Source organism: Planctomycetota bacterium (genome assembly GCA_016125255.1).
GTDB lineage: Bacteria > Planctomycetota > Phycisphaerae > Phycisphaerales > Zrk34 > RI-421.
In genome coordinates, this window is sequence record WGMD01000007.1 from 1 (window position 1) to 200,563 (window position 200,563).

Sequence of the window (200,563 nt, forward strand, 5' to 3'; positions counted from 1 at the left end):
CACACCCCCTGACCCCCTTCCTCTTTCCCCCTCCCCCAACCCCCCTCCCCCTTCCCCCACCCCGATCCCCAACCCCCGATCCCCGATCCCCGACCCCCGATCCCCGATCCCCGATCCCCGACCCCCAAATCACACCCACTCGTCAACGCGCCCCATCGCTCCGCAGCTCATAAATCCCACCCCCCGCCAACCCTGCGGTGCGCATCGGCGCGCCGGTGCGCACCGCAGGAACAATACACCCCTCGCCCAAGCCCCTTCACGCCCTCAAAAACGCCCCTCGAATTTCGCTTCGCCACCCCCGTGCGCGCTTTTGCCACCCCCATGCGCCTTTCGCGACACCCCCATACGAATCGCCGCGAAATATCCGGCTCGTCCTTCCCACTTTCGCGTCACCCCGCCCCCTGTCCCCAACTCCCCACGCCGCATTCGCCGCCCCCGACCCCGACCCCAAAGGAGTCGGCTATATCACCGACCCGTCCCGGGTCGCTCGGGGCATTATTGGGCGCGCATGACGAAAAGTGGCCGTATATCTCTTGCGCCCCTTGCGCCATGAATCTTCGCCGACCATCGAGTAACATCATGCCAACCGCATGGCTATTCCTGGAGGGTACTAAATGTCCAGTGTGTACAAACGGCAAGGTGAACGGATCAAAGAAATGTTACTTCAAGCGAAGGGGGGTGAGAAGGAGTTTGAGTACACTAAATTTCGAGAACGCTTCGGCTTGGCACAGCGGAACAACCGCGAACTGAATAAGATTCGAAGATATCTCGCAAAGGAATGCGACGTACTTGTCTATCCGAAGGTCGGCGGCAAGCGCAAAAGGGGGACGACCTTCGATTGGAGCCAGTATCGAGATACGAGCACCAAGATTGTCTGTCGGCTCCGCGGATCTGGAACCACGTCGCCTTCATCATCAAGCAAAACACCCACAATTCAAGCTGCGTCGGATGTCTGGATCACCGATTACAACCATATGCAAATTGAGGCGGCAGAAGGGAGAAACCCCTCCTCGCTGCATGACTACCAAAAGCAGGCGGTTCAGAAGCTGAGTGAGAAAATGATCTCGGGCTTTTCGGGTATCCTGGTTCTACCGACCGGGGGCGGAAAGACGCGAACCGCTGTGCATTGGCTCCTCAAGGACGTAGTCGACAACAATGGCAAGGTGCTCTGGCTCGCACATCGCCACGAATTGATTGAGCAAGCAGCAACTGCGTTCTGTAATGCAGCGTATCGGGGTGATAATCTCCCAAACCGACCCGCTTTCAATTGCAGGAAGGTCTCCGGCAGTCACGCGCGGCCGTATGATCTGCAAAAAAACGATGACGTGGTCATCGCTAGCGTTTTTAGTCTCGGCCGTTCACACGGGCTCAAATGGCTGCGCGAACACTGGCTCGATGACAAACGTCCCGTTTGCATGGTGATCGACGAGGCCCATCACGCGCCGGCAAAAACATACAGGACTGTGATCGACGCTGTGAAGGGAGCATCGCCAAACGTGCGCACTCTCGGCCTGACCGCAACGCCGTGGCGCACATCGCCGCGTGAACAGGGTCTCCTCAAGCGGATGTTCCCGGGAGACATCGTGCATAGCGTCGATCTTCGAGAACTGATCAACAGAAAATTCCTCGCCAAACCATGCATCGAAGACGTGCTGACCCACGCTGCCATGGAGCTGAGCGACAAGGATGTAGACAAGCTGATACGACGTGGTGGTGACATCAGCGCGCTCGGTGAGCAAATTGCCAAGAATCTTGGCACGAATGCCGCACGCAATAAGGCGATCGTGGACCGCTACGTCCAGAAACGTCGTGATTACGGTCGGACGATTATCTTTGCTATCAACGTGGACAACGCCATCGCACTGCAACGGCTGCTCAGGCAACGAGGCGTTAGAGCGGACTATGTGGTTGCGGATGTCCGCGACGCTACTCACCGGGTGCGTATTGATACGGAGAGGAATCGCAAAGTCGTCAGCAGCTTCAAGAAAGGTGAACTGGATGTTTTGGTCAACGTGAACATTTTGACCGAAGGTTTCGACGATCCGTCGGTCAAATCGGTTTTTCTGGCGCGTCCGACGATGTCTTCCATCCTGATGATGCAAATGGTGGGCCGTGCTCTGCGCGGGCCTCGCGTGGGTGGGACCGAGACGGCGAACATCGTCAGTTTTATCGACAACTGGTCGCAACGAATCCACTGGACAAGCCCGAAACAACTGATTGCCATCGAAGAAGCGCAATTCGCGATTTCGAGTACAGATCGTCGTGCCTCTGTCCGAAAGCTGGTGCTGATCAAGCTGATCGAAGACTACGCCGTACTATTGAACAGTCAGGTTGTCGTGCAGGACGCCTTTGGCGATCTACCGTTTTTCCGACGAATACCCGTCGGTGTGTTCACCGTGTCGATGTTGGACGATTCGTCCAGCGTGACGTCTGAATCGGATGATCCTGGCCATCCTACGGACGATCTTGTCGACCTAGCGGATGACGTCCTCGTTTTCCAGGAGACACTGCCGGCCTTCGAGCGGATGTTGAAAGAGATTGAGCCGGAATCCATTCCATCTGTGGACACCGCACACTTTGATCGATACGTCACGCGCACAATGGATCAATATTTTTCTGACGTCGCTGGGCTGCGCGTGGCGCCTCGTGAATCAGAACTCCGTGTACTCCTTGGGAATGCGGCGCAGCGGCGTGAATGGCCGCAGATGCAAATGATGGATGGGCGAGACAATTTTGACCCGGCCTCGCTTGCCAAAGAGATATGCCGCCTCGATTTAGGACCTCGCGCGTTAGCCGCGATCATCGAGGAAAGATGGAATAAGGAGGATCACTGGAAACTGCTATATCCGCGCTATGACGATTTCTATCGCCAAGTGAATGAGATGATCATGGTTGAAGCCAAGCCGCCTTCCGTCAGTCCGTCATTCGAACCGAGGGTTATTCATGCAAAGAAGCAGGCAGAAGATTGCTCGATGAGCGAGTTGTACGATCAGGACAAGGCAACTTGGCGCAAAATACGCAATGCGGTGTATGAGAAGCATCGCGTTCCCCGCACCCGCGAATATAAGTGCGCACTCACAGGGTGGCAAAGCGCACGCACGACCGAGTTCGAGATCGATCACATTCACCCCCGGGCCGCGGGTGGAAAAACCGTCGCGGACAATCTTCGACTCGTTCGACGGCGGGAAAACGCCCGGAAAGGCGATCGCATTGAATATTGAGAAAAATATGTCGCGGTAGGATGAGTCAAGCGCAGCGGACCCGTCGTGCTTTGCGAGTTCATGTTCAATCTCGCGGCTGCGTGATTGCGTGTGGGCGGGTTGTTCGTTCGGAAAGTGTTGCGTTCATCCGCGGGCGATTGTGATGCGGGGCGGGGTTGGCACGGGCATGTTCGTCGGGAGCGTTGGGGTCCCACGCTTGGAAAGCGTGGGCTTCGGGGGGGGGTGATTGTCAGGCGTCGCGGAAGGACCAGACGGCGGCGCCTTGTTGGGCGTGGTTGAGGATGTATTGGTAGACGCGGAGTTGGTGGGCGCGGTCGGCGATGGGTTTGACTTTGCCGCGGCGGGCCCAGATGCCGCCGGGGGCGGCGAGGCGGGCGGCGGCGAGGGATTTGGCGGATTCTTTTTTGGCGATGCCCAGGTAGTGGCGGGCGGGGTCGTCGAGGGAGGAGGTTCTGGTCCCACGCTTGGAAAGCGTGGGCTTCTGACGGAGGGTAGCGGGGAGGCGGACGAGGACGTGGAGGTGTTCGGCGGAGATGGCGAGGGCGAGGACCTGGAGATGGTGGATATCGACCATGGCGAGGCGAACGGCTAGGGCGGCGGCGCGGCGGGCGGCGGGGGACAGATGCACCGGGGGGCGGGTCATGTGTTTTTGGGTGTGATCGAGGAGGCCGTCGTATCGACCGGGGGGCGGGGGATTTTTGTAATCGCCTTCGATGTGCTCGCGGTGATCGCGTGTGCGGAACCCGCGCTCGTCGCCGGGGGGCCAGGTGCCGAAGGTGTTGGCCATGAGGTGGAACCAGTCGTTCCATGCGGGCATGGGGGGGGCCTCCGAAAGGGTCCCACGCTTGGAAAGCGTGGGCTTCTGCATATGCAGCACTTCCTTATGAAGCCCACGCTTTTTAAGCGTGGGGGGTTCATCGTTCATCCCTCGGCGCCGGGGGATTGGTCGAGGGCGTCGCGGGCGGCGTCGGCGAGTTATTCGAGTTGTTCGAGGAAGCGGGCGCGCTGGGACATGGGGATGACGGAGAGGATCTGGGACTGAAGATCGACGGCGATTTTGCGGGCCTGGGTGTAGGCGGCGAGGCCTTTGGGTTTGAGGGAGACTTGTTTGGCGCGTCGGTCGGAGGCGTGGGCTTTGCGTTCGATGAGGCCGGCGGACTCCATGCGGTTGAGCACGCTGGTGACGGTGTTGGGGTCGGAGGCCATCAGGTCGGCGAGTCGGCGCTGGGTGAGGGATTCTGAGGCGCGTTCGTGGAGCCAGCGGAGGACGGTGAACTGGTCGGGGGTCAGGTTCAGGGGGGCGAGTCGGCGTCGGAAGGCCTGATTCAAGCTGTACCAGGCCCGGCGGAGCTGCGGGGGGAGGCGTCGCTGGGAGGGGTCGTCGATGGGCGGCTCGTTGAAGTCGATGTGCGATGATGCTGCGGGCATGGGAAGGCGCTTGCCTCGATTTATACGTACAGGTAGAATCAACCCCGCCGGTCACGTGCCGGACACTTTCTCTTTATAAGCTAAAGGCGTTGCGATGAAAAATCTCCTCTGGACCCTCGTGCTGGGCGCGGCCGCATTGAGCGGGTGCGCATCGCAATCCACTTCCACCCAATCGACCGCCGCCGCGCCGGCGAAGTCGGACGCCAAACCGACGGCGAGCGCGCCGACGAAAGCGCCGATGGCGAAGCGCGCCCCGGTCGTGGGGTGGCTCAACTGGCGGGGTCCGCAGCAGAACGGGACATCGCTGGAGACGAATCTGCCGGACAAGTGGGAGGTCGGGGACAAGACGACGTTGTGGACGCTGGACCTTTGCGGGCGCGGGACGCCGGTGGTGACGGGCGGTCGGGTTTACGCATGGGGCTACCGGGGCGAGCGGGAGAATTTGCAGGAAGTGCTCGCGTGTCTGGATGAGCAGACGGGCAGGACGATCTGGGAGAAGACGTTCACGGACTATCTGAGCGATGTGGTGTACGACCGGTACGCGATCGGCGCGCCGACGATCGACGCGGAGACGGGGAACATATATCTGCTGACGACGCCCGGCGACTTGATCTGTTTCACGCCGGACGGGAAGCAGATTTGGGAACGGGCGATGATGGAGGACTTCGGGCGGCTGACGTTCCCCAACGGTCGCACGGGCGCGCCGGCGATCGATGGGAATCTCGTCATTGTCAATACGATCTCGACGAACTGGGGCGGGGAAGGTCCGCCGCGGAATCGGTTTTATGCGTTTGACAAGACGACGGGCGAGCCGGTGTGGTCGAGCACGCCGGGCGTGGGTCCGCCGTTTTTGAAGGACAGCTCGTTCTCGACGCCGATCTTTGCGTATGACCCGGACGGCCGGCGTGTGTTTTACGCGGGGATCGGATCGGGGGCGCTGGTGTGCATCAATGCGAAGACGGGCGATCCGTTGTGGCGGTACCAGGTCGCCATCGGCGGGGTGAATTCGTCGCCGGTGCTGTATGGCGACAAGGTCATCGAGATCCACGGCGTGCAGAACATCGACTCGACGGAAACGGGGCGGCTGTTCTGCGTCGACCCGCACGCCAAGGCAAGCAAGACGGACGCGGGGGCGCCGACGATGGGCAAAGACGCGCAGGTGTGGCAGGCGAGCTTGAGCATGTTCACCAGCTCGCCGGTCATCGTGGGCAATCGGGTGTATCAGCTTACGGACACGGGCGAGCTGGCGTGCGTCGATGCGGACAATGGGAAGATTTTGTGGAAGAAAAAGCTGGCGCCGGATCAGATTCACGCTTCGCCCTTGTGGGCGGACGGGAAGCTGTACGTGCCGATGAACAACGGGACGTTTTACATTCTGCGTCCGAGCGATGAGGGCGTCGAGGTGCTGAGCAAGACGCAGCTTGATGGCTTCTGCCTCGGTTCGCCGGCGGTTTGGAACGGGAAGATTTACGTGTTCACGACGAAGCATCTGTACTGCTTTGGGGCCAAGGACAACAAGGCGCATCTGCCGCCGGCGGTGGCGGCGACGCCCGAGCCGAAGGCGGGTCCGATCACGCAGCTTCAGGCGATGCCGTCGGAGGTGGTGCTCAAGCCGGGCGGGTCGCAGAAGTTCACGGTGCACGCGCTGGACGCCAAGGGTTATTCGGCGGGCGAAGTGAGCAAGTTGTCATGGGAGAAGTTCATCCCGCCGACGGCGAAGGTCAAGGCGGAGATGGATGCGATGTTCAACGCCAAGGGCGAACTGGCAGCGACGGCGAACGCCAAGGAGTCGGCGGGTGCTTATCGCGCGACGGCGCTGGAGCTGCCGGGAGCGCCGGCGGACGCGACGAAGAAGGTGCAGGGCACGATCCGCGGGCGCGTGCTGGAAGGGCTGCCCATCAAGGAGGACTTTGAGAGCTTCGACCTGACGGAGGATCATCCGACGGACAAGGTCAAGTTCGCCTACCCGCCGCTGGATTGGATCGGGGCGCGGTTCAAGTGGGACATCCGCGAGAAGGACGGGTCCAAGGTCTTCGCCAAGACGCTCGACAATCTGATTCTTCAGCGGGCGACGACGTTCATCGGCCCCAGCGACCTGTCGGACTACACGATGCAGGCGGACCTGATGACCGACGGCAATCGGCGCGTCGCCAGCGATGTGGGGCTGATCAATCAGCGCTACATGATCACGCTCAAGGGCAGCCACGGCATCATCGAAGTGACGAGCAACTATGAGCGGCTGATGGTGACCAAGCCGTTCGATATGAAGCCAGGCACGTGGTACACGCTCAAGACGCGCGTGGATGCGAACAAGGACGGGAGCGGCGTGGTGAAGGCCAAGGCGTGGCCGCGCGGCTCCGATGAACCGGCGGAGTGGACCATCGAAGTGCCGGTCGAGCATGCCCATACGCACGGCTCGCCGGGGCTTTTCGGCTTCGCGCTGCAGAACAAGTTCAGCGTGTACGTGGACAATATTTCGATCACGGCGAACAAGTGAGACGCAGGCCGCGAGCGGCCTCGCCAAACGACAAGCAAAGAGAGCCCATCATGAAGATCAAACATTCGATGACCATCGCGGCGTGTGTGGCGATTGCGGGGCTGAGCGCGGGCGGTTACGGCGCGGACTGGCCGCAGTGGGGGCGGACGGTCAATAAGAACATGGCGGCGCCCGACGAGAAGAACCTGCCGACGAGCTTCGATCCCGGCAAGTTCAAGGACGGCACGGAAATCGTCGACATGGCGACGACGAAGAACATCCGCTGGGTCGCCAAGATGGGCAGTCTCACGTACGGCAACCCGACCGTGGCGAACGGGCGCGTGTATGTGGGCACGAACAACGACGGGCGCGGCGATGATCGCTTTAAGGGCGACTACTCGATCCTGCGCTGCCTTGATGAAAAGACCGGCAAGGAAATCTGGACGCTGACCGTGCCCAAACTCGGGGCGGGGAAGGTCAGCGATTGGGAATACCTGGGCATCGCGTCGTCGGCGGCGATCGACGGCGATCGCGTGTACATCGTGACCAACAAGTGTCAGGTGCTGTGCCTGGACGCCAACGGTCTGGCCAACGGCAATCAGGGCGAGCAGGATGAAGGTCAGCAGATGGCCGAGCCCGGCGCGCCGGCGGTCGAGGTCAAGCCGAACGATGCGGACATCATTTGGCATTACGACATGCGCGACGAACTGGGCGTCTTCCCGCACAACATCACCTCCAGCAGCCCGCTCGTCATCGGCGACCTCGTCTACGTCTCGACCTCCAACGGCGTCGACTGGTCGCACACCAACATCCCCAACCCCAAAGCCCCCTGCCTCATCGCCCTCGACAAAAACACCGGCGAACTCAAGGGCGAAGAGGCCAGCGGACTGAGCCAGCGCATCTTCCACGGCGACTGGACCAGCCCGTGCTACGGCGAAGTCAACGGCAAGGGACTGATCCTCTACGGCGGACCGGACGGCGTGTGCTACGCCTTCGATCCGATCCCCGTCAAGGACGCCGACGGGTACGGCATCCTCAAGGAAGTCTGGCGATACGACTGCAATCCGCCCGAATATCGCATGAAGGACGGCAAGCCCATCAAGTACACCAAGCCCGACGGCCCGAGCGAAATCATCTCCACGCCCGTCTTCCACGACGGCAAGGTCTACGTCGGCATCGGGCAGGACCCCGAACACGGCGAAGGCGACGGCAACTTCACCTGCATCGACCCCACCGGCACCGGCGACGTCACCAAAACCAAAAAATACTGGAGCTTCAAAGGCATCAACCGCTCCCTGTCCACCCCCGCCATCGCCGACGGCCTCGTCTTCATGGGCGACTTCAGCGGGTTCGTCTACTGCTTCGACGCCTCGACCGGCGAACTGTACTGGAAGCACGATTCGCTGAGCCACATCTGGGGCTCCGCGCTCGTCGCCGACGGCAAGGTCTACATCGGCAATGAAGACGGCGACGTGCTCATCTTCGCCGCGTCCAAGGACAAAAAGGAACTCGGACGCGTGACCATGCCCGACCCCGTCTACTCGACGCCGATCTGCGCCAACGGCGTCATCTACCTCGCCACCAGCACCCAGCTTTACGCCATCGAGAGCAAGTAATGAACAAGGTCGTCTGGATCATCGTCGCGCTGCTCTTTTTGGCGCATCACGACTTCTGGTACTGGGAGGACCGGTCCCTGGTGATGGGCTTCATGCCCGTCGGTCTCTTCTATCATGTGATCTACTCCATCGCCGCCGGACTCGTCTGGCTCCTCGCCGCCAAATACGCCTGGCCGGCGCACATCGAAGAATGGGCCGACGAATTCGAGAAGTCGGGCACCGGGGAAAATGCCCGGGGAACTTCCGGGGGAACTTCCGGGGGAAATCACTGATGTTCACCACGCTGACCCTGTCCGCGGCTTCGATGCTGCCCTTGTGGATCATCCTCGGCTATCTCGCCCTACTCATCGGGCTGGGCCTCGTGTCCAACACCTTCTTCAAAGGCACCGCTGCCGACTACTTCGTCGTCTCGCGCTCGGTCGGGTCCTTCCTTCTGCTCATGAGCGTGTTCGGCACGACGATGACCGGCTTCGCGCTCGTCGGCTCGACCGGCGAAGCATTCACCAGCGGCATCGGCGTGTATGGACAGCTCGCGTCATGGTCCGGCCTGATGCACTCGGCGGTGTTCTTCATCATCGGCATCCGCCTCTGGGCCGTCGGCAAGCGCTACGGATATCTGACGCAGTGCTCGTACTTCCGCGACCGCTTCGATTCGCCGTCGCTCGGCTACATGCTCTTTCCGATTCTCGTCCTGCTGCTCATTCCGTATCTGCTCGTCGGCGTCATCGCCTCGGGCAAATTCCTTCAGGCGACGACCGCGGGCATGTTCCCCACGGCGTTCCCCCTGCCTGATCTTCCCGGCGGCAAACCCAATCCGATGTCCGGCTCGCTGCCCCCGGCATGGGGCGCGCTGATCGTCTGCGGCGTCGTGCTCTTCTACATCTTCTTCGGCGGGCTGCGCGGTGCCGTCTGGGCCAACACGTTCCAGACCATCGTCTTCATGACGACCGGCGTCATCGCCTTCTACATGATCAGCCAGAAACTCGGCGGGCTCGAAGCGGCGACGCACAAGCTCCTCGAATCCAAGCACGCCGATCGAGCCGCGCGCGGCCAGCAGATGGGCCAGCTTCAGTTCTTCAGCTACTGCCTCGTGCCGCTTTCGGTGGGCATGTTCCCGCATCTGTTTCAGCACTGGCTCACCGCCAAAACCGCAAAAAGCTTCCGCCTCACCGTCGTCGCCCACCCGATCTTCATCGCCATCGTCTGGGCTCCGTGCATTCTCATCGGCATCTGGGCGGCGAGCATGTTGCCCGAGACGATGAACCCCAATGCGATCCTCGGCCTGATGATCCGCAAGCTCGTCGATTCGCCGATGCTTCTGGGCCTCGTCGGCGCCGGCGTCCTGGCGGCGATCATGTCCTCGCTCGACTCGCAGTTCATGTGCTTGGGCACGATGTTCACGCAGGACATCGTCGTCCGCGCCGTCGGCAAGGACCGCTTTTCCGACAAGCAGAAGGTCTGGATCAGCCGCGCGTTCATCCTCGGCATCGTCGGGCTCACGTACGGGATCGCGGTGTACATGATGGCGGACCCGAACCGATCCAAGAGCGTCTTCTCGCTGGGCGTCTGGTGCTTCTCGGGTTTCGCGAGTCTGTTCCCGCTCTCGTTCGCCGCGGTGTACTGGAAGCGCGCGACGCGCGCCGGGGCGCTGGCGTGCGTCATCGTCACCGCCATCGTCTGGATCGCCTTTTTCTATCACGACATCTTCGTCCCCAAGCCGCCGGACTCCGAGAACGAGGCGCTGGTGCTGGGCATGATGCCGGTGGTGTTCATCTTCGCCGCCTCGGTCGTGACGCTCATCACCGTCTCGCTCCTCACGCCCGCGCTGCCTCAGCCCACGATCGACAAGTTCTTCGACCCGCAAGCCAAATCATGACCGCTGGAGATTCGCCTCGATGACTTCGAACGTCACCACCGACCCCGTCGCCGCTGCGCAGCGCGCGCTCGATGAGCATGCCGTGCAGATCGTGCAGTGGCACTTCTCGCCCGAGACCGGCTGCCCCTACTGGCTCGACTTCGCCGCCAAAGCCGACTTCAATCCGCTTTCGGATGTGAAATGCTTCGCCGACATCATCCGCCTTTTTCCGCATTTTCAGGACGATGCGCTGCGCTTCGAGCCGCTCGACCGCTGGGTGCCCAAACCCTACAAGGGCCGCCCGTTCTGCGTCTTCGAGACCGGCGGAACGACCGGCATGCCCAAGCAGCGCATCGGATGGGACGACTACAAGATCGACTACGAGCAGTTCTCCGAGACGCTCGACGACGACGCCTTCCCGCGCGGGGGGCACTGGCTGATGGTCGGCCCGACCGGGCCCCGCCGCCTGCGCCTCGCCATCGAACACCTCGCCAACTACCGCGGGTCATCGTGCATGTTCGTCGATCTCGACCCCCGATGGGTCAAGAAGCTCATCAGCTCCAAGCAGTTCGACCAGGCCAAGGCGTACATGGAGCACGTCGTCGATCAGGCGACGATCATCCTCAAGCATCGCAAAGTCACCGCGCTGTTCACCACGCCCAAACTCCTCGAAGCCCTCGCCGAGAAAATCAGTCTCCCCGAAGCCGGCATCAAGGGCGTCTTCGTCGGCGGAACCACCATGACCCCGCAGTACGTCCGCTTCCTCATCGAAGAAGTCTGCGAAGGCGAAACCAAACTCGTGCCGACCTACGGCAACACCCTCATGGGCCTCGCCGCGCACAAGCCGCTCACCCCCGAAGACAACTACTCGATCACCTACCACGCCCCCCAGCCCCGCGCCGTCCTGCGCGTCGTCAACCCCGATCAGACCGACCAGCTCGTCGACTACGGCCAGTGGGGCCGGGTCGAACTGACCACCCTGACCCGCGAACTGTTCATGCCGCGATTCCTCGAACGCGACGAAGTGATTCGCCGCAAGCCCTGCGAGCAGTATCCGTGGGATGGGGTTGGCGATGTGAGGCCGTTTGGGGCGTCGAAGCAGACGATTGTTGAGGGAGTTTATTGATTTTCCATTGACCATTTTCCAGTTGCCATTTTCCATTTTGAGGAACCGGCGATGACTTCCAGCCAGCAACGAGCCGACGACTTACAGGATCGCCTCATCGATCTGGCGGTCAGGATCATCAAGCTGGCGGACGCACTGCCCAAGACGTCGGCCGGCGCTCACATCGCCAACCAAGTCCTTCGATCCGGCACGTCGCCCGCTCCGAACTACGGCGAAGCGCGCGGCGGGGAGAGCCGCTCCGACTTCAAGCATAAACTTGGCATCGTCCTCAAGGAGCTCAACGAAACCGCAATCTGGCTCAAAGTGATTCAGCGCAGCAAAATCGTCAAACCCGCGCTCGTCGACAGTCTGCTCGACGAAACACAACAGCTCGCCCGAATCATCACCGCTTCCGTCAAAACCGTCCGTGCCGCCCGCCCAATGGAAAATGGCAAACGGCAAATGGAAAATGGAAAATAATGTCTTCCACCCCCCACATTCCCGCCCTCCGCTTTGGCAAGCCCTACGAAAGTCTCGACAAAATCGAGGTCCCCATCCTCGGCGGCCAGACGCTGGCGGCGACGGTGTCGCAGGTCAACGCCGGCATGATCAAGCGCGACGCGCGCAAGTTCGCCGACGCGCGCGCGGCCCTTCGCAAGTTCACCACCGCGCAGCTTCTCGCCATCTGCGAAAAGGCCGGCGAATTTTTCATGACGGGATCGCTCCCGCTCGGCGATGGCGTGCAGTCGGCGGAGGACTACATTCGGCAACTGTCGTCGACGAGCGGTCTGCCCTACACGCTGGTCCGCGCGAATATGGCGAAGATCAACGAGGTGTTCACGCAGATGTCGACGATCCTGCGCGGGCTGACGCGCGGGCTTGATCTTTCGATCATCGACGCCGGCGCGGGCGAACAGGCGGGCGTGCCGGTGAGCTACTTTCCGACGACGACGGCGCTGGGCGTCGTGCTGCCGAGCAATTCGCCGGGTGTGAATTCGCTGTGGATGCCCGCGTTCGCCCTGAAAATCCCGGTGATTCTCAAACCCGGGCGCGAGGAGCCGTGGACCCCGTATCGGATCATTCAGTCGTTCATCGCCGCCGGCGCTCCCGCTGAAGCGTTCGGTTTCTATCCGACGGATCACGAGGGCTCCGCCGCCGTGATGGACGCGTGCGGTCGTTCGATCATCTTCGGCGGGCAGGACACCGCCGACCGCTACGCCGGCAATCCCGCCGTCGAAGTACACGGCCCGGGCTGGTCGAAGGTGCTCATCACCGGCGACGCCGCCGACCGCTGGCCCGATTATCTCGATGTGCTCGTCAAGTCCATCGCCGGCAACTCGGGGCGTTCATGCATTAACGCCTCCGCCATTGTCGTTACCCGCAACGGGCGCGCGATCGCCGAGGCGCTGGCGAAGAAGCTGGCGGCGATCAAACCGCTCGCCCGTGAGGACAACGCCGCGATGCTCAGCGGATTCGCCAACGCCAAGATGGCCCAGTGGATCGACGCCCAGATCGACGACGGGCTCAAGACTTCCGGCGCGGAAGACCTGACGGCGAAGGAGCGCGGCGGATCGCCCCGCATGGTCGAAGTCGACGGGATCACGTACCTGATGCCGACGATCATTCACTGCGACAACTGGTCGCACCCTTTGGCGAACCGCGAGTTCATGTTCCCGTTCGCGAGCGTCGTCGAAGTGCCCGAAGACGAGATGCTCGAAAAGATCGGGCCGTCGCTGGTCGTCACGGCGATCGGCGCGAGTGATGGGTTTGTCGATGACCTGCTCACGTGCCCGTTGATTCAGCGATTGAACATTGGGCCGCTGCCGACGTCGGTGGCGAAATGGGACCAGCCGCACGAAGGCAACCTGTTCGAATTTTTGTATCACCGTCGCGCGATCCAGCGGGCGGGCGCGCCCGTATGAGTCAGACCATGATGCCGTTCCCGGAAAATCCGCGCCCGCATGTCGTCTTCGGCCCGGACACGGTCGAGCAGATCGGCTCGCTCGCCCGTTCGCTCAACACGCATCGCGCCCTGCTCGTCACCGACCCGCACATCTACGAGGCCGGTCACGCCCCGCGCGCGATCCGCTCGCTCGAGCAGGCCGGGCTTGCCGTCACCGTGTTCGACCGCGTGCGCGAAAATCCCACGACCGAAGACGTCGACGCCTGTCTCGATGTCGCGCTCAAGGCGAACGCCGACGTCATTGTCGGCATCGGCGGCGGGTCGTCGATGGACACCGCCAAAGGGTGCAATTTCATTCTGACCAACGGCGGGCGGATGGCTGACTACTGGGGCGTCGATAAGGCGACCCAGTCGATGCTGCCCTTCATCGCCGTGCCGACGACCGGCGGGACCGGCAGCGAATGTCAGTCGTTCGCGCTGATCGCTGATCCGATGACGCATCAGAAAATGGCCTGCGGCGACAAGAAGGCGGCGGCTTCGATCGCCATTCTCGATCCGACGCTGACCACGACCCAGCCGCGCCATGTCACCGCCAACACCGGCGTCGACGCGCTGACGCACGCCGTCGAAACGGCCGTGACGCTCAAGCGCAACGACCTGTCGCTGCGCTATGCGCGCGAGGCGTTCAAGCTCATCGCGGCGAATCTGGCGCGCGTACTCGACGAACCGAACGACATCGCGGCGCGCGGTCAGATGTTGCTCGCCGCCGCCTATGCCGGCACGGCGATCGAGCACTCGATGCTCGGCGCCGCTCATGCCGCCGCCAATCCATTGACCGCGCAGTTCCATGTCGTGCACGGGCAGGCAGTCGGCCTGATGCTGCCGAGCGTGGTGCGCTACAACGCGGAGGACGCGGAGGCGCGGGCGATGTATGAAGCGCTGGCGGCTCATGCGGGGCTGGAGCCGACGGTCGAGGCGCTGCTGACGTGCATCGAGTCGCTTTTGGATGCGGCGAAGATGCCGCGCGTGCTGGAGGATGTGAACGTGCCGCGCGACGCCATCGGCGCGCTCGCCGCCGACGCGGCGTCGCAATGGACCGCGCAGTTCAACCCCCGCCCGATCGACGCCGATGGATTCGTCGGGCTCTACGAAGCGACCTTCAGTTCGCAGTCGCCCACCGCCTGACCCGCCGCTGGCGGCTTGGCACATCTGGGTATCCCGGGGGAACTGAAGTTCCCCCGCCAGCTTGTAAAAACCGGCAATTTTCAGCAATTATACGCTTGCGTATCAAGTCGCCGGGCGCTATACTTTTCGCATCGAATCGCAACGAAATGCGCCTATGTGGATCCGCTGTCTGGCCATGTTGTGCCTGTGTGGGATCGCCGCTTGCTCGGCGTCCGACGCTCCCGCTGCGCCCGGTGCGACGAGTAAAATTTCCGGGGGCGTGACCGCATGGGCGATCTACCGCGGCGATGAGGCGATGCACGGCGTCTCGAAGGCCAAACTCCCCGCCGACCCGGTGCTCAAGTGGTCCTACAAAACCGAGGGCCCCGTCAAAAGCTCGCCCGTCATCGCCGATGGCCGCATCTTCATCGGCTCCGATTCCAAACAGCTTCTCGCGCTCGACGCAATGACCGGCAAGCTCCTCTGGTCCTTCATGACCGAGGACACGGTCGAAGCCCCGCCGACGATCGACGGCGACGCCGTGTACATCGGCTCGACCGACACGAATCTCTACAAGCTCGACGCCGCCACCGGCAAGCTCGCCTGGAAGTTCGCCACCAATGACAAGATCATCGGCGCCGCCGTCGCCGTCGACGATGCCGCAAGCAAGCGCCGGCTTGTGCTCATCGGTTCCTACGATGGCACATTGCACGCACTCAACGCCGCCGACGGTAAGGAAGTCTGGCACTACGAAACGTCCGACCCCATCAACGGCTCGGCCGCGATTCACAACGGCGTTGCGGCCTTCGGCGGATGCGACGGCTCATTGCACATCGTCGACCTCGACAACGGTTCCGAACGCCGCACCATCGAGATCGGCTCGATCGTCGCCGCCACGCCCGCCCTCGACGGCGACATGGCCTACGTCGGACACTTCGGCAACGAATTCGTCGCGGCGAATGTCAACACCGGCGACATCGCATGGCGATACAAGGATCGCAATTTCGAGTACCGCTCCAGCGCCGCCGTGACCGATGAGCTGGTCGTCTTCGGCGGGCGCGATCGGCGGCTGCACTGCCTCCATCGCGCCGATGGTTCGGTCAAATGGCTCTTTTCCGCGCGCGGCAAGATCGATTCGAGTCCGGTCATCGCTGACGGGCACGTCGTTGTCGGGTCCGCCGACGGGCGGCTCTACATCGTCGATCTGGCGGAAGGCAAACAGACGTGGTCATACGAAATCGGCGAGGCGATCAGCGGGTCGCCGGCCGTGATTGACGGACTGATCGTGATCGGCGCCGAAGACGGCGTCGTTTACGCGTTTGGAGACAAACCGTGACGACACTGACGCAAACCGTGCGCCCCCTGCCCATCGAAACCGATGCCGAGGGCAACACCAAGGCCGGCAACTATTTCGTGTCCAACTATCCGCCCTTCGCGTACTGGAACGAAGCGGCGGTCAGCGCGGTCGATGGCGCTCTCAATCGCAGACCCGCAGCAGGCAATCCGCTCGGCTTGTACGTGCACATTCCCTTCTGCCGCAAGCGTTGCCACTTCTGCTACTTCAAGGTGTACACGGATCGCAACGCCGCCGCGATCGGGCAGTACATTGATGCGGTCAAGCGCGAACTGGCCATGTATGCCAAACGCGGGTTTCTCGACGGGCGCACGCCGCGCTTCGTCTACTTCGGCGGGGGCACGCCGTCGTATCTGTCAGCAAAACAACTGCTCGAACTCACGCAGGGTTTGAAAGACGTGCTGGACTGGGACGCCGTCGAGGAAGTTACCTTCGAGTGCGAGCCGGGCACGCTCAACGAAAAGAAAGTCGAAGCGATTCGCGAGATGGGCGTCACCCGTCTGAGCTTCGGCATCGAAAACTTTAACGACCACATTCTTGACATCAACGGCCGGGCGCACCTGTCCAAGCAGGTCTTCGCCGCCTACGAGTGGGCCCGCAACGTGCGGTTCCCGCAGATCAACATCGACCTGATCTCCGGCATGCTCGAAGAGACGCAGGAGAACTGGATCGAAAACATCCGCAAAACCATCGACCTCGATCCCGATTGCGTGACCATCTATCAGATGGAGATTCCGTTCAACACGACGATCTACCAGCGCATGAAGGTGGAGGGCAAGCTGACGGCTCCCGTGGCGGACTGGGATACGAAGCGGCGATGGGTCAAGTACGCGTTCGACGAGCTGGAGAAAGTCGGCTACGGGATCAGCAGCGCCTACACGGCTGTGAAAAACCCGGCGACGACGCGCTTCGTGTATCGCGATGCGCTTTGGCGCGGGGCGGACTTGCTCGCGCTGGGCGTGTCGAGCTTCGGGCACATCAACCGGGCGCACTACCAGAACGAAAAGCACATCGAAACCTACGTGCAGCGCGTCGAAGCGGGCGAGCTGCCGATTCATCGCGGGTATGCCATCAACGACGGCGAGGCGCTGATTCGGGAGATGATTCTGCAAATGAAGACCGGCCGGCTGGAGCGGGCGTATTTCATGAACAAATTCGGCGTGAACATCGCGGAGCGCTTCGCCGGGCCGTTCGGCAAGTATGAACAGGCGGGTTTTCTGACCGTCGGACCGGACGCCATCACGCTCGATCGCGATGCGCTGCTTCAGGTGGACACGATGCTGCACGAATTCTTCCTGCCTGAGCACCAGGGCGATCGTTACGTGTAAGGAACCGCATGACGCCATTGCTCGACAAGATCGCGAATCTGCTCACGCCGCTGTCTGAGTTTTACCGGACGGCGGGCGACGTGCTGCCGCACATCGAGGCGGTGGAGCCGGAGCGGATTCCCCAGCCGCAGCGGCGACTGCTGGTGCATACGCACGACATGACGCCGACGCTCGAAGCATTCTGCAACAGGAAGATTCATCTGAAGCTGCTGGCCCGGCACATCGAAGGAAGCGCCCTGTACCGCGAGGTGGTGCTGATCGCCAACGGCGCCGGCACGCCGATGGAATTCGGCGCGATCCGCATTCATCTGGATCACTTTGACGTCGGGCCGCGAGCGCTGATCGTCGAAGGGCATCGCCCCTTGGGCACGATCCTGCACGACTTTGCCATTCATCACACGAGCCGGCCCAGCGGATATTTCTCGATCGAGAGCGATCCGCTGACCCGGCGCGCATTCGGCATGACCAGCGATCGGGTGCTCTACGGCCGACACAACACGCTCAGCGACGCGAGCCGGCGCGTGCTCGCCGAGGTCGTCGAAATTCTGCCCCCCTTTGAGGAATGCGAACATGATCCGTCCGGAAAGTGAGCTTGATGTCATCATCATCGGCGCGGGCCCCGCGGGCTGCGCCGCCGCCGCCGCGCTGGCCATGAAGGGCCGGCGGGTGATGATTCTCGAAAAGGAATCCTTCCCGCGATACAAGATCGGCGAGTCGCTGATCCCTTATTGCTGGTTCCCGCTCGACCGCATCGGCATGATCGACAAGCTCAAGGCGTCGCACTTCGTCCGCAAGTACAGCGTGCAGTTCGTGAGCGTCAATGGCAATGTCTCGCAGCCGTTCTACTTCTTCCAGCACACCGAGCACGATTGCGCGAAGACCTGGCAGGTCGTCCGCAGCGAGTTCGATCAGATGCTGCTCGACAACGCGCTTGAAAAGGGCGCGAAGGTCCTGATGCAGACGGCGGTGAAGGAGCTTGTCCGCGAAGGCAGTACGGTCGTCGGCGTCCGCGCGATGGGAAGCGATGGCAAGATGATCGAGCTGCGCGCTGCGATGACGATCGACGCCAGCGGGCGCGACATGTTCGCCGTCAAGGCCAATGACTGGCGCGTGCCGGACAAGTCGCTCAAGAAGATCGCGATCTGGTCGTACTACAAGGGCGCCAAGCGCGACGAAGGGCTCGACGAGGGCGCGACGACCGTGGCGTATGTGCCGCATAATGGCTGGTTCTGGTACATCCCGCTGCCGGACGACATCGTCAGCGTCGGGGTCGTGGCGGAGCGCGATTACCTGTACCGCGATTCCAAGGGCGATCCCGATGCGATCTTCGAACGCGAGATCGCGATTCAGAAGTGGGTCGGCGACCACGTTGCGGAGGGGAGAAAGATGGCCCCCTGCCGCGTCACCGGCGACTACTCCTACCGCTCGCGCCACAGCTCGGCCGACGGACTGCTGCTCGTCGGCGATGCGTTCGCGTTTCTCGATCCGGTGTTCTCGTCGGGCGTGTTTTTGGCGCTGCAGAGCGGCGTGATGGCGGCGGACGCCATCGACGAGGCGCTTCAGAGCGGCGACGTTCGGGCCGAGCGGTTTGTGCCGTACAGCCGCGAGTTGTGCAAGGGTATCGAGGCGATGCGCCGATTGGTGTACGCCTTCTACGATGAAACCTTCAAGTTCAGCGACCTCTTGAAAAAGCACCCGCACCTGCGCGGCGATCTGACGGACTGCCTCATCGGCAATCTCGCGCGTGATTTCGATCCGTTGTTCAACGCCGTGGCGGAGTTCGCGCAGGTGCCGGCGGCGCTGGAGCATGGTCGCCCGCTGGTCTCCTCCCATGCCGCGTCGACGTTAACCGCATGAACATCGTGCAGCTCACACCCGGCACCGGCAACTTTCATTGCGGCAACTGCGTCCGCGACAATGCGCTTGTCCATGCGCTGAGGCGGATGGGCCATGATGTATTGATGGTGCCGCTGTATCTGCCGCAGGTGGTGGACGAAGAACCGGCGGCGGGCGACACGCCGATTTTCTTCGGCGGGATCAACGTCTATCTCGAACAGAAAATCCCGCTCTTCCGTCACACGCCGCGCTGGGTGGATCATCTCTTCGCGTCGCCGGCGCTGCTCACATGGGCGGCGAACCGGGCGGGCATGACCAGCGCGCGCGATCTGGGCGAACTGACCGTGTCGATGCTCAAAGGCGAACAGGGTCTTCAGAACAAGGAGCTGACCCGCCTCATCGACTTCGTCAAGACGCGGCACCATGTTAACGTCGTCAAGCTGTCCAACGCCATGCTCATCGGCATGGCCCGCCGGATTCGCCGGGAAACCGGGGCAAAAGTCGTCTGCACGCTCGCGGGGGAAGATGCGTTTTTGGATTCGCTGGTGGAGCCGTATCGGGAGCAGGCATGGAATCTGATGCGCGAGCGAGCGAAGGATGTCGATGCGTTCATCGCGGTGAGCCGGTACTACGGCGAAGTGATGACGCGGCGGATGGACCTCGACCCGGACAAGGTGCATGTCGTTCACAACGGGATCGACACGCGGGGCTACGAAGTTGCGGACACGCCGCCGAATCCGCCCGCGCTCGGATATTTCGCGCGGCTGTGCAAGGCGAAAGGGCTCGACACGCTTGTCGATGCGTACATCGCGCTCCGCAAGCGCGACCGCGTCGGGCCGGTGAAGCTCAAACTCGCAGGGGCGATGACCCATGACGACCGCCCGTTCGTCGACATGCAGCGCAAGAAACTCGCCGATGCGGGATTCATCGACGATGTCCAGATCAGCGTGAATGTCGACCATGCGGGCAAGCAGGCGTTCCTGCGATCGCTGTCGGTCATGAGCGTGCCGGCGACATATGGCGAGTCGTTCGGACTGTATGTGCTGGAGGCGCTGGCGAGCGGCGTGCCGATCGTTCAGCCGCGGCACGGAGCGTTTGTCGAATTGCTCGAACAACTCGGCGGGGGGATACTGTGCGAGCCGGACAACGTCGACGCGCTCGCCGATGCGATCGAGATCCTCCTGCTGCGTGAAGAAGAATCGCGCGCAATGGCGGCGTCGGCGCGGCAGCGTGTGCTCGCCGATTTCACCGTCGAGCGCATGGCGGGGCAGGTGATGGACGTTCTTGAATCGCTCAGCGCCCAGCGGGCCGGAGCTTTGTCATGATCAGTGAACATACCGTGCCGCGGCGGGTCGAATTTTCCGACACGGACATGGCGGGCATCGTGCATTTCGCAAAGTTCTTCCATTACATGGAGGCGGCGGAGCACGATCTGTTCCGCCGCATGGGCCTGTCCGTCGCCCAGAAGCCCGGCGAAAATCCCTTCTGCTGGCCCCGCGTGCATGTCGAATGCGACTACCTTTCGCCGCTGTATTTCGAGGATGAAATCGACGTGCGCCTGATCGTGCGGGAAATGCGGACGAAGGCGATCGTCTTCGGCTTCGAGTTCACGCGAAAGAGCGACCGCAAGGTGGTGGCGCGCGGTTCGATGACGACGGTGTGCACACAGCGGGATGCGGACGGTAGGATGTACGCGGTGCCGATCGACCCGGTGATTCGAGAACAGCTTGCGGTCGCGCCGCGGAGCGATACAGCGTCTTCATGAAATCCCTGATCGGCGGGCGGACGCACAGGCGGGCCCGCTGCGGACACGAGACATTTTTCACAAAGGATAGACTGTCATGCCCGACTCAGCGTCTTCACAAGGCAACATGATGTGGTTGGTTTTCGCCCTGCTGGTGGTGGTGTTCTGGGGTTGTTACGGCGTGGCGATGCACACGGCGGGCCTCGAGATGGGCGGCGCGTCCGACCCGTACTCGCGGTACAAGGCGTACATCTTCGTGGGCGTGGCGTATGTGATCGTGGCGATCCTGGCGCCGATGGTGCTCATGGGCGTCGGCGGGGCGTCATGGGCGTTTCCGACCAAGGGCATCATGTACTCGCTGCTCGCCGGCACGCTCGGCGCCTTCGGCGCGTTCTTCGTCCTCTCGGGCATGGGCGCGGTGGGTTCGCGGCCGTGGATGATCCCGGTCGTCATGTGCGTCGTCTTCGCCGGCGCGCCGATCGTCAACGCGCTCGTCGCGCTCGTGTTCCATCCGCCCAAGGACGGCTGGGGCTCGATTCACCCGCTCTTCTGGGCCGGCATCTTCGTCGCGGTGATCGGTGCGGCGATGGTGACGTACTACAAGCCCGGGCCCAAGCCGCCGGCGGCGCAGATCAAGGCCGCCGCGGACGCTGCCGTCGCGCCTGCTGAGACTTCCGCCGCGCAGAGTAAGTGAGCGTCATGACCGACGCGCCCGCCGCCATCGAGGCCGACCAGCATGGCAAGCTCAATGCCCTGCTGCACGCGCTGCGCGACGGCAACCGCTACTACGCCCCGCTGCTCAAGTCGGCGGGGCTTTTGCATGAGGGCGTGAGCATCGAAGCGTTCCGTCGCGCGATGCCGCTGACGAGCAAGGCGCAGATCGTCGCCGATCAATTGGCCCATCCGCCCTTCGGCTCGAACCTCACGTATCCGCTGGAGCGCTATACGCGCTTTCATCAAACGAGCGGGACGACGGCCGCGCCGATGCGCTGGCTCGATACGCCCGAGAGCTGGCAATGGATGCTCGATAATTGGAAGGAAGTGTTCCGAGCGGCGAAGGTCGATGCATCGGCGCGCATCATGTTCGCGTTTTCGTTCGGGCCGTTCCTCGGGTTCTGGACGGCGTTCGAGGCGGCGACGCAGATCGGCTGCCTGTGTCTGCCCGGGGGCGGACTCTCGAGCATGGCGCGACTCCGCATGATGCTCGACACCGGCGCAACCGTGCTCTGCTGCACGCCGACGTATGCCATGCACCTGGCACACGTCGCTGCGGAACATCACGTGGACCTGACCGCGTCGGCCATCACGACGATCATCGTCGCCGGCGAGCCCGGCGGGTCGGTGCCGGTGATGCGAAAGCGCATGAGCGACGCATGGAACGGCGCCCGCGTGTTCGATCATCACGGCATGACCGAAGTCGGCCCGGTGACCATCGAATGCCCCGCCCAACCCGGCGTGCTGCATGTCATCGAACGAAGCTACCTCGCCGAGGTGATCGATCCGCAATCGCTCGCGCCCGTCGGCCCGGGCGAGCGCGGCGAACTGGTGCTCACCACGCTCGGCCGGCTCGGTTCGCCGCTGCTGCGCTATCGCACCGGCGACCTCGTCGAGATGGGCCCGCGACGGACATGCGCCTGCGGGCGCGCGGAAATGGCGCTCGTCGGCGGCATTCTCGCGCGCTGCGATGACATGGTGCTCGTGCGCGGGGTCAACGTGTTTCCTTCGGCGATTGACGAACTGGTGCGTGCCCATACGGAAGTAGCGGAATATCGTGTGGAGGTCGACGCGCGCGGGCCGATGGCTCAGATCACGATCACGGTCGAGCCGGCGGCGGGCGCGAACGGCGCGGCGCTGGCGGCGAGGATCGCGCGGGAGCTTCGCGATGCGCTGCATCTGCGGGCGGAGGTGAAAGTCGCGGCGGCGGGGTCGCTGCCGCGGTTCGAGTTCAAGTCCAAACGCTGGATCCGATTGCAACATGAATGACGCAAACCCCCTGCTCGTGCTCGAACACGTGGCGATGCACTACGAGGCCGTCGAGGGCTCGGACGCGCCGCCGGTGCTTCGGGATGTGAACCTGACGCTCAACCCCGGACAGTCGCTGGCGATCATCGGGCCCAGCGGATGCGGCAAGAGCACGCTATTGAACATCATCGGCACGCTCGACCGGCCCACCGGCGGGCGCGTCCTGCTCGAAGGCCGCGATCTGGCGACGCTCGACGACCGCGCCCTCGCGCAGATTCGCAATCAGCGCCTCGGCTTCATCTTTCAGGAGCATCATCTGCTGCCCCAGTGCACCGTGCTCGAAAACGTCATGGTGCCGACGCTCGTGAGCAAATCGAAAGACGCCGAGGCGCGGGCCAAGCGGCTGCTCGAACGCGTGGGCCTCGCCGATCGCATGCACCATCGCCCCGGCCAGCTATCCGGCGGGCAGCGCCAGCGTGCGGCCGTGGTGCGGGCGCTCATCAATGAGCCCGCCCTGCTGCTCGCCGACGAGCCGACCGGCTCGCTCGATCGTGCCTCCTCCGAAAACCTCGCGCAACTGCTTGTCGAACTCAATCGCGAAGAGAACGTCACGCTCATCGTCGTCACGCATGCGCCGGACCTGGCGAAGTTGATGCAACAGGTGATGGAGCTGCGCGACGGCGAACTGGCGGCGGCGAAGGCGTCATGAAAAGCATCAAGCTCATCCAACGCGGACTGCGCTTCTACTGGCGGACGCATCTGGGCGTCGCGCTCGCCGCCGCGGTGGCGACGGCCGTGCTCGCCGGAGCGATGATCGTCGGCGACTCCGTCCGCGCTTCTCTGCGTCATATCGCCCTGGCCCGGCTCGGCAAGACGACGTTGGCGATGAACACCGCCGATCGCTTTTTCACGACGCAGCTCGCGGACGAAATCGCAAAGAAACTCAACTGCGATGCGGCGGCGGTCGTCGATGTGCCCGGCGTGGCGTCGGCGCAGGGCGGGCAGCACCGCGCAGCGGGCGTGCACGTGCTCGGTGTCGATACGGCGTTCTGGAAACTCGGCGACGGCGATGTCCCGCTGCCCGACGACGGCGTCGTGCTCAATGAGCGACTCGCGGCGCAGCTTCGCGCCACCGTCGGCGAACGTGTCGTGCTGCGACTCGCCAAACCCAGCGCCCTGCCGCGCGACATTCCGCTCGGTTCCGAAGCCGAGGATTCGATCAGCGTGAGTCTCACCGTCAGCGCGATCGCGGATGAAGATCACATGGGCCCCTTCAGTCTGCTGGCCAATCAGATTCCGCCCTTCAATGCGTTCGTGTCCCGCAAGCTGATACAGGAAAAGGCGAAGCTCGCCGGGCGGGCGAATCTGCTGTTGCTCAATGGCGAGGTGAGCGCCGAAACCGCCGACGCCGCGATCGCTTCAAGCTGGCGGCTCGCCGACATCGATGTCGACATCCGCACGCTCGACAAGCTCGGCCTCGTCGAACTGCGCAGCGGGCGCGTCTTTCTCGATCGCCCGATTGTCGACGCTGCGATGAAGACCGGCGACGATGCGACGCCCGTGCTGACGTACTTCGTCAACGAACTGCGCAAAGATGCGGAACATGTGACGCCGTATTCGATGGTCACCGCGCGGGCGGACATTAATGACGACAACGTGGTCATCACCCAATGGCTCGCCGATGATCTGGCCGCGAAGGTCGGCGACAAGCTGACGCTCAAATACTTCGTGCTCGGCGATCAGCGCCAGCTTGTGGAGCAATCCTCCGACTTCACCGTCAGCGCGATCGTGCCCGCCGAAGGCCCCGGCGGCGATCGCGAATTGATGCCGATGTTTCCGGGGCTCGCGGATGTCGACAAGGCGCTGGACTGGCAGCCGGGCATTCCGATCGACCTGAAGCGCATCCGCGACAAGGATGAAAAATACTGGGATGAACATCGCGGGGCGCCCAAGGCATTCGTCTCGCTGGCCTGGGCGAAACAGCACTGGGCCAACCGATTCGGGGAGCTGACGGCCGTGCGCTGGCCGGCGAAGGATCATGACGCAAAGACGATCGCGCATCAGGTGCACGATGCGATGAACCCGGCGGCGCTCGGGCTGGTCATCACGCCCGTGCGAGACGCCGCCATCGCCGCCAGCCAGCAGGGCACGGACTTCGGCGGGCTGTTCATCGGCCTGAGTTTCTTCCTCATCGTCGCCGCCATGGTGCTCACCGCGCTGATGTTCGCCTTCGGCGTCGAGCAGCGCAGCAGCGAGATCGGCACGCTGCTGGCCCTGGGCTTCACGCCCAAGCGCGTCCGGCGGCTCTGGCTCCTCGAAGGCGGCGCGCTGGCGATCATCGGCGCGCTGATCGGATTGCCATTGGCGATCGGGTACACGCATCTGGTTCTGGGTGCGCTCGGTTCACAGTGGAGCGGTGCGGTGGCGCAGACAAGCTTGCGTTATCACGCCGACCCGATGACGCTCATCACCGGCGGGGCGATCGGCGTCATCGTCGCGCTTTGCACGATGGCCTGGTCCCTCCGCAAGGCGGCACGGCAGCCGGCACGCGCCCTGATGGCTGCCCGCTTCGGCATCGAGACGGCGCACGAAAAACGCGGCAAACAGTGGGGTTTCTGGATCGGGATTTTCTGTCTCATCGCCGGTGTCGGCACGGTGGTCACGCTCATCGCCGAGGGCAAGTCCGCCGACGCGGAGGGCTTTTTCTCCGCCGGCTCGCTGCTGCTCATCGGCGGACTGTGCCTGTGCGGGCGCCTGCTGCGCGGGGCCGGCGAAGGCAAGTCGGCACACATGACGCTCGGCTCGCTCGGCTGGCGGAACAGCGGTAGACGCCGCGGACGCTCGCTGGCCACAATCAGTATGCTCGCGTGCGGGTCGTTCCTCGTCGTCTCGATCAACGCCTTCCGTCATGACCCGAATCAGGCCTCGCGCCTCGGCACCGGCGGGTACGCCCTTTTCGCGCAGACGACGCTGCCGGTGTATCACAACTTGAACACCGCGGAGGGCCGGGCGGCGTACGGGATCGACGAAGCGGCGATGAAGGATGTCGATGTGCTGGCGATGCGGCTGCGGGCGGGCGACGAGGCGAGTTGTCTGAATCTCAACAAGCCGCGCACGCCCCCGCTGCTCGGCGTCGACCCGCGGAAGCTTCAAGCGCGTCAAGCGTTCGACGGCGAGTGGGCGAAGCTCAGCGAGAAGCAGAAGGACGGTTCGACGCCGGCGATCATGGACGCGGCGGTGGCGCAGTGGATCATGCATCTGTCGATCGGCGACACGCTTGACGACACCGACGAGCGCGGCCGGCCGTACAAGCTCAAGCTCGTCGGCGTGCTGCCGCCGTCGGTCATGCAGGGCTTCATGCTCATCGCCAACGATCAGTTCGAGGAGCGCTACCCGAGCATCGGCGGCACGCGCGTCATGCTCATCGACGCGCCCCCGGAACGGGTTGACGCGGTGAAAGACGCGCTGGACCGGGCACTGGCCGATGCGGGCATCGAATCGATGACGACGGCGAAACGTCTGGCGATGTTCAGCGAAGTGGAGAACACGTACCTGTCGATCTTCGCGGCGCTGGGCGGACTGGGCCTCATCCTCGGGTGCGTCGGGCTCGGGCTCGTCGCCGCGCGCAACGTGCTGGAGCGGCGGAGCGAACTGGCGCTGATGCGCTCGCTGGGATTTGCGAAGCGGTCGCTGATCTGGCTTGTGCTGGCGGAGCACTGGGGATTGTTGATGCTGGGCCTGGCGGTGGGCGTCATCGCGGCGGCGGTGGCGATCGTGCCGTCGCTTTCGCAGGCGGGGGCGCCGGCGGGGATGATGATCGTCACGCTCGTCGGCGTCATCGTCAGCGGGCTGGTGTGGACGGCCGCGGCGACGGCGGCGGCGCTGCGCGGGCGATTGACGGCGGCGCTGCGGAATGAATGAGAAGTGAGGGAGTGCTAAGCCGCAAGCGGCGAAAAGCTATTCGTGACGCAGAGCGATGATGGGGTCGAGCATGGCGGCGCGGTAGGCGGGGTAGAGACCGAAGACGATGCCGACGCAGGCGCTGATGCCCAGCGAGAGGATGAGTGAGCTGGGGGTGACGATGGTGGGCATGTGCGCGAAGTGGGTGATCATGGCGGGGATGAGGATGCCCAGTCCCACGCCGATGAGGCCGCCCATCAATGAGAGCACCATCGTTTCGATGAGGAACTGTCCGATGATCTGCTTGCGTTTGGCGCCGATGGCGCGGCGGATGCCGATCTCGCGGGTGCGCTCGGTGACGGAGGCGAGCATGATGTTCATGATGCCGATGCCGCCGACGAGGAGCGAGATGCCGGCGATGGAGCCGAGGACGATGCTGAAGATGCGCTGCGTTTCGCGGGCCTGATTCAAGAGCGAAAGCGGCACGGAAATCTGGTAGTCGGTTTTCTTGTGAAAGCGTTCGAGCATGGTGCGAATGGCGTCGGCGGTGGGTTCGACGTTTTCGATTTCATCAACGCGCGCGATGAGCTTGTGCAGTTCGACCTGCTCGCGGACGTACGAGCCGGACCCGCGGCTTGTGTAAAGATCGCCGAAGCGCATGCGTGCGGTGGAGAGCGGGATGTACGCATCGGTCGGTTCGTCAGGCGTCTGCACGCCGCCGCCGCTGGCGTCTTCGGTCCGCACGATGCCGATGACGACGAAGGCGTTGGACCCGATGGTGACGGTTTGCCCGATGCTGTTGGCGCCGGCGAGCAGTTGCCTTGCCGCCTGCTCGGCCAGCACGCATACATTCGCACTGGTCTCCTCATCGTGCTGCGTGATCACGCGACCGGCGAGCAGCGGGCGCTCCACCAGATCGAACCACCCCGGCGTCGTGCCGACGAGCCGCACATCCATCGCCCGCTCCCCCAGCCGGGCCTCGACGCGATTGATCTTCGCGGGGACCGTCGTCTCGACGTCCGGGCACGTCTCGGCGATGCGCTGTTCGTCCGCATACAGCAGTCCGAAGATGCTCATGAACGTCCGCCGGCTCGCGGAGGTGGCGCGCTCGTCCTCCTGCGGTTTGATCGAGGTGATGATCACGTTGTGCGCGCCGAGCTTTTCGATCTGCTGAAGCGCCTGCCGGCTCGCGCCTTCGCCGACGGAGAGCATCGCCACGACCGACCCCACGCCGAACACCACGCCGAGCATCGTCAGCATCGAGCGCAGCTTGTGCAGAAGCAGACTCTTGATGCCAAGCTGAATCTCGCGGATGAGAAGCACGACGGTCATGGGTTATTGCTCGATGCGGTCGACGCGGCCGTCGCGCATGTGAAGGCGATGGCTGGCGTAGGCGGCGATGTCGTTTTCGTGGGTGACCATCACGATGGTGCGGCCCTGCTTGTGCAGCTCGGTGAGGAGCTTCATGATGGCGACGCTGGTGGCGGTGTCGAGATTGCCGGTCGGTTCGTCGGCGAGGATGATCGACGGATCGTTGGCGAGACTGCGGGCGATGGCGACGCGCTGCTGTTGTCCGCCGGAAAGCTGCATCGGCCGGTGATCGAGCCGATCGCCGAGGGCGACCATGCCCGCCAGCTCCGCCGCGCGTCGAGCGCTCTTGCGCGCGTCCCATCCCATGTAGTGCATCGGGATTTCGATGTTCTCGCGCACGGTCAATTGCGGAATCAGATTGAAGCTCTGAAAGATGAAGCCCAGCCGGCGGAGGCGCAGATGGCTGAGCCGGTCGTCATTCATCTGGCCGATGTCTTCGCCTTCGATGAGCAGTTGGCCGGTCGTGGGGCGGTCGAGGCAGCCGAGCAGATTGAGCATGGTGGACTTGCCCGAGCCGGACGCGCCGAGGATGGCCCAGAAGCTGCCGCGCCGAAACTTGAGCGAGACGCCGTCGAGCGCCTTCACTTCGTTATCGCCCATCCGATAAATCTTGCGGACATCGCGCAGCTCGATGACGGCGTCATCGCGGCCGTGCGCCGGCGGCGCTTCGGGTTCGAGAACCATCGTCGCATCCGTCATGGCTGAGACGCTCGGGCGGGTTTGGCATCGGCGTTGTCGGAGCCGGTCGAAGGGGTTGAGGCGTCGGCGGGTCGGCGATGACGTTCGCCATCGCCGCCGCTTGTCGCGCCGCCGTTGTCACTTGCGGCGCCGGCATCGCCGCCGTCGGGTTTGCGCCGCTTGTAGGAGCCCTTGGGCCGCTCGCCTGCACCGGGGCCTGCCTCGCCGCCGGTGGGGCCGGAGGTTGCGGGAGCGCTGGCGTCCGGGCCGGCGTTCTCGCTGTTGTGCTTGGGCTTGGTGTTGATCTCCGGCAGGCCGCTCGTACCTTCGACGCGCGACGGCGCCAAGGGCGGAGTCAGCAGCACGTGTTCGCCCGGCTCGAGGCCTTCGATGATGTGCACCATGCGATTGTTGTCGAGCCCGATCTTCACCGGCCTCGGCTGCGGGCCGTCGGGACCGAGCAGGTAAACCGTCGGCTTACCCTTGACGCGCATCATCGCCTGCACGGGGACGTACATTGCATTGTCAAGCTGCTCGACGATGATCTCGGCGCGGCAGCTCATGCCGGGGCGCATCTCGTGCGTGTCGCCGTCGATCTCGATCTCGGTGTTGAACACCTTCAGATCGGGATTGAGCCAGACGCTCTGCGAGTCCGGCTGGGTCGCCACGCGATGCACATGCCCGCCGTAAACCTTTCCGGGCAGCGCATCGGAGGTGATCCGCACGGGCAGACCCTCGTGAATCTTGTTGAAGACCGATTCGTGAATCTTCACGTCGGCCATCATCTGCTCCGCCGTCGGCAGGCGCATCAGTTCCTGCCGCTCGGTGACTTCGACGCCGACGGCGATCGGGTCGGAGTTGGAGCGATAGGACTGCGAGCCGACCGTCGAGTAGACGACCATGCCCCCGACGGGCGCGTAGATCTTGCACTTGCTGATCTGGTCGTTGAGCTTGCCGAGTTTCTCTTTTTCGCGGTTGAACGAAGCTTCCTTGGCCCGCTGGTCGGCCTCGGCGTTGATGATGCTGCTGTTGGCCTTGTGCTTGGTCTTGTCCAGCAGGAACGTCTTCTGATCCACATCGCTCTGAAGCTTCGCGAGCGTGCGCTGGTAGGTGAATTTGCGGAGCAGGTCCAGTTCGCGATGCGCGCTTTCGACTTCGAGCTGGGCGCTCTGCTCATCAAGCTCATCGCCCTGAAGCTCGTTAAGCGTGATGTACCCTTCCGCTTGCAGCTTCTTGGACCATTCGAGCTTCTCGGCGGCGAGCTTCTGTTTGGCCTCGGCGATCGAGATGGCTTTCTGAGCGTCGGCCAGTTCGTTCTGGTATTCGCCTTCGATGTACTTTTTCAGATCAAGCTGCGCCAGTTGAAGGTCCACATCCGCGGCGCTGATGTCGGCCTGCGCCTGCTTGCGCGCGACATCGAGATTCTCGCTGGCCTGAATCTTGTTGGACTCGGCGTTCTGGTAGGCGATTTCCTGGTCGATCTTCTTGTCCGCAAGCGTGGACGAATCGAGTTCGACAAGCAGATCGCCCTGCTTGACGATCGTGCCTTCCTCGACGAGCGAGAGGATGGCGGCGCGGCCCTCGACCTCGCTCTTGATGACGATCGCCTGCGCGGAGCGGACGGAGCCGGCGACGTCGACGCTGATCGTCAGCGGGCCGCGCTTCACTTCGTAGGTCGGGGCATTGGCCCATCGATCGGTGGCGGGGGCGCTTTTGCCCATGAGCATCGCCACCAGCACGACGGCTCCGACGCCGCAGCCGAGCACCCCGACCCAGACCCATCGCTTGAGCCATCCGCCGCGCGGCCGGACTTGCGCTTCAGTGAGACTCGTTGGGGTTGAACTCACGCCATTGTCCTTTCGAATCGACTTGCAGGACGCCCATGTCCCGCTGAAGTTGGAGTTCATTGACACGATAGTCGACGAGCGATGCGGTCAGCGCGTTCTGAGCGTCGAGCAGGTCGCGTTCGGCTTCGAGCACGTCACGAATGGCGGCGCGCCCGGCCTGCAGAAACAGCTTCGTTGAGTCGACGCGTCGCCGGGCAAGCTGCATCGCCACCACCTGAATCTTATAGCTCTCGCGGGCCTGAAGCAGTTGCCGCAAGCCGCTGCGGATATCGAGCTTGATCTGGTCCTCCAGCGCCTGCACATCACGCACCGAACGCTCAAGATTAATGTACGAATCGCGATAGATATTGCGTTCGGCCGTCCGTTCCCAGGGCAGATCCAGCTCCAGCCCCGCACTGTACGACCCGCGCGAGGGGCGAAGCTGCGCATCGGGCAGCGTCGCCGAACCGATGCCGCGCGTCTGGCCGATCGACGCATTGCCCACCAGATTCACGCCCATCTTCAGCGCATCCGCCGCCACGACCACCGCCCGCTGCGCATCGTACACCTGACCCTGCGCCACACGCAGGTCCGTGCGGTTGTCCAGCGCGAACTTGACCGCCTGACTCTCCGCCATCTCGTAAGGCCCCGCGCCTTTGGTGTCCGGTTCGGGCAGGACCACCGGCGCGTCGGCCGCCAGACTCGGCGCGTGTGCGTTCGCCGCCGCCTTGGCCAGTTCGTCCGGCTCGCCGAGCACCTTCCGCGCGTTGGCCGCCAGACGCTCGAGCTCCATCCGGTCCAGCGCGATGTTCGCATCGGTGGGAAGGCCCAGCGTGATCTTGAAGCGGTCCAGTGCCTGTTGATACGACTGCTGGGCCTTGATCCAGTTCTCGCGCGCCCGCAGTTCGTCCTGCTGGGCCTGGTCGACTTCGATCGAAGAAAGCCGCTGCGCATCGCCGAGGCGGCGGGCGCGGCGGGCGCTGGTGATCAGGCGCTCGTAGTTGCCGGCCGCGTTGGTCACCTGGTCTTCGTTCTGAAGCACCGACAGATAATCGCTGGCGACGTTGACGACGAACTGGCGCTTGAACCGCTCGAAGTTCCAGAAGGCGTAGACCAGATCGCGCTGGGCCTGCGTGAGCGGCTCGCGCACGATGTACTCGCCGGCCCCGCGCATGAGCGGGATCGTCACCGACACATCGCTGAAAATACCAACGGAGGATTGTCCATCGGAGGACAGCAGCTTGGCGAGGTCCACGATGAGCCGGCCGGTGAGGATGGCGCCGCTCTCGAATTTCTTGTCGACGCGGAAAGTGCCGGAGGTGAGGTTGCCGGTGGTGGGGGCGCCGCTCGCGTGGTCGGTGGAGAGAATCGACTCGATGAGGCCGGTGTAGGTGTTGCGGAATTCGTCGAGGTTCAGGTCCAGGTCCAGCGCGGTGCGGAAGACATCTTCTTTGCGACTCTGATACTCGCGGCTGTTGCGGGCGCCGACGGCGAGGGATTCGAGGAGCGTGAGCTTGACGGGCTTGCCGCTTTCAAAGGGGGCGGCCAACTCGGCCTCGCTGGGGGCGCGGGCGGGGTAGTTTTTTTCGGGCCAGTGGGCGATGGGTTTGAGCTGGTCGGAGCCGATCGATTCGGGACCGGCGATGGGCAGATTCTGGAGGGAGATGAGTCGGCGGCGGAGGGTGTCGGCGGGGGTTTCGATGGTGAACGGTTCGTTGTGTCCCAGCGCCTCGGCCTGCCCCTGTTTGAGCAGGTCCGCGGTGACTTTGTCGGCGTCTTTGCGGTAATCGGCGGGTTGACACCCGCTCAGAATCCCGCAGCCGACAATCGCCAGCACAAAAATGACAATGGCGCGCGATTGCTTCAAATCAACCTCAAGTGAGCGGTGGGATGGCACAGTATGTACTGTGACTATCTTATCCGGGTTCGCCCGCAGGTAAATAGCGTAGATGACACGTGTCAGGTCAGGGCATGACCTTATCGGCAAGGGTTGGTAAATGAGGTAAAATTCATGGTGAGATTCGTGCCCGGGGCGGTAATCTAAGGTAGAGGCACACGTCCCGGAGTCTGCGAAAGTGAGTTCGCCCGACCGCACAGCCCGGTTTGTTCAGCAGCTTACCACCTGTCAAAGCAGGGTTTACGCATATATTGCCACGCTCGTCGGCGACCTCGATCAGGCGCATGATGTCTTGCAGGAGACCAACCTGGTGCTCTGGGAGAAATCCGCGGAGTACGAGGAGGGCCGGGATTTTCTGGCGTGGGCGTGCGGGGTGGCGAAGTACCAGGTGCTGGCCCACCGGCGGGACCGGGGGCGCGATCGGCTGCGGTTCTCCGACACGGTGACCGAACAGCTTGCGGAGGAAACCATCCGCGAGAGCGGCACGGCGGAGGATCGGCGGCGAGCGCTGCACGGCTGTCTGAACAAGCTGCCGGCCCGACAGCACGACCTGCTGCTCCGCCGCTACAGTCCCGATGGATCGGTGCAGGCCATCGCGGCTCAACTGGGCCGGCCGGTCGGCTCGATCTCGCAGGCGATATACCGGATTCGCAAGGCGCTGGCGGAGTGCGTCGAGCGGACGATGCGCGCGGAGGGCCGGTCATGAAAGACTGGTATGACCCGCTTCTGGAAGCGCTTTTTGACGGGCGTCTCGGCGACGAGCAGCTCGCGCAGCTCGACGCACGGATGGCGCACGATGCCGACTTGCGGGCGCAGTACCGCGCGATGATGGAGATGCACGCGACGCTTGAGTGGGAGGTGCGCTGGAAGTCGATCGCGCAGCCGGCGCTCGAGACGGACCTGCGACCGATGCGTATGACGGGTTGGCGGATCGCATGGCGGATCGCGGCGATGGTGTTGCTGCTGGCGTCGATCGCGGGAGCGATGCTCGGGGTATGGGTCTACCAGGGCAGCGGGCGGATTGACGACACGCGCGAAGCCCGGCGCATGACGATCGACGCCGGTCGGAGCGTCGACATCGGCCCGGCGGAGGATCGGAGCATCGCGGTGCTCGGCGAGGTGCAGGACGCGGTGTGGGAGGACAGCGCCTGGCCGCTGTCGGTCGGCTCGCCGCTGAGTCCCGGCCTGCTCAAGCTCAAAGCCGGCGTCGCGCAGATCATCTACTACAACGGCGTGACCGTGCTGCTGGAAGGCCCCAGCGAATTCGACCTGCATGACCCGATGCACGGCGACCTGAAGCACGGCAAACTCACCGCGCAGGTTCCGACCCGCGCACACGGGTTCACCATCGCCACGCCCAGCGCTCATGTCAAAGACCTCGGCACCGAGTTCGGCGTGCAGGTCGACGACGTCGGCCGCACCACCGTCGCCGTGTTCACCGGCCGCGTCGAAGCCGAATACTTCGACGCCCGCGATCAGCGTCCGCGCACGCTGACGCTCTCGGCCAACGAAGGCCGCCGCATCGGACTCGCCGGCAGCGGGGAGCCGACGAATGTGGCGGTGCGCTCGCTGCCCTTTGTGCGTCATCTTCGCCGCACCGTCAGTCTCGTCGACCTCGTCGCCGGCGGCGACGGGAGCGATGCGGTCAACGGACCCGCGCACGGCGGGATCAATCCGCTCAACGGCGCCCGCGTGAGCACCTTCGGCGAAGTCAACGGCCGCGGGTCCGGCCGCTACCTGCTCGTCGTCGAAAGTCCGTGCATCGACGGCGTGTTCGTGCCGACCGCATCGGACAAGGGCATGATCATCGACTCGATGGGCGGACGATTCATGCTGCCGACGAAGACGGATAACAATGCGCTGGGCGCGATCTGGGCCCGCAAGCCCCGGCTCGGCGACGCGCGCAGCGGCGACTGGCTTCAGAGCATCGCGCATCCCTCGCCGATCAGCCCGCAGGGCGCGGGCCTCATCGGCATGCACGCCAACGCCGGGATCACCTTCGACCTTGCCGCCATGCGTGAACTCAATCCCGGCTGGGACCTGGCCGAGTTCACCGCGACCGTCGCCAACGTCGAGAACGTCAACGGGATTCACCCGCAGACCAAACAGCATGTGTCAGCGGATGTGTTCGTGCTCGTCGATGGGCAGAGCCGCTTTGAGGCGCGCGACTTCAACAGCGCGCGGGGCGTGACGCCGATTCATGTGACGCTCTCGCCGGACGCGCGATATCTGACGCTGATCGCCTCCGATGGGGGCAACGGATATGCATACGACTGGCTGGTGTTCGGCGATGCGCTGATCGACCTTCAGCCAGGTTCAGTGAATGAGAATAACTGAAGAGGAGCATGATCATGACGAAAGCAAAAGGACAGGAAGCGGGCCAACAACACGGCGGATGGGTTCGGATCGCGGCGGGTTTGTGCATCGCGGGGTTGAGCATGTCGGCTGCTCAAGGCGCCGCGGTGACGGCGAGCTTCACCGCCACGCAGGACACCTACATCCACTCGTCGCTGGCCGGCCCGTTCGGCTCGGCGACGACGATGGAGATCAAGAACGTCGCCGACGGTGACAACTTCAACCGCAAAGCGTACCTGGAATTCGACACGTCCTCACGCTCCGGCCGGCAGTTCGTCTCCGCCACGCTCGCCCTGCCCTTCGTCGCCGCCGGCGGGACGGAGGACACTAACAGCACATGGAACTTCGGCGTGTATGGGCTGACCGACAACGGGCTGGACAACTGGAGCGAGGCGACGGCGACGTGGTCCTCATCGCCCGGCCCGATCGCGCCGGCGAACATCGCCTCCGGCGCCGGGTCCGCCGCCGGTTTCGACCCCGCCAAGTCCACCAGTCTCGGCAACTTCAACGTCACCGGCCGCGGCACCACTACGCAGACCTTCTCCTCCGCGGGCTTGCTCGACTTCGTCGTCAATGACGCCAATCACCTCAACACGATCATGATCGGCCGCAACACCGCCCAGTTCGGCACGCAGACGGTCGTGCATGCGATCCGCACCAACAATTCGCCTTCGACGCCGCATGTCGCATTGCAGATCGTCGAAAACAATCTGCTGGCCAACGGCGATCTGGAGCTGGGCTCGGGCACGAGTTTCACAAGCTGGACCAACAACTCGACGGTCGCCTCGACGCACGCCGCGCTGACCGGCGGGTCCGCCCGAGCCGCATTCCTCGACACGTCCAAGACCGGCGAGGCCGACCTGCGCCAGACCGTCCACGCCGCCGGTTCGAGCTTCATGTTCGAGACCTATTTCGCCACCGAGAACGGCGGCGGCGGCGCCAACGACCGCGGGTTCAACCTGATCATGACCGCCCTGAACGGGTCCGGCCAGATCAACATGCGCGTCAACGGCCAAGGCGCCGTGCAGGTGTTCAACAACAGCACATGGGTCACGATCCTCGCAGCCGGCAGCGTCGCCTTTTCCAACGACGCCAACAACAACCTCGACTTCACAGACGACGTCATCAATAGCTACCGCCTGCGCATCATCGGCAAGGGCTGGGGCACCGCGACGCCGACGTACGATGTGCTCCTGTCCGGCGCCAACGGCACGACGTTCCTGCTCTCGGCAATGGGCGTCAACGCCTTCCAGGGCGGCGCCCCGACGAGCGCCGCGCAAGCCGGCATCAACGAAGTCATCTTCGAAACCGAATTCGGCAACGGTGACTTCGCCGTCGACGCCGCATACCTGCAAATGATCCCCGAACCTTCATCGCTCGCGCTGATGGCGCTGGGCATGATCACGCTCGCGCGCCGCCGCCGATGAACCGTCTGCTGAAAGCTCAGGGATGGTCATCCCTCAGCTTTCAAGGAAGAAGACCCATGCTCCGCAAAGCTTTTACGCTCATCGAACTCCTCGTCGTCGTGGCGATCATCGCGCTGCTCATCGCCATTCTGCTTCCGTCGCTGAGCAAAGCCCGGCAGACCGCCAAGGAAGTCACCTGCGGCGTCGACATCCGCACACTCACGCAGGTCACGCTCACTTACGCCGTCGAAAACAAGGGCTTCTATCCCGCGCTGCTACACGACGGACCCAACGACAGGGTCGGATCTGACAGCGCATATCTGTATCACGTCTACACGTACTGGCGCAAGTACATGATGAACGAATATGGCCTGGTGCGGAATCAGTTCTATTCGCCCAACAACCCCATCTGGAATGACGACGATCTGTACTACTTCAACCGCACCAATCCGAATGATCCGAACACGGCGCAGACGATGGTCATGGGGCGGTTTTACCTCTGTTCACACGGCATCGTCGACAAGGCGAGCTTCCTGCTGGGCGTCGTCGATCCGGGCCTCCCCAACAAAGGAACCGTCTTCGCCACCCGCGCCAGCGACAAGCCCGCCGTACCTTTGATGTGGACTGACCTGAACCGCAAGTACGCCGGCGTGTTCTACAGCAGCGGCAATCGCTGGGGCTCCAATCACCTGTACGACGTGCAGAAGAACTTCCCTGAAGGCACGCACAACGGTTACATCGACGGACACGTCCTCTGGGCTCCCGCCTCCGACATCAAACTTCGCGTGAGCTACCCTGCCCCCGGCAGTGCCGACAACTACTGGTAAACCGCGCGAACTTCCCCGCCACGATCCCGCTACTATTGAATATCCACCGTCAAGGTTCCTCCAGGAGTTTTTCATGCAATCCAATCGCCTGAAGCTGTGGCTTCTCTGCCTCGTCGCACTCTTCGCCGCCGCCCCGCTGCATGCGGCGGACCATCTGCTCGTCGAAGCCGAGAGCTTCGAGAAGCCCGGCGGGTGGTGCCTCGACACGCAGTTCATCGAAATCATGGGCTCGCCCTACATGCTCGCGCACGGCATGGGCCGACCCGTCGACGACGCGACGACGACCGTGACCTTCCCCGCCCCCGGCACATATCACATGTACGTCCGCACCAAGGACTGGGTCGCCCGATGGAAAGCCCCCGGCGCGCCCGGTAAGTTCCAGGTGCTCGTCAACGGCAAACCCTCCGACACGACCTTCGGCACCGAAGGCGCCGACTGGTTCTGGCAGGACGGCGGCAAGTTCACCATCACCGACAAATCCGCCGTCATCACGCTGCATGACCTGACCGGCTTCGACGGCCGGGCCGATGCGATCTACTTCACCACCGACGACAACGACGCCCCGCCCAACGAAGGAACGATTCTCCCCGCATGGCGCAAGAAGCTGCTCGGGCTCTCCGATGCACCCATCGAGGAAGGGCCGTTCGATCTGGTCGTGGTCGGCGGCGGATACTCGGGCATGGGCGCGGCGATCAGCGCGGCTCGCATGGGCTGCAAGGTCGCCCTCATTCAGGATCGCCCCGTGCTCGGCGGTAACGGATCGAGCGAAGTGCGCGTGTGGGCACAGGGTCTGATCCGACGCGGCAAATATCCGACGATCGGCGAGATCGTCGAGGAGTTCGCCGACAGCGCCAAGAAATCGCCCGGCACGTATGAGGAATTCGAGGACGCCAAGAAGGAAGCCGTCGTCCGGGCCGAGAAGAACATCAAACTCTTCCTCAATCATCACGCCTACAAGGTGGAGAAGAAAGGCAATCGCATCACGGCCGTGATCGCCCTCGCCACCGACTCCAGCGCCGTCCGCCGCTTCACCGGCAAGCTCTTCGCCGACACGACCGGGCACGGCACGATCGGCGGACTCGCCGGAGCCGACTTCGACATGACCGAGAAGGGCCACATGGGCATGAGCAACATGTGGTACTGGTCCGAGCATGACGAGGAGCACGCGTTCCCCAAGACGCCCTGGGCCCTTGATCTGAACATGGCCGACTTCCCCTATCCGCAGAATCATCATGGGCAGTGGTTCTGGGAAGGCGGGTTCGATCGCGATCCGCTGACGGACCTGGAATATGTGCGCGACTGGAATCTGCGCGCGGTGTACGGCGCGTTCAACGCCATGAAGAACGGCGACGGGGCGGACAAACACAAGACCGCCACGCTGGACTGGATCGCCTACATCGGCGGCCCGCGCGAGTCCCGCCGCCTGCTCGGCGACGTGATCCTCACCGAAGACGACATCATCTCCAAGCGCGAGTTCCCCGACGGCTGCGTGCCGAGCACATGGTCCATCGACCTGCATTGCCCCAAGCAGCAGTACGCCAAGAAGTACCCCGATGATCCGTTCATCTCGATCGCCAAGATGAACCACGCGGTCGATCGCAACTACGGCTACCCGATCCCCTACCGCTGCTTCTACTCGCGGAATATCGACAATCTGTTCATGGCGGGGCGCGACATCAGCGTGACGCACGAAGCGCTGGGCACGACGCGCGTGATGAAGACGTGCGGGATGATGGGCGAAGTCGTCGGCAAGGCGGCGTCGCTGTGCGTGCTTCACGACTGCACGCCGCGCGATGTGTATCACTCGTACTGGACCGAACTCGACAAGCTGCTGAACCTCAAGGGCGCCGCCCGCCGCGATACGGTCGAAGGGCCGATTTACATTCCCGAAGGCGCCCCGGTGCTGCCGGATGTGGTGCGCGATTCGCTCGACACCTCGAAGCTCGCCGGCACCGTCATCGATGACGCCGCCGCGACAAAGACCGGCAAGTGGGGCTCGGGCACGGGGCTTAAACCCTACGTCGGCTCCGCGTATCTCTACAGCTCCGATCCCGAGGCCTCGATCCGCTTCGACATCAAAGTCCCGACGAGCGGCAAGTATGAAGTGCGCTACAAGTATTCCGAACACGAAAACCGTGCGACCAAGGCGCCCGTGACCGTCCAGAGCGCCGACGGATCGAAGACGACGCTCATCGACGAAACCCAAAAGCCCCCGCTCGACAAGGGCTTCATCTCGCTGGGCACGTATGCGTTCGAAGCCGGCAAAGTCGGCGCGGTGACCGCGACCGCCAAGGACGCCGGCGGAACCATTCATGCCGATGCGGTGCAGATCATCCCGGTGAAGTAAGCTATCGGCATGACCCGCCTCAACGTGATCCAACCGGGCGAGCGACCCGGCGGCGTTCGGCCAAGCCGCGGGCGCTCCCTCGCGCTGCGCCTGTATCGCGTCGCCGTGCTCGTCCTCATCGCATGGATCATCTATCAGCATCATGTCCGCCTGCGCGTGCAGGGCGATGCGCCGATCGTCGTCTCGGAAGTCCGGGCGCTGTTGCCCGACGCCGCCGTGCTCGTCGCCGACGACTCGACCCGCCGCGGGCTTTTCGTCTATGACAGCACGGGCAACAAGATCGGCTACGCCCTGCGCACTTCGCCCGTCAGCGACTCCGTCATCGGGTACTCCGGCTCGACCGATACGCTCGTCGTCCTCGACAACGATGACAAGGTCATCGGCATCCGCCTCCGCTCCAGCCATGACACGCATGAGCACGTCCACAACGTCACGCTCGACGACTATTTCATGAAGGGCTTTGACGGGCGCAAGTGGAACGACCTGGCCGAATTGAATCTTCAGGCCGAGGGCATCGAAGGCGTCAGCGGCGCGACGATGACGAGCATGGCCGTGGCCGACGGGCTCGTCTTCCGTTCCAAGAAGTCGATCAACGAATCCGGCGCGACGCACAAATTCCGATGGGACTACAACGATATCGGCCTCGCCGTTGTCGTCGTGCTCGCGTGCCTGCTGGCGTTCACGCATTTACGCGGCAAGTGGTATCTCCGGCGGGGCTTTCAGATTCTGATCATCGGCTACGTGGGCTTCTACACCGGCGACCTGATCGCGCAGTCGCTGCTCGCCGGTTGGGCCGCGTCGGGCGCCGCATGGCGCACCGCCCCCGGATTGGTCGTGCTTGTCGCCGCCGCGCTGATTGTGCCATGGACGACGCGCCGGCAGCTCTACTGCTCGCACATCTGCCCCTTCGGCGCGGCGCAGGAACTCGTCGGCAAGCTCGTGCCCTGGCGCGTCAAGGTGCCGCACGGCGCGGGCGAGAAGCTCCGCTGGCTCCCCCCGCTGCTTTTAGTGGTGGTCATCCTCACGACGATGCTCGGCCTGCCGATCAACTTGGCAAGTCTCGAACCCTTCGACGCCTTCCTCGTCCGCGACGCCGGCTGGGCCACGATCGTCGTCGCCCTCCTCGGCCTCGCCGCCGCCGCCGTCATCCCGCAGGCCTACTGCAAATACGGCTGCCCCACCGGCGCACTCCTGGACTTCACCCGCTCCCACGGCCACGCCGACCACTTCTCCCGCCGCGACGCCGCCGCCGGACTCCTGCTGATCCTCACCGCCTCGTTATACTTCTGGTATGTCCCGATCCACACATGGATCCTCAGCAGCGCCGCACCGTGGTAAAACCGATTTCTGGCTGAACGTCGGATTAATCGTCGGTGTGTGTCTTCTGTTGGCGATCGGATACCTCGCCTTCATGTTCTTTGACAGCCGCGAAGCCCCCGTGACACAACATGAGGGACAGATATTCGGCACGACTTGGCACATGGTGCTGCACTGGTCGGACAGTTCCAACTATTTTGGCCCAACAGCCATGTTCGTGGCCGAGCGACGAATGCGAGAAATCGATGCGCTGTGTTCGACGTGGCGCAGCGACTCGACACTGGCGCGGTTTAACACCCAACATGATGAATCGTCATTCGCCGTGCCAGACGAGCTTGCAAGTCTGGTCCGTCGCTCGTGTGAACTGGCGGAGATGACCGGGGGGGCTTTTGATCCGACCGTCGGCAGTGTTACGAAATTGTGGCAACTCGACGAGGAGCCGAATTCACTCACGGTCGGTAACGCGCCTTCGTATGTGACGTTCCGCGATGCCCCAACACACATCGGTTACACGAAAGTCGAGGTGACTATTCAACCATCGATGCTGCGTAAGCTTGATCCAGAAACCGAAATCGATCTGTCCGCAATCGCCAAGGGTTATGCCGTCGATCAGGTTTATGAGCAGATTCGAGACGCAAGGCCGATGACCGGCGGTATGGTCGAGATCGGCGGCGAAGTGCGGGTGTGGGGAGACATGGTTCACGACATTGCGATCGAAGCGCCGATTGTCGGCTTGCGACAGGTCATGACCACGGTAGAACTGAAGAATCAGTCGATCGCAACGTCCGGCGACTATCGCCAATTCCGCGAGGTCGATGGCAAGACCGTGACACACATCATCGACCCGCGCACGGGCCAATCGATCGGACACGATCTGGCGTCCGTCAGTGTGGTGGACGACTCGTGCGCGATGGCGGATGCGTTGGCGACGGCGCTGATGGTGATGGGGCCGGTGGAGGGGCCGAGGTTCGCGGAGGAGCATGGGCTGGCGGCGCTGTTCGTCGTGCGCGAGGGGGATGCGATGCGCGTGGTGCGGTCGCCGGTGTGGCAGCGCGATGTGAAGGAGCGCGGGGCGATGCGGTAGAGGCGGACCCACGCTTAAAAAGCGTGGGCTTCGGGGGCGTTCTGCTCCTCCCCCTTCGAGGGGGAGGCGGGGTGGGGGTGAATCGCATCAGCCGAACAATGCAGCCTACGCACGCGCATCATAAAACGATCGCGCTTCGACTGATACGTCTCACCCTCCCCCAGCCCCTCCCTGAAAGGGAGGGGAGGTCGCGGCGTTACACCTTCGCCGGGGCGCCGGTGTCGATGCTCTTTTGCTCGGCTTCGAGGATGCGCAGGCCGGTGACGGCGTCGGCGGCGGTGACGAGCGTGGGTTTTTCGCCTTTGTTGATGCAGTTGATGAAGTACGCCAATTCGGCGGCGTAGCCGTCGCCATCAAGCGTGATGTTCTCCGACTTGCCGGCGTGCGAGAGGATGAGCTGATTTTCGCGGCTGATGTCGAAATCGACGGAGGCTTTTTCGAAATTGACGGTGTAGCGCATCGTGAAGGCGAATCCGTCGGCCATGCACCACGAGCCCTCGGCGCTGACGAGGCGCGGGCCTTTGTCATAGAGATATTGCGTCACGATGTGATCGGTCTTCCCGCTGGTTTTGGAGTATCCGCGGCTGAACACGGCGTCGGGTTTGCCGAAGAGGTGGAACACGAAGTCGGTGTCGTGAATGTGCAGATCAAGAATGGCTCCGCCGGACAGGTCGCCCTTGCTGAACCAGCCGGGGGGCATGGAGGCACAGCGGCGGAAGACCGCGCCGGTCACGACGCCGTAGCGCTTCTCGTCGATGGCTTTTTTGAGCCAGACCCATTGGGGCCAGAAGCGCATGCACATGGCGGGCATGAACATGCCCTTGGACTTGGCGGCGGTGTCGGCGATGCGCTGCGCGGCGCCAGAATCGAGCGCCAGCGGCTTCTCGCAGAGCACATGCTTGCCCGCCTTGAGCGCGGCGACGGCGAGCTCCTCGTGAAACGGCGTCGGCACGCAGATGTCGACCATGTCGACGTTGGGGCTGGTGATCAGTTCGTGAAAGTCGGTCGTGCCGGTGATGCCGGTCATGTCGAGTTTTTCCGCGGCGCCGGCGACATTGCTCCACCCGCCGGAGAAATCGCCCTGCGCACGCTTCTCATCCTTATCCGCGACGGCGACGAGTCTGGCGCCGTCGATCTTCTCGTAGGCGCCGATGTGCATGCGCCCCATGAAGCCGAGTCCGATGATACCGATGCGAACCATGTGCGATGTCCTTGATCAACCGGATTGTGATTAGAGCCCGAGCACGAACTGCCGCGCGGTGCGAATGTCCTGGACGCGCTGGTCGCCGGCTTCGCGCTCGATGGCGAGGGTGCCGGTGAACTTGGACGCCAGAAGCGTCGCAAAGAACGCGGGCCAGTCGACTTCGCCCGTGCCGACGACGACTTCGGCGCCCCATGTGCCGGGCGTTTTGGTGCGCGTCGCGTCCTTGATATGGCACGAGCGGACGAAGGGCATGAGCTTGGCGAGCGCGTCGATGGGATCGCCCTTGTCGTAGAGAATCAGGTTGGCGGGGTCGAAGTTGACGCCGACGTTGGGCATGTCGAGCGTCTGAAGGAAGCTCAGAAGCGTCGGCGCTTCCTCCTGTCCCGTTTCGAGGCAGCAGGTCAGGCCGTGATCCGAAAACAGATCGGCGACTTTGACGAGGCGGGTCGTGAGCTTGTCGTAATTGGGATCGTGCGTCTCGTGCGGGAGGAAGCCGGCGTGGAAGGTGACATGCTTGAGACCGGCCTTCTGTGCGAGCGGAGCCATGACCTTGAAGTTCTCGAAGGTCTGCGGCCAAGTTTCATCGGGCACGATGCCGCCGGTGCGCCTGATCGAATCGAGCGTGGAATAATCTTCGCCGACGGATTCGAACATGCCGCTGACGACGGTGACGCCGGCATCGTCGAGCTTCTTGAAGCCGTCGGCCCATTCGCCGCCGCGGCGGATGGGATCGATGGCGAGCTGCGTGCGGGTCAGGCCGATCGTCTTGAGCTTCTGTGCGAGTTCGCCGGGGCTTTTGGGCTGCAGCGACCAACTGCACACCGCCAGGCGATCGGAGATATTGGCCATGGACATGCGACGATTCCAGAAGGTGCGGCGGGTCCGCCATTATGCCCGAATCACGCCAAAGTGTCCACCGCGATAGCCCCCGCCGACCCGATCCGCTAAACTATTCGACTCGCTGCAAAGGAGTCAGCCATGAGCCAATCGTTGAATCAGCACAGCCAGATGACCACCGCCGGCATGAGCCGCGCCCCCCAGCGTGCGATGCTCCGGGCCGTCGGTTTCAAGGACGATGACTTTTCCCGCCCGATCGTCGGCGTGGCGAATCTCCAGTCTGACATCACGCCCTGTAACGTCCATCTCGATCGCCTTGTGCACGAAGCATGCAACGGCATCTACGCCGGCGGATGTCTGCCGCAGCGCTTCGGCGCTCCGACGGCGTCGGACGGAATCATGATGGGCCATCAGGGCATGCGCTACTCGCTCGTGTCGCGCGAAGTCATCGCCGACTCGATCGAAGTCGTCTCCGGCGGGATGAACCACGACGCCGTGATGACCATTGGCGGATGCGACAAGAATATGCCCGGCTGCGTGATGGGCATGGTCCGGCTCAACGTGCCCGGCATCTTCATCTACGGCGGATCGATCATGCCCGGCGTCGGCCCGCATGGCAAGGACGTCGATATCGTCAGCATCTTCGAAGCCGTCGGTCAGTACCAGGCCGGCAAAATCGACGAGAAGGAAGTCCACGCGGTCGAGTGCTCGAGCTGCCCCGGCGCCGGTTCGTGCGGCGGGATGTACACGGCCAACACCATGAGCAGCGCGATCGAAGCGATGGGCCTTTCGCTGCCGTACAGCGCCTCCAATCCCGCCGTAACCGCGGCGAAGGATCGCGAATGTTTCGCCGCCGGGCGAGCGCTGTGCAAGATGATCGAAAAAGGCATCACCGCCAAGTCGCTCGTCACGAAAGAGTCGCTCGAAAACGCGGTGACGCTCGTCATCGCGCTGGGCGGCTCGACCAATGCGGTGCTGCACCTGATGGCGATTGCGAATGAAGCGGGAGTGAAGTTCACGCTCGCCGACTTCGACCGGCTCGGCGAGACGGTGCCGCACATTGCGGACCTCAAACCCGGCGGGCGATTCGTGATGTACGACCTGCACCGCGTCGGCGGGACGCCGGCCGTGCTGCGGGCGCTCTTGGACAAAGGGCTGCTGCATGGCGATTGCATGACGGTGACGGGCAAGACGCTGGCGGAGAATCTGGCGGATGTGCCCAGCGTGTTCGCCCGGCAGCAGGTGGTGGTCAAGCCGTTTGAGAATCCGATGAGCAGGAAAGGTCACCTCGCGATCCTGCACGGTAACCTCGCCCCCGAAGGCGCGGTCGCCAAGCTCGCCGGTCTCAAGACGCACAAAATCACCGGCCCCGCCAAAGTCTACGACTGCGAAGAAGACTGCTTCGCCGCCATTCAGAAACGCGAGATCAAGAAGGGCGACGTCGTGGTCATCCGCGGCGAAGGCCCCGTCGGCGGACCGGGCATGCGCGAGATGCTCGCCGTCACCGCCGCGCTCGTGGGTCAGGGACTCGGCGAAGACATCGGCCTCGTCACCGACGGTCGCTTCTCCGGCGGGACCCACGGACTCGTCGTCGGACATGTCGCGCCTGAAGCATGGGTCGGCGGCCCGATCGCGCTGATTCAGAACGGCGACTCGATCACCATCGACGGCGACGCCAAATCGCTGACCGTTCACGTCGATGATGCGGAGCTGGCCAAACGTCGAGCCGCGTGGAAGAAACCCGAAATCCGCGTCGCCCGAGGCGTGCTCAAAAAGTACGCCCTCACCGTCCGCTCCGCCAGCGACGGCGCGGTGACAAGCTGAAACGACGTGGCTCGTCGTCCGGTTTCTGGTTTCTAGTTTCTGGTTTCGAGCTATCGAGTACGAGCACGAACGACGGGCGCTACAATCAGCATGGAGGCCCCATCGCCATGCCCCGATACCTTTTCAAGATCGAAGAGGTCGTCACCCGGCGGGGTCGGCCCACCGTGCTCATCACGAATCGATGCGTCAAGGATCTGCCGATGAAGCTGCATGTCGGCGACGCCATCGAACTGCGCCCGCCGCATGGCGAGCCCATCACCTCCCGCATCGGCGGCATCGAATTGACCTCTCCGTACAACGCCGCGGATCCCTACGCGTTTTTTCTGCCGCGTAATGTCGACGTGAGCGACATCCAGACCGGCTGCGAAGTTTTCCTGCTCGGCACCGACACGAGCGACGCATCGTAATCGCCGGTCCGAGGAAAATCGAAAATTACTCGGAAACCACGTAATATCCGCAGCGTCTAACCAATTGTCGCATTCGCGCGCCGTTCCGCCGCCGCCTCGGTAAAATGGGCGCGGAGGCCAGCGCGATTCGAGGTGACCGGTGATCCGCTTCGTCTGCACACAATGTCATCGCAAGATCGGCGTGCCCGATGAGGACGCCGGGCGGCGATGCAAATGTCCCGATTGCGGGACGGTGCTGAAGATTCCGCGTGCGCCGCAGCCGGGGCCGAAGCCGATGCATCTCATGGCCGACCTCGCCGCACTCGATGACGGGCCCCCGACGCCGATGCGCGAATTGCCCGGAGCGTTGCCATCATTGCCGACGTCGCACGGGCGCACCAGCGCCCGCGTGAGCGCGACAGGCGACGCCGAATCGTTCGACATGCCCGCACTCAAGTGGAGCGTGCTGGGCGGTATGACGGTCATCGCCGCGATGACGCTTCTCTTGGGCAATCTCGTCACGGGGCTGTTCTTCCTTTTCGTCCTGCTGGCGATGATCAATGGCTACTGGTTCGGCGCGAGCAAAGTCGCCGCGGTGTTCGGCGGACTGATCGCCGCCGCGCTTCTCGCCGCGCCGCTCGGGCGCGCCTTCGAAGGTCTGACCGCGTCGATCCTCGGCACGACCGGCATGACCAATCGCATGATCAGCATCGCACTCTTCGCCGTCGTCATCGTGATCGGCGCCACCGCGCTGCTTCAGATGGGCATTGGGCAGTGGATGAAGCGCAAGCCGCACTGGCGTCCGTTCGACCGGCCGCTCGGGGCGTGTCTGGGCATTTTCGAGGGCACTTTGCTGGGGTTTCTGATCATCTGGTCGATTCTGTCGCTGGAGCCCATCGCCGCCGCGGGCGCCGCCGCCGCACAGGAGCCCGACGCCGCGCCGAACCCCGCCGCCCAAGCGGTCGTCGCCATCGCGCACTCCGCACATGAAAGTGCGGTCGGGCAGATCGCCAGCGCGGTCAATCCGATGCGCGACATCCGCGTGTTCTCGCTCTTTGAAAAAGTGCTCATCGTGCTCAACAACCCGGCCGCGCGCGACGCCTTCGCCAATCACCCCGCCGTCGCCGCCATCCAGGAACGCCCGACCGTTCAAAAAGCCATGGAGATGCTCAAGGCCGATCCCGACCTGATGGCGATCATCGAATCCAAGGACGGCATCACCGGCGAGGGACTTCGCAAGATTCTCGACAGCGACACCGTCCTGCACATCGTCGACCGGACCGCCATCGTCGCCGAGATCAGCCCGATGATCGACCAGATTCAGCAGGCCGTCGACGATGCCTTCGCCCTCGCTCAGCAACACCGTGCCGACGACCCCAAGCTGCTGCCCGGTGAGCCGACTTTCTTCGGCGATTCCAAAACCCCGACGCCGCCGACGAATGCCGATCAGTAACTGTGCTCGTCCACCCTGACTTTCCCTCGGAATGTCCAGTAGATCACGAACGTGTACGTCGCCACGAACGGCAGACCGATGCCCGCGATGATCAACATGATCGAGAGCGTCTTGTGACTCGATGCGGCGTTGTAGATCGTCAGACTGTTGCCCGGCTCCGGATACGACCGCACCAGATTCGGAAACAGCGCCAAGGCGAACAGGCACACCAGCGCCGCGATCGTGATGCATGAACTGACGAACGCCTGTCCGTACCGGTCGTGATACAGCGCCCGGGGGATGTTCGCCACGGCAACGACGTTGGCGATGACGATCAGCGCCGCCCACGGGTACGCATCAAAGTGATCGATCGCCCCGGGCAGACGGGCGAGCGTGTACATCGTGGTCAGCATGTAGAGCACGAGGAAGACGCCCCACGTGTGCCACATCCACTCGCGCATCTTCTTCTGAAGTTCGCCCTCCGTCTTGAGGCACAAATAGATCGAGCCGTGCATGGCGAACATCGACACGGCGAGCAGGCCCACGAGCAGCGGATACGCGCCGAGCAGATCGACGAAACCGCCGGTGTAGACGCCGCGCTCGTCGAGCGGGAGGCCGAGCATGACGTTGCCCACCGCGACGCCGAAGAGCAGCGTGGCGAGCAGACTCGACCCGCAGAACGCCCAGTCCCACAAGCCGCGCCATGCCGGCGAATGCACCTTCGATCGGAACTCCAGCGACACGGCTCGGAAGATCAGCGCCGCGAGCAGCAACATGAAAGCCAGGTAATACCCCGAGAATATCGTGGCATACGCCTCGGGAAACGCGGCGAAGAGCGCGCCGCCGAACGTGACGAGCCAGACTTCGTTGCCGTCCCAGATCGGACCGATCGAATTGATGAAGACGCGCCGCTCCGCATCGGTGCGGGCCAGCGGGTGCAACATGCCGACGCCCAGATCGAAGCCGTCGAGAATGGCGTAACCGCTCAGCAGTACGCCCAGCAGGATGAACCAGATCACGTTCAGGTCCATGTCAGCGGCCCTCCGCGTCGGCGTCATGCGCCTCGGTCAGCGAGGCGCCATGCGAAGCCAGCGCCGCCGCCGCATCGAGGAGACTTTCAGTTACGTGTGGTTCCAGTTCCGGGGGTGGACCGTGTTGGATTTTGTGATTGAGGACGTACAGCCAGACCGCGCCGAGCAGCCCGTAAATCAGTCCGAACATGACAATCGACGCGAGCACTTCTTCACCCTTGATCGATCGGCTCACCGCGTCGCGTGTGCGCAGTCCCTGCATCGGGTCGTAGGCGACATGCCCCTCCGCATCGAGCAGCAACTGTCCGCTCGCATCGCGCGGCACCGGCGGATGCACGATCCACGGCTGCCGCCCCACTTCCGCCGCCACCCAACCCAACTCGTTCGCCGCCACCGCGCCGAGCACTGCGAAGACGAAGACCCACATGAGCCAGCGATGGTCAAAGAGCGTGCCGCGCCAGCGCAGAAACGTAGCCAGCAGCGTCAGGCCGACGAACCCCGTGCCCAGCGCGACCATGAGGTGATAGCTCAAAAAGCTCACGCCGACCGGTGGGCGATCATCGGGTTTGAACCGATCGAGTCCGTCGATGGGCGAGTGAAAATCGCCATGCACCAGAAAGCTCAACCCGCCGGGAATCGCCACGCCTGCGTGAACATCCTGCGACGCCTCATCGGGAATGCCGAACAGGTGCAGATCGCCCGGGCCGGTCTTGAAATGCCCTTCAAAAGCCGCGAGTTTCGCCGGTTGCTGCTCGGCGACCATGTCGGCGTTGAAGTGCCCCGAAATCGGCGCGGCCAGCGAAAAGATCGTCCCGAAAAGCAGCGCGCCGTTGAACGAGCGCCGGGCGAATTCCGTGTGCCGACCGCGCAGGATGTACCACGCACTGATGCTCATCACGAAGAACGCCCCCATGATGAAACAGCCGATGAGCACATGCGTCAGTCGATTGAGCGTCGACGGATTGAACACCACCGCCCAGAAGTCCACGACCTCCGCTCGCATCACCGGCATGCCGCCGACGATCCACGCCTTCCCGTCGCGCATCATCTCGACCACATGATGCCCCGCCGGCGTCTGCTGCCAGCTATTGGCCACCACGATCCACACCGATGAAAACACGCTGCCCAGCGCCACCATCAGCGCCGCAAAGAAATGCATCCGCGGCCCGACCCGGTCCCATCCGAATACCAGCACCGCTAAAAATCCGCTCTCCAGAAAGAACGCGAAGATGCCCTCCGCCGCCAACGCCGACCCGAACACGTCGCCCACGAAGCGCGAGTACACCGCCCAGTTCGTGCCGAATTCGAACTCCATCACGATGCCCGTCGCCACGCCGATGGCGAAATTCAGCGCGAAGATCTGCGTCCAGAATTTCGCCGCCGCGTGATAGACCGGGTCGCGCGTCCTGAGGTATCGTCCTTCGAGGTACACGAGCACGACGCCCATGCCGATCGTCAGCGGGGGAAACAGATAATGGAACATGATCGTCAGCGCGAACTGGAGCCGCGAAAGCCAGACGACGTCGAACTGGGCAAGCGTGAACATCGGCACTTCCCGCTGCGATCCAGTGAGCTACACCTTCGTCTTGTCGCGCCGATCCCAGCGCCAATCGACATCGGGGTCCTTGCTGAACTTCCCCGCCGCCTGCCAAAGACAATCGCGACAGATGATCGCATGATCATTCAGTCCTGCGCTGGGCGTCGGCGAAGGGTGAAACCAGCGCGGACGATCGACCGGCAGATCGTCCTGAATGCACATCGTGCACCGATACGGCCCCGACGGGGTCGACAAGCTCGGCAACGCCAGCTTGACGCACGACAGACAGATCACCGAACCGTGATGACCTTCCACCATCGGATTGACATTCGCATCCGCGTACGGATCCCAGTCCGTGCCGCAGAAGTCGCAGGAGATGATGATGCCGCCTTGTTCGGATCGCTGCATGGGGTTTCTGGTTTCGAGTTTCTGGTTTCTAGTTGCGGGTTTCGAGTTTCTGTTTCGATTACGATATACGAGAACGATCACGAGCACGAACTGATGGGCGACGACCTTCCCTGCATCTTATTCACGGCCTTTGAGCCCAGCGGCGATGAGCATGCCGCGCCGGTCATAACGGCGCTGCGGCTGCTCAAACCGGAGGTGCCGATTTACGCGCTGGGCGGGCCGAAGATGGCCGAAGCCGGGGCGACGCTGATCGAATCGACGGTGGACCGCGCGGCGATGGGGGCGGGCGTGATCACCAAGGCATGGGAGCATCGGGCGCGGCTCAAGCGGCTCGCGGCCTGGCTCGCGGCGCATCCGGTGGCGATCCATGTGCCGACGGATTCGCCGGCCGCGAACTGGGCGATCTGCAAGATGGTCAAGCGCCAATGGGGTTCATCGGGTGCGAAGGTGATGCACCTGGTCGCGCCGCAGGTATGGGCATGGGCTTCGTGGCGCGTGAGCCGGTTGCAGAAGTGGTCGGACGGCGTGCTGTGCATTCTGCCGTTCGAGCCGGCGTGGTTCGAGCCGTATGGCGTCAAGGCGCAGTTCATCGGACATCCGCTTTTCGATCACCCGCTCGATACCGAGATTCACGGTTGGGAATCGGTCAGTTACGCCAAGGGTCGGCCGCACATCGCACTCTTGCCCGGCTCGCGCGCGGGGGAAGTCAATGGCAACTGGCCGATCATGCAGCGCGTGTTCGAGTCGCTGCTGGCCAAGTATGAGGATGCGCATGGCGTCATCGCGGCGGCGGACGAAGCCGGGGCACAGCGCATTCGCGACATGAGCGGAGCGCTTCATCCGCGGCTGCGCATCGTCGTTAAACAGATGGACGCCGCGCTGGCGTGGGCGGATGTCGTGCTCAGCGTGTCGGGGACGGCGACGCTGCATGTGACGCGCCATCTGAAGCCCATGGCGATCCTCTACCGCGTCAATCCCGCAAGCTGGCACGGCGTCGGGCGCTGGCTCATGAACACCGGCACGTTCACCCTGCCGAACCTCATCGCCGCCGGCGGCCCGCATCGCGAGCCGGACAAACATATCGTCCGCGAATTCGTGCCCTGGCTGCACGGCCAAAAGAACGTCGAGCCCATCGTCGACGAACTGGTCTCGCTCATTGACGACGCCAAAAAGCGCGACCGCCAGATCGCCGCGCTCAAACAGGTCGTCACTCAATTCGACGGCCACCACCCCGGCGCCGAAGCCGCCGAAGCCATCGCGGCGTGCATGCGAAATGCATAATTATCCCGCCGTTTTGCCCAGTGCGAACGACAGAAGCAGTACGATCAGGACGAACAGCGCCATCAGCGCGAACCACTTGTCCCGCCGATTGGCGAAGAGCACGATCGTCGCGACGACACGCATTACCGGCGTGGCGATCAACACGAAAATCCCCAGCACGACGATCGCCCGGCCCTGAAAATGCACCAGGTCCGTCGCCACCTGTCCGATCGTCAGAGGGAACTTCGCATCGGTCGACGTCATGCGCTGCGTCTCCGCGGGGTCGTTGAGAAACGACGGATGTCGGGCGAACATGACGAGGACGCCGATCAGCACGATGATCATCGACGCGACGACGCCGGCGCGTAACAGACGCGAGAGCACCATTTCGGCGCGCGTGACGGGGGAATCGGGCGTGGTGGTCTCGGTCATTTGAGGGCCCCCATGAAAAGCCGGGCGGCGACGATGACGAGCACCACGCTGAACGCCGCGCGAAGCAGCGAGCTGCGCGTGCGGCGCATGACCTTGGCGCCGAGGGTCGATCCGACAAGGACGCCGACGAGGACGGGCGCGGTGATGAACGGGTCGATGTCGCCGCGGGCGAAGTAGACGCCGGCGGAGGCAGCGGCGGTGACGCCGATCATGAAATTACTCGTCGCCGACGAAGCTTTGAGCGGGACGCCCATGAGCATGTTCATCGTCGGCACCTTGATCGTGCCGCCGCCGATGCCGAGCAAACCGCTGGCAATCCCGGCGAAAATGCTCATGAACAACCCGAGCGGTGTGCGATTGACCTGATATTCGACTTGCGAACCGATCGCCGGATCGTAGTACGAGCCGCGCAGATCGAGCCGGCGGCTCAGGCCGTCGAGCTTCGGCGACGCCTCCGGCTCGTCGCGCCCGTGCAGCCACATGGCAAAGGCGGTGTAGGTCAGCAGCGCGGCGAAGATGATGGTGAGCCAGCGCGTTTCGACGAGGCCGGCGACGGTCGCGCCGATGAGCGCGCCGATCGTCGTGCCCATCTCCAGGTACATCGCGAGCCGAAAGTTCGTCAGGTGTTCCTTCACGTAGGCGGCGCCCGCCCCGCTGCTGGTGGCGATAACGGAAATGATCGAAGCGCCGATGGCGTAACGGATATCGATGCCCATGAGCAGCGTCAGGGCCGGCACGACGATGACGCCGCCGCCGAGGCCGAACATCGCGCCAAAAACGCCCGCCAGCACGGCGATGACGAATGTGATGAGCATGAACGCGAGCGGCGTCATGCCCGGACGCTATCGGAACGCGAACGGACATGCAAACCGCCGACGCTGGACTTTCGCCGGCGCCCGCTGAATAATGCGTTTATGCTCCGATGCCTGCTCGTCATCGCACTGTTCATGCAATCGCTGGTGCTCCCGGCTGCGGCGGCGCCGTCAACGCAGCCGGACTGCGGGCCGATGAAGGCCTGCTGCATGCATGCGTGCAAGTGCGAGGCGAAGCCGAGCGAACCCGCGCCGGATCGCACGCCCGCCCAGCGCGACGGCAACAATGAAAACACCCGTCATATTCTGGCCATGCCTCCCGTCGCGGCGACCGGCCTGTTCGCCCTGACCGCTTCGTGCGACCCGCTGCCGATTCTTGCGTGCCCCCCTGCCACATCACCCGACCGGCAGTCCCTTCTGTGCGTCTGGCGGAACTGATCGCGACCTTCGCGCCCTGATTGCGCGCTGATCGTGGTCAAAGCGTTCCGTTTTCCCGCAAACAGAAGGGTTTTCGATATGTCATGTTCAACATGGTCCGCCGGCGCGATGGTCGCGCTGGCGTTAATGATCACGGGTTGTCAGTCGACGCCGACGACCGCAAAATCGGCTCCTGCCTACTCGCAGGCGCCGGTATCGCCGCTGGGCGTCACGATGGTCGTGCACGGCATGTCGTGTCCGTTGTGCGCGACGAATGTCGACAAGCAGTTGCTTCGGGTGCATGGCGTGACGGGCGTATTCGCCAATCTGCAGGACGGGCGCATCGACGTCGCCGTCAATCCGACCGACCCGCCCACCGAGGCCGCGCTGGCCCATGCCGTCATCGAATCGGGCTTCACGCTCGTGAAGATCGACGAAAGCGGCGCTTCAACGACTCACCCCCGGACTAAGGAGTAATTTCATGCGTTCACCATTCCACGGCGCGACGGCATTTCTCGCCGTCGCGCTCATGTCGTCGTTCGCCATCGCCCAGCAGGCCGTGCATACCCCCACCGCCGCGCAGCCCTCGACCGGCGTGCTCATGGTCCGACAGCTCGTCGAGTTCACCCATTACGAAAACGACCCGACCGGCCTGGACCGCACCGTCGATGACACCATGCTCCTGACCGATCTGGCCTACGGGCTCACCAAGGACACCGTCGTCATGCTTCGCGCCCCCGTCCTCTTCCGCGATACAGACAGCCCGAACCCCGGCGTCGGCGGCAAGAACGAGGGCTTCGGCGATCTGCACGTCATGGTCAAAAAGCGCATCTGGCAAAACGACACCGGCCCGATCGACACCGCGCGACTCGGCCTCGTCACCGGACTGGACCTGCGCACCGGCAAAGCCCCCTTCGGGTCCGATTCCTTCGACCCGATGCTCGGCGTCGTCTACACGCAGATCAAGGGACGTCACGGCTTCAACGCCGCCGCTCGCTATAAGTTCAACACCGGCTCGCGTCCCAACCCCGTCCGTGCCGGCGATTCGAGCGCCGACATCGTCAACTATGAATTGGCCTACCTGTATCGCCTTGCCCCCGAGTCCTACGCCGCCGACACCAAAGGCGCGTGGTATGCCATCGCCGAGGCGCACGGAACCTACGAAACCAACGGCGACAACGAGCTGTTCCTCGCCCCCGGCGTGATGTACGAAGGCCGCAACTGGGCGCTCGAAGCGTCGGTGTCGCTGCCCGCATGGCAGGACCTTGATCATCGACCGGAAGCGAAATTCGTCGTGACGCTCGGACTGCGCCTGCTGTTCTGACCGCAACGGGCCACACAAGGAATCCCTCATGAATCGATCCCATTTCATCACGCTCGCCCTGCCTGCGACCATGTTCATCGCCGGCTGCGCGACCGTCGATACGCATGAAGCGATGACGAACGTCACGCAAATGGTGCACGACCGCGCCGGCGTCGAAACGCGCTGGCGGCAGGACACGGCGGCGGACTCGCAAGTCGATGACGCCCTCGCAAAATTGCTCGAAGAGCCGCTGACAAGCGAGGCGGCCGTCGAAATCGCTTTGCTGCGCTCGCCGGAGCTACAGGCGACGTACGAAGAGCTGGGCGTCGCGCAGGCGAATCTCGTCGAGGCGGGGCTGCTCAAGAACCCCGTGCTCGCGGCACAGGTGCGCTGGCCCACCGCGGGGAGCGGGACAAATGCGGAGATGAGTCTGGCGGCGGATTTTCTGGACCTGTTGATGATCGGGCCGCGCAAGCGGATGGCCGAGGCACAATGGCGTATGGCGCAGGCGCATGTGGCGGACGTCGTGCTCGATCACGTTGCGGCGGTGCGTGAGGCGTATTACGAGCTTGTCGCCGCACAGCAGCGGCGGAAGATGCGCGACGCCATCGCCGGCGCCGCCGACCTGTCGCTCGAGCTGATGACGCGCCTGCACGGCGCGGGCAACGTGTCGGACCTGGACCTGAGCCGGCAGCAGGACGCCCGGACCACCGCGCATCTGACGGCGGCGCAGCGCGCTTCGCAGGTCACGCAGGCGCGGGCGCGCTTGCAGGAACTGATGGGCCTCGATGCGACGCAGACGCAGTGGACCACAGCCGACCAACTCGCCGCGCCGGACACGACGGCCGACGCGGCGGCGCTCTTCGCGATGGCGCATGACCATCGACTCGATCGACAGGCGGCGGCGGACGAAGTGACGATGCTCGCCGACGCGTTGGGCGTGCAGAAGGATTGGGGCTGGCTGTCCTCCATGTCGGTCGGGCCGAATGCGGAGCATGATCTGGACGGCACATGGGTGGTCGGCCCGCACGTCGAGGTGACGCTGCCGATCTTCGATCAGGGTCAGCCCGAAACCGCCCGCGTCGTCGCCCGCCTGCGGCAAAGTCAGCGGAAGCTCGAAGCGATCGACCGCCGCATCGAGTCGCAGATCACGACCGCGCTCGATCAACTGCGACTGGCGCACGCGGCGGCGCAGCAATACCGCGATGTGCTCATCCCGCTGCGCACGTCGATCGTGAGTGAAACGCAGCGGCGGTACAACTTCATGCTGAGCGGCATTTTTGAGGTCATCGCCGCGCGCGAAGCGGAGTATGAAGCGTACGAGTCATCGATCGAAGCGATGCGCGATTACTGGATCGCGCACGCGCAGCTTGAGCGCGCGGTCGGTTGGCCGGTCACGGTCGAATCCGATGCGACACCGCCGACGAAGGCGCAGGACGAGTCGGACGCCGCAGCACACGAACATCATCACGACAAGGAGCATTGATATGACTTATCCCACACGACGCTGGATGCTGGGAGCGACGGCTTTGTCCGCCATGACCGGCGGCGCGATGCTGCGCCGCGCCGAGGCGGCCGAGGCGAACGACGGGCCGGTCAAACACGAGGATCATGGCGACAAGGACGACCGCTACACGCCGGTCGTCACAGTGGACGGCTCGACGATGCCGTTCAAGATCGTCGACGGCGTCAAGGAGTTCCGCATCGTCGCCGAGCCGATCGAACAGGAATTCGCGCCGGGAATGAAGGTCAAATGCTGGGGCTACAACGGCTCGACGCCCGGGCCGACGATCGAAGCGGTCGAGGGCGACCGCGTGCGTCTGTTCGTGACGAACAAGCTCGGGGAGCACACGACGATTCACTGGCACGGCTTGTTGCTTCCATGCGGGATGGACGGCGTGGGCGGATTGAATCAGCCGCAGATCGAGCCGGGCGAGACATGGGTGTATGAGTTCACATTGCGCCAGCACGGCACGCAGATGTATCACCCGCACGCGGACGAGATGACGCAAATGGCCTTCGGCATGATGGGCATGTTCATCATTCACCCGAAGAAGCCGGAACGGAAAGTCGACCGTGATTATGCGATCATGCTGCACGAATGGATGGTTCCGCCCGGCGCATATCGGCCGGACCCGAACGTGATGCTCGATTTCAACACGTTCACCTTCAACGGCCGTGTTTTCCCGGGGACTTCGCCGCTGCTTGCACAACTTGGCGAGCGCGTGCGCGTGCGCTTCGGGAATCTGTCGATGGATCAGCACCCGATTCATTTGCACGGCTACCAGTTTAAGGTGACGGGCACGGACGCCGGGCCGATTCCCGAGACGGCCCAGTGGCCGATGACCACGGTTCCCGTACCCGTTGGCGCGACGCGCGATTTCGAGCTCGTCGCCGACGCGCCGGGCGACTGGATCATGCACTGCCACAAATCGCACCACACGATGAACGCGATGGGCCACGACGTGCCGAACATGATCGGCGTCGATCAGCGCGAAGGCGATCTGGAAAAGAAGCTGCGCGCGTTGCTGCCGGGCTACATGGCGATGGGTCAGCAAGGCATGGCGGAACATCAGGACCACGCGCGTCACATGAAGGGCCCGGCCAACACCCTGCCGATGATGTCGGGCGAAGGCCCCTACGGCAACCTCGAAATGGGCGGCATGTTCACCATGCTCAAAGTCCGCGACCAACTCCCACGTGATGGCGGTGACCCGGGCTGGTACGAATACCCCAAAGGCACACAGGCGTGGAAGGTCGATGGGTAAGCGCGCGTACGATGTGTATTTCCGGGGCTTCGGCGCGTGGCGGCCTCAGTCCGCGGCTTTGGGCTGAATGCTGAGGGCTGAATGCTGAGGCCTGCTTTGCTCAGATCGTGCCGGACCAGTCGGGGGGGAAAAGCAGGACGGGGACGTGAGCGGCGCGGACGATTTGTTGGGGGATGTCGCCGGCGAGGAGACGGGCGACGCGGCCTTTGCCGGAGAGGCCCAGGACGATGAGCGTGGCGTTCTGGGCTTCGGCGGCGTTGAGGATGGCGCGGCCGATGTCGTCGCCGTAGAGGAGCAGACCTTCGGCGGGGATGTTGGATTCGGCGAGGCGGCTGGTCAGCGACGCGAGGGTCTGTTCGCCGCGCTGGCGGGTGTCATCGGTGGATTCGTCTTCTTCGGTGGGTCGGGCGACGTGGGCGACAATGACGGTGGCGCTCAAACGATCGGCGAGGTCGCGAATCGTCAGGTACAGCTTATCGCTGGCCCAGGGTGTGGAGACGGCTACGAAGATGCGACTGGCGGATGGCACGGGCGACTCCGGAATCGGGGTGCGGCCGACATTATACCGGGCGAGGTGCGGACGCGCATCATCATGATGCGCCCAAAGGCGGCGGACTCAGCGGGGCAGTTCGGCGACGGGCTGGGCAGCGGCCGGAGCGACGGGCTTGGCCTGAACAGGCGTGTGCACGTGCGGGCGGTACTGGAAGGCGTCGGCGGCGTGATGGCTGGCTTCGACGAGCCCTCCGGCGGCCAGCGAGAGGACGATGACGCCGATCGCCGACGCCACGGCGGCCAGCGAACGCGACGGCAGCGCCTCGATGCTCACCGCCTCGTCGGGGTCGGTCAGGTAGCAGGTGGCGATGATGCGGAGGTAGTAGAACGCGCCGATGGCGGAGTTGAGCAGGCCCAGCACGGCGAGCCAGATGTAACCGGCGCTGATGGCGGCGCCGAAGATGTAGAGCTTGCCCCAGAAGCCCACGAGCGGCGGGATGCCCGCCAGGGACAGGACGCAGAGGGCCATGATCGCCGCGTGCAGCGGGCGGCGTCGCGCCAGGCCGCGCAGATCATCGAACGACTCGGCTTCCTCGCCCGAGCGCTTGAGCAGACCCAGCACGGCGAACGCCCCGAGGTTCATCACGCCGTAGGCCACCATGTAGAACAGCACCGCCGCGACGCCGTTGCGTGCGGGCGACGTGCCGACGTCGGTGCCCGGGCCGGCGACGAGACCGATGAGCATGTATCCGCTGTGCGCGATCGAGGAGTAGGCCAGGACGCGTTTGACGTTGCTCTGAAGGAGCGCGAGCGTGTTGCCCACGAACATCGTCAGGACGGCCAGCACCCAGAACAGCGCCCCCAGTGCGGCGGTGTCATGTGCGCCGATCCAGCCGACCGCGTCGAGCAGGAGAATGAGCGTGAGGAAGCCCGCGGCCTTGGGCACGAAGGCGAGGAACGCGGTCACCGGCGTCGCCGCACCCTGATACACGTCGGCGACGTAGGTATGCATCGGCACGGCGGCGATCTTGAAGCAGACGCCGATGACGGCGATGATCAGGCCGGCGAGGCCGATGGTCGAGATGCCGTCTTCGGCGAAGATGACGTGAATCTGATTAAGATACGTGGTGCCGGTCGCACCGTAAATGAGGGCGAATCCATAGAGGAAAATCGCCGCGGACATGGCGCCGAGGAAGAAGTATTTCACCGCGGCTTCGGGGGCCTTGAGATTGCGGCGGCTGGTGGCGACGAGGACGTAGGTCGGCAGACTCGTCAGTTCGAGGGCGAGGAAAAGCCAGACCAGATCATCCGCCCCCGCGCAGAGCATCGCACCGACGAGCGAAAGGAGCAGGAAGCCGAAGAACTCGCCGCGGGAGGCGTCGGCGGGGTTGAATTTCGCGCCGGGGAGCGAAGCGTTGGCCTCGTCGGGCGTCTCCGCGGCGCCGACGAGCAGCGCCAGGCCGACGAGACAGATGGAGACTTTCATGAAGACGGCCATGGACGAGGTCGCCGCGGGCGAGGCGGTGGCGGCCATGATGGCGGCGATGAGCAGGCCCAGCGCGCTGATCGGATAAGTGGCGCGGCGGACGGCTTCGGTGGGGCTCAGTCCGATGATCATGACGGCGAAGGCGACGGCCGTGACGACGATCTCGGGCCAGAGGGTGGAAATCTTGGTGGCCATGCTCATCTCAATCATCGCGCCGCCTCCACGATCGAAACATGCGACGCATCGGTCGCCGGCGTGGCGTCGCCGAGGGTCGGATGCGCCGCGCGATACTCCATCGCCGCGCGGACCGGGCCGGTCGTGCGATCGATCGAACCTTCAAAGCTCCGCAGCATCGGCGTGGGATAAAGCCCGAGCACGAGGCACGCGACAGCCAGGGGCGCCAGCGTGACGATCTCGCGGAGGTTCAGATCGCTGACGGGGCCGTGGCCGTGATCATGTCCGTGAGCGTGCGAGCCGTGCGCGTCTTTGACGGGGCCCATGACGACGCGGCCGACCATGTAGAGAATGTAGATCGCGCCGAAGATGAAGCCCAGTGCAGCGACGGCGGCGTAGGGAATGCCCAGCACTTGCGAGCTGGTGTAGGTGCCGAAGACGGTCAGGAATTCGCCGACGAACCCGTTGAGTCCGGGGAGGCCGACGCTGGCGAAGCAGAAGAAGACGAAGAACGAGGACCAGACGGGCATACGTTTGCCGAGGCCGCCCAGTTCGGCCATTTCGCGTGTATGGAACCGGTTGTAGATCATGCCGATGCACAGGAAGAGCGCGCCGGTGGAGAGTCCATGGTTGATCATGTACATGACCGACCCGCCGACGCCGGCGGTGTTGAGGGCGAAGAGGCCGAGGATGCAGAAGCCCATGTGACTGACGGACGAGTAGGCGACGAGTTTCTTGACGTCGCTCTGCACCCAGCAGATCAGGGCGGTGTAGATGATGCCGATGATGCAGAAGACGGCGATGGTCGGGGCCATGTCCAGCACGGCGACGGGGGCCATCGGCAGGGCGAAACGGTACAGACCGTATCCGCCGAGCTTGAGCAGCACGCCCGCCAGCACGACTGAACCGGCCGTCGGCGCTTCGGTGTGTGCCAGGGGGAGCCATGTATGCACGGGGAACAGCGGGACCTTGACGGCGAATCCGCACAGCAGGCCCGCCAGGACAAGATGCTGGGCCGTCGTGTCGATCTGGGCCGGAACGAGCGGGAGCCACGAGAGGATCGCCGGGATGTGGATCGTCACATTGACGTTCGACATGGCCTTGGCGGCCTCGGTGAGCTGCGGGATGTTGAAGGTCCAGAAGCCCGTCTGAGCGGCGTTGAAATAAGCGACGTAGATCACCGCCGCAAGCGTCAGCAGCGAGCCGGTAAGCGTAAAGACGAAGAACTTCATGGCAGCGTAGTGACGGTTGCCCGAGCCGAAGATGCCGATCAGGAAAAACAGCGGCACGAGCGTCAGCTCGAAGAACACGTAGAAGAGGATCACGTCCGTCGCGGTGAACACGCCCAGCAGGGCCGACTCAAGGACGAGCAGCCAGGCGTAGAACTCTCGGGTGCGTCCGCGGGTATCGTCGCCGAAGGAGCCGAGGATGGTGATGGGCATGAGTACGGCGGTGAGGAGGACGAGCCAGAGCGCGACCGAGTCGATACCGAACGAGAGCCGCACGCCGAGCATTTCGACCCACGGCGCGGCGCTGGAGAGCTGATACGGCGCGTCGGCGGTCGGCGTCAGCGCCCAATCGAACTGACCGGCGGCGCAGAGCCCCAGCAGCAGGACGACGAGCGTCGTCAGCAGCGTCGTTCCGCGATACATGCCGTCGCGGCCCTCGGGCGATCCGATCAGCAGCAGCGCGCCCAGCAGCGGGACGAGCACCATCGCGGGCAACACCCACGAACCCCCCGCCGCGCCAAGCGTGTGAATCATTGCCAAATCCATATCAGCCCGCCATCACTTTCCAGACCACGAAGAAAAGCACGATCGCCACGCCGAAGCCCATCGTCAGGGCGTAACCCTGAAGCGGGCCGCGCTGCAGCGAGCGGCCGATGAATGCGGCCGCGCGCGGCGTGCGGCCGAAGAGCACGTCGATGATCAATCCGTCGATGATCACCTTGTCGAATAGATAGCAGATCCACGCGATGACGTTGAGCCCGCCGCGGATCACGAAGTTGTAGGCCTCGTCGATGTAATACTTGTTGTAGAGCAGCGTGACGATCGGCTTGGCGGAGGCGGCGATCTTGTCGGTCAGGTCGCGACGCATGGCATGGAAGAAATACGCCAGGGCGATCATCACGATGGCCCCCCCGCCGGTCACGATGCTGATCATCGAGTGCGCCGCTTCGTGCCGGGCGATTGCCGCTTCGTCATGATGCGCGGCGACGGCGGCGGTCGACGAATGGATCATGTTCTGCATCCAGTCGATGCCGAACATCCCGGCGAACAGCGCGCCCAGCGCCAGAATCACCAGCGGCAGATTCATCGGCCACCAGGGCATTTCGTGCGGCTCGTGATGCCCATGATCGTGATCATCGTGATGATGCTCGACGGGGTAACCGTGATGCTCGTGGCCCATCTCGTATTTCGTCTCGCCCAGGAACACGCGGAACCAGAGGCGGAACGTGTAGAACGCGGTCATCAGCGCCGTGATGATGCCGATCCAACCGAGGACGGGCCGGGCGATGAGCGCATCGGCGAGGATCATGTCCTTGGAGTAGAAGCCCGCCGTCAGGGGCACGCCGGCGAGGGCGAGACAGCCGATGAGCATCAGGATGGCGGTGACGGGCATCTTGGAGAACAGGCCGCTCATCTTGCGAAGATCGAGCTGACCGGCCATGGCGTGCATCACCGAGCCGGCGGTCAAAAAGAGCAGGGCTTTGAAGAAGGCGTGCGTGAACAGATGGAACACCGCGCCGGTCGTGCCCATGACGCCGACGCCCAGGAACATGTACCCGAGCTGCGAGAGCGTTGAGTAGGCCCAGACGCGCTTCAGGTCATACTGACACAGGGCGATCGTCGCGGCGAAGAAGGCGGTGACCGCTCCGACCGTGGCGACCAGCGCCAGGCACTGCGGGCTCAGTTCGAAGATATGGATCAGGCGGGCGATCATGTATACGCCGGCGGTGACCATCGTCGCCGCATGAATCAGCGCCGACACGGGCGTCGGACCTTCCATCGCGTCGGGAAGCCACACATGCAGGGGCAACTGAGCCGACTTGCCGAACGCACCGAGCATCAAAAGGAACGGAATCCACCATGCCAGCGTCTGCTGCCACGGCTCCAGCGACGCCAGATTCAAATGCTCCGCCGCCGGCAAAATCTTCGTGTACTGAATCGACCCGAAGAGCACGAACGTGCCCATCAGCCCGAGGGCGAAACCGAAGTCGCCGATGCGGTTGACGATGAACGCCTTCTTCGCCGCGGCGACCGCGCTGGGCTTGCGATAGTAAAACCCGATGAGCAGATACGATGCGGCGCCGACGCCTTCCCAACCCAGATAAAGCAGGAGCAGATTGTCCGCCAGCACGAGGCAGGTCATCGCGAAGATGAACAAGCTGATGTAGGCGAAGAATCGGAAGTAGCCGGGGTCGCCGCTCATGTAGCCGGCGGCGTAGATCGTGATGAGCGTGCCGATGCCGGTCACGACCATGAGCATGACCAGCGTGAGCGGATCGATGAAGAAGGAGAAGTCGCCGGTGAAGCCGCCGATGTTGATCCAGTCGAAGTAGTGGATGACGACGCCGCCGGTGTGCCCGGCTTCGGGGTAGGCGCGGAGGACGATGAAGCTGATGATGAACGAGCCGCCGACGGCAACGGCCGTGACCCACCCGGCGAGGTTTTTGAGCGTCGTGCTGCGCGTCGCGCCCAGCAGGCCGCAGAGGATCATGGACAAAAACGGCAGCGTCGGAATGAGCTTGGCCAGGTAGAGCGTCGAAGTTGTCGCGGCAAGTGTCGGCATGATCGTTTGGAGTAACCTCGTTTAACCTTTCATCGTGCTCCAGGCCTCGGCGTCGAGCGTATGCCGCCGTCTGAACAGCAGCACGACGAGCCCCAGCGCCAAGGCGGCCTCCGCGGCGGCGATCGTCAGCACGAAGATCACGAAGACCTGCCCGTCGAAGTTCATGTGGTACCGGCTGAATGCCACAAGCGTCACGATCACGCCCTGAAACATCATCTCGGTGCACAGGAACATGATGATCAGGTTGCGGCGGACCGTGAACCCGATCATGCCCAGGGCGAAAAGCATTCCGCCCACGAGCAGGTAGTGATTGAGCGACACAATGTCGAATGTTCCGTTCATGTCTTACCGTTTGCGGCGGGGCAGCGCCCCGCGCGTTTTCCGTCAATGCACGTTTTCATTCGGCGCTTCAGGCACGCGCTGGCGGGCGATGACGATCGCACCGACCATCGAAAGCAGCAGCACCACGCCGGCCAGTTCGATCCCGAGCGTATGACCCTTGAAAAGGTCCAGGCCGACGTAGTCGATGTTCGTGATGAATTCGCCCATGACCTTGGGCGTCAGGGCGACGCGCTTGGGCCGGGCGCCTTCGGAGGAGCGGACCAGCACGAAGCCGTCCTTGATGTCATCCTTGGCTTCGGGCGTCAGATGGTCTTCGGTCGTGATGAGCCCCTGCTGGCGGAGAATCGTTTCCAGGCGCGAGGCGTTGACGCGGCGGGGCATCAGGGCGGCGACGCTCGAAGCCGACTCGGCCGCGAAGCGCGGCTGCACCGGCTCGCCGAGGAAAATCACGTTGCCCAGCACCGCGATGAGCAAGAAGCCCATCACGACCGCCATCAGCGGCTCGCGGGCGCGAAGATCGTACGGAGCCGCCGTGTTCATCTCCTGCGCCGACTGCGGGAGCGTGGCGAGCATGATCACGAACATGTAGGTGATGAGGATCGCCCCGCCGTAGATGATGATCATGGCGAAGGCCATGAACTCGGACTGGAGCAGGACGAGCATGCCGGCGGTCGAGAGCACGACCAGCACGAAGTACAGGGCGGAGTAGACCGGGCGGGGATGCGAGATGACGCGCACGGCGGCGGCGAGGGAGATGAAGCTGAAGATGTAGAAGTAGACGCCGGGCGTATGCAGGGCGTCGTGCCCCTTGGCGAGATTGGCGAAGAGGGCGGCGAGCGTCGCCAGACCCAAAAGGGCGCCGACCTTGGCGCCGGTGCGGCGATGCGGAAGCATCAAGTAGACCGCCAGCGCTCCGCACACCGATGCGATGTAAAACAGATTCGATGTCATGTCAGGGCGATGCCCCTGATTCACAAGTTCTACAGGAACCGTCCAGACCACCGACGCTCGGGCGCGTCAACCGGAACTTCCGGGGGGTCTGTGAAAGACGTCACAATACGCACTTACCCCCCACTTTGCAACCGCGCCCGCCGGTGGAAAACCCACCGGTGCGGGGCAGGCCGCTGATGGCGGAACCGGATGGCGTGACAAGAGGTCATTGCAAAATGTCCCTTGCAAATTGAAAATTGAAAATTGAAGACCGGCCCTCCCGGCAATTCGCATTTTGCAATGGACAATTTTCAATTTTCAATGGCACATGCCTCCCAAAAAAAACAACCGCGTGATGCACGAGGCGTTACGACAGGCCTGCGGGCAACACGCGGTCGCGGTGTATGGCGAAATCAGGTGCGGATCAGCCGATCGCCGCGCTGCCTCGCTCGGCGGTGCGGATGCGCACGCACTGTTCCAGATCCATGACGAAAATCTTGCCGTCGCCGATCTGCTCGGTGCAGGCGGCGGTTTCGATGCCCTCGATGGCCGTCTCGAGATACTCATCGTTGACGGCGATTTCGAGCTTGACCTTGTCGATGAGCGTGCTGGTGACCTTCAGACCGCGGTACTGGTGGGACAGGCCCTTCTGACGACCGCGACCCTTGACGTTCGACGTGGTCACCAGATGAATGCCGCGTGCCTCCAGCTCAGCCAGAACATCGTGCGTGCGCTCCGGCTGAATGACGGCGATGATGTACTTCATGACGAGGGCTCCTTTACAGGGATAGAGGTTCCAAGTGACAGAGGCGCATAGACAAAGCCCATGCCAAATGATCACGCGACACAAGTCACGCAATCACAATATCTTGAACACCAAACAGCCCGCGCCTGTTCTGCTTATCGAATGAGCAGAACATAGGCGATTCATCATTGCGTGCCTATTTGGCGCGCAATCGCCGCATCGGATGCACACGAAAACGCCGCACTCACCCGATCGCCACGTTCCCTGTTTCGCCCGTGCGGATGCGGATCACATCATGCAGATCCAGCACGAAGATTTTACCATCGCCGATGTGTTCGGTCCGCGCCCCGGTCGTGATGGCGTCGATCGTCGGCTGAAGGTACTCCTCATTCACCGCGATCTCCAGCTTCACCTTCCGAAGCAGACGCCCCACTTCCTTGTGACCGCGGTATACCTGCGCCTCGCCCTTCTGTCGACCGTGACCCATCACCTGCGTCACCGTCACCAGATGCACCTCGCGCTGATACAGTTCATTGAGCACTTCATTCAAACGATCCGGCTGAATCACCGCAACGACGTATTTCATGGCACTTGCCCTTTCTTGTTTTAAATGACCACTGACCGCTGATGCCTTTAGTCCAGAACCGTGTACGCCACTTCCGCGTGTTCGGTCAGGTCCAGACCGACGCGTTCCTCGTGGTTCTCGGCGCGCAGGCCGACGATGGCGTCAACGACTTTGAGCAGCACGGCCGAGACGACAATGGAGTAGACGAGCGTGTAGGCCACCGCCTTGAACTGCACCAGGATCTGCACGCTGTTGCCGGCCAGCAGGCCGCCCTTGCTGTCCACGCCGTAACCGGCGACGGCCCAGATGCCCGTGGCGATCGCGCCCCAGATGCCCGAGATGCCGTGCACGCCGAAGACGTCCAGCGAATCGTCGTACCCGAGCCGCGGCTTGACCTTGGCGACGAAGATGTACGAGAGCACGCTCGCCCCGATGCCGATGCACATCGCACCCATCGGATCGACGTATCCGCTCGCCGGCGTGATGGCGACGAGACCGGCGACCGCGCCGGTGATGATGCCCAGCACGGTGGGCTTGCCGCCGTGACCGCCGCTGGAGGGCATGGCCCATTCAATGACCGACCAGGTCAACGCCGCCGCCGCCGTCGCAAGATGCGTCACGACGAACGCTCGCACCGCCTGATCGCTCGCCGCCCCGGCGCTGCCCGCGTTGAACCCGAACCACCCGAACCACAAAAGTCCCGCACCCAGCACCGCAAATGGCAGACTGTGCGGCGGACTGATCCCTTCTGGATACCCCTGCCGCTTGCCCAGAAGAATGCACGCCACCAGTGCCGCGATGCCGGCGTTGACGTGAATCACCGTGCCACCGGCAAAGTCCAGCGCCCCGTCGCCGCCCAGCGCAAAGAACCCGCTCGCCCCGCCCCACACCCAATGCGCCACCGGACAATACACCAGCAGCACCCACAGCGTCGTGAACACGCAGAACCCGCTGAACTTCATGCGCTCCGCGAACGCACCAATGATCAGCGCCGGCGTGATCACGGCGAACATGCACTGAAAGATCATGAACAGATACCCGCTGATCGCCAGGTTCGGCCATGCTTGCGTGAATGAAAGTCCATGCAGGAACAGGTACGTCGAAGGCGACCCGATGAACCCCCCCGCCGTGTCTTCGCCGAACGCCAGCGAGAACCCGACGATCGCCCACAGCACCGTGACGAGCCCCATGCACATGAAACATTGCATGAGCACGCTCAGCACGTTTTTTCGTCGCACCAGCCCGCCATAGAAAAACGCCAGCCCCGGCGTCATCAAAAGCACCAGCGCGCTGGCGACCAGCATCCAGGCCGTATCCCCCACGCTGATCGCATTCGCCGCCGGCGCCGCGACCGCCGCTGCCTTGAGTTCGACGACCGCCCCCGTCGTCGCCTCGCTCCCAACCGGCCCAACCACCGGCGTCTCCTGCGCCATCGCCCCCATCGCGCCGACCCCCAACACGAGCGCAAACCATAACCCAACCCAACCACGCCGCATCAACATGAACGACTCCTTTACAAGTGAACTCAAAGTGCCATTGACCAAACAACTATTCCGCGCCGTGACACATCCGCCCCCGGTGCCTCATATGGATGCAGTTACAGCGCATGCCTCACCAAACTCGTAACAAATCCCATGCCTCCCGCCTTCAATTCCGCCAACTCACGCCCACCCAGTGAATTACGCCGCACACCCCCACGTCTCCCACTGCACACTCATTAGGCATTGGCCCCGATATGCACCCGCGACTGCTTATTCTGCGCGCAGTCGCGATGGATAAATCGAGCAAACCGCGTCGCGGATGCGGATGCATGTTGTCGGCCTCCGCCATCCGATGTAGATTGCCGCTGCCATGAGTGAAAGTCTGTCGCATCCGGGGTCCGAACTGGCGGCGATTGAGGCCTTCGTCGCGGACAATGACGACCTGCTCAAACTCGAAGAACGCATCGGCCGGTTCAACATCTTCGACGCCCCGGGCATCGTCCGCGCCGAAATCCGCCACTCCAACTTCCTCGCCTGGCTCCTGGACCCCGCCGGGCATTCGAAGTCAAACTCACCGCCACGTCGCAGTCCACCTTGACGCGATAGCACAAACCGAAGACATCCGAAGCGCCTGTTCGGGGACATGGGTGGCGCTGTATCCTGCGTGCCTGTACCTTTGACAGGAGGTTTGAGCATGCCTCGAAAGGAGTCAGCGCACGTGTCTGAGCGGATGGAATTTGCGGTGATGGCGCGGCGCGGGCGGTAAGTGAGTTGTATCGGCTGTTCAGAATCAGCCGCAAGACGGTTTGATCAGGAGTGAAGGCGCTGACGCTGCATTGTCCGCCGATGATAATGTTGTCGTGTTCGATGCGTCGGCAGCCCTCGGAGGTTGTGGCCCAGTTGCGGTCCCACCCGCCGGGGCAGGTGAACGGAACCGACTCGCCGAAAAGCTAATCGACCCCCACCTGGCGCATCGCCAGATACGCGCCGACGTAGCCAAAGAGCGTCACGCTCAGGCCGACGCCGATCCATAAGGCAAGCTTCATTCGCATCAACGATGGCATCAACATCATTTTAGCGCAGAAAACTCCGCGCTCGTCGGTTAAACTTCCGCCATGTCCACCATCCGCCATCCGCTCATCGCCACGAAGATCATCGCGACCCTCGGCCCGGCGTCGCGCGAGCAAGCGATGATCAAGCGGCTCATCGACCACGGCGTCGACGTCGTGCGGCTCAATTTCTCGCATGGCTCCTTCGACGATCACGCCAACGTGCTCGCCGCCGCTCGCGCCGCGTCGCTTCAGGCCGGTCGCCCCATCGCGGTGCTCGGCGATCTGTGCGGGCCGAAGATTCGGCTCTCGGACATCGCCGACCGGCCGATCGAGACCGGCGAAGTATTGCGCATCGGGCGCGGGCCCGCCGAGAACGCGGTGCATATCAACTACGACCGATTCCTGGACGAGGTGCAGGTCGGTCATCGCGTGCTCATCGACGACGGCGCCCTGCGGTTCATCGTCGTCGAGAAGGCGGCGGACGTCATCACATGCAGTTGCACGCACGGCGGCATCCTCAAGTCGCGCAAGGGCGTGAACCTGCCCGACACGAAACTCTCGCTCGATTCGCTCACCGAGCACGACCGCAACTGCGTCAAGTGGGCGATCGAGCATCAGGTTGATTACCTGGCGCTGTCGTTTGTGCGCAGCGCGGCGGACATGAATCTGCTGCGCCAGCTTGTGGAGCCGCACGATCCGAACATTCATCTGGTGGCGAAGATCGAAAAGCCCGAGGCGATGAAGGAGATCGATTCGATCATCGAAGCCAGCGACGCCATCATGATCGCGCGCGGTGATCTGGGCGTGGAGATGGATTTGGCCCAGGTGCCGATCATTCAGAAGGATTTGATCCAGCGGTGCAGGAAGGTGGGCAAGACGGTGATCGTGGCGACGCAGATGCTTCAGAGCATGGTCGAGTCGCCGACGCCGACGCGGGCGGAGGCGTCGGACGTCGCCAACGCCATCTTCGACGGCACGGACGCCATCATGCTCAGCGGCGAAACCGCGGCGGGCAAACACCCGGACCTTGCGGCGGCGGCGATGGACCACATCGCGGCGGAGATCGAAGCGTATCTGCGCAAGCAGGCGGTGCAGGGCGAGCACCCGATGCCGGTGGTGCATATCCGCGAGTTGGATGCGGCACTGGCGCGGGGGGCATGGCAGGTGGTGCACTCGCTGGCGATCAAGGCGGTCGTCGTATTCAGCCGGGGCGGGGCCAATGCGCGGGTGTTCTCGAAGTTGCGCCTGCCGGTGCCGGTCGTCGCGCTGACGCAGGACCCGCGCACGGCGCGGCGGCTGTGCCTCTACTACGGGATCGTGCCGCGCCTCGTCAAAGCGCCGGACAACACCAACGCGCAGGTGCGATGCGTGACGGACATGATGCTCAAGCTGGGCATCGCCGGCCCGGGCGAACGCGTGGTCATCATCGGCGGAATCGCCGCCGACGGCGAACCCGTCGTCAGCTCCAACGCCATCATGGTTCATGAAATCACGGCGCATGGGCTTGATAGCTAAGGCGTCAGACGTCAGGTCTCAGCCGTCAGCCAGAGGGTATTCCGGCTGATCGCTGACCGCTGAAACCTGACACCTTCTTGTGATATCATGTCCGACCCTATGTTCAAGCAAGCGATTGATACGATGGCGGGTTTGATGCACGACGGCGGCTGGGTGATGTGGCCGCTGCTGGGATTGAGTCTGGTGGCGATGACGTTGATCGTCGAGCGCTCGTGGTTCTGGCTCGTCACCAATCGCCTCGGCCGGCGTTCGAAGTTCGAGCAGGTCGGTCAGCTATTGCGCAAAGGTGAACGGACGCGTGCGACCGCCATCGTCGATCGCGATCGTTCGGTGTACGGGCTGCTGCTTCAGCGGCTGCTTTCGGAGAAACCGACCGATGCGGCGGTGACCAATGCGATGGAGTCGATGCGGCCGGTGCTCGAACGGTTCATGGCGACGCTGGGCACGATCATCACCGCCGCTCCGATGCTCGGCATCCTCGGCACCGTCACCGGCATCATCCGCGCCTTCCATGTCCTTTCCGCCACCGACACCGTCACCGACCCGTCCAAGATCAGCGCCGGCATCGCCGAGGCGCTGCTGACCACCGTCGCCGGTCTGACCATCGCGCTGATCGTGCTCTTTCCCTACAACGCCTTCCGCGCCCAGATGGACCGCACGCTGGGCCTCATGAACGCCCTCATCGCCGCGGCGCAGGCGGAGCTCGATGAGGCGGGCAAGACGGACGAGCAGGCGCGCTCATAAAACGAAACGGTCCCGCCGCGCAAAAAAACACGGCCGAGGGCGGCCGTGCCACAGCGTTGTCAATGCGTCGATCGGCTTTTGCTTACTTCGTCGGATCAATCAGCCCCGGACCCGGCTTGGGGCCTGTCGCACCGGGAATGCTTCCGGGAGCGCCGGCGGCTTTGCGGGCTTGTTGAGCGGCGAATTGCTTGTTCAATTCGACATACGCGGCGCGCAGTTCCGACAGCGCCTGCGTGAGCAGCTTCGACTCGTCATCGCTGAGGTTGCCGTCGGTCTTCTTCTCGAGCACGCCCAGCAGGTCGATGTGCAGCTTGGCCAGATCGAGGTGTGCGATGCGCTGGCCTGTCATCGGATCGGGGATGACGCCCATGTAGAGCAGCGCCTGCGAGGCGAGTTGCTGAAGGAGCGTGTTGAAGTCAGCAGGCGGGAGTTGCCCGTGCGCGGCGCCGGTGTCGCGGGTTTCCTCGGCGAGTTTCTGTTTCTCGGCCTGGGCCTGGGCCTTCCAGTCCGAGTCGATGTGCAGGCCGGGCGCGTCGGGCTTGTTGGGATCGGGCATCGTAAGCACCTTCAAAAAGCATGGTTCATGTCGAACGAGGCGTCAGTATAGGCCGATTCACATATCGATGCACCCACGGCGGGTTGTCGGCGTATGCGTGGGCGCGATAGACTATTGAACACGCGGCCCCAACGGAGACTCGCCATTGCCGACGCCTCGTCCGATCCAACTCGCGCTGTGCCTGGCCGGGCTTGTATTCCTCGCCGTTCGCACATGCGCGTCGGCGGACCCGCTCGTCATGGACGCCATGGTTGGGCAGGTCAACGGCCGACCGATCTACGCCAGCGCCATCTTCAACGACATCGGCATCGAATCGCTGCAGCGGCTCGGCGAATCACAGCCGCGCCTCGTCTTCCGCGCTGAAGCCAAGAAGCTCATCGACGCCGACCTGCGCGCCCGCGTGCAGAACGCCGTGATCCTCGCGGAAGCGGAGCGTGGCCTGTCGGAGCGCGAGCAGCTCGGGCTGCTGGGCTATCTCAAAACGGAGCGTGAGCGCATCCTCGCCCAGTTCGGCGGCATCCTCGCCGACGCCGAAGCCGGGCTTCAACGCGAAAAGGGCCACGGGCTCGACGCTGAACTCGAAGCACGCCGCCAGCAGATCCTCACCGACAAATTCCTGCGCGACAAGCTTTATCCGAAGATTCATGTGTCCAAGCGCGATGTTGAGCGCTACTACCAGGACCACATCGCCGATTACCATCCGACGCCGATGGTCGAGCTGCGCGTGATTCTCGTGAAGGACGAGCGAACAGCGGATCAGGTCGACGCAGCGCTGAAGGCGGGGACCGAGTTCGAGGAAGCCGCACGCAAGTACAGCGTCTTCCGCGGAGCACAGGGCGGACTCATGGAAGCGTCCAAGCTCGACGGCCCGTTCGAGGAGTATCACGGACTGGCCTGGCCCGAGCTTAATGAGAAGGTGCGCACGCTGAGCGTGGGCCAGCGCACCGACCGCACGAAGATCGACATCGGCTACGGCTGGGTCGAGCTCGAAAAACTGGAGCGCGGCAAGTCCCGCACGCTGCAGGACGCCTATCTGGAAATCGAAAACGGTCTGCGCATGCAACAGTTCGGACTGCACAGCCGCAAGTACATGAACGAATTGCTCGAGCACGGCAACTACACGCCGGTCGATCAGATGTCCAACGCGCTGCTGGACGTCGCCATGTCGCGCTTCGCCCGGCCGCAGTGAAAAAGCCGTCGGCCATCAGGCGTCAGCCGTCAGAGCAATGGAAAATCCGGCTGACGGCTGATGCTGAAACCTGAACGCTTTGTACCGGAGAGCACCCGTTCCACACGAGCAGTTCGGCACATCGCTGGAGCCGGCCCTGCGCGGGACATGTGCGGATCGGTTGTCGACGATCCGATGGTTTCGCACGGACTGGCAGCGCGGCGGAGCGGTCACGGGCTTCTCAACATGGCGATGCGATGACGGCGTCGAGCGGGCGGCGGTGGTCAAGCTCCCCGTCCCGCCGCAGGAGCGCCGCTGGCTCGAACGCTTGTGCGGCGCGGCCGACGTGTGCGGCGCGGTCGTGCCCCATGTCTACGCCAGCGGGGAGCGGCTCGGCGGATACGACTTGGCATGGGTCGTGATGGAGCAATTGCGTCACGGCCCACTCGATCATACATGGAACGGCTCCGAGATCGACCTGCTCATCGAGGCGGCCGGCCGCTTCTACGCCGCCAGCGAGCAGTTCGCCGCCGACGCGCCGCCGCGCGATGAGAAGTGGGCGGATGTGCTCAAGCGGTCGCGCGACATGGTGCATCAGCAGATGCTGCCCGAAGGTCAGAAATGGAACGCGTCGATCCGGCAGCTTCAGAAGAAGCTCGCGAAGGTCATGAAGGTCTGGCATGCGCGCGACACGCAGCACTGGTGCCACGGCGATCTGCATCTGGGCAACGCCATGACGCTCGCCGCCCCGCCGCACGGGCCCGCCGTTCTGTTCGATCTGGCGCTGGTGCATACGGGGCACTGGGTTGAGGATGCGATCTATTTCGAGCATCTGTTCTGGTCGCATCCGCAGCGGCTCGGCGGGCGCGATGTCGTCAAGCTCATCGCCGAGCAGCGCCGCCATCATGGCCTGAAGCTGCAACCCAACTGGCCGCAGCTTGCCGCGATCCGCCGGGCGCTCGTCGCCGCCGCCGCGCCGCTCGAATGGAAGCATCGCCCCAACCCGGCGCACATGCATGCGTGTCTGCACGTGCTCGACCAATCGCTCGCCCATCTCTAATCCCCAGCCGGAGCATCGCCCATGCGGATCACCATCACCGATACGCCCCTTCACCTCGGACAGGCCGCCGCATCGAAAGCGATCGCCCATATCGAAACCGCCCTCGCCGCACGCGGCAAGGCCAACATCATCGTCGCCACCGGCGCCAGTCAGTTCGCCACGCTCGATCACCTCACCAAATCAATGTCGATCGACTGGTCGCGCGTGACGGGCTTTCATCTCGATGAATACCTGGGTTTGCCCATGTCGCATCCCGCTTCCTTCCGCGGGTATCTCAAGCACCGGTTCGTCGACCGCGTTCCCCTCGCCGCATTTCACTACATCAACGGCGACGCCTCCGATCCGCTCGCCGAGTGCGAACGCGCCGGCAAGTTGCTGAGGGCGCATCCGATTGATGTGGCGCTCGTCGGCATCGGCGAGAACGCGCACCTGGCTTTCAACGATCCGCCGGCGAATTTCGACACCGATGAGCCGTACATCATCGTCGATCTCGACGAGGCCTGCCGCAAACAGCAGCTTGGCGAGGGCTGGTTCCCGACGCTCGCCGACGTGCCCACGCGGGCGATTTCGATGTCGGTCACATGGATCATGAAAGCCGCCGCGATCGTCTGCTCCGTGCCCGACGAGCGCAAGGCCGAGGCCGTCCAGCGCAGCGTCGAAGGCCCCGTCTCCCCGCGCACCCCCGCGTCGATCCTTCAGCGCCATGCCAACCTCGACCTCTACCTCGACCGCGCCGCCGCGAGCCGGCTGACGAAGCGCCAATGACGCATGGCATGTTCAAAGATCGAACGAAGCGAGTTCCGCATAAACCGCCCCGCCCCGCTCCAGCACCGACTCCATCAGCACGACGCGCTCCACTTCGCAAATCACCGGCTCCGTCAACACCATTGACACGTCCGGCACATGACGCGGCGGCTTGCGGAATCGGCCCAGTGTCACATGCGGCCGATACGCCCGCCCTTCCCGACGAAAACCCACCGCCTCCATCGCATCCTCGATCTGGTCATACAACCTCATCACCGTCTCCGGCCGATCCATCTCCGCCGCCAATACGCGCGGCCGCCGCGCATCCGGCAGATACAACAGCCGTTCCGCCGCCAACTCAAACCGCCCCACTCCGCGTATCGCCTCCCGCACCGCCTCGATCACCCCCGGCAGATCAGGATCCTCCACATCGCCCAGAAACTTCACCGTGATGTGCAGGTTCTCCAACCCCGTCGGCCGCATCCCCTCGATGTCCAATCCGCGCAGCACATCCCCCATGTCCGCCCGCGTGATCGCATCCAGCGGCAGCGCGACGAAGCAGCGTTTGACGTGAAACTCCATACCTTCACTCCCCTCCCGTTGAGGGAGGGGCTGGGGGAGGGTGAATCGTATCAGTTAACTGCGGCTCCGAATCCGCGAAGTCCATCAACCGTCGAATCGCACGATGTCGGCGAATTCTTTGAGTCGATGATCGATGTCCGCCCGGCTGATTTCCATGAGCCGGTCGAGCGTGAACGATTCGATGTTGTAGCTGGCGACGATCGTGCCGTAGGCCAGCGCCCGTTTGATCGCCGGCAGGTCGACGCGGCCGGTGCTGGCGAGATAGCCCATCATCCCGCCCGCGAAGCTGTCGCCCGCACCGGTGGGGTCGATGACGTTCGCCGCCGGATACGCATGCAGCACCGCCACGCCGTCGGTGTGATTGAGCAGACACCCGTGCTCGCCCTTCTTGATCACCACGAACTTCGGCCCCATCTCGACGATCTTCTGCGATGCGACGACCATGTTGCTCTGACCCGTCAAAAGCTTCGCCTCCGAATCGTTGAGCACCAGCCCGTCGAGCTTCTTCATCAGCGCACCCAACTCGTCGCGCGCCGTGTTGATCCAAAGATCCATCGTGTCCGCCACGACCAGCTCGGCGTTCGGGAAATTCTCGAGTAGCGCCATCTGACCCAGCGGATGCGTGTTCGCCAGAAAGATGAACTTCGAATCGCGGAATCGGTCCGGCACCGGCGGGAGCGACTCGGCGAGCACATTCAATTCGACCGCCAGCGTGTCGCGATCGTTCATGTTCTCCTGATACTCGCCCGTCCAGCGGAACGTCCGGGCCCCGGCCCGCTTCTCAAGTCCCGCCGTGTCGATTTTGAAATGTTTGAACACGTTCATGTGCTCAGCCGGAAAATCCTCCCCGACTGCCGCCACGAGGCGCACGGGCGTGAAGAAAATCGCCGCCGCGGCGAAATAGACGCACGACCCGCCGAGCACATTCTCCGCGCGACCGGTGGGGGTGATGACCGTGTCGATCCCGATGCTTCCTGTGACGATCAGACTCATGATGGGTTGACTCTTAAGTTCGTTGACTCGTTAACTGGTTTTGCCCATCTGGCAGATGGTTTCGTATTGCGCCGCATCCAGCGGCATGACCGACAATCGCGACTGGCGGATCAATGCGATGTTCGCCAGCGACTTTTCCCCCTTGATCGCCGCGAGCGTGACGGGTTCAGCAAAGGGCATGACCGCCTTGACGTCGACCTGCACCGCCTTGCCCGCTTCGTCGCCCGGATCAGGGTATGCGGTCTTGGCGACCTCGACGATGCCGACGACCGCCTTGTCCGTCACCGAGTGATAGAACAGACAGCGGTCGCCCTTCTTCATCGCGCGAAGATTGATCGCCGCCTGCGCATTGCGTACGCCGCTCCAGTTCGTCGTCTTCTTCGGCGCCGCAACCTGATCGTCCCACGACCACGCGCCCGGCTCCGTCTTGATCAGCCAGTAGTTCATATTCCACCCGTTTAGCGAGCGGGCTTGCCCGCTGCCTCTCCCGAAAACTTCGCCAGACACGCATCAATACGATCCAGCGTCTTCTTTTGCCCAAGAATGTCCAGCGTCAAATCCATCGGCGGCGTCACCGCGCTGCCGCTAAGCGCCACGCGCAGCGGCTGCGCCACCTTGCCCATCCCGAGGACGCGCGTTTCGCAGAATGTCTTGATCAGCTCGTGCGCCGCCGCCCCATTGAACGGCGACAGCGCCGCCAACTCCTCACGAAACGCCTTGAGCAACGTCAGACCTTCGCCGTCGCCCTTGAGCAGATTCTTTTCGACCGCCTTCGGATCGAAATCGCTGATCGCCTCCGCCACGAAAAACGCCGCCATGTCGCACGCTTCGCTGAACACGCGCGTCCGCTCGTGATACGCCCCGGCGAGCTTCACGAACGCCGCCGCATCGAGCGCCGCCGCGAAGTCGGGCCGATAGGTTTCACACCATGCACGCCACGCCGCCGCGAACTCGTTGACGCTCATCGCGCGAATCGTATCGGCGTTGAAACTGATGAGTTTTTCCCGATCGAACCGCGCGTTCTTCTTACCCACGCGATCAAAATCGAAATGTTCACTCAGAAACACATTGTCAAACTTCTCAATATCATTGCCCGGATTCCACCCGAGCAGCGCCAGATAATTGCACAAAACCTGCGGCAGATAGCCGCTTTTCTGAAAGTCCGCCACATCGATTTCAGGCAGCGCGAGATTGAGTTCCTTCGCGATCGCCAAGGCGATTTCGATGTCGTCGGATTCCTTATTCATAAAAGCGTTCAAAGCGGAGGGGTCGAGACGGGGGGACTTAAGTCCCCCCGCCTGTGCCGCCGCGCGGGCGGCTTTCGCTTTGTCGCGTTTGGACATCTTGGAGCCGTCGGGGTTGAAGATGAGCGGGATGTGGGCGTATTTGGGGGAGGGGTAGCCAAGGGCCTGTTGCAGCGCGACGTGTTTGGGGGAGTTGGACAGGTGTTCCTGACCGCGGATGACGTGGGTCACGCCCATGTCGAAGTCGTCGACGACGACGGCGAAGTGGTATGTGGGGAAGCCGTCGCGTTTGCGGATGACGAAGTCTTCCGTCTGCCCGGCGGGGATGCGCACTTCGCCGAGCACTTCGTCGATGACGACGATGTCGTGATCGGGCATGCGAAACCGCACAGCCCCGTCATCTTCGTACGCCCGGCCGGCGTCGATCAATTTCGCAAGCGCGGCATTGTAAAGATCGAGGCGGCGCGACTGGCGGGGCTCGGCGCCCATGTTGTCCCAGTCGAGGCCGAGCCATGCCAGGTCATCGAGAATGGCGCGCTCGGCGGATTCGCTGGAGCGGACCTGATCGGTGTCTTCGATGCGGAGGAGGAATTTGCCGCCGAAGTGACGGGCGTAAGCCCAGTTGAAGAGCGCGGTGCGGGCGCCGCCGACGTGCAGATGTCCGGTCGGTGAGGGCGCGAAGCGTGTAACGACTTGTCCGGGGGTCGGTGAAGGCATGAGGGGCGATTGTAGCGGATGGATCAGCCCCCGTCCCGTTTCAGAAGCGCCATGGCGCCGCTTCCGGGGTCAGCCCTCGACGATTTCCAGGCGTTTCATGGCTTCGCGCTTGCCCAGGCCGCGCACGGCGACCCACTGCGCGAGCTGCTTCTGCCGGGGCTTGGACTTGCCGGCTTCCCAGTTATAGATCGTCAAGCCGGTCACGCCGACCAGCTTGCCGTAGTCGGCGGCGGAGATGCCCAGCTTGTCGCGATGGGACTTGACCCACTTGGGGCTGAAGCGGGCGCCTTCGGCGAGCTTGGCGGAAGGCGTGCGGACAATGCGGCGTTTTTCCTGACGCTCCAGAAAGCTCACCTGCCGGGTAAGCGACGCGACCTGGCGCTTCAGTTCGGCGATGCCGCGCCGGTGCTGGGCGGACAACTTCTTGAGCTGCGCCGTTTCGGACTTGAGCACGCGCTTGGATTGTTTGCGGATTTCCTCTTTGAGCAGGCCAGCGATATTTGCCATGGGGCTGTTCCTCTCCCGGAGTTTGGTTTTTGTGGTCCGTTATCGTAGCAGGCCCATCGATGTGGGCAAGTCAAGTGTGATAGATGAATACCTCTTAAATCGAGCAAAAGGCCCGAATTTGAGATTAACGCAAGAAATCTACGTTCGCGCGGCCAGCCCGGTTCAGGATTTATTCTGCACTTTGGCCCATGTATCGCGCAGCGTGGTGGTGCGGTTGAAGACCATGCGGTCGCCCTTCGTGTCGGCGTCAACGAGGAAGTAGCCGTGCCGCTCGAACTGCACGGCGTCGCCGGGGGCGAATGCGCGCAGACTCGGTTCGACCTTGGCGGTGACCACCTTGAGCGAATCGGGGTTGATGTTCTGAAGGTACGACTGACCTTCTGGCACATCTTCGGGGTCTTCCTTCGTGAAAAGATGGTCGTAGAGGCGCACTTGGACATCGAGGGCGTGGGCGGCGGAGACCCAGTGGATCGTGCCCTTGACCTTGCGGCCGTCGGGCGGCGCTTCGCCGCCGCGCGTGGCGGGGTCGTACGTGCAGTGCAACTCGACGACTTCGCCGGCGGCGTCCTTGATGACCTGCGTGCAGGTGATCCAGTAGCCATAGCGCAGCCGCACCTCGCGCCCCGGGCCAAGCCGGAAGAATTTGCTCGGGGGGTTCTCCATGAAGTCCTCGCGCTCGATGTAGAGCACCTTCGAGAACGGCACATCGCGCGAGCCGGCGGCGGGGTCTTCGGGATTGTTCACCGCGGGCATCGTCTCGGTCTGGCCCTCGGGGAAATTCGTGATGACGACCTTGAGCGGATTGAGCACCGCCATGGCGCGCCGCGCGGTGCGATTGAGCACTTCGCGGACGTGGAACTCGAGGCGGGCGAACTCGATGGTGTTGTCCCGCTTGGCGACGCCGATCCCGTTGCAGAAATCGCGGATGGCCTGAGCCGGGTACCCGCGGCGGCGCATGCCCGAGAGCGTCGGCATGCGCGGATCGTCCCAGCCGGCGACGTGCTTTTCCTGCACCAACTGAAGCAGCTTGCGCTTGGACATGACGGTGTACGAGAGGTTGAGCCGGGCGAATTCGATCTGCTGCGGATGATGAATGCCAAGCTGCTCGATGAACCAGTCGTAGAGCGGGCGGTGGTCTTCGAACTCGAGGGTGCAGATCGAATGCGTGATGCCTTCGATGGAGTCGGACTGGCCGTGCGCGTAGTCGTACATGGGGTAGATGCACCACGCGTCGCCGGTGCGGTGATGGCGGGCTTTCAAAATGCGGTACATCACCGGGTCGCGCAGGTTGACGTTCGCGGCGGCCATGTCGATCTTGGCGCGGAGGACGTGCGAACCATCGGGAAATTCGCCGTTTTTCATGCGATCAAACAGCGCGAGATTCTCCTCAACGCTGCGATCGCGGAACGGTGAGGGCGTGCCGGGTTTTGTCAGCGTGCCGCGCGTCTGGCGTATCTGCTCGGCGGTCTGATCGTCGACGTAGGCAAGTCCTTTGACGATCAGTTCGACCGCCCATTCGTAGAGCTGCTGAAAATAGTCGGAGGCGTAGTATTCGTGTTTGCCCCATTCGAAGCCGAGCCACTGAACATCGCGCTTGATGGAGTCGATGTACTCCTGCTCCTCCTTGACGGGGTTGGTGTCGTCGAAGCGGAGGTGGCAGCGCCCGTCGTTCTCTGCGGCGAGGCCGAAGTTGAGGCAGATTGACTTGGCGTGCCCGATGTGCAGATAGCCGTTGGGTTCGGGAGGAAAGCGCGTGATGACATTGCCGCTGTTTTTGTCGGCGCGGCGGTCGTCGGCGATGATCTGGCGGATGAAGTCTGGGGACTTTGACTCGGCTGTCGTCATGGGGAAACTCGAAACGCGATGGTCGTGAGGCGAAATCCGGAAGAAGCGCGGGGCGTTGCCCCGCCGCTAAACGTGGATCGTGATGGGTATTTTGCAGTTACCCGATGCCGCCTTTTTGGCCGGAGGAGTTGGAGAATTTGCTCAGTAGGGCGCCGAGGGATTCGCCGGTGCGCGCCTTTTTGGTGTCCTTGACGACGTATTTGGCGAGGTCTTCCTTGCTGGTCGTTTCGGTGGTGTTGTGGACATCCTTGGCGGTCAGGGCGCGAATGGACAAACCGATGCGATGCTTGCGCGGGTCGACTTCGGTGATGCGGGCGGTGACCTGCTGGCCGACTTTGACGGCCTGTTCGACCCGGTCGACGCGCTGATCGGAAAGCTGGCTGATATGGATCAGGCCTTCGACGCCCGGCTCGAGCTCGACGAAGGCGCCGAAGGCGGCGAGGCGGGTGACGGTGCCGGTCAGGTCAGCGCCCTGGGCGTAGCGGGCTTCGATGCCCTGCCACGGATCGGGGCCCGCCTCCTTGATGCTCAGCGAGATGCGATCGCCCTCTTCAGAGACCTTGAGCACTTTGACGGTGACTTTCTGCCCGACGCTGAGCACATCGGCGGGATTCTCGATGCGCTGATAGCTGATGTCGGAGACATGCACGAGGCCGTCCACGCCCGGGACGAGTTCGACAAATGCGCCGAAGTTCTGCACGCGGCGGACGACGCCTTCGCGCGTCTCGCCGATCTGAATCGTCTTGACAAGCTCCTTGCGGTTGGCGGCTTCCTCGACTTCAAGCACCGCGCGACGGGAGAGCACGATGCGCTTGCGCTTGCGGTCAAGTTCCATGACCTTGCAGCGGAGTTTCTTGTTGACGTAAGGCGTCAGATCCTCGACGCGGCCGAGCTCGATCTGGCTCACGGGCATGAACGCCCGCTGATTGGCGACCTTCAGTTCGAGCCCGCCGGTGTTCATGCCGACGACCATCGCGTCGATGATCTGATCCTTGGCGAGGGTCTTCCAGTCGGCCTTGCCGGCACCGCCGGGGATGAGCAGGCGGAGGAGGCCTTCGCCGGGGATGACTGAGTCGACGATGAACTCGATGCGATCGCCGACGCGGGGTTTTTTGTGGAACTGATCGAGGGCGCAGACGCCTTGTTCCTTGGCGCTGAACTCGACGTAGACTTCGTTGTCGCGGATGCCGGCGACGGTGCCGAAGCGGGCGCGCGGGTCGGCTTCGTCCTCGGGGACGGCGGCGGACTTGCGGGGAGGGGCGTCCGCCTGCATGAGTTCTTCGATGGTCTGATCGCCCAGCGCGTCGGCAATCTCTTTTTCGAGCTGCGCATCGAGCGGGGTGGGCGACGATGAGGATGACTCGGTCATGGGTCGTTGCGTTCCTGTAGGGATACCTCGGGGCGCGTTTCAAGGCGCATAGACGAGCCATATCTTACCCCGGATCGGCCCAATTCACCAAGCGGCGGGCGATCGGGCGGATGCGGTAGGACAGGAATGCGAAGAAAAGGCGGATTCAGCGCGGGCGTTTGCCGCCGATGGTCAGGTTCATGGGTCGGGAGACGGTGGGCTTTTTCGGCGCTTCGTCCTCGCAGCAGCCGCGCTTGCCGCGGACCTTGCGCCAGGCCAGATAACCGAGGTATCCGGCGGCGGCGAGGACGACGAGACTGACAACGAGGTTGTCGAGCATATGGCATTCTAGCCGAAGAGCGCCGTGCCGATCTGATATGTCGCCACGGCTCCGATCCATGCCAGCACCGTCATGTACACGAACACGAACAGCGACCATTTCCACGCCGACTCGCGCGCGATGACGGCGAGCGTCGCGCCGCATTGCATGCACAGGGCGAAGAAGACCATGATGGCGAAGCTGACGACGGGTGTGAACACGGCCCGGCCGTCGGGCCATTTGGAATCCGCCATGACCTTTCGCAGATTCTCCGAGTCCTCATCGACGTCGCCGCCCTGCTGATAGAGGATGCCGAGCGTGGCGATGATCGTTTCGCGGGCGGGGAAGCTGGACAGGACGCCGACGGTAATCTTCCAGTCAAAACCCGCCGGCGCGAAAATCGGCTGCACGATTTTGCCCATGCGGCCCATGTAGCTCTGCTCCAGGTACGCCGCGTCCAGATCGTCCGCCAACTCGCCGTCGATCAGCTTGTCGGCGTCGGCGCTGGACACATGATGCTCGGCGGCGATCCGCTGCACGAGATCGGCGCGCACCGAATCGGGGCGGGGGAAGTACGTCAGCGCCCAGATGATGACGGTCATGGCGAGAATGATGGTGCCGGCGCGGAGAAGAAATTCGCGGGCGCGAATCCACATGCGCCAAAGCACATCCGCCATCGCCGGGACACGATACGGCGGCATCTCCATCACGAACGTCGACGCCCGGCCCTTGAACACGAGCTTGTTGAGCACGAAGGCGATCGGCAGCGCGACGATCAGGCCCACGAAATGCATGACGAACAGGGCGAAACTCGCCCAGAAGGCGCCGTACTTGGGTTCGATGAACGCGCCGATGAGCAGGATATAGACGGGCAGTCGCGCGGAGCAGCTCATCAGCGGCGCGATGAGGATCGTGGTGAGCCGGGCTTTGGGGTCTTCGATGGTGCGCGTCGCCATCACGCCGGGGATGGCGCACGCGTAGCTGGACAACATGGGCACGAAGCTTTTTCCGCTCAGGCCGCACCAACTGAAGAGTTTGTCCATCAGGAAGGCGGCTCGGGCCATGTAGCCGGTGTCTTCGAGGAGGGAGATGAAAAAGAAAAGGATGAGGATTTGCGGGAGAAACACGAGGACGCCGCCGACGCCGGCGATGATGCCGTCGGCGACGAGGTCGGCGAGGACGGGCGTGCCGGCGAGCGCCTGGCGCGCCCAGTCGCTGAGCACGGAGAAGCCCGCGTCGATCATGTCCATGAACGGGGCGGCGAAGCTGTAGATGGACCAGAAGACGAAGTACATCACGGCGATGAAGACGACGAGCCCGGCGATGCGATGCGTCAGAATCTGATCGATCGATTCGGTGCGCGTCACGGGGCGCTCGGTTGGATGATGCACGGCGTCTTCAAGCTGCTCCGCGAGGTAGCCGTAGCGCAGGATCGACTCGGCGTGCAGCGTTTCGAGATGGGCCTGGTGCAGAAGTTCGTGCGCCGAGGCGAGCGTTTTGTGCCGCGGCTCGGCGGACCAGTGCAGGCGGTCGGCGATGGACGAATCGATGTCGAAAAGAAGGCGCAGCGCCTCGGCGCGTTCGATGGGGGTCCCGGTTTCGCGTCGCACCCCTTGAGCGATCAGGTCGGCCGCCGCCTCGACCGCCGGGGGCCAGGTCATGCGATGCGGCTTGGGCGGATGGTTCAGCGCCGCCGCGATCGCGGCGCGCAGCTCCGTCACGCCCTCGTTGCGATTTCCCACCGTCGGGATCACCGGGACGCCCAGCCGTTCGGACAGGAGCGGCAGGTCGAGCGTGATGTGCTGCTCCTTCGCGGCGTCGATCATGTTGAGAGCGACGACAATCGGCAAGCCCGTGTCGGCGACCTGCGAGGCGAGGAAGAGATTGCGGATCAGGTTCGTCGCATCGACGACGCAGACGACCAGGTCGGGGCGTCGCATGCCCGATAGATGACCGGTCAGAGCATCGATGACGACGCGTTCGTCGGCGGAGATGGCGGCGAGACTGTACGTGCCGGGCAGGTCGATGATCGTGACGGTCTGATCGCCGCATCGGGCGGAGCCGGATTTCTTTTCGACGGTCACGCCGGGGTAGTTGCCGACGCGCTGGCGTGCGCCGGTGAGGCGATTGAAGAGCGTGCTTTTGCCGGTGTTGGGATTGCCGACGAGGACGACCTCGGCGTGGTCGGTGTGAGTGAGCGGCGGTTGGGGAGAGGCGGTGGTCACGATCGATTCCGTTTGTCGTGCGGGAAAGTCAGAGGGGTGTGACCGCCAGTGCGGCGGCTTCGACGCGACGCAGACTCACGCGCGAGCCGCGCAGTTCAACCGTCAGCGGATCACCGAGCGGGGCGACGGCGATGACCTTGAAGCTCGATCCGGGCAGGAGTCCCATGGCGAGCAGGCGCTGCGTCAAAACGCCATCGCCGTCGACTTTGTCGATGCGTCCCGATTGACCGGTCTTCATTTGATCGAGCGTCATCACCGATGGCTCATCGGCGCTGCGACTTAGCGCCGGGACAGTCGGGGCGATAACACGCCGACGCGGCCGGCTGACCGCAGTGACAGATCTTCACACCCGCCAGCGCACTGCGGGACAGCGCCAGGCAGCAACCGTCGAAACGGATCATCACCGGGTCGTGATTAGTCATGACCTCCACGATCGTCCCCTCGCGCAGCCCCATGCGACGCAGATCGCGAGCGCACTGCGGCTCGGAGGCCATGCAGAGAATCTGCCCCCGTGTCCCGCGTTTGGCTGTCTGAAGCGAATCGAGCATGGGGTCGGAACCTTGTATCGCTGTTGAGAAGCAGTCTCAACTGCAAGGAATCTTAAGCTTGGCGGAGCCAGCCGTCAAGCGGTCGAGGCACCATTTTAAGACAAGATTGTCTAAAATTGCAAGTCCCTCCGCGTGGAAGGCCGATGAGGGTTTCGGTGAGTTAAACGGGCATTTGGCAGTCCCGATTGCATCGGTATAATGCTTGTGACGTTTATCACAATGTGCTTTGGAGTGACCGATGGGCATTGAACTGGCCGCCGACAATTTCATCACCACGCAGTTGCGGGCGGTCGTGAACTGGGCCCGGCGCTCGAGCATGTGGCCCCTGCCGTTCGCCACGGCCTGCTGCGGCATCGAGTTCATGGCCACCGCGTGCAGCCGGACCGACCTCGCCCGCTTCGGTGCGGAAGTCGCACGATTCTCCCCGCGTCAGGCCGACATGCTCGTGGTCGCCGGCCGCGTGAGCGTCAAGATGATGCCCGTCCTGCAGCGCATCTACGAACAGATGACCGAGCCCAAGTGGGTGATCTCCATGGGTGCCTGCGCCTCGACCGGCGGCGTGTTCGACACCTACGCCGTCGTGCAGGGCATCGACCAGTACATCCCCGTCGACGTCTATGTGCCCGGCTGCCCGCCCCGTCCCGAAACGCTCATGGAGGGCATCATGACCCTACAGCGCATCGTCGACGAAGACGGTCTGCCCCCGCGCGGCGGCAAACGCCGCCCGCTCCAAATCGCCATTCAGCCCACGCACGAAGTCCGCCCTCAACCGGTCCCGCTCACCGTCGGCACGACCTGAGCGAACTAACCGACAATCCGACGGTCGAGATCTTCCGGGGGGTCACGCGAATCGTCGATCGTGAAACGTCGTCGTTTTGCTTGATGTTCAACAGAGTCAGGGAATCACAACCGCATGACCACCTCCGCCGCACCTACGCGTCATCGCAAACTCATCGAATGGGTCGATGAAGTCGCCAAGCTTGTCACGCCCACCGATGTGCATTGGTGCGACGGGTCCGACGCCGAGTACGACCAGCTCGCCGCCCGGCTCGTCGCCGCCGGCACCTTCCGCAAGCTCAACGAAGCCAAGCGGCCCAACAGCTATCTGGCCTGGTCCGATCCCGCTGACGTCGCGCGCGTCGAGGATCGCACGTTCATCTGCTCGCTCAAAAAAGAAGACGCCGGCCCGACGAACAACTGGACCGATCCCGCCCAGATGAAAGCCAAGCTCACCGCGCTCTTCAAAGGCGCGATGGCCGGGCGCACCATGTACGTCATCCCCTACTCGATGGGCCCCGTCGGCTCGCCCATCGCGCACATCGGCGTGCAGATCACAGATTCGGCCTACGTCGTGTGCAACATGAAGATCATGGCGCGCATCGGCACCCCGGTGCTCAAAGTGCTCGGCGAGGACGGGCCGTTCGTGCCGGGACTGCATAGCGTCGGCTACCCGCTCGACAACGGGCGCGACGATGTGCCCTGGCCCTGCAACTCGCAGGACAAGTACATCGTGCACTTCCCCGAGTCGCGCGAAATCTGGTCATACGGCTCGGGCTACGGGGGCAATGCGCTGCTGGGCAAAAAATGCTTCGCGCTGCGCATCGCATCGGTCATGGCGCGCGATCAGGGGTGGATGGCCGAGCACATGCTCATCCTCAAACTCACCAGCCCCGAAGGCGAAGTGAAGTACATCACCGGCGCCTTCCCCTCCGCCTGCGGCAAGACAAATCTCGCCATGCTTGAGCCCACGCTGCCGGGATGGAAGGTCGAGACGGTCGGCGACGACATCGCATGGATGAAGTTCGGCAAGGACGGCCGGCTCCGCGCGATCAATCCGGAAGCCGGTTTCTTCGGCGTCGCGCCGGGCACGAGCGACGAAACCAATTTCAACGCCATGCGCTCCTTCGACAAGAACGCGATCTTCACGAACGTCGCCCTGACCGACGACGGTGATGTGTGGTGGGAAGGTCTGCGGGCGGTGCCGCGGCATCTGGTCAACTGGCTCGGTCACGACTGGCACCCCGGCGATGCTGAGAAAGCAGCGCATCCCAATTCGCGCTTCACCGCCCCGGCCAAACAGTGCCCCGTCATCGCCCCCGAATGGGAGGACCCCGAAGGCGTGCCGATCGACGCCATCCTTTTCGGCGGACGCCGCGCCAGCACGCAGCCGCTCGTGCTCGAAGCGTTCGACTGGACGCACGGTACGTTTCTCGCATCGACGATGGCGTCGGAAAAGACCGCCGCCGCGGCGGGGAAAGTCGGCGAGCTGCGCTTCGATCCGATGGCGATGCTGCCCTTCTGCGGATATCACATGGGTGACTACTGGCAGCACTGGCTGGACATGGGCGCGCGCGGCGGGGCGAAGATGCCCAAGATTTTCTACGTCAACTGGTTCCGCAAGAGCGCGTCGGGCAAATGGCTCTGGCCCGGCTTCGGGGAGAACAGCCGCGTGCTCAAGTGGGTCTGTCAGCGGTGCGACGACAAGGCCCAGGCGATTGAAAGTCCGATCGGTCTGCTCCCGGCGGCGGGCGATCTGGACCTCGCCGGTCTGAACATCGCGCCCGAGAACCTCGCTGAGCTTCTTTCCGTCAAGACCGACGAATGGCGGGCGATGATCCCGCAGCTCGAAGCGCACTACGCCAAATTCGGCGACAAACTTCCGGCGGCGCTGCGTGAGCAATTGATGAATCTTGAAATACGGCTCCAACGCGCTTGAATCAGGCGGACCGCGTCAGAAGATTTTCTGATAAGAAGAACATCTTCTATTCGCACGACTCATATTTTGCGCTTCATTTTGAGGCGATTGTCCGCTAGAATCCCAACGACATTTCCTTGAAGATAGGATCACGTATGCCCAGTGTGGAAAACATGCCGTCGTTCGCCCTGCCCGCGGAGGTTCAGGACATTCTCGCCGCCGCTCCCTCGTTCATCGTCGGCGAAAGCACGGAGCAACTGCTCGAGCTGGCCGTGCGCGATGCCGGGCCGGACGGGTATCACGAAGTCTGGTACGACGTACCGGGGCAGGGTCGCGTACTCGAAGCCAAGGCGTGCAAGGTCCGCAACGGCATCGCCGCCAACTACATCGACCCGTACATGCGGCGGCGTGATCCGGATTGCATGGTGATCGGCGACATGCAGCCGACCAACAAGCCGCGCTACATGGATCGCTTCAACAAGCCCTTTGACGAGCTGCGTCAGGAAACCTTCGACTGGCTCAAGACGCAGGACCTGGCGATCTTCCCGTTCATGGCCGGCTCCAAACAGCACGGGATGCACGCCGTGGTCGTCGCCCCGGCGAACGCGGGCTTTTTCGCGCTGGGGCTCGCCATGCTTCAGGGCATCCTCGGCCCCGACGAGATTCCCGACGACTTCTCGCCGCGCGCCGTCATCTACGTCGCCCCGCCTTTCCGTCATACGCACTTCGACGGCAAGCAGCTTGTCGTGCACAACCGCCGCAAGAATCTGCACGAACTGTTCAGCTACAACCTCTACCCCGGCCCCAGCGCCAAGAAGGGTATCTACGGCGTATTGATCAACCTCGGTGAAGCCGAGCACTGGGTCACCGCGCACTGTTCGACCGTCCAGGTCGTCACGCCCTACGACAACAAAGTCACCATCATGCACGAAGGCGCCTCCGGCGGCGGCAAGAGCGAAATGCTCGAAGAGGTTCACCGCGAACGCGACGGCCGTCTGCTGCTCGGCCGCAATGTCGTCACCGGCGACGAGCGCATGATCGTCATCCCCCGCACCTGCGAACTTCGCCCCGTCACCGACGATATGGCCCTGTGTCATCCGTCGATTCAGCGCAACGACGGACGGCTGACGCTCATGGACGCCGAGGACGCATGGTTCATGCGCGTCAATCATCTCGGCCACTACGGCACGGACCCGCACCTCGAAGCCGTCACGATTCAGCCCAAGGCCCCCCTGCTGTTCCTGAACATCGACGCCGTGCCCGGCTCCACCGCGCTGGTGTGGGACCACATTGAGGACGAGCCCGGCAAGCCGTGTCCCAATCCGCGCGTCGTTCTGCCGCGCCATATCGTACCCGGCGTCGTCAATCATCCCGTCTCCGTCGACATCCGAAGCTTCGGTGTCCGCATGCCTCCATGCACCAGCAAGGCCCCGACCTACGGCATCGCCGGTCTGATGCACCTGTTGCCCGCTTCCCTCGCATGGCTCTGGCGTCTCGTCGCCCCGCGCGGACACGGCAACCCCAGCATCGTCGGCGGGGAATCCATGGCCTCCGAAGGCGTCGGCTCCTACTGGCCCTTCGCCACCGGACGACGCGTCGATCAGGCCAACCTCCTGCTTCGACAGATCATGTCCACGCCCAAAGTCCGCTACGTGCTCATCCCCAATCAGCACGTCGGCGCGTGGAAAGTCGGCTTCATGCCCCAGTGGATCGCCCGCGAATATCTCGCCCGCCGCGGCGGCGCCAAATTCACCAATGAGCAGATCGTCCCCGCGCGATGCCCGCTGCTCGGCTACGCCATGAAGACCCTCATGGTCGAAGGACAGACCATCGGCAACTGGTTCCTCCGCACCGAAACCCAGTACGAAGTCGGCGAGGAAACCTACGACAAGGGCGCTGACATCCTTCAGACCTTCTTCAAGGACCAGCTCAAGAAGTTCATCGAGCCCGACCTCGATCCCAACGGCAAGAAGATCATCGAGTGCTGCCTCGACAATGGCAAACTCGAAGACTACCTCGGCCTCATCAGCGCCGAACCGGTCATCGAAGATTCGCCCTACTATTGATCGGCGAACGAAACTTAAGAATCACCAACGCCCCGAAGCATCGCTTCGGGGCTTTTTTGCTGTCGCGATTCGCAGCGCCACCGGGCCGCCGCATCAGTTTGAACATCAGGCCGATGGATGATGCGGATGATGCAGCGCCCGTCGTCGGCAATGTGTACCCATCGTGCGTTCGCGCGCCGCAGCCGCTCGTTTTCGCAGCAGCCCGCCCATCGCCCTGCGCGCTTACGCAGCCGCACAGCCCTGCGACAATCCGCTTTTTCCTCGGCGAAAATGCGTGTTTTTGTTTCAACCTTGTAACGAAAACTTCTACAATGGCATCGCAGTGGGTGTTCAGCAAGCAACCCACAACCCTTTTCCTCTTTGAAGGAGTATCCGCCATGAAGACTTTCCTGACCGCCGCCGTGATCGTCGCCGCCGCCTTCTCCGCCCCGGTTTTCGCCGGCACCCACGCCACCGTGCTCCGCGTCAACCAGCAGCAGGCCATGGCCCAAGGCAACCAACAGGCGCCCTACGCCCTGACCGGCAAGGCCCAGCACCTCGTGCCTCCGCAGCGCGACGCCCTCGACGCCCGCGTCCTCGCCGGCGGCCGCAACGCCCACTGATCAGCATCAGTGTCGGCAATACATACGATGACATGACAAAGAAGCCCACGGTGCTCCACCGTGGGCTTCTTTATTGAAATCAAAACAGAAAATACCGCTGCGCCAATGGCAACTTCGTCGCCGGTTCACACATCAGTTCCACCCCATCCGCTTTGACACGATAAGTCTCCGGATCAACTTCAATCCGCGGCGTGGCGTCGTTGAGTTTCATGTCCGCCTTCGTGAGTTTGCGGCAGTCCTTGATCGCTTCGACGCGCTTCGTCAGCCCATACTTCGTCGCCACATCGTCGTCCGCCGCCGCCTGACTCACGAACGAGATGCTGCTGTGCCCCAGCGCCCGCCCGCGCGCGGCGAACATCGGGCGCATCGACACAAGCTGCGGCGTCGGAATCGACGCGTTGGGGTCGCCCATCTGGGCCCACGCGATATGCCCGCCCTTGATGACGATCTCCGGTTTCGCCCCGAACATTGACGGCTTCCACAACACCAGGTCCGCGAACTTGCCGACTTCGACGGAGCCGATCAGATGCCCCATGCCGTGCGCGATCGCCGGGTTGATCGTGTATTTGGCCACGTAGCGTTTGATCCGAGCGTTGTCGTGCTCCGCCGGATCGCCGGCGAGCGCCCCGCGCTGATCCTTCATTTTGCTCGCCGTCTGCCACGTCCGCGTCACGACTTCGCCGACGCGGCCCATCGCCTGGCTGTCCGACCCCATGATCGAAAACGCGCCGATGTCATGCAGAATATCCTCGGCGGCGATCGTCTCGCCGCGGATGCGCGACTCGGCGAAGGCGACGTCCTCGGGCAGATTCTTATCAAGGTGGTGACAGACCATGAGCATGTCCAGGTGCTCGTCCATCGTGTTGACCGTGAACGGGCGCGTCGGATTCGTCGAGCTGGGCAAGACATTCGGCTCGCCGCAGACGCGGATGATATCGGGCGCGTGTCCGCCGCCGGCGCCTTCGGTGTGATACGTGTGAATCGTGCGCCCCTTGAACGCCGCGATCGACGCTTCGACGAAGCCCGATTCGTTGAGCGTGTCGGTGTGAATCGTGATCTGCACATCCATCTCGTCCGCCACGCCGAGGCAGCAGTCGATCGCCGCCGGCGTCGTGCCCCAGTCTTCATGAAGCTTGAGCCCCACCGCCCCCGCGCGCACCTGCTCCGGCAGCCCCAGCGGCACCGCCGTATTGCCCTTGCCGAGAAACCCGAAGTTCATCGGGATGTCGTCAGACGCGCGCAGCATCATGGCGATGTTCGCCGCGCCCGGCGTGCAGGTCGTCGCGCAGGTTCCCGTCGCCGGACCCGTCCCGCCGCCGACGAGCGTCGTCAGCCCCGATGCGATCGCTTCGTCGGCGATCTGCGGGCAGATGAAGTGAATGTGCGTGTCGAGTCCGCCGGCGGTCAGAATCAATCCTTCGCCCGCGATCGCTTCGGTCGTCACGCCGACGACCATGTTCTTCCCCACGCCCGGCATGACATCCGGGTTGCCCGCCTTGCCGATCCCGACGATGAACCCGTTCTTGATGCCGACGTCGGCTTTGTAGATGCCGGTGTAGTCGACGATCAGGGCGTTGGTGATGACATAATCGAGCGCGAGATTCGGGTCGCCGCCGGCCCGCTGGCCCATGCCTTCGCGCAGCACTTTCCCGCCGCCGAATTTGCACTCGTCGCCGTAGACCGTCATGTCCTTTTCGACCTGAAGCATGAGCGACGTATCCCCGAGACGGAGTCGATCGCCTCTCGTCGGGCCGAACATCTCGGCGTAGGCGCTGCGCGGCATCTTGTATGACATGAATAGCTCCCGCGCCGGTCAGGCCGGCGAATGTCCGAATTTTTCCGCGGCGACACGCTTGAGCATCGCGGCGCGCCCCGCTTCGCTCACCGGTCCGACGCCCAGATTGTTGCCCCCATTGATCACCTGCTCGCCCGCAATCGCCACCAGCGAAACCGTCTTCGTCTCGCCCGGCTCGAACCGCACCGCCGTCCCCGCCGGAATATCGAGTCGCATCCCGTACGCCGCGCCGCGATCGAACACCAGCGCCGCGTTCGTCTCCCCAAAGTGATAATGCGAACCGACCTGCACCGGACGATCGCCGGTGTTGGTCACCTTGAGCGTGCACGTCGGCCGACCGGCATTGAGCTCCAGCTCGCCCGCCATCGCCGTGCATACACCGGGCGTCAGCATTTCCTTCTCATCCCCGAACGCGCTCAGCTCGGGCACCGGCAGAAAACTGCCGTACAGCGCCAGCTTCAGGTCGCCGTTCTCCGCCGCGATCGGATGGTGAATCGTGACCAGCTTCGTGCCGTCCGGAAACGTCCCCTCGATCTGCACCTCATGAATCATCTCGGCGACGCCGGGCATAACCTGCCGCCTCCCGAGCATCCGCCGACCCAAATCCATCAACTCCGCCACGCGCTTCCCGTCACGGATCATCTCCATGACCTGCGTGGCGAGCAGCGCGATTGCTTCGGGATAGTTGAGCCGCACGCCGCGGGCCAGTCGCTTCTGCGCGACGAAACCCGCCTGGTGCAGCGTCAGCTTTTCGATTTCACGCGGCGTCAAATGCATCGCTGATCCTCGTCAAAAGGAACGCCAATCCAACCTTACCACTTCCGATCCCACGGCCCCGCCCCCAACAGCCGATTCAAAAATCCAACCTCCGCCCGAATCGCGTGCCCCACTTCCTCCGTCGTCCGCCCTGCGATCCGCATCACCGCCCCCCACTCAAACAAGCTCGCCATCGCACACGCCGACGCGCCGCGCACGAGCGGCTCGCTCGCGTTCCGCTCGCACATCGCCTTCGCCTGATCGCGCAGCTTTTCGCCGATGAGCATCAGCGTGGCGAAACAGTGCGACGCGCCCGCGGCGTGCATCGCATCAATCGGGCTGGCGCTCTGATCAAGCCGCAGCCGGTCGAACACGATGCGCTTGCCGCCGAGCGTCACCTCGTTGCGACTGTCGTATCGGTCGAACGCCCATCGCTCCCCGCGGGCCGCCCGGCCGCTGGTGATCCAATCCAACAGCACCAGCGATCCGCCCGCTTCGATATCGAACCGCTGCCGCTGCTCGTACACCGCCTGCGCAAAACACACGATCGGGTCGGGCATCACGACAAGCAATCCATCGTCCCCGATGCGGGCGTGCATCGTCTGCTTCGCCCCGCGCTCGCCCTGCCGGTGATACACCTTCGTCGACGCCTGCGTCATCAGTACGCCCGTCGCCCCCTCGCCGATCGTCACGTCCAGTTCGATCGCGTCCCCCGCGACGAGCCCGCCGCCGAAGCTGCTGACATACACCCACGCCGCCGGTCCGGGCCTGCGCGGGCATAGCAATTTGAGCGGGGCCGTCCCGCGAAGACGCACAATCGCCGACCGCCCCGCCACCTGTTCGATCGCAATCTCGCCCGCACTGACCTGCGAGCGCGACGCGTCTTCCGCTTCGCCGCCGGCGCTGCGGGTATGTCGGCCCAACTCGATATCGCGCGACTCCAACAGCGTCACTTGACCGCTCCGTCAATGCGTATGGTCCACACCCGTCGCATGCTGCCACGCATGCAGCACATGATGCGCAATGTCCCGCACGCCGTTGCCATGCCTGATGCTGCCCATGATGAACGGCCCGTCGCCGCGCATCTTCTTCGCATCCCGATCCATCACCGCCAAGTCCGCCCCCACCGCCGCCGCGAGGTCGATCTTGTTGATCACCAAAAGGTCCGCCTGCGTAATCCCCGGCCCGCCCTTGCGCGGAATCTTGTCGCCCCCCGCCACGTCGATCACATAAATGGTGTAATCCGCCAGCTCTCGGCTGAAATGGGCCGCCAGATTGTCCCCGCCCGATTCGCAGAAGAGCATCTGCGGATGAAACTGCTGCGTGAGCTTCTCCAGCGCGATGATGTTCGGCGTGATGTCCTCGCGGATCGCCGCATGCGGGCATCCGCCGGTCTCGACCGCCGCGATGCGCTCCGCCGGCAACGCCTTGTTCCGCACGAGAAACTCCGTGTCCTCGCGCGTGAAGATGTCATTGGTCACCACCGCGATGTTGTAATCATCCCGCAACAGCTCGCAAAGCTTGAGCACCAGCGCCGTCTTGCCCGACCCGACCGGCCCGCCGATGCCGACCGTGAACGACCGGCGGGTAAAGTCACGGTTGGCGAGCATCTCGCCCCGCTCGTGGTAGTGACCGGGATGGTCCATGTGTTCGTGCTCATGATCGTGACCGGCGTGCATATGCATGGTGCGCCTCCCTTAGGATTGAAACAGCCGCGAGTACAGACGATCCTGCCCGCCTTGAAGAATGTCCATCAGCGGCGCCGTCTGACACGCATCAGCCGGGCCCAACCCCGCCGACTGCGCAGAGACTGATCGCGCCGCGCCTTCCAGTTCCCTTTGCAAAGACTGTGCCTCGAAAGGCCCGACGATGTTCAGGCGCGTCCCCGCTGACAGCAGACCGCGCACCGTCGTGAACAGAAACAGATCGCGCGTCCGCTCCAGGTCGAGACCCACCGCCTGTCCCAGCACGCCGAACACGCACGCCAGATGCCCCGGCGTCCGCTCCTGGCGCGCCATCGCTTCGATGCGCGTCAGCTCTTCGCTGCGGTACACCATCGATGTGCTCCGCAAAAGCGCGCCGCCCTGCCGCCGGCTCGCGCGATTGGCGACGTGATTGAGCAGCATGGCGTCGCAATGCGCATCGTGTTCCTGGAAGTTTTGGGAATCGGCATAAGTTGCATGAATGAACGGACACGCTCCAAACGCCGCCTGAACGAGCGCGGTCTGAACATATTGCCCGAGCGATGCACCGTCGTGCACGAGGCCGGTCGCACGAGCGACCTCCAGCCCGCCCGAGTGCGTGAACCCGCCGCTGGGAAATGCCGAGTCGATGAGTTGCCAGCATGTCCAATCATGCATCTGCATCGATGGCGAGTGTACGTTTGCGGCGACGGTCATGCAAACAATCGTTATTGAGCATACGCGATGGACGCTTCGGCGCAGATCAACGGCGGCCGTGATGAATCTCTAAGCATGACGGACGATCCATGATGCCTGATGCGTCAATTCTCAGCAGCGATTGATTGAAGAACCTATCTAATCGAAGTTGGCATACCCTTTGCAATCTCCCATTTGAGCGTGCGTCGATTGCATGGAATGTAATCATCTCATCCGTCGGGGATGACACGCGGGTGGATCATTAACCGGGCAATTGCCCAAAGGTCAGGAAACGTCAGCCCCAACGCGGGCGCACTCAACCCCCATTTTCTAGGAGCACAACCAATGGGTGCTAGTCTGATGAAGCGGCTCTTCAAGGCCGCAGGTTATTCTTCTGTTCTCATGTTTGCCGCAGCGGGCTCGGCGTACGCCGCCGAGGAAGCCGCGCCGGCCGCGGCGGAGCCGATGGAGATGAAAATCTCCGCCAGCTTCTCCGTCGACCTGTACACGCACTTTATCTCCTACGGCGCCGACGTCTGGGCTGGCGGCAAGAACTGGGGCAACCGCTCCATCGGCACCGTCAACCCCACCGCCAACGTCACCCTCGACTTTGACATGTTCACCGTCAACTTCGGCACGTGGTGGGACATCAACAACAACGCTCCGACCAGTCTCGGCGGCCAGTTCCAGGAAGTCGACGTGTGGTTCGGCTTCGGTTTCAACGTCGATAAGTTCCACTTCGGCCTGCTCTATCAGGACTGGAACTACGCCGGCGACACCGAAAAGATCCTCGACGGATCCATCAGCTATGACGACACCGGCCTGATCTTCAAGGACTTCGCCTTCAATCCCTCCGTCACCTTCCATGACCGTCTCAACGCCGGCGGCGCCGCGCCTGCAGGCGGCAACAGCGGACTGGTCGTCGTCCTGGGCATCGCCCCCGGATTCACGCTCCTCGAATCCGAATCCGTAGATCTGAACCTCAGCGTCCCCGTCAATGTCGGCATCTTCACCACCGATGACTTCCACGGCGGCACCCAGTCCGGCGTCGGCTACTGCTCCGTCGGCCTGTCCCTGTCCATGCCCCTCAAGTTCATCCCCGAGAAGTACGGCGCGTGGAACATCCACGGCGGCGTCGCGTACTGGATCACCGACCCGGACATCATCCCCGGCAACCTCGACCACGACTTTGCCACCGGGAACATCGGCTTCGGTGTCGATTTCTGATCCCCCGCGTGAGCCAACGTGCTCACGATCAACGGGACTCGCACATTGACGTGTCCCAAGGTTGAGTTCCTACCTGACTCAACCTAACGTCCCGGTGGAGCCGGCCGCCCACCGGGACGTTTTTACATTCATACATTTCGCGATAAAATGCCGACGGATTCACACGATCGAACACCCGGCAAGGAATCGTCTCATGTCCAAATATGGTCTTTTTCTCTTGCTCACCGTGCTTTCGCCTTTCGCCATCGCGCCGGCTGCTGTCGCCGATGAGCTGTCCGATTTGAAGGCCCGCAATGCCCAGCTCGAAATGGAAAACGTCCAGTTGCGTAGCGAACTGGATACGATCCGCAAGCAGATCGCCCAGATGAAGGGCGAACTGACGACGACTCAGCAGCAGACCGCCGAGCTCAAGACGCAGCTCACCGAGGCCAAGAAATCCACCGAAGACCTAACCGCTGAAAAGATGCGCCTCGAGCAGCTCGCCGGCATGACCGCCAAGGGCGAAGCCGTCGACTCGGCGATCGCCCGCATTCAAACCGACTACGACGACAAGGCAGACCGCACCACCGTCACCAGTGCCCCCGTGAAAGTGCCGACGAGCGGCGTCCTCGCGCTCGTCGATCACAAAATCCTCTTCCAGTACACCTCTTCCGGCAAATCGGCCGGTGCCGCGCCGGACAAAATGTCGATGATCATGACGGTCAACAAGCACGCGAGTAATCGCTACAAGTTCGCCAAGTCGATCGACCTGACCGTCGACGGTAAAGCCCTGTCGCTGCCCGTGACGAACTACGAAGTCACTGACCAGTCACGCGTCAACACGGGCAAGGGTTTCGAAGTTCGTTACGATGAACGCATCACCTTCTCGCTCACCGATGACTCCCTGCGGGCCCTGGCCCGAGCGTCCGACGCCAAAGCCGAGTTCTCCGGCAACACGCTGGAGATTCCGCGCGAGGTGCTCGCCGTCGCCAGCGCGATGGTCGAGCGCATGAAGATGAGTAAATGAGTATGCTCGTGCGCGCGATTGCGTGAATTACACGCTCAGATGCTCGCGGACAATCTGCGAAGTGAGCTGATCGGTCGCGCCCTCGGCAACGACTCGGCCGCGGTTCATGACATAAAAGTGATGCCCGAACTCCTTGACGAAGTCCAGGTACTGTTCGACGAGAATGATGGTCATGCCCATCTCGTCGATCAGGCGGTGGAGCACGTGGCCGATCTGCTGGATGATGTTGGGCTGAATGCCTTCGGTGGGTTCGTCGAGAAGCATCACCTTCGGCTCGCCGACCATCGCGCGGGCGATGGCGAGCTGCTGCTGCTGCCCGCCGGACAGATCGCCGCCGCGGCGTTTGGACATCTGCTTGAGCACGGGGAACGTGTCGTAAATCTGCGCCGGAATCTTCCGCTTGCCGTCGCGCCGTGCGGAGAGCGCCACGCGCAGGTTTTCCTCGATCGTCAGCTTCGGAAAGATCATGCGGCCCTGCGGTACGATGGCGACGCCGCCCTTGGCGGTCCGGTGTGCCGGTGCGCGCGTCATGTCCTGACCGTCGACGATGATCGACCCGCTCGCCGGCTTGAGCAGCCCCATGATGTTGCGCATCAGTGTCGTCTTGCCCACGCCGTTGCGGCCCATCACACAGGTCACTTTTCCCGTGGGAATCACCATATTCACATCGCGCAGCGCCTGCACGCCGCCGTAGGCGAAGTTCAGGTCGGTGATCCGGACCATGGGCTGGGTGTTATCTTCCAAGGTACGCCTCAATGACCTGTTCGTTGGCTTGGACTTCGGCGAGCGTGCCCTCGGCGAGCACGCGGCCCTCGTTAAGCACCGTGACGCGCGAGCCGAGCTGACGCACGAACTCCATGTCGTGCTCGATGCAGATGATGGTATGTTGTTCTTTAAGTTCCAGAAGCAGTTCGGCCGTCAGCGCGGTCTCCGCATCGGTCAAACCCGCGGCCGGCTCGTCGACAAGGAGCAGCTTCGGACTGGCGATGATCAGGGCGCTGATCGCAAGCCACTGACGCTGACCATGGCTGAGATTCTTGGCCTTGTGATGCAGGAAGTCGAGAAGCCGCACGCGCTCCAGAATCGACAGGATGCGATCGCGTTCCTCGGCCGACTCCTTCTCCCAGATACTCGCGAACACGCCCTGATAGCGCGGCAGCGAGAGCAGAATATTTTCGTAAACGGTCAAACTATCAAATACATTGGGAATCTGAAACTTTCGTCCAACGCCGCTCAAGGCGATGTCGGTTTCGGAGTCCTGCGTGATTTCGCGGCCGTCGAAGTGGACCTTGCCGCTGGCCGGGCGGGTCTTGCCGGAGATGACGTCGCACATGGTCGTTTTGCCGGCCCCGTTGGGCCCGACGACGACGCGAAGCTCGTTGTGACCGATGGCCAGGTCAGTGATGTCCAGCGCCTTGAAGCCGTCGAATACGGCCGTGACGTCTTCGAGGGCGAGCAGGTAGCGATGATGCCACAGCGCGCTGTTGCGCGGGCCTTCGTTGCGATAGTCGTACTGGTGCAGCGGGTCCATGACAGGCGCGTGCTCGTGCGGGTGGGCCGGGGCGTGTGTGGCAGCGTTCATGACTCACCCCCGTTGGGCACGACTTCCGCGACGGCATCCTTGTTGGCGGTCGTCGCAGGCGCGGGGGCGGTTTTGGCGCGATTCGCCAATCCCGCAAGTTTTTCGGGCAGACTCATCAATCCGCCGGGCAGGATCAGGACGACGAGGATGAACAATCCGCCCAGCGCGAATGGCCAGGCATCGGGGACACGCGAGGTCAGGGTGTCATAGAGGAGATTGACGGCGATGGTCCCCAGCACGGCGCCCCAGAGCGTGCCGCGCCCGCCGAGCGCGACCCATACGGCGACGAGGATCGACGCGAAGGCGGTCATCTGTTCGGGGGTGATAATGCCCTTCTGCGGCGAGTAGAGCATGCCGCCGACACCGGCAAAGACGCCGGCGATCGTGAAAGTCATCGTTTTGAACATCCATGTTTTGTAGCCGAAGAACCGCAGGCGCGATTCGTCATCGCGCACGGCGATGAGGACGCGGCCGAAGGGCGAATTGACGAGCAGTCTGGCCACGAAGAACGCGAGAAGCATGCAGAGGACGGAAACGATATAGAGCCAGAAGCGCGTCTGCATGTACCAGGCAGCGTCGGTATCGCTGGCGAGTTTATAGCCGAGAATGGTGACGAAGTTGGTCAGCCCGTTGGTGCCGCAGAGACGGATGTCGTTTTTCTGGAAGATGAGCCAGAAGGCGACAGTGATGGCCTGCGTGAGAATGGAGAAGTACACGCCTCGGACCCGGCTGATGAATCCGCTGAGGCCGACGAGGAAGGCGATGAAACCGGAGAGCGAGAGCCCGAGGATGACGGCGAGGGGAAAATATTTGAAGGGGCGCCAGAACCATGGAAGGGAGATGTCGCCGACGCTGGAGGAGACGACGTAGAGGGCACGAGGGACATTATGTACGCCGTCGAGCGGGCCGTGCAGGGCGAGGTACATGCCCATGGCGTAACCGCCGATGGCGAAGAAGAGGAACTGGCAGAGACTCAGGACGCCCATGTATCCCCAGACGAGATCGAGTCCGATGGCGACGATGGAGAATGCGACGAACTGGCCGAGTTTGTTGACCATGACGATGCTCATGAGGCCGGAGGCGTAGAGCATCGGGACGAAGACGAGGCCGAGGAACGCCATGACGAGTCCGCCGATGATGTCGCGGCGGCGGCGTGCATTGACGAGCAGACGGGTGTGATGAACCGCTTCAGGCATCGGCGAGTCTCCCCTTGTCCGGGAAGAGTCCGGAGGGGCGGCGCTGGATGAACAGCACGACGAGCAGCAGCACGAGCACCTTGGACCAGGTCGCATCGAAGGCGAAGAATCCGAGGTTGAGCGGTTCGATGAATTTCAGAAGCGCGCCGAGGCCAAGACCGGAGCAGACGACGCCGATCAGTTTGCCGACGCCGCCGGTGACGACGACGAGGAAGGATTCGACGATGTAGGCCTGCCCCATTTCGGGGTTGACGTTGCTTGTCAGCGTGAAGGCGTAGCCGGCGATGCCCGCCAGGCCGGCGCCGAAGGCGAAGGTGCATGCGTCGACGAGCTTGGTGTTGACGCCCAGACTCTGCGCCATCTGACGATTCTGCACGGTGGCGCGGATCATCAGGCCCAGTCGCGTGAAGTTCATCATGGCGGAGATGGCCAGCACGCACACGGCGGTCAGCAGCATGATGAACAGGCGGTTGTACGGGAGCGTGACGTCCTGCATGATTTCGAAACCGCCGGTGAACCAACTTGGCGAACTCATGCCGAGGTTGTCGCCCTTCCAAAGTCGGACGGCCTGAATCAGGATGAGACTCAGGCCGATCGTCGCGAGCAGCGAGTCAAGCGGACGGCGATACAGATGGCGCACGACGAGGACTTCGATGAGCAGGCCGGCGAGCGCGGCGGCGAGGAACGCGAGCGGGAAGGCGGCGACGAAGTACCAGTTGAAATATTCGGGGGAGACGTTGTTCTTGAAGAACTCTTCGACGGCCCAGGTCGTCACGCCGCCGATCATCATCATTTCGCCGTGCGCCATGTTGATGACGCCCATGAGGCCGAACGTGATGCCGAGCCCCAGCGCCATGAGAATCAGGATCGATCCGGCGGAGAGACCTTTGAAGATCGTGCCGACCCATGAGACGAAACTCTGGTGAGCATGAATCTGATCGAGCGCGGCGGCGAACGCGGCGGCGTCTTCCTTGGAGGGCTTTTCGGATTTGGCATTGTCGGTCTGCATCTGCTCGATCATCGACATGGCGCGGAGACTTTTCATGTCGCCAAGCGCCTTGACGGCATCGAGCTTCGCCTTCGCATCACCGGCGGGATCGGCGCCGGCGGCGATGATGATCAGCTCGCTTTCACGGGCGGTCTGACGGATTTTCGCGTCGGCGTCGTCGTTGACCATCTTGCGAAGCTGCGACAGCGCGAGGGCCTCGCGTGCGTCGCCGACTTTCTTGGCGGCGGCGAGCCGGGCGGCGGGGTCGTCGACGAGAAGGCCGATGACAGACTGCGCGTTTTTGACGGCCTGACGTACGCGGCGATGGCCCTGAAACGATTCGATTTCCCTGGCGGGGACGACGATGGGTTTGCCATCGACTTCGAGCGGCTTGTCATCGAGCAGATCGAACAGCGGCGCGACGGATTCGCCGGCGGCGTCTTTCGTAAGCTCAGGGCAATAGACGAGCTGCCCTTTCCAGAGATAGACCGTGCGGTTCATGAGCCGATCGAAAAGCACGGCGACATGATCGCTGCGCAGGTCCATCATGGCGGCGACGGCTTCTTCGCCTTCCCTGGCTTCGGTGAACTTGAGGGCGAGTTCGCGGATCTTCGCATCGACTTCGGGACTCGACGGCGCGGCAAGTGCGGTCGCGGCGCCAATGAACAGCATCATGAGGAGCAGACCGACTCGATTGAATCTTCGTCGAAGCGGCGGGCGGAGTCTCCGCTCGCCGTGAACTTCCGCAAAAAATATCGGTAAATTCATGCTCTTTTGCCTCGCGGTCTGTCGGAAATCCGGCTTGCGGCTTTCACCGCAAGCCGGTGGATTTCATTTTCAAAACGGAGCCCTTCACACAGGTCTGTAGATGACACACGCTGTGTGAAGGGCTTTCCCCCGGCACTGCTATCATCACTTCTTAGGCCCGCCGGTCGGCGCGGGAATCTGATCTTCCTTGCCGGCCCAGAGCAGCTTCGAGTAGCTGTCGGGCTCGACAAGGCCATTGGTCTTCCAGATGATCTTGAACTGTCCGTCGGCCTGGATTTCACCCATGTAGACGGGCTTGTAGGTGTGCTGGTTCTTCTCGTGCATCTTCTTCTTGCCGCCGGGGGCGTCGAATTCCATGCCGTAGACCGCCTGGCGCACCTTGTCGACGTCGAAGGAGTCGGCCTTCTCCGCCGCCGCCTTCCAGACGTACACGCCGTAGTAGGCCGCTTCGATCGGATCGTCCGTCACGCGGTCCTTGCCGCCGGGCAGATTCATCTTTTCGCAGTACGCCTTGAACGCCGCGACGAACTTCTTGTTCTCGGGCGTGTCGATGCTCTGGAAATAGTTCCAGCAGGCCAGGTGACCGACGAGCGGCGGGACGTCCATCGCGCGAAGCTCGTCTTCAGCGACCGAGAAGGCGACGATCGGGCAGTCGTCCGCGGTCAGACCCTGGTTGGCGAATTCCTTGTAGAACGGGACGTTGGAGTCGCCGTTGATGGTCGAGAGGATGCAGGCGCCGCCGCCGGCCGCGAACTTCTTGACCTTGCCGATGATGGTCTGATAGTCCTGATGATGGAAGGGGGTGTACTCTTCCATGATGTTGGACTCGGGCACGCCGCGGGAGATGAGGTAGGCCTTGAGGACCTTGTTGGCGGTGCGGGGGAAGACGTAGTCGGTGCCGAGGAGGTAGAACTTCTTGGAGCCGACTTCATCGATCATGTACGCGGCGGCGGGGACGAGCTGCTGATTGGGCGACGCGGCGGTGTAGAAGACGTTGAGCGACTGCTCTTCGCCTTCGTACTGCACCGGGTAGAAGAGCAGCGCGTCATATTCCTCGAACACGGGCAGACAGCTCTTGCGGCTCACCGAGGTCCAGCAGCCGAACGTCGCGGCGACGTGGTGCTGCGTGATGAGTTCCTTGGCCTTTTCGGCGAAGAGCGGCCAGTCCGAGGCCGGGTCGACGACGACCGGCTCGATCTTGTACATCTTTCCACCGACCTTGACCCCTCCGGCGGCGTTGATTTCGTCGGCGGCCATGAGCACCACGTCCTTGAGCGACGTTTCGGAAATCGCCATCGTGCCCGACAGCGAATGCAGCACGCCGATCTTGACCACATCGTCCGCCTGCGCGCTCCGCATCCCCAATACGCCCAGCGCCACCGCCAACACCACACCCAAGATTTTCCATGATCCCGACTTCATTGCGCGACACTCCTTGATGACAAAACCTTCCTGATCCGAATCAGATGTGACCGCCCCACGCACCCTTGTCATGCATGACTGCGCCCCTGATTTCGACTCACCCGCGCTCGCCACCCTGGCGACGCGTGCCCATGAATGCGACATGCACCCATGTCATTCGGATGGCAAAATGCAAAGGTTGTGCCAACTTCGTTATCCGTTCGGAATCGCCATCTGTGAAATCCCACGCGCGCAATTAGTTTGCATTTGCGCGATCAAGTCGATCATGCATGCCCTGAAATTGATCGGTGCGGCGTCAGTCATGCACATGGATGTGACGATCGCGCCGCCGAATCGACAGACAAGCGAACGGTGCACACATTCGATGACGCATCAACATTAGAAAAGACACTGCTCAAACGACGAGCCAGGCGATCAGACCGATCGCGGCGGTGGCGACGCCGAAGGCCCGGGCCCATGCGGAGCGTTCGAGCATGAGGGCACTGAAGGCGAGCAGCAGGCCGGCGGCTTGCAGCCCGGCGAGATTGAAGAAGATCAGACCGATGGTGCTGAGCAGTTCGGGAGACGTCGGGGGGAGGATCGAGCCATGAAGCAGGCCCAGCAGCACGCCGATGACGCTCGCCAGCGCCGTCATCGGAGCGGCGGCGGATTGACTGTATACGACGACGATGACGCCCATGATGCAGAGGGCGCCGGCGAGGCAGGATTCGATGAAGGGGATGTGCTGTCCGAGCCAGCCGCCGCTGATGCCGACGAGCGCGGCACTCGTGAAACACAGCGGGAGCACCCACCATGTCAGCATCCTTCGGGCCGCCGCCGCGACGAGCCCCACACTCATGAGCACCATGCCCTGCCAGACGGCGGCGGCGGAATGCCACGGGGCGACGTCGAGGGGGAACGCGTCGAAGCCGGCGAAGGCCCGACGCACCAGCAGGGCGAGCCCGAGGAGGCCGGCGACGAAAATCGGGCTCACGGAATGTTTCGATCCGTTCATCGATGAAGCCCAACCCGGCCGACGCACCCTGGCGTCGACACGGCGACAGCCCACAAGCTGCCTGCGCACGCCGCGCGTCGCAGGAACTTGTGGCACACCATCTTTCTCCCCTGCGCCCGCCGGTCCCCCGACCGCACCTTTTCTCACCGCCGCCCGATGGCGATCATCATCTTTTCCAAATCATCTTTCACCAGCACGGCCAATCCGTTGATCACCCCGCCCGCAGGTGCGCGATGCGCTGATCGATCCGCGAGCGAAGCTGCGGGTCCGGCGCCGCGCCGCGGACTTTGACAAGCAGGCGCTCCATCGCGCCGCGGTCCATGCCGGCCCGACCCAACATGCGGCAACCGAACTGGTCCGCCGCCTGTTCCTTATCAAGGGTGTTGCCGACACCCTGCAGCGACCAGCCGACGGCCAGATGCCCGTCGCTGATCAAATGCCCAAGCTCGTGCGCCATCGCGGCGGCGAGCTCGTCGGGCAACGTCTTTTCAATGAGACCCCGGGTCACGAAAATGCGATCGGCGGGCCAGGCGTAGGCGGCCAGCGCGTCCGAGTCGAGGACGCAGACCGCCACTTTCCCCCCGCAGCCGGCCCGGTGAAGCTGATCCATGACCGCCTCGGCACGGTCCACCGCCGCCCCGGCGACGATCAAGCCGCCCTGCTGATGGGCCCAGTTCCGCCACGCCAGCCTCCCCGGATCGGCTGTCGTGCAACCGGTCGCCGTCAGCGTCAGCATCGAAATCGCCAGGGCGAACACATACCGCATGCTCCCCGAATGGCAACAATCGTGCCATTGCGTTTTCCCGGCGAAAATGCGCTTTTTGCTGCGCAGAGAATATGCGAACCGCCCCCGGCGACCCCCGAACCGCTCAGTCCTTGGGCAGCGTCAATGATCCAGAGGAAGGGACAAATCAGCTTCGCGGCTCGCCCAGAAGCCGGGTCTTGAGCAGCAGGACGGCCGTCTCAAGCTGCGGATCGAGCCCGCGCGTGAGAATTTCATCAGCCGTCTTGATCGGCGGGAGCTTGTCCTGGGGCTTCTCCTCGACCGCTTCGCCCTCTTTGGGTTTGGGCTTGTTGATGATGGCGTTGGGGTCGAAGTTCTTGTCATCGCCATCGTGCAGGACGTCGAGCACGAGCCGGGCTTCAAGCACATCGGCCACCTGCTCGTCAGTCATCTTCACATTGACATCCGGCTCGATGCCCCACTTGTCGGCGCCGGGGCGGCGGTGAATGATCTCGCCGTTGGGCAGGCGGTAGTACTGGGTGGTGAGTTTGAGGTACGCCTGATCATCGCCGAGGCGGAACAGGTTCTGCACCGACCCCTTGCCGTAGCTGCGCTGCCCGACGATCAGGGCGCGCTTGTGGTCCTTGAGGCAGCCGGAGACGATCTCGGCGGCGGAGGCCGAGCCCTTATTGACGAGGATGATGACGGGGAAGTCGGCGTAGGTGTGCAGCGGGTCGGCGGAAGCGCTCCAGGGCTGCCCGGTCAGAAGCTGCTGCGTGGTCGAGACGATGACGCCCTTGGTCAGAAAGCGATTGGCCACCGCCACCGCCGCGTCCAGCCGTCCGCCCGGATCGAAGCGCAGATCGAAGATCAGGCCGTTGAGCCCCTTGTCCCCGACCATCTGCTGCACCGCCGCGTCGAGTTCGTCAGCCGTGTCCGGTCCGAACTGCGTCATGCGGACGTAGCCGATCTTCAGCGCCGGATCGATGTAGTAGTCCCACCCGCCGCTGGGCGTGCGCTGCCATCCCTTGACGGTGACGATGTGAATCGAGGAGCGGGTGAGCGTCACCTCGCGGGCCTTTTCATCGCCGGGTGATTTGACGCCGAGCGTGACCTGCGTGTCCTCCGGGCCGGTGATTTTGTCGACGGCGGATTCGAGATCCATGCCGACGGTGCTCTTGCCGTCGATGGTGACAATCTGATCGCCGGCCTTGATGCGCGCCTTGAAGGCGGGCGTGTCTTCGAGGGGGGTGACGACGGTAAGCTGCCGATCGACGAGCGTGATCTGAATGCCCACGCCGGAGAACTTGCCCTTGGTGGTGCGCTCGAAGCGCTCGACCTGATAGGGCCAGATGTAGACGGAAAATTCGTCGAGCCGATTCATCGCCCCGTCGCCCAGTTCATGCACCACGACCGCCTGCGGCAGATCGACCGTCGCGACGTTGCGCTGCACCAGCCGATCGAGGATGTTCGACGCCTCCGCCCGCCCCATCGGGCCTTCGCGCCGCGCCAGACTGATCCGCAGCGTGTCCAGATAGTCGACGAACGCACTGACCTTCCCCGCGTCGGCGAGCGTCGGGAACGTCTTTTCCAATCCCTTCGTGTCGAACATGACTTTAAGCTGATCGATGCCGCCGATGATGAGGTCTTCGTAGCTCGTGTCCTGCTCGACGTGCCGGTGCGCCCCCAGGGCCAGGCCCTCGGTGAGCATCGAGAGCGTGATGCCCTTGAGCTTCTTCTCCCAGCGGTCCTCGTCGAAGTTCCACGGCTCGGGCGCGTCCTCGTGATTCTCCGCCGCTTCCTTCTTATACAACTCAAACAGCACTTCCGGCGCATAAAGCCGCAACATCGCCACGTGCGCCCCGACGCGCTTGATCTGGTCCGTGTACTTGGCCGAGTTCTCGAACAGCAGCTCCAGCCCGCGGTAGAGCGACAGCGCTTTGAGCCATTCGCTGTTTTTCTGATGCTCCGCCGCCTCGGCCTCGGCGAGCTTGATGAGCTCCTGAACCTTCGGATCGTCCATGAGCGTCTTGGGATCGTCGACGAGACTGTACGCCTGCACCGCGCTGATCAGTGCTTCGCGCAGCTTCTTCTGATCGACCTGCTCATGCAGCTTGGCGACCTTCTTCTGATACTCCGCGAGCGTGCGCTGGGCCCGGGTCTGCTCGTGCGCTTCGTGAAGGTCGATGTCCTTGCTGAGCGAGACCAGCGCCGGGTTGGACGCGGGCGCCGCTTCGCTCAACTGCTTGATCTGCTGCCAGACATCGTCGAGCTTCCCGCCGCTGGCCATGTCCCATGCGTTCTTGGACACGTCGGCGAGCTGCTGGCCCGTCGCGTCGGCGCTGGTGTTCTGTGCGTACGTCGCCACGCCGTTCAGACCCGCCGCGACGATGAGGCTAATCGCCCACGCGACGCGTCCGAACCATTTGCTGCGCTCAATCATGGATTCGTCCTTCGTGTGAAAACCATCCGTACGCCCGAACGGACCGCGGCGTTCAGATAAGATCGGCAAATGAGGCCCGTCAGTGTAGAATCATCATATGCTGCTGACGCTCAGCGAGGCCATCGAACGCTCAATCCTCAAGGGTTGGGCCGCCCTGATCCTGCTGCTGGTGTTCATCCTCGCCCTGCTGCTCATCCTGCTCACCACCCGCCTCGCCCGCCGCGCCCTGCCCCGTCCCGCCGAGCGGACGCGCAGCGACGCCCCCGTCGACCCCTGGAGCGAGTCCGCCCGGCGCATGCACGACCCCGGCGACCTCGAGGACGAGGACGAAACCGAATCCGACGATGAAGAAGAATCGCGCTGACCGACCCGTTCAGCGAGGCCGCTTGCCGCCTGCTTCATTGGGGTTCAAACGTCGAACCCTCCGGCACATCCAGCCCGACGCGCGTCCCCGGGGCGATCTTCGCCGCTTCCCAACGCTCCGGCAGCGTGGCGACAATCGGCTGATTCACCACGTCCACCACCACCTTGTTGCCCGGCAAGCTCCCCACGACCGTCCCCTGCACCCGGCGCGGACGTCCCATCACCGGCTCGACAAACGCGCCCCCCGCCGACACGAAATCCACCTTCCACACCGGACAGTGAATCTCGCCGCTCAAGCGCCCCTGCGGCGTGGGCTGCACCGGCGCGGTCGCCCGCAAATGAAGCTCGTACTTCGTCCCCGGCAGCGAAACCACCACCTGATCGTCCTTGCGACTCACCAGGTACACCCGCGCCTTGGTCTGAATGTCCGTCGTCGTCATGGTGCAAGTTCCCTGCGGCCGGCGCTATTCCGTTTCCTCGGCGCGCGGCTCGCGGTAAAGGTCAAGGTAAAACTCCAGGAGGTCCTTCCCCCCGATCGTCCGCGTGCGATTGTGCTGAAACGCGAACTTGTCGAAGATGTCCATCGCCGACCCCTGCTCAAAAGCCGTGTCCAGCACGACCTTCAGGTAACCATGATGATTGCAGAACCCCAGCGCGGTTTCCATCAGCTTGAACCCCACGCCCTGCCCCCGCAACTCCGGCTGCACGCGGAGCCGGCGAATCTCCGCCAGATTCGGCTCGTCCTCCGCCACGCCGACCATCCCCACGATCCGCCCCTCGTACACCGCCACCCAGAAGTGCGCCCGCTCGTTGGTCAGGTACGCCTGGTGAATATTGTCGATGTCCGCCGCGGTGTCGTTGGGCTGCTCCTGACCGGCCAGCCGCCCGCGTTCATACAGCCACGCCACCGCCTGCTGATCGCTCGGCTCGTACGTCCGGACCGTGATCTGGTCCCAGATCGGGCTGTGGTGAGATTCACTCATGAGAAGTTACATCGCAATTGAGCACACGGCCCGAATGATAATCGTGCCTCCGGGCCCGTGCAAACCTACGCCGGCACGGTCAACACCTCCGCCGCATCACGATCCGTATCGAGCATCATCACCGTGTATTGGGCCGCTCGAAACAGCGCCCCGGGATTGAGCACGCGCGTCCTGCCCACGCGCTCGTCGCGCACGACGTGCGTATGACCATGACACAGATAATCCACGCCTTCCTCGAGCGCCGACTGCATCGCCGCGTAGTCGTCGCCATGTGTGAACACGAGCGTCTTGCCGTCAATGTCGAGCCGGCCCGTCGGATGCATCACGTTGATGCCCAGCGAAGTCGCGTACCGGCTCATCGCGCTGAGATTGTTGTCGCAGTTGCCGAACACCAGATGCACCGGCGGGTCGGGCTTGAACGTCTCGGGGTTGAGCTTTTCGACAAGCGCTTCAAGCACCGAATCGCTGCACACGTCGCCGAGGAAGACAAGCTCGTCCGCGCCATGCTCGATGAGCAGACGGACCGCCCGCTGCGTGATCGCGCCGCGTCCGTGTGCGTCGCTGAGCAGGCCGATGCGTGCCATGAGCCGATCCTCTACTTATTTGTAGGCAGCTAACTTGGACTCGACCGTGGCGAGTTCCTTTTCGACATCCGCAAGCTGTTGGCGCGTCTGCTCCACCAGATGCGCCGGGGCCTTGTCGGTGTAGCCCTTGTTGTTGAGCCGGCCGTTCAGAGCGCCGCGCGATTTGGTCAGTTCGTCGAGTCGCTTGGCAAGCCGCTGCCGCTCCGCCGCGGGGTCGATCAGGCCTTCGACATACACTTCGATTTCGCCCACGACGACCGTCGCCGCCTCGCCGCCGGGCGCGACACCGGGGCCAATGTCGCCCGTTTCGCAGATCGCCAGCGTGTCGATGACCGCTTTCGCCGAGGCGATCGCCGCCGCGCTGTCGCCGGTCGCTTTGATGGCGACCTTCACCGACTGCCGCGGCGGAATGTTGTACTCGTTGCGCACCGTACGAATCGCCACGATGACCTGCTTGAGCAGATCGAATTGCGTTTCGACCTTGTCATCGATCAGCGCCGCCTCCGCCTTGGGCCACTTGGCCCGAATGCAAAGCTCCTGCGGCTCGAGCGTCAGCCCCGTCACCCCGCGCTCCGGCGCAATCTCATTGAGCGCCCGCCACATCCGCTCCGTCACATACGGCATGGCCGGATGCAGGAGTCGCAAACTCGCATCGAGGCACGCCGCGAGCGTCGCACGAGCCGCCGCCCCCGCATCGCTCGCCTCCCGCACGACCGGCTTGATCGCCTCCAGATACCAGTCGCACAGATCGCCCCAGAAGAAGCTGTACATCTCCTGCGCGTAATAGCTGAACTGGTACTCCGCCAGCGCTTTGTCGGCCTTCTCGATCGTGCGCGCCAGCCGCGACAAAATCCAACGATCCGCGATTTCAAGGCGGGGGGACTTCAGTCCCCCCGCTCCCTCCTCCAGAATCCCCATCGCGAACCGCCCCGCGTTCCAGAGCTTGTTCGCGAAGTTGCGCCCATAATCGAACTTGCTCGACGTATTCCGCGCCGCGGGTGCGTCATCACTTCCGGGGGCCTGACCCGATGCGACGCCGAAGGAGGTCGCCATTTTCTTGTGACACGATTCGCACTCGACCATCGGCGCCGCGACGACGTATCCCGCGGGTGTTTTGATGGTCCGGGGGTGAAACGCATGACCGCAATGCGGGCAGACCACATCGACGGGCATGCCCACATCCTGCGTCTGCGTCGTCATCGCCGCGAGGGTGAAGCGCATCGCGTCCGCCCCGTGCGAGTGAATGATGTCGAGCGGGTCCACACCGTTGCCGAGGGACTTACTCATCTTCTGCCCCTCGCCGTCCTGAATCATCGCGTGAATGAACACATCCTTGAAGGGCAGACACGCGCGGAAGAACAGATTGAACATCACCATGCGCGAGACCCAGAGCGTGATGATCTCGCGCGCGGTGCAAAGCGTCGACGACGGATTCCACGCCGCCAGTTCCGCCGTCCCCTCCGGCCAACCCAACGTCGAAATCGGCCAAAGCGCGGAGCTGAACCATGTGTCGAGGACATCGGGGTCTTGCGTGTAGCCCATTTGTGCGAGCATCGGGCTGATCGCCTGTTCGATCCGCGTCTCGCGCAAACACAGGTAGAGCGCATCACCTTCATAGACGCAGCAGATGCCCGCCATCATTTCCGCCGCCTTGCGCTTGTCGTCGCCGACGGACGGCAACACGACGAATTTCTGCAGGTACGCCATCACCTGCGCTTCGGTGTATGCTTCGCCGTCCCATTTCGGTCGGCTCCACACCGGAATGCGATGCCCCCACCAAAGCTGGCGGCTGATGCACCAATCGCGGATGTTTTCGTGCCATGACTGGAACGTGCGGGCATAGCGCGCGGGGTAGAAGCGCAATTCGCCTTCCCACGAGCCGCGACCGTGAGGGAGCGGTCCGGCGATATCCGAACGATCGGCGACATCCGACTCTTGAGCGCCGCCCGGACCGCTTACTGACGTGCGCGGCTCGTTGGGGAGGTCCCATCGGTAGGTTCCGCCAAGATCGTCGCCCTGACGGTCGTGCACGTAGATGCACGCTTCCTCGACGGTGTCCGGGCTGTTGAGATATCGCGTGCTGCCGTGGCGCGCCCAGAGTTTCTGATCATTGCCCACGAGCGAAGCTTCACGCAGGCGGCGCGTGGCGTAGGCCTTGAAATCGTTCATGACCTTCTCGGGCGCGTCGGCGGCCTCGATGACGATATGCACGTGATCCGTGCGGACATTGATCACCAGCGCCCGCCAGCCGCGATGCTGGCAAACTTCGAGAATCGTGTCGCGCACAACGGAACGCTGCGCCGCGTCGAGCGTGAACGGCTCGCTGCTCATCAGGTCGGCTTCCGTATCGTGCAGGCCCTGCGATTCGATGACGATCGGCTCGCCGGGCAGGTTGGTCGCGTGGTGGACCGTCCCGCGTTCGTCGCCGTGAAGACGGCAGCCGTAGGTGCTCCACGTGATGAAGTAAGCGAGCGCCGATTGGTCGGCGGCGGCGGGTTGGACCGCTCCCTCACGGTCGCGGCTCGTCGGAGTCGTCTGACTGCGCTGATCGTTCGCCATCGCGCGCAGGGCGGCGCCGGCGAGGCGGTCGTCCGTCACCTTCACGTACCACTGATCGCTCAGGTACGGCTCGACGGGAACGTGTGAGCGGTAGCTGTGACCGACGCTGTGCGAATACGGGCGCACCTCGGCGAGGAGTCCCTGGTCGCGGAACCATGTCACGATGGCTTCGCGGGCTTCGTAGCGGTCGCGGCCGAGCAGTTCGTGGCAGAATTCATCGACGGCGGCGGGATCGAAGTCGAGCCAGCCGTGCTTTTCGGAAATCGTGCCGTCGGGGGCCATGACGTTGATGGCGGCGAGATTGTGGCGCCGGCCGATTTCGTAGTCGTTGGGGTCGTGGGCGGGGGTGACTTTCAAAAAGCCGCTGGCGAATTTCGCCTTCGCGTCATCGGAATCGGGATCAGGGATGACGACGTAGTCGTCGCCGATGATGGGGATGATGCGGTTGACGATGGGCAGTTTGACGTGCTGGCCGATGTATTTGGCGTTGACGGGATCGTTGGGGTTCACGGCCACGGCGGTGTCGCCGAGCATTGTTTCGGGGCGCGTGGTGGCGACGGTGACGTACTGGGGACGGGGGGACTCAAGTCCCCCCGCCTCGTCGATGATGGGATACTTCATGTACCAGAAGTGCCCGTCGATTTCGCGCATTTCGACTTCGTCATCGGCGAGGGCGGTCTGTGTGACGGGGTCCCAGTTGACGAGGCGCTTGCCGCGGTAAATCAAGCCCGCCTTGAACAATTCGAAGAATGCTTCACGCACCGCGCGGGCGCAGATGTCGTCCATCGTGAAGCGCTGGCGATCGAAGTCGCAGGAGCAGCCCATCTGTTGAAGCTGATTCGTGATGCGGGCTTCGTATTCGTCCTTCCATGCCCAGACGAGTTTCTCGAACTGCGCCCGGCCGTCGCCGCCGTCGAGTTCGATCTTCTTGTAGTCCTTGAGCGATTTTTTGCCTTCGGATTGGAGGCGTTTGTCGACGATGGTCTGTGTGGCGATGCCGGCGTGGTCGGTGCCGGGGATCCAGACGGCGTTCTTGCCGCGCATGCGCTGCCAGCGGATGAGGATGTCCTGAATGGTGTTGTTGAGGGCGTGGCCCATGTGCAGGGCGGCGGTGACATTGGGCGGGGGAATGACGATCACATACGGATCGCCGCCGGCGCCGGGCACGGCGTGAAAAGCGTTGGCTTGGTCCCACCACGCGGCGACCTGATCCTGCACCGCGTGCGCGTCGTATGCTTTGTCCAGACTCATGTTCAACGTCATCCGTAACAGTGGAAACGAGCCATTGTAACGAAAAGGCGGGGGGACTTAAGTCCCCCCGCCTCAGATTCAATTAAAAAACCCCAATCGGTCTGCGCCAATTGGGGTCGGAGGAGGAGAATGAGATAACGGAAAGATACCCGATCCCCGCCCCGCGCGTCAATAGTCTTTTTCAGATTTTGACGAAGTTTTGGCGACTGTCGCTAACACACTGAAAACAAACAACTAAAGGCAATGAGATTTGGCCGCCGAGACGCCGAGGACGCGGAGAAACACCAAATCTGTCGAATCGGACCGTCCGCGTTCCGGCATCGGCCGACCACTTGCCCCTCGGCGTCCTCGGCGTCTTGGCGGTTGGATCGACCTGGATTTGACAGTCCGCGTTCGCCCGGCCAAAGTTCGGGCATGTTGCGAATGATTGATGCACATCTGGATCTGGCGTGGAACGCTCTGTCGTATGGGCGTGACATCACCCGGCCGCTGACTTCGATCAATGACTACGAACGCGGGATGAGCGACTGCCCTTCGCGCGGGCATGCGACGGTGTGTCTGCCGGAGATGCGTCGGGCGGGCATCGGCATCTGCGTCGGCACGCTGCTGGCCCGCGTCAAGCCGCAGGTGCGGCCGGCGGCGGGGCACGCACGCATCGGCATCGACTATCCGACCGCGCCGATGGCGGCGGCGGCGGCGATGGGGCAATTGGCGTATTACGATTGGCTGGAGCGCGAAGGTCATATTCGCCGCCTCCGGACTGCCTCCGATGTGCGCACCCACTGGGCGAATCACGCCGTCGATCCGCATAAGATCGGGCTGATTCTGGCCATGGAAGGGGCGGACCCGATCATCGCGCCCGACGATGCCCCCGCCTGGTTTGTGCGCGGATTGCGCGTGGTCAATCTGGTGCATCGGGGGCAGAACGCCTATGCCGTAGGCACCAGCGAGGAAGGCCCGCTGACGGCCGCGGGGATCGAGCTGCTCAAGCAGTTTGAAGACCTGGGCGTCATCGTCGACACGACGCATCTGTCGGACGCGAGCTTCTTTCAGACGCTCGACATTTTCAGCGGGCCGGTCATCGCCTCGCACAACAACTGCCGCACGCTCGCCCCGCATCAGCGGCAGTTTTCCGATGAACAGCTCCGCCTGCTCATCGAGCGCGAGGGCGTGATCGGCGTGGTGTTCAACAACTGGATGCTCGTGCCCGGATGGAAGACCGGCGTGACGCCCCGATCCGCCGCGACGATCGAACTGCTTGCCGAGCATGTGGACCACATCTGCCAACTCGCCGGGGACGCTCAGCATGTGGCGATCGGCTCCGACCTGGACGGGGGGTTCGGCTCCGAAGAGACGCCGATGGGCGTCGACTCCATCGCCGACGTCCCCCGCCTCGCCGACGCGCTGGCCGGCCGGGGCTACCCCACCGAAGACATCGCCGCGATCTTCGCCGGCAACTGGTTGAGGTTCTTCAGCACGCATCTGCCGCAGTGAACGCCATTGGAAATGGGGAGTGGGGAATGCGGCGTGATGGATCACAAGCCATTCCCGTCACTCCGCATTCCCCACTCCACACTCCGCACTTCACAGATTCATTCGTTTTTCATTGTTTCACCTGCACGAATTGCTGTTACAATGCCGACCAACTCTCTAACGCTCAGGAGCATTCACCATGCCTGCCGCCGCCACCGCGTTTCCGATTGATCTTTCCAAGTTCGTCCCGCTTGCGCTTGACCCGATGAAGCCGACGCTCTCGGCTCAGGATCGCGCGACGCTGGCGGCGAATATTCAGCTCTGCCGCGACGCCATCATCTTCTTCACCGCCTGCGCCGACGCGCGCGGCCTCGGCGGTCACACCGGCGGGCCTTTCGACATCGTCCCCGAAGTCATGATCGCCGATGCGTTCATGCGCGGGTCCGACAAGGTCGTGCCGATCTTCTTCGATGAGGCCGGTCACCGCGTGGCGATTCAGTATCTGATGAGCGTGCTCAACGGCGACATGGACGCCGAGCGGCTCATGCACTACCGAGAGTTCGACTCGAAGCTGCCGGGCCACCCCGAGCGCGGATTCACGCCCGGCGTCAAGTTCAGCTCGGGGCGACTCGGGCACATGTGGCCCTACGTCAACGGCGTCGCGATGGCCAACCCCGGCAAGGTCGTGCTCATGTTCGGGTCCGACGGATCGGAGATGGAAGGCGACGACGCCGAGGCGGCCCGACTCGCCGTCGCGCAGAAGCTCAACGTCAAGCTGCTCATCGACGACAACGACGTCACCATCGCCGATCACCCGAGCCACTACCTGGGCGGCTACGACGTGGGCAAGACGCTCGAAGGCCACGGCCTGACGATCCTGCGCGGCCCCGGTGAAGATCTCGATGACCTGTTCAAGCGGTTCCAGAAAGCCGTCTCCACCAATGGTCCGATCGCACTGATCAACAAGCGCAAGATGGCGCCGCACGTCAAAGGCATCGAAGGCGAGTGTCATGGTCACGACGTGATCAAGGTCAGTCTCGCCATCGACTATCTGACCGCGCACGGATACCCCGATGCCGTCGAGGTCTTGAAGTCGATCACCAAGTCCAAGCACAGCGCCAGCTTCCGCGGGTCGAGCAAGGAAACCGCCAAAAACCGTGACCTTTTCGGCAAATTCGTCAATGCCCAGCTCGACAAGATGAGCCCCGAAGAGCGCGTCGCCAAGGTGCGCGTCATCGACAGCGACCTGGAAGGTTCGTGCGGCCTCAACCATATTCACAAGGCGCATCCCGAAGTGTTCATCGCCAGCGGCGTCATGGAGCGCGGCAACTTCTCCGCCGCCGCCGGCTTTGGCTTCGAGCACGGCAAGCAGGGCATCTTCGCCACCTTCAGCGCGTTCCTTGAAATGTGCATCAGCGAAATCACCATGGCCCGGCTCAATGAGTCCAACGCCATCTGCCACTTCTCGCATGCCGGCTGCGACGACATGGCCGACAACACCTGCCATTTCGGGATCAACAATTTCTTCGCCGCCAACGGGCTGCCCGCCGTCGAAGATCACACACGGCTCTACTTCCCCGCCGATCAGCATCAGATGAAGGCGCTGATCGATCGCGTGTTCAACGATCCGGGACTGCGGTTCATCTTCTCGACGCGCTCCGCCGTGCCGGACATTCTCACCGAAGACGGCAAGCCGTTCTTCGGCGGCGGCTACAAGTTCGAACCCGGCAAGGACGAAGTCATCCGCAAGGGCTCGGCCGGTTACGTCATCAGCTACGGCGAAATGCTCTACCGGGCGCTCGACGCCGTCGAACGGGCGCGCGAGGCGGGCCTCGACGTGGGCCTGATCAATAAGTGCACGCTCAACGTCATGGACGACGCGTCGCTCAAGCTCGCCGGTTCGTCCAAGTTCGTCCTCGTCGTCGAGTCGCAGAACCAGTCGACGGGCCTCGGCTCGCGGCTCGGGTCCGAGCTGCTGTCGCGCGGCCTGACACCCAAGTACGCCTACATGGGCACGACCAAGCCGGGCAACGGCGGGCTCTGGGAACACATGCCCTTCCAGGGCCTCGACCCTGATTCGATCCTCGCCAAGATCAAGTCGCTGGCGTAATCGATCGCGCCTCAATCATGCAACATTCGCACAACCGCCTGCGTTTGAACACGCGGCGGTTGTCGCATCGGCAAAACCGACTGGAGCCACGCCATGAATGATCGAATGATTGCGCGGCTTGTCGTCGCAATTCTCATGATGTGCATTGCGGCGCTCGGAGCGGATAAACCCAACATTCTGCTCATCATGTCCGACGATATGGGCTTTTCCGACATCGGCTGCTACGGCGGCGAAGTCGCCACGCCGAATCTCGATCAGCTCGCGGCGGAGGGTTTGCGATTCACGCAGTTCTACAACACCTCGCGCTGCTGCCCGACGCGCGCATCCCTGCTCACCGGGCTTTACCCGCATCAGGCCGGCATGGGTCACATGACCGGCGGCTACTCGCCGCGCGAATCCGACGGCTACGTCGGCGACATCAATGAGCATTGCCTGACCATCGCCCAAGTGCTCCGCCCCGCCGGTTACGCCACCTATGCCTGCGGCAAGTGGCACGTCGCCAAAGACGACGGCCCCAAAGGCCCGATGCACAACTGGCCCCTTCAGCGCGGTTTCGATCGGTTTTACGGCACCATCAAAGGCGGCGGCAACTACTACGACCCGACCGCCCTCTGCCGAGGCAACACGTACATCACGCCCGTCAACGATGCGCTCTACAAGCCCGACACGTTCTACTACACCAATGCCATCGCAGACAACGCGGTGATGTTCCTCAAGGATCATGCGGACAAGTCGCCCGACAAACCGTTCTTCATGTACATCGCCTTCACCGCCGCGCACTGGCCGATGCATGCCCTGCCCGAAGACATCGCAAAATATCACGGCAAGTACGACGCCGGCTACGAGCCGATTCGTAAGGCGCGATTCGAGCGACTCAAACAACTGGGACTCATCGATCCGTCGTGGGATTTGTCGCCGCAGGCGGGCGATTGGGACAAGGTCAAGCACAAGGAATGGGAAGCGCGCTGCATGGAAGTTTACGCGGCGATGATCGACCGCATGGATCAGAACATCGGGCACATCATCGAAGAGCTCAAGCGTGAAGGCCAGCTCGACAACACGGTGATCTTCTTCCTTCAGGACAACGGCGGATGCGCCGAGGGCATCGGTCGCGGCGAGCGCAAGCAGCCGTATCCGACGAACCTGAAACCCATGGGACCCGACGAGTTGCAGACGGAGATCATCACGAAGCAGACGCGCGACGGTCGCCCCGTGCGGCAAGGCCCCGAGGCGATGCCGGGTCCGGCGGACACTTATATCTCCTACGGGCGCGACTGGGCGAACGTGTCCAACACGCCCTTCCGTCAGTACAAGCATTTCGTGCATGAAGGCGGGATTTCGACGCCGCTGATCGTGCACTGGCCGCGCGGCATCGACGCGTCGCGCGACGGCAAGCTGGTCACGACGCCCGGGCACCTCATCGACCTCATGGCGACCTGCATCGACCTCGGCGGTGCGACATACCCGAAGCAGGCGAACGGTCACGACATCACGCCGATGCAGGGCGTGAGTCTGCGTCCGACGTTCGATGGCAAGACGATCGATCGCGGCCGGCCGATCTTCTGGGAGCACGAAGGCAACGCGGCGGTACGCGACGGGAAGTGGAAGCTGGTGCGCTTCGGCAACTACTACAGCGTCGATGGGAAGCATGACATGGACTGGACGCTCTACGACATGGAAGCGGATCGTACGGAAATGCATGACGTCGCGGCGGCGCACCCGGACATCGTCAAGCGGCTCGCCGAGGCGTGGTTCGAGTGGGCGCAGTCGTCGAAAGTTTTGCCCTGGCCCTGGAAGAAGGATCCGGGACCGGTGCATCCGTGAGGCGAAGCGGAGCGCGATCGTTCACTTCCGCCCCATCAGTTCGAGCATCGCCTCCGCTGACGCGCGCCCGATGCGCGTGTACCAGATCGCGCTGCCGAGATAGTGATACCCCCGGTCGCCGCCGGTCACTTTCCACTTCTCGAAGTTCTCCTTCCAGTGCGGGTACAACTCCTCCGCCGCCTTGTCGACAAGCACATCGGTCCGCACTGCTTTGACGTTGCCGACGAAATCAGGGACTTTCTCCATTGACGCCTGCGCGTCCTGAATCTCCTTCATGGGTCCCTTTGCTTCGTTCGATCCGTTCTGGCCCATCATGTCGATGACGAACGGCAGATTCGGCGCGTTCAGGTCCTTGCGGACATCGCGGATGAAATGCTCCATATTCGAGGCGTATTCCTTCTCCGCCCCGCCGTACTGATCGTTCCATCCTTGAAACCACACAAATCCCGCGAACTTGACCGGCCGCCCCTTCAGTTGCGGAAACAGCTCGTCGCGATGGTCAAGCGTGTCCTTCACCTCCGCCATCATGTTGCGGTACGACTGGCCGTACGCCGCCTTGATCTCGTCCATTGTCGGCAGCGGTTTCTGCTTCTTGTTCTTCTCGTTGTCGTTCTTCACGCGCTTCTGTGCATCCTCCAGATCCTTCTGAAGCGTCGCCTCGGCGGGCAGACCGGCGGAGGGGGGTCTGAAATTCTTGTAAAGCGAGTGCCCGCCCCATGCGGGTTTGATGAGCAGCACCGGCGCGTCCAGATGATCGCCCATGACGAACCCGAACTCCAGTTCCATGCCCGTCCGCCCCGGCGATCCGTACCCGAGCGTCAGCGGCCCGTGGCGATCAAGGAACTTGATGAACACATCATCGCGCTGGATCCATTGGCCGTCGCGCCGCAGGTGTTCAAAGAACGAGGCCGTCTCCGGCGCCGCCGCCTGCGCGTTGAACAGGTCGTTGGGCGCCTTGCCCTCCATATTCGACTGCCCCGCGAGAATGAACACCTGCACCGGTTCCTCCGCGGCGCGGGTCGGCGCGATGCATGCCAACACCACCATGATGATCAAGCCGACGAAACGTCGAACGATGCTCGCGCGCCACGTGTGCGTCATGATGCATGCCTCCAATGATGGAAACGAATTGAAATGGGCGTTGCAGGGCTCGAACCTGCGACCCCCTCCTTGTAAGGGAGGTGCTCTGGCCAACTGAGCTAAACGCCCGGCGGTGGGTATCGTAGGGTCGGCGCGGACTGTGGTAAAGTGTCGGGATGCAACATGAGGACGATGCTTCCGTGGCGGGGCCGACGCGGCGTCATCGTGTCATTCTTTATCTGCTGTTGGGACTGGCGGTGCTCGGACTGGCGATTTCGCCGCTGCTGCTATTGTGGCATGAGGCGCGGATGGATCGGGCGGCGGGCGAGCGGCTGACGGAACTCGGCGCGGAAGTCGACGGCAATGTGATCGCGCCGGACTGGGCGCCGGACTTCATGAGCGATTCGCCGCTGTTTTACCGCGTGACATACGTGACGATGAGCGGATCGAAATTTGACGATGCGTCGGTCGAGCTGATCGAGCCGCTGACGAGTGTGGAATCGATCGACCTGAGCGGATCGTCCATCACCGACGCCGCGCTCGGCAGTCTCGCGCATCTGACTTCGATCACGTCGCTGACGCTCGACCGCACGCGCATCACCGACCACGGCCTGGCGGCGATCGGCAACCTGACGGAACTGTCCGACCTGAGTCTCGATGACACGGCGATCACCGACGCCGGGCTCGCGCATCTCAAGGCGTTTTCGCAACTGGGCTACCTGTCGCTCAATCACACGCATATCACGGATACGGGGCTGATCCATCTCACCGGCCTGACCAACCTCACCACGCTCCGGCTCGACGACACGGCCGTCACCGATGCCGGGCTCGCCAAACTCGCGGCGATTCCCGAACTCACCGACCTCTCGCTCAATCGCACCGCCGTCACCGAAGCCGGTCTGGCCCCCTTCGCCGGGCGCGACCTGTCGGGCCTGGCGCTGTCGGGCACGCGCGTCACCGATGATCTGTTCCGCAAGCTCAGCCGGCTGAGTCAGCTTGATTCGCTGGACCTGAGCGATACGCAGATCACCGACGCCGCCATGCCGGCGATCCGTGCTTCGCCGAACCTGAGCATGCTGAATCTCGCCAACACGCGCGTGACCGACGAAGGCCTGCGCCAGCTTGAGGGCATCGAATCGATACACACGCTCAATCTCGCCGGCACGAAGATCACCGATGCCTCGGGGCCGATCATTCGCGGGATGAGTGTCTTCGTGCTGGATCTGTCGCGCACCGCCGTCACCGATGCGATTACGATCGTGTGGGAGAACAGCGTTTGGTCGCTCAGTTCGATCAACCTCGCCGACACCGCCCTCACGGACGCCGGCCTCGCCAAGCTGCGCAATCGCAATGATGTGCAGGAGATCGATCTCGCCGGGACGAAGATCACCGATGCCGCCGCCGACACGCTGGCAACGATGCAGCAGCTCGGCGTGATCAAAGTCGCGCGGACGGACATCACCGATGCCTTCATCGACAAGCTGCTGACCGTTCATGTCGCATTCGATACGCTCGACCTCTCCGGCACGCGCATCACCGATGCGTCGCTCGCCCGACTCGCCCGACTTCAATCGATCGGCTCCCTGTTCATCCGCGACACGGGCTGCACCCCCGCCGCCATCGACGCACTCGAAAAGACCCTGCACATCAAGGTCAACGAACAGCACGCCCCGCTTCAATACGACAACGCACCGGTTTTCTGAACCTTCGCGTCTCCGCCGCGGTAACACGGCCGGGGCGGCCGTGCCACAGCTTTCTTGCCTGCATCATTCTTGAGCGTGACAACATCACAGAGTCATGCGCGATTCACTTGCGCACGATCAGATGGGCGCTGTGACCCAGGTACAGGTCGGCGGCTTCCATGATGGTTTCGCTCATGGTCGGGTGCGGGTGGATGGTCAGGGCCAGATCCTCCGCGGTCGCGCCCATTTCGATGGCGAGCGCGGCTTCGGCGATCAGATCGCCGGCGCCGACGCCGACGATGCCGCAGCCGAGCACCCGGCCGGTGCGCGGGTCGATGATGAGCTTGGTCAGACCGTCCTGCCGGCCGAGCGTCGCAGCGCGGCCCGATGCGGCCCAGGGGAACTTCGTCACCTTGTGCGCCACGCCCTGATTGAGGCACTGCGTCTCCGTCAGCCCGGCCCACGCCACTTCGGGATCGGTGAACACCACGGCGGGAATCGTCGCCGGGTCGAACGCGGCGGGATTGCCGGCGACAGCATCGACGGCGACGCGCGCTTCGTGCGTCGCTTTATGGGCGAGGCCCGGTTCGCCGGCGACGTCGCCGATGGCGAAGATGTTCTGCACGTTGGTGGCGCGCTGGGGATTGACTTCGATGAAGCCGCGCTCGGTGACTTTGATGCCGAGCTTTTCGAGACCGAGGTTCTGCGAGTTGGGGGCGCGACCGACGGTGATGAGCACGCGGTCGTAGGTGCGCTCTTCATTGAGGTCGACGCCGACGAGTTTGACCTTGATGCCGTCCTTGGTTTCGGACATCTCGGTGACGCGCGTGTCGGTGAGGATCGCTTCGAATTTGCCCTTGAGCGATTTGCCGAGCACATCCACGAGGTCGCGGTCAGCGCCGGGGAGGATGCCGGTGAGCATTTCGACGACGGTGATCTTGGAGCCGAGGGCGGCGTAGACGGTGCCCATCTCCAGGCCGATGTACCCGCCGCCGATGACGAGCATCGACTTGGGGATTTCCGGAAGCTCCAGCGCGCCGGAGGAATCCATCACGCGCTTGGACCCGATGGCCAGCGCCTTGGGCATCGCCGGGCGCGAGCCGGTGGCGACGATCGCGGCGTCGAAGGACACATCCTGCTTCTTGCCGTCCTTGTCGGTGACGGACAGCGTGTTGGCGTCGGTGAACTCGCCGCGGCCCTGAATGAACTTGATCTTGTGGGCCTTGCTCATCATGCCCAGCCCGCCGGTCATCTTCGAGACGACCTTGTCCTTGAACGCGCGCAGCTTGTCGAGGTCGATCTTGGGCTTGTCGAAGGTGACGCCCCACGCGGAGGATTCATGCGCTTCGTTGATCAGTTTCGCGACGTGCAAGAGCGCCTTGGACGGGATGCACCCGACGTACAGGCACACGCCGCCGGGATTGGCGCGTTCGTCGATGAGCGTGACGTCCATGCCCAGATGTGCCGCATAAAAGGCAGCGGGGTAACCGCCGGGACCTGCACCGAGAACCAAAAGACGTTTACCGTTGTTGTTCGACACGATGGCAATTCCTTTATAGGAAGCGCGGGGCGATGCCCCGCCGCTAAACGATTAACCTTCGAGGGAAATGAGCAGCGGGTTTTCGACGGCCTGGACGATCCATCGCAGGAATCGCGCGCCGTCGGCGCCGTCAACGAGGCGGTGGTCGAAGCTCAGGGACAAGGGGGCCATCAGTCGGGGAATGAACTGTTTGCCGTCCCAGACGGGCTCCATGACGGCGCGGCCCATGCCGAGGATGGCGACTTCGGGGTGGTTGACGATCGGCGTGAAGAACCCGGTGCCGATGGAGCCGAGGTTGGTGATGGTGAACGTGCCGCCGGACATGTCGTCGGGCAGGAGTTTGCCATCGCGGGCCTTGATGGAGAGATTACCGATTTCGAGGGCGAGTTCGATGATGTTCTTCTTGTCGACGTCACGGATGACGGGCACGACGAGGCCGCGCGGCGTGTCGACGGCGACGCCGAGGTTGCAGTAGTGGTGCAGTTCGATTTCGCTCTTTTCGGTGTCGATCGACGCATTGAGATTCGGGAACACCTTCAAGGCGGCGGCGGCGATCTTCATGAACATCGGCGTGATGGTCAGCTTGCCCCCGGCCTGCTCGGCCTTCTTCTTGAACTGCTGACGCTCGGCTTCGAGGTCGGTCACGTCGGCCTTGTCGAAGATCGTCACATGCGGGACGGTGTTCCAGCACTTGGCCATGTGGGCGGCGGTGACTTTGCGGATCTTGGTCATCGCCTGCCGCTCGGCGCGGGGCTTGTCGGAAGCCGGGGCGCGACCGCCGGCGGCGGCGCGCGTGCGGGCGTAGGCCTTGACGTCTTCGACGCTGATGCGCCCGCCGGGTCCGGTGCCGGGGACCTGATGAATATCGATGCCGATCTCGCGGGCGAACTGCCGCACGGACGGCGCGGCGGCAACGGGACCTTGAGCGCTGGAGACGGGGACCGGCGCGGCGGGTTGTGCGGGGGCGGGTGTCGCAGCGGGCGCGGGAGCAGGCGCCGCTTCGCGGCTGCTGCTAACGGGCGCTTCGGGCTGCGGCGCGGGCGATTCCTTCTTGTCTTCCTTGCGACGGTCGGCTTTCTTGTCCACGGGTTTGGCGGCGGCGGATTCGTCAACGGTCAAAACAACTTGGCCGACCTTGACGGTGTCGCCCTTTTTGACCGAGATCGCGGTGATCTTGCCGGCGACGCTTGATGGGATTTCCATCACGGCCTTGTCCGTCTCGGCTTCGATGACCGGCTGATTCTTCGCGATGGTGTCACCGACGGCGACCATCAGGGAAACCACGTCGGCGGACTTTACATTCTCGCCCAGGTCGGGCAATTTGAACTCAACGGCCATGTCCGTTCCTTGCTCTTGATTTATGCTTTAAGCGGATTGGGTTTGTCGGGATTGATGCCCAGTTCCTTCACGACGGCGCTCAGACGCGACTTGTCATATTCGCCGCGATCGGCGAGCGACTTGAGCGCCGCGAGCACGACATATCGGGCATCGACTTCAAAATGATCGCGCAACGCCTGCCGGCTCTCGCTGCGGCCGAACCCGTCGGTGCCCAGCGAGACGATCCCGCCGGGGACCCACTTGGCGACGAGGTCCGGCAGCGCCTTCATGTAGTCGCTGGCCGCGATGATCGGGCCTTCGACCTTGCCGAAGCACTGCGTCACATACGGCACGCGCGCTTCCGACTCCGGATGCAAAAGGTTCCACCGCTCCACGTCCAGCGCCTCGCGACGCAGTTCCGTGTAGCTCGTCACCGACCAGACATCCGCGGCGACATCGTACTTGTCGGCGAGCATCTGCTGCGCTTCGAGCACGCTGTTGATGATCGACGCGGAGCCGAGAAGCTGAGCGCGGAGCTTGGCCTTCTTCGGCGCGGGCTTGAGCTTGTAGGCGCCCTTCAAGATGCCTTCTTCGCAACCTTCGGGCTTGGCGGGATGCGCGTAGGGTTCATTGCCGACGGCGAGGTAGTAGAAGATATCCTCGTTTTCGTAGTACATCCGCCTGATGCCGTCGCGGAGGATGACGGCGATCTCGTAGCCGTAGGCCGGGTCGTAGGCCCGGATGTTCGGAACGACGGAGAAAAGCAGGTGCGAATGACCATCCTGATGCTGAAGGCCTTCGCCATTCAGAGTCGTGCGACCGGCGGTGCCGCCGAGCATGAAGCCCCGGCTGCGGATGTCACCGGCGAGCCAGACGAGGTCGCCGATGCGCTGGAAGCCGAACATCGAGTAGTAGATGTAGAACGGGATCATCGGCTGGGCATGGCTGGTATGACTCGTGCCCGCGGCGATGAAGGAGCACATCGAGCCGGCTTCGTTGATGCCCTCTTCGAGGATCTGGCCGTCGGTCGTTTCCTTGTAGTAGGCGATCGTGTCGCGGTCGACGGGCTCGTAGAGCTGGCCGACGTGCGAGTAGATGCCGACCATCGGGAACAGCCCGTCCATGCCGAACGTGCGGGCCTCGTCGGGGATGATCGGCACGATGTACTTGCCGATCTGCTTGTCGCGGAGCAGTTTCTGCAGGACGCGGACGAAGGCCATCGTGGTGGCCATGTCCTTGTCGCCGGTGCCCTGATCGAACTGCGTGAAGGCGGAATCGTCGGGGGCTTCCCAGTTGTTAGTGACGACGGTTCGGCTCGGGACGGGGCCGCCGAGGGCCGCCTGCCGCTCGCGGATGTACTGCATCTCGATCGAGTTGTCGGCGGGGCGATAGAAGGGCAGATCCTTGACCTGCTCGTTGGTGAGCGGGATGTTGAAGCGGTCGCGGAAGGCGAGCATCTCCGCCTCGTTCATCTTCTTCTGCTGATGCGTGATGTTCATGCCTTCGCCGGCTTCACCGAGGCCGTAGCCCTTGATGGTCTTGGCGAGGATGACGGTCGGGGCGCCTTCGTGTTCGAACGCCGTCTTGTAGGCCGCGTGAACCTTGCGGGGGTCGTGCCCGCCGAGGCGGAGGTGCCAGAGCTGGTCGTCGGACATGTTGGCGACCATCTGCTGGAGCTTCTCATGAGCGCCGAAGACGTTTTCACGGATGTAGGCCCCGCCTTCGACGCGCAGCTTCTGGTACTCGCCGTCGACCATTTCTTCGAGGCGATGGACCAGCAGGCCTTCATCATCCTGTTCAAAGAGCGGGTCCCAGTCGCCGCCCCAGAGGACCTTGATGACGTTCCAGCCGGCGCCGCGGAAGATGGCTTCAAGCTCCTGAATGATCTTGCCGTTGCCGCGCACCGGGCCGTCGAGGCGCTGAAGGTTGCAGTTGATGACCCAGATGAGGTTGTCGAGCTTTTCGCGGGAGGCGAGGGTGATGGCGCCGAGGGTTTCGGGCTCATCGACTTCGCCGTCGCCGCCGAAGTTCCAGACCTTGGCGCCCTTGTACTCTTTGATGCCGCGGTCGTCGAGGTATCGCATGAACCGGGCGCGGTAGATCGACATGAGAGGGCCGAGGCCCATGCTCACGGTCGGGTATTCCCAGAAGTCGGGCATGAGCCAGGGGTGCGGGTAACTGGAGAGGCCGGCCCCGATGCCGTCGCGCAGTTCGCGGCGGAAGTTTTTGAGGTGGCTCTCGCTCAGACGCCCTTCGGTGAAGGCGCGGGCGTAGTTGCCGGGGGAGGCATGACCCTGAAAGTACACGCTGTCGCCTCCGCAGGCGTGTTTTCGGCCGCGGAAGAAGTGGTTGTAACCCACTTCATACAGCGTGGCGATCGAAGCATACGTGCTGATGTGCCCGCCGGGGGCGGCGGGGTCGCGGTTGGCGCGGACGACCATCGCCATGGCGTTCCAGCGGATGATGCTCTTGATGCGGCGTTCGATTTCCAGATTGCCCGGATAGGGCGGCTGACGATGGGTCGGAATCGTGTTCAGATACGGCGTCTGACTCGTAACAGGCAGGACGACGCCCTGTTTCTGTGCGTGAATCTGCAGATTCCGCAGGAGCTGGCGTACGAAATCAGGCCCGCGGGAGGCCAGTACATCCTCGAGGGAGTCGAGCCAGTCGTGCGTCTGCTGGGCCAGCGCAGCCGGGTCGTCGGAGGAATGGCCTACGTAAGTGCTCATAACCTGGTCGTCCTTCGTAATCGTTCAGCAATCGCCGTCAAAACCCGGCGTTTGGCCTCGGGGGCCGCGACAAGCATCGCGCTCCACCATGATACGAACATCCCGTTCAAAAGTCACAGTGGGGTGGTCCCCCAACGATAAATACCGCGGCCGCGCTGCGGGGTTTTCACCCTGGCGCGGCCGCAGTAGAGCATATGTTAACGAATCGCCCGGAAGGATGAAAGGCATCGGGAACCAGCGCCGTTGAGCGACGCCGCTTTTGACCGTGAGCTTGCCGAACGGGCGGCGGGCGCTCCCCCGGCCTCAGTGCCCCCGCCCGATGCGGATCACGCTGTTCCAGCCCCCATGACAGTCATCCTCCACCGCATGCGTCGCATAATCCGCTTCCCAGAGCTTGCCGTCCACCAGATACTTGAACCGGTACTCGCCCGGCGGCAGCGCCAGCTCCGCACGCCACCAACCCTTTCCGTCCGCCTCCATCGACAGATGATGGATCGACCAGTCGTTGTAATCCCCCGCCATCACGACACGCTTGGCCGTCGGCCGGTAATACGCAAATTCCACCAACCCGTCGACACGCTGAGAAACCATGGCACGCTCCGATGCTGAATATTGTGGCGATCACCGACCCGCGGCCGGACGATTGCATGGTTGTTCATCACTTTCCCCGCAGCATCCCTGCCGTGAATCCCAATGAGCAAGACATGTGCCACATCGCACCGGCGCGGCAACACGCCCGTTTTCTCCCATCGCCGTGCGCCCCTGTTTACAACTCAGAATCGCAGATTATCGCGCATCCGCATGACGCAATGCGCGCATGGACAAGCCCGTGCGCACCGGCGCACCGGGGTTGGCCGCGCCCATGCGCTACTTGACAGGACTTATAACGATCCCCCGTCATGCCCGTGCGCGATTTGCCATCGCTGTGCGCCCCTTGCGACGCACCGATGCGCCGAGCGGGCCAAACGCCCCGCTCACCAGAACAGATCGCGATTGCCCAGCGAATAGCTGTACATCAGATTCGTCTCCGCCATCGAGCGCCAAAGCACGCTGCCGTTGAGATACGCGACGTTGGTTCCGATGGGCATCACATCGGAAGTGCCCCAGTGCGAACGGGTCCAGTCGCTCCATGTCTGCGCATCGCGCCGCAACTGATTGTCGGCGAAGATCGGCATGTTGGCCTTGTCCGTCTGCCGGGTCACCTGAAGGTTCCTGGAATCCTTGGTGTACTTGGAGCTGACTGCGGGATTGAGATGGGCCGACATCATCGTGAAGTAGCTGGTGACCAGTTCGTTGCTCGAGCCCCATGTTTCATTGACATGGACCCAGTACTGCGGATCGCGATTGTTGTTGCCGTACGCATCGCTCGTCGGATACCCTGATGCGCCCACGCTGTTCTGCGCCAAAAACGACGGGCAATACAGCACATTCAGTCCGTCCGCCATGTTCTGCTTCATGAACAAAAGCGACGGCGTCCGCTTCCACATATACAGATTCGGCGAGCTGGTCAGATCGCTCAACGGCGGCAGCATCCCCCGGTTCGACGACCCGTACGCGAACGCCGCCACGCTCATCTGATGCAGATTCGATCCGCAGGCGACCATCTGAGCCGACTGCCGCGCCTGCGTGAGCGACGGAAGCAGAATCGAGATCAGAAGCGTGATGATCGCCACCACCACGAGCAGCTCGATGAGCGTGAACGCCCCATTGGCGGCGGGGCGACTGAAGTCACCCCGCCTCAAGCGCGGGACCGATCCGCACCGAACCTCGGCATGAACGCATTCATGTTTCATCGGCGTCGTATCCATAAAAGCGACATCAGCGCCAACCCCGCCGGCAACGCGGCGGGCGCGGGAATCGTCGTCACCAGCGGCGCACTGCCCGCCACACGGATTTCGTCGAACGTCACACCCGTCGCCCCCGGCGCGGCCGTGGCGGCGGCGGCCATGGCCAGCTTGTCGAAGTTGAACGCCCCGCTGGCGATCGAAATCCGATTGGACACGGCGTTGAAATCCGTCTCGCCGTTGGGATTGAGCCATGCATCGATCGTCAGCGCGTCGCCCAGGTTCGAGAAGACGAACTTGACGACGATCAAGGCGACATCGCTCGTGAACACCCCCAGGTCGGGCGTCGCGGTGTTGGACAGGTCGTAAGCCCGCTGCTCGAACTGCGCGCTGGCGGTGTTGCCGTCGCCGCGCAGGAGTCCGACGGCGTATTTGCGCGTCGCGCCGTCGTAGAGTTCGATGGTGAAGAAGCTGCCCGCCGCATCGTTGTTCTGCGAGTTGCTGGACGTCTGCATGAGGAAGCTCAAAAAGACGGTCTCGTCGGCGTTGCCGAACGTGTGATTGAGGTCGATGGTGGAGCGGGCGTTCTTGGCGGTGGCGTCCAGGCCCGATTCATTGAGCAGGTTCGGATGGTTGAGGCCGTGGTTTTCGACGGTGAATCCCCCGCCGGAGGTGGCGGCCCATTCGGCGTTCTTCGTGTTCAGTGCACCGGGGCTGTAGGCGAACGGGTCCTCCACGAAGACGTTGCCGACGCTGGCGCGCTCGATGCCGAATCCGGAATTGTTGAGCGTGATCTTCGCATCGCCGCCGGCGCTGGTCCCGCTGTAATCGCCGGTCACGCCCGAGAGACTCGACACTTTTTTCCATGTCGCCCCGGCGACGGTGGCGGTGGACCCGATGCGCCCGCTGAACAGCGCCTGCGCGGGAGCGAGCTGATCGAGGCCCGCCGAGGCGGTGCGCCCCAGCCCGTTGACCAGCGCGACGTCGGCGGCTTTGAGCGAGGTATTGAACAGGCCCACGTCGTCGATGGAGCCGATCATCGGATCGGTCGGCGTGGAGGCGTTGGCATTGCTGCGCCGGATGCCGCCGATCGACAGGGTGTCCACGGCACTGGAAAAAGTCTGCGCCGCGGTGTCGGTGCTCACGAGCTTGCCGTCCACGTACATCTGCACGAGCGTGTTGGACGTGTACACGCCGGTGAGCTGATGCCATTGGTTGTCGGCCACGTTCGGGCCGTCCGTGTCGAACGGCGCGGCATCAAACGTCGGATTGCGCGTCATGAGGTAGTTGGTCCCGTTGCTGAACACCCCGCCGCCGTAATACAGCGACCCGGACGCCAGGTTCGAGACGCCGAACACGGTGTAACGATTGGCGGGCGCGGCGGCGACCTTGAACCAGCCGCTGAGCGTGAATCCGTAGGCGGCCAGATCATCGGCGGCGTTGGAGGCGGTGTTGGTCGAGAGCATGTCGCCCGTGCCGTCGAAAGCGATCGCCCCGGAGCCGATGAACCCGGTCGTCGCGACGGGGTTTCCGCCGACGCTCAGGTCGGACGTCGCCCCGTCGGTGCCGGCGTTGGTCACGCCGGTCGTCAGGTCGTCGAGCGTCCAATACCCCGTCAGCGCCGCGCGGGCGCCGGTTGCCCAAAGGGTCATCATCAGGGCGCACATCACGAATTGCCGGGCGATCTTGTCCATTCTCATCGTCGTTCCTTTCCTGTTCGGGTCATGGGCGGTCGGACGCGGGCGACGCGGCGGCGCGCGGCAAAAGGCGCGGCGGATCGTCGGCCACACGAATTTCATCAAACAGCGTCGGCGTCGCATCGAGCCCCTCGTCGGCGACGCTGCTGATCTTCAGACGGTCGAAACGGAACGCCCCGGACGGGAGCGTGATCCGGTGGGACGCCGCGGTGAAGTCAACCGCGCCGTCGGGGTTGAGCCAGGCGTCGATGGTCATGCTCCGATCGCCGGCCCACTGTAAATGCACGACGAAAAGCTGCGTGCCGGCGCCGGCCGGGCCCAGGTCGGGCGTCTGGGCGGCGCTCAGCGCGTAGGCGCGATGCTCGAAGCGCGTGCTGTGCGTATCGCCGTCGTTGCGGAGGAGGCCGATGGCGTAACGGCGATGGACATCGTCGTCGCCGCCGTCGCAGAGCGAAATCACACGGAAGGGACCCAACCCCTGAGCGGTCCGCCCCGGCGCGGTGCGCATCAGGAAACTGAGGTAGACGCTTCGGTCCGCCGGTCCGATCGAGTGCTCCATCGGGATGACGAGACTGGCGGCGCGGCCCTCCAGCGCGCGGGGCGAAACGTCGGCGAGGGCGGTGGCGCTCAGGTCGGCGGCGAGCAGACGCCAGTGATCCATCGTTTCGCTGACCCAATGCAGCGGCCCGAAGTCGGACGTCTGAAGCGGCGCATCGAACGATTCAAAAAAGCGGATGCGCCGGCCCAGGGCGGGCGAGATGCCGGCGAGACGGATTTGCCCGGCGGTGGCGTCGTCGATCGCCGCGTCATTGACGACCACGAACTGACCGGCGGTGATGAAGCGGACCTGCGAGCGCGTCTCGACACGGGCGCGACCGGCGACCATTTGAATGTAGACGCGCCCGGCGGCGTCATCGTCGACGCGCATGACATACTCGGTGCCCAAGTCGATGACGCGGACATCGTGCGGCGCTTCGACGGTAAAACCGTGAGCGCGGTCGTGGATGTGGGCGTGAATCACGCCTTGCGTGAGGCGGCCGGCGTTTGATCCGGTCATTTCAAACCGGCACGGGCCGGTCAGATCGACGACGGCGGTGGATTGGAACATGAGCTGGGCGCGGCCGGCGGTGAGTTTGATCGGGCCGGTCAGGTCGGAGCCCAGGGCGCGGTCGCCATCGGCGAACTGCGCGTCGTCAGAGACATCGCTGAGGATGGCGTACGCAGCCGGGGCAGCGGAGTGGGGTGTGGGGAGTGGGGAATGCGGAGCGGTCGGCAGGAAGACAAAGAAGAGCGCGGCGGCGATTGCGAGGAGCGCGGCGCTTGCGTACCAGACGCTTCGCCGCGAAGCGCGGCTCAGCGTCGGCGTGGCCTCCGTAGAGACGTCTTCCACCGCGCGCCACGCCGACGCTGCCTGCCCTGAGCTGGGTCGAAGGGAGCCTGCTCTGAGGCGAAGCGTCTGGTCCGACCACAGCGACAGCGAGGCATGGATATCCATGTATCGCAGGAAGGCGTCGAGGGCGGCGGGGTCGGTGATGAGGCGGCGCTCGAAGGCGGCACAGGCGGGGGCGTCGAACCGGTCCTCGCAGTAGGCGGCGCAGAGGCCGGCAAAGTCATCGGGTTGGATCGGCGCGTGGGTCATGGCGGTTACGCGGTCTGTTCGGCGGCTTTGCGGTCGACGCATGCACCGAGGGCGCGGCGGATGCGGTCGAGGGTTTTGTAGATCGTGTTGATGGGCCGGCCGGTGCGCTGAGCGAGGGCCTGCATGGTTTCCGTTCCGGCGTAACGGTCGCGGAGGAGCTGACGATGCGGTTCGGACAACTCCTCCAGACACGCTTCGAGGAGCCGGCGGCGGTCGATCAGCGATTCGCTCATCGCCGCCCGGCGCTCGGCGAGTTTCTCGACCAGTTCGCTGGAGAATAGATGCCGATCGCGGCGGTGTTTCGTGCGGTGGGTCAGGACTTCGTAGTAGGCGATGCGGAAGGCCCAGGCGGCGAAGTTCGTGTTCGGATCGAACTTGTCGAACTGGCTCCAGAGCTTAATGGAGGTTTCCTGAATGACGTCCTCGGCATCGGCGGGGCTGGGCACGAGGGTCAGCACATAGCGGTAGATTTCGCGCATGTGGGTCGCGATCAGGCGAGCGAATTCATCGGGCCGGGCGGACATGACGTGACTCCTCTATACGGAAAGGACACGGGGCCGGGCGATTGGTACAGGCGGCGGCTGAAAAAATCGGCCGCATGTTGCGGTTTTCGCAAATGTGCTATTTTAGAGCGGTTGCAAAACCGTCGCCGCGAGGAACGGATATGGGTGACAACGTCAAATGTTCGTCGTGCGGCGTGAACTTTCACGCGATCTTCGGGGGCATGCCCTGTCCCTACTGCGGCCAGCCGCAGAAGGCCGCGGACGGATCGGCCGTCGCCTTCGCCGCGCCGATCGCGCAGACGGCGTCGAACCTCGCGCCCGACGCCCCCGACGCCATCGAGCGCCAGCCGTGTCCGATGTGCGGGGAACTCATCGCCGCCGGCGCGACCCAATGCCGCTACTGCGGCGAAGTCTTCAGCGCCCCGCTGCGGGATCTTTTCGGCGGCGAGGGCGACCTGAGCGACCCCGGCTGGCTGAAGGTCGCGCAGGGGTTGCGATTGATCTATCTGGGCGTGTGCATCATCGTGTTGGGCGCGATTCTGTTTGGCGTCGGAGCGGCGATCATGAGCGGGACCGCCCGCGGGCGCGTTGATGAGATAAGCGCATTCGTCGTCCTGGCCGGGTTCGCCGGCCTGATCTTCCTCGGTGCGTTCATCACCATGATCGTCGGTCAGGTCAAATGCACCGCCGTCCCCGAAGCGACGGGCGCGCGCGGCATGATCAACGGCGCGGTCGTCTGTTTGATCATCAGCATCCTTTGCAACATCATTGTGGCCACGTCAAAGGTGGAAGAAATTGAGTTGATCGCGGGGTTGGTGTCGATGGTGGGCTACTTCTTGTTCATGCTCTTCATCCAACGCACCGCCATCCATCTTGGCGATGAGCCGACGGCCCGAAGCGCCAAACATCTCATGGGCACGATGGCCGGCATTTACCTGGCGATGATTGTCTTCAGGGTCCTCTCGATCACGGACCCCAACGCTGTGGACGACCCGGGGGCCGTGACGGGCATCCTCGGCCTGATCGTCGGCCTCGGCGGTCTGATCTGTTTGTTCTGGTACCTGCGACTGATTGTCGGCCTTCGCAAACGGATTCTGGCGATGATCGGCCTTTGATCGTCGGCTCGCCGGGCGCGTTCGCCGCGGGCTTAAACAGTGGATATTTGGCCCGATCGGGACGATAATGACCGCATCGCCACCGTAGCTCAATTGGCAGAGCAGCGGTTTTGTAAACCGCAGGTTGACGGTTCGAGTCCGTTCGGTGGCTTTGTCTTGCCGCAATACCGCTGGTCCAAGTCGCGTTGATTCCTACACGCACACCCACGCCGCAGGGAGCCCGCCATGAAAGGGTTGTCATATGTGTTGCTCGCCGCGCTGATGTCGGCGGCGATGGGCCTTCGCACGTTCGCCGAGCCGCCGCAGAGGATGAACGTCGTGTTCCTGCTGTCGGACGATCAGCGGGCGGACGTGCTGAGCTGCGCGGGGTTCCCGGTGATCCAAACGCCCAACATCGACAAGCTGGCGGCGGGCGGGGTGCGCTTCGCCAACGGGTTCGTGACGACGAGCATCTGTGCGGCGAGTCGGGCGACGTGTTTCACGGGGCTGGTGGAGCGCACGCACCGGTTCACCTTCGGCACGCCGCCGATCGCGATGCGCTTCATCGATGACAGCTACCCCGTGCTGCTGCGCGCGGCCGGGTACCGCACGGGATTCTTCGGCAAGTTCGGCGTGCACGTCGAAGGGGGGAAAAAGACGACCGAGCGCATGTTCGACGAATACGCCGACCTGTTCCGCAATCCGTACATCAAGAAACTGCCCGACGGCACGATGCGCCACATCGACGACATCGAAGTCGACCGCGCGATCGACTTCCTCCGCGCGACGCCCAAAGGCACGCCCTTCTGTCTTTCCGTCTCGTTCAACGGCGGTCACGCCGAGGACGGCGACAAGGAACACCAGTACACCGCCGCGCCGCCGGAGCAGGAGCTTTACAGCGATGTGAAGATGCCCCGGCCCAATCTCGACGACCCGACGATCTTCGAGGCGATGCCCGAGTTCCTCAAAAAGTCGATGAACCGCGAGCGGTATTTCTGGCGTTGGGACACGCCGGAAAAATACGACCTCAACATGCGCAACTACCTGCGTCTGCTCACGACGGTCGACCGCAATGTGGGGCGCGTGATGGAGGAACTGGCCAAGGAGGGGCTGACCGACAAGACGATCGTCATCTACATGGGCGACAACGGCTACTACATGGGCGAGCGGGGATTCGCGGGGAAATGGACGCATTTCGACGAGTCGCAGCGCGTGCCGCTGATCGTTTTCGATCCGCGTCTGCCCGCCGGTTCGCGCGGCCGGGTGGCGAACAACATTTCGCTGAACCTCGACATCGCTCCGACGATTCTCGATGGGGCGGACGTGACGATTCCCGCGCGGTATCAGGGCCGCTCGCTTTTGCCGCTGATGCGCGACGGCCACGCCGCCGATTCGCGCGCCGGCTTCTTCTGCGAGCACCTGATGAATCACAAGGACATCCCCAAATGGGAGGGCTACCGCAACGGGCGGTACGTATATGCGCGGTATTTTGAGCAGAACCCGCCGTACGAATTTCTGCACGATCTGGAGAAGGACCCCTCCGAACTTCAGAACTTCGCGAGCGATCCGGCCTACGCCGATGTATTGGCGAAGATGCGGCGGACGACGGACGAATGGCGCGACAAGTACGATCAGGAAGGCAAGGGTCCGCAAGCGGAAGTCACGCCCGAGTCGCGCCGGGGCGAGTGATGAGGCGCGTGTGATAGATTTCAAAGCCGCGGGCCTGGTAGTTGGACAGAGCGTGCGGGTGATCGTTGGTGCAGGTGTGGAGCCAGACGCGCCGGGTCCCGGGCAGGGCCCATGCGATCTTCAAAACGTCGTCGAGCATGCGCCGCCCCAGTCCGCGCCCGATATGCTCTGGCAGCAGTCCGAAGTAGCAAAGCTGCACGCTCCCCGCCGCATCGTCGTGCAGTTCCGCGTACCCGACTTCGTCATCATCGAGCCGGGCGATCCATGTGCTCAGCCCCTCGCGCCGGGCGTAGGCGTGCCAGTCGCTCATCGACCAGCTCAGCCGATCCTTCCATAACCAGTTCGCCCCCACGCGCCGGTAGAACCGATCGTTCACCGCGCCGTCCGGCGGCGTGACGAGGTCGATGCCCCACCCCGCCGGGGCCTCGGCGACGTCGCCAGCCGGCGGGCGCAGCATCTGAAGATAGTAAATCGTGACTTCGCTCATGCACTGTTCAACCCGACCGCGATCCGACAACGGGCCCGGCGGGGATCGAACCCGCACGAAAGTTGCCCCCCAAGGATTTTAAGCCCCCTGCCAACGCCGCACAATCAAGCACTTACATCATGGGCGCATCATCGGCCGCGGAATCGACCTTGATCATCCCCGAACCGACCCGCATGCCCGCATGATGCCCAACCGCGCCCCTCGCGCCCCGACATACCGATTGACCGCCATCATTTTGTACGGTATATGTTCGGTATGTCGCTGAGATACCTTTTCGTCGATATGAACTCCTATTTTGCGAGCGTCGAGCAGCAGACGAACCCCGGTCTGCGAGGGCGGCCGGTCGGGATCGTGCCCATGATGACGGACTCGACGTGCTGCATCGCCGCCAGTTACGAGGCCAAGGCGTTCGGCGTCAGCACCGGGACCGGCGTGCGCGAGGCCCGGCGGTTGTGCCCCAAGATCGCACTGGTGGAGGCCCGGCCGCAGGTCTATGTCGAGTATCACCACCGCATCGTCGAAGCGGTCGAATCCTGTCTGCACGTGGATTGCGTCAGCTCGATCGACGAGATGTACGGCCGGCTCATGGGCGTCGAACGCGAACCGCAACAAGCGGCGGCGATCGCGTTCAACGTCAAGGCGGCGATTCGACGCGTCGGCGAAGCCCTGCGATGCTCCATCGGCATCGCGCCCAACGCCTGGCTGGCCAAAGTCGCGTCCGACATGGTGAAGCCCGACGGCATGACGATGATCCTGCCCGATCAGTTGCCCGAAGCGCTGTACCGGCTCAAGCTCACCGACCTGCCCGGCATCGCGACGCGCATGAGCCAGCGGCTGGAGTCGCGGGGTATTCGGCATGTGCATCAGCTATGCGCCGCCGGCGAGGCGGAGTTGGCGGCGGCATGGGGATCGAAGGTGCTCGGGGCGATCTGGTATCAACAGTTGCGGGGCGTCGATCTGCCGTATCGACCGACGCGACGCGGCACCGTCGGTCATTCCCATGTCCTGCCGCCCGATCAGCGAAACGAACGCGACGCCTACCGCGTCACCGTGCGGATGCTGCACAAGGCCGCGCATCGGATGCGCCGGCTGGGCTATCACGCCAGCCGCCTCACCGCACGCGTCAGCTTCATCGGCGGCGGGCGATGGGAGCAATACGCCGGCCTGCCGCAGACCCGCGACACGCTGACCATGATCGCCGTGCTGCAAACGCTCTGGTCGCACAAGCCGATCCGCGAGCCGCTGAAAGTCGGCGTCGAACTGTCGGAACTGACCGCCGACGCCTGCGCCACCCTGCCCCTCTACGCCGCACAAGCCAGGCATGAAATGCTCGGCGACGTGATGGACCGGATCAACGAACGATTCGGCCGCGATGCGATCTACTCCGCCGTGATGCTCGGCGTTAAGCACGCCGCCCCGACGCGCATCAGCTTCACGCAGATACCCGCCGCCGACGAATTCGGCTGACGGTCATCACAAAACATCAATGGGCTCGGCGGGGATCGAACCCGCACGGGGGTTGCCCCCCAGGGGATTTTAAGTCCCCTGCGTCTGCCAATTCCGCCACGAGCCCGGCGTCGTGTCAGTGTATCGGGCGAATCGGCGCTTGGGAATTTTCGTCGATCGCATCGGCAGACGTTATCGGCCCGTGAATTTTTCATGGTTTTTCCAATCGCGGACCGATGCCCAGAGATTGGAGGGATCCCTCCGATGGAGTCGTCGTTCATGGGGCTGCGCGAGCAAAAAGCATTGCGGCGATACATGCGCGGGTTGGCGCGGCAGGAGCGTTACGCCCTGATGATGTATCACGTCGACCAGCTCACGCCGCATGAGATCAGTCTCGTGCTCGATCTGCCGTTCGGACAAATTGTGGCGATGATCGAGCGGCTCGGCCGGGAGGCGCGGCTGGTTCTGGAGCGGGCGGCGCAGTCGTTGCCGCTGGCCGATACGGCTTGAGCGGATGACCCACCTTTGAAAATGCGTCGGGGCCTTGCGGGTTCGCGTCAGGCGGCGTGCAATCGGTTGCCGCTGGGCGGGGTCAGTGGTACATTTGCCCTTTCATTTAGTCGGCGAAGAGGCATTCTCGCCCGGTGGTCGAATCACGCCTGGAGGTCACATCGCATGTCCCACATCGCGCTTTATCAACGTCTGGCGCTCGTCGCCCTCATCGCCCTGCCCCTGACGGCGTGCAACAAGTCCGAGCCCGCGCCCGCGCCCGGAAGCGGCGGCTCGACGCCGACGCCCGCCGCGACGAACAAGCCCGTCAAGGTCATCGCCTTCGACGAAAACGACGTCACCCTTCAGGGCATCAAGGACGGCTCCGTCGTCGGCACCATCGTGCAGAACCCGTACATGTACGGCTACAAGTCCATCGAAGTGCTCAACGAGCTGCACAAGGGCAACAAGGACGTGATCCCCGCGGACAAGTTCATCAACATCCCCGCCCGCGTGGTCCTCAAGGACGCGAGCCGGGGCGAGTTCGCCGGGGCGAAGGTCGAAGATGTGGACACGTTCTGGGCGGACCTGAAAAAGAAAGTCAGCGGCAAGAGCGATGACGCGGCCGCGGCGCCCGCACCGAGCGGCGGAGATAAGCCCAGCTATGCGTTCGTGACGAACGGCGTGGCGAACTTCTGGACGATCGGCAAGGCGGGCGTGGACAAGGCGGGGGCGGACCTGAACGTCAACGTCACGACGATCATGCCCAGCGGCATCACCGATCAGACCCGCCGCGTCGAGGACCTTCTGACCCGCGGAATCGACGGTCTGTCCATCAGCGCGATCAACCCCGAGAATCAGGGCGAAGTGCTCAGCAAGGCGGCGGAAAAGACGAACCTCATCAGCGTCGACTCCGACGCCCCCAATTCCAGCCGGCTCGTCTACATCGGCATGGACAACTATCAGGCCGGGATGATCTGCGGCAAGCTGACGCGCGACGCCCTGCCGGACGGCGGGAAGATCATGATCTTCATCGGCCGGCTCGATCAGGACAATGCGCAGCGCCGGCGGCAGGGATGCATCGACGGGATCCTCGGCCGCGAACCCGATCCCTCGCGCCGCGACGACCCGGGCGCGGTGCTGACCAGCGATGACGGCAAGTTCATCATCCTCGGCACGATGACCGACAACTTCGACCGCGCCAAGGCGAAGGCCAACGCTGAGGACGCCCTGACGCGCAATCCCGACATCGCCGCGATGGTGGGCCTCTTTGAGTACAACCCGCCCTTGATCATGGAAGCCCTCGACCGCGCCGGCCGGCTGGGCAAGTGACATGAGCGAAGCGGCCCGGCTCCAGCTTTCCGGCATCACCAAGCGCTTTCCCGGCGTGCGGGCGCTGCACAATGTGTCATTGACGCTCGGGCCCGGCGAAGTACTGGCACTGATCGGCGAGAACGGGGCGGGCAAAAGCACGCTGATGAAAATCCTCGCCGGCGTACAGAAGCCCGACGCGGGCGCGATGACGATCGACGGGCAGCGCGTCGAGTTCAACCATGTCGATGACGCCCTGTCGGCGGGCGTGTCGCTGATCCATCAGGAATTGAATCTGGCGGACAATCTGGATGTCGGAGCCAACATTTTTCTGGGGCGCGAGCCGATGAAGATGGGCCTCATCGACAAGAAGAAGATCGCCCGCGACGCCCGCAAATATCTGGACATGGTCGGGCTCGACATCGACCCGCGGACGATCGTCAGCACGCTGACGATCGGTCGCCAGCAGCTTGTCGAAATCGCCAAGGCGCTGTCGACGAACGCGCGGATACTGATCATGGACGAGCCGACGTCGTCGCTGAGCACGCACGAGACGCTGACGCTTTTCAAGGTGGTCAAGGATCTGCGGACGCGCGGCGTGAGCGTGATCTATATTTCGCATCGCTTGGGGGAAGTCTGCGAACTGGCGGATCGCGTCACCGTGCTGCGCGATGGGGAGAACGCCGGCGACCTGGACCGCGGCGAAATCAGTCACGACCGGATGGTGCGGCTGATGGTGGGAAGGGACGTGAGCCAGTTTTATCATCGCGAGCCGCACGAACCGGGCGAGGCGGTGCTGCGCGTCGAGCACCTGCGGACACCGGCGCACCCGGCTCACGCGCTGAGCTTCGAGGTGCGTGCGGGCGAGATCGTCGGCATGGCGGGGCTGGTCGGCGCGGGGCGGACGGAGATGATCGAAACGCTTTTCGGCGTGACCCCGGCCGTCGGCGGGTCGATCCGGATGGGCGGGCGATCGGTCGCCATTGAAAGCCCGATCGACGCCATCGCGTCGGGGATGGCGCTGGTGCCGGAGGATCGCAAGCAATGCGGGCTGGTGCTGGAGATGGCGGTTCGGACGAATTTGTCGCTGGCATCGCTCAAGCGTGATGCGAAGCGCGGTTTCCTGAACCGCGGCGCCGAAGGCGCGATCAGCCGGCGCATGATCGAGGCGATGCGGATCAAGACGCCGCACGATCGGCAGATGGTGCAGTATCTTTCGGGGGGCAATCAGCAGAAGGTGGTGCTGGGCAAATGGCTGGCGATGCGGCCGCGGCTACTGATCCTCGACGAGCCGACGCGCGGGATCGATGTCGGAGCGAAGGAGGAGATCTACAAGCTGATGCACGATCTGGCCGGTCAGGGCACGGCGATTCTGTTCGTGTCGAGCGAGATGGAGGAAGTGCTGAGTCTGTCGGATCGGACGCTCGTCATGCACGAAGGCCGGCTCACCGGCGAACTGAAGCGCGAGGAACTGAGCGAGGAAGCGGTGATGCATCTTGCGACGGGCGAAACCAAAGCGGCTTAAATCATGAAGAAACTTCTCGGCATTCTCGGCCTGCTCCTTGCGATCTGTCTGTACACCGCCGTATGCAGCGATCGATTTCTTTTGGTGGGCAACATTCAGAACCTCGTGCACCGCACGGCCCTGTTCGGCATCCTTTCGATCGGCGCGGCGTTCGTCATCATCACCGGCGGCATCGATCTGTCGATCGGGTCGATGGTCTGTCTCGTCGGCGTGACGCTGCCGTGGCTGCTCACACAGCATGGCTGGAGCGTCTGGACCGCGGTGCCGCTGGTGATGGGATTGTCCGTCGTCATCGGCTTGTTTCACGGCCTGCTCGTCACGCGCATGCGGCTCCAACCGTTCATCGTCACCCTCTGCGGCCTGCTCATCTACCGCGGCATCGCCCGCGGGATGACCAGCGATCAGTCGCAGGGATTCGCCCTGGGTTTCAAGGGACTCCGCTCCATCGCCACCGGCCATCTGCCGATCTTCGGCACCGGCGCCGGCGTTTTCGAGCTGCCCGCCACCACGTTCACGCTCATCATCGTCGCCATCATCGCGGCGATCTTCCTCAACAAGACGATCTACGGCCGATACCTGCTGGCGCTGGGCCGCAACGAACAGGCGGCGCGCTACTCGGGCATTCCCACCGAACGCATGATCCTGCTGGCGTATGTCATCTGCTCGACGCTGGCGGGGCTGGGCGGAATGCTGTTCGTGCTGGACATCAACGCGGCGCAGCCCAGCGACTTCGGCAACTTCTATGAACTGTACGCCATCGCCGCCGCCGTGCTCGGCGGATGCTCCCTGCGCGGCGGGGAGGGGTCGATCCTCGGCGTCCTCATCGGGTCGGCCGTCATGGTCGTCCTCTCGAACATGATCAACCTTGTGCACCCCAACTATCAGAACGTCGAGTTCGCCATCATCGGCTTCGTGATTCTGGCGGGCGTGATCGTCGATGAGGTGGTCAAGCGTTTCGCGGCCCGTCGCCGAGCGGTGCGGCAGGCGCAGGCGGCGGAGCGCGGCGAAGGGTGATCGACGATGCTCAGGCCCCATCGCACGGCGATGCCGCTATGATGAGCTCTGACCCGACGAGGAAGCAGCCATGTCACGCATGTCCAAGCGGATGATTCAGTTGCTGGCGATCGCACTGCTGGCCGGCCTCGCGCCGGCGGGCGAGCCGGTCAAGCTGTTCAACGGACATGACACAAGCGGGTGGAAGACCAAGCCGCACCGCAAGAACGCGTCGCACTGGGTCGTCGGCTCCGCGAGCATCGACACGAAGGACCCGCGCGAGCTGGCGGTGGACCCCAAGGGGAATGAACTCATCAACGCCCCCGGCTACGGGCAGGACCTTTACACCGAACAGTCCTTCGGCGACTGCACGGTCGAGCTCGACGTCATGGTCCCCCGCGGGTCCAACTCGGGCATCTACCTGATGGGCGAATACGAAGTGCAGGTCCTCGACAGCTTCGATCAGCAGGACCACCCGGGCGTCGGCGACATGGGCGCGATCTACGGCATCCGTCCGCCGACGCATCCCAAGTACAAACAGCCCGGCGAATGGAACCACTTCGTCATCGAATTCAAAGCCCCCCGCTTCGACGCCGCCGGCAACAAGACGAGCAACGCCCTCTTCCTCCGCGTCACGCTCAACGGTCAGACCATCCACGAAAACGTCGAAGCCCCCGGTCCGACCACCAGCGCCCTGACCGGCAAGGAATCGCCCGCCGGCCCGCTCATGCTCCAGGGCGACCACGGCGCCGTCTCCTTCCGCAACATCATCATCACCCCCCGCTGACGGATCACGGTGCGGAACGCTTGTGTCGATAGACCCAAACGCGATCCGAGGAGCGGCTGTGTACGACGAAGGCATCGAGCCGGGGATCGAAGTAGCCCATGTGCCCGCCGTATTGACCCGCCGGAATCGCCGGGCCGTTCGGCTCGATCAGCTCCCATTGGAGCGTCGCGGCGTCGAGGGCTGCGAGCTTTAATTCTTTGCCTTGCCCATCCGGCGCGAACGCCAGCAGAAACACATCGCCGACCGGGTCGTAGGCGAAGATCGAGTGCGCATCGTGGCCGAAGATGCGCTCGTCCGTGCTGACTTTCGACCATGCGTCGGCGGCGAAGTCGTACATGAACGTGTCATGCTCAATAACCGCGACAAGCCGGCGGCGCTTGGGGTCGTAGGCCATCTGCTGCTCCGACCGCGGGGCGAGGTGGTCGGCGAACGCCAGGTCCTCGATCGAGCGCCCGCCGTTGGGATGCATCTGCGTCCAGCGATTCGTCGTCATGTCCAAAAGCCACATCGCATGATCGTGCGGGCTGACGTTCTGAGCGGCGACGTACCAGACGCAGCGCTGTTGATCCGGCAGATAAGTCAGCGATCCGCCCATGCCGCGCAGGTCCGGCCGGGGCTCGTCGGCCGCCGCCATCCGTTGATGAAGCCATCGGCGCTGAACCGGATCGAAGGACCAGAGCGGCGTGTAGCGCGGATCGAGCTGCGCCTGCACATGGTCGATGGTTTGATGCGTGAAATACGCCTGCGTGGCGGGCTGCGCCGCCGGGTCCGCGCCCATGGCCCAGACCATCCGCTTGGCGATCGGGTCGTAGCAGAAGCCGTCCCATGTATGAATCGGCATGATCGGCCCGCCGCGGCGCGTGGCGAGTTGGCCGTCGCTGAGCGTGACATTCTCGCTCCACCATTTCCGATACGCTTCGATCTCGCCGCGCTGCTTGTCGGTCAGCGGCTCGTCGGGATTGCGAACAAGATTGCGCGAAGTCAGAAAGTAAGCCGCCTTGTGGTCGCCCGCGTTGCCGCCGTCGGGTTCGTAAAGCAGCCGCCATGTATTGGCGCCGAGGTGGTATTCCCAGACGTCGTTCATGCGATGTGGAACCTGATGATTCCCGCCGGCGTAGAGGGCGGTGCGGCGCTCGGGGGCGTAGACCATCTTGTTGCAGTAATCGCGCTGGCCCGGGCCGCGTTTGTCCATGTAGTGATCGACGAAAACCTTGTAGTCGGGCGTCTGCTCGAAGCCCGGGGGCAGGACGACGGTGACGGGATCGAGCAAAGCGGAGCTGTGGTCGCCCAGCGCCTGGAGCGTCGCCATCACCGCCGGGTCGTCCGCCGGCGGCGCCTCGTCCGCCCGCCCGGCGCCCGCAAACATCAGGAACGCGACATGGCACACGATCACCGCCCCGCTCCATCGGACGGAGCGGGACTGCCGATTGATTGGGATGGAGTAGTGGGTCATAACACCCCCGGCAGGACTCGAACCTGCGACCTGCCGCTTAGAAGGCGGCTGCTCTATCCAGCTGAGCTACGGGGGCAGCGGGACTTGGAATGTGGTCCATCATACGATCGTCGATGCGATGCGGACAGCTTGGATGAAGAAGCACGCCGCGAGCGGGCTCGTTAAACGGGGGGAACGGCAAACGCTTGACAAACCGGCCCCAGCGTCCAATGATACCCCTCGCTGACTGACGGCCAGGTAGCTCAGTTGGTAGAGCACCGCACTGAAAATGCGGGTGTCGGCGGTTCAAGTCCGCCCCTGGCCATTGCAAACCGCGGCCCGCGCCGCGGTTTTATCATTGGGGCCAGATCAGGCGCACCGTGAAACCCGCCGGGAGCTGTTCGTCGGCGTTGTCGATGGTGAACACGCAGCGGAACGTCTGGCTCGCCGAGTCGATGACGGGTTCGACGGTCTTGAGCTTGCCGGTGAGCGTCTTGCCCACCGGCGCTTCGGCCAGCAGCTTGTACGCCCGGCCGCGCTCGAGCTTGCCGAAGATCTCCACCGGCAAAAACATCTGCGCCTCCAGCGAGGACAAATCCACCATCGTCAGCACGGTGTCGCGATTGGTCACCGACGCCCCCGCTTCGACGTGCTTGCGGATGACCAGCGCATCGAACGGCGCGGTCAAGGCGTAGCGCGAGAGCCGGGTCTGTTCGAGCTTGACGTTCTCCTCGGCGAGCCGCTTCTGCATCGTCGCCGCGTCGAGGGCCGCCTGCGTCGCATCGACCTGAAGCTGCGAGCGGCGGACTTCCCATTCCTGGGCCGACCCGCTTTTGGCAAGGTCCTTCATCCGGTCAAGCTGGATGTTGTTCTCGGCGAGCAAAAGGGTCTGGCGGCGGATTTCCGAATCGTCCTCGGAGCGGAGGCGGGCGCCGAGGACGACGACTTTCTGGATGGCGTCGTCCATGCGGGCGACGGGCTGGCCGGCCTTGACGTGGTCGCCTTCCTCGACGGTGATTTCCGAAAGGATGCCGTCCATGGGGGCGTTGAGGGACACCTGCTTGGCGGGCATGACCAGCCCCCGGAGCCGCTCATCGTCGGGCCGGAGGGTCGTTTCGCGCTTATCGGTCGCACTCTGGGCGTACAAGGCGCCGACCCAGCCGACCGATACCACTAAGAGAATCGCCAGGCCGGTCCGTGTCTGGGAAGCGGAGGCCGGTACAATGTTTGACATGGGCATCCGAAGCGCTCCTAATGGGGAGTTTGCGGTCCATCTGCGAGTATAGTCTTTCATGAGCCAGGCGGTGAATCAAATCCAACGGCTGGTGCAGGCGGCCCTGCACGAGTTTGAGACGCTGGCCGCCAGCGAGGAACAGCCGTCCAAAGTGCTCGGCGGGATGCTGGCGGCGATGTGCCGCGCGACGAGCGCCGAAGGCGCCGTCGCATGGATGCACGACAAGCGGCACGACGCCTACATGCCCACCGCCCGCGCGGGTCAGGGTTCGGCTCTGGCGTTCGCGCAGGACGGCGGGCTGCTCGATCCGGTCATCGCGGCGGTGACGGAGGCGGCCCGGCAGAACAAGCCGATCATCGCCGCCCCCGACCAGCGCGAATTCGCCGGAACGGAGCTGGCGCCGACGACGCAGTTCTATGTGCCGATGGATGCGGCCGGTCGCGTCATGGGCATCGTGCAGATCATCTACACCGCCGAGGTCGATCCCAAAAGCTATCGCCAGTACGTCGCCTTCACTCAGCAGGGCGCTCGCGCCGCGGGCATGTACCTGGGCCGGCGGCAGACGCAGGTCCTCGCCGAGGAATCCGCCTCGCAGGCCGCCATGCTCGCCGTCGTGCAGCAGATGGTCTGCCTCGACAAGCCGCACGATCAGGTGCATGAACTGGCCAACGCCGCGCGGCCGGTGCTTGAATCGCAGCGCGTCGCCGTCGTCGGATACTGGTGCAACAAAAGCGAAGTGGCGTTCAGCGATGTGATCGAGCTCAACCGAAAGGCCGTGCTCGTCCGCGCCGCGGAGATGCTCGCCGACACCGCCCGGCACCGGCAGGTCCCGATGACCTTCCGCAAGGGCGAACAGCTCGATGATGACGATCAGTCACTGGCTCCGCTGCTCGATGACCTCTTCGGGCTTGGGGCGGCGGAGGCGGTGTGTCTGACGCTGATTCGTTGCGAGGATCGCATCGTGGGCGTGATGCTCGCCGAGTACGCGACCGCCGACGAAGCCGCGCGTCACGGGTCCACGCAGCAGTCGCTCTGCCAGCACGCCGGGGCGATCCTCGATCGGTCGATCACCACGTACTACCGCCCGCTCCGCCGCGTCGGCACATTGCTCGCCAAAATCCGCGACAAACCCGTCAGTTCCGCCATGATCGCCGCGGGCATCGTCGCCGGCGTCGCGCTGGTCATCTACCTGACCGTCTTCATGCAGGTCGCGCTTTATGTCCGCGCCGACGCGCGGCTCGAACCGGCGCACCTCATGGTCCTCTCCGCCCCGCAGGAAGGTCAGGTCAAAAACGTCCTTGTCAAAACCGGTCAGCCCGTCCACGCCGGCGATGTGCTCGTCGAACTGGACGCTACGGAGGTGAACCTGAAGCTGACGGAGGTGACGAAGGCCATCGACGCCGAGCGCGTCAAGCTTCAGACCGCCCGCGCGAAAAACGATGTGCCCGAAGTGCTCAGCTCCGGCCTGAAGATCGAGCAGCTCCTGATCCGCCAGAAGTCCCTGACACGCGAAAAGGACCTCACGCAGGTCCGCTCGCTCATCGACGGCGTCGTCCTGACCGAACGCCCGCATCAGATCGAAGGCATGAGCGTGGCGACGGGCGATGCGCTTCTGCACGTGGCGGACCTGAGCCATTTCGATCTGGTGATGGAAGTGCATGAGGAGGACCTGGCGCTGATCGAAGAGCGCCTGCGCGACGGCACGCCGGTCGAGGCGTCGTTCCTGTCGCGCCCCTGGCCCGACCTGATTCAGCACGCGACGATCAAAGACCTCTCCGCGCTCGCGCCGACGAGCGGACCCGACGAGCGGGGCAAACAGCACATCTTCAAAGTCATCGTGCCGATGGAGCTAAAGGGCATGAGCCCGCAGCTTGTCCTGGCGAATCCGACGGGGCGCGCGAAGCTGGATGTGGGCACGTCGAATCTGATGTACCGTTACGGGCGACGCGTGTGGCGCTTCCTTGAAATGACGCTGTTTTTCTAAGGGAGCGAGCGATGGCCAACAAGCGCGTCCGGCGCTCCGATCTTGAAGCGGCGCATTTTCAGCGGGACGAGTCGCCCTCGCAGATGGAGATGATCCGATCGCAGCCCCTGCCGGCGGCTCGCGCGGATCTTCAGATCAGCCCGCAGCTTTATCTGGGCAAGACCGTGTATGTCGTCAAGGACCCGGTCGGGCTCAACTATTTCCGCCTTCAACCGGCTGAGCATTACGTGCTCAAGCATCTGGACGGCAAGACCAGCGCGAAGGAATTGAGCGAGCAGGTCGCGCGCCGCTTCCCCGACACGCCCGCCGAGCCGGACGATGTGCTGAGCTTCTACAAGATGCTTCAAAGCACGGGGCTTCTGCTGGGCGAAGGGCTCACGCACGGCGCCCAGATTCGCGAGACGCGCAACAAGCTGCGCCGAAGCCGCATGTGGGCCACGATCAGCAACTTCCTGTTCATCAAGCTGCCGGTGATGGACCCGGACCGGATGCTCGATTGGATTTACGCGCATGTGTCGTGGCTGATGAACAAGTGGACGTGCTGTCTCGCCGGCGCGTTCATGACGATCAGCGCCATCGCCGCGGTGCTTCAGATCGAGCACGTCGGCGTGGCGTCGATGCCGCTCTTGAGTTGGCAGAATCTATTGATCATGAGCGGCGTGTTCTTCACCGTGAAGATCATTCACGAGTTCGGGCACGGGCTCGCCGCCAAGCATCGCGGGCTGGAGGTGCACGAGCTTGGCGCGCTGTTCATGGTGTTCATCCCGATGTTCTACATCGACGTGTCGGACGCATGGATGGTGCCCCGCCGGCGGGATCGGCTCTGGATCAACGCGGGGGGCGTGTTCATCGAGTTCATCTTCGCGTCGATCGCCGTCTGGGTCTGGCTCGCCACCGATTCGGGCATCGCCAACATCATCGCGCTGGACATCATGATCAGCGCCTCGGTCACGACGCTCGTCTTCAACGCCAATCCGCTGCTCCGCTACGACGGGTACTACTTCATGATGGACTGGCTTGAGATTCCCAATCTCAAGACGAAGGCGACGCAGTTCGTGAGCTATCTGGCGAAGCGGTACCTGCTGAAGATGGAGAACGAGACGCCCCCGCCGGAGGCCGCCGCCAAGCCGATCTTCATGCCGATCTACGCGGCGCTTTCCGGCGCGTACCGCGTGATGATCACGTTCGGCATCATCGTGCTGGTGTATCACATTCTCGACCCGTACGGGCTCGAAGCGATCGGCTCCGTACTGGGACTCATCGCGGTCGCGCTGATGGTCATTCTCCCGGCGGTGCAGGGCGTGCGCTTCCTCTGGACGCATCAGGCCAAGACGTGGCGGCGGCTGGGGCTGAGTCTGGCGATCGCGGGCGTCGTCGCGCTCCTGTTCGCCGGGATCGCGATGATCCCGATGGAGGAGACGGTCGAGCACGCCACGGTCGCCCTCGCCGCCGAACGCCAGCCGGTCTACGCCCCGCAGCCCGGGCGCGTCGTCGAGCTGTTCGTCCGGGCGGACATGCAGCTTAAAGCGGGCGACCCGATTGTTCGCCTCGAAGACGAGGGGCTGGCGGAGCAGGTCGATTCGCTGGAGCTGGACCGCAAGCTGGCGCAGCTTGAGATGGAGATCGCGCGGCAGACGAATCATGTCGAGGACATCACCGCCATCGCCGCCCGACTTGACGTCATCGACGAACATCTGGCCGATGTGAAAAAGAAGATCGACGACCTGACCGTCCGCGCCCCGATCGACGGGCGGCTCTACACGCTTACGCGCATGGAGGGCCTGCTCGGCTCGTACCTCAAACGCGGCGTGCAGATCGGCACCGTCATCGGCCAGGGCCCGCGCGAACTCGTCGTCGTCCTCCCGCAGGTCGATGCGTCCCTCGTCCGCTCCGGTCAGCCGGCACGGGTCCGCATGTGGGCCACCGCGGCGCATACCTATCACGGCGTCGTCCAACGACTCGGCGGACAGTTCATCCGCGAGATGCCCCACGAAGCACTCTCCAGCGCCACCGGCGGCGAAGTGGACACCGTGCAGGTCGATCGCTATAAAACCAGACCCGCGGACCCGTCGGTCCTGGCGAAGATCGCCCTCGACGCCCCCCCCGACGCCCCGCTCAACGACGGCATGATCGGACGAAGCAAAATCGTCATCGGACAGACCACCCTCGGCGCCATGGAATGGCGCAACGTCAAAAAGGCCCTGAGTCTGGACTGGTGGCTATAAGAAACGCGATTCGCAGTCAGAAGGCACACACTTACCGCAACCCCGTGAAAGGCGATTGAACATGGCCAAGGACACCCCCGAGACGCACGAGACCGTCACCAGCCCCGAAAACCAACAGGTGCAGATCCGCGTCGACGACGCCGGCGCCACCACGCACTACTCCTCCCTCGCGCACGTCACCAGCAGCGCCGAGGAAATCATCGTCAGCTTCTCGCAGGGCCTCCGCCCCTCCGGCCAGCAGAACGTGGGCCTGATGAAGATCGACGAACGCGTCATCATGAGCCCCTGGGCCGCCAAACGCCTCGCCCTCGCGCTGAGCCAGACCGTCCAGCGCTATGAACAGACCTACGGCGCCATCGAAGTCGACCCCCGCAAGCGCATGACCCTCGGCGCCGCCGGCTCGACCAGCACCGCCCGCTGATCAAACTCCGATTCCGGAACGCGCATGACCACCGTACGCTCCGCATTGCTGCTCATGGCGATCGCGTTGACGTGGTGGTTTTGTCATGCCGACACGTGGCTCGTCTGGCTGATCTTCACGGCCCCGTGCATTCGGCTGGCGGTGACGCGGACGGGGCGGTCGTTGGGCGTGTTCCTGGTCACGCTCGCCTTCGGGTCGGCGCTGGCGGTCAGTGCGCATATCGGAACGGTGCACATGCTCGGCGGATTCATTCGGCCGCTCGAACTGCTATGGTCCGCGTGGTTCTACACCGGCTGTTTCACCACGCTCGAAGGCCTCGATTGGGCGCTGACGAAGTTGCTGACGCGCGTGCGGCCGGCGGGGCTGCGCAGCGGGGTGCGACTGGCGATCATCGTCATGCTCGTGCTGCCGCTGGCGGTGAGCATCATCGAAACCGTGCATCCCAAAACCGGCTACACGCTGCCGGACTACGCGGCGGACCTGCACCCGACCGAGTTCGTCACGCCGTCGACGAATCATGTCCGCATACACGGCTACTACTTCGACCGCGGGCATGACACGACGATCATCATCGCGCATGGACTGGGCGCGCATGCGGAGAACTTCATGCCCTTCGCCACCGCCCTGCTGCCCGACGAGCCGATCAACAGCATGATCATCGACCTGCGGGCGCACGGCTACAGCGGCGGGCACACCGCCAGTTTCGGATACCACGAAACCGACGATGTGCTGGCGGCGTTGAACTGGCTGCGCCAGACGCATCCGCAGGCGGCGAAACGCATCATTTTCTACGGGTTTTCGATGGGCGCAGCGGCGGCGGTCCGCGCGGCGGAGCGGACGCCGGAGTGCATCGGCGTGATCCTCGATTCGGGATATGCGCGGCTGACGGAGATGGCGTGGATCATCGCCGGGGAGATTCCGCGGCCGTTCAACTACTACTGCTTCTACACCGCGGTGCCGACGGCTTCGGCGTTGTGTCAGGCGCCGTTGTGGACGCTCGCGCCGGTGGACACGGTGGCGAAGCTGCATGTGCCGGTGCATGTGGCGCACGGAGCGGCGGACACACTGATTCCCGTGAGTCAGGGACGCGAACTTCTCAAAGCACCGAACGTCACGGGAAGCATCGTGCCGGGCGGGACGCATACGAATCTTTCGTCCGCCGACCCGGCGTACTTCGTCAAACTCGGGCGTTTCGTCGAATTGCTGATGAGGCCCGCTTCGAGCGACGCCCCGTCAACCCCGCCGCAAGGACCGACCATCCAAGCGCGCTGACCGGTTCGGGCACCGAAGTGGTCATCCCGCCCGATGCTTCGTTGACGAACCCGGGATTCAAACCCGTGCCCTCGGCGAATGCATCGGCCGCATTAAGAATCGCAAACTGATCGGTGTAGTTGGAGCCGTCGATCATGCGCACAAGGGCCTGCCCCGTGGTGATGGTCATCGGCGTCTCGCCGGCGAATGCGCGCGGCGTGATCTGCGGCGTGCCTTTGGTCACATAGGTCACGGCATCAAGCACGCCCGTCACCGCGAGGACGACGGCGCCGGCGTTCCCCGCGACAAGTCCGGTGCTGTGATCATAAATGACCAGCGCGCGGGCCGCGCTGAAGGTCGCCGACAGGAACAGCGAACCCGACAATGGGCTAAAGCGCACATCCGACGGCGGCGACGCGACGGGCCAGGTCCCTTCATGCACGATGTACGTATCGGCGCCGGCGCGGGCGGTGAGCGTCGTGACGGACATGACGAGCCAGTTGCCGTTGGTGCTGGCGTTGAGGACGACGAAGTCGAACTTCGATCCCGCCGGCGCGAGCGGCGCGAAGATTTCCACGTACGCCGGGTACGTTCCGCCGGGCCCCGCATCGGCGCGGGTGAGCACTTCACTGACGCGCGCGACATATGCGGCCCGACCGACCGCCGGCCCAGCCAACAGCATCATCAAAATGACCCAGCCCGTTTTGTCTGACATGGCCGCTTTTTTTCTTGACGGGCATGATACAGAAGTGCCAGCATGCTGTCACCCCTCTTTTTCAGAACAAGTTGTCAGCCGCGGGCTTGTTGGCGCGACGAATCAGCCAGCGACACGCACGCACCGATTAAACCTTGCAAGCATCATCGAATATATTCTTGTCGCCTCGCGGGCAAGAGACGAAGGGCCGCGAGAAATATCGAGCGATGAGCGGTACCTCGTGATCAACACATCGATCTCATCGCGCCATGCCGATGATTTCGTGATAGTTGTCGCGGAAGAACTGCGTCCAGGCGAGGCGATCGTTGGTCTGCGCATCGGGGTCGCTCTTCCATCGCGCGGGCGAGCCGAGCAGCTCCTCCTGCGTGAACGGCAGGCGGTCGAAAAGCGTGATCATCGAATCGCGCCGCGCGGCATCCTTCTCCCTGCAGATCGCCATCCACGCCGTGCGCAGATCCTCATGCACATCCATCGCCATCGCGTGCAGCACCGTCGGCAGCACCATGAAATAGCTGGGCGTGCCCTCGGGTTTGGGTTTGGCGATCAGATACGGATTGACCTTGTCGGTCATCGACGCCATCTCGTCGGGCGTGTACATGTCGCGGCGGACGGGCGGACGGCGCAGCTCAAACTGCTCGGGTCCGTCGGGCTCGCCCCTGCGGTAGCACCAGAGGCGCTGGCCCTGCGTACTGAGCAGGAAGCGCACGAAATCGACGGCCAGTTCGCGATGCGGCGCCCCGCGCAGCACCGCCACCGGATCGGGCGTCACCACCGTCGCATCCGCCGGGGCGACGTAGCCCATGCGCTCCGCGCCGACGACCTGCGCCTGGTACCGGCCGTAAAAGTCGATGCACATCCCCGCCATCGCTTCGCCCTGGGACACATCGACGGGGACTTTGGACGAGCTGGCGGCGAAGTAGCGCGCATTGGCGCAGACGCGACGCAGCGTGCGCCAGCCGCGCTCCCAACCGTAGCGCTGCAGGATCGCGTCGTACGTCACGCGGATCGACCCCGAGTGCGACGGGTCCGCCAGCGCCACCAGCCGGAAGTATCGAAAGTCGTTCAGATCCGACCACGTCTGCGGCTCCGCAAGCCCCGCGTTCTTCAACAGGTCATTGTTGTACGCGATGCCGAAGCTCGAGAGCACCACGCCCCACCACATGCGGTCCTTGTCATAGAGCCGCACATCCGCGATCGTCGGATCGGGATACACCTCCGCGAGCATGGCGTCGTCGAAGTCCTCGGGGCTGATCGGCGAAAGCACGGTATGGGGCTTGCCGTCGCGCTTGACGCCGGGCTTGAGTGTGGAGTTGAAGAAGTAGTCGCCCCCGCCGAAGACCAGATCGTAGCCGGCGCCGTCGTCCATGCGATCGTGATCGAGGAGCGCGGCATACTCGGAAAGCAACTGGCGTTCGATGTCGCTTGTCCCGCCGATGGCGCGCCAGTCGATGACGACGCGCTTGCCGGTCTTGGCCTGGTGCCACTTGTCGAAAGCGCGTTCGATTTCGTAGCGGATCTGTTCGTTGTGCGGCGTGATGATGACGAGCTTGAGCGCCTCGGGGTCGACGGCGGCGCTGGTCGGATGAAGCACCAGCGGGACGCCGAGGATCAGCGCCAAGAGGCCGAGAATCACCAGCCGCGGGGTCCATTCGCTCATGTTCAATAGCGTATCAGAATCAACAGGAGCACGCCGCAACTTCGTGGCGTGCTCCTGTCGCAAGAAAAGCCGGAACGGGTCGGTGTGCATCAGCCCGCCCCGGCCGTACGCCCGCACATCCGGGTGCGAGCACAACGTTCGGGGCCGATCACTTATGGATCGCCACATTCTGGGCCGTCCCGCTCTGATACGTCACGGTGACCTTGGCGTCGGGCATGAGCACTTCGGCGGCGAGCGCGGGCTTGCCGTCGACGGTGTAGACGGTCTGCTCGTTGGTGCTCAGGCGCAGATCCTTGTCATTGTCGAGGCGAACGACGAACGAATGATTGCCGGCATCGACGCTGACGATCACGCCGCCGGCGACGATGGCGTGGTCCGAGTCGGCGCGCTCGATCGGCTGGTCCGCCTTCGGGGCGTCATCGGCGTAGACAAAGACGGGTGTCGAACACATCAGCGCAGCCAGCGCCATCGGTACAAGAGACAGCTTGCGGAACATGGTGTTGCTCCTTGCGATGAAATCCGACGTGTTCACCCGGGGCCGTCGCCGCACGCCGCGACGCGCATCGCCCTTGATGAAACCGGTCATGGATTGTGAAGGGGGATTACGGAGGATTCATGTGGGCGGCTCCGTGAAGGATGCCCTGCTGCGGTCCACCACTAGTACGAACGCCGCGAAAACGGGTTCGATGAAACCACGTTAATTCGGCCCAAATTGCTTCATATTGTGCGGCCGGTATGGATTGCGATCATGCGAGAATCGCATTGACCTGATCGCGGAACTCGATCGCCGCATCGCGCACGGCCGTCGTCCAGTCGGCGGCGTCCTTCTGGAACGCATAGGTGATCGAGCGGCTGGCGGTGATCAAGGCGCCTTGCCCATCGCTGTTGAAACACGCGCGGACGTCGTCGGCCGACCCGCCCTGCGCGCCGAAACCCGGCACGAGGAAAATCTGACGCGGCATGATCGAGCGCAGCTTCGCCGCATCGCCCGGCTTCGTTGCGCCCACGACCGCGCCCAGCAGACTGAATCCGCTTTCGCCCACATGCGCTTCGCCGAACTGTGCGATCAACGCGCCGACGGCCTCGGCGACGGTGCGTCCGTCTTTGAGGACGAGCGACTGGATGGCGTCGCCGCCGGGGTTGGACGTGCGCACCAGCGCAAAGACGCCTTTGCCATGTTGAGCGGCGACGTTGACGAAGGGTTCGACGCCGTCGCGCCCGAAGTAGCTGTTGATCGTGATCGAATCGGGGGCGGCGGCGTCATCGTCGCCGGGCGGATCAAGCAGCGCCGCGGCGGCGTAATGCTCGGCGGTGGACCCGATGTCGCCGCGCTTCACGTCGCCGACGACGAGCAGGTCCATCGACCGTGCCTCGGCGATGAGACTGTGGTACGCCTGCACGCCGTCGGGTCCGAAGCGCTCAAAGCACGCCGACTGAAACTTGACCGCCGGGACAAGCTCGGCGACGGCCTGAAGCACCTTCGTGACGAACTCGAAGATCGCATCCACGCAGGCCTCCGGGTCCGCCGGATCGACGGCTTTGCCCGGCAGACGTTCCACGACCGGATCGATCCCCACACAGACCGGCGCTCCCTTGCGCGCGACGGCCTCCAGCAATGTATCCGCAAAATGCGCCATGCCGGTAAGGTAGCGGGGAAACGCCAAATCCGAAACCCGAAACCCGAAGGAGGACCGACACGCGCCTCCTTTTCGAGTTTCAAGTTTCGGGTTTCGAGTTTGGCCCTCACCTTGAGGCCCCCCTCAAACGTGCTATCATGCTCGACCCGGTTCCGCGCGGGATCGGGTGAATTTCCCTTAGAAATGACACGGAATTTGATCATGAGCCGCATCTTTAATTTCTCCGCCGGTCCCTGCACGCTGCCCCTTGAAGTGCTCGAAGCCGCCAAGGCGCAGTTCGTCGATTTCAACGGTACGGGGATGAGTCTGATCGAGATGAGCCACCGCTCCAAGACGGTTGAAGCGGTGCATGATCGCGCCTTGGCGCTGGTCCGCGAAACGCTGAGTCTGCCGGCCAATTACCATGTGCTGTTCCTCGGGGCGGGCGCGACGTTCCAGTTCGCCATGGTCCCCCTGAACCTCCTGCACGGCGGGAAGTCGGCGGACTACACGCACTCGGGCGCCTGGGCCAAGAAAGCCATCGCCGACGCCAAGCTCATCGGCAAGGTCAACACCATCTTCGACGGCAAGGACAGCAACTACATGACCCTGCCGGACCCGAAGAACGTCCGCGCGTCGGCGGGCGTCGAATACCTGCATCTGACGAGCAACGAAACCATCGGCGGCGTCCAATGGAAGGACTTCCCCAGCGTCGACGTCCCGCTCGTTTCGGACATGAGCAGCGACATCATGAGCCGGCCCATCCCGATCGAGAAGTTCGGCCTGATCTACGCGGGGGCGCAGAAAAACATCGGGCCCGCCGGCGTGGCGCTGGTCATTATCCGTGATGACATGCTGGCCAAATGCCCGGGGAATCTGCCCAATTACATGAACTACGCGGAGCATGTGAGCAACAATTCGATGCTCAACACCCCGCCGGTCTTCCAGATCTGGATGATCCAGCTCGTGCTCGAATGGCTCAAAGGCAAGGGCGGGCTGGCGTGGGCGCAGGACATGGCGACCAAACGCAGCAAGATTCTTTATGACGCAATCAACAAGCACGCGGGCTACTACAAGTGCCCGGTCGATGAGCGGTATCGCTCGACGATGAACGTCGTCTGGCGCCTGCCCAGCGAGGAACTCGAAGGCAAGTTCTGCAAGGAAGCCACCGCGGCGGGTCTGGACGGCCTCAAGGGCCACCGCAGCGTCGGCGGCTGCCGCGCATCGATCTACAACGCCATGCCCATCGAAGGCGCCCAGGCCCTGGCGCAGTTCATGGACAACTTCGCGACCAAGAACGGCTGATGAACCCGCCGCGTCCGACACACCTGGACCTGGACAAAACCAAAGCGCTGACCGTGACCTGGACCGACGGCACGGTCAGCGTTTATCCCATCGCGTACCTGCGGAAAATGAGCCCCTCGGCGGAGATGAAAGTCCTCCGTGAACAGCAGGCGAGCAACCCGCTGACCGTCCTGCCCGACAAAATCGCCCGGGGCATGGAATCCGGCCCGCTGGCGGCGGTCGATGCGGAACTCGTCGGCAACTATGCGATCCGCATCCGGTTCTCGGATGGGCACGACACGGGCATCTATTCCTGGACTTACCTGCGCACGATCGATCCGGATCTGCGCGATCATCACATTTCCTGATGACCCCGCACTGGCGGTATCCGGACGCCCGGCGGCGTTTTGTACCACTCTGACGTGATGACATGCGCCAGATTGAGTCAATCCATTTTATCGAATTAACATGTAAGATGCTCTATTGTCATCATTTCAAATCAATCTCAAATTCGTGTCCATACGGCATGATGATTGCGTTGGGAAAGGTTGACATCAGGTTCATGCGCCCGCGATGCGGGGGCTTGTGATTTGGCACGGTCTGATCCGGCGGCCATTGGTCGCGCCGTGGTCGCGCGTGTCCTCACGGCCCGTCGTGTTGCGCGATGGCATGGCAATACCGGAGCCAGTTTGGCTCCGCGGATTGTTCCATGCGGGTTATTCTGTACCAGAATGGCCCGGGGCGAAATTCGTTGGCCCCGGTCGATGGGCGATATTTTGCGTGTTCGCAAAGCAAGCCAATTCAATGGCTTGTGAATTTATGCGCGCCGTGCCGAAGATTTGGCACGGCTTTCGCTCTACCTCCCCCGTCGGTCCAACGCAGACCGTGAGTTAAGAAGGAAAGCGCAACCATCCACCTCCACGAAAGGGAGAAAAAAGCCATGTGCTATCGGTCTATCACTACGTCTATGCGTCCGTTGTTTTTTGCTCTAGCCGTTGTGGCCATGAGCGTCACCGCCCACGCGAGCACGACGCTCTTTTCTGAAAACTTCAACGGGTACACCTCTTTCCCGGACCAGCGCCCCAACGGCGACATCGTCAACCTTGGCGTGCCCAAGGTGGCCGAAGGCGCGCAGCAGACCTGGTACGGCGCCCGCTTCATCAAGTACACGGGCCAGCCGAGCGTCGCCGACTCGCAGGCGGTTCAGAAGACCGGCGGCGGCGGCAACAACACGCCGACCGGACGCACCGAAGGCGGCGCCGCGATGCTCTTCAAGGTTGACACAACCGGTTACGAGAACATCACGCTCACCTTCGACTGGCGCACCTTCAATACCAGCAGCTCCAGCGCCGACCTGCTGAAGGTGGGCTACACCAAGCTCAACCTCACCAGCTATTTCGACTCGACGATGACCAATGACTTCTACGAAGACCTGAAGGTCGGCTCCAACACCACGACCAACAACAACGCCGTCCGCTCGTGGCTCAGCTCCAACTGGACGTTCAGCACGCTTGGCAACAACAACACGTTCCACTCCGCCACGATCAATCTGCCCAGCGACATGGGCGTCATCTGGGTCGCCTTCTTCATGGACGCCCAGGTCAACGAGTACGGCAAGTTCGACAACGTCGTCGTCAAGGGCGACCTGATTCCCCCGCCCCCGCCCGTCATCGGCGTCCCGACCCCCGCCGCTCTGCCGGCCGGACTGGCCCTGATGGGTCTGATCAATGGCCGCCGCCGCAAGGCCTGAGCACGCAACGCGATTCGGATTCAAAAACCCCGGCCAACGCCGGGGTTTTTTCATGTTTGGACCCGAGGGCCGATCTGCTATTCTGGCCCCATGATCGATCCGCCGCCGGTCCATGCGTTTTGCCTTGAGGTTCACGTCGATGCGTCGCACATCGATCCGCAGGGACATGCGTCCAATGTCTGCATCGTGTCGTGGATGAACGAGGCGGCGTGGCGGCACTCGGTGGCGCTGGGCTTCGACACGCCGGCGTACGAACGCGTCGGCGGGATGTTCGTCGTTCGGCGTCACGAAATCAACTACCACCACCCGGCTTACCTCGGCGACGTGCTGAGCTGTTACACGTGGCCCAGCGACATGGCCAAAGCGACGGCGGAGCGACGCCATCGCATCGTCCGCCGCTCCGACGGCCTGCTCATCGCCGACGGACTGAACATGTGGGCGTATCTGGATCGCAAGACGCTGCGCCCCACGCGCATCCCGCCCGAAGTGCGAGCCGCATTCGACGCGGCGAAGTTCAAGCGATGAACCGCCGTGACACGCAGACAGGGCGGAGACTGTGGGGCATGTTCCGACTTGGCCAATGACAAATGCCTGATGACCAATGCATTGGTCATTAGGCATCAGGCATTTGTCAATGGTCAATGAAAGGCGGAAATCCGTTCGACCGCCGCGGCTTGACGATCAGTCTTCATCCCCGGGCCAGCCCTGTTCGCCGACGAGGGGGACGAAGTGGCAGCCGAGGCCGTCGGTTTGATGGACTTTGCCGCGGCGTTTTTCGAGGGTCACGAGCGTCTGGTAGGTGCGGTCGCCGAGGGGGATGACCATGCGTCCGGGGTCGGCGAGCTGATCGATGAGCGCGGGCGGGGGCTTGGGCGCGCCGGCGGTGACGAGAATGCGGTCGAACGGGGCCAGGTCGGGCCAGCCCAGCGTGCCGTCGCCGAGGTGGATATGCACATTCGTCACGCCGAAGCTGTCAAGCCGATCGCGCGCGCCGTGGGCGAGACTTGCGTAGCGCTCGATTGTAAAGACCTCTGCGGCGAGTCGGGCGAGGATCATCGTCTGATAGCCCGAGCCGGTGCCGATCTCGAGCACGCGATGCGTCGGATCGACGCCGAGCGTCTGGGTCATGACGGCGACCATGTAGGGCTGACTGATGGTTTGATCATCAGTGGTCGGGAGAGCCGCATCGTCGTAGGCGCGGCGATGCAGGGACGGATCGAGAAAGACATGGCGCGGCACGGTGCGCATGGCGTCGAGCACGCGGGCGTTGACGATCCCGCGGGCCCGGAGCTGCGTATCGATCATGGACTGAGCCGCCTGACCGTATTCGGATTCATCGACCAGCAGTGACCCCATCGCCGCATTGTAACGCGCGGCCGGCGCCCGTTTGAGCTACAATGCCCGACCCATGACCGACGACGCGAAGCCAACCGTACGCACCGCACCGCAGGCGATGGTGCCTGAAGGTTCGATTCGAGAGACGCTCGAATCGATCGTCATCGCCTTCGTGCTGGCGTTCGTGTTCCGCGCGTTCGTGGTCGAGGCGTTCGTGATTCCGACGGGGTCGATGGCGCCGACGCTGCTGGGCGAGCACATGACGCTCACCTGTCCGCAGTGCGGGTACACGTTCACGACCGGCCCGCGCGACTACCGCAGCGCCTCCGAACCGCTGCCGATTCAGGGCGAAGCGCACAACCCGATCATCGCGGCGTGCCCGATGTGCGATTTTCCGATTCGTCACGATTCGATGCGCCTCAACGCCGGCGACCGCATTCTCGTGCTCAAGTATCCGTATGCGTTCTTTGAGCCCGATCGCTGGGACGTCGTGGTGTTCAAAAACCCCGAGAACCCGGACATCAACTACATCAAGCGGCTCGTCGGTTTGCCGGGCGAACAACTGTGGATCGTCAACGGCAATGTGTACACGAAGAAGCTCACGCCGGACGGCCGGGTCGATCACGACGAGCATGCCAAGTGGACGATTCAGCGCAAGCCCGAGAAGGTGCAGCGGGCGGTCTGGCAGCCGGTGTATCACAGCGACTATTACCCGCTCGATGACGGTCAGGGGATGAAACGGGACATCGGTCGCCAATCGCTGGTCTGGTCCGAGCCGTGGCGCGGCACGGGCGAATCGGAGGCGAGCTGGAAGTTCGACAAGCGCGGTCCGCGCTGGACTTATGACGATTCAGCGGGACGGCCGGGCGTGCTGACGTTCGCATTCGAGCCGACGACGATGGCCAATTACTACGCCTACAACAGCGTTTCAGGCGAGGGGCCGATCGGCAGTTCGACGTTCGAGGACATGCGTCTGTCGGCCTCGCTTTCGCCGCGGGGGGCGGGTCTGGCCGCGACGCTGACCTGCTCGACCCACGACACGCTGATGCAGGGTGTGATCGAATCCGATGGCAAAGTCCGCTTGCAGTCCCGGCTCATCGAAACGCCGGCGGGGCAGGCGCCGACGTGGACCGTGCGGGCGGAAGGCGCGGCGGCTCCTCTGGCCGTCGGTCGCAGCACGCGGGTCGAACTCTGGCATGTGGATCAAACGCTCAGTCTTTGGGTGGACGGCAAGCAGGTCGCGCACTGGCAGTATGACGATGTGGACGTGGAGCGGTTGGCGCATACGAGCATCCCGCGTTACGCTCCGGTCGTCGGCATCGAGGTGCGCGGAGCGCCGGTGGAGCTGCGCTCCGTCGATCTGGACCGCGATCTGTATTACACGCAACAGGGCATGGGCGCGCTGGCGACGCATGACAACCCCGCCATGATCACCGCCGACCGCTTCTTCTGCCTCGGCGACAACAGCCCCGCGTCCAGCGACGGGCGGCTCTGGTCCAAGGTCAACGACTGGGTCGCCTACCGCACGGGCGTCCCCGCCGGGTTCGTTCCGCGCGATCTGATGATCGGCCGGGCGTTCTTCGTCTACTTCCCCGCACCGCATCGCTTTTCCCCCAGCTCGATGCCCCTCGTCCCCAACTTCGGGAAAATGCGGTTTATTCACTAAATGGCGATATCGTGATGTGGCGAAGTGGTGATGTGAAACCGCACTTTGCCTTCACATCACCACTTCGCCAAATCGCCACTTCACCACTTATCCCCCGCCCTTCCCAACCCCCGCCCGCTCCTCTATACTGTGCTTTCCGTGAAGAATATCACGATTCGGAGCCGCCCCAGCCATGCCGTATGAATTGCAACCCTTCGACGTGGATGTGGACACCACACCGTACGTCGACGATTTCAAGAACACCGATGAACGCTGGACCCTGAACTTCGGGCCTCAGCATCCTTCGACGCACACGACGCTCCGCATCGTGCTCCAACTCGACGGCGAGCGCGTCGTCCGGGCCGTGCCGCACATCGGATATCTGCACTCGGGCTTCGAGAAGCTCGGCGAGAAGCACGACTACAACCAGTACGTGACCGTCACGGATCGGATGAACTACCTTTCGCCGATCGCCAACAACATCGCATGGCACCACGCCTGCGAGAAGCTTTTCGACATTGATCTGACGCCGCGCTGCAAAGTGCTGCGGACGATCGTCGCCGAACTCGCCCGCATTCAGGACCACCTGCTCTGCGCCGGCGCGGCCGCGCTGGACCTCGGGGCGTTCACCGCGTTCCTCTATGGCTTCAACGAACGCGAGAACATCTACGACATCTGCGAATACATCTCCGGCGCCCGGTTCACCACAAGCTGGACCCGCGTCGGCGGTTTGAATCAGGACCTGCCCGACGAGGCGATCTTCAAAGCCAAGGTCAAGAAGTTCATCACCGAACAGGCCCCGCCGGCGATCGCGGACCTCGAAGGACTGCTCAACAAGAACCGCATCTTCGTCGATCGCACCGCCGGCATCGGCACGATCAGCACGGAGGACGCCGTCGCGTGGTCATTGACCGGCCCGGTGGCGCGGGCGGCGGGCGTCAAGCGCGACCTCCGCAAGGATGAGCCCTACCTCTGCTACGCCGACAACTGGGATGGACAGGGCGCCAAGGCCGTCGACTTCAAAGTGCCCATCATGTACGAAGGCGATGTCTACTGCCGGTACCGCATCCGCATCGAAGAGATGAAGCAGTCGATCGAAATCATCCGCCAGCTCATCGACAACATCCCCCCCGGCTCCGTCAACGTCTACGACGACCGCGGCGTGCACATCCCCTCCAAGAGCGAAACCTACGGGTCGATCGAAGGACTCATTCACCACTTCGAATTGATCATGACCAATCGCAAATGGAAAGCCCCGATCGCGGAAGTGTACGGGGCGAACGAAACGGCCAACGGCGAGCTGGGCTTCTACCTCGCCGCCGACGGCGGGCCAAGACCCTGGCGCGCCCGCTGCCGTCCGCCGTCTTTCATCAACTACCAGTCGTTCCCGAAAATGATGGAGGGCCACCTGCTCTCCGACGTCGTCGCGGTGCTCGGATCACTGAACGTCATCGCGGCGGAACTCGATCGCTGATTGTAAAGCCGCGACCGCTGGTCGCGCTCCTGCTGGGAAATACACCATGGCTTGGATCGTCAAAGACAGAGCACACGCCCACGTCGAGCGTCGCGCCGACCCCTACGTCACCGATGCGATCAAAAAGCATTTCGAAAAGGACATCCTCCCGCGCTACGCCACGCGTCAGGCCGCCACGCTTCCGCTCGCGCATGAGATCCAACACGAGAACGGTTTCATCCCCGAGCAGGCGATCGAGGAGATGGCCGCCTTCCTCGATCTGTCCTTCGCCGAAGTGCTCGACACGATCAGCTTCTACGAGGAGTTCCACCTCAAGCCCACCGGCAAGTACTACATCCAGATCTGCCGCTCCATCGCCTGCGAACTCTGCGGCTACAAGCAGCTTTCCAAAAAGGTGCAGGAGAAGCTCGACATCCTGCCCGGCGAAACGACCGACGACGGCAAGTGGACCCTCATGGAACTCGAATGCCTCGGCGCCTGCGATCACGCCCCGATGGCGCTCATCGACGAAAAACTGCACGGCCCGCTGACCTGGGAAAAACTCGAACAGGTCATCGACAATATGCCCGACTGATTGCCCCCGCGTGATGCGTAAGATGACTCATGAACTGGTTCACGAACCTCTGTCACAACCTCGGCCTGATGGTGCACAACATCCGTCATCCCGATGATCCGTCCAACAAACAGATCGTCCGCAAAAAGACCGAGGAAGCACAGATGGGCAACATGATCCTCCGACGCACCACGATTGACGAGATCGAGTACACCGACGACAAACACGATTGACGGTAAAGCCGCGACCGCCGGTCGCGCTCTTCAGACGGAACTCCACCATGGCCCTTGAACATCCCGTATTGTGCAAACGCATTCCGACCTGGCCCTGGGGCGATCCCAAGGACCGGCACACCGTCCTGTTTGACGAGTACGTCAGGACCGGCGGATACGAACAGCTTCGCAAAGCGGTGAAGATGGAGCCCAAGGCGCTGGTCGATCTGGTCAAGTCGTCGGACCTGCGCGGCCGCGGGGGCGCGGGGTTTTCCGCGGGGCTCAAGTGGTCGTTCCTCCCGGCGCCGGACGGCGAGCCGCGCTATCTGGCGGTCAATGCCGACGAGTCGGAGCCGGGCACGTTCAAAGACCGTCTGCTCATGGAATGTGACCCGCACGGGATGCTTGAAGGCATCGCCATCGCCTGTCACGCCACGCAGGCCGACACCGCCTACATCTACATCCGCGGCGAATATCACCACGAAGCGCACATCGTCGAGAACGCCATCGCCGAGGCCTACGCCAACAACATCTTCGGCGAGAATTCGATCGTCGGAAAAGTGAACGGCCGCCCGCTCCGCTGCTTCCTGCATCGCGGGGCCGGGGCGTATATCTGCGGCGAGGAAACCGGCCTGCTCGAGTCGCTTGAAGGCAAGCGCGGCTGGCCCCGCATCAAGCCGCCCTTCCCCGCCATCAAAGGCCTCTTCGGCCGCCCCACCGTCATCAACAATGTCGAAACCCTCGCCATTCTCCCGGCGATTCTCGAAAACGGAGTCGACTGGTTCAAGTCGATCGGCTGCGCGTCGAAACTCGCGCCCAACGCCCCCGGCAGCTTCGGCCCCAAACTCTTCGGCGTCTCCGGACACGTCAACCGTCCCGGCGTCTACGAAGCCGAACTCGGCATCAAGATGAGCGAACTCATCGAAAAACACTGCATGGGCATGCGCGGCGGAAAGAAGTTCAAAGCCGCGATCCCCGGCGGCGTCTCCATGGGATTCCTCTCCACCGATCAATACGACGCCGAACTCGACTTTGACATCGGACGCCGCTACGGCGTGCTCGGACTCGGAACCGCCGGCGTCATCGTCATGGACGAAGACGTCGACATCGTCACCGCCACGCGCAATATCGTGAGGTTTTTCAGCCACGAATCCTGCGGACAGTGCACCCCCTGCCGCGAGGGCTCCGGCTGGCTCTACCAGATGCTCTGCCGCATCGAAGCCGGCGAAGGCAAGCTCAAGGACCTGGACATCCTCGACGAAGTCGCCAAGTCCATGGGCGCCATGCCCGGCACCACCATCTGCGGCCTCGCCGACGGAACCAACTGGGCCGTCAAAACCGCCTTGCAGAAATTCCGCCCCGACTTCGAAGCCAAATGCAAACCCACCCTCGTGCAGGTCGGCGTCAGCGTCGGGGCGTGAACGGAGCGGCGCGCTTCGCCGTGCTCACGCTGGCGCTTTTTGCCGGCTCCCTCTGCGCCGCGGCGGACGACTTTCACCCCCGATCGCTGCTCTTTCTTCTCCAGGCCGACCGCATTTCGCACGACCGCGCCGCCGCCGCGAAGGCGATCGCCGACGCGGGGCGCGACCTCATGGTCATCGACATGGCCTTCAGCGGCCCGAATCTCTGGACCGCGGACGACCTGCGGACCATGCGGGCGGAACAGCCCCAGCGGCGCATCGTGGCGTACCTGTCGATCGGCGAGGCGGGCGAATATCGCGATTACTGGCAGCGCCCATGGAAGCACTCCCCGCCCGACTGGCTCTTGAGCCCCAACCCCGACTGGCCCGATGATCATCGCGTCAAGTACTGGGACCCCCGCTGGCAGGCGATCATCCTCGCCGAACTCGACCGCATCCTCGCGCAGGGATTCGACGGCGTGTACCTGGACATCGTCGACGCCTTCGAATTCTTCGAGCACGACACGACGACCGACACCTGGATCGATCATCGACCCAACCACGAAACCGCAAACACCTACCGGCAGGACATGATCGCATGGGTGAAAAAAGTCGCCCAGCACGCCCGCGCGAAAAACCCCGGCTTCCTGATCATCCCCCAGAACGGCGTGCAGCTTCTTGAAGACGCCGACTACGAAAAGCTCATCAGCGCCGTCGGCGTCGAAGACCTTTTCACCGATGGCAAAAAACGCCAGCCACCCAAAGATCACACGGACTACCAGTTGAGTTTCCTTCGCCGCACCCACAAGCCCGTCATGATCATCGAGTACGCCACGAAGCCGAACCTCCGCCAGATCAGCATCGACGGCGCGAAAGCCGCGGGCTATGTCCTCCTGCTCACCGACCGCAACCTCACCACGCTCGGCCAGTCGCCTTGATCGCGTCAGCCGCCCGTCACCAACGCACTTCGCCCACGCCACCACGGGCCGACCCGTTCCGGGTCGGTGCCTTGATCGTCTTGAATGTGTTGATCCGATCCCCGACCCCGAAGGGGTCGGCTATATCCGCCGCATCATCCCATTTCACTTGCGTCGTGACCCTGAACGTCAGGAAGCTGAAACGGAACATGACCCACACCCCGCGCACCTCCCCCGCCGCATCCCGCACCACCACATACACCGGACAATCCTGCCGCGACCGCCTCCGAAACGGACACCGCGACAACGCCGTGGACCTACGCGAGCCGCCACTCGGATGCGACACATGGGCCGACGCCGCTTCGCCAGGCCGAATGGATACGTGGAATGAACGGTTCAGCGAAGTAGGGTGGGTCAAGCGCAGCGGACCCGCCACGCGAGGCGTAGAATGATTCGATGCCCGAATATCGTCGTTGGCGACAGGTCGGCGGAACTTACTTTTTCACCGTCAATCTCAAAGATCGACGCAAGCGATGGCTCGTCGAGCAGATCAAACATCTCCGCCGCGCGTTCGCAGCGGTGCGGGAAGCGCGGCCGTTTGAGATTGACGCGGCCGTGGTGCTGCCGGAGCATCTGCACATGATCTGGACGTTACCCGCCGGAGACGACGACTTTTCAACGCGCTGGCGTCTCATCAAGGCGCGCTTCGCACGGCGCATCGGCCGCGCATCGCATCGCCGCCCGAGCCAGATCGCCAAAAATGAAAGCGGCGTGTGGCAGCGACGGTTTTATGAGCATCTCATTCGTGATGACGACGATTTCGCAGCCCACGTCGATTACATTCATTACAACCCGGTCAAGCACGGGCATGTGAGTCGCCCGATCGATTGGCCGTATTCGTCGCTGCATCTGTTCGTCCGCCGCGGGATCTTCGATGCGGATTGGGGCACGAGTGGGATTGAAACAAAATTGGAGGTTGAATAATTCATGGAACGCCGCGCGAATGTCACCGCTCAAACTTTGGATATGGGTCCGTCATGCGTGGTGGGTCCGCTGCGCTTGACCCACCCTACCTCGCTCACATATCCAAAGAAATGCTAGACAAGAAGATATTCGATATGAGTGTTGCTCATGGCCTAATAACGAAAGAAGGTGCAGCACTAATAGGTAGAAAAGCATTGAAGACATGGCCAGGACGCTCAAAATATTATTATGAAATTAGGGAGACTTTTGGAGGTTCTTGGGGACGGGTACGCATTATTGACAAACCCATCATAAAGGGTGGAAAGATGTTCATGAAAGTATTGGTGCCCGGACTAGGTATATTAGCTCTTACGGCCAATGTTCAAGCAGATGGTGTAGTATTAGGGACCATAAATACAATGTTGCCTGTAGATACACATACGGTGGATGAACTTCGGCAAGTAGTAAGCGATGCATATGATCGACGTTGGGAGGCAGGTAGAAATAATCTTGTGAATCGAGCAATCAAGTCAGCAGGTGGAATGGATGACGAAATGCGCAGAATCTATGGACACTCGCACGGAGATAAGATCGATCCACCTACGCACACCAAGTCGCCGAGTGGCTCAACCCACGAACATGAAACGTTGTATCAGTGGCTTTGGAGTCTATTGGGCATACATTGAGATGCAATCGGTGCAATATGAATTATATTTTGCATAGTCGTGATGAAGTAATTGATGTGATAAGGAATTCTGCTCTGGGTTCTGAGTGGTACAAAATAGTACCTCTACTCACAACGAAAATTACGTTCAAGCCGCGCCCATCGCTTGAGAGTGAAATACCTATCGGTTGTTCACGATGTGGCGGAGTCCCTGATTTACCACCAAATGTGCAAATTCCGACGAATAATGGCAAGCCACTCGAACTGCTGGCTCAGTTTGACCTACGTGATATCGCAAAACATGATGTTGAGAGGCGTTTGCCCTCACAAGGACAGCTATATTTCTTTTGTGAATATCCGCCCACAAATGGATATTGTCTAGAAGATCGTGCTGCATTTAAAGTCTTGTACCTGAATGTTCCAAATGACCAGCTAGTCAGAAAAATGTATTCTATGCGGATGAATGATCGTCCCGCTTGCTCATGGAGTCGAGTTGACTTTTATGCTCAGTGGGAACTCCCATCCATAAATGATGAGATTGTCGCAGCCTCCGGCTTGCGTACCTTGGATGCGGAAGAGGTTGAATTGTATTACGAATGCCTTGATCCTGTACGCATTCATGGCTCAGCCCATCGCCTGCTTGGCCATTCGGTCATCTTCCAACACCCAATGCGTCTGAGTTGTGAATTATTGAGTAATGGGTTGTCAGACTCAACCGAGGGCATGGATCAGCATGTGATTCAGCATTATAGGGATGCTTCCATGAATTGGTGTCCGCTTGCAACATTTTCAAGCGAGAGTGATCTAGGCTGGAAGTGGTACGATGATGGAATATTAACCTATTGGATTCGTCAAGACGATTTGGCATCACAAAAATTTGATAACACATGGACATTACTGCAATTTTGACATTGTGTGATGTGCGATTGTGCCCTAGATGTACATAGGTTTGAGGTATGTACAATTGTCGAAAATCACGTGATACTATTCGATAGCAATAACTGATCGTATGACAACCCCCAACCCCAACCAACTCCTCCTCGGCTTCACGGCGTGTTACGACAATGCGTCGAACCGGCTGTTTGAGCGGCATCTGCATAATCCGCTTTTCAGCCATCTGTATCCGGCCGATCAGTACGACTCGGCCAACCGCCTGCTCGAAGTGAAGCGCGGCAAGCTCGACCCCGGCATGTCGCCGCCTTCGACGATCACCATCCCCACCGGCGACGAAATCAAACTCCGCGGGGCCGACACGTCGTGCAGCTACAACCTCGACCTCGTCGGCAACTGGACCGACACCGAATACACCCCCGTCGGCGACATGTCCCTGACGACCGATGATCGACAATGCGGGATTACTTCGTTGATACACTGGTGACGAGGTCATCATGAACCATTCACTTCGCCAATTCGTCATCGCGTGTCTCGCTTCGTTGATCGTCACATCCGCCGCGCTTGCCGCCGATGATGGCGCGGCCATGCCCGATGGCCGCTATCTCTACATGGCCCAACCCGACGGCGCGCAGACCGAAAATCGCTCGGGCGTCGGCATACTCGTCTTCGATCTCGATCATGACTTTCGTCTCGTTCGACGCATTCCGGTCGAGCACATTGACGAAGGCGTGCGGGGCATGACCGGGTCGCTGGTCAATCATGCGCTGTACATGGGCACGACGAATCGGCACCTGACCGCGGTCGATCTCGAGACCGGCAAGACGGTCTGGCAGAAGCAGTATCCGCTCGGCTGCGATCGCTCGTGCATCACGCCCGATGGCAAGAAGCTCTACGTGCCGACGGGTTGGTGGTACGCCGCCGACGATGGCGGGTTTCTGGTCATCGATCCGGCGGACGGGTCGCTGATGAAGCGACTGTCCGTCGGGCCGCAGGCGCATAATTCGATCGCCGCGCCGTCCGGCCGGCTCGTACTGCTCGGCACGCGCACGCGGCTGACCGTCTTCGACCCCGCCGATGATCATGTGGTTCACACCATCGACCCCGTCGGCGAAGTCAACGTCTTCCCCTACACGCTCACCAGCGACGAGCGCACCGCCTACGTCTGTCTCGGCAAACACGTCGGCTTCGACATCGTCGATCTCGCTGCCGGCAAAGTGACGGGCCGTGTCATGGCCCTCGACGACGCCGGGAAGACCATCACGCACCGCACGCACGGCGCCGGCCTGACCCCCGATGAATCGGAGCTCTGGATCAGCGACCAGGTCGGCAAGCGGCTCTACATCTTCGACAACACCGTGACGCCCCCCAAGCAGATCGATCACGTCGACCTCTCCTCCGGAGGCCACGGCTGGATCTGCTTCTCCCTCGACGCAAAGTACGCCTTCTGCCACACCCCCGACATCTTCGACGCGCATACGCACAAGCTCATCGCCCAATTCAAAGACGAAACCGGCAAACCCGTCGGCGGCTCCAAGTTCATCGAAGTGCATTTCAAAAACGGCAAAGTCACCGCAATGGGCAACGAATTTGGACTGGGGCGCAAAACACAACAGGGTGCGGATGCGTCGAAGTAAGTCGGGGCAAGCGGAGCGGGCGCGCATCACGAAATTAATCGCTCAAGCACCGGGCTGGGGGCAGCCCGGCTCGGACTTGCCTGGGTGGGCGGGGGGTGATCGAATGGCGTGGGGAGTCGGAGCCGGCGTGCCCTCACGCCGGTCGGTACGCCCTCGCTTGGAAGGGGTGGAAGCAAAAAAACAGCCCCCCGGTTTACGGAGGGCTGCGGATGAGCTTCATACAAATCGACGACGCGCCAGGCGATCAGGCGTTGGACTGTTCCTCGCGTTCGTCGAGGAGGTCGACGGCGGTGACGATGAGCTTTTCAAGGCGCAGGGGCTTGTGCATGTAGGCGTCGACGCCGAGCGTTTCGGCGTAGGCCTGATGGCGCTTGCCTTCGTTGGCGGTGACCATGATGACGACGGGCGGCTTGGGCTGGGTCTTGACGCGCTCGAGCACGAGGAACCCGGAGCGCTTGGGCAGCATCATGTCCAGCACGAGCACATCCGGCGGATCGCTGTCGCAGATGGAGACGGCCGTGTTGCCGTCCGAGCAGCACTGGGTCAGGGCGCCTTCGGATTGAAGCGCCTGCTTGACGACGGCGAGCACGTCCGCGTCATCGTCGACGATGAGGATGCGGCGGCCCTGAAGGCGCTTGGTCGAGGTCTGTTCGTCCATAGTGAAACAACTCCAATCTTCGTTCTTGCGGGAATGGAACATTGTCTGCCGCACGCCCCCCCGGGTCAAGTCAGCCGGGTCGGTCGGCGGGCGAGCCCTTAACCGGCCGCCTCGGCGAGCGGTTCGGCGAGCCGGGTCATCTCCGTTTGGGTCATCCACGGCAGCGCCTCCAGTTGCCGGCGAAGTCCGTCGGGCAGGGGCTTGCCGAGCTTTTCGTGACGGGGCCGGGAGCGCCAGCGGCGATGGATCCAAAGGTACTGCTCGGGGTCATCGCGGATGATCAACTCCATCGCGCGGTTGTAACGGGCGGTCAGATAGAAAAGCGGATCGGGCTGCGCTTGCCAGTCGGCCGGTTCGATGACGTCCTTGACGAAGAACTCGTAGCGGAATTTGCCGTCGAGCCGACGTGCCCCGCCGCAGACGACGGAGGCGTTGTAACGGATGGCGAGCAGGCCGATCGATTTGTAGGTCGAGGCGAGCTTGCCCATGAAGGGGACGAACATGCCTTTTTCGCCGGCGTTCTGATCGGCGATGAAGGCGATGGTCCCGCCCTTTTCGAGGAGTCCGGTCATGACTTCGGTCGCGCCCCATTTGGTGATGATGCGCATGCCCATGCGCTGCCGGACGCCGAGCAGGTAGTCGTTGACGAGCGGATTGTCGATCGGGCGCGCGACGGCGGACATGTCGATGCCGAGCATGGCCATGACGTACCCCAGCACCTCCCAGTTGCCGAAGTGCGGCGTGAGCACGATGGTCGGGCGGTCGTTGAGCAGGCGGTCCATGAGCAGGGCCTGCCCGCGCAGCTCGATGCGGTCGGCCCAACTGTCGAGGGTCATGAGTCGGGGCGTGAAGAGCACTTCGACGCCGAGCTGAAGGAAATGCTCAATCGACGCACGGGCGATGTCGGCGACGCGGTCGGCGGGCAGCTCGGGCATGGAGCGGGCGATGTTTTGCGTGGCGCGCTTGCGGTGCTTGCGGTTGAAGCGGTACATGAGCGACCCGAGCGAGCGGGCGCTGGCGAGGTTCCGGTCGACGTCAAAGCAGTGCAGGGCCGCAGCGCCGAAGCGCAGGGCCAGGTACTGCGACCAGTTGATCAGGGGCGATTGATGACGGGCCATGATCTGCGAGCGGCGCGATCGATGGGCCGATCAGCGCTGCTGATGGTAATAGCCGATCAGGGCCAGGAAGCGGTTCTGGGAGATGATCGGCACCGAGAGCGTGACGGCTTCGTTGCGCAGCTCGATGTAGTGATCCCACTGCTGCTTGGCCTGAATAGCGGCCTTGATGACGGCGGGGTCGCGCGTGCCGGGGGGCACGGGCTGGGGCAGTTCGGGCTCCTGACCGACGACGAGGAAGTCGGTGTCGAGCGGCAGCAGGTTCTTGCCCGCCGCATCCTTGCTCAAAAGCGCGGTCATGCGCAGCTCGCGGTCGCGCGGATCGGTGACCTGCCCGCCCCACTTGGTGATGAGGTTGACCACCTGATCGTGATCGGCCAGCGTCGACTTGCCGTCGCCGTCGAGGTCGAAGTCGCCGAACACGTAGAACTTGAACACGCGGTCCTTGTCATAGACGAGGTTGGCGACGAGGTCGTTGGCGAGGACGGGGCGGTTGTAGCTGGCGCGGACGACGCGGCAGGTGGCGGTGTTGGACTCCATGTCGACGACTTCGATGGAGGCCTTGCCGCGGAGCGTGCCGTCGTCGTTGACTTCGACGCCGCGCAGGGCATCGAAAACTTCGAAGGTCATGCCGAGCACGAGATGATCGCTCTGGCCGAGGTTGATGTAGATGAGGTTCTCATCGGGGTTGACGGCCAGGACCTTGCCGTCGGCTTCGCGCGTCGCATCGGGGACGGTCGGCTTCTCGGTCTTGAACTGAGCGATCAGTTCCTTGATGCGCAGATCGCGCTTGCCGACTTCGCCTTCGAGGCGGCGGATTTCATTGTCGCGCTGACGGACCTCGGCGGCGGAAGCGCCCTGCGCCGCTTCGAGGCGCTTGGCGATTTCGTCACGCTGATCGTCCACGCTCTTCTGATAAGCCGTGTAGTCGTCCTTGAGCTTCTTGATCTCGGCGCTCAGGGCGGCGATCTTCTGCTGGCGGTCCTGCTGGGTCGAATCGTATTGGCTCTTGAGCGTCTGAAGCTCTTCCTGACGATCCTTGATCTGCTTCTCGAGCAGCGCGACCTGCTGCGTGGACTTGTCCAGATCGGTGCGCAGCTTGGTCATCACGGCGACGACATTGTTGTCGACGACGCCGACGGCGCGGAGGGCTTCTTCGATGCCGTGCTGCGAGGTGTCACCCGAACCGGTGACGAGGCGCACAAGCGCCGAATGCTCGGTCTGCATGTTGGTGAGGACGGAGCGATTGGCGTCCTTGGCCTGCTGAATGACCTGAGCGGTCTCGGGCTTGAGCAGTTCGCCGGAGCGGACGAATTCTTCGAGTTTGGCGGTGGCCTGACTGGTCTTCTTGTCGGCCTCGTCGACCTTGGAGTAGAACAGAATGGACAGGCCGAGCGTCGTCAGGAACAGAAAGATGAACAGCACCAGCACATACATCATGCCACTGGGTCCGCGTCCGACTCGTCGTGCCGCCATACCGATACCTCCGATGCATTTGTGGGGAGCCGTTAGTGTCGCTTAATTATACGGTTGTGTCAAGCGGCGGGTTTGCCGGAAATAAAAAACCGCCGTGCGGACGGCGGTGATGGATTGATTGCGGGGCAAGCGAGGCGGCGCGGGTTTATTCCTCGGCCTTCTCGATGAGCCAGTATTCCATCTCGACGGGCGTGGCGCGGCCGAAGATGGTCACAATCACGCGGACCTTGCCCTGTTCGGGGAGCAAGCTGTCGACGGTGCCGTCCATGTTCTCGAAGGGCCCTTCCTTGATCTTGACGGGGTCGCCGGGGCTGAACTCCATCTTGACTTCGGGCTGATCCTCGGGCTTCTTGGACGCGGCGATCATCTTCTCGACTTCGGGGACGGACATCTTGGCGGGTCGGCCGGCGGTGCCGATGAAGTCGCCCACACCGGTCGTTTCCTTGATGAGGAAGAAGACGTCCTGGGGGATGCGGCCGTCGTCTTCGAGCTTCATCTCCACGAAGACGTAGCCGGGATAGAGCTTCGTCTCGGTGATGCGGGTCTTGCCGGCCTTCATCGTCTTCTTCTTCTCGGTGGGGACGAGAATGCGGTTGACGCGGTCGGTGAGACCTTCGATCTTGATTTTGCGAAGGAGCGTCTCGCGGACGGAGTCTTCCTTGTTGGAAGCGACGCGCAGGACGAACCAGTCCATGCCTTCGGTGAACATGGGCTCTTCGCCCGGTTCGAGGGCGACGGGCTTGGTCTGCACCGGCGCGGCGGTTTGCGATTCGTTGATGTCGTGTTCGGACTCGGCCATCGGTCCGCTCCGATTCAGCTTAGCAAAAGGTTAAATGTCCAGGACCTTGATCCACTTGAAGAACGACGAAAAGGCCACGTCGGACAGGAACAGGAGCGTCGCGAGCAGGATGACGCACCAGATGACGACCCACGTCGAGCCGATCACTTCCTTGCGAGCGGGCCAGTTGACTTTCTTCATTTCGCCTTCGGTGGCGATCATGAAGTCGCACGTACGGGGGCTCGTGCCGGTGAAGCGGTAGAGGAGCAGTCCGACGGCGATGATGACGGCCAGGGCGACGCCCCAGCGGATGAACACGCCGTAGTCGGACTGGATGACCTCCAGCTTCTGCATGATCCACAGCGCGCCGGCGACGACGAGGATCCCGCCGCCCAGCGCGCTGAGCAGCCGCGTCCAGTAGCCTTGTCCGGGTTTGTACACCTTCAGCGACATCGCGGGACTTTCATGTTGTCGGCGGCCCGGGCGAAACGCTTCGCCGATTCGGCCGCCGGTCGGTTTCTACACGCCAGGAGGGAATCGAACCCCCAACCTGCCGCTTTGGAGACGGCTGCTCTGCCAATTGAGCTACTGGCGTTCGAGTCGGGCGCCCCTTCGGGGCGGCCGCTGACGCAAGCGCAAAATTACTTGCGCTTGATCTTATGCATCGTGTGCTTGCGTTCGTGGGGGCAGTACTTTTTCATGCCCGCCTTGAGCTTCTCGGGCATGCCGCCCTTGACGTTCACCGGCGTGCGATAGTTGAGCTCATCGCACTCGGAGCACTGAAGCCACACGTCTTCGACTGCCTGGGATTTCTTGGCCATGGGACCGTTTCCATAAAATCGGGGCGGGGGGACTTAAGTCCCCCCGCCTCGAAATGTGTTTCTCAACGTCAACCGCTCAGGCGAGGATCTTGGTCACGACGCCGGCGCCGACGGTGCGGCCGCCTTCACGCACGGCGAAGCGAACCTGCTCCTCCATCGCGATCGGCTTCATCAGCTCGACCTCGACGGTGATGTTGTCGCCGGGCATGCACATTTCCGCGCCGCCCAGCAGCTTGATCCCGCCCGTCACGTCCGTCGTGCGGAAGTAGAACTGCGGCTTGTAGCCGGAGAAGAACGGCGAGTGACGGCCGCCTTCCTCCTTGGTCAGCACGTAGATTTCCGCCTCGAACTTGATGTGCGGCGTGATGGACTTGGGAGCCGCGACGACCTGTCCGCGTTCCACGTCCGCCTTTTCGATACCACGCATGAGGAGTCCGACGTTGTCGCCGGCCTGGCCTTCATCCATGGTCTTGTTGAACATTTCCACGCCGGTGATGGTCGTTTCCTTGGTGTCCTTGAGGCCGACGATTTCGGCCTTGTCACCGACCTTGATGCGGCCGCGTTCGATACGACCGGTGGCGACGGTGCCGCGGCCCTTGATGGAGAAGACGTCTTCGACGCTCATCAGGAAGGGCTTGTCGGTCTCGCGCTCGGGGATGGGGATCCAGGTGTCCAGCGCGTTCATCAGTTCGGCGATGCACTTGGTCGCTTCGGGGTCCTTCGGATTCTGAAGGGCCGGGAAGGCGGCGCCGCGGATGATCGGGGTGTCGTCTTCGAAGTCGTACTTGGCGAGCAGTTCCTGCACTTCGAGTTCGACGAGGTCCAGGAGTTCGGCGTCATCGACGAGGTCGACCTTGTTGAGGAAGACGACGAGCTTGGGCACGTTGACCTGACGGGCGAGCAGGACGTGCTCGCGGGTCTGAGGCATCGGGCCGTCGGCGGCGGAGACGACGAGGATGCCGCCGTCCATCTGAGCCGCGCCGGTGATCATGTTCTTGACGAAGTCGGCGTGTCCGGGGCAGTCGACGTGAGCGTAGTGCCGGGTGTCGGACTCGTACTCGACGTGGCTGGTGGCGATGGTGACGATCTTGGTGGGGTCACGACGGCCGTCCGACTCCGAGGCCTTGGCGACTTCGTCGTAGGCCTTGTAGTTGGCCAGGCCCTTGGCGGCCTGCACGGCGGTGATCGCCGCGGTGAGCGTGGTCTTACCATGGTCGACGTGGCCGATCGTGCCGACGTTCACGTGGGGCTTGGTTCGTGTGAAAACACCCGTTGCCATCGGAGAACCTCCGTAATGAGTTCTGTACAGTGCTGTCCGTTGCCTGTCTTGTACGGGCCCGTCCACCGCGGAGGCGCCCAGCGATTTCCATTTCTCGATAGCGAGACAAAGCCACCGACGGGGCTTGAACCCGTGACCTCACCCTTACCAAGGGTGTGCTCTACCACTGAGCTACGGTGGCGAGTCCGGCCGCCGATGCGGCTCCATCGAGCCCTACACTCTACACACACGGTGTAGAAACTACAAGGGGCGGTGCATCAGTCCCTGGACTGATATCACGCCCCAAGCCGTACAGCGCGATGAGCACATAGATTAGGCCGCGACAGGGCGTCAGTCAAATGGCTCGCCGCACCTTGTATCGGCCCGATTCGCCCGCTACCTTTGCCGCATGACCCATCCGCGCATCGACCCCGCCGACATCCGCGTCCTGCCCCTCGCTGACCGCAAAAGCTTTATCGACATCACGCGCGCCGCCGCCGATCCCGACGCCCCTCCGCCCCCCGCCGGACCCCTCGCCGCCGGCATCGACCAGCTCGCCGACGACATGCGCGACGCACGCCATCGCGGCGCGTCCGTCATGTGCGTCTACGGCGCCCACCTCATCAAAAACGGCTGCGCCCCCCTGATCAACCGCCTCGTCGAACACGGCTGGATCACCCATCTGGCCACCCAGGGCGCCGGCATCATTCACGACCTGGAATTCGCCTACCAGGGCGCGTCGAGCGAATCCGTGCGCGACAATGCGCCCGTCGGGCGCTTCGGGACATGGGACGAGACCGGCCGATTCATCAACCTCGCCGCGACCGTCGGCTCGATTCACAACATGGGCTTCGGACAATCCGTCGGCGCGATGATGTGCGCCGGCGGACTCGTGCTGCCGACGCGCGATGAGCTGCGCTTCGCCGTCGCCGAGGACCCCGACGATGCGCTCACCGCCGCGCGGGCGGATCTGCTGTCGATGATCAATGCGTTCGACCTGCCCAAATATATCGAATTTCCCTCGCCGTTCGGCCAATATTCGATCACGCAGCAGGCATATGAACAGGGCGTCCCGCTGACCGTGCATCCGGGCGTCGGTTATGACATCTTCGCCTGTCATCCGATGTTCAATCTTCACGCCGGCGGCGCGATCGGCCGGGCCAGCGCGGCGGACTTTCATTCGTTCGCGCATGCGATGACCAATCTGAGCAACGGCGTGTACCTGTCGGTCGGGTCGGCGGTGATGAGTCCGCAGGTGTTCGAGAAGGCGTTCAGCGTGGCGAACAATCTGCGCGAAGGGCGCGGCGAGCCGTTCATCGAAGGCCATCGCATCACGGTGGTGGACATTCAGGAGTCGGGCGGATGGGACTGGAGCCGGGACGGCGAGCCGCCGATGGACCACCCCGCGTACTATCTGCGCTGGTGCAAGTCGTTTCATCGCATGAACGGCACGCTCTCGTACCTTCAGGCCGATAACCGCGTGCTGCTGCACAACCTCGTGGCCCGGCTGGGCGGGTCGTAATGATTTTGCCGGTTGTGTTAACCTTTTGGCCCGGTTGACCGATACAATCCGGTCACTTGAATGGGACGATGCCCTGGGGTATAAGTACAGGGCTTGCGATCAGGGAACACACTCCCCTTCCGACAACGACAAAGGAGCCGTCGTGGCTGTAAGTGCAAACAACGACAAGTACTTGTTCACCAGTGAATCCGTTTCGATGGGCCACCCCGACAAGGTGTCCGATCAGATTTCCGACGCGGTGCTCGACTCGCTTTTGGCGGTCGATCCGCGGGCGCGCGTGGCGTGCGAAACGCTGTGCACGACCGGACTGGTCGTCATCGCCGGCGAAGTGACCGTGCACAACGACAAGGCGATCAAGGCGCTGGAACAGGTCGAAGAGACGGCTCGCAAGACGATCCGTGAAATCGGGTACACCGATGACCCGTCGATGAAGTTCGACGCCGAGAGCTGCGCGGTGATTCGCGCGCTGCACGCGCAGTCGACGGACATCGCGATGGGCGTGGACCGCGAAGGCGCGGGCGATCAGGGCATGATGTTCGGCTTCGCGTGCAGCGAGACGAAGGAGCTCATGCCCCTGCCGATCCAACTCGCGCACCGGCTGATGGACCAGCACGTCGCCGTCCGCCGCTCGGGCAAGATCAAAGGTCTGCGCCCCGACGCCAAGAGCCAGGTGACGGTCGAGTACGAAGGGCTCAAGCCCGTGCGCGTGCACACGATCGTGCTCTCGACGCAGCATCATCCGATGTGGAACGGCTCGGCGAAGCAGAAGAAGCTCCGCGACGAAGTCATCAAGCACATCATCAAGCCGATGATCCCGGCGAAGATGTGGCACGATAAAGTGATCATTCACGTGAACCCGACGGGGCAGTTTGAAATCGGCGGGCCGCACGGCGACACCGGGCTCACCGGCCGCAAGATCATCGTCGACACCTACGGCGGCCGCGGTCGTCACGGCGGCGGCGCCTTCTCCGGCAAGGACCCCTCGAAGGTCGATCGCAGCGCTGCGTACATGGCGCGCTACGTCGCCAAGAACATCGTGGCGGCGAAGCTCGCGGAGGTGTGCGAACTGCAATTGAGCTACGCCATCGGCGTCGCCGAGCCGACGAGCGTGCATGTGGACTGCTTCGGCACCAACACCGTCGCGCCCGAGCTGATCACCGAACTGGTGCGCGAGAACTTCGACCTCACGCCGCGCGGCATCATCTCGACGCTGCGCCTGCGTCGGCCCATTTATCGTCAGACCGCCTTCCACGGCCACTTCGGCAACCCCGACTTCAGTTGGGAAAAGACCGACAAGGCGGCCGCGCTGGCACGGGCGGCCAAATAAACTTCGACCCGTTCGATCTCCGACCGGGGTCGACCGCGACGACAGCAGCAGGGATGGCCACAGCGCAGTCGAACGATGGAAATCAAAAAGGGCATCCCGGTTTCTCCCGGCGTGGCGATCTGCCCCGCGGTCGTCGTCGACGTTGAAGACTATTCGATCCCCCGACGCACCGTCGTTCACAAGGACCTGCCCCGCCAGCACGCCCGGCTCGACGAAGCCGTCGGCCGCGCCATCCAGGAACTGGCCACCCTGCAGAACCAGGTCGAAGCGGACCACGGCCCGGAACTCGCCGCCATCTTCGGGTTCCACATGGGCATGCTCCGCGATCAGGCCCTCATCGATCGCATCCATGAACTCGTCGACCGCGAGCGCGTCACCGCCGAGTACGCCCTCGTGACCGTCATGCGGCGCTTCGCACAGACCTTCCTCGCACAAGCCAACGAAGTCTTCCGCGAACGTGTCGCCGACATCTACGATGTCGAAAAGCGCGTGCTGCACCAGTTGGTCGAGGACGTGCAGGCGGACCTGGCGGCGCTGGATCGTGAAGCGGTGATCGTGGCGCATGACCTGACCCCTTCGCAGACCGCCTCGCTGGACCGCAAGAACATCAAGGGCCTCGCCACCGACGCCGGCGGACGCACCAGCCATACCGCCATCGTCGCCCGTGCGCTGGGCATCCCCGCCGTCGTCGGCCTCGAAGACATCACCTCTGTCGTCACCAACACCGACACGATCATCATCGACGGCAATCGCGGGCTGGTCATCATCAACCCCGACGCCGAACAGACCGCCGAGTACACCGAATATCTCGAACGCATCCGAGTCCACACCGTTGAGCTCTCCGACCTGCGCCACCTTCCCGCGCAGACCACCGACGGCGTGCACATCAGCTTGCAGGCCAACATCGAATTCTCCGAGGAAATCCCCAACGCGCTGGAAAAAGGCGCCGAGGGCGTGGGCCTCTACCGCACCGAATATCTGTATTTGTCGACGGAAACCGAGCCGGATGAGCAGACGCAGTACGATGCGTTCGTGCGTGCGATCAAGCACATCAAGGGCAAGTCCCTGACGATCCGCACGCTCGACCTCGGCGCCGACAAGTACACGCAGCGTCAGGCCCGCACGCCCGAGTCCAACCCGTTTCTGGGTTGCCGGTCGATCCGGTTCTGCCTTCAGAACCTGACGATGTTCAAGACGCACCTCAACGCCATCATGCGGGCCAGCGCCCACGGCAAAATCCGCGTGATGTTCCCGCTGATCTCGAACATGCTCGAGCTGCGGCAGGCGCGGATGATCCTCCATGACGTGATGGAGGACCTGGAGGAACGGAACATTCCCTTTGACCGCGATGTGTCGGTGGGCATGATGGTCGAAGTGCCGTCGGCGGCGCTGATGGCCAAGACGTTCGCCGGCGAGGTGGACTTTTTCTCCATCGGGACCAACGATCTGGTGCAGTACACGCTCGCCGTCGACCGGGGCAATGAGCATGTGGCGAACCTCTACAGCCCGGCGCACCCCGCGGTGCTGGGGCTTATCAAGGACGTCATCCGGGCGGCCAAGCGCGGCAGCATCGACGTGTCGTGCTGCGGCGAAATGGCCGGTGAAGTCGAATACGCGATGCTGCTGGTGGGCATGGGACTCAGAACCCTGTCCATGACGCCGGCGGCGATCCCGGAGATCAAGCAGATCCTCCGGGCGGTTTCGGTCAAGGATTGCGAACGCGTGGCTCGTCGTGTCGCGAGCTATGATTCTGAGCGGCAGGTGCTAAACTATCTGCGCGAAGAGACACGGAAAGTCGTCCCGGCGATCTTCGATGGGCGTGCCATCGTGTAGGGCCAAAAAGCCCTCTGATTGCGGGACGAAATAGATCATCGCGACGGCCGGCGCTCCCGATTTCCGGTAGAGCGGGCCGACGCCCAACAGACTCCGCCCCGCGGTATCGATGCATTCGCATCCCGCGTGCGGCGACGGAGTCGGGAAAAGTCCGCCTCATGCCAACTCAGGAAATGCTGATCAACTATGTCCCCGGCGAGGAATGCCGTATCGCCATCGTCGAGGACGGCCGTCTTGAAGAGCTCTACACCGAACGCACCAGTGCCGACCTGCACGTGGGTAATATCTATCGCGGGCGCGTGACGAACGTCGAGCCGTCCATTCAGGCCGCCTTCGTCGACTTCGGCCTCGAACGCGCCGGATTCCTGCACATCACCGATCTGCACCCGCGCTATTTCCCCGGCCAGAAGCAGGAGGAAACCGAGCGCGTCGGCCACAAAACCCCCCGCCGCGAGCGACCGCCGATGCAGCACGCACTGCGCCGCGGGCAGGAGATCATCGTGCAGGTGCTCAAGGAAGGCATCGGCACCAAGGGCCCGACGCTCACAAGCTACCTGTCCATCCCCGGTCGCTTTCTCGTCATGATGCCCGCCATGGAGCGGCACGGCGTCTCGCGCAAGATCGAAGACATGGACAAGCGCCGCGACGTGCGCAAGATTCTCGATGAGCTGGACCCGCCCGAAAACTTCGGGTTCATCGTCCGCACCGCCGGCTTCGATCGCACAAAGACCGAACTGAAGCGCGACTTGAACTATCTGCTGCGTCTGTGGAAGGACATCGAGACGCGCAAGAAGATCGGCAAGGGGCCGACCGATCTGTACATCGAATCCGACCTGATCATCCGCACGCTCCGCGACGTGATGACCAGCGACGTGAAGCGCATCGTCGTCGACGACTACACCGCCGCCGTCCGCGCCAAGCAGTTTCTGCGGATCGCCATGCCGCGTTCCACGACCAGCGTGATCTATCACAAAGGCCCGATGCCGCTCTTTGACAGCTTTGGCATCGAACAGCAGATTCAGCAGATCAACGACCGTCAGGTCCCGCTCAAGTGCGGCGGCTCGCTCGTGTTCGACTCGACGGAGGCGCTGGTCGCCATCGACGTCAACAGCGGCAAATTCCGCGACGCGAAGGACTCGGAGGAGTCGGCCTACCGCACGAACCTCGAAGCGGTCGACGAAATCGCGCGACAACTTCGCCTGCGCGATCTGGGCGGGCTGCTCGTGTTGGACCTCATCGACATGTACGTGCATCGCCACCGCAGGGAAGTCGAGCGGCGGTTCAAGGAGGCGATGAAAAAGGACCGCGCCCGCACGAAAATGCTCAAGATCAGCGAGCTGGGCATGCTCGAGATGACCCGCCAGCGCATGCGGCCGTCCCTCAAGAAATCGATCTACAACGAATGCCCCACGTGCGGCGGCAGCGGTCAGGTCCTTTCCGCCGAGTCGGTCGTGCTTCAGGTGATGCGCCGCCTCGCCGTGGCGATCAGCGCCGACCGCGTGGGCCGGGCGGAGCTTTTGGCGCACCCGGAAGTGGTGACGGAACTGAGCAACCGCAAGCGCGATGCGCTGGTGCGGCTCGAGCAGGCGTCGGGCAAGGCGATCCGTGTCAAGATCGATCCGGCGGCGGGCCCCGATGCCGTGCGCCTCGTCTGTTATGACGCCAGCGGCAACCAGATTGATCTGGACAAGCTGCCTTCGCCGCGCATGCCCAGGTTCACCGAGGCGGACGAAATTTCCGTCGAGGATGTGAAGCGCTACGCGGCGGAAAACAGCGGCGGGGCGCCGATCGAAGACGACATCGACGACATGGATCTCGACGACGAAGGCGACGAACCGATGACGCGGCCCGCGGGCAAGTCGGAGCCGATCGAGCCGGCGGCGGCATCGAGCGGCGAGGCGGCGGGCATCGAAGGCGGCGGCAAGAAGAAGCGACGCCGGCGTCGACGTCGCCGCGGTCGCGGCGGCGATGCGTCCGAAGGCGGCGCGGCGGAAGTGACGACCGAGTCGGTCGTCGAGCATGACGATGAAGCGGACCACGCGGACGAGCCGGACGGCGCGGCGGAGATGGACGCCGGCGAGGAATCGCATGAGGAGGCCGGCGAGGGCGCGGCTGCTGGGCCGGTGGAAGTGGAATATGACGAGAACGGGGAGCCGATCAAGAAGCGTCGGCGTCGTCGGCGCGGAGGGCGTCGTCATCGCAAGCGCCGCGAGCAGGCGGCCGCCGCCGCAGCAGCGGCGAGCGGCGCGGCCCCGAAGGCGGATGCGCCTGACGTGATGAGCAATGGTTACGAAGGCGACGACGTGCCGATGCCCGAAGAGGACGAGCCGCAGCCGATGCACCACAGCGCCGACGCGGACGCGCACGATGCTTCCGACGGCAACGGACAGGACGCCGCGGGCCAACCCAAGAAAAAGCGCCGCCGCCGACGGCGTCGCGGGCGCGGCGGCAACGGCGGCGAAGCGCCGGCCGGTTCGTCCGATGGCGGTTCGTCCGACGCCCCGCAGGACACAGGTGAACCGACATCATGAGCGCCCCTCCCCACCGCAAACTCATTCTGCTCGGCTCCACCGGCAGCATCGGCGTCAATACGCTGCGCGTCGTCGAGAACCTCGACGGGCAATATGAAGTCGTCGGCATGGCGGCCGGCCGCAACGTCGATCTGCTCATCGAGCAGGCCGGAAAATTCAACGTCCAGCGCCTGGCCATCAGCGATGAAGCCGGCGCCGCCAAAGTCAAAGCGGCGATTCCGGGGGCGACGATCTTCGCCGGCCCGGACGCGGCGCAGCAGCTTGTCGCCACGACCGACGCCCACATGCTCGCCGCCGCCATCGTCGGCGCCGCCGGTCTGCCCGCCACGCTGACCGCCATCGAGCGCGGCATGGACATCGCGCTGGCCAACAAGGAAACGCTTGTCGCCGCCGGCGAACTGGTCATGCCGCTCGTCAAAAAACATGGCGTGCATCTCTTGCCGGTCGACTCGGAGCACTCGGCGATCTTTCAGTGCATGCAGACCGCCGACGCGTCGCAGAACGGCAAGGCGATCAAGCGCATCGTGCTCACGGCCTCCGGCGGGCCCTTCCGCCGCGCATCGCTGGAAACGATCCGGCACGCGACGGTTGACGAAGCACTCAAACATCCGACCTGGCGCATGGGCCCCAAGATCACGATCGACTCGGCGACGATGATGAACAAGGCGCTGGAGATCATCGAGGCGCATTGGCTCTTTAACCTCGGGTCCGACCGGATCGAGGTGATCATTCATCCCCAGTCGATCGCGCACAGCTTCGTGGAGTTCGCGGATCATTCGGTGCTGGCGCAGCTCGGCTCGCCGGACATGAAGACGCCGATTCAGTATGCGCTGACCTGGCCTCAGCGGACGGGCGGATGTTCGGAGCCGATGGATTGGACGGCGCTGAGCAAGCTGGATTTCGAGCAGCCGGATCATGTGCGATTTCCGGCGCTGAAGCTGGCGTACAAGGTCGTCGATCGCGGGGGCACGAGCGGGGCGATTCTTAATGCGGCGAACGAAGAGGCGGTCGCGGCGTTTCTGGACGGAAAAATTGAGTTCGGCCGCATCGTGGACCTGAACGCGGAGGCGTTAGAAACCGTACAATCGGAGCCGGCGACCGATTTGAAGACGATACTTTCGGCGGATCGCGCGGCCCGGGCGTTTGTCCGGCGGCGAATTGGTCGATAGTGTCAGACGGGATGGCTCAGCCGCGCGGGGCAAGCCCCGCCGCTAAATGGATGCGGCGTTTTACGTCAGCGGAGTGGACATGGAATTGACTTCAAACATCAGCGGGACCTGGGCGATGATCCTTCTCGTCCTCGGTTTCGGGTTCATCATCTTCGTCCACGAGCTGGGCCACTTCCTCGTCGCCAAATGGGTCGGCATCAAGGTCTCACAGTTCGCCATCGGGTTCGGGCATGCGCTGCTCTGTTGGCGCAAGGGCATCGGGTTCCGCGTCGGCACGACCGAACCCGACTACAACCGCCGCATCGCGCAGCATCTGGGCGCGGAGCTCGATCCGCATTCGGGCGTGCCGACGCGCAACGGACGGCTGCTGACCGCGTCGGAAATCGAATCCGCCAATCGCGAGCTGGGCCTGGGCGAAACGGAGTATCGGCTCAACTGGATGCCGCTGGGCGGGTACGTCAAGATGCTCGGACAGGATGACATGGACCCGACGGCCCTGTCGGACGATCCGCGCGCGTTCAACAACAAGCCGGTGTGGGCGCGCGTCTGCGTCGTCAGCGCGGGCGTGATCATGAACGCCATCTTCGCGGTGATTTTCTTCCAGATCGCTTTTCTGCACGGCGTGGAGTTCCCGCCGGCGATCGTCGGTTCGGTCGAGCCCGACTCCCCCGCCGCCATGACGGCGGCGCGCGAACATCCGGAACTGGTCGGGCTTCAGTCCGGCGACCGGATCGTGCTCGTCGACGGCTCGGAGCCCAGCGACTTCACCAGCGTGCGGATCGCTTCGGCGCTGGCGGCGCGCGGCAAGCCGGTCGAACTGGTCGTGGAGCGCCCGAGTCTGGACGGATCCAGTCAGCGGTTGACCTTCAACATGACGCCGGAGGCGAGCAAGGACATGGAGGGCCTGCAGCATGTGGGCATCCAGCCGCCGGATAATCTGCAGGTCGTGAGCAAGGTGAAGCCGGATTCTGATCTGGCGACGTCGCTGGCGAAGATGGGTATCCGCCCCGGCATGACGCTCACGCAGGTCGACGGCCGGCCGGTCAGCGAGCAGTGGCAGGTCGATCGATTGATCCAGCAATCCGGCGGCAAGGAAATGTCGTTTCTGTTTCACGATGATCAGGGCGACGCGACGTACACCGCCCGGCCGACGCCTTTCGAGTACAAATCGATCCCCGCGCCGGAGGACAGTCAGCAGGCGGTGCGTCACGTGCTGGGCCTCGTCCCGCCGGTGAAGATCGCGGAGTTGACGGACGACTCGGCGGTCAAGGGCGTTTTGCAGGCGGGCGACATCGTCGCATCGCTGGCGGATACGCCCTGGCCGACGTTGCCGATGGTGATGTACCTGATCACGACGAGCGAGGCGCCGACGCTGCCGATCACGGTCATTCGCGACGGCAAACGGATGGACCTGACGGTCACGCCGGCCCACAAGGTCATGTCCAAGCCGAAGCTCGGCGTCGCGCTGGAGTGGGCGATCGATGCGCCGATCGTCGCCAGCGTGCTTGAGGACTCGCCGTTCGCGTCGCTGAATCTCAAACCCGGCACGGTGCTGGATCGCATCGGCGACCATCCGATCGCCGGTTACGCCGACATTTGCCTGGCGGTGCAATCCGCCAAGCCCGGCGCCGTGGATGTCACCTGCAAGTTGCCCGTCGAAGGCGTCGCGCCGCAGACGCAACCTTTCGATTTGACGCAGGCGACGATCGATCACGCCCGCGCGATTCAATGGGACGCCAAGCTCCCGCTGTTCGTCCCGCAGCGCGTCATGCAGCGGGCGGACAATGCATGGGACGCCATCGGCATCGGCCTCGACAAGACGCATCTGTTCATGATGCAGACCTACGTGACGCTTCAGCGCCTGATCTTCGACCACACCGTCCAGATCAAGAACCTGCGCGGCCCGGTGGGCATCGCCGTCGAAGGCACCAAGATCGCCGAGCAGGGTTACGCCTACCTGTTCTTCTTCATGGGCCTCATCAGCATCAACCTCGCCGTGATCAATTTCCTGCCCCTGCCGATCGTCGACGGCGGGCTGTTCGTGCTCTTGATGATCGAAAAGGCGCGCGGCCGGCCCGTCTCGCCGCAGATTCAGTCGGCGATCACCGTCGCCGGCCTCATCCTGCTCGGCACGATCTTCCTTGTCGTGACCTTCCACGATATCGGCCGCATCTTCGGCTGACCGATTCGCATTGCATGCCGTGATGCGGTTATGCTGGGCGACATGCCCACTGACCCACAACCCGACGGCACCGGACTCATCGCGCAGGACCCCTGGCTTGAGTCGTTTCGTCAGATCCTCCGCGACCGATTCAATCACATTCAGTCCATCCGAAGCCGTTTCGATGACGCCGGCGGCCTCACCGGGCAGGTCAGTCTCGGCCACAAATACCTGGGCTTCACGCAGGGCCAGCTCGATGGCGCGCCCGGCGTGTGGTACCGCGAATGGGCCCCGGGGGCGCAGCTCCTTTCGCTCATCGGCGACTTCAATCAATGGGACCGCGCGGCCAATCCGATGAAGCGCGATGCGTTCGGCGTGTGGTCCTGCTTCATGCCCGACTCGCATTTCGCCGACCGCCTCGTGCATGAAAGCCGGGTCAAGGTCTACGTCGCCTCGCAGGGCACCGCCGGCGACAAGATTCCCGCCTACATCCAGCGCGTCACGCAGGTCCCGGGGAGCATCGAGTTCGTCGGACATTACTGGCGCCCCGAGCCGGCCTTCGCATGGCAGCACGAAACGCCCGCCCGCACCGATGATCTGCGCATTTACGAAGCGCACGTCGGCATGGCCAGCGAGGAAGGCCGGGTGGCGAGCTTCGATGAGTTCCGCACGAACATCCTGCCGCGCATCGCCGACCTGGGCTACAACTGCGTGCAGCTCATGGCCGTGCAGGAGCATCCGTATTACGGATCGTTCGGGTATCACGTGTCGAACCTCTTCGCCGTGTCGAGCCGCTTCGGCACGCCGTATCAGCTCAAGCAGCTCATCGACGCGGCGCACGGACTCGGTCTGCGCGTGATCATGGACATCGTGCATTCGCACATGGTCAAGAACACCGCCGAGGGCCTCAACCGTTTCGACGGCACGGATCACCAATACTTTCACGGCCCGCCGCGCGGCGATCATCACGCCTGGGACTCCAAGTGCTATGATTACAACAAGTACGAAGTCCTCCGCATTCTCCTGTCCAATTGCCGCTACTGGCTCGAGGAGTACCGCTTCGACGGATTCCGTTTCGACGGCGTGACGAGCATGCTGTATCTGGATCATGGACTGGGTAAGACGTTCACCTGTTACGACGATTACTTTTCGCCGAACACGGACTGGGACGCCGTCGCGTATCTGACGCTCGCCAACGATCTGATTCATGCGATCCGTCCCGATGCGATCACCATCGCCGAGGACATGTCCGGCATGCCCGGCACGGCCCGGCCGACGAGCGAAGGCGGACTCGGCTTCGATTACCGGCTCGCGATGGGCGTGCCCGATTTCTGGATCAAGCTGCTCAAGGAGAAGCGCGACGAGGAATGGAACCTCGGCGACATTTATCACACGCTCATGAACCGCCGCCGCAACGAGCGGCACGTCGGCTACGCCGAGAGCCACGATCAGGCGCTCGTCGGCGACAAGACGATCGCGTTCTGGCTCATGGACCGGCACATGTACGAAGGCATGAGCGTGTTCAATCAGAACTTCGTCGTCGACCGCGGCGTCGCGCTGCACAAGATGATCCGCCTCATCACCTTCGCCCTCGCCGGCGAAGCGTATCTGAACTTCATGGGCAACGAATTCGGCCACCCCGAATGGATCGACTTCCCCCGCGAAGGCAACAACTTCTCGTTCCACCATGCGCGCCGGCAATGGTCCCTCGTCGATACGACGCACCTGCGCTACAAAGGCCTCAACAACTTCGACCGCGCGATGCAGCATCTCGACAAGCGGTTCCATCTGCTCGCCGACCCGCTCATTGAGCAGCTCGCCCTGCATGAAGACACGCGTCAACTTATCTTCCGCCGCGGCCCCCTCGTCTTCGCCTTCAACTTTCACCCCACCGAATCATTCAGCGATCTGCGCATCCCCGTCCCCGACCGCACCGACTACCAACTTGTGCTCAGCACCGACGACGCCTACTTCGACGGACACGGGGCCGTCGATCCAACCGGTCGCTACGTCTGGCAGAATTCCCCGATGTACGGCCGCGACCAGACGCTGCAAATCTACCTCCCCGCCCGCAGCGCCCTGGTCCTCGCGCCCGTCACTGTTTAGCGACGCCGACGCTTCCCCCCACGCCGACGCTGAGCGGCGCTTCGCCGCGAAGCGTCTGGTACTACGTGTGCTTTTCCAATGCGGCAAGCAAGTCAGCGCACGTATCGAGCGCATCGGGATGCCCTCCGCCCTCCTCGCGCGTCATCCACAATACTTCCGCGATCTCCGTCTCGTTGGCGATCACTTCCCCGCCGACCCAGTCGCACAGCCATGCATACAGGTACCACGGACTGTTGGGCCAGTCGTATTCCCAGACGCATTTGATCGGCCGCACATCGATGCCGACCTCCTCGCGCGCCTCGCGAATCGCCGCCTCCTGCTGCGTCTCCCCCGCTTCGATCTCCCCGCCGGGAAACCCGATCCGCCCCGGCGCCCGCGCGAGCGTCTTCGCCCGCCGCACCATCAGCCACCGCCCATCCTGCCGCCGACAAGCGATGATCACCCCGAACCGCTCGCTCGGCGGCGTGGTCCGTGTTCCGGTTTCGACAGGCGATTCACTCATGAAGCGACATGATACACGACGCTCACTGCCCGACCTGTGCGTTGGTCGGCGTGTCGAGGGGGGTGATGCGGAGGAGGCCGTGCAGGGTGGTGGTTTTTTTGGGGTCGTCGTCGCGCCAGAGTTGGATGCTGAAGGACTGGCGCTGCTGGAGGGCGCCGGCGATCCAGCGCATGGGTTCCTCGATGCGGTCGGGGTGGGGCTCGGACGGCGGCGCGGCGGCTTCGCGGGCGGGGAGATTGTCCGGATCGAGCTGCGACTTGCGATAGTAGTCGGCGACATTCTCCAAGAGCGCCCCAAGCTGCGGCGCCCGCGTGAGCGCCGAGAGAATCAGGCGCGGATGATCATCGAAGGGGAACCTGGCATATTCCGGGTCCGCTTCGAGGCGCAGGGTTCGATCCGCCAAGGCGTCGATGCACTGCTCGAAAAACGCCTCCTGCGAGCAGAGGACATACCACTCGCCGATGCGCCCGAAGCTGATCTGCGTGAGCCCCGCGCTCGAAGGGAGGTTGACGAGCTTGGCGAACTGCGGGTCTTCGATGCGGCGCGCGATGGCCCGGCCGAAGTCGGCGACGCTGAACCGCACGCCGGATTTCTCGACCGTACGCACGCCGAAGAATCCCTGCACCACGTCCAATTCGCCCAGCGACAAAAGGAAATGCGCGTAGCGGACGAGCCGATCGAGTTCGACGGCGACGGCGGGGTCGGTGATCTTCACAGCGATGCCGAGCACGGGTACGGTGACGCCGGGGTCGGGCGTGACCATTTGATGATCGAGCGACGCCAGATACACGATCAGCGGCGGCGTAAGGCCGGGGAGGATTTTTTCGCGCACGGCATCGGGGAGCGCCGGGCCGGACTTGCTGTCGGTCAAACCGGGCGGGGCGCTGTGAAAGATGTTGATGGTGGCGGCGGCGATGGTCGAGGCGGGCAGCGGGCCGAAGTCCACGCCCCGCGTCTGCGTCAGGCCGGGAATGAACTTCTCCATGTTCGGAATGATCGCGGTGTAATGCACGGCCATGTTCGGCCCGTCGGCGGTGACGGCGAGCGCGTGATGTTCGGTGTTTTTTGCGTTGCGCGTGAACATGAGCGCGACGCGCCGGGCCGGGAGCTGCGCGAGCATCTGCTGATACGCTTCATCATCCGCGAGCGTCGGCTGGTCCTGCGCCGCCCCGCTGAGCAGGTAGTAAAGATGCTCGACATTCGACGCGGCGGTCAGCGCGAACCATCGCTTGCCCAGCGCGATGACATAGCCGCGCTGCCCTTCGGTGAACTGATACATGGCGAAGGGGCCGACCTGCGAAGGCGAGCCGAACGGGGAGAGCGCCATGGCCTCGATGAGCGCATGAATGTCGTGCTCGCCGGCGCGGGACATGACGACGATTTCGCGCTTGTTGTCGATCTTCTGCTCGATGACCGCGGCGGTCTGGCCGAAGTAGCGGCTGAACATGGCGCGGGAGTCGATGCCGAGGTTTTTGGAGGCGGCGCCCCAGGCCTGCGGAAGCTGCATCGCCTCGACGACGCGCCAGACATATTGGGCCATCGGGTCCGCGGCGTCGGCGTCGGAGAGCGAAGCGATGTTGTCGACGCGTGCGTAGAGCCGGGCCGACGCGGGGCAGAGCATCGCCGGGTCGTCGGCGGGTTCGACGATGCGGGCGGTGATTTGTGGTTGTGCCCATGCGGGCAGAGACGGGTCGAAGGCGACGGGTTTGGCCTTGGGCGCATTGTCACAGCCGGCGAGGCAGCCGAGCCAGATGAGCAGGATCGCGATGCGCGATGAACAGGACATGCGGTTCAGCGGGCGTGCGTTCGAGCGAAGGCGGCGACGGCTTCGATCGCCTCGCGCATCGCCGCCGCATCGACCGCGTGCACGTCGACCGGCTCGCCGGGAGCGCGGACCATGGTGAGCGTGAGCCGCCCGCCCAGATGCTGGCGGAACTCCTCCATGCCGGCGAAGAGACGGTCGGTCTCGTGCAGCATCGGATGATCGATCGGCAGGCGCAGGTCGAGCAGGCAATTGAGCACGCGCTCGACCGTCGCCGCATCGAGGCCCAGCGCCAGTGACGAGTACATGCAGTCGATGGCCACGCCGATGCCGACGGCTTCGCCATGCCGCACGGCGAAGTTGGACATGACTTCGAGCTTGTGTGCGGACCAGTGACCGAAATCGAGGGGCCGCGCTTCGAGGGCTTCGAAGGGGTCGCCGCCGCGCGTGATGTGCTGAAGATGCCAGAGGGCGGAGCGGCGGATCATGTCCGACGAGGCGGCGGGGTCGCGATCGGCGATGCGCGGGGCGACGCGGCAAAGCTCATCGAACATCGCCGCATCCTTGAGCATCGAAACTTTCACCGCTTCGCTGAACCCGCAGCGGTAGTCACGGTCACTGAGCGTGGTGAGCAGAGCGGCGTCATTGACGACGGCCCAGGGGACGGCGAAGGTGCCGACCCAGTTCTTTTTGTCGAAGAGGTTGATGCTGTTTTTGACGCCGATGGCCGAGTCGGCTTGTGCAAGGGTCGTGGTGGGCAAGCGGACGAGACGAATACCGCGATGGGCGATGGCCGCGGCGAACCCGACGGCGTCGAGCACCGCCCCGCCGCCGATGACGACGACGTAACTGCGGCGGTCCAGGTCGGCGGCGTTCATGCACTTGAGCATGCGCTCGATGATGTGGATGTCGTTCTTGATCGCTTCGCCGCCGGGCACGACCTGCACGTTGCCGACCTGCACGAGGCGATCGCGCTGCGACTCGGTGAGCTGATGCAGCCGGTGACGCAGGTCCGGCTGGGCTTCGAGCAGTTGTTGGTCCACCCAGAACTGCGCTCGGGCCGGTCCGGCGCCGGAAGGTTCGAGCAGGTCGATGAGGGTCCGGTGATCGGGGCCGAGGACGTCCTGCGTGAAGCGCACACGATGGGTGAACGGCACGGAGAAGTCCACATCGATGTGCGTGGCGTTGTGATTCATGCGGATCGGCCGGTCAGGCGGGGGTCAAAAGCGTGCGGCTCCTGAATCTTCCAACACGTATTATGCCGCGATTATTGCAGAGGGTCCACCGGCGGGGGAAATTTCGGAGTGCGAAGCCGCGAGCGGCTTGCGAGGCGCAAAAATAATCGGATGCGGGCTGCGTGCTGCCGGATCGGCAACGTGGGATCAGTTTCGAAGCGCCGCCCTGCCGGGTCAGCTTTGGGCCCAAGTGGGTGGGCGCCGTTCAAACTTTGTTGTCTTCGCTCCGGGCGTAGCCCGCACCCGAGTTGACTATTGCATCATAGTCGTCGAGCGCGGATGCGCCAACTGAAATGTGTGAGGGGAATCCGGGCCTTCTCGAAGTTCAGCCCTCGATTTGAGGAATGCACTTCACCCCATCAACACCGTGTCAATAAAAAAAGTGGCGGCGGATCGCAGAATAGCGAGAGCCGCCGCCGGTCGGGGTCTTGTTGTTCACCCATGTTACGTGTCCATACGGCTGAGGGTTCATTCGGGTTAACCCGCAAATTTTTCAATTCGCCGGGGGAACCGTTTGAAACGAAACCGATGGTGCATGTCATGAGTTTTTTCAGCGATCCATCGCTTGAGGTTCTGCGATTTCAATTGGATGACGCCGCGCATGGCCTCCTCACAACCGTTCGCAAGCTTTGTGATGTCGCCACGGGCGCTTGCGTTACAATCCGTTCGATCTTTTTGTGAAAGGAGTCGCGGTTCATGGAGCATGCGGGGATCATCGGCGCGGTATGCGTCGGCGTGATGGTGCTGTTTTGGATTCTGCTGCGCTGGCGACACGGGAGCGGGCGCTTGCCCTACCGTCGTCGCGAGGCATTGCTCACCGCGGCCGAGCTTGACTTTCTTGCGGCGCTTCATGAAGCGATGGCGCACGTCGGCCGCGGGTACATCATCGCCATGCAGACCACCGCCGCCGCCGTCGTCCAAGTCACCGCCTCGCCGAAAGAGCGGCAGGCCTGGCAGAATCGCGTCAACAGCAAGCGGCTCGACTTCGTGCTCTGCGACGCCGACACCACCCGCCCGCGCCTCGTCATCGAACTCGACGACCGTTCGCATAAGCGACCCGAACGGCGGCAGCGCGACGCCCTGATCGATCAGATCATGCAATCGGCCGGGCTGCCCATTCTGCATGTCCCCAATCGCCGCAGCTACGACGCCCGCGATCTGGCCGCGCAGATCCGGCAAAAGCTCGCGTAAGGCGTCGCCCCAGTACCGCATTGGCACACGTCGCACGCCGCATCGGGCCAACATGGCGCTGCATTCGACATAATCATTAGAAACCCACCTTCCTGCGTTTTTGCGTAACTGCCTGTCTGTGCATCAACAACAAGTAATCTCCACAATTCGCCCCCGTTTGGCCCGTTGATTGCATCAGCCCTATCGAGACATCTTCATCGACGAGGGCTCTGACATCCCGCTTGTGTGTTGCTCGTTCTGCGGCCGTCGTTCGGTACGCGGCGGATGACAGGTCTTCGTGAAAGGATCGCGGTGCGCCGATCAGCGCGACCGCATGGAAGGATTGGATATGAGCCAGTGGTCATTTTCTCATCGGGCGACCCGTGCGGTCGCAGGGTTTGCTCTCGCTCTGGCCCTCGCCGTGATCGCCACGCCGGCGCACGCCGCCTACGACGGGTTCGAAACCTACACCTCCGGCGCGTCGCTCAATGGCCAAAACGGCGGCGTCGGCTGGACCAGTGCCTGGACCACTTCCGCCACGACCACTCAGTCCGTCATGCTCGATGACCCCAACGGCCGCGTCGACGGCGGCGCTCAGGCCGCGCGCGTCACCGGGGCGACCGCCGACATCGTCGCCATGCGGCGCGACTTCACCGCCATGACCGGAACCGTCTACCTCAGCGTCCTCATCACCGTTCATGGCTTCGACAACGGCGACTTCCTGGCCCTGACCCTCAGCGACGGCGCCGTCAGCAACGATCCCCAGACGCTCTCCATCGGCTATCGCAACAACCCCAACAACCCCCTCTTCGCCCGCGTCGGCGACTCCGGCAGCGGCAACACCATCAACAGCTTGACCCTCGGCTCCAATGATGTCACCTTCTTCCTCATCGGCAAGTTCTCCCTCGACGGGTCGAACCAGTACGGCCACACCGACCTGTTTATCAACCCGACCAACCCCTACCTCGAAGGCACACCCGATGCCTCCGCGACTTCGACCCAGCCGAGCATCACGAAGATGACACGCTTCAGTCTCCGCGCCTTCAACCTCGAAGCCGGCGACACCATCACCGTCGACGAAATCCGCATCACCGACAACTACGCCGAGGCCTTCGGCGTCCCCACGCCCGCCGCGCTCCCCGCCGGCCTGGCCCTCCTCGCCATGCTCCCCCGCCGCCGCCGGTAATTCACGACGCCATCCTTCCGCAACACAAAAGGGGCGAACCACAGGGTTCGCCCCTTTTTCTATTTCGCCGCTCAAAGACCTTCGAGCGTCCATCCCTCGCGGTACGTGCGCTTCAGCAGCTTGTTGGCGTCGTCATTGTTCGTGAAGCGCATCGACTGGCTGTCCCACTCGAGCCGTGTGTCGGGCATGCGGATGGCGACCGTGCCGAGGATGACCGTTTCGCTCATCGGACCGGCGATCGAGAAGGGACTTTCGGGCGCGGGAATCTTGCCCAGCGCCGCGTCGATGAAGTTGTGCCAGTGATGCTGCGGCTGAAGCTTGGGGCGCGGAAACGTCTTGTACTTCTCCGCCGGCAGAAGCTGCGGCCCCGATTGATGCGGCATGAGCAACTGCCCGTTCTCCGCCAGCATCATGAAAGACTCGGGCGGATAGTGTTCGCTCGGGTTAAGCTTCTGCACTTCCTCGGGCGGATAGAACTCGCCGTCGAACCATTCGACGGTCAGGTCCTCGCCGCCGGTGAACTCATTGCCGGGGAAGATCCATGTGATGTGATTGCTCTGCGGCCAATTGTCCGCGCGCCGGGCCGGGTCTTTCTTCCATGACTCCTGCACCTGCGCGATGACCGACTTGGGCGCCGTCATGTTCAGCCCCTTCCACGGCGCATTGAAGATGTGGCAACCGATGTCGCCGGACCAGCCGGTCCCGAAGTCCTGCCACGCGCGCCAGCGCATCGGGTGATAGATCGTCGGGGAAAACGCGCGCATCGGCGCGGTGCCGATCCAATGCTCCCAGTTGAGATTGGCCGGCGGCGCCTCGCCCTTCGCCGGCCGCGGACCGGCGAGGCGATAGCTGATCGCGCTGGGACGATTGGAGCAGAGGATCAGACGATTGGCTTTGCCGAGGACTTTGTCGCGCATGAACTGCACCGCCATGCGATCGCCCATGCCCGATGCATGCTGCGTCCCGAGCTGCGTGACGACGCCGGCCTTCGCCGCCGCGAGCGTCAGCGCGCGAATCTCCGACACGTCATGGCACATGGGCTTTTGACACCAGGTGTGCTTACCCGCGCGGATCGATGTCATGGCGATGATCGCATGCATGTGATCGGGGACGGTCACGTTGACCGAGTCGATCGTGTCCCCCATCGCCGGAAAAAGCTCGCGCCAATCCGCGAAGGTCTTCGCATCGGGATACTCGCGCGCAACGGCGCTGAGCGTATTGGTATCGACATCGCAGATCGCCGCCATGCTCACCGACGGATGCGACGCGATCGACGTGCGATCCGCCTTGCCCATGCCCGAGAGCCCGATCGACGCATGACGGATCTTGGAATTCGGCGACAGAGCCCGAACAAGCCGGGGCGTGAGCAACGGCGCGCTGAGCCCCATGACGGCCACAGACTGAATAAACGTCCGCCGACGAATGCGTGTAGACATGAATGGTCTCCATCAAAAGTGCACTTGGCGGATGTCTCGCATCCTAGGCACGCGACGCAAGTCAGTACAATAAATATGAAATTCATTCCTCGACTTTTTTTGACATACCCTAACAAAATCCATAAAATGCCCGATGCCTTCCGAGGTTCCCCTTCATCTCGCCACGCTCGAGGTTCCCCCGTCGCACCTCAACGCCGCCGGCCGCGTCGATCGCTCCGCCTGTCTGAGCATCGACGTCCGCCGTCTCTGGCGGCGTGTCCCCGAGGACGAATGGCGCCGCGCCAGAAGCGCCGCCCGCCCCGGCTCCCGCCGCCCCGATGCCGCCACCTACCGCGAAGCCCGAGCGCATCTGACCCTGACCCGCGACACGCTCGACGCCCTCCTCGCCCGCGCCCGACCCTTCGAGCTCCTCGGCGACTTCCGCACCGAAAAAGCCAACGCCATGAAAAACGCGTGCGGAGTTGGGAGTGCGGAGTGTGGAGTGAACAAAAAGTGCCCCTCCCCCACTCCCAACTCCACACTCCCAACTCCGCACTCCACGCTTCCCACTCCACACTCCAAACCCCGCCGCCTCCCGCGCACGTTCAACCCCAACCTCGGCGCCGCCGCGACGAAAGTCCTCCCGCTCCCCGCCGGTTGGACCCAGCGCCTGCGCCTCGAACGCTGGCGACTGCACGACAAACTCGCCTCCCACTTTTTCTTCTGCCCCCAATGCGACGCCCGCCGCGTCAAACTCTTTCTTCCGCTTTGCACCCCCGACGAATCCCGCGACACCCAACTCGCCTTCAAACACCTGACCCGAACTCACCGCAGCAACAAACCCCTGACCGAACACCAGACCCGCCTCATCGAGCGCTACCACCTGTTCTTCCCCCCGCGCTCCCTCCTCTGCGCCGCCTGCCTCAACCTCCGCTACGGCTACATCCACCCCCGCCCCCGGAACCCCCGGAAGAATGACCCCGAAACATTCACGACGCCTTCCCCCACCGCCGACCCCATCACCGCCCTGCTGTCCCTCACCCCCGAAGCCCGCCGCGCCGCGCTGCAAGATCACCTCGCCACCTTAAGCCGCCGCCGCCGCTGCCACCGCCACATCAAGCGCCTCCGCCAAAGCCACGCCCTCCTCGCCCAACTCGCCCAACTCGAAGCCACGAAGCACGATGACCTGGCCTTCCTCGCCCTCGCCGGCAAACTGCTGCGTTAAGCGCCCCCAACCTCGAACCCGACCCCTTCGGGGTCGGGTCTTCACGGTCGCGGCTTTGGTCAGGCACCTCAAAGTCGACTAATCTGTTAAACTCTGTGCGGATGGAAAATCTGTTTTCCGAGGTGTCTTTATGGCTGATCTGTGCGTTGTTGTCCGATGCGGGCAGTCCGTGTCCAAGGCGGGTCACACATTCTGCTACAAGCATTGGAAGGCCGAGCGCGACGGCGGCGTCATGCAATGCCCCAAGTGTCGCGGCTGGTACGAATCATTCGATGGCGACTCGGCATGTCCGACCTGCGATGCGTCCTCCGGCAAGCCGGCCGCAGCAGGCACGTCGCGCGACATGCTTTCGTCCACCAAGCTGGGCGAGCGCGTCGGGCTCAGCGCGGCGCGGATGAATCTGATTCTGGCGGAATTGGGCTGGCTCGAAAAATACGTCAAGGGCTGGACGCCGACGGAGCAGGGCACGCGCATGGGCGCCGAGGTGCGCGAAGCGCGACAGACGGGGATTCCGTACACGGTCTGGCCCGCGTCGATACTCGACAAACAAGCGATGAAGCGGTCGGTTGCGGAGGCGCTGGGTCACGACGCGCCGAGCGAGGCGGCCCGACCCGAGGCGGCGCCCGTGACGACCGCGCCCGCCGCGACGCCGAGCGAAACCGCCGGCGCATCGCAGGACTTCCGCACCAAGTTCCCCGCCACGTTCCGCACCAGCGACGGTCACATGGTGCGGAGCCGGGCCGAGGTGATGATCGACAACTGGCTCTACGCGCAGGGCATCGTGCATGCGTACGAGCGCCGCCTGCCGATCGAAGAAGACGTCTACTGCGATTTTTATCTGCCGAACAAGCATGTGTACATCGAATATTGGGGGATGGAAAAAGACCCGCGCTATGCGGAGCGCATGGCGGCGAAGAAGCAGATTTACGCCAAACACAGCATGAGTCTCATTGAACTGGGCGATCAGGACATCACGCAGCTTGACGACTGTCTGCCGCGTCTGCTGCTTAAATTCGGGATCGATTGCGTTTGAGAGAGTGTGTGAGAGAACCCGCTTTCACGAGCCGCGACCGTCAGGAGGCGGTCAAAGCGCCGCCCGGGGTCCATGATTCGACCGCTCCCTGACGGTCGCGGCTCGTTAGAACCCTTTTCTCACACGCTTTCCGAGTCGACCGGCGGGGTATTCACAAAGCATCACCACGCGATGGCGCACGTTTACGGTCAGAGCGAAGCATGGACACGAGCGCAGCGGGTGCTGCGGGCCGTCGGCTTCAACGCGCGCTCGCCGGAGGAGATTCGCAAGCTGGTGGCGAGCGGACCGCAGTGGATCGAGGCGATCGTCGGTCGGGCAGCGCGGCGTTTGGCGGATGAAGAGCAACAACTGATTGCGACCCGTGATGAGCAGGCGAGAACGGCGCGGACGCGGCTCGGCACGATGGAGCAGGCGGCTCGAATTGAGATTGCGGAGCTGGATGCGCGCCTCGAGGCCATCCGCGCGGATTCGGAGTGGTGGATCGTACCGTGGCATGTCTGGCGCTTTGTCGCGGCGAAGCTGCGGCGGCGGCGCTTGATCCGGGAGGTGCGCGCGAGTCTGGGCGAGGCGGTGCGGGAGCTGGCGATGAACGAGTCGGCGCTTGTGGAGCATCGCGCGTCGCAAGGCGGCGTCATGGCCGCGGCTCTGGGGAAAGCGAAGATGCAGTTGCAGACGGCCGAGTCGATCCAGCGCGACGGGCAGCTCGCGGGGGCGCTGGCGGAACTGGAAGTGGTCGATGCGCTGTCGCGGCTCGGCGACGGGTGGCACGTGTTTCATGATGTGAAGCTGACGGCGACGCATTACCTGCGGGACCGACATGGCAAAGGGCTTCACTCCGCGCAGCTTGATCACCTGGTCGTCGGGCCGGGCGGAGTGTTCGTCATTGAAACGAAATTCTGGAGCGTCGCGTCGGCGAACAATTCGACGCTGCACAATCCGTTCGAGCAGATTGACCGCGCGCAACGATTGTGCTGGGTGCTGCTCAAAGAGGCGGGATGCAAGACGCAGGTGCGGACGGTGATCGCCAATGCGGGACATCTTCCGGCGCGGCCACGGTGGGCGAAGACGGTGGTGATCGTGCCGAATCTATTGGCGGGGATGCTGCGGAATTTCGACCGGCGTCTGAGCGGCGAAGAGGTGGAAGGGATCGCGGGGCGGGTGCATGGATGGTGGAGCGGGCGGTAGCGGAACGGGCGCGGCGGGTCCGGCCAAACAAGGCGAGACGAACGGGCGGATCATGATGCGGCGATGGCGGCGTCGCAGGTGTTGCACTGGAGGACGCGCTTTTTCATGACGAGGAGCCAGCCGAGGAGGCCGCCGATGAAGGAGGCGAGGGCCATGAAGAGGGCGAGGCCGCCGGCGGCGGCCGATCCAAACCCCGGGCCCGGAGGGCCCGGCTATATAGCCGGGTCCTTTGGGCCCGGTTCGTCTTTTGGGCCGGTCATTGGATCGGGGTGATCCATGCGTACGGGTCCGCAGGGAGGGCGGCGCGCGTGTTGTGCCGGCGGACGTATTCGATGGCGTTTTGGAGATGATCGATGTCGAAAATGAACACGGGGAACTGGCCCTCGGTCCAGAGCGTCGCGGGGATGTCGTCGCGGCGCATGTTCCGGCGCGCGTCGAGGACGGCGCGGTATTTGAGCTTTGCGATCACTTTCAAGACGTCGAGGCGCAGGGGGCTGAACACGATGTGCACGTGCGTCGCCTGAATCGTGGCGGCATAGGCGCGATGATTGATTTCGCGGATGACCTTTGCGAACGCGTTTTCCACCCGTTGTCTTTCCGACTCATCGAGCACGACGGCGTCGTCGCGCATGCGATGGTGAATGGCGGATTCGAGGAAGGGGTCGGTGCCGATCAGTTTTCCGTGGCGCCAGGATCCTCGGACGTCGCCGTGAAGCCAGGTGCCGAAGGTCGTGGCGATCCAGTGAATGCCCAGCGTGCGCGCCATGAAGGGGACCCCGTATGCGGTTAGATGATATACGATTGGGACCGGCGGGGAGACGGGGTCGGGGGGGACCGGGTTAAGGGGGAGACCGGGCCCGGAGGACCGGGCGATATGGCGCATGAAAAAACCCACGCTTGGAAAGCGTGGGCTTCGGGGGTGTTCAGGGGTGTCTGGGGTTGACAGTTGAACAGTTGAGACGCCATTGATCATGGATTGCTCCATGACGATCCGATCGGTGTCGGACGAGGGTTGTGCTGACTATGTGCGGATGGGGTTCGCACCCCGGTCGGAGGGTAGTCGATCTTTTGAGGGATCGGTTCCGACACAGTCCGCATCTAAGGTATCCCTTAGAAAGGAGGTGATCCAGCCGCAGGTTCCCCTACGGCTACCTTGTTACGACTTAGTCCCAGTCACCGAGCTTACCGTAGACATGCCTGAGGCGGCACGGCTTCGGGTACTCCCGGCTTCCATGACTTGACGGGCGGTGTGTACAAGGCTCAGGAACGTATTCACCGCGTCGTAGCTGATACGCGATTACTAGCGATTCCAACTTCATGTTCTCGAGTTGCAGAGAACAATCCGAACTGAGATGATTTTTTAGGATTGGCTCCGGGTCACCCCATTGCATCCCTTTGTAATCACCATTGTAGCACATGTGTAGCCCAG

The 200,563-nt window shown here is 63.3% G+C and carries 168 protein-coding genes, 7 tRNA genes, 1 rRNA gene and 2 pseudogenes; 93 read left to right on the forward strand and 85 right to left on the reverse strand.

The annotated features are described in order from the left end of the window. Positions 1-614 precede the first annotated feature (614 nt). Positions 615-3,221, forward strand: coding sequence for a DEAD/DEAH box helicase (locus GC162_07725; GenBank protein ID MBI1368530.1), 2,607 nt, complete (start codon positions 615-617; stop codon positions 3,219-3,221). Between the two features lie 229 nt (positions 3,222-3,450). On the opposite strand, the gene GC162_07730 is transcribed toward GC162_07725, so the two are convergent. Both GC162_07730 and GC162_07735 read right to left on the reverse strand, forming a co-directional pair. Next, positions 3,451-4,038, reverse strand: a complete 588-nt coding sequence (locus tag GC162_07730; protein MBI1368531.1) for a hypothetical protein — start codon at positions 4,036-4,038, stop codon at positions 3,451-3,453. 158 nt (positions 4,039-4,196) lie between these two features. Beyond that, positions 4,197-4,649, reverse strand: coding sequence for a MarR family transcriptional regulator (locus GC162_07735; protein ID MBI1368532.1), 453 nt, complete (start codon positions 4,647-4,649; stop codon positions 4,197-4,199). Positions 4,650-4,743: 94 nt separating this feature from the next. On the opposite strand from GC162_07735, the gene GC162_07740 reads away from it, so the two are divergent. The 18 genes and pseudogenes from GC162_07740 to GC162_07825 all read left to right on the forward strand — a co-directional run bounded on the left by GC162_07740 (position 4,744) and on the right by GC162_07825 (position 26,913). After that, a complete protein-coding gene (locus GC162_07740) occupies positions 4,744-7,146 on the forward strand; it encodes a PQQ-binding-like beta-propeller repeat protein (GenBank protein MBI1368533.1) in 2,403 nt (800 codons plus the stop codon). 68 nt (positions 7,147-7,214) lie between these two features. Further along, on the forward strand, positions 7,215-8,741 hold the full coding sequence (locus GC162_07745) for a PQQ-binding-like beta-propeller repeat protein (GenBank protein ID MBI1368534.1): 1,527 nt from the start codon (positions 7,215-7,217) through the stop codon (positions 8,739-8,741). Further along, a pseudogene (locus GC162_07750) lies at positions 8,741-8,941 on the forward strand (hypothetical protein). Before GC162_07745 ends, GC162_07750 begins: the two are co-directional and overlap by 1 nt. 104 nt (positions 8,942-9,045) lie before the next feature. After that, positions 9,046-10,617 (forward strand): sodium:solute symporter family protein, encoded by a 1,572-nt coding sequence (locus GC162_07755; protein ID MBI1368535.1) that lies wholly within the window; start codon positions 9,046-9,048, stop codon positions 10,615-10,617. A 19-nt stretch (positions 10,618-10,636) separates the two neighbouring features. Further along, positions 10,637-11,722: an AMP-binding protein gene (locus tag GC162_07760; protein MBI1368536.1), complete on the forward strand. Its 1,086-nt coding sequence runs from the start codon at positions 10,637-10,639 to the stop codon at positions 11,720-11,722. 51 nt (positions 11,723-11,773) lie between these two features. Beyond that, positions 11,774-12,181 carry a four helix bundle protein gene (locus GC162_07765; protein ID MBI1368537.1) on the forward strand — a complete coding sequence of 136 codons (408 nt, stop codon included), beginning with the start codon at positions 11,774-11,776 and terminating at the stop codon, positions 12,179-12,181. Continuing rightward, a complete protein-coding gene (locus GC162_07770) occupies positions 12,181-13,623 on the forward strand; it encodes an aldehyde dehydrogenase family protein (protein MBI1368538.1) in 1,443 nt (480 codons plus the stop codon). Before GC162_07765 ends, GC162_07770 begins: the two co-directional genes overlap by 1 nt. An 8-nt stretch (positions 13,624-13,631) precedes the next feature. Further along, complete coding sequence (locus tag GC162_07775) at positions 13,632-14,789, forward strand: iron-containing alcohol dehydrogenase (GenBank protein ID MBI1368539.1); 1,158 nt, start codon at positions 13,632-13,634, stop codon at positions 14,787-14,789. 154 nt (positions 14,790-14,943) lie between these two features. After that, positions 14,944-16,104 (forward strand): PQQ-binding-like beta-propeller repeat protein, encoded by a 1,161-nt coding sequence (locus GC162_07780; GenBank protein ID MBI1368540.1) that lies wholly within the window; start codon positions 14,944-14,946, stop codon positions 16,102-16,104. Between the two features lie 32 nt (positions 16,105-16,136). Next, positions 16,137-17,450, forward strand: a complete 1,314-nt coding sequence (locus GC162_07785) for a radical SAM protein (GenBank protein MBI1368541.1) — start codon at positions 16,137-16,139, stop codon at positions 17,448-17,450. Positions 17,451-17,458: 8 nt separating this feature from the next. Then, a complete protein-coding gene (locus tag GC162_07790; GenBank protein ID MBI1368542.1) occupies positions 17,459-18,040 on the forward strand; it encodes a hypothetical protein in 582 nt (193 codons plus the stop codon). Beyond that, positions 18,021-19,307, forward strand: coding sequence for an FAD-dependent oxidoreductase (locus GC162_07795; GenBank protein MBI1368543.1), 1,287 nt, complete (start codon positions 18,021-18,023; stop codon positions 19,305-19,307). The genes GC162_07790 and GC162_07795 overlap by 20 nt, the downstream gene beginning before the upstream one ends. Next, a complete protein-coding gene (locus GC162_07800; protein MBI1368544.1) occupies positions 19,304-20,611 on the forward strand; it encodes a glycosyltransferase in 1,308 nt (435 codons plus the stop codon). Before GC162_07795 ends, GC162_07800 begins: the two co-directional genes overlap by 4 nt. Further along, positions 20,608-21,051 (forward strand): acyl-CoA thioesterase, encoded by a 444-nt coding sequence (locus GC162_07805; protein MBI1368545.1) that lies wholly within the window; start codon positions 20,608-20,610, stop codon positions 21,049-21,051. The genes GC162_07800 and GC162_07805 overlap by 4 nt, the downstream gene beginning before the upstream one ends. Before the next feature lie 76 nt (positions 21,052-21,127). Then, the gene (locus GC162_07810) at positions 21,128-21,724 is read left to right on the forward strand and encodes a hypothetical protein (protein ID MBI1368546.1); all 597 of its coding nucleotides are present in this window, start codon (positions 21,128-21,130) and stop codon (positions 21,722-21,724) included. Positions 21,725-21,729: 5 nt separating this feature from the next. After that, complete coding sequence (locus GC162_07815; GenBank protein ID MBI1368547.1) at positions 21,730-23,013, forward strand: AMP-binding protein; 1,284 nt, start codon at positions 21,730-21,732, stop codon at positions 23,011-23,013. Next, complete coding sequence (locus tag GC162_07820; protein ID MBI1368548.1) at positions 23,006-23,701, forward strand: ATP-binding cassette domain-containing protein; 696 nt, start codon at positions 23,006-23,008, stop codon at positions 23,699-23,701. The genes GC162_07815 and GC162_07820 overlap by 8 nt, the downstream gene beginning before the upstream one ends. Then, complete coding sequence (locus GC162_07825) at positions 23,698-26,913, forward strand: FtsX-like permease family protein (protein ID MBI1368549.1); 3,216 nt, start codon at positions 23,698-23,700, stop codon at positions 26,911-26,913. The genes GC162_07820 and GC162_07825 overlap by 4 nt, the downstream gene beginning before the upstream one ends. Positions 26,914-26,949: 36 nt before the next feature. On the opposite strand, the gene GC162_07830 is transcribed toward GC162_07825, so the two are convergent. The 4 genes from GC162_07830 to GC162_07845 all read right to left on the reverse strand — a co-directional run bounded on the left by GC162_07830 (position 26,950) and on the right by GC162_07845 (position 32,634). Further along, positions 26,950-28,143, reverse strand: coding sequence for an FtsX-like permease family protein (locus GC162_07830; protein MBI1368550.1), 1,194 nt, complete (start codon positions 28,141-28,143; stop codon positions 26,950-26,952). 84 nt (positions 28,144-28,227) lie between these two features. Next, positions 28,228-28,947: an ATP-binding cassette domain-containing protein gene (locus tag GC162_07835; protein ID MBI1368551.1), complete on the reverse strand. Its 720-nt coding sequence runs from the start codon at positions 28,945-28,947 to the stop codon at positions 28,228-28,230. A gap of 11 nt (positions 28,948-28,958) precedes the next feature. Beyond that, positions 28,959-30,788 carry an HlyD family efflux transporter periplasmic adaptor subunit gene (locus GC162_07840; GenBank protein MBI1368552.1) on the reverse strand — a complete coding sequence of 610 codons (1,830 nt, stop codon included), beginning with the start codon at positions 30,786-30,788 and terminating at the stop codon, positions 28,959-28,961. Continuing rightward, positions 30,760-32,634, reverse strand: coding sequence for a TolC family protein (locus GC162_07845; GenBank protein MBI1368553.1), 1,875 nt, complete (start codon positions 32,632-32,634; stop codon positions 30,760-30,762). The genes GC162_07840 and GC162_07845 overlap by 29 nt, the downstream gene beginning before the upstream one ends. Before the next feature lie 208 nt (positions 32,635-32,842). Between GC162_07845 and GC162_07850 the strand changes: the two genes are divergently transcribed. From GC162_07850 to GC162_07880, 7 genes are all read left to right on the forward strand, one after another. Beyond that, positions 32,843-33,370 carry a sigma-70 family RNA polymerase sigma factor gene (locus GC162_07850; GenBank protein MBI1368554.1) on the forward strand — a complete coding sequence of 176 codons (528 nt, stop codon included), beginning with the start codon at positions 32,843-32,845 and terminating at the stop codon, positions 33,368-33,370. Further along, the gene (locus GC162_07855; protein MBI1368555.1) at positions 33,367-35,001 is read left to right on the forward strand and encodes a hypothetical protein; all 1,635 of its coding nucleotides are present in this window, start codon (positions 33,367-33,369) and stop codon (positions 34,999-35,001) included. The genes GC162_07850 and GC162_07855 overlap by 4 nt, the downstream gene beginning before the upstream one ends. Before the next feature lie 8 nt (positions 35,002-35,009). Next, positions 35,010-36,446 (forward strand): DNRLRE domain-containing protein, encoded by a 1,437-nt coding sequence (locus GC162_07860; protein MBI1368556.1) that lies wholly within the window; start codon positions 35,010-35,012, stop codon positions 36,444-36,446. Continuing rightward, on the forward strand, positions 36,443-37,252 hold the full coding sequence (locus GC162_07865) for a prepilin-type N-terminal cleavage/methylation domain-containing protein (protein ID MBI1368557.1): 810 nt from the start codon (positions 36,443-36,445) through the stop codon (positions 37,250-37,252). The genes GC162_07860 and GC162_07865 overlap by 4 nt, the downstream gene beginning before the upstream one ends. Positions 37,253-37,325: 73 nt before the next feature. Further along, positions 37,326-39,599: an FAD-dependent oxidoreductase gene (locus GC162_07870; protein MBI1368558.1), complete on the forward strand. Its 2,274-nt coding sequence runs from the start codon at positions 37,326-37,328 to the stop codon at positions 39,597-39,599. Between the two features lie 9 nt (positions 39,600-39,608). Continuing rightward, positions 39,609-40,937 (forward strand): 4Fe-4S binding protein, encoded by a 1,329-nt coding sequence (locus tag GC162_07875; GenBank protein MBI1368559.1) that lies wholly within the window; start codon positions 39,609-39,611, stop codon positions 40,935-40,937. Then, complete coding sequence (locus tag GC162_07880; protein ID MBI1368560.1) at positions 40,891-42,000, forward strand: FAD:protein FMN transferase ApbE; 1,110 nt, start codon at positions 40,891-40,893, stop codon at positions 41,998-42,000. Before GC162_07875 ends, GC162_07880 begins: the two co-directional genes overlap by 47 nt. 196 nt (positions 42,001-42,196) lie before the next feature. On the opposite strand, the gene GC162_07885 is transcribed toward GC162_07880, so the two are convergent. Both GC162_07885 and GC162_07890 read right to left on the reverse strand, forming a co-directional pair. After that, positions 42,197-43,201, reverse strand: coding sequence for a gfo/Idh/MocA family oxidoreductase (locus tag GC162_07885; GenBank protein MBI1368561.1), 1,005 nt, complete (start codon positions 43,199-43,201; stop codon positions 42,197-42,199). Positions 43,202-43,231: 30 nt separating this feature from the next. Then, the gene (locus GC162_07890) at positions 43,232-44,059 is read right to left on the reverse strand and encodes a TIM barrel protein (protein ID MBI1368562.1); all 828 of its coding nucleotides are present in this window, start codon (positions 44,057-44,059) and stop codon (positions 43,232-43,234) included. 123 nt (positions 44,060-44,182) lie between these two features. Here GC162_07890 and ilvD point away from each other — a divergent pair, with 123 nt between their 5' ends. The 3 genes from ilvD (at position 44,183) to GC162_07905 (ending at position 47,704) form a co-directional block, all read left to right on the forward strand. Then, positions 44,183-45,865, forward strand: a complete 1,683-nt coding sequence (ilvD, locus tag GC162_07895) for a dihydroxy-acid dehydratase (protein ID MBI1368563.1) — start codon at positions 44,183-44,185, stop codon at positions 45,863-45,865. Between the two features lie 107 nt (positions 45,866-45,972). After that, positions 45,973-46,272, forward strand: a complete 300-nt coding sequence (locus GC162_07900; GenBank protein ID MBI1368564.1) for a hypothetical protein — start codon at positions 45,973-45,975, stop codon at positions 46,270-46,272. Between the two features lie 139 nt (positions 46,273-46,411). Next, positions 46,412-47,704 (forward strand): hypothetical protein, encoded by a 1,293-nt coding sequence (locus tag GC162_07905; GenBank protein MBI1368565.1) that lies wholly within the window; start codon positions 46,412-46,414, stop codon positions 47,702-47,704. Here GC162_07905 and cydB read toward each other — a convergent pair. Further along, on the reverse strand, positions 47,698-48,714 hold the full coding sequence (gene cydB / locus GC162_07910) for a cytochrome d ubiquinol oxidase subunit II (GenBank protein ID MBI1368566.1): 1,017 nt from the start codon (positions 48,712-48,714) through the stop codon (positions 47,698-47,700). The two genes, GC162_07905 and cydB, sit on opposite strands and share 7 nt — an antisense overlap. A gap of 1 nt (position 48,715) precedes the next feature. Then, positions 48,716-50,260, reverse strand: coding sequence for a cytochrome ubiquinol oxidase subunit I (locus tag GC162_07915; GenBank protein MBI1368567.1), 1,545 nt, complete (start codon positions 50,258-50,260; stop codon positions 48,716-48,718). Here GC162_07915 and GC162_07920 point away from each other — a divergent pair. Next, on the forward strand, positions 50,189-51,940 hold the full coding sequence (locus GC162_07920; protein MBI1368568.1) for a hypothetical protein: 1,752 nt from the start codon (positions 50,189-50,191) through the stop codon (positions 51,938-51,940). The two genes, GC162_07915 and GC162_07920, sit on opposite strands and share 72 nt — an antisense overlap. Here GC162_07920 and GC162_07925 read toward each other — a convergent pair whose 3' ends face one another. Together GC162_07925 and GC162_07930 are read right to left on the reverse strand one after the other, a co-directional pair. After that, positions 51,941-52,351, reverse strand: a complete 411-nt coding sequence (locus GC162_07925; protein MBI1368569.1) for a DUF1634 domain-containing protein — start codon at positions 52,349-52,351, stop codon at positions 51,941-51,943. After that, a complete protein-coding gene (locus GC162_07930) occupies positions 52,348-53,184 on the reverse strand; it encodes a TSUP family transporter (protein MBI1368570.1) in 837 nt (278 codons plus the stop codon). Before GC162_07930 ends, GC162_07925 begins: the two co-directional genes overlap by 4 nt. A gap of 81 nt (positions 53,185-53,265) precedes the next feature. Between GC162_07930 and GC162_07935 the strand changes: the two genes are divergently transcribed. From GC162_07935 to GC162_07955, 5 genes are all read left to right on the forward strand, one after another. After that, positions 53,266-53,601: a hypothetical protein gene (locus GC162_07935; GenBank protein MBI1368571.1), complete on the forward strand. Its 336-nt coding sequence runs from the start codon at positions 53,266-53,268 to the stop codon at positions 53,599-53,601. 78 nt (positions 53,602-53,679) lie between these two features. Further along, positions 53,680-54,057, forward strand: coding sequence for a hypothetical protein (locus GC162_07940; protein ID MBI1368572.1), 378 nt, complete (start codon positions 53,680-53,682; stop codon positions 54,055-54,057). Between the two features lie 4 nt (positions 54,058-54,061). Continuing rightward, positions 54,062-54,904: a hypothetical protein gene (locus GC162_07945; GenBank protein ID MBI1368573.1), complete on the forward strand. Its 843-nt coding sequence runs from the start codon at positions 54,062-54,064 to the stop codon at positions 54,902-54,904. Positions 54,905-54,932: 28 nt separating this feature from the next. Further along, positions 54,933-56,369: a hypothetical protein gene (locus GC162_07950; protein ID MBI1368574.1), complete on the forward strand. Its 1,437-nt coding sequence runs from the start codon at positions 54,933-54,935 to the stop codon at positions 56,367-56,369. A gap of 25 nt (positions 56,370-56,394) precedes the next feature. Then, positions 56,395-57,651, forward strand: a complete 1,257-nt coding sequence (locus GC162_07955) for a multicopper oxidase domain-containing protein (protein ID MBI1368575.1) — start codon at positions 56,395-56,397, stop codon at positions 57,649-57,651. A 100-nt stretch (positions 57,652-57,751) separates the two neighbouring features. Here GC162_07955 and GC162_07960 read toward each other — a convergent pair whose 3' ends face one another. The 9 genes from GC162_07960 to amt form a co-directional block, all read right to left on the reverse strand. Beyond that, positions 57,752-58,195: a hypothetical protein gene (locus GC162_07960; protein ID MBI1368576.1), complete on the reverse strand. Its 444-nt coding sequence runs from the start codon at positions 58,193-58,195 to the stop codon at positions 57,752-57,754. Between the two features lie 72 nt (positions 58,196-58,267). Beyond that, positions 58,268-59,839, reverse strand: a complete 1,572-nt coding sequence (gene nuoN, locus GC162_07965; GenBank protein ID MBI1368577.1) for an NADH-quinone oxidoreductase subunit NuoN — start codon at positions 59,837-59,839, stop codon at positions 58,268-58,270. Further along, on the reverse strand, positions 59,836-61,578 hold the full coding sequence (locus tag GC162_07970; GenBank protein MBI1368578.1) for an NADH-quinone oxidoreductase subunit M: 1,743 nt from the start codon (positions 61,576-61,578) through the stop codon (positions 59,836-59,838). Before GC162_07970 ends, nuoN begins: the two co-directional genes overlap by 4 nt. 1 nt (position 61,579) lies before the next feature. Next, on the reverse strand, positions 61,580-63,595 hold the full coding sequence (gene nuoL, locus GC162_07975) for an NADH-quinone oxidoreductase subunit L (GenBank protein ID MBI1368579.1): 2,016 nt from the start codon (positions 63,593-63,595) through the stop codon (positions 61,580-61,582). Positions 63,596-63,616: 21 nt separating this feature from the next. Next, positions 63,617-63,937, reverse strand: coding sequence for an NADH-quinone oxidoreductase subunit NuoK (gene nuoK / locus GC162_07980; protein ID MBI1368580.1), 321 nt, complete (start codon positions 63,935-63,937; stop codon positions 63,617-63,619). A 42-nt stretch (positions 63,938-63,979) separates the two neighbouring features. After that, complete coding sequence (locus tag GC162_07985; protein MBI1368581.1) at positions 63,980-64,888, reverse strand: hypothetical protein; 909 nt, start codon at positions 64,886-64,888, stop codon at positions 63,980-63,982. A gap of 403 nt (positions 64,889-65,291) precedes the next feature. After that, entirely contained in the window at positions 65,292-65,633 is a 342-nt protein-coding gene (locus GC162_07990; GenBank protein ID MBI1368582.1) for a hypothetical protein, read from the reverse strand. 223 nt (positions 65,634-65,856) lie between these two features. Further along, positions 65,857-66,198 carry a transcriptional regulator gene (locus tag GC162_07995; GenBank protein ID MBI1368583.1) on the reverse strand — a complete coding sequence of 114 codons (342 nt, stop codon included), beginning with the start codon at positions 66,196-66,198 and terminating at the stop codon, positions 65,857-65,859. A gap of 47 nt (positions 66,199-66,245) precedes the next feature. Next, positions 66,246-67,505: an ammonium transporter gene (gene amt, locus GC162_08000; protein ID MBI1368584.1), complete on the reverse strand. Its 1,260-nt coding sequence runs from the start codon at positions 67,503-67,505 to the stop codon at positions 66,246-66,248. 523 nt (positions 67,506-68,028) lie between these two features. Here amt and GC162_08005 point away from each other — a divergent pair. The 3 genes from GC162_08005 (at position 68,029) to GC162_08015 (ending at position 70,969) form a co-directional block, all read left to right on the forward strand. Further along, positions 68,029-68,256, forward strand: coding sequence for a hypothetical protein (locus GC162_08005; GenBank protein ID MBI1368585.1), 228 nt, complete (start codon positions 68,029-68,031; stop codon positions 68,254-68,256). Between the two features lie 517 nt (positions 68,257-68,773). Then, on the forward strand, positions 68,774-70,225 hold the full coding sequence (gene pyk, locus GC162_08010; protein ID MBI1368586.1) for a pyruvate kinase: 1,452 nt from the start codon (positions 68,774-68,776) through the stop codon (positions 70,223-70,225). A gap of 87 nt (positions 70,226-70,312) precedes the next feature. Next, on the forward strand, positions 70,313-70,969 hold the full coding sequence (locus tag GC162_08015) for a MotA/TolQ/ExbB proton channel family protein (protein ID MBI1368587.1): 657 nt from the start codon (positions 70,313-70,315) through the stop codon (positions 70,967-70,969). 82 nt (positions 70,970-71,051) lie between these two features. On the opposite strand, the gene GC162_08020 is transcribed toward GC162_08015, so the two are convergent. After that, positions 71,052-71,525 (reverse strand): DUF1844 domain-containing protein, encoded by a 474-nt coding sequence (locus tag GC162_08020; protein ID MBI1368588.1) that lies wholly within the window; start codon positions 71,523-71,525, stop codon positions 71,052-71,054. Positions 71,526-71,670: 145 nt separating this feature from the next. On the opposite strand from GC162_08020, the gene GC162_08025 reads away from it, so the two are divergent. The 3 genes from GC162_08025 to GC162_08035 all read left to right on the forward strand — a co-directional run bounded on the left by GC162_08025 (position 71,671) and on the right by GC162_08035 (position 74,518). After that, the gene (locus GC162_08025; GenBank protein MBI1368589.1) at positions 71,671-72,714 is read left to right on the forward strand and encodes a hypothetical protein; all 1,044 of its coding nucleotides are present in this window, start codon (positions 71,671-71,673) and stop codon (positions 72,712-72,714) included. Between the two features lie 70 nt (positions 72,715-72,784). Then, positions 72,785-73,753, forward strand: coding sequence for a phosphotransferase (locus tag GC162_08030; protein MBI1368590.1), 969 nt, complete (start codon positions 72,785-72,787; stop codon positions 73,751-73,753). A 21-nt stretch (positions 73,754-73,774) separates the two neighbouring features. After that, a complete protein-coding gene (locus tag GC162_08035; protein ID MBI1368591.1) occupies positions 73,775-74,518 on the forward strand; it encodes a glucosamine-6-phosphate deaminase in 744 nt (247 codons plus the stop codon). A 12-nt stretch (positions 74,519-74,530) separates the two neighbouring features. On the opposite strand, the gene thpR is transcribed toward GC162_08035, so the two are convergent. The 10 genes from thpR to GC162_08085 form a co-directional block, all read right to left on the reverse strand. Further along, a complete protein-coding gene (thpR, locus tag GC162_08040) occupies positions 74,531-75,079 on the reverse strand; it encodes an RNA 2',3'-cyclic phosphodiesterase (GenBank protein MBI1368592.1) in 549 nt (182 codons plus the stop codon). An 84-nt stretch (positions 75,080-75,163) separates the two neighbouring features. After that, positions 75,164-76,075 (reverse strand): sugar kinase, encoded by a 912-nt coding sequence (locus tag GC162_08045; GenBank protein ID MBI1368593.1) that lies wholly within the window; start codon positions 76,073-76,075, stop codon positions 75,164-75,166. A 27-nt stretch (positions 76,076-76,102) separates the two neighbouring features. Further along, entirely contained in the window at positions 76,103-76,519 is a 417-nt protein-coding gene (locus GC162_08050) for an EVE domain-containing protein (GenBank protein ID MBI1368594.1), read from the reverse strand. An 11-nt stretch (positions 76,520-76,530) separates the two neighbouring features. Continuing rightward, positions 76,531-78,033: a hypothetical protein gene (locus GC162_08055; protein MBI1368595.1), complete on the reverse strand. Its 1,503-nt coding sequence runs from the start codon at positions 78,031-78,033 to the stop codon at positions 76,531-76,533. A 69-nt stretch (positions 78,034-78,102) separates the two neighbouring features. After that, a complete protein-coding gene (locus GC162_08060; GenBank protein MBI1368596.1) occupies positions 78,103-78,540 on the reverse strand; it encodes a helix-turn-helix domain-containing protein in 438 nt (145 codons plus the stop codon). Positions 78,541-78,702: 162 nt separating this feature from the next. Then, positions 78,703-80,385 carry a glutamine--tRNA ligase/YqeY domain fusion protein gene (locus tag GC162_08065; protein ID MBI1368597.1) on the reverse strand — a complete coding sequence of 561 codons (1,683 nt, stop codon included), beginning with the start codon at positions 80,383-80,385 and terminating at the stop codon, positions 78,703-78,705. A 97-nt stretch (positions 80,386-80,482) separates the two neighbouring features. Continuing rightward, the gene (locus GC162_08070) at positions 80,483-81,754 is read right to left on the reverse strand and encodes a S1 RNA-binding domain-containing protein (protein MBI1368598.1); all 1,272 of its coding nucleotides are present in this window, start codon (positions 81,752-81,754) and stop codon (positions 80,483-80,485) included. A 327-nt stretch (positions 81,755-82,081) separates the two neighbouring features. Beyond that, on the reverse strand, positions 82,082-84,277 hold the full coding sequence (gene feoB, locus GC162_08075; protein MBI1368599.1) for a ferrous iron transport protein B: 2,196 nt from the start codon (positions 84,275-84,277) through the stop codon (positions 82,082-82,084). A gap of 28 nt (positions 84,278-84,305) precedes the next feature. Beyond that, positions 84,306-84,530, reverse strand: a complete 225-nt coding sequence (locus tag GC162_08080) for a ferrous iron transport protein A (GenBank protein ID MBI1368600.1) — start codon at positions 84,528-84,530, stop codon at positions 84,306-84,308. Positions 84,531-84,540: 10 nt separating this feature from the next. Further along, positions 84,541-84,825: a hypothetical protein gene (locus tag GC162_08085; GenBank protein MBI1368601.1), complete on the reverse strand. Its 285-nt coding sequence runs from the start codon at positions 84,823-84,825 to the stop codon at positions 84,541-84,543. A gap of 238 nt (positions 84,826-85,063) precedes the next feature. Between GC162_08085 and GC162_08090 the strand changes: the two genes are divergently transcribed. The 4 genes from GC162_08090 to GC162_08105 all read left to right on the forward strand — a co-directional run bounded on the left by GC162_08090 (position 85,064) and on the right by GC162_08105 (position 90,188). Further along, positions 85,064-85,624 (forward strand): NADH-quinone oxidoreductase subunit B, encoded by a 561-nt coding sequence (locus tag GC162_08090; GenBank protein MBI1368602.1) that lies wholly within the window; start codon positions 85,064-85,066, stop codon positions 85,622-85,624. A 114-nt stretch (positions 85,625-85,738) separates the two neighbouring features. Then, positions 85,739-87,541 (forward strand): phosphoenolpyruvate carboxykinase (GTP), encoded by a 1,803-nt coding sequence (locus GC162_08095; protein MBI1368603.1) that lies wholly within the window; start codon positions 85,739-85,741, stop codon positions 87,539-87,541. A 134-nt stretch (positions 87,542-87,675) separates the two neighbouring features. Further along, on the forward strand, positions 87,676-89,586 hold the full coding sequence (locus tag GC162_08100; protein MBI1368604.1) for a DUF4914 family protein: 1,911 nt from the start codon (positions 87,676-87,678) through the stop codon (positions 89,584-89,586). Positions 89,587-89,963: 377 nt separating this feature from the next. Next, positions 89,964-90,188, forward strand: coding sequence for a hypothetical protein (locus tag GC162_08105; GenBank protein MBI1368605.1), 225 nt, complete (start codon positions 89,964-89,966; stop codon positions 90,186-90,188). 79 nt (positions 90,189-90,267) lie between these two features. On the opposite strand, the gene ureC is transcribed toward GC162_08105, so the two are convergent. From ureC to GC162_08130, 5 genes are read right to left on the reverse strand one after another with little or no spacing between them, the layout of a single operon-like run. Beyond that, positions 90,268-91,983 carry an urease subunit alpha gene (gene ureC / locus GC162_08110; GenBank protein ID MBI1368606.1) on the reverse strand — a complete coding sequence of 572 codons (1,716 nt, stop codon included), beginning with the start codon at positions 91,981-91,983 and terminating at the stop codon, positions 90,268-90,270. Between the two features lie 18 nt (positions 91,984-92,001). Continuing rightward, positions 92,002-92,760, reverse strand: a complete 759-nt coding sequence (ureA, locus tag GC162_08115; GenBank protein MBI1368607.1) for an urease subunit gamma — start codon at positions 92,758-92,760, stop codon at positions 92,002-92,004. Positions 92,761-92,795: 35 nt separating this feature from the next. Further along, complete coding sequence (locus GC162_08120; protein MBI1368608.1) at positions 92,796-93,692, reverse strand: urease accessory protein UreD; 897 nt, start codon at positions 93,690-93,692, stop codon at positions 92,796-92,798. A 12-nt stretch (positions 93,693-93,704) separates the two neighbouring features. Next, entirely contained in the window at positions 93,705-94,424 is a 720-nt protein-coding gene (ureG, locus tag GC162_08125; protein MBI1368609.1) for an urease accessory protein UreG, read from the reverse strand. A gap of 12 nt (positions 94,425-94,436) precedes the next feature. Next, positions 94,437-95,138 carry an urease accessory protein UreF gene (locus GC162_08130; protein ID MBI1368610.1) on the reverse strand — a complete coding sequence of 234 codons (702 nt, stop codon included), beginning with the start codon at positions 95,136-95,138 and terminating at the stop codon, positions 94,437-94,439. Positions 95,139-95,519: 381 nt separating this feature from the next. Between GC162_08130 and GC162_08135 the strand changes: the two genes are divergently transcribed. Next, complete coding sequence (locus GC162_08135; GenBank protein ID MBI1368611.1) at positions 95,520-96,344, forward strand: hypothetical protein; 825 nt, start codon at positions 95,520-95,522, stop codon at positions 96,342-96,344. A 193-nt stretch (positions 96,345-96,537) separates the two neighbouring features. Next, positions 96,538-97,350 carry a hypothetical protein gene (locus GC162_08140; protein MBI1368612.1) on the forward strand — a complete coding sequence of 271 codons (813 nt, stop codon included), beginning with the start codon at positions 96,538-96,540 and terminating at the stop codon, positions 97,348-97,350. A gap of 27 nt (positions 97,351-97,377) precedes the next feature. Here GC162_08140 and urtE read toward each other — a convergent pair whose 3' ends face one another. The 8 genes from urtE to GC162_08180 all read right to left on the reverse strand — a co-directional run bounded on the left by urtE (position 97,378) and on the right by GC162_08180 (position 107,467). Next, positions 97,378-98,073 carry an urea ABC transporter ATP-binding subunit UrtE gene (gene urtE, locus GC162_08145; GenBank protein MBI1368613.1) on the reverse strand — a complete coding sequence of 232 codons (696 nt, stop codon included), beginning with the start codon at positions 98,071-98,073 and terminating at the stop codon, positions 97,378-97,380. A gap of 10 nt (positions 98,074-98,083) precedes the next feature. Beyond that, a complete protein-coding gene (gene urtD, locus GC162_08150; protein ID MBI1368614.1) occupies positions 98,084-98,881 on the reverse strand; it encodes an urea ABC transporter ATP-binding protein UrtD in 798 nt (265 codons plus the stop codon). A gap of 47 nt (positions 98,882-98,928) precedes the next feature. After that, on the reverse strand, positions 98,929-100,224 hold the full coding sequence (gene urtC / locus GC162_08155) for an urea ABC transporter permease subunit UrtC (GenBank protein MBI1368615.1): 1,296 nt from the start codon (positions 100,222-100,224) through the stop codon (positions 98,929-98,931). Then, on the reverse strand, positions 100,121-101,884 hold the full coding sequence (urtB, locus tag GC162_08160; GenBank protein MBI1368616.1) for an urea ABC transporter permease subunit UrtB: 1,764 nt from the start codon (positions 101,882-101,884) through the stop codon (positions 100,121-100,123). Before urtB ends, urtC begins: the two co-directional genes overlap by 104 nt. A gap of 144 nt (positions 101,885-102,028) precedes the next feature. Then, positions 102,029-103,306 carry an urea ABC transporter substrate-binding protein gene (gene urtA, locus GC162_08165; GenBank protein ID MBI1368617.1) on the reverse strand — a complete coding sequence of 426 codons (1,278 nt, stop codon included), beginning with the start codon at positions 103,304-103,306 and terminating at the stop codon, positions 102,029-102,031. Between the two features lie 394 nt (positions 103,307-103,700). After that, the gene (locus GC162_08170; GenBank protein ID MBI1368618.1) at positions 103,701-104,300 is read right to left on the reverse strand and encodes a hypothetical protein; all 600 of its coding nucleotides are present in this window, start codon (positions 104,298-104,300) and stop codon (positions 103,701-103,703) included. A gap of 211 nt (positions 104,301-104,511) precedes the next feature. After that, positions 104,512-105,066 (reverse strand): M48 family metalloprotease, encoded by a 555-nt coding sequence (locus tag GC162_08175; protein ID MBI1368619.1) that lies wholly within the window; start codon positions 105,064-105,066, stop codon positions 104,512-104,514. Between the two features lie 145 nt (positions 105,067-105,211). After that, positions 105,212-107,467 carry a PDZ domain-containing protein gene (locus GC162_08180; GenBank protein ID MBI1368620.1) on the reverse strand — a complete coding sequence of 752 codons (2,256 nt, stop codon included), beginning with the start codon at positions 107,465-107,467 and terminating at the stop codon, positions 105,212-105,214. Positions 107,468-107,564: 97 nt separating this feature from the next. Between GC162_08180 and GC162_08185 the strand changes: the two genes are divergently transcribed. After that, positions 107,565-107,831 (forward strand): hypothetical protein, encoded by a 267-nt coding sequence (locus tag GC162_08185; protein MBI1368621.1) that lies wholly within the window; start codon positions 107,565-107,567, stop codon positions 107,829-107,831. 34 nt (positions 107,832-107,865) lie between these two features. Here GC162_08185 and GC162_08190 read toward each other — a convergent pair whose 3' ends face one another. The 4 genes from GC162_08190 to GC162_08205 all read right to left on the reverse strand — a co-directional run bounded on the left by GC162_08190 (position 107,866) and on the right by GC162_08205 (position 113,219). After that, complete coding sequence (locus GC162_08190; GenBank protein MBI1368622.1) at positions 107,866-108,270, reverse strand: hypothetical protein; 405 nt, start codon at positions 108,268-108,270, stop codon at positions 107,866-107,868. A 24-nt stretch (positions 108,271-108,294) separates the two neighbouring features. Further along, the gene (locus tag GC162_08195; protein ID MBI1368623.1) at positions 108,295-108,813 is read right to left on the reverse strand and encodes a GNAT family N-acetyltransferase; all 519 of its coding nucleotides are present in this window, start codon (positions 108,811-108,813) and stop codon (positions 108,295-108,297) included. Between the two features lie 65 nt (positions 108,814-108,878). Next, a complete protein-coding gene (locus tag GC162_08200; GenBank protein MBI1368624.1) occupies positions 108,879-109,397 on the reverse strand; it encodes a YfcE family phosphodiesterase in 519 nt (172 codons plus the stop codon). A 15-nt stretch (positions 109,398-109,412) separates the two neighbouring features. Beyond that, positions 109,413-113,219: a class I tRNA ligase family protein gene (locus GC162_08205; GenBank protein MBI1368625.1), complete on the reverse strand. Its 3,807-nt coding sequence runs from the start codon at positions 113,217-113,219 to the stop codon at positions 109,413-109,415. 402 nt (positions 113,220-113,621) lie between these two features. Here GC162_08205 and GC162_08210 point away from each other — a divergent pair, with 402 nt between their 5' ends. From GC162_08210 to GC162_08220, 3 genes are all read left to right on the forward strand, one after another. Beyond that, positions 113,622-114,701, forward strand: a complete 1,080-nt coding sequence (locus GC162_08210; GenBank protein ID MBI1368626.1) for a peptidase — start codon at positions 113,622-113,624, stop codon at positions 114,699-114,701. Between the two features lie 178 nt (positions 114,702-114,879). Continuing rightward, a complete protein-coding gene (locus tag GC162_08215) occupies positions 114,880-116,790 on the forward strand; it encodes a transketolase (GenBank protein ID MBI1368627.1) in 1,911 nt (636 codons plus the stop codon). A gap of 93 nt (positions 116,791-116,883) precedes the next feature. Continuing rightward, complete coding sequence (locus GC162_08220; protein MBI1368628.1) at positions 116,884-118,614, forward strand: sulfatase-like hydrolase/transferase; 1,731 nt, start codon at positions 116,884-116,886, stop codon at positions 118,612-118,614. A 21-nt stretch (positions 118,615-118,635) separates the two neighbouring features. Here GC162_08220 and GC162_08225 read toward each other — a convergent pair whose 3' ends face one another. Then, complete coding sequence (locus GC162_08225) at positions 118,636-119,715, reverse strand: sialate O-acetylesterase (GenBank protein MBI1368629.1); 1,080 nt, start codon at positions 119,713-119,715, stop codon at positions 118,636-118,638. A 34-nt stretch (positions 119,716-119,749) separates the two neighbouring features. Then, a tRNA-Val gene (locus GC162_08230) sits at positions 119,750-119,823 on the reverse strand. Between the two features lie 47 nt (positions 119,824-119,870). Here GC162_08230 and GC162_08235 point away from each other — a divergent pair. Then, positions 119,871-121,397, forward strand: coding sequence for a hypothetical protein (locus GC162_08235; protein ID MBI1368630.1), 1,527 nt, complete (start codon positions 119,871-119,873; stop codon positions 121,395-121,397). A 103-nt stretch (positions 121,398-121,500) separates the two neighbouring features. Here GC162_08235 and lpdA read toward each other — a convergent pair whose 3' ends face one another. The 8 genes from lpdA to GC162_08275 all read right to left on the reverse strand — a co-directional run bounded on the left by lpdA (position 121,501) and on the right by GC162_08275 (position 132,606). Further along, complete coding sequence (gene lpdA, locus GC162_08240; protein ID MBI1368631.1) at positions 121,501-122,916, reverse strand: dihydrolipoyl dehydrogenase; 1,416 nt, start codon at positions 122,914-122,916, stop codon at positions 121,501-121,503. Positions 122,917-122,967: 51 nt separating this feature from the next. Continuing rightward, entirely contained in the window at positions 122,968-124,254 is a 1,287-nt protein-coding gene (locus GC162_08245; protein ID MBI1368632.1) for a biotin/lipoyl-binding protein, read from the reverse strand. Positions 124,255-124,274: 20 nt separating this feature from the next. Then, positions 124,275-126,962: a pyruvate dehydrogenase (acetyl-transferring), homodimeric type gene (aceE, locus tag GC162_08250; protein ID MBI1368633.1), complete on the reverse strand. Its 2,688-nt coding sequence runs from the start codon at positions 126,960-126,962 to the stop codon at positions 124,275-124,277. A gap of 303 nt (positions 126,963-127,265) precedes the next feature. Then, positions 127,266-127,553, reverse strand: coding sequence for a hypothetical protein (locus tag GC162_08255; protein ID MBI1368634.1), 288 nt, complete (start codon positions 127,551-127,553; stop codon positions 127,266-127,268). A gap of 383 nt (positions 127,554-127,936) precedes the next feature. Further along, positions 127,937-129,001 carry a prepilin-type N-terminal cleavage/methylation domain-containing protein gene (locus tag GC162_08260; GenBank protein MBI1368635.1) on the reverse strand — a complete coding sequence of 355 codons (1,065 nt, stop codon included), beginning with the start codon at positions 128,999-129,001 and terminating at the stop codon, positions 127,937-127,939. After that, a complete protein-coding gene (locus GC162_08265; GenBank protein MBI1368636.1) occupies positions 128,752-130,446 on the reverse strand; it encodes a hypothetical protein in 1,695 nt (564 codons plus the stop codon). The genes GC162_08260 and GC162_08265 overlap by 250 nt, the downstream gene beginning before the upstream one ends. A 22-nt stretch (positions 130,447-130,468) precedes the next feature. Then, positions 130,469-132,082 carry a hypothetical protein gene (locus GC162_08270; protein ID MBI1368637.1) on the reverse strand — a complete coding sequence of 538 codons (1,614 nt, stop codon included), beginning with the start codon at positions 132,080-132,082 and terminating at the stop codon, positions 130,469-130,471. Positions 132,083-132,087: 5 nt separating this feature from the next. Further along, a complete protein-coding gene (locus tag GC162_08275) occupies positions 132,088-132,606 on the reverse strand; it encodes a sigma-70 family RNA polymerase sigma factor (protein ID MBI1368638.1) in 519 nt (172 codons plus the stop codon). Between the two features lie 140 nt (positions 132,607-132,746). Between GC162_08275 and GC162_08280 the strand changes: the two genes are divergently transcribed. From GC162_08280 to GC162_08290, 3 genes are all read left to right on the forward strand, one after another. Beyond that, positions 132,747-133,700 (forward strand): hypothetical protein, encoded by a 954-nt coding sequence (locus tag GC162_08280; GenBank protein MBI1368639.1) that lies wholly within the window; start codon positions 132,747-132,749, stop codon positions 133,698-133,700. A gap of 78 nt (positions 133,701-133,778) precedes the next feature. Beyond that, a tRNA-Thr gene (locus GC162_08285) sits at positions 133,779-133,851 on the forward strand. A gap of 74 nt (positions 133,852-133,925) precedes the next feature. Next, positions 133,926-135,368, forward strand: coding sequence for a sulfatase-like hydrolase/transferase (locus GC162_08290; protein MBI1368640.1), 1,443 nt, complete (start codon positions 133,926-133,928; stop codon positions 135,366-135,368). On the opposite strand, the gene GC162_08295 is transcribed toward GC162_08290, so the two are convergent. Then, a complete protein-coding gene (locus GC162_08295) occupies positions 135,340-135,855 on the reverse strand; it encodes a GNAT family N-acetyltransferase (protein ID MBI1368641.1) in 516 nt (171 codons plus the stop codon). The genes GC162_08290 and GC162_08295 overlap by 29 nt on opposite strands. A 246-nt stretch (positions 135,856-136,101) precedes the next feature. Here GC162_08295 and GC162_08300 point away from each other — a divergent pair, with 246 nt between their 5' ends. Continuing rightward, entirely contained in the window at positions 136,102-137,322 is a 1,221-nt protein-coding gene (locus GC162_08300; GenBank protein MBI1368642.1) for a DNA polymerase, read from the forward strand. A gap of 20 nt (positions 137,323-137,342) precedes the next feature. On the opposite strand, the gene GC162_08305 is transcribed toward GC162_08300, so the two are convergent. Continuing rightward, positions 137,343-137,428: transfer RNA gene (locus GC162_08305), tRNA-Leu, on the reverse strand. 137 nt (positions 137,429-137,565) lie between these two features. Between GC162_08305 and GC162_08310 the strand changes: the two genes are divergently transcribed. The 5 genes and pseudogenes from GC162_08310 (at position 137,566) to GC162_08330 (ending at position 142,406) form a co-directional block, all read left to right on the forward strand. Then, positions 137,566-137,811 carry a hypothetical protein gene (locus tag GC162_08310; protein ID MBI1368643.1) on the forward strand — a complete coding sequence of 82 codons (246 nt, stop codon included), beginning with the start codon at positions 137,566-137,568 and terminating at the stop codon, positions 137,809-137,811. A gap of 21 nt (positions 137,812-137,832) precedes the next feature. After that, positions 137,833-138,318: pseudogene (locus GC162_08315) on the forward strand (substrate-binding domain-containing protein). An 805-nt stretch (positions 138,319-139,123) separates the two neighbouring features. Next, the gene (locus GC162_08320; GenBank protein MBI1368644.1) at positions 139,124-140,626 is read left to right on the forward strand and encodes an ATP-binding cassette domain-containing protein; all 1,503 of its coding nucleotides are present in this window, start codon (positions 139,124-139,126) and stop codon (positions 140,624-140,626) included. Then, the gene (locus GC162_08325) at positions 140,627-141,640 is read left to right on the forward strand and encodes an ABC transporter permease (GenBank protein MBI1368645.1); all 1,014 of its coding nucleotides are present in this window, start codon (positions 140,627-140,629) and stop codon (positions 141,638-141,640) included. A 79-nt stretch (positions 141,641-141,719) separates the two neighbouring features. Further along, positions 141,720-142,406 (forward strand): DUF1080 domain-containing protein, encoded by a 687-nt coding sequence (locus GC162_08330; GenBank protein ID MBI1368646.1) that lies wholly within the window; start codon positions 141,720-141,722, stop codon positions 142,404-142,406. A gap of 4 nt (positions 142,407-142,410) precedes the next feature. Here GC162_08330 and GC162_08335 read toward each other — a convergent pair whose 3' ends face one another. Beyond that, a complete protein-coding gene (locus GC162_08335) occupies positions 142,411-143,859 on the reverse strand; it encodes a hypothetical protein (GenBank protein ID MBI1368647.1) in 1,449 nt (482 codons plus the stop codon). Positions 143,860-143,861: 2 nt separating this feature from the next. Continuing rightward, positions 143,862-143,935, reverse strand: a tRNA-Arg gene (locus GC162_08340). A 155-nt stretch (positions 143,936-144,090) separates the two neighbouring features. Between GC162_08340 and GC162_08345 the strand changes: the two genes are divergently transcribed. Further along, positions 144,091-144,163 (forward strand) — tRNA-Phe (locus GC162_08345). A 30-nt stretch (positions 144,164-144,193) separates the two neighbouring features. On the opposite strand, the gene GC162_08350 is transcribed toward GC162_08345, so the two are convergent. Beyond that, the gene (locus GC162_08350; protein ID MBI1368648.1) at positions 144,194-145,132 is read right to left on the reverse strand and encodes an efflux RND transporter periplasmic adaptor subunit; all 939 of its coding nucleotides are present in this window, start codon (positions 145,130-145,132) and stop codon (positions 144,194-144,196) included. On the opposite strand from GC162_08350, the gene GC162_08355 reads away from it, so the two are divergent. From GC162_08355 to GC162_08370, 4 genes are all read left to right on the forward strand, one after another. Beyond that, complete coding sequence (locus tag GC162_08355) at positions 145,131-147,056, forward strand: biotin/lipoyl-binding protein (protein ID MBI1368649.1); 1,926 nt, start codon at positions 145,131-145,133, stop codon at positions 147,054-147,056. The two genes, GC162_08350 and GC162_08355, sit on opposite strands and share 2 nt — an antisense overlap. An 11-nt stretch (positions 147,057-147,067) precedes the next feature. Further along, entirely contained in the window at positions 147,068-149,281 is a 2,214-nt protein-coding gene (locus GC162_08360) for a biotin/lipoyl-binding protein (GenBank protein MBI1368650.1), read from the forward strand. A 61-nt stretch (positions 149,282-149,342) separates the two neighbouring features. Next, positions 149,343-149,702 carry a DUF3467 domain-containing protein gene (locus GC162_08365; protein MBI1368651.1) on the forward strand — a complete coding sequence of 120 codons (360 nt, stop codon included), beginning with the start codon at positions 149,343-149,345 and terminating at the stop codon, positions 149,700-149,702. A 24-nt stretch (positions 149,703-149,726) separates the two neighbouring features. Beyond that, a complete protein-coding gene (locus tag GC162_08370) occupies positions 149,727-150,974 on the forward strand; it encodes an alpha/beta fold hydrolase (protein MBI1368652.1) in 1,248 nt (415 codons plus the stop codon). Here GC162_08370 and GC162_08375 read toward each other — a convergent pair. The 4 genes from GC162_08375 to pyrF form a co-directional block, all read right to left on the reverse strand. Beyond that, the gene (locus tag GC162_08375) at positions 150,880-151,668 is read right to left on the reverse strand and encodes a hypothetical protein (protein ID MBI1368653.1); all 789 of its coding nucleotides are present in this window, start codon (positions 151,666-151,668) and stop codon (positions 150,880-150,882) included. The genes GC162_08370 and GC162_08375 overlap by 95 nt on opposite strands. Before the next feature lie 238 nt (positions 151,669-151,906). Continuing rightward, on the reverse strand, positions 151,907-153,493 hold the full coding sequence (locus GC162_08380; GenBank protein MBI1368654.1) for an extracellular solute-binding protein: 1,587 nt from the start codon (positions 153,491-153,493) through the stop codon (positions 151,907-151,909). Then, positions 153,474-153,821: a hypothetical protein gene (locus GC162_08385; GenBank protein MBI1368655.1), complete on the reverse strand. Its 348-nt coding sequence runs from the start codon at positions 153,819-153,821 to the stop codon at positions 153,474-153,476. The genes GC162_08380 and GC162_08385 overlap by 20 nt, the downstream gene beginning before the upstream one ends. Before the next feature lie 250 nt (positions 153,822-154,071). Further along, a complete protein-coding gene (pyrF, locus tag GC162_08390; GenBank protein ID MBI1368656.1) occupies positions 154,072-154,962 on the reverse strand; it encodes an orotidine-5'-phosphate decarboxylase in 891 nt (296 codons plus the stop codon). A gap of 201 nt (positions 154,963-155,163) precedes the next feature. Between pyrF and serC the strand changes: the two genes are divergently transcribed. From serC to GC162_08410, 4 genes are all read left to right on the forward strand, one after another. Beyond that, positions 155,164-156,246, forward strand: a complete 1,083-nt coding sequence (gene serC / locus GC162_08395; protein ID MBI1368657.1) for a 3-phosphoserine/phosphohydroxythreonine transaminase — start codon at positions 155,164-155,166, stop codon at positions 156,244-156,246. Next, positions 156,246-156,593: a DUF971 domain-containing protein gene (locus tag GC162_08400; GenBank protein ID MBI1368658.1), complete on the forward strand. Its 348-nt coding sequence runs from the start codon at positions 156,246-156,248 to the stop codon at positions 156,591-156,593. The genes serC and GC162_08400 overlap by 1 nt, the downstream gene beginning before the upstream one ends. A 635-nt stretch (positions 156,594-157,228) precedes the next feature. After that, positions 157,229-157,975 carry a hypothetical protein gene (locus GC162_08405; GenBank protein MBI1368659.1) on the forward strand — a complete coding sequence of 249 codons (747 nt, stop codon included), beginning with the start codon at positions 157,229-157,231 and terminating at the stop codon, positions 157,973-157,975. A 90-nt stretch (positions 157,976-158,065) separates the two neighbouring features. Further along, the gene (locus GC162_08410; protein ID MBI1368660.1) at positions 158,066-158,500 is read left to right on the forward strand and encodes an acyl-CoA thioesterase; all 435 of its coding nucleotides are present in this window, start codon (positions 158,066-158,068) and stop codon (positions 158,498-158,500) included. A 156-nt stretch (positions 158,501-158,656) separates the two neighbouring features. On the opposite strand, the gene GC162_08415 is transcribed toward GC162_08410, so the two are convergent. Beyond that, entirely contained in the window at positions 158,657-159,280 is a 624-nt protein-coding gene (locus GC162_08415) for a protein-L-isoaspartate(D-aspartate) O-methyltransferase (protein MBI1368661.1), read from the reverse strand. 262 nt (positions 159,281-159,542) lie between these two features. Between GC162_08415 and lepB the strand changes: the two genes are divergently transcribed. The 6 genes from lepB to GC162_08445 all read left to right on the forward strand — a co-directional run bounded on the left by lepB (position 159,543) and on the right by GC162_08445 (position 165,532). Beyond that, positions 159,543-160,976, forward strand: a complete 1,434-nt coding sequence (gene lepB, locus GC162_08420; GenBank protein MBI1368662.1) for a signal peptidase I — start codon at positions 159,543-159,545, stop codon at positions 160,974-160,976. Positions 160,977-161,148: 172 nt separating this feature from the next. Further along, the gene (locus GC162_08425) at positions 161,149-162,429 is read left to right on the forward strand and encodes an NADH-quinone oxidoreductase subunit D (GenBank protein ID MBI1368663.1); all 1,281 of its coding nucleotides are present in this window, start codon (positions 161,149-161,151) and stop codon (positions 162,427-162,429) included. Positions 162,430-162,475: 46 nt separating this feature from the next. After that, positions 162,476-163,003: an NADH-quinone oxidoreductase subunit NuoE gene (gene nuoE / locus GC162_08430; protein MBI1368664.1), complete on the forward strand. Its 528-nt coding sequence runs from the start codon at positions 162,476-162,478 to the stop codon at positions 163,001-163,003. A 29-nt stretch (positions 163,004-163,032) separates the two neighbouring features. Continuing rightward, positions 163,033-163,215 (forward strand): hypothetical protein, encoded by a 183-nt coding sequence (locus GC162_08435; protein MBI1368665.1) that lies wholly within the window; start codon positions 163,033-163,035, stop codon positions 163,213-163,215. A 47-nt stretch (positions 163,216-163,262) separates the two neighbouring features. Then, positions 163,263-164,615, forward strand: coding sequence for an NADH-quinone oxidoreductase subunit NuoF (gene nuoF / locus GC162_08440; GenBank protein MBI1368666.1), 1,353 nt, complete (start codon positions 163,263-163,265; stop codon positions 164,613-164,615). Beyond that, positions 164,570-165,532 (forward strand): hypothetical protein, encoded by a 963-nt coding sequence (locus GC162_08445; protein ID MBI1368667.1) that lies wholly within the window; start codon positions 164,570-164,572, stop codon positions 165,530-165,532. The genes nuoF and GC162_08445 overlap by 46 nt, the downstream gene beginning before the upstream one ends. Before the next feature lie 16 nt (positions 165,533-165,548). Here the strand turns inward: GC162_08445 and GC162_08450 are convergent, their stop codons facing one another. Continuing rightward, a complete protein-coding gene (locus GC162_08450) occupies positions 165,549-165,773 on the reverse strand; it encodes a hypothetical protein (protein ID MBI1368668.1) in 225 nt (74 codons plus the stop codon). A gap of 194 nt (positions 165,774-165,967) precedes the next feature. Here GC162_08450 and GC162_08455 point away from each other — a divergent pair, with 194 nt between their 5' ends. From GC162_08455 to GC162_08475, 5 genes are all read left to right on the forward strand, one after another. Then, on the forward strand, positions 165,968-166,495 hold the full coding sequence (locus tag GC162_08455; GenBank protein ID MBI1368669.1) for a transposase: 528 nt from the start codon (positions 165,968-165,970) through the stop codon (positions 166,493-166,495). A gap of 110 nt (positions 166,496-166,605) precedes the next feature. Next, complete coding sequence (locus tag GC162_08460; GenBank protein MBI1368670.1) at positions 166,606-167,160, forward strand: hypothetical protein; 555 nt, start codon at positions 166,606-166,608, stop codon at positions 167,158-167,160. A gap of 17 nt (positions 167,161-167,177) precedes the next feature. After that, a complete protein-coding gene (locus tag GC162_08465; protein MBI1368671.1) occupies positions 167,178-168,047 on the forward strand; it encodes a DUF1963 domain-containing protein in 870 nt (289 codons plus the stop codon). 100 nt (positions 168,048-168,147) lie between these two features. Beyond that, a complete protein-coding gene (locus GC162_08470; protein MBI1368672.1) occupies positions 168,148-168,516 on the forward strand; it encodes a hypothetical protein in 369 nt (122 codons plus the stop codon). A gap of 10 nt (positions 168,517-168,526) precedes the next feature. After that, positions 168,527-169,666, forward strand: coding sequence for a PQQ-binding-like beta-propeller repeat protein (locus tag GC162_08475; GenBank protein ID MBI1368673.1), 1,140 nt, complete (start codon positions 168,527-168,529; stop codon positions 169,664-169,666). Positions 169,667-169,910: 244 nt separating this feature from the next. Here the strand turns inward: GC162_08475 and GC162_08480 are convergent, their stop codons facing one another. The 9 genes from GC162_08480 to GC162_08520 all read right to left on the reverse strand — a co-directional run bounded on the left by GC162_08480 (position 169,911) and on the right by GC162_08520 (position 175,974). After that, a complete protein-coding gene (locus GC162_08480) occupies positions 169,911-170,324 on the reverse strand; it encodes a response regulator (protein ID MBI1368674.1) in 414 nt (137 codons plus the stop codon). 98 nt (positions 170,325-170,422) lie between these two features. Then, the gene (locus tag GC162_08485; GenBank protein ID MBI1368675.1) at positions 170,423-171,442 is read right to left on the reverse strand and encodes a lipid A biosynthesis acyltransferase; all 1,020 of its coding nucleotides are present in this window, start codon (positions 171,440-171,442) and stop codon (positions 170,423-170,425) included. Between the two features lie 30 nt (positions 171,443-171,472). Beyond that, positions 171,473-172,879 carry a hypothetical protein gene (locus GC162_08490; protein MBI1368676.1) on the reverse strand — a complete coding sequence of 469 codons (1,407 nt, stop codon included), beginning with the start codon at positions 172,877-172,879 and terminating at the stop codon, positions 171,473-171,475. Between the two features lie 181 nt (positions 172,880-173,060). Beyond that, complete coding sequence (nusG, locus tag GC162_08495; protein MBI1368677.1) at positions 173,061-173,714, reverse strand: transcription termination/antitermination factor NusG; 654 nt, start codon at positions 173,712-173,714, stop codon at positions 173,061-173,063. 30 nt (positions 173,715-173,744) lie between these two features. Further along, positions 173,745-174,146, reverse strand: coding sequence for a preprotein translocase subunit SecE (secE, locus tag GC162_08500; protein ID MBI1368678.1), 402 nt, complete (start codon positions 174,144-174,146; stop codon positions 173,745-173,747). 69 nt (positions 174,147-174,215) lie between these two features. Further along, positions 174,216-174,288 (reverse strand) — tRNA-Trp (locus tag GC162_08505). A gap of 46 nt (positions 174,289-174,334) precedes the next feature. Further along, on the reverse strand, positions 174,335-174,514 hold the full coding sequence (gene rpmG, locus GC162_08510; protein MBI1368679.1) for a 50S ribosomal protein L33: 180 nt from the start codon (positions 174,512-174,514) through the stop codon (positions 174,335-174,337). A 76-nt stretch (positions 174,515-174,590) separates the two neighbouring features. Then, a complete protein-coding gene (gene tuf, locus GC162_08515; GenBank protein MBI1368680.1) occupies positions 174,591-175,793 on the reverse strand; it encodes an elongation factor Tu in 1,203 nt (400 codons plus the stop codon). Between the two features lie 109 nt (positions 175,794-175,902). After that, positions 175,903-175,974: transfer RNA gene (locus GC162_08520), tRNA-Thr, on the reverse strand. Between the two features lie 207 nt (positions 175,975-176,181). Here GC162_08520 and GC162_08525 point away from each other — a divergent pair. From GC162_08525 to GC162_08555, 7 genes are all read left to right on the forward strand, one after another. Then, positions 176,182-177,294 carry a hypothetical protein gene (locus GC162_08525; GenBank protein ID MBI1368681.1) on the forward strand — a complete coding sequence of 371 codons (1,113 nt, stop codon included), beginning with the start codon at positions 176,182-176,184 and terminating at the stop codon, positions 177,292-177,294. 196 nt (positions 177,295-177,490) lie between these two features. After that, positions 177,491-178,621: a methionine adenosyltransferase gene (locus GC162_08530; GenBank protein ID MBI1368682.1), complete on the forward strand. Its 1,131-nt coding sequence runs from the start codon at positions 177,491-177,493 to the stop codon at positions 178,619-178,621. 75 nt (positions 178,622-178,696) lie between these two features. Further along, positions 178,697-180,454 (forward strand): phosphoenolpyruvate--protein phosphotransferase, encoded by a 1,758-nt coding sequence (ptsP, locus tag GC162_08535; GenBank protein ID MBI1368683.1) that lies wholly within the window; start codon positions 178,697-178,699, stop codon positions 180,452-180,454. Positions 180,455-180,612: 158 nt separating this feature from the next. Then, complete coding sequence (locus GC162_08540; protein MBI1368684.1) at positions 180,613-182,985, forward strand: Rne/Rng family ribonuclease; 2,373 nt, start codon at positions 180,613-180,615, stop codon at positions 182,983-182,985. Beyond that, positions 182,982-184,154 carry a 1-deoxy-D-xylulose-5-phosphate reductoisomerase gene (locus tag GC162_08545; protein MBI1368685.1) on the forward strand — a complete coding sequence of 391 codons (1,173 nt, stop codon included), beginning with the start codon at positions 182,982-182,984 and terminating at the stop codon, positions 184,152-184,154. The genes GC162_08540 and GC162_08545 overlap by 4 nt, the downstream gene beginning before the upstream one ends. A 46-nt stretch (positions 184,155-184,200) precedes the next feature. Continuing rightward, positions 184,201-186,336: a hypothetical protein gene (locus tag GC162_08550; GenBank protein MBI1368686.1), complete on the forward strand. Its 2,136-nt coding sequence runs from the start codon at positions 184,201-184,203 to the stop codon at positions 186,334-186,336. 42 nt (positions 186,337-186,378) lie between these two features. Next, a complete protein-coding gene (locus GC162_08555) occupies positions 186,379-188,421 on the forward strand; it encodes a 1,4-alpha-glucan-branching enzyme (GenBank protein MBI1368687.1) in 2,043 nt (680 codons plus the stop codon). A gap of 61 nt (positions 188,422-188,482) precedes the next feature. On the opposite strand, the gene GC162_08560 is transcribed toward GC162_08555, so the two are convergent. The 3 genes from GC162_08560 to GC162_08570 all read right to left on the reverse strand — a co-directional run bounded on the left by GC162_08560 (position 188,483) and on the right by GC162_08570 (position 192,625). Then, positions 188,483-189,202, reverse strand: coding sequence for an NUDIX domain-containing protein (locus GC162_08560; GenBank protein MBI1368688.1), 720 nt, complete (start codon positions 189,200-189,202; stop codon positions 188,483-188,485). Between the two features lie 1,512 nt (positions 189,203-190,714). After that, positions 190,715-191,881 carry a 3-dehydroquinate synthase gene (locus tag GC162_08565; GenBank protein ID MBI1368689.1) on the reverse strand — a complete coding sequence of 389 codons (1,167 nt, stop codon included), beginning with the start codon at positions 191,879-191,881 and terminating at the stop codon, positions 190,715-190,717. 516 nt (positions 191,882-192,397) lie between these two features. Continuing rightward, a complete protein-coding gene (locus tag GC162_08570; GenBank protein MBI1368690.1) occupies positions 192,398-192,625 on the reverse strand; it encodes a hypothetical protein in 228 nt (75 codons plus the stop codon). Between GC162_08570 and GC162_08575 the strand changes: the two genes are divergently transcribed. Then, positions 192,617-193,111, forward strand: a complete 495-nt coding sequence (locus GC162_08575; GenBank protein ID MBI1368691.1) for a DUF2726 domain-containing protein — start codon at positions 192,617-192,619, stop codon at positions 193,109-193,111. The two genes, GC162_08570 and GC162_08575, sit on opposite strands and share 9 nt — an antisense overlap. 328 nt (positions 193,112-193,439) lie before the next feature. Then, positions 193,440-194,276: a hypothetical protein gene (locus GC162_08580; protein MBI1368692.1), complete on the forward strand. Its 837-nt coding sequence runs from the start codon at positions 193,440-193,442 to the stop codon at positions 194,274-194,276. 71 nt (positions 194,277-194,347) lie between these two features. Here GC162_08580 and GC162_08585 read toward each other — a convergent pair whose 3' ends face one another. Further along, positions 194,348-195,682: a gfo/Idh/MocA family oxidoreductase gene (locus GC162_08585; protein ID MBI1368693.1), complete on the reverse strand. Its 1,335-nt coding sequence runs from the start codon at positions 195,680-195,682 to the stop codon at positions 194,348-194,350. 163 nt (positions 195,683-195,845) lie between these two features. On the opposite strand from GC162_08585, the gene GC162_08590 reads away from it, so the two are divergent. The 3 genes from GC162_08590 (at position 195,846) to GC162_08600 (ending at position 199,134) form a co-directional block, all read left to right on the forward strand. Continuing rightward, positions 195,846-196,916: a hypothetical protein gene (locus GC162_08590; protein ID MBI1368694.1), complete on the forward strand. Its 1,071-nt coding sequence runs from the start codon at positions 195,846-195,848 to the stop codon at positions 196,914-196,916. 130 nt (positions 196,917-197,046) lie between these two features. After that, complete coding sequence (locus GC162_08595) at positions 197,047-197,949, forward strand: glycerol kinase (protein MBI1368695.1); 903 nt, start codon at positions 197,047-197,049, stop codon at positions 197,947-197,949. A gap of 72 nt (positions 197,950-198,021) precedes the next feature. Then, positions 198,022-199,134 (forward strand): hypothetical protein, encoded by a 1,113-nt coding sequence (locus GC162_08600; GenBank protein MBI1368696.1) that lies wholly within the window; start codon positions 198,022-198,024, stop codon positions 199,132-199,134. 256 nt (positions 199,135-199,390) lie between these two features. On the opposite strand, the gene GC162_08605 is transcribed toward GC162_08600, so the two are convergent. Both GC162_08605 and GC162_08610 read right to left on the reverse strand, forming a co-directional pair. Beyond that, a complete protein-coding gene (locus tag GC162_08605) occupies positions 199,391-200,119 on the reverse strand; it encodes a hypothetical protein (GenBank protein MBI1368697.1) in 729 nt (242 codons plus the stop codon). 123 nt (positions 200,120-200,242) lie between these two features. Further along, positions 200,243-200,563: ribosomal RNA gene (locus GC162_08610) — 16S ribosomal RNA — on the reverse strand; the annotation flags it as partial.

Excerpts from the sequence above, each read along its gene's own strand:
- GC162_07725 (MBI1368530.1), top strand. The coding sequence starts at position 615 with ATGTCCAGTGTGTACAAACGGCAAGGTGAACGGATCAAAGAAATGTTA.
- GC162_07730 (MBI1368531.1), bottom strand. The coding sequence starts at position 4,038 with ATGCCCGCATGGAACGACTGGTTCCACCTCATGGCCAACACCTTCGGC.
- GC162_07735 (MBI1368532.1), bottom strand. The coding sequence starts at position 4,649 with ATGCCCGCAGCATCATCGCACATCGACTTCAACGAGCCGCCCATCGAC.
- GC162_07740 (MBI1368533.1), top strand. The coding sequence starts at position 4,744 with ATGAAAAATCTCCTCTGGACCCTCGTGCTGGGCGCGGCCGCATTGAGC.
- GC162_07745 (MBI1368534.1), top strand. The coding sequence starts at position 7,215 with ATGACCATCGCGGCGTGTGTGGCGATTGCGGGGCTGAGCGCGGGCGGT.
- GC162_07755 (MBI1368535.1), top strand. The coding sequence starts at position 9,046 with ATGCTGCCCTTGTGGATCATCCTCGGCTATCTCGCCCTACTCATCGGG.
- GC162_07760 (MBI1368536.1), top strand. The coding sequence starts at position 10,637 with ATGACTTCGAACGTCACCACCGACCCCGTCGCCGCTGCGCAGCGCGCG.
- GC162_07765 (MBI1368537.1), top strand. The coding sequence starts at position 11,774 with ATGACTTCCAGCCAGCAACGAGCCGACGACTTACAGGATCGCCTCATC.
- GC162_07770 (MBI1368538.1), top strand. The coding sequence starts at position 12,181 with ATGTCTTCCACCCCCCACATTCCCGCCCTCCGCTTTGGCAAGCCCTAC.
- GC162_07775 (MBI1368539.1), top strand. The coding sequence starts at position 13,632 with ATGATGCCGTTCCCGGAAAATCCGCGCCCGCATGTCGTCTTCGGCCCG.
- GC162_07780 (MBI1368540.1), top strand. The coding sequence starts at position 14,944 with ATGTGGATCCGCTGTCTGGCCATGTTGTGCCTGTGTGGGATCGCCGCT.
- GC162_07790 (MBI1368542.1), top strand. The coding sequence starts at position 17,459 with ATGACGCCATTGCTCGACAAGATCGCGAATCTGCTCACGCCGCTGTCT.
- GC162_07795 (MBI1368543.1), top strand. The coding sequence starts at position 18,021 with ATGATCCGTCCGGAAAGTGAGCTTGATGTCATCATCATCGGCGCGGGC.
- GC162_07800 (MBI1368544.1), top strand. The coding sequence starts at position 19,304 with ATGAACATCGTGCAGCTCACACCCGGCACCGGCAACTTTCATTGCGGC.
- GC162_07805 (MBI1368545.1), top strand. The coding sequence starts at position 20,608 with ATGATCAGTGAACATACCGTGCCGCGGCGGGTCGAATTTTCCGACACG.
- GC162_07810 (MBI1368546.1), top strand. The coding sequence starts at position 21,128 with ATGCCCGACTCAGCGTCTTCACAAGGCAACATGATGTGGTTGGTTTTC.
- GC162_07815 (MBI1368547.1), top strand. The coding sequence starts at position 21,730 with ATGACCGACGCGCCCGCCGCCATCGAGGCCGACCAGCATGGCAAGCTC.
- GC162_07820 (MBI1368548.1), top strand. The coding sequence starts at position 23,006 with ATGAATGACGCAAACCCCCTGCTCGTGCTCGAACACGTGGCGATGCAC.
- GC162_07825 (MBI1368549.1), top strand. The coding sequence starts at position 23,698 with ATGAAAAGCATCAAGCTCATCCAACGCGGACTGCGCTTCTACTGGCGG.
- GC162_07830 (MBI1368550.1), bottom strand. The coding sequence starts at position 28,143 with ATGCTCGGCGTGGTGTTCGGCGTGGGGTCGGTCGTGGCGATGCTCTCC.
- GC162_07835 (MBI1368551.1), bottom strand. The coding sequence starts at position 28,947 with ATGGTTCTCGAACCCGAAGCGCCGCCGGCGCACGGCCGCGATGACGCC.
- GC162_07855 (MBI1368555.1), top strand. The coding sequence starts at position 33,367 with ATGAAAGACTGGTATGACCCGCTTCTGGAAGCGCTTTTTGACGGGCGT.
- GC162_07860 (MBI1368556.1), top strand. The coding sequence starts at position 35,010 with ATGATCATGACGAAAGCAAAAGGACAGGAAGCGGGCCAACAACACGGC.
- GC162_07865 (MBI1368557.1), top strand. The coding sequence starts at position 36,443 with ATGAACCGTCTGCTGAAAGCTCAGGGATGGTCATCCCTCAGCTTTCAA.
- GC162_07870 (MBI1368558.1), top strand. The coding sequence starts at position 37,326 with ATGCAATCCAATCGCCTGAAGCTGTGGCTTCTCTGCCTCGTCGCACTC.
- GC162_07875 (MBI1368559.1), top strand. The coding sequence starts at position 39,609 with ATGACCCGCCTCAACGTGATCCAACCGGGCGAGCGACCCGGCGGCGTT.
- GC162_07880 (MBI1368560.1), top strand. The coding sequence starts at position 40,891 with ATGTCCCGATCCACACATGGATCCTCAGCAGCGCCGCACCGTGGTAAA.
- GC162_07885 (MBI1368561.1), bottom strand. The coding sequence starts at position 43,201 with ATGGTTCGCATCGGTATCATCGGACTCGGCTTCATGGGGCGCATGCAC.
- GC162_07890 (MBI1368562.1), bottom strand. The coding sequence starts at position 44,059 with ATGTCCATGGCCAATATCTCCGATCGCCTGGCGGTGTGCAGTTGGTCG.
- ilvD (MBI1368563.1), top strand. The coding sequence starts at position 44,183 with ATGAGCCAATCGTTGAATCAGCACAGCCAGATGACCACCGCCGGCATG.
- GC162_07900 (MBI1368564.1), top strand. The coding sequence starts at position 45,973 with ATGCCCCGATACCTTTTCAAGATCGAAGAGGTCGTCACCCGGCGGGGT.
- cydB (MBI1368566.1), bottom strand. The coding sequence starts at position 48,714 with ATGGACCTGAACGTGATCTGGTTCATCCTGCTGGGCGTACTGCTGAGC.
- GC162_07920 (MBI1368568.1), top strand. The coding sequence starts at position 50,189 with ATGGAACATGATCGTCAGCGCGAACTGGAGCCGCGAAAGCCAGACGAC.
- GC162_07915 (MBI1368567.1), bottom strand. The coding sequence starts at position 50,260 with ATGTTCACGCTTGCCCAGTTCGACGTCGTCTGGCTTTCGCGGCTCCAG.
- GC162_07925 (MBI1368569.1), bottom strand. The coding sequence starts at position 52,351 with ATGACCGAGACCACCACGCCCGATTCCCCCGTCACGCGCGCCGAAATG.
- GC162_07930 (MBI1368570.1), bottom strand. The coding sequence starts at position 53,184 with ATGACGCCGCTCGCGTTCATGCTCATCACATTCGTCATCGCCGTGCTG.
- GC162_07935 (MBI1368571.1), top strand. The coding sequence starts at position 53,266 with ATGCTCCGATGCCTGCTCGTCATCGCACTGTTCATGCAATCGCTGGTG.
- GC162_07940 (MBI1368572.1), top strand. The coding sequence starts at position 53,680 with ATGTCATGTTCAACATGGTCCGCCGGCGCGATGGTCGCGCTGGCGTTA.
- GC162_07945 (MBI1368573.1), top strand. The coding sequence starts at position 54,062 with ATGCGTTCACCATTCCACGGCGCGACGGCATTTCTCGCCGTCGCGCTC.
- GC162_07950 (MBI1368574.1), top strand. The coding sequence starts at position 54,933 with ATGAATCGATCCCATTTCATCACGCTCGCCCTGCCTGCGACCATGTTC.
- GC162_07955 (MBI1368575.1), top strand. The coding sequence starts at position 56,395 with ATGCTGGGAGCGACGGCTTTGTCCGCCATGACCGGCGGCGCGATGCTG.
- nuoN (MBI1368577.1), bottom strand. The coding sequence starts at position 59,839 with ATGATTGAGATGAGCATGGCCACCAAGATTTCCACCCTCTGGCCCGAG.
- GC162_07970 (MBI1368578.1), bottom strand. The coding sequence starts at position 61,578 with ATGGATTTGGCAATGATTCACACGCTTGGCGCGGCGGGGGGTTCGTGG.
- nuoL (MBI1368579.1), bottom strand. The coding sequence starts at position 63,595 with ATGCCGACACTTGCCGCGACAACTTCGACGCTCTACCTGGCCAAGCTC.
- nuoK (MBI1368580.1), bottom strand. The coding sequence starts at position 63,937 with ATGAACGGAACATTCGACATTGTGTCGCTCAATCACTACCTGCTCGTG.
- GC162_07985 (MBI1368581.1), bottom strand. The coding sequence starts at position 64,888 with ATGACATCGAATCTGTTTTACATCGCATCGGTGTGCGGAGCGCTGGCG.
- GC162_07990 (MBI1368582.1), bottom strand. The coding sequence starts at position 65,633 with ATGAAGTACATCATCGCCGTCATTCAGCCGGAGCGCACGCACGATGTT.
- GC162_07995 (MBI1368583.1), bottom strand. The coding sequence starts at position 66,198 with ATGAAATACGTCGTTGCGGTGATTCAGCCGGATCGTTTGAATGAAGTG.
- GC162_08005 (MBI1368585.1), top strand. The coding sequence starts at position 68,029 with ATGAGTGAAAGTCTGTCGCATCCGGGGTCCGAACTGGCGGCGATTGAG.
- pyk (MBI1368586.1), top strand. The coding sequence starts at position 68,774 with ATGTCCACCATCCGCCATCCGCTCATCGCCACGAAGATCATCGCGACC.
- GC162_08015 (MBI1368587.1), top strand. The coding sequence starts at position 70,313 with ATGTCCGACCCTATGTTCAAGCAAGCGATTGATACGATGGCGGGTTTG.
- GC162_08020 (MBI1368588.1), bottom strand. The coding sequence starts at position 71,525 with ATGCCCGATCCCAACAAGCCCGACGCGCCCGGCCTGCACATCGACTCG.
- GC162_08035 (MBI1368591.1), top strand. The coding sequence starts at position 73,775 with ATGCGGATCACCATCACCGATACGCCCCTTCACCTCGGACAGGCCGCC.
- thpR (MBI1368592.1), bottom strand. The coding sequence starts at position 75,079 with ATGGAGTTTCACGTCAAACGCTGCTTCGTCGCGCTGCCGCTGGATGCG.
- GC162_08050 (MBI1368594.1), bottom strand. The coding sequence starts at position 76,519 with ATGAACTACTGGCTGATCAAGACGGAGCCGGGCGCGTGGTCGTGGGAC.
- GC162_08055 (MBI1368595.1), bottom strand. The coding sequence starts at position 78,033 with ATGCCTTCACCGACCCCCGGACAAGTCGTTACACGCTTCGCGCCCTCA.
- GC162_08060 (MBI1368596.1), bottom strand. The coding sequence starts at position 78,540 with ATGGCAAATATCGCTGGCCTGCTCAAAGAGGAAATCCGCAAACAATCC.
- GC162_08065 (MBI1368597.1), bottom strand. The coding sequence starts at position 80,385 with ATGACGACAGCCGAGTCAAAGTCCCCAGACTTCATCCGCCAGATCATC.
- GC162_08070 (MBI1368598.1), bottom strand. The coding sequence starts at position 81,754 with ATGACCGAGTCATCCTCATCGTCGCCCACCCCGCTCGATGCGCAGCTC.
- GC162_08080 (MBI1368600.1), bottom strand. The coding sequence starts at position 84,530 with ATGACGCTCGATCAAATGAAGACCGGTCAATCGGGACGCATCGACAAA.
- GC162_08085 (MBI1368601.1), bottom strand. The coding sequence starts at position 84,825 with ATGCTCGATTCGCTTCAGACAGCCAAACGCGGGACACGGGGGCAGATT.
- GC162_08090 (MBI1368602.1), top strand. The coding sequence starts at position 85,064 with ATGGGCATTGAACTGGCCGCCGACAATTTCATCACCACGCAGTTGCGG.
- GC162_08095 (MBI1368603.1), top strand. The coding sequence starts at position 85,739 with ATGACCACCTCCGCCGCACCTACGCGTCATCGCAAACTCATCGAATGG.
- GC162_08100 (MBI1368604.1), top strand. The coding sequence starts at position 87,676 with ATGCCCAGTGTGGAAAACATGCCGTCGTTCGCCCTGCCCGCGGAGGTT.
- GC162_08105 (MBI1368605.1), top strand. The coding sequence starts at position 89,964 with ATGAAGACTTTCCTGACCGCCGCCGTGATCGTCGCCGCCGCCTTCTCC.
- ureC (MBI1368606.1), bottom strand. The coding sequence starts at position 91,983 with ATGTCATACAAGATGCCGCGCAGCGCCTACGCCGAGATGTTCGGCCCG.
- ureA (MBI1368607.1), bottom strand. The coding sequence starts at position 92,760 with ATGCATTTGACGCCGCGTGAAATCGAAAAGCTGACGCTGCACCAGGCG.
- ureG (MBI1368609.1), bottom strand. The coding sequence starts at position 94,424 with ATGCATATGCACGCCGGTCACGATCATGAGCACGAACACATGGACCAT.
- GC162_08130 (MBI1368610.1), bottom strand. The coding sequence starts at position 95,138 with ATGACCGTCGCCGCAAACGTACACTCGCCATCGATGCAGATGCATGAT.
- GC162_08135 (MBI1368611.1), top strand. The coding sequence starts at position 95,520 with ATGTTTGCCGCAGCGGGCTCGGCGTACGCCGCCGAGGAAGCCGCGCCG.
- GC162_08140 (MBI1368612.1), top strand. The coding sequence starts at position 96,538 with ATGTCCAAATATGGTCTTTTTCTCTTGCTCACCGTGCTTTCGCCTTTC.
- urtE (MBI1368613.1), bottom strand. The coding sequence starts at position 98,073 with ATGGTCCGGATCACCGACCTGAACTTCGCCTACGGCGGCGTGCAGGCG.
- urtD (MBI1368614.1), bottom strand. The coding sequence starts at position 98,881 with ATGGACCCGCTGCACCAGTACGACTATCGCAACGAAGGCCCGCGCAAC.
- urtC (MBI1368615.1), bottom strand. The coding sequence starts at position 100,224 with ATGCGACCTGGTCCAAGGTGCTCGTGCTGCTGCTCGTCGTGCTGTTCA.
- urtB (MBI1368616.1), bottom strand. The coding sequence starts at position 101,884 with ATGAATTTACCGATATTTTTTGCGGAAGTTCACGGCGAGCGGAGACTC.
- urtA (MBI1368617.1), bottom strand. The coding sequence starts at position 103,306 with ATGAAGTCGGGATCATGGAAAATCTTGGGTGTGGTGTTGGCGGTGGCG.
- GC162_08170 (MBI1368618.1), bottom strand. The coding sequence starts at position 104,300 with ATGAACGGATCGAAACATTCCGTGAGCCCGATTTTCGTCGCCGGCCTC.
- GC162_08175 (MBI1368619.1), bottom strand. The coding sequence starts at position 105,066 with ATGCGGTATGTGTTCGCCCTGGCGATTTCGATGCTGACGCTGACGGCG.
- GC162_08180 (MBI1368620.1), bottom strand. The coding sequence starts at position 107,467 with ATGATTGAGCGCAGCAAATGGTTCGGACGCGTCGCGTGGGCGATTAGC.
- GC162_08185 (MBI1368621.1), top strand. The coding sequence starts at position 107,565 with ATGCTGCTGACGCTCAGCGAGGCCATCGAACGCTCAATCCTCAAGGGT.
- GC162_08190 (MBI1368622.1), bottom strand. The coding sequence starts at position 108,270 with ATGACGACGACGGACATTCAGACCAAGGCGCGGGTGTACCTGGTGAGT.
- GC162_08195 (MBI1368623.1), bottom strand. The coding sequence starts at position 108,813 with ATGAGTGAATCTCACCACAGCCCGATCTGGGACCAGATCACGGTCCGG.
- GC162_08200 (MBI1368624.1), bottom strand. The coding sequence starts at position 109,397 with ATGGCACGCATCGGCCTGCTCAGCGACGCACACGGACGCGGCGCGATC.
- GC162_08205 (MBI1368625.1), bottom strand. The coding sequence starts at position 113,219 with ATGACGTTGAACATGAGTCTGGACAAAGCATACGACGCGCACGCGGTG.
- GC162_08210 (MBI1368626.1), top strand. The coding sequence starts at position 113,622 with ATGTTGCGAATGATTGATGCACATCTGGATCTGGCGTGGAACGCTCTG.
- GC162_08215 (MBI1368627.1), top strand. The coding sequence starts at position 114,880 with ATGCCTGCCGCCGCCACCGCGTTTCCGATTGATCTTTCCAAGTTCGTC.
- GC162_08220 (MBI1368628.1), top strand. The coding sequence starts at position 116,884 with ATGAATGATCGAATGATTGCGCGGCTTGTCGTCGCAATTCTCATGATG.
- GC162_08225 (MBI1368629.1), bottom strand. The coding sequence starts at position 119,715 with ATGACGCACACGTGGCGCGCGAGCATCGTTCGACGTTTCGTCGGCTTG.
- GC162_08235 (MBI1368630.1), top strand. The coding sequence starts at position 119,871 with ATGCAACATGAGGACGATGCTTCCGTGGCGGGGCCGACGCGGCGTCAT.
- GC162_08245 (MBI1368632.1), bottom strand. The coding sequence starts at position 124,254 with ATGGCCGTTGAGTTCAAATTGCCCGACCTGGGCGAGAATGTAAAGTCC.
- aceE (MBI1368633.1), bottom strand. The coding sequence starts at position 126,962 with ATGAGCACTTACGTAGGCCATTCCTCCGACGACCCGGCTGCGCTGGCC.
- GC162_08255 (MBI1368634.1), bottom strand. The coding sequence starts at position 127,553 with ATGGTTTCTCAGCGTGTCGACGGGTTGGTGGAATTTGCGTATTACCGG.
- GC162_08260 (MBI1368635.1), bottom strand. The coding sequence starts at position 129,001 with ATGGCTCAATCCCAACGGCGAGACGGATTTCAACGCCGTGTCCAATCG.
- GC162_08265 (MBI1368636.1), bottom strand. The coding sequence starts at position 130,446 with ATGAGAATGGACAAGATCGCCCGGCAATTCGTGATGTGCGCCCTGATG.
- GC162_08270 (MBI1368637.1), bottom strand. The coding sequence starts at position 132,082 with ATGACCCACGCGCCGATCCAACCCGATGACTTTGCCGGCCTCTGCGCC.
- GC162_08275 (MBI1368638.1), bottom strand. The coding sequence starts at position 132,606 with ATGTCCGCCCGGCCCGATGAATTCGCTCGCCTGATCGCGACCCACATG.
- GC162_08280 (MBI1368639.1), top strand. The coding sequence starts at position 132,747 with ATGGGTGACAACGTCAAATGTTCGTCGTGCGGCGTGAACTTTCACGCG.
- GC162_08290 (MBI1368640.1), top strand. The coding sequence starts at position 133,926 with ATGAAAGGGTTGTCATATGTGTTGCTCGCCGCGCTGATGTCGGCGGCG.
- GC162_08295 (MBI1368641.1), bottom strand. The coding sequence starts at position 135,855 with ATGAGCGAAGTCACGATTTACTATCTTCAGATGCTGCGCCCGCCGGCT.
- GC162_08300 (MBI1368642.1), top strand. The coding sequence starts at position 136,102 with ATGTTCGGTATGTCGCTGAGATACCTTTTCGTCGATATGAACTCCTAT.
- GC162_08310 (MBI1368643.1), top strand. The coding sequence starts at position 137,566 with ATGGAGTCGTCGTTCATGGGGCTGCGCGAGCAAAAAGCATTGCGGCGA.
- GC162_08320 (MBI1368644.1), top strand. The coding sequence starts at position 139,124 with ATGAGCGAAGCGGCCCGGCTCCAGCTTTCCGGCATCACCAAGCGCTTT.
- GC162_08330 (MBI1368646.1), top strand. The coding sequence starts at position 141,720 with ATGTCCAAGCGGATGATTCAGTTGCTGGCGATCGCACTGCTGGCCGGC.
- GC162_08335 (MBI1368647.1), bottom strand. The coding sequence starts at position 143,859 with ATGACCCACTACTCCATCCCAATCAATCGGCAGTCCCGCTCCGTCCGA.
- GC162_08355 (MBI1368649.1), top strand. The coding sequence starts at position 145,131 with ATGAGCCAGGCGGTGAATCAAATCCAACGGCTGGTGCAGGCGGCCCTG.
- GC162_08350 (MBI1368648.1), bottom strand. The coding sequence starts at position 145,132 with ATGAAAGACTATACTCGCAGATGGACCGCAAACTCCCCATTAGGAGCG.
- GC162_08360 (MBI1368650.1), top strand. The coding sequence starts at position 147,068 with ATGGCCAACAAGCGCGTCCGGCGCTCCGATCTTGAAGCGGCGCATTTT.
- GC162_08365 (MBI1368651.1), top strand. The coding sequence starts at position 149,343 with ATGGCCAAGGACACCCCCGAGACGCACGAGACCGTCACCAGCCCCGAA.
- GC162_08370 (MBI1368652.1), top strand. The coding sequence starts at position 149,727 with ATGACCACCGTACGCTCCGCATTGCTGCTCATGGCGATCGCGTTGACG.
- GC162_08375 (MBI1368653.1), bottom strand. The coding sequence starts at position 151,668 with ATGTCAGACAAAACGGGCTGGGTCATTTTGATGATGCTGTTGGCTGGG.
- GC162_08380 (MBI1368654.1), bottom strand. The coding sequence starts at position 153,493 with ATGTGGCGATCCATAAGTGATCGGCCCCGAACGTTGTGCTCGCACCCG.
- GC162_08385 (MBI1368655.1), bottom strand. The coding sequence starts at position 153,821 with ATGTTCCGCAAGCTGTCTCTTGTACCGATGGCGCTGGCTGCGCTGATG.
- pyrF (MBI1368656.1), bottom strand. The coding sequence starts at position 154,962 with ATGGCGCATTTTGCGGATACATTGCTGGAGGCCGTCGCGCGCAAGGGA.
- serC (MBI1368657.1), top strand. The coding sequence starts at position 155,164 with ATGAGCCGCATCTTTAATTTCTCCGCCGGTCCCTGCACGCTGCCCCTT.
- GC162_08400 (MBI1368658.1), top strand. The coding sequence starts at position 156,246 with ATGAACCCGCCGCGTCCGACACACCTGGACCTGGACAAAACCAAAGCG.
- GC162_08405 (MBI1368659.1), top strand. The coding sequence starts at position 157,229 with ATGAGCGTCACCGCCCACGCGAGCACGACGCTCTTTTCTGAAAACTTC.
- GC162_08410 (MBI1368660.1), top strand. The coding sequence starts at position 158,066 with ATGATCGATCCGCCGCCGGTCCATGCGTTTTGCCTTGAGGTTCACGTC.
- GC162_08415 (MBI1368661.1), bottom strand. The coding sequence starts at position 159,280 with ATGATCGATACGCAGCTCCGGGCCCGCGGGATCGTCAACGCCCGCGTG.
- lepB (MBI1368662.1), top strand. The coding sequence starts at position 159,543 with ATGGCGCCGACGCTGCTGGGCGAGCACATGACGCTCACCTGTCCGCAG.
- GC162_08425 (MBI1368663.1), top strand. The coding sequence starts at position 161,149 with ATGCCGTATGAATTGCAACCCTTCGACGTGGATGTGGACACCACACCG.
- nuoE (MBI1368664.1), top strand. The coding sequence starts at position 162,476 with ATGGCTTGGATCGTCAAAGACAGAGCACACGCCCACGTCGAGCGTCGC.
- GC162_08435 (MBI1368665.1), top strand. The coding sequence starts at position 163,033 with ATGAACTGGTTCACGAACCTCTGTCACAACCTCGGCCTGATGGTGCAC.
- nuoF (MBI1368666.1), top strand. The coding sequence starts at position 163,263 with ATGGCCCTTGAACATCCCGTATTGTGCAAACGCATTCCGACCTGGCCC.
- GC162_08445 (MBI1368667.1), top strand. The coding sequence starts at position 164,570 with ATGCAAACCCACCCTCGTGCAGGTCGGCGTCAGCGTCGGGGCGTGAAC.
- GC162_08455 (MBI1368669.1), top strand. The coding sequence starts at position 165,968 with ATGCCCGAATATCGTCGTTGGCGACAGGTCGGCGGAACTTACTTTTTC.
- GC162_08460 (MBI1368670.1), top strand. The coding sequence starts at position 166,606 with ATGCTAGACAAGAAGATATTCGATATGAGTGTTGCTCATGGCCTAATA.
- GC162_08465 (MBI1368671.1), top strand. The coding sequence starts at position 167,178 with ATGAATTATATTTTGCATAGTCGTGATGAAGTAATTGATGTGATAAGG.
- GC162_08470 (MBI1368672.1), top strand. The coding sequence starts at position 168,148 with ATGACAACCCCCAACCCCAACCAACTCCTCCTCGGCTTCACGGCGTGT.
- GC162_08475 (MBI1368673.1), top strand. The coding sequence starts at position 168,527 with ATGAACCATTCACTTCGCCAATTCGTCATCGCGTGTCTCGCTTCGTTG.
- GC162_08480 (MBI1368674.1), bottom strand. The coding sequence starts at position 170,324 with ATGGACGAACAGACCTCGACCAAGCGCCTTCAGGGCCGCCGCATCCTC.
- GC162_08485 (MBI1368675.1), bottom strand. The coding sequence starts at position 171,442 with ATGGCCCGTCATCAATCGCCCCTGATCAACTGGTCGCAGTACCTGGCC.
- GC162_08490 (MBI1368676.1), bottom strand. The coding sequence starts at position 172,879 with ATGATGTATGTGCTGGTGCTGTTCATCTTTCTGTTCCTGACGACGCTC.
- nusG (MBI1368677.1), bottom strand. The coding sequence starts at position 173,714 with ATGGCCGAGTCCGAACACGACATCAACGAATCGCAAACCGCCGCGCCG.
- secE (MBI1368678.1), bottom strand. The coding sequence starts at position 174,146 with ATGTCGCTGAAGGTGTACAAACCCGGACAAGGCTACTGGACGCGGCTG.
- rpmG (MBI1368679.1), bottom strand. The coding sequence starts at position 174,514 with ATGGCCAAGAAATCCCAGGCAGTCGAAGACGTGTGGCTTCAGTGCTCC.
- tuf (MBI1368680.1), bottom strand. The coding sequence starts at position 175,793 with ATGGCAACGGGTGTTTTCACACGAACCAAGCCCCACGTGAACGTCGGC.
- GC162_08525 (MBI1368681.1), top strand. The coding sequence starts at position 176,182 with ATGACCCATCCGCGCATCGACCCCGCCGACATCCGCGTCCTGCCCCTC.
- GC162_08530 (MBI1368682.1), top strand. The coding sequence starts at position 177,491 with ATGGGCCACCCCGACAAGGTGTCCGATCAGATTTCCGACGCGGTGCTC.
- ptsP (MBI1368683.1), top strand. The coding sequence starts at position 178,697 with ATGGAAATCAAAAAGGGCATCCCGGTTTCTCCCGGCGTGGCGATCTGC.
- GC162_08540 (MBI1368684.1), top strand. The coding sequence starts at position 180,613 with ATGCCAACTCAGGAAATGCTGATCAACTATGTCCCCGGCGAGGAATGC.
- GC162_08545 (MBI1368685.1), top strand. The coding sequence starts at position 182,982 with ATGAGCGCCCCTCCCCACCGCAAACTCATTCTGCTCGGCTCCACCGGC.
- GC162_08550 (MBI1368686.1), top strand. The coding sequence starts at position 184,201 with ATGGATGCGGCGTTTTACGTCAGCGGAGTGGACATGGAATTGACTTCA.
- GC162_08555 (MBI1368687.1), top strand. The coding sequence starts at position 186,379 with ATGCCCACTGACCCACAACCCGACGGCACCGGACTCATCGCGCAGGAC.
- GC162_08560 (MBI1368688.1), bottom strand. The coding sequence starts at position 189,202 with ATGTCGCCGACTACTATCGCAAGTCGCAGCTCGATCCGGACAATCTCC.
- GC162_08565 (MBI1368689.1), bottom strand. The coding sequence starts at position 191,881 with ATGAATCACAACGCCACGCACATCGATGTGGACTTCTCCGTGCCGTTC.
- GC162_08575 (MBI1368691.1), top strand. The coding sequence starts at position 192,617 with ATGGAGCATGCGGGGATCATCGGCGCGGTATGCGTCGGCGTGATGGTG.
- GC162_08570 (MBI1368690.1), bottom strand. The coding sequence starts at position 192,625 with ATGCTCCATGAACCGCGACTCCTTTCACAAAAAGATCGAACGGATTGT.
- GC162_08580 (MBI1368692.1), top strand. The coding sequence starts at position 193,440 with ATGAGCCAGTGGTCATTTTCTCATCGGGCGACCCGTGCGGTCGCAGGG.
- GC162_08590 (MBI1368694.1), top strand. The coding sequence starts at position 195,846 with ATGCCTTCCGAGGTTCCCCTTCATCTCGCCACGCTCGAGGTTCCCCCG.
- GC162_08595 (MBI1368695.1), top strand. The coding sequence starts at position 197,047 with ATGGCTGATCTGTGCGTTGTTGTCCGATGCGGGCAGTCCGTGTCCAAG.
- GC162_08600 (MBI1368696.1), top strand. The coding sequence starts at position 198,022 with ATGATTCGACCGCTCCCTGACGGTCGCGGCTCGTTAGAACCCTTTTCT.
- GC162_08605 (MBI1368697.1), bottom strand. The coding sequence starts at position 200,119 with ATGGAGCAATCCATGATCAATGGCGTCTCAACTGTTCAACTGTCAACC.